Raw genomic sequence first — 230,686 nt, forward strand, 5'->3', positions numbered from 1 at the left:
CTGCCGAATTTGCGTGGCGTAACAGTAAGTCGGTGATATTTGACTGTTGCGGTGTGTGGATGCGAATTGGCGAGCTATATTCGCGCATCTGGTACTCAACTCCTGAACTTTGTGTGACCCCAAAAGCAATGGCGGGTAACCCGCATCACATTTTATTACTTTACAGTAACCTACCGTGCTTAACGCTCCAAGTTCGGTTCAGACTTGAGCCCCATCATCTCCCGGATCGCGCTTCGTTGGAAGACGTAGAAGTAAGTAAGCAATTCCAGCCACTGCCAACAGCGCCAGGCCGATAAATACAAACGTCGGAGCTGAGCGGAAAAACAGCACACACAGCAATAGTCCGATCGGGCCGCCAGCTGCAGTAACCCACGCCATATTCAACATTGGATCCCCGGAACCCAACGCGGCAGGTTCATCGGGAACAAATTTCTCATCGGATTCTTCAAGCTCCGCCGGCGCCGAATCGCGTGGGCCAGCCACCGCGCCGGGACCGGTATTAAAGAGCTTCTTGAGCTGATTTGCACGTTCGGCAGCACTGGGCTCACGCGGAGCCGTCGCATCGATCTCTTGGAAGTTCGTCACCAAATCGTCCCACCGCGGATCGTCTTGATGCGGGGGACGAGCGTCAGGAAAACTCATACGTGCCTCCCTGCTTGGCGGTGAGTTTGGCGCTGCTCGCCGGTCGAGTGCTGTGAGAAGAAGCGTCCGGATTCTTGGAAGATCTGCGCTGCGTCGTAATCCAAGGTGGCCACGTGTTTGGAATGAAGCAACTGGTGGTGTTCGGCCAAAGTTCCCGGGGTGAGCCCACCGACCAATTCCCGCACCGAAGCATCCGAAACGACGTTGTCCACCGTGGAGCGGAAGAGCTGGACTGGGGCGGTGACAAGTTCCAACCGTGCACGAGTTTGGGCGAAGAGTGCATGCAGCTGCGCGACGGCGGCGATGGGGGTGCGTGGGTAGGCTCCTTCATCCACGCCACGCTTGGCGATGTCGTTGCTAATCGGGGCAACACTGCGAACCACATGTTTGAGCCACGGGGTGTACGGGGCCAGCGGCGAATCAACGATAAGGCCGGGATTGACCAGTGAAACTCCGGCAACATTGCGGCGAGTGGCCAAGTGCAGAGCTAGCGCGCCACCCATGGACAGGCCAGCAACAAAAACGGTTTTGTGCGTGCGTGCCAGTTCGTCAAAGGCCTGTTCTGTGGCATCGATCCACTGGCTATAAGTGTTGGTAATCATGTCCTGCCACTTGGTGCCGTGTCCTGGAAGCAGTGGCACCGCGGTATCAAAGCCTTGACGGGACAGGGCTTGCGCCCAAGGCTCCATAGCGGTGGGAGAGCCGGTGAAGCCGTGGATCAGCAGCACTGCGCAATCCTTCGATACCCGAGGCTCAGTGGTGTTTTGTGCATCATTTTTCATCGTGACCACTCCAATTTTCTGCTTACACTATCGAGCGTAGTGCACAATTGAAGGGTGCGGACAGTGCCATGACCACCACGGCTTAAGAATGTTCCGCCATAAGCTGATCCTCGAGAAGAAGGAATTTTTCTGCCGTGCTGTACGACTTCCTCAAGCGTTTTGCTGTTCGGCCCCTGATTCGTGTCTTCTTCCGTGTTGATCTGCGAGGCCTAGAGAACGTTCCGGACACCGGGGCAGTAATCTTGGCCTCGAATCATCTCTCGGTCAGCGACTCCGTTTTTCTACCTGCAATGCTCGAACGCCCCGTGATTTTCTTGGCCAAAGATGAGTACTTTAACGGCCGTGGGCTCAAGGGACGAGTGACCGCATGGTTCTTCCGCAACATCAACCAGTTGCCGATGGATCGCTCGGGCGGACGTAAATCAGCGGCATCGCTGGCCAGCGCAAACCGGGCCTTGGGCGAGGGCAAAGTCTTGGGCATTTACCCCGAAGGAACACGTTCGCCCGATGGTCGGCTCTACCGGGCAAAGCTAGGGGTCGCCAAGCTCGCTTTAGAATCCGGCGCCCCGGTCGTTCCTGTGGCCATGATCGGAACCGACAAAGCGCAGCCCATTGGGCGCACGATACCGCGCCCGGGCAAGATCGGCATCAAGATTGGCAAGCCTCTGAACTTTGATCATCTGGCAGGAAAGCACGATGATCCACAGGCCCTACGCCAGTGTGCAGACGAAATTCGTCAGGCCATCAACGTACTCTCCGGACAGAGCTACGTGGATGTCTATGCACCGAGCAAAGCCAAGAAATAGCGTCCTCTTCACACTGTTACGCAACCCTGTTACATTCGTCGCGGTGCTTTGCTGCTGCGCCACGTAGAATCAATAGGGTGAGCGTAGAAAATCGAACCCCATTGCCAGGCTCCTCCGTAGGCGGCCCCGCCACCGATCCACAACTAGACCTGTGGCGTGAACTGCCGATCGCGCAGCAGCCAACTTGGCGTGAGCACAAGGACTATCAGGCCTCCATCGACGAATTGGGTTCGCGTCCTCCACTGGTATTTGCCGGCGAAGTTGACGTATTGCGCGAACGCCTAGCCGAAGCCGCACAGGGACGTGCCTTCCTGCTTCAGGGTGGTGACTGCGCCGAGACTTTTGCCGACGCTACTGCCGACAAGATCTCCTCGCGTGTACGCACGATTTTGCAGATGGCCGTTGTCCTGACCTATGGTGCCTCGTTACCTGTTATCAAGATGGGTCGCATGGCTGGACAGTTCGCCAAGCCACGTTCCTCGAATGATGAAACCCGAGACGGTGTTACTCTGCCAGCATTCCGCGGCGACATCGTTAATGGCTTCGACTTCACTCCTGAGTCCCGTGCCCATGATCCAAAGCGTTTGGTGCAGGCCTACAACACCTCCTCGGCCACGCTGAACCTGATTCGTGCATTCACCCAGGGCGGCTTTGCTGACCTGCGCAGCGTGCACTCGTGGAACAGCGGCTTCATGGCTAACCCGGCGCACTCCGCCTACGAGCAGCTGGCCGGCGAAATCGACTCGGCCATCCGCTTCATGGATGCTTGTGGCGCCGATTTCGAGGCACTCAAGCGCACCGAGTTCTTCGCCTCCCACGAGGCACTGTTGCTGGACTACGAGCGAGCATTGACCCGCACCGACTCCCGCACCGGCCTGCCATACGACACCAGCGGCCACTTCCTGTGGATCGGTGAACGCACCCGCCAACTGGATCACGCACATATCGATTTCCTGTCGCGTGTACGTAACCCAATTGGCGTGAAGCTTGGCCCAACCACAGATCCAGACGATGCGTTGCGACTGATCGAGAAGCTCGATCCAAATCGTGAGCCAGGACGTTTGACCTTCATTACCCGCATGGGTGCGAAGAACATTCGTGAAAAGCTGCCAAATTTGGTCGAGAAGGTCACCGCCTCCGGTGCTCAGGTGCTGTGGGTTACCGACCCAATGCACGGCAACACCGTCACCAGCCAGAACGGTTACAAGACTCGCAACTTCGACGATGTCATGGACGAAGTCCGCGGCTTCTTCGAGGTACACGACTCGCTGGGAACCTTCCCAGGTGGCCTGCACGTGGAGATGACCGGCGACGACGTGGCTGAGTGCCTCGGCGGCGCTGATCCGATCCGTGAGGAAGACTTCGACTCGCTGTACGAGTCAGTGTGCGATCCGCGACTGAACCACCGTCAGTCGCTAGAGATGGCTTTCTTGGTCTCCTCGGCGTTGCAAAGCCGTAGCCGTAACCGCTAAGTATTAGCCACAAACAAAAAATGGGTTCGGTTCCACACCGTGGAACTGAACCCATTTTTTGTTGCCGCTAGAAAGCGTAAATGCTGATCTCGCTGCCTCGTACGGCTCGCTGACCCAGCGGTGTCTGCATCCGTACAGTCTGCTGTGCGCCACCAAATACTTCATGGGTTTTCACCGTGAAGCCGGCAGCTTGAAGCTGCGCAGTGGCCTCTTGGACGGTGAGCCCTACAACCGACGGGATCTGAAGATATTCAGGACCCGAGGAGATGCTCACCTCTACGGAACTGCCGAATTCGGCTGCACCCTGGGCCGGTGACTGCGCCGCGATCTGGCCCTTGCTGACCTGTTCTGAACTGACTTCTTCACCAAGAGTGAGACTCAGACCGACGTCCTTGAGCTTCTGCGTAGCCTCATCCTTGCTCAACCCAATGAGAGAGGGAACCTGAACCGAAGCCGGGCCCTTGGACACCGTCAGCGTGATGAGGCTCTTCTTGGGCAACCGCTCGCCGTTGCTAGGGTTCGAAGTGATGACCGAACCGTCGGCCACTGACGAAGAGTAGGCTTCAACAGTTTTCAGGTTTTCAAAGCCCACCTTGGCTAGCGACTTCTTTGCTTGGCCTAGTGTGGAACCAGCGACCTGAGGGACTTGGAAAAGCTCTGGCCCCTCAGAAACCGTGAGCTCTACACCTTGAAATTTCATGATGTTCTTGCCGGTGGCTGGATGAGACTCAACCACCCGACCAATGGAAACTTCATCATCGTAAGCAGTGCTGACGCGCACGGGAACACCGGCGTCGTCCATTTGGGCGATCGCCTGCTCTTGGATCATCCCGGTCAGCGATGGGATACGAACGATCGTTCCCGGACCTCGGCCAAAGAACCAGCCAGCACCGGCCACTACGGCGACAACCAAAATCCACACGAAAATCATGACGGTCTTCTGAGTCCCGCTGCGTGGGCGCCTCAGCTGGTGTGTAGGAATCTGGGCTTCCTTGCGCCAGCGTTTTTCGGCTTGCTTCTGTGCACGCTTGGCTTCGCGAGCTGGGACCTGAGCATCGCTCGCAACCGGTTCAATGGCAGCCGACTCATTGCGTGCGTACACCGAGGTCGCAGCTATGGCCGAGTCAGAATCATTATCTTCGAACCGGTTCATAGCCAGAGTTTGTTGAGCGTCCCGCAAATCTAGAACTTCGGTGGCATCCGAGACTGCAATGACACTGGTAGGCGATTCACTGCCTAAGTCCTCGTCGAGTTCATAGTCGCCGTCGGCAGCCACGGTATTTAGCTCTTGCCATTGCTTCTCACGATCAAGTTCGCGATCTCGCTGCATGGCGTCAAGGCGTTGTTGCAGCGTGGTCGGCATATGCGCAAAACGTTCGGGAATCAGGTCTTCCACGTTCCCCAGCGAATCGGCACCCAGATCAAGCTGCTCGTCAGTGAGCGTTGCATGGATTTGACGCACTTCTTCTAGAAGCAGCGAGGCATCTTGTGGGCGCTTTTCGGCGTCCTTCTCGGTACACCAACGCACTAGCTCATCGAGGTCATCAGCCAATTCGGTAATGGTCTGTGATGGCAATGGCATGGGGGAGTCCAGATGATGTTTCATCATGGCTGCGGGGTTGGTTTCCGAATATGGAAGACGTCCGGTGAGCATCTGATAGATCATGATGCCTATCGCATAGATGTCACTGCGCGAATCAGCTGGCGCACCGGAAACTAGTTCAGGGGACACATGGGAAAGGGTGGCCAGCAGGGTCGCGGACTGCGTATGAGCGCTAGCTGCGCGGGCTAACCCAAAGTCGGTCAGTTTGATTTCGCCGATGTCGGAAAGCAAGACGTTGGCGGGTTTCATGTCACGGTGAATGATGCCTTCACTGTGCGCTGCGCTTAATCCGCTACAGATCTGTTCAAGAATGCTGAGCATCTGGCGTGGAGTGAAACGGCCGCGCTCGGCGATAACCTGGTCGAGGTTTCTTCCGCGCACGTATTCCATGACGAGGTAGACAAGGTTGTCGCTGACGTTATGGTCGCGGATCGATACAACATTGGGGTGCGTGATATTTGCGGCGATTACCGCTTCAGATTCGAAGCGTTCTCTTACCGTAGGTTCACTGGCGAAGTTATCGTTCAGTATCTTCACCACTACTGCTCGATGCAGTCGCTTGTCCATGCTGCGGTAGATTCTGGACATGCCGCCTAAAGCCAAGAGGTGGTCCAGGCGATAACGACCATCGAGTGTTTTTCCCAAGTGTGGGTCAGTCAGGGCCGAGCTCATCGTTCGTCGGCACCCACTTGAAGAGTGCGCGCGAAGCAGACCAAAGTCACTAACGGATCCTTTCGAACATGAATACTACTTTTAATCTACCTAGCCGAGCTGGAAAAATGCCGGTTAAACTCAAAATCCGCCAGTGGTGTTGACCGCTGGCGGATTCTGATTGGCGTCTCGGGTTGCGAGATTTACCTCGAGCGCATAATTATGAGGCGCGACGAGCTCGGGCAGCGCGGCGCTTCAAAGCGCGACGCTCATCTTCACTCATACCGCCCCATACGCCTGCATCCTGACCGGACTCAATGGCCCACTGCAAGCAAGTTTCGGTTACTTCACATCGACGGCAGACGCTCTTGGCCTCTTCGATCTGCAATAGGGCCGGACCGGTGTTTCCCACAGGGAAAAACAGTTCCGGGTCCTTTTCCAGACACGCCGCGCGGCTACGCCAATCCATGCTTATTGATGCTCCTTGAAATCTGAGGGGGTCTGAAGAGCTAACGGCAATCAAAGTTGGGGTAAAGACTAGCTAGGAATGAAATTAATTCCTGATTACCTTACGGTTACTGATTGGCTCTTCTGATCGTTGGTGAGGACCGATTGGGTGCCTCGTTTAACCAACCACATAAGGTTTTCATGTTACGAGGAAGTAAACAAGAGTCACGATAGCGAAATGTTGCTGAATGCCTGAGTGCTTTCTCACATGGCAGTTGGCCATGAAGTCCGCTAGGTCTATCTGGCGTGACGTCGACAACATCGTGGCAAATAAACACAGTTTGAGTTCCAGTCAAAGGTCAACGAAGATTATTGACGTGAGCCTCGAAGAACGTAACATACCCCGCCCTGTTAGCGCTATTGTCGTCGCGACGATGGTGATGATAGAAGCCCTCGCAGTACTGGTCTATGCCGTCAGCTATCTGGCTAATCTTTCAGCCGGCGGGACTGTGAACATCGGCGGGCAGATCTTCATGTTGATCTTGTGCCTGTTGGTGGCGATCTGGCAAGGGTCGGTGGCGATCAATTTTTACAAGGGCAAAGCGTTTACTCGTGCACCGATTATCGTGTGGCAGTTGTTCCAGTTGATCCTTTCGATCTCATTCCTCAGCACAGACATTCTTTTGGTGAAGCTCGCTGCTGTGCTGTCGATGGTGATCGCCGGAGTCTGCATCGTTATGCTCTTTGCTCCAAAGACGACTGTGTTCCTGGGCGACCGGCCTACGCGCTAAGTACTTGGTCTAACCGGCACGAGGTATGTGGATCAATCTAGGTTGGCCATTGCGAGAGATGATCGCGCGCCAATAGTCGCCAGCAGTTGGGTCCTTGCGGTGATGAAGCGGTGGCCACGTTGAGGGCTGCATATCTTGTGAATGTTCGGACTCGACGACGATAAGTTCTCGATCGTCAATGCTGAGCGACGAAATACCTAGGTCGTAGGTCAGACGAGTACTGGGCGGGACGAACATCACCGTTCTGACCCCGATCCGTCGTAATTTTTCTAGGGTCGGAGCAAGACGAGGATCAGCACTCGTTGCCAGACACGCACAAAGTAAATCTTGCCCAGTCTCGATTGAAGCTTCGCGCTCGTCTGCGAAAGCAACGATGTCGTCCAGACCAGAAGCATGGACCGCTCCCCAACGGTGGGCAAGAACCTGAGACATCGTTAGGCGTTCGTCTTCATTGGGACAAATCATGATCAATCTCTGCTGTACAGGCAGCAATGCGGATTCTCCACCAAACGGTAGATAGCCAAGCAGGTTCGAATGATCAACATGTGCTGATTCATGATCTTCTTGGCGAGGCCCTGGGGTGTCCCAGCGCTGGTGTCCAACGTCGTCCGTAGCGAAGTCGGTGATTTGAAAAACCTGAGGTGGATGCCCCGACGTAATCTCGACCCCACGACCGGGTAAGCCCGAACAAGCAGGGAGCTTGGGCCACATCATCTTTAGTGAGTCCGTTGCGTTCAAAGGAAAATACCATTGCGTCGTGAATAGTCCGGTGGACTTCAACGAATTCTGGTCTCGATCTACAGAGCAAACAATCAGAGGTGAGTACTCACTGCTGTGACGAAGTAACGCACCGAGCGCATCATCAAGTCGCTGAAAATGTTGAGGATGCAGCTCAGACTGAAGCTGCGCGACGGAATGAATAATGATTGTCAGTCCTGGATCTTTTGGCGATGATTCCAGAAAATCTAAGGCATCAAAGAAGAGATAGGGATCCTGCCCCGTAACTACTCTGAGGCTACTGGTCTGATCGCTGTCTTCAATCGGTGAGGGTCCAAAACACAGGACCTTGCGATGCAATGACGACAAGGAACTAAGGACTTGTTTCGCCCCGGACTCAGGAAGTCCACACATCAGAAGCGATCTTTTCTGCTCACTGCCCAGAACCAACGGGTCTAGGGTGCCACCGTGCAAGTTGTCCCTGATGCCACAGTACAAGCTACCTTCTAGAGCGCCCGGCCAAGTCGAAGGCATCGACAGGTGTTCCATCGGCATTGGAAGAGCTGGGGCAAAACCAGACGGGGGCTTAGGACTGTCAGCCCAGCGGTCCTTCAAAGCTGATACATGGGTTCGTAAAGGATCAGCATCCTCAGGACCTTTTGTTCTATTGAACGTGCAGACCGGAGCGAGGCGCATAGTGTGGCGGTCACGTTCAAAAAGTTCACCCTCTAGTGCTGGTTCAACAGCCAAATGAAATTGAAATGACTGAATCGCGCGCGAGGAGCTTTTGATTATCGCCAGGCCCGGACGGTCCAATTTTGTTGCTGCAGTGGTACCGATAAGCTCAACGGATTCACTCGGATCGTTCACTCGCAAGGCGACGACGGTGTTTATGTTCGCTCGGGTCTGTCCGGTCAATGTACCCGCGGGCCGTTGCGTACTGAGCAATAGGTGAATGCCCAGAGCCCTTCCGACTGCGGCCAGCCTGTCGATTTTTGGACCAGCCAGTGGCAAGGTTTCTACGAACACTCGAAATTCGTCGATAACTACCAATAGCTTTGGTAGTGCCTGTGGCATCGAATCGAGGCTCTGAAATTCTGCGAGATCGCTGCATCCGCTATCGGCCAGGATCTTTTCGCGTCGCTGCACTTCATGTTCGAGCTGTTCCACAGTTCGCTGAGCCCCGGCTTCATCCAAGTCGCTGGCAAAGAGCTGCACATGAGGTAAGTGCTCATAGACGCCAAGTCCTGCGCCACCCTTAAAGTCAATCAGTACGAGGCCTAAGCGCTCAGGGGAGTACTGATGTGCAAGGTCGGAGATAACTCGACGCAAAGCTTCTGATTTACCCGAACCTGTCGTGCCGCAAATCAACATGTGTGGTCCATCAGCATCCAAATCAAGGTTTACTTCTTGTTCCGCCTCGCTGAGTCCGATGCTGGCTCCAAAACCAGTGGCCGAGGGCTGAATGGGAGATAGGACTGACGGATTCGTAGAAGAGCGCAGACCAACAAACTGTTGTACCAGGCGATCTAATCTCGACAAGCTCAGACGGTGCAATCGTTGCAACACAAAACGTGAATCAGGCAAGCAGGACGTCAAAGGATCAGGCGCGATCCAATGATTGGCTTGCTCAGAGAGCACTGGGCCCAGACTAATAACCAAGGTATCGGGAAGCGCGACGGGCGGTTTGGCAGTCAAATATAGAGTTGTTAGTTCAGAGGATTCGTGCACAGATGACAGGCGGTCAACCGGCTCTGCGAGTGTTGAAATGCGTACATTTGTAATGAGCAACAATGACGCGGGCAAACAACAGATGCTGGGATCGATGACCAGCCTCAACAAACCTGCATAGATCATCGGCAGAAATCGCGAAACTATGTTGGCTAGGACCTCAGCTGAAGCAGCATCCTGTTTAGCGACTATTTGCCATACCCCCGGTAGCGGGGCAGCAAACACGGGGCCATGACAAGGCGCATCTGTTTTTGGCCTCGTCAGTTTCAACCTGAATTTTCGATGTTTTCTGGGGGTCGATTTTTCGGTGCTTTGTGGGTACCAGAGACCTTCACCCCAGACGATGGGCGGTAGCTGCGTCGGTGCGATCCCCAAAGCTGCCCCGTCAAGGCCTGCCAGAAGGCTCTGTCCAAGCGCAGCCGCGTACTGAGAACGCGCCTGCACCGCGAGCGCTCGTTGAGCGCGCATTGTCTGTTTCCAACGACGTCGTTCGGAAATAACCTGACTAGCAGGAGCCACCGCCATCAAGGCTGAGACACCGCTGATGATCAGAAACAGCATTGAATGCATCAAGACTGCCAACAGGACACCGGTCAAAAGCGGAACGAATGCCGCAAGGACTACGGTGACGAGCCGCGAAGCTTCAGGCTTTGCCGGAACCTTGACCTCAAGTTCGCTGGACGAAACAGGTTTCTTAGATTCAGCGCTCACGGGGTCACCTATGGCGAAGAACGTATTTCCTAAACGAAACGTCGAACCTATGCCCAGGTCCAAGGATTCGCAGCTGCTTCCGTCCGCACAAAAAATCTTCTGCCCAGCGGAGGCAACGAGTCGCAACCGTCGTGCCGACACAGTGAGCACTGCGTGGGAGCGAGAAAGCAAAGGGTCTTCTAACCACAAGGGAGCAGAGCGTCCCAGAATATGGTCACCGTGAGTCAGCGGGACCCACGCGCCGGCATCGCGCCCATGCACTACGTACAACTTGGTTGATGCGCCATTTCCAACATGCTCGGGGGGAGCATGTGGCAAGTCGCTGAGAACGAGACGTTGATTCGACTGACAAACCCCTACGGATTCAAGCGGACGGGTGTCGCAGTACCAGCGCTGTCCGGGGAATGCGGACAGTAGCAATGAAGCAAGTTGCTCTCCTGATAACCGTCCAGACATGTTCAGCTCAAACTGCCGAGGACGTTGGAAATTCCGAGATATCAGCAGAAGTTCGTACCTGGCCATGAGGTCTCCAGATCAGATTCAGTCGGACTCTTGGAACCATAAGAACCTGCTATTCAACCTGCTCGGATAAATAAATTACTGCCTGTGGACATTGGATTTCGGCGGGGTTCAAGGTTATCCACATTCAAAAAAACTCTTGAAAGCAGGCGAATGTGCCTATAGCATCCCTTTTCATACGTAGATGATTGCTGCACCGACGAGGCGCTCGCCGGTGGTCCCCGACTTCGGGATCCTATGACAGGAAAAACAGCAGGAGTAAGTCGTGGAAGCATTGTCGATCGTTGAGGACGAAGTCCGAGAGCTGGTTCGGCGGCGGGGATTGGACCCGGCGAAACAGCCGACGGTAATCAAGTCATTGATCGAGGAAGTAATTCGCGATTACGACGAGCGGGCTCTCCTAGGTGCAGTTCCGTCGTTGTATTCACTCGACTCGGCTCGACAAGCGGTCTTTGACAACGTTGCTGGCTTTGGTGCTTTGCAACCACTTTTGGATGATCCGACGGTTGAAGAAATCTGGATCAATGCTCCTCACCAAGTATTTTGCGCTCGTGGTGGCCAAAGCCAACTAACTCACATACGAATGGAGTCCGCTGAAATTGCGGCCTTGGTTGAACGCATGCTTAAGTCATCCGGTCGCCGGCTGGACTTGTCGCAACCATTTGTCGATTGTCAGTTGCCCGACGGGTCACGCCTCCACGTAGTTATCCCAGACATTACTCACGAACACTGGGCAGTGAATATACGAAAATTCATTGCCCGCGCCGGGAAGCTTGAAGATCTTGTTGAATTGGATTCCATGAGTTCACAGGCGGCGCTGTTCCTATCAACCGCCATAGGCGCCGGACTCAACGTGATCGTCACCGGGCCAACCCAAGCAGGCAAGACCACCATGCTTAACTGTCTGGCTTCTTCGATTGGTCCGCGAGAACGGATCATCACGATTGAGGAAATTTTTGAATTAAATCTTTCCCTGCGCGATGTGGTTGCCATGCAAACGAGGCTTGCCAACCTCGAGGGAACAGGCGAGATCACCATGCGCCGGCTGGTCAAGGAAGCTCTTCGAATGAGGCCGGACCGAATCATCGTTGGTGAGGTCCGTGAAGCTGAATCACTCGACATGCTTATCGCACTGAACTCTGGCATCTCCGGTCTGTGCACCCTGCACGCTAACTCGGCACGAGATGCGATCACCAAGATTTGTACGTTGCCATTACTCGCAGGTCCCAATATAACGAGCGACTTCACAATCAAGACCGTTGCTGCGTGTATCGATTTGGTAGTTCATTGTGTTCGAAGCCCAAGCGGACACCGATACGTCAACGAGATCCTCAGCATTCGCAATCGAGTTGAAGACGGACAGATCGAATCATCGACGCTGTTTGAACGTCACGGAGAAGCCCTCTGTACCTCACGCGGGGCTGACTGGGAACACGAAAAGTTTGATCTCGCCGGTATCAACGTTGCCGAATTGATGGCAGTCCAATGATGGTTCTTTTCTTCGCTCTCTTAGGAGGCCTCGGTATAGCTATCCTGGTGGATTGGCTGTTTTTTGCTCCGTGGGTTCGTGCACCAAAACGAAAGTCGGTCATCAAGGCAGCTCTGCTCCAGGCCGGAATGACAAACGTTGCACCCTCCAGATTTGTACTTATCTGCTTGGGGTGCGGTCTCGGCTTCGGCGTACTGACTTTGGGACTAACTGGAACACTTCTTTTTGCCGTGGTGTTCTTTGGATTTGGTCTCTTTGCACCGTGGGTTTATCTACGCCACCAAGCCGCAAAACGCCAAGCAGCGCTACAGGAACAGTGGCCTGAAGTGGTTGACCACCTAAGGAGCGCGATTCGTGCTGGCTTGTCTTTGCCTGAAGCTCTGAGCCAGCTGGCTACAGTTGGTCCGCAAATCTTGAGACCTCTATTCGGAGACTTTGCTTTGGACTACAGGGCGACGGCTAATTTCGCAGTTGCCTTGGAACAGCTGGGGGAGCGACTGGCCGATCCCGTTGCAGACAAGATTCTTACGACGCTACGGATCACCCGCGAAGTTGGCGGCACTGATCTTGGACATACGCTCTCAACGCTGTCGGCGTTCCTGAGAGACGATGTGCGAACCCGAGGCGAATTGGCTGCTCGCCAGTCTTGGATTGTCTCAGCAGCAAGATTAGCAGTGGCCGCTCCATGGATTCTCTTGTTGGTGCTTGGTACCCAAGAGGCAGCTAAAGAAGCCTATATGACTGCTGGCGGAGTAATCGTCTTGAGCATGGGCGTGGGAATTTCAGTGGTTTGCTACCGGGTCATGCTTCGACTTGGCGCATTGCCCACTGAAGAACGAGTGCTGTCATGAACACCTATGTATCGTGGGCTGCGCTATGCGGCCTTGGACTGGGCTTAGGAATTTGGATCATCCTATTGAATCTGCCTGGCTGGAGAAAAAAGGCCTTTGCTGAACGCATTGCCCCGCACGTGCGGGTGGGAGTCAGAAGCGCACGAATGCTTGAAGATTCATGGCACTCTGACTCGGGCCATTCGACCTTGGGGCAGCTCGCGTCGCCCTTGCTCGTTCAAATCAAGAAGTTTGCCAGTCGGCACAGTCCTTCAAGTGACATTCTGAGGAAAAGATTGGATGCAGCCGGACTCGAATTCAGCGTCGTGGACTATCGATCCCAAGAAATTGTTTGTGCTTTGTCCGGACTGGCGGTGGGGTCTGTGCTCACTGGTCTTGCTTCAATGCAGTACCACTTGTCTTTGATATTCGCAGTCTTGGTTGTCATCGGTTGTGGCCTTTTGGGTTACGGGCTACGGGGATGGTGGCTCGGTGAACAGATTCACCGCCGTGCCCGCAAGATACTCACCCAATTTCCGACGGTCGCCGAAGTACTCGCGCTGACCGTAGGCGCAGGAGAATCAACGACCGGAGCTATCGAGCGAATCTCGCGAATTTGTCACGGCGTCATCGGCGACGAATTTGTTAAGACCCTCAACGACATTCACGCCGGAACGCCCATGATTCAAGCGATGCAAAAGATGTCAGATCGAATGCAGGTAGGAACCATCGCCAGGTTTGTCGATGCCATTGTTGTTGCAACTGAACGAGGCACACCTATCGCGCAGGTCCTGCGAGACCAAGCACAAGATGTTCGCGATGCTTCGAAGCGAGAACTGATGGAAGTCGCGGGTAAACGAGAAATCCTTATGCTCGCGCCCGTGGTCTTCGGAATACTGCCGCTGACCATAGTCTTCGCCGTTTTCCCGGGGCTAGCGCTATTGGAGATGAGCTATTGAGCCAATCGAAAAAGACAGAAAAGTAAGACAGCAAAGTTTCAGAATCAGTCGAAAGGTACGTCATGTTCACTATTCAAGAATTGATGGTTCGTTTGGTCCTTGGGGCAACCGCCCGGGCACAATCGGTGTGGGACAAGCTCATGCCCAAGTTGAAAGACAGCAGGGGAGATGTGCCTGGATGGGTAATGATCACCTTGATGTCCGCCGTCCTGGTTGCCGCTTTGCTGGCGATAGCCGGACCTCGATTACAAGATCTCTTCAATCAGGCCATAGACCGGGTATCTGGTTTGGGATAGTCGAACTAGATGCGACAGCCAGGAAGATGTAGCAAGCGACCAACTATGCAATTGCTACGCGAGGAAACTCGCGGGTCGGCAGTCGCAGAATTTGTCATGATTACTACTCTGCTTGTGCTGATCGCGATGACCTTGATTCAACTCGCTCTGGTCCTGCACGTGCGCAATACCTTGATTGATGCTGCGGCCAATGGCGCTCACTATGGGGCTCTCGCAAACCGATCTGAAGCGGATGCACGAGGCCGTGCCCAACTCCTGATCACTGAAAGCCTGCATGGCGGGTTTGCAGACAATGTGGGCGTCAGCTCGGCCAATGTTGGGAAAAATCAGGTGATTACCGTGTCAGTAGATACGCGCGTGCCACTGATTGGTCTTCTTCCGAATGGTTGGGACCTACATGTTCAGGGTGAGGCCGTGCGATATGGCTAAAAATCTGAGATCCTCAATCGCTGCCTTGCGCCAAATGGCTCGTGATGAGGGCGGAAGTGCAATTGTCGAGTTCATTTTCGCAGCGACCGTGCTGCTGATTCCGATGATCTATCTCATTCTTGCGGCGAGCCAGCTGCAGGCTGGAAGCTACGCCGTGGTTGGCGCAGCAGATCAAGCGGCCAAGGTTTTTGCCGTTGCCGAGACTCCGGTGCAGGCACGTGCTCAAGCGCACGAAGCAGTAAATCGGGCCATGAACAATTTCGGATATTCATCGGCAAAGACATCCATATCGTGCGATTCCACCTGTCTGAGTCCTGGAAGCGTCGTTACGGTGACCGTAGAGCTGGATGTACCTTTGCCCTTCGTCTCGGAGATATTTGATGCTTCGGCGTTCTCCGTTGATTCCTCAGCGTCCCAGCGAGTTGATCGATTTGGGTAACATCAGACGGTTCCGAGCCTATTTCACGAGGGAAGATGGGCAGTCGCTAGTCCTTGCTATTGGTCTATGTGCCATCACGCTGCTGACGATTTCGGTGGTTTTGGCGGTTAGCGCTGTACAACTGAAAGCTCGACAACTCCTGTCGATTGCTGATGGTGCCGTCGTTGCTTCGGTCGACGAATTTGAGTTTGTGGCTGATGGACCGAACCCGCGGATACAGCTCAGCCAGCAACGCGTACAGCAAGCTGTGGCTCAGTATCTTAGCGATGTAGGTGCCAGCGGTCGCGTTGACAATCTTCAGATCAGATCCGTCCAAATCCGTCCCGATGGGCAAGGCGCCACACTAGAACTTTCAGGTTCAGTTCAACCACCGATGGTGGGGTGGATCGTGCCCGAGGGTGTGCCGATTTCAGTGAATTCAACGGCTCAGACCGTACTTAGCAGATGACCGTGGGCTCAGGAATCGGAAGCGAAATGACGTAGTCTTAGATGACCATGGCAAAAACTGACTTCTCTGCAGAAATCCGCACACTGCGCTCAACTTTCTCGTCGATTGAAGACGTGAGCGATGTTGATCAGATTAAAGCTGACATCGTGACGCTCTCCGAGGAAGCCGGAGCTCCCGATCTTTGGGATGACCCCGCTGCCGCGCAAATCGTTACCAGTAAACTTTCATATCGCCAGTCTGAACTTGAACGATTGACCAAGATCAGGACTCGTATTGATGATCTAGAAGTTTTGGTAGAACTGGCGGAGCTCGAAGCCGACGAAGAGACCATTCAAGAGGCGGACAGAGAACTTGTCAGCATCCATAAGGCTCTCGATGAGTTAGAAATCGTGACTTTGCTCAGCGGAGAATTTGATTCTCGCGGGGCAGTGGTGACGATTCGCTCCGGCGCTGGCGGCGTGGACGCAGCCGATTTTGCCGAGATGCTGATGCGCATGTACCTGCGTTGGGCTGAGAAACGTGGCTTCAAGGCAACAGTCATGGATACTTCCTACGCCGAAGAAGCTGGACTTAAATCTGCGACTTTCGAAATCGACGAGCCATACGCTTTTGGAACGTTGTCAGTAGAAGCCGGCACTCACAGGCTTGTCAGAATCTCACCGTTCGATAACCAAGGCCGCCGCCAAACGTCGTTTGCGGCCGTGGAAGTTGTGCCGTTGATTGAGCAGACTGACACGATTGAAATTCCAGAGTCGGAAATTCGAGTCGACGTCTTCCGTTCGTCGGGCCCTGGTGGACAGAGCGTGAATACCACCGACTCTGCCGTGCGAATGACTCACATTCCAACGGGTGTCGTAGTTTCGATGCAGAACGAAAAGTCGCAGATTCAGAACCGAGCCGCTGCGCTACGCGTCCTGCAGTCCCGACTTCTGCTATTGAAAAAAGAGCAAGAAAATGCACAGAAGAAGGAATTCGCCGGAGATGTGAAGGCATCGTGGGGTGACCAGATGCGTTCCTACGTACTCAATCCTTACCAGATGGTTAAGGATCTGCGTACAGAGCACGAAGTTGGAAATACTCAAGCTGTGTTTGACGGCGAAATCGATGACTTTATTGACGCAGGAATTCGATGGCGCGCAGGCCAGCGCCGTCCGAGGAAGTAGCAGATCATGCGAATACCAATCGAGCTGGGCAAACTTGTCACAAACTGTGTAAGTATCATCACCAAGGCAACTGACTACAAGTAAAACCGTTCAAGTCACGTTGGTCTTCAGCCATTTGTGGAGGCTGTGCTTATTGGATGAATCTGGCAACACGCCTAGGATTTAGGCGGGTTCTAGCGCCTGCACCGATAGTGTTTGGAACACTGGCGCATCTATTGACGTTTGATCTCGAGATTGGTATTCGTGGGTCGCGCCCCGACGAAAACTAGCGATTGAAGACATGATTAAATTCGAAAATGTCTCGATGGTTTACGAGCCAAAGCAGCAGAACGTTGCTTTGGATGACATAAACATCGAGATTGACCGTGGCGAATTCGCCTTCCTTGTTGGTGAATCCGGTTCCGGAAAGTCGACGTTCCTCAGCTTGGTGCTACGCGAAAAGCGTTCCACTGACGGTGCTGTGTACGTGGCCGGACAGAACCTGAACCGTATCCCGAGCCATCGCGTGCCAAAGCTGCGTCGCGATATCGGCTTCGTGTTCCAGGACTTCCGACTCTTGCGAGAGCGTACGGTTTTTGACAACGTCGCATTCGCCATGGAGGTCATTGGTGCCTCGCGTGCTCAGATTCGAGAGCGCGTGCCAGACGCGCTGAAGCTTGTCGGCCTTGAAGACAAGGCTCGTCGTAAGCCAACTGAACTTTCCGGCGGTGAGCAGCAACGCGTGGGCATAGCGCGTGCCATCGTCAATAGGCCATCAATTCTTTTGGCGGATGAGCCTACCGGTAACCTCGATCGCAAAAACAGCGTTGAGGTTATGAACGTGCTCAACCGCATCAATCAAAACGGTACAACCGTTTTGATGGCGACCCACGCACACGAACTTGTTAGTGAATACCGTCATCGTGTGATCGAACTCCAGCGCGGTCAAGTTATCCGTGATGAGATTGACGGCCAGTACATGCCAATGACCACAGTGGTGAACCAAGACGGCTCGCGTGAGCTGCTCGTGGGCGATTCCGCTGTTGAGCATGATGAAGATTCGCAGTTTACTGAGGACCAGAAGGACGAGGACCAGTGAAACTAGGATTTATTCTTCGCGAAGCGGCCAAGGGCCTTCGCCAGAACGTTGTCATGGTCGTTTCCGTAGTACTGGTGACTTTTGTGTCGTTGACCTTCGTCGGCGCCTCAGCTCTTTTGCAGCTCCAGATCAACCAGATGAAGGGCTACTGGTACGACCGCATGGAGGTAGCTGTTTACCTCTGTGACGACTCCAGCTCTTCAACAAACTGTGCTGGCAAAGAAGTCACCGACGCCCAGCGTCAGAACATTGAAAAAGTTCTCAAGTCTGAGCAGCTAGCGCCGTACATCAAGGAATATGCCTACGAGTCGAAAGACCAGGCATACAAGAACTTCTTGGATCAGTACAAGAACTCCTCGCTCGTCGACCAGATCACTCCAGAGCAGTTGCCTGAGTCGTACCGAGCCGCACTGGTTGATCCGGAGAAGTACCCAGTTATCAACGAAGCATTGTCGACCGTTGATGGCGTTGACTCTGTAGTGGATCAGCGTGAACTTTTGGAAAAGGTATTCCAACTGGTCCGCGTGGCTTCTGCTGCTGCAGCAGTCGTTGCAATCGTGATGATTGTTTGTGCCGTGTTGTTGACCGGTACCACCATCCAACTCTCTGCAATGCACAGGCGGCTGGAAACCACGATCATGCGTTTGGTCGGTGCCTCGAAAGCAACCATTCAGTTACCGTTCATTATCGAAGGTGTTATCGCATCACTGATTGGTGGTGTGCTGGCATCAGGCACGCTATGGCTCCTACTCAAGTTCCTTGTCGAAGACAAACTTGCCAGTGAAAACGTCGGCGTTGCATTCATCTCTACCAATGAAGTTTGGCTAGTTGCGCCTGGCCTCTTGATTATTGGTATCGTTTTGGCCACAATTTCATCAGTGGTAACGTTGAAGCGTTACCTGAAGGTTTAATCGACCCCTCATCGTCGGTAGACCCGTAGCACGACATCTTTCTCGAAGGAGCCACATGCTGTCCAACGCAGTGCGAAGTAAGTTCTTGCGCGCCACCCTCGGTGGGGCAATGGCTCTCGCTTTAACGTTGCCAGCAGGCCTAGTTGTCGCTGATGATCTTGATGATAAGAAGACCCAGGTTGAAGGAAATATCAACAACCTGGAAGAGGACATGGAATTCTTGGATTCCGATATCCAGGCAACCGACAAGAAGCTACGTGATCAGCAGGCTCAAGTACCTGCCGCTGAACAGGCATTGGCCGACGCGCAAAGCCGTGTCGCTAATGCCCAATCCGCTGTCGCTGATCTGAATGATCGATTGATCGCTGCTCAGTCGACTCGTGATCAGGTAACTGCCGAGATCGAGAAGAACGCCAAAAAGATCTCCGAAGCGAAAGCCGCCATGGCTTCCATCGCTTCCGAAGCTTATAAGCGCGGTGGCGTTTCCAGCGGACTGGACATGATCCTCAACATGGATTCGACCCAGCAGATGGCCGACGGCCTAGACTTGGCGAACCGTGCCATGGAATCGCAGAGCAACACTTATAACGATCTTGCGCAAGAGCAGGCCAATAACGAAAACAACAAGCTTCGCTTGAGCGCTGTCGAGAAGGAAATCTCCTCGCTCAAATCGCAGGCGGAAGAAGCCTTGGCGCAAGAGCAGACCGCTCGAAACCAGGCCCAAAACGCTAAGAATGAGCTTGATGCTTTGGTCGCCAGCACCGAGAAGTTGGGCGCTGAGCTCGAAGCGAAGAAACCACAGATTCAGGCCAAGCTAGCGGCACAGCAAAAAGAGTACGCTCAGGTTAAGTCCGATATCAAGGAACGCCAGGAGCGTTTGTTGCGTGAGGAAGCCGAACGTAAGCGTAAAGCTGCTGAAGCTGAAGCAAAGCGCAAGGCTGCCTACGAAGCAGAGCAAAAGCGTCTAGCTGAGGAAGCGGCAGCAAAGAAGAAAGCTTACAAAAAGAAAGCTTTCGTTCCTGCGCCAGTTTCCGAACCTACGGTTAGCAAGTCAGCGGGTTCAAGTGCTTGGGGATTGGTTAAGCCGACACCAAGTAATAACCTGACCTCAACCTTCGGATGGCGTCCGACTCCTGCCGGAACGATTGATTACGGTGGACAGGGTGGATACGTTCACGCCGGAATTGACTGGGGCTTTGGCGGACAATGCGGTGCACCGATTACCGCTGCGGCTGACGGCGAAGTTTGGACCGCTGGTTGGGGCGGAACTGCTGGCAACAAGGTCATCATTTCCCACGGCGTCGTCAAGGGCAAGGCCCTTGCTACCGGTTACCACCACATGTCGCGCGTTGCTGTAAGCGTCGGGCAACACGTGAAGCAGGGCGACGTAATCGGTTATGTCGGCACTACTGGCAACTCGACTGGCTGCCATCTGCACTTTGAAACTATCGTAAACGGCAATGCCGTGAACCCATTGGGACTTCTCTAGCGCTAGACTTGTAATCTGTGCGCGGGAGTCCGCCCACGACATGCAAGGAGTAACGTGGCTAAGAAAAATCAAGAAGATCGGGTGATTGCGAGTAATCGCAAGGCACGCCACGATTATGAAATCCTCGATACTTTTGAAGCTGGCATGGTGCTCAGTGGCACCGAAGTAAAGTCACTGCGCGAAGGTAAAGCCTCGCTAATTGACGGCTTCGGACAGTTCTATCGTGATGAGCTTTATATCGAGAACGTCTACATCCCTGAGTACCTCAACGGATCGTGGACCAATCATGCTGCACGCCGACGTCGTAAGCTCTTGTTGCACCGTCAAGAATTAGTGAAAATTGAGCGAAAGGTTGGCGAAGCTGGTCTCACCATCGTTCCATTGAGTCTCTACTTCAAGTCGGGCCGAGCGAAAATCGAAATCGGTGTTGCACGCGGTAAGCGCGAGTACGACAAGCGCCAGACCTTGCGTGAGCAGCAAGACAATCGCGAGGCACTACGCGCCATGCGTGAGCGTAATCGCGGCTAGCTTAAAGACTAGATTGTGGCGTATCTTGCGTTGGGTTAGCCCAAGGCAATGCGCTATGATTGAAAAACACGCTCTTGGGCGTGGTTGTACCTGGGAAACTGGGACTGACAACAAAATACGGGGATGATCGGTTTCGACGGTGTGAGTCGCGACAGATGAAGCGGGCCGAGGATGCAAAGTTATCTCGTAAACGCTCTTTGCAAAACAATAAGTGCCGAATCAAAGCGCACTGACTTCGCTCTCGCTGCCTAAGCAGCCAGACAGTCCGTTAGCCAGAGGTTTGCTATCGCCTCTGATCCTAACGTCATTTAGATAGCCACTGTATCCAGCGGCCGTTACCGCTGTTGGGTACATATTTAGGTAACTGTGCCTGGATCAACCACATGTTTGCGTGATGGTTGGGGCAGAGAAAATCCGCAGCAAACTGCGCCCGGAGAAGACCTGGCAACACCACATCGGACGGGAGTTCAATTCTCCCCATCTCCACGTATCTAAGCTCCGGAATCAGGCTAACCGCTTGGTTCCGGAGCTTTTTCGTTTGTGCTGAACCTGTCGCGCATTGGGGGAGTCCGCTCGGATAACATTCGCGAGCCTTGACTAAACACTGTGCAAAAATTGCGAGTCCATTCGCGGCTTGGAGGTTTTACACATAGACTTGAGATGAAAGCCGAAGAATTTCATGCGGTAGACTTTGCAGAATTGGAGTGAGAGAAGAATCGATGGGTAAAAACAGTTCCCAACGGGTGTCGCCTGTCCTTTCAGCAATCTATGCAGTCGTCGCTTTTCTGCTCGAAGTCGGTTTGCTTTTCGCAGCAGCATTGGCCGCCATCGCCTTCATCCCATGGCCCACCATTCCGGCGATCTTGGTAGTGGTTATCCCGCTTCTGATCCTCTGGGGAATCTTCTTTTCCCCGAAAGCCGTGGTCAAGTTCAGGCTACGAACGCGCATGCTTTTGATTCACCTGATCTACATCGGTGGAGCTTATACGTTGTGGCTCAGCGTTGATCACTCGTTCTATGAACAGTCACAAATCTGGGCCATTGCCATGCTCGCCTTGACCGGTATCAGCGCGATTCTTGTCGTTGCCACTGGCGGTTACGCGGTGCCGCACGACCGCACGCCAAAGCAGGCCCAACCACTTCCTCAAGCCGAAAGCTCAGGCGCTCCCAAAGGCCGGCGAGCTGCACGATAAAAGTTTTTCCTACAAGAAAACCCCAGCCAACGGCTGGGGTTTTCTTGTCTCTTAGAACAAAGTAGCCAGCAGGAAGCCCAGATAAGCAGCGAGGATTGCGCCGAAAAGCGTACCGAAGGCATTGGCCAAACTGGCGACCGTCCGGCCCTCTCGAAGCAATCTCAAGGTGTCAAAACTTGCTGTGGAGAAAGTCGTATAGCCGCCAAGCAATCCAGTTCCCACAGCTAGAAGCCAGGGCTCAGGCAACAAGGAATGCGTCAGTAGGCCTGTGAGCAAGCCTAAGACGAAGGAACCGGAGAGGTTGATAACGATGGTTCCCCAAGGCATTCGTGAGCCGAAGCGTGCGGTGAGCAAGGTAACAACAGTAAAGCGAAGTATCGCGCCCAAACCACCGCACAGAGCGATGGTGAGAAATAGGGTAGGGGTTATGGCCATCTCAGTTCCCCTTCGCCGAGGTGCGACGTTTGGTTCCCACCAGCATGCCGCACCATGTGGCCAGCGCTCCGACGAGAACTGTCCCCAGCCCGTAGCCTAGGCCTAGTAGCACCGATCCGTCGTTGGTGAGCAGCATGGAGTCGGTTGCCAAGGCACTGTAGGTGGTGAAGCCTCCCATGAAGCCGGTGCCAACAAGCAAACGAATTCTGCGGCGTGCTGACGTTTCTGGTCCGCGAGCCGAGAGGGAAGTGAGTAACCAACCCAAGGCGAACGCGCCAACGACGTTGACCAGCAGTACCATCACAGGAAGGTTGAGTCCTTGGGGCTGAAGCAGGCTCAGGGCCAGTCGGCTGGCTGTGCCCAGCGTTCCGCCAACAAAGACCAAGGCTAAGTCGACCCTGCGAAATTTTGGGATGTGCGCCCCGGGGTTAGTACTCATCTTGGTTCACACCCCTGCGCCAGCATGGACCCAAATAAGTGAGGCCTCGATGTAGTCCAACTGGTGTGGGAGTTTGATTCTGGCCCCGGGTACCAGCCCCTGGGCGGCTGCGCGTCGCAAAAACTCGGGATCTTCGTCGCTGATCCGATCGATGATGGCTTCTTTGCCGGCAAAACGGTCAAGCCTGATCGCTTTAGAGACGGGCAGGGTGCCATCGGCAGCAGGGATCGCGTCCCCGTGTGGGTCACGGCGAGGGTGGCCAAGGCGCGCGTCCAGGGCGGTAATAAATCGGTCGCTGACCGTATGCTCCAACGCCTCGGCCTCGTCGTGGACCTCGTCCCAGCCATAACCTAATTCATCGCGCAAAAAGGTTTCCAATAGCCGATGACGTCTGACCATCCGCAGTGCTTCGCGCCTGCCACTATCACTGAGCGAAACAGATTTGCGTGGGACGTGATGGACCAGATTTTTACCCGCAAGCTTTTGGATCATTGACGTCACCGATGCAGGGGACAGGCCCAGCTGATCGGCCAGGACCCCGGTGCTTACTTCGGAGTCGTCCCACTCGGTCAGGGTGTAGAGCGCTTTGAGATAGTCCTCTTCGCTGGTGGTCAGCGACCCGGTGGGGTGTGGGGTGCTCATTAGCGGTTTAGATATGGCAGGATCGCCTCGTGCAGCTTGCCGTTGCTGGCCAGCGCGTTGCCTCCATGGCAACCTTCTTCTCCAGCTACCGAGGTGAAGCGACCACCGGCTTCACGAACCACGGGGACCAGTGCGGCCATATCGTAGAGTTCAAGCTCGGGCTCAAAAGCCGCGTCCACGGCGCCTTCGGCCAGTAACGCGTAGGAGTAAAAATCTCCGTAACCGCGGGTACGCCAAGCGGTGTCCAACAGGTCGAGGAAACCATCAAGCTTTCCGGCTTCCTTCCAACCACTCAGCGAGGCGTAGGCCAGCGATGAATCGGTCAAATCGGTCACCGAGGAGACCGAAATGGCCCGGGTGGCGGTGGAGCCCACGCTGGTGCCCGGTTCAGTGACGTAGGCGCCCAAACCGGTGGCGGCGTGCCAGCGACGGCTCAACGCTGGGGCAGAAATGACACCAAGCACTGGCTCGTCATCGATCAACAGAGCGATCAACGTAGCCCACACAGGCACGCGACGCACAAAGTTCTTGGTGCCGTCGATCGGGTCGATCACCCAGCGTCGTGAACCGGTACCGTGCACACCAAATTCTTCGCCCAGTACCGAATCATCCGGGCGGTGGGCAGCAAGTTCGTTCAAGATCAACTGCTCTGCGCCACGGTCTGCATCAGAGACCGGGGTCATATCCGGCTTGGATTCGACCACCAAGTCATTGGATCCATAGCGGGCCAGGGTGAGCGCATCAACCTTATCGGCCAAAGCCAGCGCAAATTCAAGATCTTCTTGCAAGGTAAATTCTGCCATGGTGTTCCGGCGCCTACTGAGCGCCGAGCTCCTTTTCGTGCGTGGTTTCCTTGGTGGTCACTAACCGCCGGTACGAGGCCAGACGATCTGCAGGTTGAGCAGTATCTGCGCTCAGCGCCCAGGCTTCTAAAGCACAGCCAGCTTCACCGACGGCGTGGGTGCAACCTCTCGGGCAGTCGGTCGCGATCTGGGCCAGGTCTTCAAAGGCGGCCAGAATATTATCCGGATCCACCAAGCCCAAACCGAAGGAACGAATACCAGGGGTATCAATGAGCCACGAGCCCGGAACCTGTCCCAGGCGTAGCGCGAGCGCATTTGAGGAGGTGTGGCGTCCGCGCCCGGTCACTGCGTTGACGTGCCCGGTCGCTCGGGTTGAACCAGTCAACGCGTTAACTAGGGTGGACTTGCCAACACCAGAGTGTCCTAGAACGACCGAAACGCAGCCGCCAAGCAGCTCATCAAGTTCTGCCAGTGCACGCACATCCAGCCTTGCACTGGACCCGTCGGCGCCTCGGGCATCAACGCCGGAGGCCTCTTCGGTGGTGGTGCGGGAAATGACCACGGGGAAGTCCAGACCCTCATAGTGCTTGAGGAATTCGGCCGGGTCCTTCACATCGGCTTTGGTCACGCACAAGACCGGTTGAATGCCGGCATCGTAGGCGGCCACCAGTGCGCGGTCAACAAAGCCGGTGCGTGGCTCAGGGTTGGCTGCGGCCACCACAACCACTAGCTTGTCCACGTTGGCCACCACAACACGCTCGGTAGCGTCGGTATCATCGGCACTGCGGCGCAGCAGGGTTCGGCGTTCTTCGATGCGCACCAAGCGTGCCAGGGTGTCAGGCTTGCCGGTGGTGTCACCGACCAGTGCTACTAGATCGCCCGGGACGATCGCCTGGCGACGAAGTTCGCGGGCGCGAGCTGCGATGACGATGCGCTCATTGGCGGTGTCTTCATCCAAGATGGCCGTGTAGCGGCCGCGGTCCACGGTGATGATGCGGCCAATGACGGCCTTTTCGTAGGCGGGACGGTCCTTGGTGCGCGGGCGGGAGCCACGCTTGTTCGGACGGACACGCACTGAGGATTCGTCATAGTCTGAGTAGTGCATTAGCCGCGATCCTTAGCGGTTTTGGCCATTTGTGTCCACAGTTCGGGGAACTGCGGCATGGTCTTGGCGGTGGTGGCAATATTTTCTATGCGGATGCCTTTGATGGCCAGACCCAACAGCGCACCGGCGGTCGCCATGCGGTGATCCTCGTAGCTGTTCAGATCTGCGCTGGTACGCACCCCGGGAATGATTTCCAGCGCGTCGTCGGTCGCGGTGACGCTGGCACCGATTTTGGCTAGTTCAATTTCCAGCGCTGCGAGCCGGTCGGTTTCATGTCCGCGGAGGTGTCCGATGCCGGTGAGCTTGCTCGGGGAATCGGCCAGTGCGCAGAGAGCAGCCAGAGTTGGCGCGAGCTCGGAGGCATCGGCGTAGTTGATGCCGGTGATCTTTCCGGTGCCGCGCACGGTGAGCACCCCGTCGGTGCCATGGCTGACCTCGGCCCCCATTTGGCTCAAGATCTGCACCCACTTACCGCCGACCTGGGTGGTCCTTTCGGGCCAGAAACGGATGCCCACCGAGCCGTTGGTCGCCAGAGCTGCGGCCAAAAAAGGCCCAGCGTTGGACAGGTCAGGTTCAACGGTCACGGTGAAGCCGGCAATGGGTGCTTCGGCGATCTGCCAACCGCGGCCATCGTCATCCACGGTGATCGCTACGCCTAATTCGCGCAAGGTTTCCACGGTCATGGCGATGTGATCCGGGGAGGCCACCGGGCCGGGTGCAGCGCGCAGTCGCAGTCCGCCGGGCAGTGCGTGTCCGGCAAGCAGTAGGGCAGAGATGAATTGGGAGCTGCCCGAAGCGTCAACCACTACTTCTTCGGTGCTTTGTACTTCGCTGGCATCCATGGTGAACGGCAGCATGCCAGGTGTTTGTCCGTAGCTCAGGCGTGCGCCTAGAGCCTGAAGTCCATTAAGTACCGGGGCCATGGGACGCACTCGAGCGGCCGGGTCGCCATCAAAGTGGACCCTTGCCTTAGCGACAGCAGCCAATGGCGGAACAAAACGCATCACGGTTCCGGCCAGGCCGCACTCAATGGTCAGCTCGGTGCCATCGGACTCGGCGCGCTTTAGTTCGCTCGCAGGAGTGAGCACTACCGTGGTGGAGCCATCGGGCTGCTCGGTGCGATCGATGCCCACCCCGAACCTTTCCAGCGCTCCGAGCATCAGCTCGGTATCGCGGCTGATCAAGGTGTTGTGAATGGTGGATGGCGAAGAAGCCAAGGCCGCAAGGATCAGATAGCGGTTGGTTAACGACTTGGAAGCTGGCACGGTGACGGTGGCGTGTACCCCGGTGCCGGTGTAGGGCGCGGGCCACCAGTTCTCTGCGTTGTGCTGCGGTGGGTGGTGCTGGCTTCCAGAGGCGCTTGCGGTGTTGATTGCTGATCCTTAGGCTTGTGCGATTTTAGTTAAATCTTAGCGGAGATCTATGGGGGAATAAGGTTTTGGATCCCGTGGTTGTACCCAGTGTGACGATCAGAGAGCAGACTTCAACAGCCAGCGGCACCACTTGTGTGGTGGACGAGGAACCTCGCGGGGCCCGTACCGTTACCCGGTCGCGTTCGAATTCGCGCAATAGCGCTAGTAACCGCGTAGACTCAGGCGTGATGAACAACAAGAGTGTGGACGAGAATTTGCCCGATGCGGCCACTGAGTCCGAGGCGCAGCGTCGCGAGCGTTTTGAACGTGACGCCATGCAGTATGTGGATCAGCTGTATTCAGCTGCCCTGCGGATGGCTCGAAACCCTACGGATGCTGAGGATCTGGTGCAGGAGGCCTACACCAAGGCGTACTCGGCCTTCCACCAGTACAAGCCAGGTACCAATCTGAAGGCCTGGCTGTACCGCATTCTGACCAACACCTATATCAACTTGTACCGCAAGCGTCAGCGCGAGCCTTTGCGCACCAGCACCGACACCGTCGAGGACTGGCAGATGGCTTCAGCGATGGAGCATTCGCCTACGGGTTTGCGTTCGGCTGAGGTTGAGGCGCTGGATCACCTTCCGGATTCGGATGTAAAGGCGGCTTTGCAGTCCATCGGTGAAGATTTCAGGATGGCCGTGTACTTCGTTGATGTTGAGGGTTTCAGTTACAAGGAAGCCAGCGACATCTTGGGTGTGCCGATCGGCACCGTGATGTCCCGGTTGCACCGTGGACGTAAGAATTTGAGGGAACTGTTGGCAGATTATGCAGCAGACCGTGGGATAGCCACCGGAGCTCGTGCCAAGAGCGCCGCGAAGGCTGATGGAGGAGCGAAATAAGATGGATTGCAATTCATTGGGTGATTGCGCCGATGACCGCATGGTACGCATCTATGAATACCTCGATGGTGCATTGACGCTGAATGACATCAAAGAGGTCAAAGCGCACCTTGATGGCTGCCCGGAGTGCACCGAGGAATATGACCTTGAGTGCATTATCCGTTCGGTGGTGCGACGTAGCTGCCAAGAGCAGGCGCCGCAGAATTTGAAAGCCAGTATCTTTGCCAAGATTTCGCAGGTTCGCCTCGAATCAGGTCACTAACAGGCAAAGAGAAACCCCGTAGCTTTCGAGTAAAAACTCGAATGGTACGGGGTTCTTTTTATGTTCGCTTCGCTTAGCTGTTTGGGCGCTTGCCGTGGTTGGCACCGCCACGCTTGCGATCGCGACGCTTACGAGCGCGCTTCGACATGGTGACTCCTTTAAGGGATCAATGGTTTTCCCCGATAGCTCGGGCCGACTAATAGTCTTTCATACTTTGCGTCCATTTTCCTAACGCGCAAAGGTGGTTTAGCCCTCGCCTGGCTCCGGCAAGTCTAGCCATGAGTACCAGCCTCGGTGTAGTACCAACCAGGCCATCAGTCCGTAACCGGCTTGCCCAGGTACACCGCCCGAGGCGTTCAGGTCGCTACGCCATTGAGCGTGACCGCGCAGGGGAGTGAACGTATCCACGTAGTGGTGGTTGCGGCGCAGTGCCACATCCGAGTACACGCGGTTTAATTCTGCCACGCGCTGGTTGCGAGCGTCGTCCAAGCCGGGGGCTGGGCCAACAAGCAAAGCTTTGATGCTCATTTGTGAGGCTGAATCAAGGATGTTGGCCAGGTTCAAACGGCTGCGTGCGGTGGAGACATCGAGGTCAACATCGCGATCTGAGAGTGCAATAACCAGGCGGTTTTCATACTGGTCGCTGAATCGTCGAGATGCTTCGCCCATCCAGCGCTCGGCTAGGGCTTCGGATCCTTCAGCGGGGGCAGCCAGAACGAAGGACTGAAGTCGCAAGGCAGGGTCCTGGGTTCGGGCCATAACACGGCCGAACCAGCCCAGTCCGCGCGGGTCCCCATGTCCGGCCAGTAGCTCATCTCCGATTGCGGTAATTCGGATTGTGCGTAACTCCAACTGGGCGACCTTTCGTTGGCTTCAAGAATATGAATCGATCCCAACCTTAGCAGTCCTATGGGTTGCTTTCCGGGAGATTCATGTTGGAAAAGGCCACAAGTTACTGTGCAGTGTGAGTTTGTGGTTAAAGAGCTGTTGCCGGCGGGTATTGACCATAAAATCTTGGAAAATACTCGCCGGCAACTAAGCCTTAGCGATCAAAGCGGCGAAAGATTAGCGGGCGAAAGCCTGCTGCATCAGCACTGCGTTTTCTGCGTCGTGGCGCTTTGCGGTACCTGCAGAGGTAGCGGCCAAAGCTGGGCGGGAGACCAATTCAATCTTCTGCTCAAGCTGCGGTGCAACATACAGACCGAAGAACGGCCATGGACCCTGGTTGGCTGGTTCGTCCTGAACCCAAGTTGCCTTGGCGTTCGGGTACTTGGCCAGCTCGGCAGCGATCTGCTCCAGTGGTGCAGGGTAGAGCTGCTCAACGCGGATGATCGCGGTCTTGGTGTCCTGAGCCTTGGCACGGGTAGCGATCAAGTCGTAGTAAACACGACCCGAGCACAGCAGTACCTTCTCTACGGCGTTGGCATCGGTGATCGATGCGTCGCCGATGACTTCCTGGAAACCACCGGTGGTGAATTCTTCCACGGTGCTTGCTGCGGCCTTCAGGCGCAACAGCTGCTTCGGGGTGAAGACAATCAGTGGCTTGCGTGGACGGGCGTAAGCCTGACGACGCAACAGGTGGAAGTGGTTGGCACCGGTCGATGGCTGAGCCACAACCATGTTGTTCTCTGCACAAAGCTGCAAGAAGCGCTCGATGCGAGCCGAGGAGTGGTCTGGGCCCTGGCCCTCGTAGCCATGCGGAAGAAGCATAACCAGCGAGGAGGACTGTGACCACTTCTGCTCTGCCGAGGAGATGAACTCATCGATGACGGTCTGTGCGCCGTTGACGAAGTCGCCGAATTGGGCTTCCCAAATCACCAGTGCATCTGGACGCTCCACCGAGTAGCCGTACTCGAAGCCGAGTGCTGCGTATTCGGAGAGTAGCGAGTCGTAGATCCACAGTGGAGCCTGATCATCGCTTAGGTTGTGCAGTGGGTACCACTCGTTGTCGTTTTCGCGGTCGTGGAAGACCGAGTGACGCTGAACGAAGGTGCCACGGCGTGAGTCCTGGCCGGCCAGACGTACTGGCACGCCTTCCATGGACAGTGAGCCCAGGGCAGCGATTTCGGCGAAGCCCCAGTCGATGCCGCCTTCACGCGACATCTTCTCGCGGCGTTCCAGCAACGACTTGAGCTTAGTGTGCATGGTGAAGCCTTCAGGGAACTGAAGGTGAGCTGCACCGATGTGGGCCAAGGTCTGGGTGGAGATGGCCGATGCGCGTGCGCCGTCGACGGTGTTCTCGTCGGCAGCCTGAGCGAATGGCTTCTCCAGGTCGTTGATGGTCGAGCCCGGGGTGATGATTGGGATCGGGGAAGTCTGGGCGGCATGCGTCTCAGCGAAGATGCGCTCCAGGTTTTCCTTGTACTCGGCCAAAACGTGCTCGGCTTCTTCCTGCGTGATGTCGCCGCGACCAACCAGGGCCTCGGTGTACAGCTTGCGGGTAGAGCGCTTGGCTTCGATCAGGTTGTACATGATCGGCTGGGTCATCGAAGGATCGTCGCCTTCGTTGTGACCGCGGCGGCGGTAGCACACCAGGTCGATGACAACGTCCTTGCCGAACTTCTGGCGGTACTCGAAAGCCAACTGGCCTACGTGAACCACTGCCTCTGGGTCATCCCCATTGACGTGGAAGATCGGAGCCTGAACGGTGCGAGCAACGTCCGAAGCGTAAACCGAGGAGCGCGAAGAGCTAGGTGCGGTGGTGAAACCAATCTGGTTGTTCACAATCACGTGCACGGTACCGCCGGTCTTGTAACCAGGCAGCTGGCTCATAGCCAGAACCTCGGAGACAACACCCTGGCCGGCGAATGCAGCATCGCCGTGAACCAACAGGGGCAGTACTTCATTCTTCGAACCCAAGCGGTCAAGCTTGGCGCGGGTGATGCCTTCGAGTACCGGATCAACTGCTTCCAGGTGTGAAGGGTTAGCAGCCAAGTAAACCTTGGTCTGGTTGCCAGCGTCCGAGGTGTAAGAACCTTCGGTGCCCAGGTGGTACTTCACGTCGCCCGAGCCCTGAACCGAGCCTGGGGTAGCGGTACCTTCAAATTCGCGGAAGACCTGTGCGTAGGTCTTGCCTGCGATATTGGTCAGCACGTTCAGGCGTCCGCGGTGGGCCATACCAATGGCTACCTCGTCCAGCTGAGCGTCCGCAGCATCAGAGATGATGGCGTCCAACAGTGGAATCAGCGATTCGCCACCTTCGAGGCTGAAGCGCTTCTGTCCAACAAACTTGGTCTGCAAGAAGGTTTCGAAAGCCTCAGCGGAGTTCAGCTTCGAAAGAATGCGCAGCTGCTCTTCGCGGGTTGGCTTTGCGTAACGGGATTCAAGCTTGGCCTGGAACCACTCACGCTCTTCTGGGTTCTGCAGGTGCATGTACTCGGTGCCGATGGTGCGGCAGTAAGCATCACGCAGGGTGCCGAGGATATCTCGCAGCAGAGCGCGGTCGGTGCCGCCCAGTCCGCCGGTGATCCACTCGCGGTCCAGATCCCACAGGGTCAGACCGTAGTTGTTGATGTCCAGATCTGGGTGCTTGCGCTGAACGTATTCCAATGGGTTGATGTCGGCCATCAGGTGGCCGCGCTCCCGGTAGGAGTTGATCAGGTGCTGGATGCGTGCAACCTTGTTGACCTGCAGGTCGATATCAACCTGGTTGTCAACGGCCCAGCGAACTGGCTCGTAAGGAATACGAAGCTGTTCGAAGATTTCGTCGTAGAAGCCCTGCTCGCCGAGCAAGAGGGATTCAACTAGCTTCAGGAATTCGCCCGAACCGGCGCCCTGGATGACGCGGTGGTCATAGGTGGAGGTCAGGGTGATGTGCTTGCCGATGCCAAGGCCGGAAACGGTCTTCTCTGAAGAGCCGCGGAACTCAGCTGGGTATTCCAGTGCGCCCACACCAATGATGGCTGCCTGGCCCTTGGACAGACGTGGGACCGAGTGAACGGTACCGATGCCACCTGGGTTGGTCAGCGACACGGTGGTGCCTGCGTAGTCATCAGCGGTCAGCTTGTTGGCACGAGCGCGCTTGATCAAGTCTTCGTAGGTGGCCCAGAACTCGTTGAAGCTCAGGGTCTCCGCGGCCTTGACGTTTGGTACAGCCAACATGCGGGTGCCATCTGGCTTTGGCATGTCGATGGCGATACCGAAGTTCACGTGTGCTGGCTGGATGGCGGTTGGCTTCTTATCGATGACGTCGTAGGTGACGTTCATCGAAGGGATCTGCTTCAATGCACGAATCACGGCGAAGCCGATCAGGTGGGTGAAGGAGATCTTGCCACCGCGCGAGCGCTTGAGGTGGTTGTTGATGACGATACGGTTATCGATCATCACCTTGGCTGGAACCGCACGAACGGTGGTTGCAGTCGGCACGGTGAGGCTGGCATCCATGTTGGTTGCGATGGCCTTCATTGGCCCACGCAGTGGGGTGCGCTTTTCCTCACCGAAAAGTTCGGTGGAAGGGGTAGCCTTCGGAGCCTGCGCCGGAATTGGCGTGGTCTTCGGTGCTGGCTCAGCCTTCTTTTCTTCAGCAGCTGGTGCTGGAGCGGCGGCTGGCTTTGAAGCTGGTGCTGGTGCTGGCTCAGAAGTGCGAGCCTGGGCTGCAGCGCGTGGTGCGCCCTGCCCATTGGTAGCCGGAGCCGCAGCAGGAGCTGCTGGCGCCGCAGGCGTCGGCTGCGCTGCCGGTGCCTTTTTGTCGGCGGCGAGAGATTCGAAAATATCCCACCATTTCTTATCTACCGAGTTCTTGTCGACGAGATACTGTTCGAACAGCTCGTCTACTAGCCACTCGTTTCCACCAAACTCTTCAGTAAGTCGGTGGTGTGCTTGCTCTGGCACGTGCAACGCCTCTTCCCTGATTTCTACGTTGTTCTAGCTTGAGCCGGTGGTCTTCCGAGGACGTGAATCGACCACTTCGGCTCACAAGATTTCTAGACCTGCGCACCAGTCTAGTTACTTTTACGGCCGCTTGGCCACGGCACGTATGTAATCTCACGAAAGTGTCGTGTATAACAGTCCGTTTAGCGTCATTGCGCTACCGTTGAACGTCACAAAATCGATGTGGTGCACAAAAGGTCATCGTTCGATAGACTAAAAAGCACTATGGAATCACACTCTCCAAGCCGGCGTGCCGCCCACGGGCGCAGTGCCGGCCAACACAGTTCATGTTCAGCAGGTTCTGGCTCGCGATTGGAGCCTTCTAGTTGCCGCCTGATCGGCACCGAACCTCTTACTTTGATGTCAACGAACAGGTGGCGGTAACCACCCATGGATTGGCTCTACATTCTTTTTGGCCTGCTACTTATTCTTGGCACAGGCTTTTTCGTGGCGGTGGAATTCTCACTTGTCGCGCTCGATAAAAGTACGGTGCAAAATGCCGTTGATCGCGGGGAAGCTGGCGCAAAGCCGCTCCTGCAATGCTTAACTTCACTGTCCACCCAGCTTTCTAGCTGCCAGTTGGGCATTACCCTGACCACTTTGCTCACTGGTTATGTTCTTGAACCGGCTATCAGCGCCCTGCTGGAGCCACTGTTGGAAAACTTGGGTGTCCCGGAGGCCAGCTCGGTAGCAGTTACCGTCATCGTGGCCCTTGTTCTGGCAACCTTGCTCTCAATGCTGATTGGTGAATTAGTTCCAAAGAACATGGCTATCGCTCAGGCAATGCGGGTCGGAAAGTTGCTGGCTCGCCCGCAGCTAGTTTTTACCGCGATCTTCAAGCCCGCCATCATGGTGCTTAACGGTTTTTCCAACGCAATCCTGCATCGCTTCTTCGGACTAGAGGCCAAGGAAGAAATTTCCGCAGCCCGTTCGTCGCAAGAATTGGCTTCGCTGGTGAGACGTTCAGCTCAGTTGGGAACCTTGGACGTGCAGACCGCGCGTTTTGTGGAATCCACTATTGAGTTCTCAGAGCGCACCGCAGCTGATGTGATGACTCCACGTACTTCGATGTCCACCATAGATTCGCAGGCCCCACTTTCGGAACTGATCGAAGTCAGCGCCGATACCGGTTTCTCACGATTCCCGGTCATTGAGGGATCCAGTGACGAGATCCAGGGCATCTGCCACGTGAAGGCTGTTGTCTCGGTGCCTCGCGAACGCCGGGCAGCATTGCAGGTGGGTGAATTCGCCCGCGATGCACTCTACGTTCCTGAGACCATCCACCTTGACGTGCTTCTTGAACAACTGCGTGCAGCTGAATTCCAGATCGCCATCGTTATGGATGAATACGGTGGAACCGCCGGTCTGGTCACCCTTGAGGACTTGGTCGAAGAAATCGTCGGTGAAGTATCTGACGAACACGATGAGGACGAAGAGGAAGCAATCACGCAGCCCAACGGCAGCTGGTTGTTCCCCGGAATGTTCCGCCCCGATCAGGTTAATGAAAGCTTTGACCACGAGGTAATCCCCGAAGAGTCTTCCTACGAAACCATTGGTGGATTCATGCTCGCTGAGTTGGGCCGCCTGGCAGAACTCGACGATCAGGCGGTGACCGAGCACGGTACGTTTACCGTCACCGAATTGGAAGGTCGTCGTATCGCCCAGGTGAAGTTCGAACCATCGGCACCGGAATCGGAGGCCGACGATGCATGATTTTATGGGTCTAATCTGGCTCGTTGTCTTGTTGCTGGGTAACGCTTTTTTTGTTGCTGGCGAATTCGCGGTAATGAGCGCGCGTCGTTCACAGATCGAGCCGTTGGCGGACGAAGGCAACAAGCGCGCCAAGCTCGCGTTGTACGCCATGGAGCACGTTTCGGTGATGCTCGCGGTCTGCCAGTTGGGCATTACCGTGTGCTCGCTGCTGATCTTGAACATCTCTGAGCCAGCTATTCACCACCTGCTTGCTGAACCGATGGTCCATTTGGGTATGGCTGAGTCGGCAGCGGATACCGTGGCGTTCCTTGTTGCTCTGGTCTTGGTGACCTTCTTGCACGTGACTTTTGGTGAGATGGTGCCAAAGAACATTTCGGTGTCTGTGGCAGATAAGGCAGTGATGCTGCTGGCCATGCCATTGGTGGGACTTTCAAAGGTACTCAAGCCAATCACTTCGATGCTCAACGGCATGGCAAATATTGTCCTGCACGTCTTTGGTATTGAGCCGAAGGATGAAGTGACCAGCTCATACACCGCTGATGAAGTGCGTTCGATCATCGACACCTCTTCAGAAGAGGGCACGCTGGACGAAGACAATGCCATGCGTCTGACCAAGGCCTTGGAATTTTCCTCGGTCACCGCACGTAGTTGCATGGTTCCCATCGATGATTTGTTCACCCTTGAATGGGGACAGACCACCGCACGTGAATTTGAGAAGAAGGTTGGTAAGACCGGCTTCTCGCGCATGCTGATCACGAAGAACGAGATCCCGGTGGGTTACTGGCACGTCAAGGATGTCATGCTCATTGACGACGCTCACTCAACTCAGCCATTGATTGATTTGCCACTGCACCCCTTGGGTCAGCTGAGTCAGGACACTGAGATTGAAGCGGCCCTGGAAGAGATGCGTCAAGAAGGCAACCACCTGTCGGTGGTTGTTGATGCTTCGGGTTCGGCCATTGGCGTGGTGTTCTTGGAGGACGTGATCGAGGTGCTGGTCGGCGAAATTACCGACACCACCCGAAAGCGCGCCTCGCTACCTCGTGGTGAGCGCCAAGGAAACTAGGCGAAGCTCACTTGGTGAGTGCGTATTGCGAATGAATCGCAACTGGTAGGATTAACTGCGGTGCCCATCATGGGTGCCGCAGTTTTTCGTCGCGGCTGTTCCGCAAACCGTGCAGTTTAGAAAGTATTCCATGTCATCTAGCCCGATCGTCCGTTTTCAAGACGCACGCTTGGCCTACGGGTCCCGAGTGCTTTGGGATGAACTTAATCTTTCCATCGATAAAGGTGAGTTCCTTGCAGTCTTGGGGCCTAACGGCTCAGGCAAGACCAGCTTCATCAACACCATGCTCGGAACAACCTCGCTGAATCGTGGCTCGGTATCGATCGCGGGAGAAGCCGTGCGTCGAGGATCAGCAACTGTCGGATTGATTCCACAGCAGCGGCCCTTTGGCGATAACGTTCCATTGCGTGCCAGGGATCTTGTGGCCCTTGGACTAGATGGTTCTAAGCTAGGCATCCGAATTGGCCGCAACTCGGTGCGCAAACAGGTCGATCAACTGTTGGACATGGTCGGAGCCAGCGGATACGCCAATCGTGCGGTGTCAGATCTTTCTGGCGGCGAACAGCAGCGGCTTCGTGCAGCCCAGGCCTTGGCTGGTAACCCGGCAGTGCTGCTGTGCGATGAACCGTTGCTGTCCCTGGACTTACACCATCAGCAGGCCATCAGTGAAGTCATTCACCGCCAGGCCGTTGAACGCAATAGTGCGGTAATTTTTGTCACTCACGAGATCAACCCGATCCTGCCGTACGTTGACCGAGTTCTGTACTTGGCACAGGGCAAGTTCCACTTGGGGACCGTAGATGAGGTCATGCAGACTTCGGTGCTCACCGAGCTCTATGGTGCACCGGTTGAAGTGCTGCGAGTGAATGGACGCATTGTGGTGGTTGCCGGTGACGGCGCTGGACCGCTACCTGCCGATGGGCATGATCACGCACATGATATTGAACTTGAGACCGGGAAGTAGGGCTAACTGTGAACTTTTCCGATTTCATCGACAAGGCATTTAACTTTGACGACTACGCCCTACTCTTGCCCCTAGTGTCCAACTCACTGATCGCCGGAGCGGTTCTGGGCGTTGTGGGCGGACTGATTGGCATCTTCATCATGATGCGCGATATGGCCTTCGCTGTGCACGGCATTGCTGAACTGTCCTTTGCTGGCGCGGCCTTTGCGCTGCTCATTGGCGCCGATGTGGTCACTGGCTCGGTACTCGGCTCACTCATTGCCGCGTTGATCCTTGGATTCCTAGGCACCAGAGCACGAGACAGAAATTCAATTACCGGTGTCCTGATGCCATTTGGTTTGGGACTGGGCATCTTGTTCCTGTCTCTCTATGAGGGCAGAAGCGCAAATAAATTCGGCCTGCTGACCGGCCAGATTGTTGCTGTGGACGATGTTCAGCTCAACGGCATGCTGATACTTTCACTGGTCGTAGTGCTTGCGCTGATTCTGATCTGGCGCCCACTAACCTTCGCTTCGGTGGACCCGGTCGTGGCTAATGCCCGAGGCGTACGCACCTCCGGGCTGTCGATTATCTTCATGGTGATTTTGGCACTTGCCGTTGCGGTGACTATTCAGGTTGTCGGCGCACTGCTGGTCCTAGCCTTGCTGATTACACCGGCCGCTGCCGCGATGAGGGTGACATCCAATCCGGTACTGACCGTAGTGCTCTCGATTGCGTTTGCAGAACTTGCCGTTGTTGGTGGCATCTTGCTGGCCCTAGCCGGTTCGCTACCAATCAGCCCTTACGTCACCACGATTTCATTCTTGATTTACGTGATCTGCCGAAGCATTGAATACGTTCGTTCACCGCGCAGACGTCACCAGGTATAGAACTGCCGACATGACAATCGCCCCAGATCATTGATCTGGGGCGATTGTCATGTTCACAGAGATTTTGAATTCCAACTTCGGTGATTAGCTACTGGCTTTAGCGCGACATTCGGCGCACACACCATAGATTTCAACGGTGTGTTCAGGCTCAGAAAAATCGTGTTCGGCTGCGACTCGCGCGGCCCAGCGTTCTACCGACGGGGCCTGTACTTCTACGGTCTTAGAGCAAGAGCGGCAGACCAAGTGATGGTGGTGGGTGTCGGTGATGCACTGACGGAAACGTGCTTCGCCGTCACCGCTACGCAGGACGTCGACCAAGCCGTCATCTGCCATGGACTGCAACAGGCGGTAGACGGTGGCCAGCGAAACCTTCTTCTCGGAATCCTGCAACCAACGGTGCAGCTGCTGTGCGGTGGCGAAATCATTGATCTCGCCTAGTGCCTGCGCTACAGCTAGTCGCTGCTTGGTAATCCGGGTTTCTGGCTGGGACATCGACGTGCACCATTCCTTGACTTCGTTGCGGACAGGAAACAGCTCATTTAACTGCGCAGTTCACCTGTACTGTCACTCAATTTTAGCCAACTTTTCTGGATGATGCGTGTCAGGCGCTGGCACGGGCGGGGCGTGGAGCCTACGCTAAAGACATGCGCATCAAAACCAGAGGCCATTCCTGTATTGAACTGAGCACCGTAGACGGTTCGCTGCTGCTTGATCCTGGAAGTTTTTCGGAACTGACTGGGGCTTTCGAAGACAAGCACGCAGTGCTGATCACCCACGAGCATGCGGACCATGCGGATCTCGAAGCTATCGTCCAAGCACTGAGTTCTAATCCGGTGTTGGAGGTCTACGCGCCAGCGGCGTTGGCTAAGAGCCTGAAGGAAAAACTACCGGCCGCCACCATTGCCCAGGTGCACCCCGTGTGCGCTGGAGCCGACTTCATTGTCGGCGGGATTCGTGTGCGCGCAGTAGGCGGCACCCACGCGACGATCCACCAATCCATCGACTTGGTTGCCAACGTCGGATACGTGCTGGGGGATAAGGCAGTTGGTCAACCGATAGTTTTCCACCCCGGAGACAGCTACCAAGTTCCCGTGGGCGTGCCAGTAGATTTACTGCTACTGCCGGTGATGGCACCGTGGGGCAAGATGTCTGAAGCTGCTGACTTTGCTACGGCAACCAAGGCCACAACGTGGGCGCCAATCCACGACGGGTTGCTCAACGAGATCGGCGTGGGCTTGTTCGACCGTCAGTTGGGCACCATTGCTGAGCGTTCCGGCAGCACCTATCAGCGACTAGAGCAGGGCACCGAATATAAGGTCGAGGAACTGTTAGCAAGGTAGTGCATATGAATCCTTTGATTTCCGCCAATGAACTCACAGCCTTGCTTCAGGGCGAGGCCTCTCCCGTGCTCTTAGACGTGCGCTGGGTGCTTGGAAAGAACGACGGCGCACAGCAGTACGCTGCCGGTCATATTCCGGGTGCCGTCTTTGTGGATCTGGAAACGCAATTATCAGGCACTGTCGGTGAGCATACCGGACGTCACCCGCTACCACTGCCTGCAGATTTTGAAGCTGCCGCGCGCAGTTGGGGCATCAACCCAGACAGTCGCGTCGTGGCCTACGACGATTCTGGTGCCCTCGCCGCAGCCCGCGCTTGGTGGTTGTTACGCCATGCAGGATTTGAAAACGTTCAGGTACTTGATGGCGGACTGGAGGCTTGGAAGCAAGCCGATGGCCCGATCTCGGATGGCATCGAAGAAGCAGCACCCGGGACGGTGATGCTCTCCTGGGGCAGAATGCCGGTAGTCGAGTTCGGCGAATTGGAATCCCTAACTGGAGTGCTAATCGATTCGCGCGCTACCGCCCGCTATCTGGGGATCGAAGAGCCGATTGACCCGGTGGCCGGACACATTCCCGGCGCCTTGAACCGGCCGACCACCGACAACTTGGACGCCCAGGCGCGCTTCCACACACCCGAACATCTGCAAGCAAGCTTTACCAAGCTCGGAGCGCAGCAGCCCGGTTCTGCAGCCTATTGTGGCTCCGGCATCACCGCCGCGCATCAGGTGCTCGCTGCAGCCAGCGCAGGCATTGAACTGGGCTTATACCCGGGTAGCTGGTCCGAATATTGCTCATACCCGCAAGCGCCAGTGGCCACGAGCGACGAAAAGCATCGCAACTAAAAATACTGCAGCTAGAGAAAGGCAGCAATGAGTACGCTGTTCAGCAAGATTATTGAAGGTCAGATCCCAGGCCGTTTCGTCTGGAAAGACGAAAAATGCGTTGCCTTCTTATCTATCGGCCCACTGACCGACGGACACGCACTGGTAGTGCCACGTGAGGAAGTCGATGAATTCACGGATGCTTCTGAAGAATTAGTCACCCATCTGACCTTGGTGGCGAGAAAAATCGGACAGACCCAGAAGCGCGTATTTGGTGCGCAGCGTGCCGGACTGATGATTGCAGGCTTTGAAGTTCCTCATCTACATGTGCATGTCTGGCCAACCAATTCGCTGGCTGATTTTGATCTGTCTAATGCGACGGAGAACCCAGACCCAGTGGCCTTGGATAAAAACGCTCAGCTCTTGCGCGATGGCTTGGTTCAGGACGGCCACAGCGAATTTGTCCCAGAGGCCTAAAACCTTGCTGTACCTGCGCTACCAGTCTGTGTCGCCTAACCATCGCGGCGTAAATCTAGGAATTTTTGCCCTCGTCAATTCGCTCGGCCGCGGCGGTGAGCTCAGCGAAGAAGAGCACGTCATTTGGCGTGCGGGCAATGATTGGTATGACGCAGCCTATCCAAACCCAAGCAGCACTGACCCCGAAATTTATGATCATGAGCTCAATCCCGGGGCAGTGGCTTGGTTTAAGGACAGTGCACACCACCTGCTGGAGCGCGTCGAGCCGTATCTCAAGTTGCTCGACGCGCACCAGATCGGTTGGGAGAAACTACAGTCAAAGTCTCCTGGCACGGTCATCTACGAGGACGACGTGCAAATCATCGTCGTTCCACCAGCCAGATAGTTAGCCTTGGACCTGCGTGGTTGGGCGTTCAGAACCGATATGGCGCGCCAACATGATGTCCAGTACCCCGCGGCATCTGACTCGGGATTCGTCCCGCTCCAAACTTTGTAACGAGTATGGCTAAAGCTCAGCGAGCCCATCCTTCATTGCTTTACGGATGCGCTTTTCACTGACCGAATACGCAGTGCCCAGTTCTTGGGCAAAGAGCGAAATGCGCATTTCTTCCAGCATCCATTTCACCTGGCCCAAAGTCGCAGGAACACGTGCGCCCTGTGGAACCTTACCCAGAGCAGTATCGTACTCATCTTCCAGTTTTTGGATGGTCACCAATGCCTGTGAATCACGGGTGACCGCTCCACCGCGCAACTTCTCCAAACGCACTTCAATGCCTTGTACATAACGCGGTAGGCGCATGAGGTTCGCGGCACCGGTGGCAGCAATGAATCCCGGATAAATCAACTGCTCAAGCTGCGAACGGATATCGGTGACTGCAGCAAACATCGCCAATGACTTTGTGCTCTTTAGATCCTTGTTGATCCGGGTCGAAGATCCAAAGACCTTAGCCACCACTCCGGTGATGGTGAAGACGGTGTCAATCTGCTCGGCACGCACAGATTCGAAGAGTGCTTCAAAACTAGCTCGGTTCATCGGAAGCGTGGCCGGAACCAACTGATCCACGGCGGCCATGGTGCAGTCAGCAATTAACTTGTCGATGGATCCGTGCGGATTCTGCGTGAACACCAGCTTTTCCGCATTTTTCAGGTGCGAGATGACAAACTTTGCCGCCGACGGCAAACGCAACATCAGCAGTCGAATGACACCACCACGATGCGCAGCATCGCGTTCAGTCTCGCTACGGAAGACGGTGAGATCTACGGCCGACCCGGTGTCGTTCAGTCCGGGGAAGGCAGTGATCTCTTGGCCCATAACCGTGGTGGTGACCTTAGCTGGCAAAGTATCGCCTAGGGTATCGCCAGCAGCCTCTAGCTCAGGCCAATGGTCAAGACCTTGCTGGTCCCAAGCTCCCTGAGTTGGTGCGGCCGAGGCCTTGGCACCCTTCTTGTTCGACTTGTTCGACTTGTTCGAAGGTGATGCCACCGATGCGCCAGGTTTGCCCGGCTTATTGACTCCACTAGCCAGCGCTGCGCGGTTGGCAGCCGCAAACTTGTATTGCAGGGCGGCCAGATCATCACCCTGACCCAATACCTTGCCGGAGGCATCCGTGACAGTGAAACCGAAGCGCAAGTGCGCTGGCAATGCAGCAAAATCAAAGACCGAAGGTTCAACCACCATGCCGCGCAATCGACGCAAGACCAGCGCCAGTGATTCCGCCAGATCATCAGTAGCTGGATCAAAGTCTTGATCCAGCATGTTTAGAGCTTTACCTGCAACATCCGGGGCCGGAACGAAGTTTTTACGTATGGCCTTCGGCATGGAACGGATCAGCGCAGTAATCAGCTCGTGACGCAGGCCTGGAATGAGCCAAGCGAAGCGAGCAGGGTCCAGCTGATTCAAGAACACCACAGGAACGGTAAGCGAAACGCCGTCGCCTTCACCTGCACTGGCGGCCGGATTGTATTCGTAGCTCAGGGGCAGGTGAATATTGCCCAGTTGCCACGTGGTGGGGAAGTTACTTTCATCGAGTTCTTCACCGTCGGCCAACAAAGCTTCGGGGTCAAAGTCCAAAAGCGTTGGGTCAGTTGCCCGTGCATTTTTCCACCAACGGTCAAAATGACGCTCAGAATAAACTTCGGAGCCCACCCGCGCATCATAGAAAGTGAATAGATCTTCATCAGAGATGCGCAGATCATGACGGCGCATACGTGTCTCAAGCTCTTCAACTTCTTCAAGCAGAGCCCGGTTCTTGGCAAAGAACTTATGGTGGGTACGCCAATCTCCCTCAACCAGCGCGTGACGAATAAATAGTTCGCGCGCCAGAATCGGGTCAACCCGCCAGTAGTGGAACTGACGGCGGGGGATGATTGGCAGGCCAAAGAGCGTGACCTTTTCATATCCCATGACAGAGCCGGTGCGCTTAGACCAATGCGGTTCCGAGTGCGTTCGCTTAAGCAGATGCGGCGCGAGTTCTTCCACCCATTCGGGGGAGATGGCTGCGTTCATTCGCGCCCATAGGCGTGAGGTCTCCACGAGCTCGGCGGACATGACCCAGGTTGGCGACTTCTTAAAAAGTCCGGAGCCAGGGAAGATGGCAAAGCGAGTGCCACGCGCACCGAGATAATCTCGTTTGCGCTCATCGTACATACCGATATGTCCAAGCAAACCAGCCAGTAGTGACTTGTGAACTTGGTCTTCGTTGGCAGCCGGGTCAATCGGGGCAGCCGCTACGGTGATGCCCAACGGCTTAGCAAGCTGACGCAACTGTGTGAACAAGTCTTGCCATTCACGCACGCGCAGGTAGTTGATGTGCTCTGTCTTGCACATGCGGCGGAAGGCCGAGGAAGAGAGTTCCTTCTGCTGTTCTTGCAGGTATGCCCAGAGATTAAGCAAGGCAATGAAGTCAGACTTCTCATCGGTGAATCGTTTGTGTAGCTCGGCAGCTCTTTCGCGCATGCCGGTATCTTCACTTGGACGCTCTCGTGGGTCCTGGATGCTCAGACCTGCGGCGAGCACCATGACTTCCTTAGCCACTGCGCGGTCCGCAGACTCGACGATCATTCGTCCCAGACGTACGTCTAGTGGCAGCTGGGACAGCTTGCGACCAATCGGGGTGAGCTTGGCGGACTTGTTGGATTCCAACGCACCAAGTTCGCGCAGCAGGTTCACACCATCGGTGATGGCCTTTGCTTCGGGAGGCTGAACGAAGGGGAACTTTCCCACCTCGGTGGCTGACGCAACTACGCCCATGGAAATCATCTGCAAGATGACGCTCGCTAGGTTGGTGCGCAGGATTTCCGGGTCGGTGAACTCGGGGCGAGCTTCGAAGTCTGATTCCGCGTATAGGCGGATGGCGATGCCCTCGGAGACACGACCACAACGGCCCGAACGCTGATTGGCGCTGGCCTGCGAAACGCGTTCGATAGGTAGACGTTGCACCTTGGTGCGATGCGAGTATCGCGAGATGCGGGCGGTGCCAGTATCGATCACGTACTTGATGCCTGGCACGGTGAGTGAAGTTTCAGCCACGTTGGTAGCCAAGATCAGGCGTGGTGCACTGCCCGGGTGGAAGACTCGGTGCTGCTCAGCAAGTGAGAGGCGAGCAAAAAGCGGCAATACTTCATAACGAGGCAGGCGCTTATTGGCGGTGACCATTGCTCGCAACGCCTCAGCCGCATCGCGAATTTCTCGTTCACCGGAGAAGAAGATCAGGATGTCGCCTGGTGCTTCTCGGCTTAGTTCCTTAACCGCATCGGTGACTGCATCGAGGGGATCGCGTTCTTCCTCTAATGAATTTTCATCATCTGACTCATCGTCAAGGGCTGCTTCAGCCTGCAATGGGCGGTAGCGCAGTTCAACGGGGAAGGTACGTCCGGAGACTTCCAGAATCGGTGCTGGTTCAATCTCGCCTGAGGGTAACGTCTTACCAAAGTGCTCGGCAAAACGTTGAGGGTCGATCGTAGCCGAGGTGATGATGATCTTCAGATCAGGGCGCTTTGGCATGATCTGCTTGAGGTAACCGAGTAGGAAGTCAATATTCAGGCTGCGCTCGTGAGCCTCATCGATGATGATCGCAGAGTATTTTTTCAGCAAACGGTCACGCTGAATTTCGGCAAGCAAAATACCGTCGGTCATGACTTTTAGCTTGGTATTGCGCGAGACCTCACCGGTGAAGCGCACATGGAAACCGACTTCGTCACCGATTTCGGTTCCCATTTCCTCGGCAATTCGTTCAGCCACGGTGCGCGCGGCAAGACGACGAGGCTGGGTGTGCCCAATCATGCCCTTTTCGGCCAGGCCGAGTTCAATGAGCATCTTGGGCAGCTGGGTGGTCTTTCCTGAACCGGTTTCACCGGCTATCACTACCACCTGATTTTCGCGCACTGCTTTGAGGATGTCTGCGCGACGGGCTGAGACCGGGAGGGCTTCTGGATACGTAATGCTAAGCGCCATGATGTTTCTATTCTATTCGCGTAGCGCCCAATCCACTTGCCGCCGAGCCGAGGGCGAAATTTGTGGCCTAATCCGGTCCAAGGATGTGTGAAAGAGGTTAGTCAAATTTTCTGTCCGTCTAGGCAAACGTCGACATCTTGTGGAGACAAAATACAAAACGTACCAATTTCGTCTCACTACTCGGAAATTGTGCCCATAAAGTTCAATATCAAGATTAAAACGTCTCTCGATGGCCCTATCCGGTGACTAAGGTGAGGTCGTTCACATGTAAGATCTAGGGTATTCATCGATGTGGTGTTGGGACGGTTCCCGGATGCATTTCACAAGTGGTCTTGCAGCCCAACTACCAACTGCATTGATGACATCACTCGCACTATGGGGACTTTGAAGGGGATTTCAATGAAGAGCTTCACAGCTATGAAATTTGCAGCAGTAGCTGCAGCTAGCGCACTTGCGTTGACCGCTTGCGGCGGTAGCAACGGATCGAGCGACAAGGCTGCAAGTGACGAGCCAGTAAAGATCGGCATCGCACAGTACGTTACGCACCCATCCTTGGATGCTGTCGTCACCGGATTCAAAAAGGGCATGGAGAGCGCCGGCTACACCGGTGACAAGATCTCCTACGACGAGAACAACGCGGAAGCTGATCAGGCTACCAATACCTCGATTGCTGGCAAGCTTGCTGCGGACTCGGATATTGATTTGGTGTTGGCAGTTGCCACCCCGTCAGCCCAGGCAGTAGCCCAGACCATCACCAAGGTTCCAGTTCTGTTCTCAGCTGTCACTGACCCTGTGAGCGCGAAGCTCGTCGGATCCAATGAAGCACCAGGTGCCAATGTCACCGGCACCTCGGACTTGAACCCAGTTGATGAGCAGCTTGCTTTGCTCAAGGAACTGAAACCAGATGCTAAGAAGGTCGGCATCGTTTACTCCTCGGGCGAAGTGAACTCGGAAGTTCAGGTCAAGCTGGCTGAAGAAGCTGCTAAAGATTTGGGCCTGACCATCGAAAAGTCTGCGATTTCAACTTCTAGTGAAGTACAGCAGGCAGCAGGATCGTTGGACGTAGACGCTTACTACGTTCCGACCGACAACGCTGTGGTTTCTGCACTTGAAGGTCTGATCCAGACCGCTGACAAGAAGAAGATTCCAGTTATTGCCGCTGACGGCGACTCGGTTAAGCGTGGTGCTACCGCAACCTACGGCATTAACTACGAGAAGCTCGGCGAGCAGACCGCTGCCATGGCGGTCAAAGTACTCAAGGGCGAAGCCGAACCAGCAAGCCTGCCGGTAGAGACCATCTCAAAGGTTGACCTGTACCTCAATGAGAAAGCCGCAAAGAACTCCGGCATCGAATTCTCCGAGGACATGAAGTCAAAGGCCGTCGAAGTCTACTAAACCCTGCATCACAAGCGACGTAAGGCGAGGCGCATGATCTGATGCCTCGCCTTTCGTTGTGACAATACAACTCAAGGATCCCCACATGATCACAGCGGTTGAACTCGGCCTGATTTACGCCATCATGGCGCTCGGCGTGTATCTGACCTTCCGTATCCTAGATTTTCCAGACCTGACAGTCGACGGTAGCTTCACCACCGGAGCCTCTGTCGCCTCGGTGAGCATTGTCAGCGGCGTGAACCCGTGGCTCGCTACGGCACTGGCCTTTATCGCTGGCCTAGTTGCCGGCACCATCACAGGTCTACTGCATACCAAGGGAAAAATTGACGGCTTGTTGGCCGGTATTTTGACCATGATTGCTTTGTATTCCATCAACTTACGCATCATGGGTAAAGCAAATACACCGTTGCTTGGTGAAGAAACTCTGTTTAGCCCCCTGCGCAAAGCGGGATTATTGGGTACTGGGACATCGATTGCGATTCTCTTCGTTCTCTGTCTTGTATTTGTTGCTGCCATTGTGTGGTTCCTGCACACCGAAGTGGGAATGGCCATGCGTGCCACCGGCGATAATCAGGAAATGATTCGTTCCTTCGGTGTCAGTACCGATACTCAGAAGATTCTGGGCCTTGCCCTTTCCAACGGCCTTGTGGCCCTTTCCGGTGCGGTGATTGCTCAGTACCAGGGCTTCGCTGACGTAGGCATGGGTATCGGTTTGATTCTGATTGGCTTGGCTTCGGTCATCGTTGGCCAAGCGATTTTCACCCAGCGTTACATCTGGCTGGCTGCATTGGCAGTCGTATTCGGCGCAGTGATTTACCGTCTGGTGATTCAGCTGGCTTTGTCTGCGGGCCTGGAAGTCAACGACATGAAGCTGATTTCAGCAGTGCTCGTTGTCGTGGCGTTGTTGCTGCCTAAATGGAAGGGGTTCCAGAAAATAGTGAAGACCTTCAAGCGCTCGCCGGCTACCGTAACTGGCAAGGAAGAGGTTCGCACCAATGCTTAATATCCAGAACCTATCGCGTACGTTCTTCCCCGGAACCGTCAATGAACGTAAAGCTCTGCGCAACATCAATCTGGAACTGACCGACGGCGAATTTGTCACCGTCATTGGTTCCAACGGCGCAGGCAAATCTACAGTGCTCAATATGGTGGCCGGCAAACTTCAGCCGGACGCAGGCTCGGTGAGCATCGCCGGAAAGAACGTCACCAAGCTAGCGGACTACAGTCGAGCAAAGTACATCGGCCGCGTATTCCAAGATCCAATGGCTGGCACTGCTCCAGCCATGACCATTGAAGAGAATATGGCCTTGGCCTACGCCCGTGGCCGTTTCCGTGGATTGGGTTTGGGCGTTGGAGCCAAGCGACGTGAGCTATTTGTCGAGGAACTCAAGAGCCTGGAACTAGGCCTCGAGAAGCGCCTGAAGACCAAGGTTGGATTGCTCTCGGGAGGTCAGCGTCAGGCATTGAGCCTGTTGATGGCTACGTTCTCAAAGCCAAAGATCCTGTTGCTGGATGAGCACACCGCAGCGCTTGACCCGCAGCGTGCAGCTCTTGTATCTCGCTTGACCAAGGAAATCGTTGAACGGCATCAGCTGACGACGCTGATGGTCACACACAACATGGAACAAGCACTGCAATTGGGAACACGACTGATCATGATGCATGACGGGCAGATCATCTTGGACTTGAATCAAGAAGAAAAGTCGCAAATGACTGTTAAGGGATTGCTCGGTGAATTTGAAAAGATCAAGGGCGCTCAGCTCGATGATCGCACCATGCTGCAATAAAAACTGAGAACAACAGTTCAGGCTCCGCATACCCTAATGGTTGGCGGAGCCTGAACTGGTTTAAGTCGAAGTTTTCTCCAACAGGCACTCGACTCGTCCCGAACTCTGATCAACGAGTTCTTGGCCTGTCTGCTGGTAGCCGCAAGACAGATAAACCTGCATGGCGCGGGAATTCTCGGCTATGACCCATAAACGGATGTGGTGGAAGCCTGCTCTGAGCGCGTAGCGGTCTACTTCACCCAACATCTGACGTGCAACGCCACGGCCCCAGAATTCTGGCGAGACTGCGACATAGTAAATTTCCAGATAGTCATCGTGCGGAGCGCAGAGGGTAAAACCTGCAGGCTCATCAGCGAGCGTAGCCAAGACGAGCCGGGAGCTAGGAAGGGCTAAACGACGTTGGACGCCAGCGAGAGCTTGCGCGCCATCTTTGGGCAGTGGCTGGTGATCGCGCTGGGCGGCAGCGCGAGCCCAGATGATTGCAGCCTGGGCAACAGACTTTTGATCTTCAGGCTTCACTACTGCGAAAGTTATTGACGGACTTTTGGCATCCATAGTCTTAGCTTACTGAGGTACGTGTTCCATCTTTGTCAGTGCAAGCAGAGCGCAGAGCAAGAAGACTGCAGCTCCAACGACAAAGGGTAAAGCGATGGTGACCGTACCCAAGGCGCCACCAGCTGCTGCGCCGATAGCAAGACCGATCAGACCCAAAACCTTACTGGCTGAACTTACCCGTCCCATAAGGGCCTGCGGAACAAGTTTCTGACGCAACGAGGTTGAACAGATATTCCAGAGGACCGCATGCAAGACGTACAAGGCCAGCAATACCCCGGCTAAAACAGCGGATGTCGTGAAGGCGAGCCCGGCCAGACTTAGCGAGCCGAGTCCCAGGCTGAGAACGATTAATTTCTTGTAGCCACATCGTACTCGTAGCTTTGGTGCTATCACCGAGCTAATCAGCCCGCCCAAGGCGGAAAAGGCGAGGAGCAGACCGTAGCCGGTTGAATTCAGTCCTAGTTGCTCTTTGGCGAAAAGGACCAAAATTGAAAAGGGCAACATGTATCCGAAGCTGGCCAACCCACCTATGAGCGCCAGAGTGCCGACAACGCGGTGCTTGGATAACCAGCTGATCCCTTGGTGGGCTTCTGCCCAGACGCCCGTGCGCTCGCCGGAGTCCTTTGAAAGTACTCGGGTGCGTGGCAACGCTAATGCCAGTAATCCGGCGATGGCCCAGAGCGTACCCATGAAATAAAGGGGAATGACTGCCGCAAGAGCAAAGAGGAAACCACCCAGCGGTGGACCGACAAATTCATCGGTTACCAATTGTGTGGCCGCAATTTTGGAATTGGCCCGATCAAGATTCGTGGTTTTCACCAGCTGGGGGAGTATCGCTACTGCCGCCGTATCGGCAGTGCCTTCAAAGACAGCTACTACCGCCATGGCCAGGTACAAGACCAAGATATTCGGGAAGGAAAGGTTAAAACTGATGCCAAGTGCTAATAGTGCTAACCCACGCAGAATATTGGCGACGCTGAACAGATTGCGCCGATCAAGTCGATCGACCCACACGCCAATCGGGAGCGCGAATAGCAGTCGCACAACGGCGTAGGTCAAAGAAAGTCCAGCGACCAACCGTGGATCGGGGGTCAACGATGCGGCGATCAACGGCACGGCGACAAAAGCCAAGCCGTCGGCAAGGTTGGACAGCGAGGTGGCTGCCCAAAGCACACCGAAACCACGCTGCTTAGTCATGACTTCAGCCTATTGCCTTTGATGCAGAAAACCAGAGGAGAACGTAACCTCCGAGCTGGCACCGCTCTAAAAGATTCCGCTGGACCCAAGCAGGGTGCCGATGAAGAACGTCGCCGCCAAAGCGAGCGCACCACCAATCACCAAGCGAAGCGCCGCGACACGTTTGGAACTTCCACCGATGTAGGCGCCGAGTGTCCCGGTCAGCGCAAGAGAAATGAGCACCGCGGCGAAGGTTATCGGAATGCGCACCGAATCCGGCGGCAGCATGATGGCCAGCATGGGTAGGATCGCGCCGATAACAAAGGCAGCGGCAGAGGCATAAGCAGCATGCCAAGGATTGACGACTTCTTCTTCATCGATATTCAGCTCTGCCGACAAGTGTGCTGCTAACGCATCGTGTTCAGTGAGTTCATTGGCCACCTGCAGTGCAGTCTCTTGGCTCAGCCCTTTCGACTGGTAAATCCCAGCAAGCTCAATAAGCTCTGCTTGCGGATCATCGGCAAGTTCTTGGCGTTCTTTTTCAATGAGTGCGTGCTGTGAGTCGCGCTGACTACTGACCGATACGTATTCACCTAGCGCCATGGATATCGCGCCACCAATGACGGCAGCCATGCCGGCAGTAAAAATGGGTGCCGATTGGTTGGTGACACCCGCGACGCCTACTACCGTGGCCGCTACTGAAACAATGCCATCATTGGCGCCAAGCACGCCGGCGCGCAACCAGTTGAGACGTTCAGCAAAGTTTTTCTGATGCGGTTCGTTAGGGTGAGCACTCGTGGATTCGGTCATGAGCCAAGATAATCACTAAGCAAGACATAGACGCCAGTGACAAGTAAATCTTCGCCATAGTTATCGGCAACATTTAAACAAAAAAATTGCAGGTCTGGAATTCCAGATCCTGCAATTTGCTGGTGCCCCTGAAAGGAATCGAACCTTCGACCTTCTGCTCCGGAGGCAGACGCTCTATCCACTGAGCTACAGAGGCGGGTTGCTGAGCAACAGAAAAAATACTATCAGGTGGTACGCTGATCTGCGCAATTGGAGAAAGCACTCAAGAATGTGGTGCAAAAGTCACCGGGACTGCTCAGTCTCACAGTCCGGGGGAGTCATGAATGCTCATTATTTAGGGCAATTACCGGTATTCTTGAACGGTGACTCCTGAAGAACTCTCCGCAGCAATATCCGCATGCCTCACCGAAGCCGTAGCCGCTGGTGATATCTCCGTTGAGGTGCCAGAGACCGTACGTGTTGACCGTCCAAAGAGCCGTGAGCACGGTGACTGGGCAACCAACATCGCGCTGCAGCTGGGCAAAAAAGCCGGAATGGCACCCCGCGACTTCGCGCAGCTCCTTGCCCGACGACTCGCAGAGGTTCCAGGAGTCGACGCAGTCGACATCGCTGGTCCAGGCTTCCTCAACATCACCCTAGAAGCCGGCGCAGCCGGTGAGCTAGCCCGCAGCATCGTTGATGCCGGCGCTGCCTACGGTCACAACCAAGCCCTGGCCGGCCACGTGGTCAACATGGAGTTCGTTTCGGCGAACCCAACCGGACCGCTGCACATTGGCCACACCCGTTGGGCTGCACTGGGCGATGCCATCTCGCGCGTCCTTCGTGCCTCGGGCGCAACGGTTACCACTGAGTACTACATCAACGACGCCGGCAACCAGATGAACGTCTTTGCCCGCTCCGTATACAACCGCATCCACGGCCTGCCCGTACCTGAGGGCGGCTACCCAGGTGAATACATCAAGGAACTCGGCGACGTAGTACTCGCGGAGAACCCTGAGCTTGGCAAGCTGGAAGAAGCAGAAGCCATTCCTGCCCTGCGCGAAGCTTCGTACAAAGCGCAGTTGGTTGATATCAAGGCGACCCTTGCTGACTTCGGTGTCACCTTCGACGTGTTCTTCTCAGAGACCGCTTTGCATGAGGGCGGTGCTGTGGCTGACGCCGTGGCTCGCCTACGCGAACAGGGTCATATCTTTGATCAGGAAGGCGCAGTCTGGCTACGCACCACCGATTTTGGTGACGACAAGGATCGTGTGCTGATCCGTGCCAACGGCGAACCAACCTACTTTGCTGCCGACGCCGCGTACTACCTGTCCAAGAAGGACCGCGGCTTCGAAGAAAAGATCTACCTGCTCGGTGCCGACCACCACGGTTACGTTAATCGACTGAAGGCCATCGCTGCCTGCGCAGGAGATGACAAGGAAAAGAACATCGAGGTGTTGATCGGTCAGCTGATCAGCGTCAACGGTGCCAAGCTGTCCAAACGTGCTGGCAACATCATTGAGCTGCGCGATCTGATCAACTGGATCGGTGCTGACGCACTGCGTTACTCGCTGGCTCGTTACCCAGCCGATTCTCCAATTGCCTTGGATCCAGAGCAGCTGCGAAAGAACACCAACGACAACCCGGTCTTCTACGTTCAGTATGCTCACGCACGTTCGGCTGCCGCAGCCCGTAACGCTGTAGCCAAGGGCATTACCCGTGATGACTTTGACGCAACTCTGCTGACCGATCCGACCGAAAACGAACTGCTGGCCGTACTCGGACAGTTCCCATCGGTCGTGGCTGGTGCTGCAGAATTCCGCGAACCACACCGCATTGCCCGTTACCTGGAGCAGGTAGCCGGTGCATACCACTCGTGGTACGCCGCAACCCGTATTACCCCGGTTGGTGAAGACGAAGCGATCTCAGCAGTGCACAGCACCCGCCTGTGGCTGAACGACGCTGCCACCACCGTCTTGGCAAATGGATTGGAACTGCTGGGCGTTTCTGCCCCAGAGAGGATGTAACTGGTATGGCTGTATCGCCGCTAGCCCCGCAATGGCTGCAATTCCCCGAAAACATTAACGCACTACGCGAGATCGAATGGGCTTCAGGGGTTTCCCGCGAGGCTGACGGCGAACTGTCCGTCCAGGGCCTTCGGGTCAGTGCTCTCGCCGAAGAATTTGGCACGCCATTGTTTGTGCTTGACGAGAATGACTTCCGCGCCCGCGCCCGTGGGTTCAAGACCGCTTTTGATGAAGCGTTTAAGAACTTGTGCGGGGGAGTAGATGTTTACTACGCCGGCAAAGCTTTTGTCTGCACCGAGGTAGCCCGCTGGGTTACCGATGAGGGTCTGCGCCTAGATACCTGCTCCGGCGGAGAGCTGGCGGTAGCTAAGGCAGGTAACGTTCCGGCAGAGAATCTCTCGCTGCACGGGAACAACAAGTCCAAGGCCGAGATCACCCGTGGCCTTGAGATGGGTGTTGGCCGCATTGTTATCGACTCACTTGATGAGCTGGAACGTGTGATCTCCTTGGCTGATTCTTTGAGCCTGACCGCAGAAGTGATGCTGCGTATTACCCCTGGTGTTCACGCATCAACTCATGAAGCAATTGCCACCGCGCACGAGGACCAGAAGTTTGGCTTGTCCATTCTTCCCGATGCCACTGGCACCTCACCGGCTTTGCGTGCGGTAGCCCGCGCTATTGAAGCGAAGAATGTGAACCTCTTGGGCTTGCACGCTCACATTGGTTCACAAATCTTTGAAGCCGACGGTTTTGCCATGGTGGCTCGCACCATGCTGGGTCTGCTTGCAAAGGTTCGTGAACTTCACGGCGTTGAGCTGCCTGAACTGGACTTGGGTGGTGGCTACGGCATTGCCTACACCTCCGAGGATCACCCCTCCACCCCGGCGAAGCTTGCCGGCCAGATGGCCGAAGTTGTTTCGGCTACCTGCGCGCAATTGGATATGGCTTGCCCTCGCATCTCCATTGAGCCAGGCCGCGCCATTGTCGGTCCGACCACTTTCACCCTGTACGAGACCGGTGTGCTCAAAGATGTTCAGGTTGAAGACGAAGCCGGCACCCTGCACCCGCGCCGTTACATTGCCGTTGATGGTGGGATGAGCGATAACCCTCGCCCGGTGCTCTACGACGCGCAATACACCGCCGTTCTGGCCAGTCGTATGACGCAAAGCGACGCAATTATTTCTCGTGTAGTTGGGAAACATTGCGAGTCAGGTGACATAGTCGTGAAGGACGTTTACCTGCCCGACGACGTGGCGGCTGGCGACTTGCTCGCGATTCCGGCCACCGGCGCATACTGCTGGGCCCTGTCGAGCAACTACAACTACCTCACCCGCCCAGCGGTGGTAGCTGTACGCGATGGCCAAGCCCGTTTGATCGTACGCAGGGAAACCGAAGACGACTTGCTAGCCCGCGACATGGGAGTTTAATTGAGCGGCGAAAAGAACCTGAAGGTAGCCCTGCTGGGTTGCGGTACGGTCGGAGCCCAAGTGGCCCGAATCCTGCTGGAAGACGCGAATGAATTGGCATCCCGTTCGGGTGCTGGTCTGCAGCTGATCGGCATTGCCGTGCGGAACCTTGATACCAAGCGCGACGTGGACTTGCCCAAGGAGCTTTTCACCACGGATGCACTCGCGTTGATCGAAAAGGCCGATGTGGTCATCGAACTACTCGGTGGCTTGGACCCAGCCGGCCAGTACATCGCTGCCGCCCTGTCCAAGGGTGCCAGCGTAATCACCGGCAACAAGGCACTGATTGCGCTTAAGGGTGCAGATCTTAATGAAGTTGCTGCACAGTCCGGAGCGCAGTTGCGCTACGAGGCGGCAGTGGCCGGTGCCATCCCGATCCTTCGCCCGATCGCTGATTCGCTGGCTGGAGATCACATCACCAAGGTGATGGGTATCGTCAACGGCACCACCAACTTCATCTTGGACGCCATGGATACCACCGGTGCGGCTTTTGACGACGTATTGAAGCAGGCCCAAGATTTGGGTTACGCCGAAGCCGATCCAACTGCCGACGTCGGCGGACACGACGCTGCCGCGAAGGCTGCGATCTTGGCTTCATTGGCTTTCCACACCACTGTCTCTTCGGAACAGGTTTCTACCGAAGGTATCACCGAGGTCAGCGCAGAAGATGTAGCAGCAGCCGCCGAGGCCGGCTACGTCATCAAGCTTCTGGCTATCGCTGAGCAGAGTGAAGCGGGCATCTCGGTGCGCGTATACCCAGCATTGATTCGTCGTTCGCACCCACTAGCAACAGTGCACGGTGCCTTCAACGCCGTTTTTGTTGAAGCAGAAAACGCTGGCGACCTCATGTTCTACGGCGCCGGTGCCGGTGGCAACGCCACCGCCAGCGCCGTGATGGGCGACGTGGTCGCTGTGGCTCGACAGATCGCCGCCGGTGCACCACTGCCCAATGGTTCGATTCAGCGCAGCCCACGGATGCTCGACTTTGATGCGATCACCACCCGCTACTGGATTGGCCTGTCGGTTAAGGACCAGTCCGGTGTGCTCGCTTCCATTGCCACCGTTTTTGGTGAGCATGGGGTCTCGATTGAATCGATGAGCCAACAAGGTGACGCAGATTCTGGTGCGCAGTTGCGTATCCTCACCCACCAGGGCACCGAATCGGCCCTGGCCAGCACCGTTGAGGCCCTCGAAGCCTTGGACGCTGTGCATTCAGTTCTATCCGTTATGCGAGTTGAAGGAAACTAACGTGGCTCACCAGTGGCGCGGAGTAATCCGCGAATATGCCGACCGTTTACCAGTAGACGAAAACACCAAGGTCATCACCTTGGGCGAGGGTGGAACCCCGTTGGTTTACGCCCCGGCCCTTTCGGCACACACCGGCAACGATGTGTACCTCAAGGTTGAAGGCATGAACCCAACCGGCTCCTTCAAGGACCGCGGCATGACCATGGCAATGACCGCCGCGGTAGCCGCCGGTGCCAAGGCTGTGGTTTGCGCTTCGACTGGTAACACCTCGGCTTCAGCTGCCGCCTACGCAACTCAGGCTGGCCTGAAGTGTGCGGTGCTTGTTCCGGACGGCAAGATCTCCATGGGCAAGATGTCCCAGGCTATCGCTCACGGTGCTGACATCATTCAGATTGATGGCAACTTTGATAACTGCCTTGAGGTTGCTCGCAAGCTGAGCGAAAACTACCCAGTCTTCTTGGTGAACTCCGTGAACCCTGCCCGTATTCAGGGTCAGAAGACCGGCGCCTTTGAAGTGGTTGACTTCTTGGGTGACGCACCGGATTACCACATGCTGCCAGTTGGCAACGCCGGTAACATCACCGCGTACTGGAAGGGCTACAAGGAGTACTCCTCCGAGTGGACCAATGAAGCCGGCAAGGTTTTGGAACCAGTGTCCACCAAAACTCCAATCATGTGGGGCTTCCAGGCTGAAGGCGCGGCGCCAATCGTTGCAGGTCACCCAATCACCGAACCAGACACCATCGCTACCGCTATCCGCATTGGTAACCCAGCATCATGGGAACAGGCTGAAGCAGCGCGTGACGAGTCCGGCGGACAGATCGATTCGGTTTCTGACGAGCAGATCCTAGAGGCGCACCGTTGGCTTTCGAGCCGCGAAGGCGTTTTTGTGGAGCCTGCTTCGGCTGCCGGTGTTGCCGGTCTGCTGAAGCACCACGCTGCTGGCAATGTGCCAACCGGCAAGAAGATTGTTATCACCGTCACCGGCCACGGACTCAAGGACCCAGACTGGGCCTTGAAGCAGGCCGATGGTTCAGCAGTCACCCCAAAGAAGGTCGGCTTCGACGTTGTCGAGGTAGCCGGCGCACTGGGCCTGGCCTAGAACCTCTGCCGGATTTCGCCGGCTGAATATGGCCCGTCGCGCCTTGGCAAGTTCCCGTAGGGGAGTTAGGTCAACCGTGACGGGCCATTGTCCATTTTTCACATTTCCTGTTCTGAAACTGAAGGAACTATGACGCAGCAGATCGCCTTGGGCCAGCACGTAATTGTTTGCCCACCAGCCACTTCCGCCAACCTTGGCCCAGGCTTCGATTCCCTCGGCTTGGCTTTGGAATACCGGGACCGGCTTGTGGTGCGCACTGCGTCGACGAGCTGCGTTGAGATCACCGGGGAAGGTGCCGAGGATCTTCCCAAAGATGAATCACATCTGATCATCAAGGAGATGCACCGCTACTGGAGCCGTGCCGGTTTTGAACCGGTTGGTGTTCACCTCGAGGCAGAGAACAATATTCCTCACGCACGCGGTATGGGTTCCTCCGCGGCAGCCATTGTTGCCGCGTACGCAGCAGCCGATGCGTTGCTGCCTGAAGAATCACGCGGTGGCACCGAAGCAATTTTCCAAGCCGCGGCAGCCTGGGAGGGGCATCCAGACAACGTAGCGCCGGCGGTCTACGGTGGCCTGAGCATTTCATCAACGCAACCAGACGGTAGCTTTGCTTCGGTTCAGGTGCCGTTGCAATCACAGCTGCGTGCTGTACTGGCCATTCCTTCCAACGGGCTATCAACCGAGGTAGCGCGTGGAGCACTACCAGCGCAGGTTGATCACAGTATTGCGGCCGCCAATAGCGCCAGTGCAGCCCTACTTATTCATGCTCTCAGCAACGATCCATCGGTCTTGCTGGCAGGCACCAAGGACTATCTGCACCAGGATTACCGTGCTGTAGCTATGCCCGAAAGTGCGTCCTTGATCGCTTCATTGCGTGAGGCAGGACTGGCCGCTGTGGTTTCCGGGGCAGGCCCAACGGTTTTGACCTTGGTCGCGGGCGAAGAGCAGGTGGCCCAAGTCTTGGCCAAGATTGAAGAGTTTTCTGCGGAATCTACAGTGTCGTGGCGTGCTGAAGTTCCTGCGCTGGCTAACAACGGTGTTACAGTAGAAGTGCTGTAACACTATGGCAGGCCGGATTGTTGGGTAGTTACCCGGTTCAAATCCCATTGGCCAGTGTTGATACGGAATGGTTCGGTTCTTGAACCCTACTTTCTCCGTCCAGTCGTTCCGGTTCTTCCTGCCGTCGCAGCAACTTTGATATCCCACATTCATGCACAGCCTCGTGCCGTCGAGATATCAGTCTCCTTATATATTCCACCGCAGTTTAGTGACCTGCTTTTTGGGCTCGCTCGGTGGAATGCGCACTAGCCATGAAATCTTCGGCTAAGGCAAAACATTAACGGCATAGTGGGCCTGCCTTGAAGCGGCCCATCCTACGAGTCAGAAGGAACTTTCGTGACCGAAACCACGAGCCTCAACGAAGGCGTGGACACCAAGACTTCCGAAAACAAGAGTGCCGGTCTGGCCTCTTTGAAGATGACCCAGCTTCAGCAGCTGGCTTCGCAGCTGGGAATTACCGGCGGATCGCGAATGCGCAAAGCTGACCTGGTAAAGGCTATCGGCGAGCATCAGCGTGGCGGATCTGTCGCCGCGAAGGAAGCAAAGGCAGCTAAGAGCGAAGCAGCACCAGCTGCCGAACAGCAGCCAACCGAAACCAAGGCGCGCTCGCGCCGTGCACCAAAAAACGCACCGGCAGCAGAAGCTGAAGTTGCACCACAGGCGCAGCCAGCTACCGAAGCAGCGAACGACTCGACCGCAGGACAGAAGCCTGCACGCACCCGTCGCCCATCGCGTCGAGTGACCGACTCGGGCAAGGCTCCAGTTGCGCAGGAGCAGACTGAAGCACCTGCACCTGCAGCAACAGTTGAAACTGAAGCCGCACCAGTTGAGCAGAAGGCACCACGCCAGCGCCGCAACTCGAGGGCCAAGGCTGAAGTCAACGCTGAACAGCCTGCAGCTCAGAACGCTGAGCCACAGACCGAAGCTACTGATAACAACGCTGAGCCACGCGAAGAGCGTCGCGAACGCAATAACAACCGTCGTGACCGCAACAACCGTCGTGAGCGTAACAACGACCGTGGCGAGCGCACTGAGCGTGGCGAGGCCAACGAGGCTGAGGCCAACGGCGAAGCACGCGAAGAGCGTCGTGAACGTGGCAACCGCCGCGAGCGCAACAACGATCGCAACAATGATCGTAACGAGCGCAACGAAGTCAGCGAGTCTGAGTCCAACGGCGAAGCACGCGAAGAACGTCGTGAACGTGGCAATCGCCGCGAGCGCAACAATGACCGCAACGAGCGCAATAACGATCGTGGCGAGCGCAATGAGCGCAACAACGACCGTAACGACCGTAACGATCGTAACGAGCGCAACGAAGCGTCAGAGAACGAATCCGATGAACGCAGCAACGATCGTAATGATCGCAGCAACCGTCGTGAGCGCAACAACGATCGTAATGATCGCAGCAACCGTCGCGAGCGCAACAATGACCGCAACGAGCGCAACAACGATCGCAACAACCGCAACCGTCGCAACCGTCGTGATGAAGACGAGCCACAGCTGAGCGAAGACGATGTTGTGTTGCCAATCGCCGGTATCTTGGACGTGCTGGAGAACTACGCATTTGTTCGCACCTCCGGCTACCTGCCAGGTCCAAACGACGTGTACGTCACCTTGGGCCAGGTCAAGAAGTACAACCTGCGCAAGGGTGACGCCATTGTTGGTGCGATCCGCCAGCCACGCGAGGGCGAGACCCCTAACCCACGCCAAAAGTTCAACGCACTGGTGCAGCTGACCAGCGTCAACGGCAAGAAGCCAGAAGATAACCGCGAACGTGTTGAGTTCAACAAGCTCGTTCCGCTGTACCCAACCGAGCGCCTGCGCCTGGAAACCGATCCAAAGCTGGTCGGCCCACGTGTTATCGATCTGGTTGCCCCGATCGGTAAGGGCCAGCGTGGCCTGATCGTATCGCCTCCAAAGGCCGGTAAGACCCTGATCCTTCAGGCGATCGCCAACGCGATCACCATCAACAACCCAGAAGTACACCTGATGATGGTGCTGGTTGATGAACGTCCCGAAGAAGTCACCGACATGCAGCGCACCGTCAAGGGCGAAGTTATTGCTTCGACCTTCGACCGCCCAGCTGATGACCACACCACCGTGGCTGAACTAGCCATCGAGCGCGCTAAGCGCCTGGTGGAAATGGGCATGGATGTTGTGGTTCTGCTTGACTCGATGACCCGACTGGGCCGTGCTTACAACCTGGCTGCTCCAGCCTCGGGCCGTATCCTCTCCGGTGGTGTCGACTCGGCTGCACTGTACCCACCAAAGCGTTTCTTCGGTGCTGCTCGCAACATCGAAAACGGTGGCTCGCTGACCATCCTTGCCACCGCACTGGTGGAGACCGGGTCCAAGATGGACGAGGTCATCTTCGAGGAATTCAAGGGCACCGGCAACATGGAGCTTCGCCTCTCACGCCAGCTGGCCGAGAAGCGCATCTTCCCAGCGGTGGACGTCAATGCATCCTCCACCCGCCGTGAAGAGCAGCTGATGAGTGCCGAAGAGGTACGCATCATGTGGCGTCTGCGTCGTATGCTTTCGGGCATCGATCCTCAGCAGGCTCTGGAAGTGCTGACCGGAAAGATTCGCGAAACCGAATCCAACGCTGAATTCTTGATGCTGGTCAACAAGACCACCCCAAACAAGGATTAGTTGCCCTACTCGCCATGGCGTCCAGCCAGTTTGCCCCACCCGGGCAGCTGGCTGGACGCCATCGGCGCGTAGTGACCGTTTAACCCACTAGAATTTAATCTCAGCAGCCCGCAGGCCCGAAAAGAGCCTGATTGTGCGGGCACCGCCGACAAGGAAAGCACATCACCATGTTCGAATCCGTCAAGACGCTACTAGAAGAGCATGCCCAGATTCAGGCGCAGCTCTCGGATCCGGCGGTGTACGCCGACCAGTCGCTGGCCCGCAAGCTCGGACGCCGCTCTGCCCAGCTCAACGGCATCGTTGAAGCCTACAACCGCTGGCACACCGCTACCGATGATTTGGAAGCTGCGCAGGAAATGGCGGATGAAGATCCAGAGTTCGCCGAGGAAGTCGAAACCATCAAGGCAGCCCTGCCGGAGCTGGAAGAAAAGCTTCGTCGCCTGCTGATCCCACGTGACCCTAACGATGCACGTGACGTGATCCTTGAAGTTAAGGGTGGTGAAGGTGGTGATGAGGCAGCACTGTTCGCAGCTGACCTCTTGCGCATGTACACCCGCTTTGCTGAGAACAAGGGCTGGAAGGTGGAGATGATCTCCTTCAACGAGTCTGACCTTGGCGGTTACAAAGATGCTCAGGTTGCTATCAAGGGCAAGTCCAATGACCCAGCTGAGGGTGTTTACGCACAGCTGAAGTTTGAAGGCGGTGTGCACCGTGTGCAGCGTGTTCCAGTGACCGAATCTCAGGGACGTATCCACACGTCGGCTGCCGGCGTGCTGATCCTGCCCGAGGTTGACGAGCCCGAAGAAGTCGACATTCACCCGAACGACCTGAAGGTGGACGTATACCGTTCCTCAGGTCCTGGTGGCCAGTCGGTGAATACCACCGACTCCGCGGTTCGCCTGACCCACATCCCGACCGGCATTGTGGTCGCCATGCAGAACGAAAAGTCGCAGATCCAGAACCGTGAAGCGGCCATGCGTGTGCTTCGTTCACGCTTGCTGGCTCACCAGCAGGAAATCATCGACGCCGAAAACTCGGCGGTTCGTGCAAGCCAGATCCGTACCATGGATCGTTCCGAGCGTATCCGTACGTACAACTACCCAGAAAACCGCATTGCTGATCACCGCACCGGTTACAAGGCGTACAACTTGGATGCCGTCATGAGTGGCGAACTGCAGCCAGTGATCGAATCATGCATCCAGATGGACGAAGAAGAGCGCTTGGCAGCGCTGGGCGAGTAAGTATCGTCTTGGAAGAACTGTCTGCCGTCCGCCACAAGGCGATCGCGGCATTGGCCGACGCCGGGGTGCCAAGCCCCGGCGTCGATGTCGACCTACTGCTCTGCCATGTCCTGGGCATTAGTCGTTCCGAACTCAAGCTTCGCGAGCTACGTGGGGATAGCTTTGAAGCTAGCCACCGCGAAGAGTTCACACAGCTAGTGGCTGCCCGGCGCACTCGCATCCCATTGCAACACCTCACCGGGGTGGCACATTTCCGCTACCTGGAGCTCAAAGTTGGCCCTGGTGTATTTACGCCGCGTCCAGAGACTGAAACGGTCGTGCAGTTGGGGCTGGATTTTGTGGTCCAACAGGCACTAGAAGCACCAAATTGCATTGATCTGTGCTCCGGCTCAGGAGCGATTGCTGCTGCATTGGCCAGTGAACTGCCCGGCTCCAAGGTCTGGGCGGTGGAGCTTTCCGATGATGCTATCCAGTACACCAAAGCTAATTGCCTGCCACATCAGGTTACCGTCCTGCATCAAGATGCCACCACGCTTCCTGAGGACTTGGAAGGCATCATGGATTTGGTAGTTTCAAATCCGCCGTATATTCCGCCTAACGCTATCCCGCGCGAGGCCGAAGTTCGAGACCATGATCCGGCCATGGCACTCTACGGTCTAGGCGATGATGGTCTGCAGATTCCGCGTGCCGTGGCAGGGCAGGCCATGAAGTTATTGCGTCCCGGTGGATATTTTGTGATGGAGCACGCTGAAGTGCAGCAAGACTCGGCGGCGACGATGCTCAAAGAAGCAGGGTTCACCCAAGTTTCCGGTCACGAAGACCTCACTGGACGAGCCCGCGCCACCTGTGGGTACGCACCACACCGCGAACCAGTACCACCTACTACGCACAGTGCATGAAAGAATGATCCCGTGAGCACAAGATTTTTGGTAAGCAACGAGCAAGAACACGCTGACGGCATCGCAGCAGCTAAAGCTGCCCTGGCCGATAAACGATGCATCGTTTTGCCTACGGACACCGTTTACGGGATTGGCGCTGACGCCTTCAGCGCTCAGGGAGTAGCCATGTTGTTGGCGGCCAAGGGCCGGAACCGCACCATGCCACCTCCAGTACTGATCGCGCAAAGCGCCACCATGGATGGGCTGGCTCGCGATATCCCAGATGCTGCCCGCAAACTTGCTGAGGCTTTTTGGCCTGGCGGACTGACCCTGATCCTCCAAGCGCAGCCCTCGCTGACCTGGGATCTGGGGGAGACCCGCGGAACTGTTGGATTGCGTGTTCCCAACGATGACACCGCCCTAGAACTTTTGCGCGAAACCGGACCATTGGCCGTATCTTCGGCTAACCGCACCGGCAAACCAGCAGCCTTGGATATTGAGTCCGCGATGGATCAGCTTGGTGAATCGGTAGACGTCTACCTCGATGGTGGTCCGCGCGGCGAAACCGGCGAAAACGTAGCAGCGTCAACAATTATCGATTGCACCGGTGAACAGCTCAAGGTTGTCCGTGCTGGAACGATTTCCATCGAGGAGTTGCGCGTTGTAGTTCCTGAAGTGCTCGACTTGGGACAGGATGCCCCGGGCCAGGACGCATGAGAATATACCTACTGCTTATCGCCTTTAGCTTCACCGCTTCCTACCTGCTGACTCCGATTGTTCGGTCAGTGGGACACAGGTTTACGAACAACCAGATGTTGCGTGACCGCGATCAGCATCAGGTACCCATCGTGAAGTTTGGCGGCGTGGCAATTATTGCCGCTTTTGCCATGGGGTTATGGCTGGCCAGTAATTTCCACTTCTTCAGGGGAGTCTTCAGCGGCTACGTACCTCAAGGTCTGAGTTACGCCTTAATTGTCATCCTGATTCTTGGACTGGCAGATGACATGTTTGATCTGCGCTGGTGGATCAAACTCTTAGGCCAGATCTTCGTCGGATTCATCATGGCCACTCACGGTGTGCTGATTCAGTCTCTGCCTGTGGGGTCGTGGCATATCAACGCACAATGGCTACAGATTGTACTGACAGTATTTTTGATTGTACTGACCATGAATGCCATCAACTTCTCCGATGGGCTTGACGGTCTAGCTGCCGGCCTCGCAGCCATTGGCGCTGCCACCTTCTTCATCTATTCCTATGTACTGGCCACACATGTCAGCGCGGATGATTACGCGAACGTTGGCGCCTTGTTGTGTGCACTGCTCCTGGGTGCTTGCCTCGGATTCTTGCCACATAATTTCAACCCCGCGAATATCTTCATGGGGGAGAGTGGCGTACTAGCCATCGGGTTGATCCTCTCGGTATCAGCAATTGCGGTCACCGGTGACGTGCGTGGGCTGGAAGCTCAACGGTTCAGAAACATCCCGGCGTACATGCCAGTGGTCTTGCCCATGGTTATTGTGTTCCTACCAGTACTAGACCTTGTACTCTCAGTACTGCGCCGGTTGGCTAACAAACGCTCACCCTTTTCTCCGGACTCCAAACACATCCATCACCGCATGTTGGCTCAGGGGCACTCAGTGCGCAGGGCAGTGATCTTGCTCTATATTTGGGCCGCCGTGATTGCTGTGTCCGTGGTCGCAATTGCCTTCATCCCAGTGGCCCTGGTGGTCCCTGTGGCCTTGGTACTCTTCCTTGCTGCGGCTATTGGTACATGGTGGCCATTGGTGTTGCGCAGAATCAATGCATTACTCAAACGATTGCGCAAGGCCTAACCCGGCCAATTGGCCAAGCAATTCGCGAGCAATGTCTTTCTATCTCGTGTAGAATTCAGTATGGATCTTCTTCCGGACGCTCTTTTGGGTGAGCGGAAGTTTCAAGTTTCATCAGCATCGTGGGTGCTTGATGGTTCCTCGGATTTGACGAAGAAAGGTTGCGGTCGTGGCTTCTAGTTCTGCCCGCATCAGTACTTCGTCAGCTCCGAAATCCATCTGGTTGCCGATTCTGGCTTTGTCACTGATATATTCGTTGATCGCAACAGCCGCATTTTTCCTGATTTCGTGGTTGGCCGCCGATCTTCGTTACGCACAGTCGGGCGCATTGGCGGCAGTGATTGTCATTAGCTTTTTTGCTATTGGCATCCTGATCGCCGAAGTAGCGGGACGAATTCGCCGCACGTGGGCTATGCCCGCGTTTTTGGGCGCATATGTCATCAAGGTTTTTGGTATCGCCTTCGTGTTGTTGAACCTGGGTTTGCCCGAGTGGGTAAACCGACAGGGATTCGTTCTTGCAGCAGCAATCTCACTCGTTGCCTGGCAGATTGGTGAAGTGCGAGCCTTCATGAAGGCTCGGCTAGCTATCTACAACGAGGACTAGAGAGTTCCCGAAGGCGATATGTCTCAGGGGATGCTGTGAGTTTGATAAGCTTACTACGGGTCATTTTTAGCTAAGCGCCCAAAAGCGTGAGGCTGAATAGTTAATGCTGTCGCAGGGAAACTTGCTGATGGCTCCTCATCAAGGTTGATGCCTCCGGCAACAGCTGCGATGAGATCCCGTTTGATCTTTTCTTCACACGGTGAGAGGCAGTTTCCGCCAGTCACCGCCTTTTGCCCGTGACCGTTACTGCAGAGAGGACAGCGCGTTGTTCGCGTTTGCGCTCCCAATGGCCTCCGAAGAAGGCGGCTTCATTCCGCCAACCGTGCACGATACCCACCTCCCGGAAATTTTCCCATGGGCGGCTGAGTACGGCACTGGTTTCGGCAAGCAGATGCTCATGATCGCTTTGTCGGTTGTGCTTATCTCTTGGTTCTTCACCATGGCCATCAAGAACCCGAAATTGGTTCCAGGCAAGATGCAGTACCTCGCTGAATCCGGCTACGCCTTTGTGCGTAACGGTATCGGCCGCGACATCATTGGCGAGAAAAACTTCCGCCCATGGATTCCGCTGCTGTTCGCGACTTTCTTCTTCGTACTGCTCAACAACCTCTTCGGTGCGATTCCGTTCCTGCAGCTTCCATCGTTCTCACACGCTGGTTCTGCATACGCAATGGCCATCATTATCTACGGCACCTGGATTGCTGTAGGTCTGAAGAACCACGGTATCCGTTACTTCAAGTTGGCAGTCACCCCACCAGGTGTCAGCCCAGTGATGCTGATCCTGCTGGTGCCTTTGGAAATCATTTCTAACTTCATTGTTCGCCCACTGACGCACTCGTTGCGTTTGATGGCGACGATGCTGGCAGGCCATATCATTGTGATGCTGGCAGCCTCAGGTGCTCGTTACTTGATTGTCGTCCAGGATCAGCTGGCACTGAATGGTGTTGGTGTTCTGGTAATCGTCGGTTACGTAGCAATGTACTTCCTTGAATTGTTGATCATGGTTCTGCAGGCGTTCGTCTTTACGCTGCTGACCGCGATCTACATCCAGGGTGCAATTGAAGCTGACGCCCACTAGGCCATTTCTTATTTACTAAATCCCAAAAGTTCTTCCTTGGATCCTTCAAGGAAAACCTCACAACCTACCGGCTAAGAAGCACGGTATCTTGAAAGGAAAAATCGCATGAGCGGCTCCCTGAACATGATCGGTTACGGTCTGGCAGCAATTGGTTCGGCTATCGGCGTGGGCTTGATCTTCGCTGCTTACATCAACGGCGTTGCACGTCAGCCTGAAGCACAGCGTATCCTGCAGCCAATCGCAATGCTTGGCTTCGCACTTGCCGAAGCACTGGCCATCCTTGGCCTGGTTTTCGCCTTCGTTATCAAGTAAGTCCTTCCCGGCTGTAGTGGCCTCGCCACTATCGCGAGGCATACACACAAGTGGAAACTATTAGATAAGGAATGGTGAGAATGAATAGCACTGACTTCATCCTCGCTGCGGAAGAATCGGTCAATCCGCTGCTGCCTAACCCGTGGGAAATTCTCGCCACAGGCGTTGGCTTCGCGGTGCTCCTGTTCATCGTCATCAAGGTGATTGCTCCGAAGTTCGAGCAGGCCTATGAAGATCGCGTTACCGCGATCGAAGGTGGTCTGGAGAAGGCCGAAGCAGCGCAGAAGGAAGCAGAGGAGACCTTGGCACAGTACAGGGCTCAGCTTCTGGAAGCACGCACTGAAGCGAACCGCATCCGCGAGGAAGCTCGCAGCGAAGGCGCTCAGATCCTTGAAGATCTGAAGACCAAAGCAACCGACGAGGCTACTCGCATCAGCGAGCAGGCTCAGCGTCAGATCCAGGCTGAGCGCGTTGCTGCTCAGTCGTCGCTTCGCAACGACGTGGGCACTTTGGCCACCGAGCTTGCAAGCAAGATTGTTGACGAAGCTCTGAAGGACGATGCCCGTGCACAGCACGTGGTTGATCAGTTCCTGAATGATCTGGAGACTCAGCAGAGCGCAGGTGCATCGAACTAATGGCAACTGTATCGAGCGAGTCATTGGCAAAGGCCTTGGAGTTCTTAGAACCCAAGTTGGCACTGGCATCTATTGAGCTGCCAAAGGAACTGTTCGCGGTCCTGGAAGTACTGGATGCAAATGCCGGTCTTCGCCGAGCATTGACTGATCCAGCCCGTGAAGATGCCGAAAAGGCAGGCCTTTTGGCTCAGCTGTTGCGTGGAAAGGTCTCGGCTACTGCTGAGGAAACCCTCGCTCAGTTGGCTTCAACCCGCTGGAGCTCGGAACGCGGCATTAGCGATGCGCTTGAAACGCTGGCAGTTACCGCGGTTACCGCAGTAGCTGAACAGCAGAACGGCGCTTCAGGGCTGAACAAGCTGGAGCAGGATCTGTTCTCCTTCATCGAGGTAGTGCGTGGCAATCACGAACTACAGCGTGCGTTGGATGATGCACAGGCCCCAGTTGAAGCTAAGCGCGCTCTTGCGCTGAAGCTTGTGCCTACCGCGTCGCAGACCTCGCAGGTTTTGATCGCTCAGGCTGTTTCAAACCCACGTGGTTTGAAGCCTGCAACGTTGGCAGAACGTTTTGTTGAGCTTGTGGCCAAGCGCCAGCAGCGTTGGATCGCTTCGGTGACCAGCTCTGTAGAGCTTTCGGAACTTCAGCGTTCACGTCTGCAGACCAGCCTGAACAAGCTATATGGTCGTCAGCTAAAGCTCAACTCCACTATTGATCCATCGTTGATCGGTGGAGTAGTAGTAAAGGTTGGCGACGAAGTAGTCGACGCTTCCGTGGCATCACGTGTGGCCCATTTGCGCCGCACACTGGTTGGCTAGAACTTTTGCCAGGTGGCTTACTCCTGGCAGAGGTTCCGGCTTTCCGGGACCAACACAGACTTCATTCACATCGATCCACCGCTTTTGAGGGTGGATCACAATTTAGGAGAGCAGGGACTGCAGATGGCCGATTTGACCATCAATGCCAACGACGTCCGCAATGCCCTAAACGAGTTCGCATCTTCCTACGAACCGGGTAAGGCAGAGCGCACCGAGGTGGGACGCGTCGTCGCCGCGAGCGACGGCATCGCCAAGGTGGAAGGTCTTCCTTCCGTCATGGCCAACGAGTTGCTGAAGTTCGAAGATGGCACCCTGGGCCTGGCCCAGAACCTCGATACCCGTGAAATCGGTGTCGTTGTGCTTGGTGACTTCACCGGCATCGAAGACGGCCAGAAGGTCGAGCGCACCGGCGAGATCCTTTCGGTTCCAGTCGGCGACGGTTTCCTGGGTCGCGTTGTTGACCCACTGGGCGAGCCAATGGATAACCTTGGCCCAATCGAGGCTGAAGGCCGCCGTGCACTGGAACTCCAGGCACCTGGCGTAACTCAGCGCAAGAGCGTTCACGAACCAATGCAGACCGGTCTGAAGGCTATCGACGCCATGATCCCGATCGGCCGTGGCCAGCGTCAGCTGATCATTGGTGACCGCCAGACAGGTAAGACCGCCATTGCGGTTGACACCATCTTGAACCAGCGTGATAACTGGGCAACCGGTGACGAGACCAAGCAGGTTCGTTGCATCTACGTGGCAATCGGCCAGAAGGCATCGACCATCGCTGCCGTACGCCAGACCCTCGAAGAGCAGGGTGCACTGGAATACACCACCATCGTGGCTTCCCCAGCATCTGACCCAGCAGGCTTCAAGTACCTCGCACCATACGCAGGCTCGGCCATTGGCCAGCACTGGATGTACGGTGGCAAGCACGTACTGATCGTCTTTGATGATCTGTCCAAGCAGGCTGAAGCTTACCGCGCCGTGTCGCTGTTGCTACGCCGTCCACCAGGACGCGAAGCATACCCAGGCGACGTCTTCTACCTACACTCCCGTCTGCTTGAGCGTTGTGCCAAGCTTTCTGACGAGCTCGGTGCAGGTTCGATGACTGGTCTTCCAATCATCGAAACCAAGGCAAACGACGTGGGCGCGTTCATCCCGACCAACGTTATCTCGATCACCGACGGTCAGATCTTCTTGCAGTCGGACCTGTTCAACGCCAACCAGCGTCCAGCTGTCGACGTGGGTATCTCGGTATCCCGCGTTGGTGGTTCGGCACAGGTCAAGGCCATGAAGAAGGTCTCCGGTACTTTGAAGCTTGAATTGGCTCAGTACCGCGACATGCAGGCATTCGCTATGTTCGCTTCGGATCTGGATGCCGCTTCCAAGCAGCAGCTGACCCGTGGTGCACGTCTGATGGAACTGCTCAAGCAGGGTCAGTACACCCCTTACGCTGTTGAGGATCAGGTCGTTTCGATCTGGGCCGGCACCAACGGCTACCTGGACGATGTTCCAGTTGAGGACGTACGCCGCTTCGAAGCTGAATTCATCGACTACCTGCGTCACCGCACTGACGTTCTGACCGTTATCGGCCAGACCGGCAAGCTGGAGAACGAGACCCTGGAAGCTATGAAGGCCGGCGTCGCCGACTTCAAGGCTGGCTTCTTCGGTGCAGGCAGCGACCAGCTGGTTGCCGCCGGCCACGAAGAGCATGACGCTCTGAACGCCGAGTCCGTTGACCAGGAAAAGATCGTCAAGCAGAAGCGCTGACAATCTTCTTGTGTTGAAGTTGCGGCGCCGGTAACGGCGCCGCAACAACAGCACAGGGGATAAGGAAAGGACACACATGGGAGCCCAGATTCGGGTCTACCGCCAGAAGATCGGATCGACCAAGTCGATGCGCAAGATCTTCAAGGCGATGGAACTGATCGCTGCATCCCGCATTGGTAAGGCACGTACGCGTGTCACGGCTTCACTGCCATACGCCAATGCGATTACCCGTGCAGTAACCGCCGTCTCGTCCCAGGCCGATGTCGAGCATCCACTGACCACCGAGCCGGCGCAGGTACGCCGCGCCGCGGTCTTGGTATTGACCTCGGACCGAGGACTTGCCGGGTCCTACTCCGCCAGCGTTCTGAAGCAGGCAGAGCACCTTGTCGAACTTCTTCGTGAAGAAGGCAAAGAAGTCAAGACCTACTTGGTCGGCCGTAAGGCTCAGGCTTACTTTGATTTCCGTTCACGTGAGTACGCACGAGTGTGGACCGGAGAAACTGATTCTCCGCGTTTCGAAACCGCACGCGAGCTGCGCGACGTTCTCCTAGAGGACTTCGACACCGATTATGAAGCGGGTGGCGTAGAAGAAATTCACGTCGTCTACACCCAGTTCAAGTCGATGGTCACGCAGGAACCGACGGTCATCCGTCTGTTGCCGTTGGAGGTTGTCGAGGATGAATCCGAGACCGCAACCGACGAGCTTTTGCCACTGTACGAGTTTGAGCCATCGGCGGAAGAAGTGCTTGACGCACTGCTTCCACGCTACATCGAATCTCGATTGTTCAATGCCCAGCTGCAGTCCGCAGCCTCCGAGCTTGCTGCACGTCAGCGCGCTATGAAGGCCGCAGGCGACAACGCAGGCGAACTAATCAAGAAGTACACACGATTGCTCAACAATGCCCGTCAGGCTGAAATCACCCAGGAGCTATCGGAAATTATCGCCGGCGCAGACGCGCTGAACGGCTAATTCCCCCTAGTTCCGACCAGACAAGAAGTGAGAAAGATGACTGCCCAACTCAACGAGCAGGTTACCGCAGGGGCCATCGGTCGCATCGCGCGTGTGACTGGCCCGGTCGTGGACGTCGAGTTCCCAGCCGACGCACTGCCTGCTATCTACAACGCACTGACCGCTGAGCTGACCCTCAACGGCGAAACCAAGAAGATCACCTTCGAAACCAGCCAGCACCTCGGTGAAGGTCTGATTCGTGCGGTATCGCTTCAGGCCACTGACGGCCTGGTACGCGGCACCTCCGTGACCGACACCGGCGCTGCTATCTCCGTCCCAGTAGGCGACGGCGTCAAGGGCCACATCTTCAACGTATTGGGCGAGGCCCTGGACGTTGATAACTCGGAGATTCAGGTCACCGAGCGTTGGCCAATCCACCGCCAGCCACCTAAGTTCCATGAACTTGAGGGCTCGACCGAAATGCTGGAAACCGGCATCAAGTCGATCGACCTTCTTACCCCATACATCAAGGGTGGAAAGATCGGCCTGTTCGGCGGCGCTGGCGTTGGCAAGACCGTTCTGATCCAGGAAATGATCACCCGTGTTGCACGTAACTTCGGTGGTACTTCGGTATTCGCCGGTGTTGGCGAGCGCACCCGTGAAGGTAACGACCTTTGGGTCGAAATGGATGAGGCTAACGTTCTGAAGGACACCGCCTTGGTGTTCGGTCAGATGGATGAGCCACCTGGAACTCGTTTGCGCGTGGCACTGTCGGCACTGACCATGGCGGAATACTTCCGCGATGTTCAGAACCAGGACGTGCTGCTGTTCATCGACAACATCTTCCGCTTCACCCAGGCCGGTTCCGAGGTGTCGACCCTGTTGGGCCGTATGCCTTCCGCCGTGGGTTACCAGCCGAACTTGGCCGATGAAATGGGTCTGCTTCAGGAACGCATCACCTCGACTAAGGGCCGCTCGATCACCTCGATGCAGGCTGTTTACGTCCCGGCCGATGACTACACTGACCCGGCTCCAGCAGCGACCTTCGCTCACTTGGATGCAACCACCGAGCTTTCGCGTGAAATCGCGTCGCGTGGTCTGTACCCAGCGATCGATCCGCTGACCTCGACCTCGCGAATCCTTGATCCTCAGTACATTGGCCAGGCTCACTACGATGTTGCCATCCGCGTGAAGGCTATTTTGCAGAAGAACAAGGAACTCCAGGACATCATCGCGATTCTTGGTATCGACGAACTGGGCGAAGAAGACAAGATTGTCGTTGCTCGCGCACGTCGTATCCAGCAGTTCCTCTCGCAGAACACCTACACCGCAAAGCAGTTCACCGGTGTTGAGGGTTCGACCGTGGCCATCAAGGACACCATCGAAGGCTTCAAGGCTATTTGCGATGGCGACTTGGACCACATTGCTGAGCAGGCGTTCTTCAACATTGGCGGTCTTGACGACGTCGAGCGCCAGTGGGCCGAAATCCAGAAGGCTAGCTAATTATGGCTGAGCTTCAGGTCGAAATCGTCGCGGCTGACCACTTTGTGTGGTCAGGCGCTGCGAAGCTGGTCAAGGCTCGCTCGGTTGACGGCGAGATCGGCGTTCTGCCCGGTCACGTTCCGATGCTGTCGGTGCTTGCCGCTGGGGATCTGGAAATCGATCCAGTTTCCGAGTCACGCTTCTCGGTTCAGGTTGATGGGGGATTCTTCTCCGTTGAATCGGACCGTGTAGTGATCGTCGCTGACAACGCTGTGCTTGGTACCGCAGCGTAGGCGATGAATTGTTTGAGATAACCGCACCAGTTCTGGTCGCTTTGCTGATCTTGATCGGCATCGCCATGTTCTTTGGAGCCATGGCTGTGCGCCGCATTCAATTGCGGCGCACGCTGGGCACCTTTGATGCCTCCATCTCTACGCCTCAGGGCAAATGGATGATGGTCATTGCCCGCTATGGCGGGGGACATGTAGATCTGTTGCGGTTTTTCTCTGTTTCGCCGGTACCGCGGTTCCAGCTGAACCGTCGAGGTTTGGAGATTACCGGGACCCGTAAGGCCACCGATGATGAATCTTCGCGTATTCCGCCAGGATTTATCATCGTGATGCTCACCCGAAACGGAGAGGAACTGCTGCTAGCCATGGATTACCGTGACTACACCGGTTTCTCGGCCTGGCTTGAAGCCGGACCGATTGCCGGAAGCTGGCAGATCTAGATCTTCATAAACCAAAGCCGTCGTTACCCAGTGGGTAACGACGGCTTTTGCGTATTTTAGACCAGGCTGGATTGTTCGTATGAGCAGGGTCTGACGCAAGTATTTAGGAGGGATGCCGCATCCTTGGGATTCTGCGGATCATCCGGGCCATTAAGTAGATCGCACCAGAAGGCTGACCGTAACGGCTTGCATCAACTGTGCCCTGTGCGAAAAGGCTAGGCGTGAAGCGCACGCGGTAGTTGACTGTAGCTATGAAACGAACCTTGATACTGGGAGGCACTGCCTGGCTTGGACGTGAGCTCGCAGGCCAGTTGGTGCAACGTGGTCATGAAGTGACCTGTTTGAGCCGGGGTAGCTCAGGTGAGGTGGTCGACTCCGAGCGATTTGTGCGTTCTGATCGAAGTCAACCCGGTGCTTATGACGAGGTGCGCAGTGAACACTTTGATGAAGTTATTGAGCTCTCCTTTGACCAGCGCTTTGTACAGGAGGCGTTGGCAGCACTTTCGCAGAACGCTGGACACTGGACCCTAGTCTCCTCGATTTCTGTCTATGCCAATGAACAGCAGCCCGGGGCGGATGAAGAAGCAGAAGTGCATGATCCGGTAGATCTGAGCGATTACGCTCACGCCAAAGTTGCTGCAGAACGTGTCAGCACGGCCATAGTAGGGGAGCGACTGCTCATTGCTCGTCCGGGATTGATTGCTGGACCTGCAGATCCCAGTGACCGCTTTTCTTATTGGATCTCTCGCTTGGCCTTGGCCGGTGACGGACAAGTATTAGTTCCGCGAACCAAGAACCGCTATGTGCAGGTAATTGACGTGAGAGATCTCGCCGCATGGATCATCGATGGCGCAAAGCGCTCATTGACCGGTACCTTCAACGTCGTCGGGAGCTCGTATAGCTTTGATGAATTCTTGCATCTGTCCTCAACGATTGCAGGATTCAGAGGTGAATTGGCCACCGCCGACGATGCATGGCTACGAGAACGCGAAGGCAATTACTGGGCTGGGCCTCGTTCGTTGCCCCTATGGATACCGGCAGAGGATCTTGGCTTCGCCCAGCGCAGCAATCAGCGGTATCTCGATGCCAATGGACTTGAGCGAGCACTTGAAGCTTTGCTCAGCGATGTCCTCGCCGATGAACGGGCTCGTGGCTTGAGAAGAACCAGACGTGCGGGGCTGAGCCGCAGCGAGGAAATGCAACTGCTCAGTGAGCTTGTCACTGGCGCGTGAGTAGCACAAAAGCCATCTCATTTCGTTTTGAGATGGCTTTTGATAACGGCGGTTGTGTATGCGCTAGAGATACTCACCCTTGCGGATGGTCTGAGTCAGCTGCAAATGCGAGTCAAGGATCAGCGCATCCGCTGCGAAGCCATAGTGTAGGGAACCGACCTCGTCGGCCAGACCGATCAGTGAGGCAGGAATGCTCGTAGCCGAGGTGACGGCCTGTACTAGTGGAACGCCTGCCTCAACGGTGCGCTGGACGATCTCAAGTAGGGTGCTGGTGCCACCTGCAAGTGAGTTATCACTGGCTAAGCGTGCTTCGCCACCACGAACGTTTACGTCCTGTGGGCCAAGGGTGTACGCACCATCTTCTAGGCCGGTGGCAGCCATGGAGTCGCTCACCAACAAGATATTGTTGGCACCAACCAGACGGTAGACCAAACGAACCGTATCGGGCGATAGGTGTACCCCATCGGCAATGAGTTCAACAAAGGCATTGTGGTTTGCAGCTTCTTCAAGGCATGCGGCTACCGGACCTGGCTCACGATGATGAAGCGAAGGCATTCCATTAAACAGGTGGGTGACCGTCGGTCGTTCGGTGAAACCGTCCACCCCGGCGCTACCAAGTTCCTCACTGGCGAAACGCAGTGAATCTGCAGCGACCTGCGCACTAGCGTCGGTGTGCCCAAGGGACGGAACAACACCGTGCGAAACGAGCTGCTCGATGAGCTCTTCGCTGCCTTCTAGCTCAGGAGCGTAGGTCATGGTGCGAAGCTGGCCACGGCTGGCGGCAACCAGTTGGGTGACAAACTCTGGGTCAGGATCCTGAAGGAAGTGCGGATCCTGGGCACCGCAACGTGCTTCAGAGAGGAACGGTCCTTCAGCGTGGATGCCCGCGATCTGTGCGTCCTCCGCAAATTCAGCCAAAACTTCGGCGGCCTCGATCATGGAATTTGGTTCTGCAGTGACGAGGGACGCCAGCAAGGTTGTGGTTCCTGCGCGGTGAAGGAATTGCACAGCCTGGGTGATATTCGAGTGATCTGGCGCTGAAAAATCTGTACCCAATGCGCCGTGACAATGCACATCAACAAGTCCTGGAATGATGATGGATCCAGCATCAAGCTCTCGGATCTCGTAGTCGGTTGAGTCAGAGAGGGCAGCGAAGTCATCTCTATTCCCAGCAAATCTGATGCGGTCACCATCAACGGCTAACACGCCGTCGGTCACCTCGAGCCCATCGGAAACTAAGGTGGCGAAAAGTGCGTAGCGCGTCGAAGTCATGCTCTCAGCTTAGAAGACAGAACGCTCTGAGTCATCGACTGCGGGCAATTGATCTCAAAGAACGGTTAGAAAAGGCGTCCAGCGGAGTCATCGACACCGCGCATCGCGTCATAATCCAAAGTGAGGCAACGAATTCCACGATCCTCGGCCAGCGTGCGGGCCTGCGGTTTGATCTGCTGGGCAGCGAAGATTCCGGTGACGGGTCGCAGCAAGGGATCACGATTGAGCAACTCTAGGTAGCGGGTGAGCTGTTCAACGCCGTCGATATCTCCGCGACGCTTGAGCTCCACCGCAACGGTGGCGCCCTGGTGATCGCGCGCGAGGATGTCGACAGGACCAATAGGCGTCATGTATTCACGGCGGATGAGCTTATGACCGTCACCGAGCAAGTCAATCTGTTCGGCGAGCAGACGCTGCAGATCAGCTTCGACGCCATCTTTGATGAGCCCTGGGTCGGTGCCAAGAATGTGTGCCGAGTCGTGCTCAAAACTGTGGAAGTTGATGGTCAACTTGTCATCGGTCTTGGCGCTGGCCACGGTCCACGTGGCAATAGCGCCCATCGCGGCCGCATCTTCGTCCGGCTCAACCTCGTGAAGAGTCAACGGCGGGTTCATCCAGTTCAATGGCTTGTAACTACCGCCATCGGAGTGAATTAGTACCGAACCATCGGCTTTGACCATCACCAGACGAGTCGCCAATGGGAGGTGGGCACGAAGACGGCCCTCATAATCTACTGAACACTTTGCAACCACTAAACGCACTTCACACACTTTACTAGGTGGTTGCGTAATGCGCCGGGAGATACGGCATGATTAATGACATGCCTCGTTCAAATCGTCCACGCCGTCCCAAGAGTTCACGTCCGGGTAATGCGCGGAATCATGATGAAGAATCAGACTACGAAGCGGGCTCCGATGACTGGTTACAAAAAGCACGCTTTGGCGTGGTGCGACTGCAAGACGCCCCCGATGGTCAGTGGCACGTACGCAAAATCTCACCAATGAACGCGAGTAAGACTTATACCTGCCCTGGTTGCAATCGACAGATTGGCGTTGGAGTAGGGCATCTGGTGGCGTGGCGAGCGGACCACTGGTCCGGCGAGGACGCTGCAGCTACCGCGAGGCGACATTGGCATTCGCACTGCTGGGATACCCGTTCCTACCGTTACTAAGCTTGGCTGAAGTATCAGCAGACAAGTAACTAGCGGCGGTCCTGCCGTGCGATGAACACTTCACGCAAAAGAATCATGGCGCTGGCTGCAACCGGGATAGCCATCAACGCACCGGTGACTCCGGCCAAGGCGCCTCCGGCAATCACCGAGATCACCGCAACTGCACCTGGAACGGCAACGGCTCGACGCATGATGCGTGGGGAGACGAAGTAGGCTTCAACCTGCAGGTAGCCGAAGTAGCAAACCGCGTAAATTACCGCAGTCTGCCAACCCAGCGAGAGCGTCACCAAGGTGACTAAAATTCCGGCGATGACACCGCCCACTAGCGGTATAAAAGCGAGCACTGCGACAAGCAGGGTAAGCAAAGCAGTAAACGGAACGCCAAGTATGGTCATCAACAGCAGGGCAACCAATGCGTTCAGAACCGCCACAGTGGCCTGGCCCATGACGTAGTTACCTACCGAGCGGGTAATCCTTTCAGCTAACCCAGCGACCCGTTCTCGTTTTGAACGAGGGGCTAAGCGAAGCGAGAAGCCCATCATGCCTGGCAGTGAAGCTAAGAAGTAGATGGCCAAGACCAGAACAATCAGCACGCCAAACATCGTCTGTGCAACGGTTTGTGACACGCCGAGAACGCCACCAAAGACGTTGGTTACGGCACCTGAATCACCAAAGAACCGGTCAACCTCTTCCGTCACTCGTTCAGTGAGCGCGTACTGCGTATCAATGTCTTGAACCCATTGCGTGTTCAAGAAATCGGCCACGATCTCAGGCGCGCGAGCAATGAACGTGGAGATCTGATTAACCAGTGTTGGAATGATCAGCGCCATGAAGCCACCAAAAATGATCAGCATCCCCACCATGGTTGCCACCACTGCTAGCGGTCGAGAAAGTCCCTTGCGCATCAGGAAGCGAACCACCGGGTCCAGACCCAACGCAATAAACAGCGCAATGGCGATCCAAGTTAGTAGGGAACCAACGTTGGTTAGCAGGTAAAAACCGCCCAGCGCCAAACCCACACCGATCGTGGCCAAGAAGCCCATGGAGATCGGGTGCAACGAGGGGAACGGTTCAAATGTTTCTCCCGAATGGTGCTCGGGCTCTTCGCCCAGTGCCGCGGCGCGCTGAGGCACGTTAAGTAATTTGTTCAGGGTGGTGATCAGCCGGGGGACCAAACCGTCTTGCGCCGAAACAGTGTGCGGGGCCGTCGGTATAGGCCCAGTTGCCGAAGACGCGTCAGGAGCAGACGATCCAGTTGATGGTGATTCTGAACCGGATTGTGGCGTACTAACAACTTCGTCGGTCTCGTTGGGATCGCGGTGCTCACGCGGCTGATCTTGCTCCATGGCACTGAGCATATCGCGGTAATAAGATGATTTTGTGTTTCAAGACACCGAACGCAATAGCTAATGAGTCACTTCACAAGCGAAGAACGGAACCATGAATGCGCTGGACTCGTTAGACTTGGGACAGAACTGCTGTGAGACGTAGGCGAATAGGTGAACTCGTGCGAAAAGTAATCTCCGTGATCGCGATGCTGCTAGGGGCTGCGGCCCTTGTAGTTGGCATCGGACAGAAGACCTTTTGGGCCCCGCCCGAAACGGTCACCGCTTCCATGCCGCAACTGGACGGTGAGGCGCCGCTGACATTGATCGAGCCATCGATCGATGATTCCAAACTGGACCCCATAGATCTGGTCATTAAGGGCAAGGGTGATTTCACCGCGTCTCTGGGCCGTAGCTACGACGTTGACGCTTGGGTTGATAAGGCAGCGCACGTTTCGCTGACCGGTATCGATACCGAGAACCATAAGATGATTGCCGAGTATGTCAAGGGTGATGCGCAAGTACCTAACCCTGCTGGTGATGACATCTTCTTCGATTCCCAGAGTGCCGATGGCACCATGACCTACCGCTGGACTGCTCCAGACTCCGGTGATTGGTCACTGCTGTTGGCTGCTGACGGAAAGGACGCCGCTCCAGTGGATATTTCCGTAACTTACGCCAATGACGATGCAATGCCATTCGCATTGCCACTGATCATTGCTGGCGCACTGCTGTTGGTCTTCGGACTGGCACTGCTGGTTATGCGTCCAGGTAAGCCAAAGACCAAGGGTACAAACACCCAGCACTCGGTGGCTGCTGCTGCCGTCGTTGCTTTGGCAATTTCTGGCGTGACCCTGCCAATGCAGCCTTCGGATGATGCAAGCGCAAAGCCTTCGGAGTCTGCAGATGCTAGCTCTAGCCCAGCCTCCTCGGCTCCTGCCGATGAATCCGCTTCGGCATCTAGCAGCAAGAAGGAAACTACCGAGTTCCCTGTGCTGACCGAAGAACAGCTGAAGAATGTTTTGGCTGATGTGCAGAAGCAGGTCGCTGCTGCTGACGAGAAGAACGACTCCAAGGCATTGGAAGCTCGTACTGCCGGAGCCTTCAAGTACCTGCGTGGCAAGCGCTACGACATGCTGAAGGAGAAGTTCCAGGTTGATAAGCCAGAGGCCCTGAATACTCAGGTTTTGCGTTCGGCCGCTGTACCAAACGCTAGTGGTGCCAAGTTCCCTCGCGTAATCTCCGTGGTTACCGCAAAGGACAACGACGCCAACACCTTGCCACAGGCTTTGACCTTGGTACAGAAGAGTGCTCGTGAAAACTACCAGGTAGTCTTTGCCGGCCAAATGCTGCCAAACTCTTCCTTCCCAGGTATTGCTGTGGGAGATCCTGCTACCAAGCAGTTGACCGCTGACGCCAAGAACTTGCAGATGACCCCTGAAAAGGCACTGGACGCACTGGGCGATGTTTTGACCAACGAGAAGTCGAAGCAGGCGGACAAATTCGCTGATTCTGATTTCATCAAGGCAATCCATGCCGCTCAGAAGTCTGAGTCAAAGGATGCTGACCAGGCAAAGGTGAGCTACAAGCGCAGTGTCAACAAGGGTGATACCTACGTAGTATCTACCCCAGACGGCGGCGCCATTGTTGCTGGCAAGCTGGAGAACAAGGCAAAGTTCGAACGAACTGAAGATGCTGATCCGCTCAAAAGCACGGACAAGCTCACCCAGCAGTTGTTGGGTAAGAATGAGTCCAACGGTAGCGTAGAAAGCACTTACGCTGAACCAGTAATGTTCTACATTCCTGCTGATGGCTCTGACGATAAGATCCAGCTGATCTCAGCTGATCAGGTCCTACTCGGTGTAAAGGAAGTTGACTAGTACCCATGACTCAAGAGAACATCCCATCGACCCGCGGCGCGGTAGACCTGTCGGCCTTGGCTAACCAGGCCCCAAAGGCTGTTGACAGCTCGGCGGCTGCTACAGCTGCTAGCTGGACCATCAATGTGGACGAGGCGGCTTTCCAACAGTTTGTTGGCTTGTCCCAGAACGTGCCAGCCATCGTTTCTTTGGGTTCGCCTCGTGTCCAGGTGTCAGTTGATCTTGATGCACTGCTCACTCGTTTGGTCGATTCCAAGGGAGGCAAGTTTGTCCTCGGCTTGGTTGACGCAGAAACCTACCCGCAGATTGCTCAGGCTTTCCAAGCCCAGCAAATCCCGATGGTTGTTGCGCTGATCAAGGGCCAACCAGTTCCGCTGTTCCAAGGCCCAGCGGCCGAAGAACAGATCAGCCAGCTCTTTGTGCAGCTTGAACAGTTGGCAGTTCAGCAGGGTCTGAGCGGAACTGTTCCACCGTTCTCCGGAACTGCTACCGACACTGAGCCAGCACTGCCACCGTTGCATCAGAAGGCCATCGATGCCATTGATGCGGGGGACTATGCTGCAGCTGAAGCTGCTTATCACGAAGCGCTGAACGAGAAGCCAAACGACCATGATGCTCAGGTTGGTATCTATCAGGTTCGTTTGCTTTCACGCACGCAGAACCTTGACCTGAACAAGTCACGCGAACAGGCTGCGCAGAATCCAGAGGATATCGCTGCGCAGTTGGAAGTCGCTGATCTTGATGTCATCGGTGGCCACGTAGAAGATGCGTTTGCTCGTTTGGTGACGCTGATTTCACGTTTGGTTGACGACGAACGTGAACGCGTTCGCCGCCGTCTCATTGAGCTTTACGCGGTGGTTGGTAATACCGATCCACGTGTTGCAGCCTCACGTCAGAAATTGGCACGAGTGCTGTTCTAAGTCACAGCAATAAAGCGCCGCGGTTCAAAGAGAAATCTTTGAACCGCGGCGCTTTGCTGTCTGCGAGGATAACTCCAAAGGATGATGTGTTCTGACTAGGGCAATTGCTAGGCTAATTTTATGAGTCAGATCGCACTGGATATCCGCGGCCTCGCCAAGCAATTTGGCCCCAAAGTCGCAGTGAACAACGTCAACTTGCAAGTTCCCACCGGATCTTTTTATGGTCTCGTCGGCCCCAACGGTGCAGGTAAAACGACAATGTTGTCGATGGCCACCGGCCTGCTTCGTCCGGACTCCGGCCAGGCGCTGGTCAATGGTCTGGACATCTGGGCCCAACCGCAAGAAGCCAAAGCGACCCTAGGCGTGCTGGCCGACGGGGTGAGGCAATTCGACCGTCTGACCGGCCGGCAACTGGTCAGCTACTCAGGTCTCTTGCGCGGAATGGACCGTGCAGAAGTTGCCCAGCGCACCGAAGATTTGCTGCGCGTGATGGACCTGAGTAACGACGGCGACAAACTGGTCGTGGACTATTCCGCCGGTATGACCAAGAAGATTTCCTTGGCCACAGCGATGATCCATTCTCCAAAACTTCTAGTTCTCGACGAACCTTTTGAAGCTGTTGACCCAGTCTCGGCAGCGAACATCCGAGACATTCTTAACGACTACGTTGCCTATGGCGGTACCGTAATCGTTTCCTCGCACGTGATGGATCTAGTGCAGCGTATGTGTACACACGTGGCAGTTATCGCCGGCGGTGTGCTCAAGGCGCAGGGTTCGGTAGACGATGTCCGTGGCGGCATGAGCTTGGAAGATCGCTTTGTGGATCTGGTTGGCGGACGCGGAAATAACGAAGGGTTGTCATGGTTGCGCACATCCTCAAACTAAAACTGAGATTGCTGGGCAACGGTTTTAAACGCTCAATCGGTCAACTGATCGGTGTGATCATCGGCGGCGTGTACGCCCTAGGGATGATCACGATGCTCACCATCTTCGCCGTGGTCTCAGCCGGTGAAACCACTATTGCTTCCGAAATCAGTATCATCACTGGATCGCTTGCCGTGCTCGGCTGGGCGATTATTCCGCCGCTACTGACCGGTGTAGATCTGACTCTGGAACCTTCGCGCTTTGTGCACTTTGGTATTCCTCAAAAAATCTTAGGCCCGGCACTGGTACTTTCTGGCTTCATCTCTGTGCCAGCAATACTCACCATTATCGGACTGATCGGCGCTTCACTGATCTGGCGCCTAGAGGTTGCCATCTTGCCGGTGGCTGTACTGGCAGCTTTAGCTACCGCGGTGATGGCTATACTGGTTTGCCAGTACCTGACCATCATGTCCACCGCACTGCGTGCTAAGCGCCGATTCCGCGAGCTTACCTTTGCCTTGTTGTTCCTTGTACTCATCTGCTTTGGCCCAATCATTTCTTCAGTAGCTTCGGCCGCCCAGAGCATGATGGATTGGCTTGCTCCACTGACCAATGTTCTGTCCTACACCCCATTGGGTGCCGCAGCTGCCTTGCCAGGAGCGCTGGCCTCGGGGAACTATGCGAAGTTTGCCATCTGTTTGGTACTGGCCATCGTTTACCTCGGTGGACTTTACTTCTTGGTCAACAAGGCCACAGCAGAAGCCACGGTGACCCCGCCGCCCGAACAACGCGCTGCTAAACAAAGTGGCCTCGGCTTTTTCAAGTTCGTTCCTGCCACGCCGACTGGTGCCGTAGCTGCACGAGCATTAACCTACTGGTTCAAAGATCCGCGATATGCAATTGGTGTGCTGCTGGTGCCGGTTCTTCCGTTGATTTTCTGGTTCAGCGGCAATCAGTCCGGCGATTACACCATGATGTTCTTGACCGGACCGATCATTGGTATCTTGCTGGGCTTCTCAATTTCTGCAGATATCTCTTATGACAACACTGCTTTTGCGCTGCACATTCTTACTGGCGTTCATGGCAAGGCAGATAGGGCGGGGCGTGCCGCGGCCTGCTTCACCCTTTCGATTATTCCGGTGCTGCTGGCCGCAATTCTGCCTGGCGCCATTTCCGGCCAGAGCTGGCGAATTGCCGGGGACCTGGGGCTTTCCTTGGCCGCGTTGCTCATTGCGTTGGGAGTAGCTTCGCTGGCTTCGGCCCGGTACACCTATGCTGTTCCATTGCCGGGGGATAACCCCATGAAAACACCTCCGGGCAACGGAGTACGCGTGGCATTAACGCAGCTGGGAACCGTTGGTTCCATGGCGGTCTTGCTGATCCCGGTGTTGATTCCTTATGTGATCGGTTGGATCCAAAATTCTGCGGCGCTGGGTCTGGTGACCCTAGCGGTCGGACTAATCCTCGGAATGACGCTGTTGGTCGTTGGGATTATCGTTGGCGGAAAATGGTATGAGAAGCGGGCACCTGAACTAATGCAGGCTGTGATGCTGAACAAATAGCAGACTTGGTACCAGTACGACACGGGCACACCGATCAGACGCAATTTTTGATCGATGTTCCCGTGTCGTTTTTTGATGTTAAAACCCGGTGAATTCTGCGCCGTCCGCGCGGTCGAAACGAGGCAGGTGAGAGCGCCGTGAAGCGTGTTTTGGACGTGGAATGTGGACAAGCTCCCATGAGCTAACGACCCACGTACAGACCAATACGTATTAGACTTGAAGGCATGGTGGAACAGTCTGAAGAAACCCGTGGCGGCACAGCAACAATCGAACGTACCGAGACAACCCAGAGTGTCGAGGCCGGCGATCATGAGCGTTTTGCCCACTACGTCCAGAAAGAAAAGATCATGGAATCGGCGATGTCCGGTGATCCAGTGATCGCTCTGTGCGGCAAGGTCTGGACCCCAGGCCGTGACCCAAAGAAGTTCCCGGTATGCCCTGAGTGCAAGGAAGTTTACGAATCCTTGATGGGTTAGTGCCTAAGAAATACAGCACTAGTTCACACACAGCACGCGGCCGGGAAAAGGTATATGACCGAGACACTTTTTGATTTTGGTGACAAGCTTCCACTGGAAGACAAACTCCCTTTAGCGTATCCGGAGCGTACGGCCTGGGGCACCGGGCCTAAGCTTCGAGCTTGGCAGGCGGAAGCACTGGCTCAGTACTTTGATACTGAGCCCAAAGACTTTATGGCAGTGGCTACCCCTGGTGCGGGTAAAACCACGTTTGCATTGCGCCTTGCAAAAGTTTTGATTGACTCTGGCAAGATCAACCGCATGATCGTTGTTGCGCCTACCGATCACTTGAAAAAACAGTGGGCGGACGCAGCAGCACGCGTGGGTATCGCCTTGGACCCCAATTACAAGAACTCAGATGGACGCCACGGTTCGCACTATATGGGTGTTGTTGTCACCTATGCGCAGGTTTCGCTGAAGCCAGCAGTACACCGGGCAAAGACTGAGGGTGCCCGTACCCTGGTCATCATGGATGAGGTCCACCACGCAGGTGACGCACTGTCCTGGGGTGACGGTATCCGCGAAGCATTTGAACCGGCCACACGCCGTCTTGCCCTGACCGGTACACCCTTCCGTTCCGACGCGGCACCGATTCCCTTCGTTCAGTACGCTGACGAAGGTGATGGCATCCGCCGTTCCAAGGCTGACTACACCTATGGCTACGGCAACGCCTTGGCTGACCATGTGGTTCGTCCTGTGCTCTTCATGGCGTACTCGGGCAATATGCGCTGGCGTACCGCCGCCGGTGAGGAAATGGAAGCAAACCTTGGTGAAGGTTTTACCAAGGACATCACGGCCCACGCTTGGCGTACCGCGTTAGACCCACACGGTGACTGGATCCCTTCGGTGCTTCAAGCCGCGGATCGACGCCTGTCCGAAGTTCGTCGCACCGTAAAAGACGCTGGCGGACTGATCATTGCCACCGATCATGAAGACGCGCGCGGTTACGCCGCTCAGCTCGAAGCGATTTGTGGCGAAAAGGTCACCACGATTCTTTCGGATGATCCTAAAGCCTCGCAGAAGATTGATGATTTCTCGGAATCTGAGGCACGTTGGATGGTCGCTGTGCGCATGGTGTCTGAAGGCGTGGACGTTCCGCGTTTGTGTGTTGGCGTTTACGCCACGAGTACTTCAACTCCGTTGTTCTTTGCGCAGGCTGTTGGACGCTTTGTGCGTAGTCGTAAGCGCGGCGAGGTAGCCAGCGTTTTCCTTCCTTCCGTGCCAATCTTGATGGCCCTGGCCAACGAGATGGAAGTTGAACGTGACCACGCCTTGGACCGTGAAGGTTCAAAGGATGAAGACGGTCTTGATGACTCGCTTCTTGAAGCTGCCAACAAGGAAGACAAGGCCAGCGATGATCTGGTGCGCAGTAAGTTTGAGGCACTGAATTCTCAAGCTTCCTTCGACCGTGTGCTCTTTGACGGCGGCGAATTTGGTACCGGTGCAGATATTGGTAGCGACGAGGAACTTGGGTTCCTAGGCATTCCCGGTCTGTTAGACACCGAGCAGGTATCTGAGCTTCTACGCAAGCAACAGAACAAGCAGATCAGTAAGGGCGCTACCAAGCCTGAACCTGTCTCGGATCACCGACGGATGATGGATCTGCGTACCAAGCTTTCTAAGAATGTGTCCGCTTGGGCTGCTCGCACCGGAGCACCACACGGTCAGATTCACAATAAGCTGCGTAGCGTGTGTGGAGGGCCAGCAGTGCCTCAGGCCAACGCTGACCAGTTGCAAGCCAGAATTGATAAGTTGCAAGATTGGTTTGTTGGACGCAAGTAGCGCTTAGCGCAGATAACGCTCTGCGCAGACACTGACGTCATTTTTCCGGCCGCCCGGTGCATTGTAGAGATCGCATCCGGGCGGTCGTCTCTGCTGCGGCACTAGTATTCTCTGCATCATACGCAGGATTCATCGCAGCTGGTGCACGTCAGGACGAGACGCGGTCATAAACCAGAACCCGGACTCCGGAGTCGAGAAGTACCTCGCTGGTTGGTTGGTAGTCGTGGAACGCGAATGGGCCGTTGAACAATGGGATTCCCGAGCCGATAATTGAGCGGTTCACTTTCAGAACCAGCCTGTCGATTTCCGGTAGCAGGCTATGGGCAAGTGTTCCGCCACCGGCAAGCCATAGGTCTTTACCGTCCTCGGACTTCAACTCGCGTACCCGTTCAAGGCCACGTTCGCTGACGAGCTCAACACCAGGACCAACGCTAGTCAACATAGTTGAAAATACTAGGTGGCGAAGGTGCGGGTAGGCATCACTCAAGCCGGCGGCCACGCCCAACTCATACGATGATCGACCCTCTAAAACAGTGTCAAAATGCTCGCCCGGCGCAGACAGCCCCATGGCTTCACGAGCAGGCGCTGGCAAGGTTTCCGGGTAGTTCGTTACGATGAATTTGATGAGGTCATCGGTGATTGGGAAAAACTCTGAGCCGCTGGGGTCCCCGCCGTCTGGGGAAGCGATGAAGCCATCTAGAGTGGTGGCAACGTAGTACACGAGCTTTCTCATACGCAGTCCGTTCATCAACATGAAAAGTGTGCACCTAGCATGTCAATTGAACCGACGCTGGTCAATGGCTCATGGACTCTTAGGCTAGCTCGCACTCACAACGCTGACGCCTGCTGAGCGTAATTCTTCGTGGACGGCAGGTAAGTTTTCACCGTTCACGGCAGCGGTCAGGGTCGAGATGACAGTGGCTGTAAAGCCTCCTGCCACGGCTTCCAAGGCCGTGGCTCGAACACAGTGATCTGCGGCTAAACCAACGATGTCTACGGTGTCGATCTGTCGCGAGTGTAGCCACGGGGCAAGTAGTACGCCGCTTTCATCCGCGATATCGGCCTGCGTATCTAGCAGTCTTGCTTCAAAGCCTGAGTACGCTGCGGTGAAGCGGCCCTTGGCAAAGTGCGCATCCACGTTCAGCTGCGCAATCAGCGGATGCAACGCAGCCCCATTGGTTCCGGCAACACAGTGAACGGGCCAAGAGTCCACAAAGTCCGGCTGATCCGAGAAATGATCCCCGGGCTCAATGTGCCAATCCTGAGTGGTGATAATCGCGGAGTAACTCGCAACGCGCAAGGCAACATCCTTGGCGATAGCCGCAGCTACCGCGTTCCCACCAGCAACCGCCAAGGCGCCACCCTCACAAAAATCGGGCTGTAGATCAATGATCAATAGTGCTCGGTTCATTGCAGGCTCCTTGGCGGTGCGGTGGGTACTTTGCAGTTATTTAGGCTTGGATCATGATGGTCGGGATGACCGGTTCTCCACGCTGCAACTTGCGTGCCACACCAGGCAACTCCTGAATTGAAGTGCGGTGGCGTTCAGTAGCCAGCTTGACGCCCGAAGCGCCAGTGTAGGACTGATCAATTTCACCGTTTACAACCAGTGGTACTACCAATTCTCGCTCCGGTCCACCAGTGGTGTGCGAAGTTGTGGAGACAACCTCGGCAACTGCGCGCTGACGGTCGTTGAGCTGGCGCACTGCATGTTTACGTCCGCCAACGCTGGCCTTATTCAAGGCGGCCTTGGCCACTGGAATCCATTCGCCGGCGTCGTCTTGACGCGCCACCAACTTGTACACCATAGACGCAGTCGGATGTCCCGAACCGGTGACCAGTGCGGTACCCACCCCGTAGGAATCAACCGGTGCGCTAGCCAAGGCTGCGATGGCGTATTCGTCTAGGTCCGAGGTGACGGTGATCTTGGTATTCCAGTTACCCAGATCATCAAGCAGCTTGCGAACCCAGCCTGCCTGCTGCACCAGGTCACCGGAGTCAAGGCGTACCCCGCCAAGTTCCGGACCAGCAACCTCAACGGCGGTGCGCACACCATTTTCTACGTCGTAGGTGTCAACCAACAAGATGGTGTCCTTGCCCAAGGAAGCGACCTGCGCTTCAAAGGCGGCTCGCTCCGAATCATGAAGCAATGTGAAGGAGTGAGCCGAGGTGCCAACGGTCTTTAGCCCGTAGCGTGCACCGGCTTCCAAATTTGAGGTGGAGGTGAAACCAGCAATCATCGCTGCGCGAGCTGCGGCCACAGCGGATTCTTCATGGGTTCGACGCGAGCCCATTTCAATACATGGACGGTCGCCGGCCGAAGCAATCATGCGGGAAGCCGCCGAAGCGATGGCCGAATCGTGATTCATGATCGAAAGCAGATAGGTTTCAATCACGCAGGCTTCAGCAAAGGTGGATTCCACCGTCAACAGTGGTGAATTCGGGAAGTACAGTTCACCTTCGGCATAGCCAGAGATGTTGCCGGAGAAGCGGTAGTTTTCCAAGTATTTGATGGTCTGCGCGTTCACTACTTTGTTATCGCTCAGGAAGCGCAATTGCTCATCATCAAAGTGGAAATCTTTTAGGCCTTCGAGCAGACGACCGGTGCCACCAACTACGCCATAGCGTCGTCCCTCGGGAAGGCGCCGCGCAAATGCTTCAAACACGGATGGGCGGTGGGCCGCACCGGACTCGAGCGCGGCTTGAAGCATAGTCAGCTCATAGTGGTCGGTGAAGAGGCTGGTGCGCATGGGACGCTCCTGAGGATCGAAAAGGGTCAACGGTGGCGCTGGTGATACCAGCGACCGATTTTACTGTATAACGGCTCACGCTGAAGATGATATTTACCGTGTCCTGCGTGGCGTTGGCGATCCAAGCGTAAAATGGAATTCATGACCGCAATGCCCGATGTACTTCCCGAAATCGAAACCGCCGCCACCAATGAAAAGCCATGGCGCTTGATTGTGTGGAATGACCCGGTGAATCTGATGAGCTACGTGTCGTACGTGTTCCGTTCATACTTCGGTTTCTCTAAGGAAAAAGCCGAACAGCTCATGCTGCAGGTGCACCACGATGGTTTCTGCATGGTGCGCAGCGGTAGCCGCGAAGCCATTGAATCGGATGTGCAAGCGATGCACGGTTTCGGCTTGAACGCGACCATGACCCAGGGAGCCTAAACGTGGCCAAGGCCTTCAAATATGGTGCGCACGGTATTACCGGCACCATCCATGCACCTGAACGCAAGCTACTGCGAGAGCTGTTTAATGACGTCATCTTGATGCTTGAAGATCGCGCCGAAGTGCATCAGCTACCCGAAGACATTGATCCGCTCTACGCGCTGACCGGCATGCGGCCTGAGTCCATGGATCTTCCTGCAGTTGCAGATCCTGCGCTGGCCCGTCTGCTGCCGGATGCTAGCGAGGATCCGGTGGTTGCCGCGGAGCACCGTCGACTGACCGAAGCAGATCTGATTACAACCAAGATCGGTCAATTACGTGAAGCTCAATTCCTGATGGAAACTGACAAGATTGTTTTGAAAAAAGACAACGCTCAGCGCTTCGCCCAAGCACTTAACGACGTTCGTTTAGTTCTCTCTGAGCGTCTAGAGATCCGCAACGAAGATGATGCAGCCAGAGTTTCCGAGGTTCTTGATGCCGCCGAGGTGCAGAGCCCGGACGAATACTTGGCCTTGGTTTACAACTTGGTCTCGTGGATCCAAGAAACTTTGATCAACGCACTGATGGATGCGGAGCTTTAATCGATGAATTCTTATTTTGCCACCGGTCAGGTTTCGGCTCCCGATTCTGATACTCCGATTGGGATTTTTGACTCCGGTGTGGGTGGACTGACTGTTGCCCGAGCAATTATCGACCAGCTGCCTGGTGAGTCATTGATCTACGTTGGGGATACGGCTAATTCACCCTATGGTCCTTTGCCTATCGCGCAGGTGCGAGCCAATGCGCTGGGCGTTATGGACGAGCTGGTTGACGCCGGGGTGAAGCTTTTGGTGATCGCCTGTAACTCCGCTTCGTCAGCCGTTTTGCGCGATGCGCGTGAACGTTACACCGCGCGCTATGGCATTCCCGTCGTTGAGGTAATCCAGCCGGCCGTTCGACGTGCCGTAGCCGGTACCAAGACAGGCAAAATCGGTATTATTGGAACCCAGGCGACCGTCGGCTCCCGTGCCTATGAAGATGCTTTTGCCGCAGCTCCTGACTTGCAAGTGACTTCGGTTGCTTGCCCACGATTTGTTGAGTTTGTGGAATCCGGGATTACTGCTGGACCAGAGCTATTGGAGATCGCCCAAGAATATCTGGCACCGTTGCAGCAAGCCGGGGTCGATACGCTGATTTTGGGTTGCACCCACTATCCGCTGCTGACCGGTGTGATCTCCTACGTCATGGGGGACAGCGTCACTTTGGTTTCCAGTGCCGAGGAAACAGCCAAGGACGCATTCCGCGCATTGACCCGTCACTCCTTGGTTCGTGAAGACGGCAGCCCGGCGAGTCATGAGTTCCTTGCCACAGGCAACGCTGATAGCTTTGGTGTACTGGCTCGCCGTTTCCTCGGACCTGAGGTTTTGCAGGTGCGTCACGTGGACCATGTAGCCGCCCACTATCCGACCGGTGCCATCGCGCGGATCACTCCGCAGATGATTGCCGCGTCGAAAGCGAGAAACGAATGAAGCTGACCATCATTGGATGTACCGGGTCGTTCCCGGGACCGGGCTCGCCTGCGTCCTGCTACCAGGTGTCTGCCTTTGATGGCACCCGCGACTGGAAGATCCTATTGGATTTGGGCTCCGGGGCTTTAGGCGTGCTACAGCGCTACACAGATATCAAAGATATCGATGGGATCATGGTTTCCCATCTACACCCAGATCACTGCATGGACCTCTGTGGCATGCATGTGGCCATCCGTTGGGATCCTAATGGGTGGGGCCGAGACCGCATGTTGGTCCACGGTCCAAAAGATACCGCCGATCGTATTGAGACGGCGTACTCGTTGCCTGACGGCGACACCATGGCCAAGGACTATGACTTCCAGGTCTGGACCCCGCGCAAGCCGGTGAATATCGGCCCATTCAAGATCACGCCTATTCCGGTGCGCCACCCAATCGAAGAGGCTTACGCCCTGCGCGTGGAAGCCACCGAGCCTGGTCCTGATGGCGAAATGCTCACCAGCGTGCTGACCTACTCGGGTGACACCGATACCTGCGACGGCCTAGTTGAAGCAGCTAAAGATGCCGACATGTTCTTGTGCGAAGCAGCCTTTGAAGAGGGCCGCGACGACGCCATTGACGGTGTGCACCTGACCGGCAAGCGGGCCGGCGAAATGGCTACGGCCGCGGGCGCTGAACGCATGCTACTGACGCATATCCCGGTATGGACTGACATCAACAAGGTGGTTGAAGAAGCCAAGGGCACCTACGAAGGCGGCATTGCCGTGGCTGTATCTGGCGTGACTTACGGAGTGTACTCAGGAAGCCTGAAGCAAGATCAGGAACCAGTGCAGTTCAAGGGGGAGCGCGGCACCGACTACCTCAAGACGCGTACCGGTACCTTGCCAACAATTTCTTATGAAAAAACTCGAAAGTTCCCGTTACTCAAGCGCAAAAAGTAACGAACCCAGAGTACAAACAGCACCGCAGAATTGGACAGTCCAATTCTGCGGTGCTGTTCGTTTTCCACAAGCGAGGTGCATTTCACCGCAACTCTTGGCACATCGGCGCAACAGCTGCACTCAAGGGTGGTTAGGATGGAACTATGACTTTACGTGCTGACGGCCGAGGAGCCGCGCAACTTCGAGATATCACCATCACCCGCGGCTGGTCCGCTCAGGCCGAAGGTTCGGCTCTGATTGAATTCGGAAACACCCGAGTACTGTGTACCGCATCCTTCACCGAAGGTGTGCCACGCTGGCTCAAAGGCCAGGGCACCGGCTGGGTCACCGCCGAGTACGCAATGCTGCCTCGCGCCACCAACACCCGTAACTCCCGCGAATCGGTCAAGGGAAAGCTGTCGGGACGTACCCACGAGATCTCCCGACTCATCGGCCGCTCCTTGCGCGCAGTAGTGGACACCAAGGCGCTGGGCGAAAACACCATCGTGCTTGACTGCGACGTACTGCAGGCCGACGGCGGAACCCGCACCGCGGCAATCACCGGCGCCTACGTGGCACTGGCGGAAGCACTGTCGTGGGCTCGTTCCCAGGGCATCGTGAAGGCTAACGCCCAGGTGCTCACCGACTCGGTCGCTGCCATCTCAGTAGGCATCATCGACGGCACCCCAATGTTGGACCTGCCTTACGAAGAAGACGTGCGTGCAGAAACCGACATGAACGTCGTAGTTACCGGAAGCGGTGATTTTGTTGAGGTTCAGGGTACTGCCGAGGGTGCACCGTTCAAGCGTTCCGAACTTGATGAGCTGTTGGATCTAGCTTTGAGCGGAACCAACGAGCTGGCTCAGATCCAGCGCGAAACTCTGAAGAACACCAAATGAGCAAGCCAGTTCTAGTCCTTGCTTCGCATAACCAAGGCAAACTGCGTGAACTACGCGAACTGCTGCGCGGACAAGTGCCCGGACTGGATGTTGATACTCAGGTCATTGACGCCGCAACTGCCGGCGCAAAAGATCCAGTAGAAGACCAAGTAACCTTCCAAGGCAATGCGCTAAAGAAGGCCCGCGAAATCTCTGCGTCTACCGGACTCATTGCGCTCGCCGATGATTCGGGTTTGAGCGTAGATGTGCTCGGCGGAGCTCCGGGAATCTTCTCGGCGCGTTGGTCCGGTGTCCACGGCAATGATGAAGCGAATATTGACCTGTTGCTTGCGCAGCTTGGCGATATAGCCGCAGAGCACCGTGGGGCACAGTTTGTCTGTGCCGCGGCGCTGGCCACCCCGGCCGGTGACGAGCACGTTGAGCTGGGTAAGGTTGAAGGTTCGCTACGCACCGAACGTGCTGGTGAACATGGCTTCGGTTATGACCCGATCTTTGAACCTGTGGGTGCTGGCAAGTCGATGGCACAGCACACGCCGGAAGAAAAGAACGCGATCTCGCACCGAGCACGTGCTTTTGCAGTCTTGCTCCCCGTGATTGTCGAGGCCGTTGACAAAGCCTTGAAGCAAGACTAAGTTCTTAGCGATTCTAAGCAGTCAGGCCAGCATCCCTGTACCGGGATGCTGGCCTGACTTTTGGGAAAAGTGATGCTTAGGAATCAGTAGCTGCTGAAGTTGATGCGCTTGGTGCGGCGTCATCCTCCTCAGATCTTGGAGCGGTTGATGGCTGCTGGGTCGTAGATGAAGAACTATCAGCCGAATCAGAGGTGAAGTGCGTGCGGATCGAATCTGCTTCGCTGGTCACCGTCGTTGAATCAACCAGATCACTGGCCTCGCTGGTCAGCAGGTCGGTCCACTTTTTAAGAATTTCTTCAGCGGTTCCCGAGGCGTAGAGCTTGTCGGAAAGCTCAGTTTTTGCTGACTCATACTGCGCCTTGAAATCTTCATCAGCCAAGAAGCGGGTTACCAGCGGGTTAGATTTTCCGCCCATCTTGCCGCCGCCCTGGCCGCCAGCTGCTTTGTTATCGCCAGTGTCCGTAGACGTGGAGTCAGTGGCCTTGGAGTCAGTGGTTTTGGAATCATCTGTTGAATTCTGATCTGGGGGAGTCATGTTCCCACCCGGTGCACCACCGTCACCGTTCATCTCTGGACGCTGGCCACCACCGCCTCCACCAAAGGTGAGCCCGTCCGGCATGTCGCCATCAACCAGATCCTTGAGAACATCAATGAGCTTGGTGCCGTCCTCAAGCTTCATCTGTTCAGGCAGTTCCATACCGTCAGGAACCGTGCCAGCAGCAATCTGCTTCTTGGCATCCGCTAGCTTGAGTCCATCAGGCAGCATGCTGGTCAACAATGAATCGGCGTCCATCTTTCCTGGACCGCCGCCGTTTCCACCCATTGCTCCGCCCATGCCACCTGGCATCGAACCGAAGGATAGGTTCTGGTCCCACGCCACGACGGTCATCTTCTTGGTTGCCGTGTCGTAGCGCAAGAACGAGTTATTGCCTGGGCCGTCAATGTCATCTGTGTTGGAGACCAGATCCTGCATGGCCAAGTAGGTGGCAAATTGGTCGGTGTCGAGATACTCGGAGAGCTTGCTGGCGAAGTCTTCATCTGAAGAGTTATTCACAAAGTCCAGGAACGTGGCGATGGGAGTTAGATCATCTTCACCTGCCTCAACTTCGAAGGCTGATTCGTAGTCGCTTGCTGAATCCCCTCGGTAGGAGTAGTCACCGTCAGCATCTGCCTTGTACGTGATGCCATCACCCTCAAAGGTTTCATCGCTGTAGAGCTCATCGGACGGGTTGTCGATCACCAAACGCAGTTCAGCGTCGGAACCATTGAGACTGAATCGTGTGGCCGCGGCGTGCTCGGTGGCAAGTCCTGCCTCGCCGAGCAAATCAAGGGCTACGGCCTCATTGAGTGAGGATTCACTGGAGTTGGTGCGAACAACAAATTCTGTTCGCCCTGAGTAGCTTTGGTTCTCTTCAAATTTGTCCAACCGCAAAACCCACGGAAGGGTGGCAGCATCCGATGATTCGTCAGCTCCACGCAACGTGGAGTTGCCCTTGAGCTTCATGCCGACATTCTTGAAGGTCTGACCATCAATGGTCACGTCGGCCGAGATCCAGTCCTTCGTTCCATCAGCTGCGTAAGCCTTGAGTGCTTTGGTAATGTCATCATGCTCCGCGGTCACACTGATCTCGTGCACCGAATCGGCATTAAAGAAGGCTGATGTTTCGGTACTGATATCCGTGTTGACTACGCTTTGCGCTTGGGCAGTATTGCTGCAACCGACCAAGGCTAGGGCGCCAATGGACAATGAGGCAACGGCAGTTAAGACGCGTGGTGATTTCACGGAGAAACGACCTGGGGACTGCGCCCGATGTTTGGGTGAGTCAATCATGATGCTCCTGAGGATGCAGGGATACTGCGGTGGAAATTTTATGTGTGGTGGTGTTGTGCCAGCGGTTGGCTGGAAGATGCTTATGCAGCAGGCTCATACCGGTGGCAAACTTTGAGATCCGCGAAGGCCGGATTTGGCGGCTCCACAACAACTTGTCGGCAGGCCCAGCATTCATAGCTGATTTGGTTTCCACGATGATCTCGTTGCATTCAAGCTGGAAGCCTGACTTTGGATCCCGCCATACCAAGTTCTCGTCCACCGTCACCCGGCTATTGGTTTGTGGCAGATACAAGGTGGTACGGGTATAGGAAGAATCGATCACTGGTGTCAGTGCACTGGGAAGGATGGGACAGCTTCCTAGCTCGTGGTCCAAAGTCTCTTGAATGTAGTTCAGCGAATTCTCGCTCAGCGCGTCCCGAGCGATAAATGGATGCTCGATGCGTTCTTTGACCGTTTGTGCACGGGCACCTTCGGTTTTCACTTCCAGATAGCACTGCTGGGTATCCATGTAGCTACGAGTGCGTACCTTGAAGCGACGTCGACGCGGGTGGGCGGCTAGATGGAAGCTGGCTAGGTCAGGGGTATCAAAGTAGACCGAGGTGTAGTCCGATGACCGGCGTCCATCAATGGACAGGACCAGTGCTTGCTGGGCTAGGAGGGGAAGTACCTGTTCTGCCTGCTGCTCGGTCAATATGTATTTGCGGTCGGTGCGGGTTTGTAAAGCGGCGGCCTCGTTGAGCTGTTCAAGGCTGATGGTTTCTAGACTGTCGGTGAAATTCATCGTGCTTGCTCCGAAATAACTTCATGATTTTCGACCGAACGGGTCGAAGCTGAGGTTGGTAGCGCATCGTTGGCCTGTGAATAACGGACCTTGACGATGGTTTTGTCATTGACCAAGTCCAGCTGCTGAACAACGGCCTGGTGAATGGTTGCTCCACCGAAGAGCAGGCTCAGGTGGGCAAACATCTCAGCGTCGTTAGCGATAGCACGGTCCAGAATGACTTCTTGGTGTCGGTAGGTAGGAAGAACCTTGGAGTGATCGGCAATGAGCATGGCGATAAGGATGAGCGCGACCAAGGCCAGTGGCAGCCAGATGGGGGTTGGGCCCATGCCGGTGATCAGACCGATGGCCAGAGCTGAGAAGTAGTAGGCGATCTCGTGCTGTTCCAGCTCGGTTGAGCGTAGGCGGATGATAGAGAGAACTCCGAACAAACCCATGCCCAATCCGGCGCTTACGGTGCTTCCGGCCAGTGCAGTGGCGACGGCGAAAACACCGATGTTGATTCCGATGTAGGACACCGCCAAATCTCGGCGTCGGTGGCGACGAAGGTAGAGGCCAAAGGTGAGGATCAGAATGGCAGCGATATCGGCAGCGGCAAAGAGCAAGACGTTCATGAATTTCCTTGATGTTTTCGGAAGGGGGGCTGCAATAAGCATTGAATTCATTACTGTGTGATTCGTAGGACGACCACTTGTAGAACCTAAGGCACAGGTCAAAGGGAACTCTCGGACAAGAAAAATGGATTGTTTTACAGCAGTTAAAAGCGCGGAATGCTGAGGAATTTCAACGAAATTTTGGCTTTCGTATGCATTGATTATGAGAATGCCCAGAAAGGAAAAATGGGTCACGGCTTGCGCTCTACCAGAATGGGTTCTATGGTTAGTTGCATGAGTAACTAACCCACTAACTAACCTGGTGGGTTTGAGCACGGAGAGGGGCCAGCATGATCGATGATTCGAAACCGATTTTCATGCAGATCGCTGAGCTGATCGAGAACGACATCATCTCTGGTGTTCTAGCTGAAGAAGCGCAAGTTCCATCAACCAATGAGTTCGCGGCTTTCTACCGGATCAACCCAGCCACGGCTGCCAAAGGCATTAATCGATTGGTGGAAGACGGGCTGCTCTACAAGAAGCGGGGGATCGGCATGTTTGTCACGCAGGGCGCGCCACAGCGGTTACGCGAAAAGCGCCGCGAGAAATTCCAACAGCAATTCATCGCACCACTGACCGCCGAAGCATCCAAGCTCGGCATCGGCATCGAAGAACTGGTATCCATGATCAAGACCGGTTCAGCAGGCTAAAAACCATCACGAGGTAGGGAGGAACGGCATGACTCGATCAACAGCGATCGCCACCCGCGAGCTGAGCAAGACATATAAAGACGTACGCGCCCTGGACAATGTGACTCTGGATTTGGAACCTAACCGGATCTACGGGCTGCTCGGCCGCAACGGCGCAGGCAAGACCACACTGATGTCCATCCTAACCGGACAGAACTACCCTGATCAGGGCACGGCGCACATCTTCGGGCACGAACCATTCGAGCATGACCTGATCCTTTCGCGCATCTGCTTCATTCGCGAATCGCAAAAGTACCCCGACGATTTCAAAGTCCATCAAGCTTTCAAAGCCGCGGCGATGTTCTTCGAGAACTGGGACGAGCAACTTGCTCAAGATCTCGTTGAGGCCTTCGCCTTGCCTACCAAGCGCCGGATCAAGAAGCTATCCCGCGGTCAGCTCTCCGCTGTCGGCGTCATCATCGGCATGGCTTCTCGCGCCGAGATCACCTTCTTTGATGAACCGTATCTGGGCTTGGATGCCGTGGCACGGCAGATCTTCTACGACCGCCTGGTTGAAGATTTTGCCGAGTATCCGCGGACCATCGTGCTTTCCAGCCACTTGATCGATGAGGTGGCGAACCTGCTTGAACACGTCATCGTGATCGACAAGGGCCGGATCGTAGTGGACAGTGACTCTGAAGAGCTGCGTGGGGCCGCTGTTACCGTAACCGGCGATGCGAAGAGGGTCCAAGAATTCATTGGGGCGGCCGACGTACTGCACCGTGATTCACTGGGCGCGCTGGCCAGCGTGACCATCAAGGCCAAGCTCAGCGCGGACCAACGCGAACAAGCAAAGCTCATGGGGTTGGATTTGAGTCCAGTCTCACTGCAGCAGCTGGTGGTTCGCAGTGCGTTGAGCACCAACGAAGGAACTGATGAAAGAACGGAGGCACGAGCATGAACCGCATCATGAAAGTTGCGCGCATGCAGCTGATCAATAAAGCCACCTTTATCGGTATTCCGCTGATGATCCTGATCAGTGCGTTCCTCTTTACTGTGGCTATTTGGTGGTTGGTTCGCCGAAGCGGAGGGGACGGCGTGCTGTATGGCGGCGGAGCTCAGGCACCCATGTGGTACTTCCTGGCGCTTGGTATTCAAGCGCTGACGATGACATTCCCATTCTCCATGGCGATGAGCATCTCGCGACGTACCTTCTACTTGGGTACCCTAATGCTGTTCTCGGTCTGTGCCCTAGTACTCTCGGTCTTCTACTACCTCATGGGTTTGGTGGAAACCGCTACCGGCGGGTGGGGACTTGACGGACGATTCTTCGCACTGCAATGGATTGCCGACAATAACGGGTTCATCCAGATCATGTTCTACTTCGTGCTAATGGTCCTGCTGTTCATGGTTGGGTTCTTTATCGCAACCATCTACATGCGCTGGCGCCATGCCGGCATGGTGGTTTTCTTTACTCTGTTGGGATTGCTGATCCTGGGCATTATCGCTTTGTTCACTTTCACGAGCTTCTGGGATCAGTTCTGGAGCTGGGCGTTGACTTGGACTGCCGGGTCTGTCAGCCTGTGGGGTGCGCTCGCAGCTGTACTGATGGCTGCTGGTTCATATCTCACCTTACGCAAAGCCACCGCCTGATCGCTGGAATAGAACGGGTACATCAATTGCAATGCCCTCGCCACTGGCGGGGGCATTGCTCTGCCTGGTCTAAGAAACTCTTGTTACTCTTTGAAGACTTCGACAATGCCGCCGCTATCGCGTAGGAGAACCGCCATGAGTATCCAAGGAACGGGGAAGCGAGATCATTTGGATGTCTTGGAATTACGGCGCTCTTTCGGGATCAGCACCACTGAATTATGGCGGTACCTCGTTGACTCGGACTATCTAGATCAGTGGTTTGGAACCTGGCAGGGGGAGCCCGCGAACCGGCGGGTACAGGTCACGCTCAGTGCCGAAGAAGGCTCACCCACAGAGTCGGTGGAGATTGTTGATTGCGACCAGCGCGCCTTGCATTTGGAAGTTCGCACGGGCGAGGGCAACGAAATCTGGCTGCTGGAACTGCACATCGAATCTCGGGAGGAGGCGAGCGAATTGGTCTTCCGGATGCCCGGACTTGATCCGCAGATGGCCTCCTCGGTGGGACCTGGATGGGAATTTTATCTGGACCGACTGGTCGCTGCCGTGAGTGGAAAAGACGCTGTCCTTGTGGTGTTTGAACCTAACTACTATCCGGGACTGAGCGAATACTATAAGACGCTGTTCAACTCATAAACCACGCACCACTCCAATGTGAGATGCCCTGCCTTGGTAGAACCTCCCAGTTTTCGGGCCATGGGTAATACGCGCACGTCAGCACTGACATGCAAGGAAAACGCCGGCCGGGTCGATGCAACCTGGCAGATTCCCTTCGAACCTAGCCGAGGTCTTGAATGCCGAGTCTTGAGCTAAGGAGAGTAAGCTATTGGGCGTGGCATTGGACTTCACAGCAGTAGATTTTGAGACAGCAAACGGTTTTATCGGCTCCGCATGTTCGGTGGGTCTGGTCAAAGTCCGTTCAGGGCAGATCGTTGAAACCAAACAGTGGCTCATGAAGCCGCCTGTGGGCTTTGACCACTTTGACCCGCGCAACGTATCGATTCATCACATCACCCCAGACATGGTGGTTGATGCTCCGCGCGTTACCGAGCTACTGCCAGCGCTACTGGACTTCATCGGGCCTGACGTACTGGTCGCCCACAATTCCTCCTTTGATTCAGGTGTCATCCGTGCCGCGTCTGAAGCCAGTGGGATCCGCGTACCGGAAATCGCTCACCTCTGCACGGTGAAACTTTCGCGTAAGGCCTACGACCTACCGAGTTACTCACTGCCCTTCGTCGCTGAAGAAGCAGGGCACCCCATCGAGAATCACCACGAGGCGCTCGCCGACTCCGTAGCGTGTGCCTGGGCAATGATCGATATCGCCGAACGCGCAGGCTTTGAGTCACTGCTAGAGACCGCTGACCACTACGGTGTTCGCCTCGGACTGACCTCGGCCTGGCTGCCAGGCGACGAATACTCGCGGGCAACCCGCGACGCTCAAGGCTGGCTGGCATCGGGTCATCCCTTGCCTCCCCAAGATGCGTTTAATAATTGGCCGCAAGAAGGTCCTAACCCGACGCCAAACCACGACGCTGACCCAAGTCATCCATTGTTCGGGCAGATCATGGTGTTCACCGGCAACTTGGCATTGCCCCGTTCACAAGCCAAAGAATTGGCTGCGGAGAACGGTGCGCAAACTGCTTCGCGGGTAACCCGTGCCACCACGGCACTGGTGGTTGGTGACGGTTTTGTTCCTGAGGATCTTGCCAACGGCAGATTGACCAACAAGGCAAAACACGTACTGCGCCTGCGCGAAAATGGTCAGAAAGTTTCGATTATTTCCGAAGGCGAATTTATGCAAATGGTTGGCGGCTTCGGACTGACCGTCTAGTTCGCAACCCGTCAAATAATTTCAGCGTTAACGAACTGAAGGCCGGCTCAGTGAGCCGGCCTTCAGTAGTTGTGGACTAGCGCAAAGGCTAAGCGACTAGATCCATCCAACGATCGTGTAATTCAGAAATGATGTCATCCAACGCGCTGGCCGGACGATCTCCGACAGCTTCGGTTCCATAGATCGCAGCCAGCAAGGCTACGGCGTAAGCGTCAACCTCTGGATCCCGATCTTCTGGATCGGCAACGATCGACTCCGGAGCTGCCGAGACATCAGATTCCTCGGATTCTTCAACAGCATTCTCACCAAAGTAAGCGTCGTAGGCTGCTGAGGGGGACAGGCTAATGTTCTCGCGGATCTTGGTGACCACTTCACGCAGGGCATCAGCCGACGGTCCTTCAAGGCCTTCGAGCAGTGACTCCCACTCGCCAGCGGACTCTTCGCTGCGCTCGATCGCGGTGCGAAGAATCTTTGCCGCGGCCACAGCGGTTTTTGCTGCTTGAACGTCGTGGGTTAGGAAGGCTGCGGAACGAGCCAAGGACTCGGTGGTGCCCACAGGAACGCGAGCCAACAACGCGGTAATGGCTGCACGAGGCAACACACCCGTGGAGTCAGCACCCGGCGCTGTTGGGCGGCCTGGATGGCCCATGTCTACGCTGTTTAGCCCAGCAATGTTCTTCGGGTCTCCGTCGGCGATCTTCTCGAAGATCTCGACCTTAGGGAATTCCTTATCAATCCAGCGGCTCAGGGGTTCCGGAGCGCCGGCCGGGAAGGACCCGGTAAGTTTTTTGTAGCCGCGAAGTGCAGCCAGCCACATACAGGCGGCTTCATCGCTAGCAACACCGTCACGAGCCCACTCCAACGCTTCTAGCAGGCCATCGGCCATGTAGAGCGGAAGGATTTCGGTGGCTCCGGGATCGATGTCGTCACGGGCGTGGGTTGCGCCGTCGGCTAGGCCGAGCAAGATCGCAAACACCTTGTCTGAGTAGTTCTCTGGCAGGACTGCAGATTCACCGGTTTCATTCACACCTCTATTCTAATGTCCAAGTTGTCCCTGTTATTGCATATGGTTGGAAACATGCGATTGCTTCACACTTCAGACTGGCATTTGGGACGGACCTTTCACGGTGCCTCCTTGCTCGAAGCGCAACGAACCGTGTTGCAAGAGATTATTAACATCACCATCAATCAGCAGGTTGAGGTGGTGCTGATCTCAGGTGACATTTATGATCGTGCTCTTCCGCATGTGGATGCCGTCCAGCTGTGCAACTGGGTTTTGCGAGAACTACGCGCCACAGGTGCCACCATCGTGATTACCAGCGGAAACCACGACTCAGCGTCTCGTCTAGGATTTGGTGCTGACCTTTTGGACAGCGCTGGGGTGCACATCATTGCGGATCTTGACCGCATGCTCATTCCGGTAGTTCGTGAAGCTGAAGACCACCAGGTTCTGATTTATGGGATCCCATATTTGGAACCACGAATGGTCATGGAGCGTTTGGGTGTCACCAAGGCCAGCCATGAAGCAGTGGTTCGCGCGGCCATTGGAACCATCGATGAGCATCTGAAGACGAGGACTGGCATCGACAAACCGGTTGTATCAATCGCCATGGCTCATCTATTTGCCGCGGGAGGAATCGGAAGCGACTCAGAACGCGAACTCAGCACCGGCAACCTTGATGTGGTACCGGTCGAGCTATTTGAGCATTTCAACTATGCCGCGCTCGGGCACCTCCACGGGCGACAGAAAGTCCGTGAGCATGTCCGCTACTCGGGCTCACCCTTGGCTTATTCATTCTCTGAAGTGAATCAAACCAAAGGTGTGTGGCTTATCGACACCAATGCTCAAGGCATTGAATCAATCCAAGAAATCTTGCTGACCGTGCCGAAAAAGTTAGCGGTGCTCAAAGGCAAACTGGCAGATCTGCTCAGTGATCCTGCTCTTGAATTCGCCACCACCGCCTGGTGTCAGGTCACGCTCACTGATTCGCAACGGCCAGCGGATGCCATGACAGTAATCCGCGAACGCTTCCCGGATACCGTGGTGCTGAACTTTGCGCCGGAGGGTGCAGATGACAAAGAAAAGCCGTCAAGCTATGCAGAACGAATGGCCAAGGCGGCCAGTACCGAAGAAGTAGTCAGCGACTTCATGGAGCATGTGCGTGAACGTTCTGTAGATGAACCAGAACGTGAAGTCATCACTTCGGTCATCCGTGCCACCCGAGAATCGCAGGTTAGCCAGTGAGAATCCATAAACTTCAAATTCAGGCGTTTGGTCCCTTCGCAGGCAGTGAAGAGATTAACTTTGATGAACTAGCTGACGGGGGACTCTTCCTCCTTGATGGCCCCACCGGAGCTGGTAAATCAAGTATCTTGGACGCAATTTGTTATGCGCTCTACGGTTCGCTGCCCGGTAGCCGAACTGGAAGCCGACAAATCCGTTCAGACCACGCAGCGTCAGACTTGGCGCCGGAAATTGTTTGTGAACTGACCATTGGTGATCGCCGATTTGAAGTCACTCGATCACCGGCATGGATGCGCCCGTCAAAGCGTGGCAAGAACAAGACAACTGAACAGAAGGCATCTAGCCTGCTGCGCGAGTTCACCGGTAGCGGGTGGAAGGAACTGTCGACGCGTAACGATGAAGTTGGCCATGTCTTGGGCAGTCTCATGGGACTGGACCGTGAGCAATTCACCAAAGTGGTCATGCTCCCGCAAGGTGGTTTTGCAGATTTCTTACGTGCCAAGGCCAAGGACCGCGAAGACCTATTGGCCAACCTATTCGACACGAGCGATTACGCGCGGATTGAAGAAGAGTTTGCCGCCAGGCTGGCCGAAGAACGCAAAAACACGGAGACCATTGAGGCACGTCTAAGCGCCAGCGAAGAATCCATTGCCGCTGAAGCCGCCGCGTTCTTAGCTGGTAGGGAAGTTCCGACGAACTCCGAAGAGCAAGATGATGCGGCGCTACTAAGTGTCGATGACCGCTTTGCTGATTTTCACCGCCGCATCGATGTCTTGCGAGCGCAGGCGGATGAAGAAGCGCAAAAGCTGCGGGTACAAAAGACGCGAACTGCTCAGGACGCTAAGAAGTTAGAAGAGCAACAAAGAGTATTTGCGCGACTGGGCGAACTGCGCGCAACACAGACTCGTTATGCCCAACAGCATGAAGGCGCAACGATCGCAGCCAGCAAATTGGAACATGACGTCAAGGCAGTCTCGGTGCAGGCCTACCTGGCGCAGGTCAAAACTGCACAGACGACCAAGCACGAGAGCACCTTGTCGTGGGAAAAACATCAGTTGTGGCTAAACACTGCGCTTGAACTAGATTGCGGATCTGATCTTCAAGCCCTCGAAGATCTTCGAGAGCGCGCGCTGGCGGCAGCCGAAGAGCACGCCGTGGCCAAATCTGCTGTCGAAGAAGAACAGAAGCGCACGTTGCTGGCGGCTCAAGTCGGCAAAGCAGAACAGCTGGCAACAGAGCATAAGCAGACTCGGGACAAAGCTCAAGCCGAAGTAGCTCAGCTGAAAACTGAACGAGAAAAGCTGGAGGCCGAAGACGTGGACCAAGTGGCCGCGGGTGAAAATTTACAACAGGTCAAAGAGCGCCAGCAGCTGCTTACGACCCAAATTGAGCATGCGACGGTCCGTGATGATTTAGAGAAAAAGGTTCTTTTAGCCCGCGAAAAGGCCAGTGCACAAGAACTGAAGATTGTTGACACCGAAAAAAGCTTGTTAGCTCTGCGCACAGAGCAACTAAACCAAAGCGCATTGCGACTGGCCGCGGCGTTGGAAGATGGGCAACCTTGTCTGGTCTGCGGTTCGGCAGAACATCCGGCACCGGCACAGGCGGATGCCGATGCTGCGCTGATTGATGATGAACAAATCTTGGAATTTGAAGCCGCGGTGGCAAGTGCTCGTTCCCAAGGACAAAAGACCGCACAAAGTCGAGACATGCTCCTAGCAAAATTGGAGACGGCTCAGCAGGCTGCCGGCGAAAACACCGTGGAGCAGCTACGTCTTGACCTTGGGGAAACACAAAAGACGCTGGAGCAAGCTACAAAGCGCCAGACTGAAGTGGCTGCACGAGTGAAAAAACTGGAGCAGGTACGCCAACGCGTCGAACAGCTAACGGCCCGCGTTGCGCAGGTGACGCTGGAGCACGCCACCGCTGTGCAAAACGCCCAATCGCTGGCGGAGCAGCTGAAGCAGTTGGACGCCAAGCTGACAGAACTCCGCCAAGGTAAAGATAATCTCGCAGCCTTGGTCGCAGAACTTTCGCAACAATCCAATGGACTGTCTGGAGCCGTGCAGTCTTTACAGCTGCTTCATGACGCAGTCGCGGCTTTAGATAAAGCCGAAGCCACGTGGAATACACAACGAACTGGTGCAGGTTTTGCCACTCTGGCTGACTTTGAGGCCGCCTTGCTTGATGCACCAGAGCGTGAACAGCTGCGACAGATCCAGCGAACCGATGCGGATCTAGCCAGTGCCATTGCCACTCTCGAACAGTCTGAAGATTGCCGCAAAGCACTGGAACTTGAGACTGACGGTCTCCGAGCACCTGATGAAGAGCAGATCCTAGAAGCCGCCCAATTGGCCCGCGCCGCGGAGGAGCAATTTGAAGTGGCCCGCGAACGTGTTGTTCTAGCGCAAACCAGACTGGAACGCCACGACGAGTCGGTCGGTCAACTTGAGAAGTTGCGCGCGGATGCCGGACCGGTCATCGAGTCCTATCGGCGGTTGCGGTCCCTAGCTGAGGTCATTCGAGGTGGAGGCGAGAATCTGTACAAGATGACCTTGAGTACCTATGTGCTGGCCGCTCGTTTAGAAGAAGTGGCCATCGCGGCAACTGAACGTCTTGATGCCATGAGTGGTGGGCGGTATTCACTGCACCACGACGACTCCAAGCAAGGCAATTCAAAATCTGGTCTTGGATTGCGTGTCCTAGATTCATGGACCGGCAAATATCGCGAAACCCAGACCCTATCCGGCGGTGAAACCTTTATGGCTTCACTGGCGCTGGCCCTCGGGCTGGCCGACGTGATTTCCCACCATTCTGGAGCGGTGGATATGCAAACGCTCTTTGTTGATGAAGGTTTCGGTTCCCTCGATGCCGAAACGTTGGAAGAAGTCATGCAGGCCTTGGAAAATCTGCGAGCTGGTGGGCGGACCATCGGTCTGGTTTCGCATGTGGCAGAGATGAAGCAGCGCATTACTAATCGCGTCTCGGTGCTCAAAACTCAGCACGGTTCAACGATCCAACGTGAGGGGTTGCTTACCCTTAGTCTCTAGAACTGGACTTGTTCCGCCCGGCTAGCTATCTTGAAGGTAGTGCCATTAGGCATGCTTGGGAAATTTTGTACGTCGGGGGGCGCGGGACGACGTACGCTTCGTTATGGAGTTTTTGTTGACTCAATATGCGTTGTCCAAAGGAAACCGTGAGGATTCAGCGATGAAATCCGGTTACTCTGCACTCGTTCCCCTGGTAGGAGCACCGTTCCTACCGCTAACATTTTTTGCTCGCCTTCCTCTGGCGATGCTAACCATCGGGTCCATGACCCTGGTGACAGCCACCACCGGCTCGTATGCCTTGGGTGGTCTTGCTGCTGCCATGGTTGGTTTAGGCTCTGCCGTTGGCGGGCCTAGCGTTGGTTACCTTGCTGACCGTTTTGGTCAGCGTCCCATCTTGGTGGCCGTCTCTCTGATCCATAGTGTTTTGCTTGTCTTGCTTACCCTCCTTGGCGCCAGCGGGCCAGAACTGTCTGTGCCGTTGCTGGTTCTTATGTGTCTCATTACCGGAGCAACGGGACCTCAGGTTGGCCCGATGTCTCGTGTTCGGTGGATTGCCATGACCCGCCAGCAGCAGAAAAATCCCAAAGTGCTTTCGGCTGCACTAAGCCTTGAATCCATGTTTGATGAATTGGGCTTTGTGTTCGGTCCGGTGGCAGTCGGCTTGCTGGCTTCGCTGGTTGATCCTGTGCTGCCGTTGTACTTAGCCGCCATTCTGACGCTAGTGCTGGTTCCAATTTTTGCCACGCACCGCACCGGAAATGTAGTGAAGCCGGTAGCTGGCGCGAAGAGTGCACCAAAGGTGTCAATTACTCGAGCTCAAGTTGCTGCCATCAGTGCGCTGGTCCTGGGCATGATCGCACTGGGAACTGTTTTTGGTTCCTCTGCCGCCGGTACCTTGGCCTTTGCCGGGGAACAGGGAAACTCGAACCAGGGTGGCCTGCTCTATGGTGCCATGGGATTGTCCAGTGCCATCGCAGCCATTTCTGTTGCCGCCTGGCCACAGTACTTTAGGCAGATCAACCGTTGGGTTCTCTGCGGTGCTTTGCTGACTATTTTGAGCTTCGGTCTTCACCTGGCCTCAAGCACACCATGGATGGTCGTGGCGTTGTTTGTTGCTGGCTTTGCCGTAGGACCGGTAATTGTCACGGTCATGACTGTGGGTGGGGAAGTTGCTCCGGCTGCCCGACTATCTACGGTGATGACTATGCTCTCCGCCGGCATTGTTGTTGGCACGGCCATCGGCAACGGCTTGGCCGGTGTCTTTGCTGATTCGCTGGGCTACCTCGGAGCGTTCTGGGTATCCAGCGGCGGTGCTGCCGTTATTTTCCTCGCGGCCCTGGCAATGAAGATTATCGTTGCCAAAGCGCCGTCGCTCTCGCGGGTGCGCTAGTTCCATTAGAAACTGAACAGGCGACCTCGCAGTGAATCGTGAAACACGATTCATCGCGGGGTCGCCTTTTGCCGTTGTGCCGATGATTAGGCAGAAAGCTTGTCGGCAACGCGTTGTGCTGCCAGTTTGAGTTCCTCGATGATTGGTTCGAAGCTATCAACAGTGCTGCTAGCAAAAACTACAGCCAAGGCGGCAGGGGTCTGACCAGGCTGGGCAATCGGGACAGCGATGGAAGTTACGCCTTGGATAACTTCATCCTCACTGGTGGCGTAGCCGTCGAGGCGTGCCTGAACCGCCGCGTCGCGGTAGTCCACGGTGCTTTCCAGCGAGTCCCATTGCTCTTTGCTGTAATGCGATTGAATTGCGATGCCTGCAGCGCCTACATCCATGCCGTGCACCGATCCGGGACGGTGGACAATAGCGCGCTGCGAATTTAGGGGTGCAACGGATTGCAAGGTGGTGCACAAGTCGTACTCCCAGACGGCAACAAATGCTGTCATAGACAGTTCATTGGCCAACGTGGTGAGTTCTACTGTGGAGATCGCTTGAAGGTCACGTTGTACCGAACGGGCAAGTACGGCAAGACCCGAAGCAGAACGGATATGCCCTGCGTCATCACGGTTGAGCAGGTGATGCTGTTCTAGAGTCCGGATGATTCGGTATGCAATGGAACGGTGCACTTCAAGCTTTTCGGCAATCTCCGCGATAGACAGATGCACCGGCGAATTGGCGACGATTTCTAGGACGCGGATTCCGCGGGAAAGCGTCTGAGAGGTAGGCATGAAACTTCAATCTGGCACACGGCATTTTCCAATGCCTCCACGCGCCTTCGCTGTGAGCCTTGCGACTGCTGAATAGTTGCTCTTATTCGAAATTTTAGTCGTTCTCTATTAGAACACCGAATTCTTTTCGAGCGCGGTCTATAGCTCTGCGTTCAGAGTTTGGGCAAGAAACCTGCGATTGTTGTGATCTGCTTCACTCTGTGTTTATGATTGAGAGCATCATAAACCGTCCGAACGGTCGGTAAAGTAAGCTTCAAGGGGCGCCCATGTCATCCACAGTCACTCGCACCCAGGAAGAGCGTCGCGTTCTCGCCGGCACTCTCGTGGGAACCACCATTGAGTGGTATGACTTTTTCATCTTTGCACAACTCACCGCAACACTTCTGACCCCGCTATTCCTCGCACCGCTCGGTGCATCAAATCCTGGACTAGCTCAAATTCTTTCCTTCGCAATGATCGGAATCTCGTTCTTCTTCCGCCCACTGGGTGCGGTGGTAGCAGGTCATTTGGGGGACCGCTACGGACGCAAGAGAATTCTTGTCCTCACCCTGATCCTTATGGGTGTGGCCACCGCATTGATTGGCTTGCTGCCAACCTATGCATCCATTGGCATTGCAGCACCAATCCTCTTGGTGCTTCTTCGTGTTATTCAGGGATTCTCGGCCGGCGGTGAATGGGGCGGTGCGGCTTTGATGGCCGTGGAGCACGCTCCCAAAAATCGTCGCGGATACTTCGGTTCCTTCCCGCAGATCGGTGTGCCAATTGGCATGATCTTGGCTACCGGTTTGCTCTACATTCTTCGAATTTCCATGTCTCCCGAAGCCTTCGGGGCTTGGGGCTGGCGCATCCCATTCCTACTCTCGGTCGTACTCGTTCTTGTGGGCTACGTGATCCGCCGAGCTGTGGAAGAATCCCCAGTGTTTAAGCAGCTGGCCCTACGCAAAGCTGCCGAGCACACGCCGCTTCGCGAGCTGATGGTAAAAAACACCAAGCAGGTAATCCAGGCCGCGCTGATCTTTATTTCCAACAATGCCGCTGGATATTTGGTGATCGCGTTCTTCATTTCCTACACCACTGCAGTGCTCAAAATGCCAGTGGCGCCGGTGCTCTTGGCAACCACTATCGGTTCGGTTGGCTGGCTGATCTTCACCTTGGTCGGCGGTTGGCTCTCCGACGTGATCGGACGCCGAGCAACCTTCGTGATTGGCTACGGTCTGGTGTTTGTTTGGATGATTCCAATGTTCATGCTCGTTGATACGGGAAATATCGTGCTGTACACGGTAGCAATCTTCGTTCTAACCGTCGGATTGGGACTGTCCTACGGACCTCAGTCGGCCATGTACGCCGAAATGTTCCCTGCACATGTGCGTTACTCAGGCATCTCGATTGGCTACGCGCTCGGCGCTATTCTTGGCGGCGCTTTTGCTGCCACCGTGGCGCAGATTCTGCTCGAAACGACCAAGTCATCCATCTCCATCGCTATCTACATTATGGTTCTGACGGTCATCTCGGTCGGTGCCGTATTGTGGGCCGGCGAGACGCGTGGCCGAAACCTGAATGTGGAAGAGGTTGAGGGAACTTCCGCTGATCTGGAAGGCGCGCTCTAGAAGACACCGAACGACAAACTGCCCGGGTAGCGGCTGGATCTCATTCCAGTTGTTACTCGGGCAGTTTTTTGTACTATCGACTTCAGAAGAATTACTTACCGTAGCTCCAGGTACGAACAAGCTAAGAAGTAGGCTGCGGCTTCATGGTTGAGGAGCGTACAACCAGACGGTGCTCCAGTTCATGAGCTGCCGCCGGCTCCTGACCGCGAATGGCCCGAAGCAACATCGCGACAGCAAGATTTCCCTGTTCATGTGGACGCTGCTCGACGGTAGTTAGACCAAACATCTCAGCGAGGTCATGGTTATCCACGCCAATCACTGATAGATCATGGGGGACCTGCAACCCCAGATCACGGGCCGCGAGTATGGCACCGATGGCCATTTCATCACTGGCGGCTAACACTGCCGTCGGGCGAGCAGCCGGGCTGCCGAGCAATTGTTTGGCAATCGTGTAGGCCTGCGGCATGGTGAAGTCTGCACCAAGACACAAAGAATGGTCTACGGGAATTCCAGCATCTTTCAGTGCGCTTTCATAACCGGTGCGCCGATGGCTGGGGACCCTGAAGTCAACGTCGGTTTCTTCATTGCCACCAATAAATCCAATACGTTCATGGCCTAAAGCAATTAGATGCTGAGTGGCCAATGCGGAGATACCTTCATCATCAACATGCAAAGTCGGAACACCGGGAAGCGGTCCACCGACTCCAACCAAAGGCTTATCCACGGCGTGTAGCGCCTGGACTTCTTCAGTATCCAATTCAACGTTGACCGCGATCACCGCATCCACACGCTGACGGAGTAGGAAGTCCGAGAAGATCTTTTCGCGTTGTGCCCGGTCTTTGGTCAGCTGATACAGCGTGGTGTCATAACCTTCGTTCATCAGTGAGCTGGTAATGCCTTCCAGCACGCTGGCGTAGAACCAGTGATTGATGACCGGAACTAAGACTCCGATATTTCGGGTGCGTCCTGAGGCGAGGCCAGACGCCGAGGACGAAACTACATATCCCAGTTCCGCGGCAGCATGTTGCACTGCCTCTTGTGCGGAGGAAGAGACGGAGCCGCGTCCCGATAAGGCGCGAGAGACGGTCGCGATAGAGACTCCGGCCGCTTCAGCGACATCTTTAATCCCTGCCACGATAAGTCCTTCCTAAGTGTTTGTGGCCGCGGTGGTGATGAAGATGAAATATCTCCAGACCGCGGCCACTTTTCAACAATACCGGTCCTCTCAATAGAACAAGCACCATGTGACCTTACTAAGGCAGCAAGAACCAGATGGTGGTTTCCGCAGGGATGCTCCCGTTCTCCGCATCCGTTGCAGGCTGACTGCGCACTAGTTCTTGCGCGCCATTTGCCAGCTGCCCAAGATCCAACGGTGACTGACCGAAGTTGGCTATCGCGAGGATCTTGCCGTTGGTGAACGCCAACAGATCTGGCTGTTCATCGGTGACCCAGGTCAGCTGACCCGCACCTAGGTTATGCGTCTTGCGTAGCTCCAGTAGCTTTCGGTACAGGCTCAGCGTGGAATCGGGATCATCACGTTGGACCGAGCGAGCGAAAGACGCCCACTGGGCAGGCTGAGGCAACCAGCTTTCGCCGTTGTCGCTAAACCCGAACGAGGCTCCCTCGGCTTCCCATGGCAAAGGAACTCGACAACCATCACGGCCGTAGCGTTCCTTGTTGGTGCGGAACCAAGTCGGGTCCTGGCGTGCATCGTCGGGCAGATCGATCGCTTCCGGAAGACCTAACTCCTCACCCTGATAAAGGTAGGCGCCACCGGGTAGGGCAAGCATGAGCGCGGTTGAAGAACGTGCACGGCGCAGGCCGACCGCAGGATCCGGAAGGTTAGGGGTTTTTGGACCGATGCCTTCACCCTGAGGATTTTCGTCCGTTAGTGCCAAGCGGGTGGCATGACGGACCACATCATGGTTGGACAATACCCAGGTGCTTGGTGCTCCGACCGCGCCAAATTCTTCCAGCGACTCATCGATGGTTTCGCGGATCTGCTGCGCGTCGTAGTCGCAAGACAGGTACGGGAAGTTGAATGCCTGATGCATCTCATCTGGGCGAACCCACTTGGCCATCAGCGAGAGTGGATTAACCCAAGCTTCTGCACACAAGACACGCTCACCGTCATATTCATCGATGACCTTGCGCCAGTCGCGGTAGATCTCGTGAACACCATCCTGACCCCACCATGGAGCAAGTTCTTCGGTGCCACCCATGGAGGCTGCCATCGGATCCGGGGTGAAGTCCGGTAGGCCCTCAGCCTTGATTAACCCGTGAGCCACATCCACGCGGAAGCCATCGGTGCCACGATCTAACCAGAAGCGAAGGACATCGCGGAACATAGCCCGAACTTCCTCATTCTTCCAATTAAAGTCGGGCTGCGAAGAATCAAAAACGTGGAGGTAGGACTGGCCTACACTTCCGTCTGGGTTAGTGGTGGCGGTCCACATAGGTCCACCAAAGACCGATTCCCAGTTATTTGGAAGGCCCGTTTCCGGGGCGTCCTGGAACATAAAGCGATCTCGCTCGGGGGAGCCGGGAGCTGCCGCAAGGGCTTCTTGGAACCATGGGTGCTGATCAGAGCAGTGGTTAGGAACAAGGTCAACAATGACCTTCAAGCCTAACGAATGCGCCTTGGCCACCATTGCGTCATAGTCCTGAAGGGTACCGAATAACGGGTCTACATCGCAGTAGTTGGAGACGTCGTAGCCGGCGTCCTTCTGCGGAGACGAGAAGAAAGGTGAGAGCCAGATGGCGTCAACAGAAAGTTCTGCGATGCTTTCTAGCCGTTGCGTAATGCCCTTTAGGTCGCCCATGCCATCCGAATTGGAATCAGCAAAGGAGCGAGGGTAAATCTGATAGATCACCGAGGAGCGCCACCACTGTGCATCTTTGGATTCAGCGAGGTTTTCAACGTCGGTACGTGTTTGAGTCATGACGGTAACGATAATAGATGACGACTTGATTGTAAACGCTTGCATTCTTGCTTTTCATGAATAACGTCCGCTGAGCGCCAGTATCTGTCTACTTTGCCTAAGAATCGGATTTTTTATCTTTCGTCTTGCCAAGTCTCGTGATCTGTGCCACTCTGGAAACGCTTACAAATTATGCGCACTCGCATTTTTAGACTTCACCGGCGGCTCTGCGGAAAACCGTAACGTCACCGGCCCATCGGACAAAGTTGTCACGAAAGGACATTCCATGAAGGTGAACAAACACCCTTGGCTACTTGGCGGAGCATTGACTGCAATTGCAGCTCTATCACTGACTGCTTGCGGCGGGTCCGGTTCAACAACCCAACCATCCTCTAGCCCTGCTGCCGCAGAATCCTCACCAGCTGCCGCCTCCGGTGGATCGCTAACCGTTTGGGTCGACGCAAACCGTCAGCCAGTGCTCAAAGAAGCAGCCGCCGACTTCGAGAAGCAGTCCGGCGTCAAAGTGAAATTGGTCGTCAAGGACTTCTCCAAGATCCAGGAAGACTTCCTGCGTCAGGTTCCTACCGGCAAGGGCCCAGACATCACCATCGGCGCCCACGACTGGTTGGGCAACCTGGTCAACAACGGTGTAGTTCAGCCAGTTGAGCTGGGGGACAAGGCTGGTGACTTCCAAGAAGTTTCCGTCGACGCCATGAGCTACGAAGGCAAGAGCTACGGCGTGCCATATGCCACCGAAAACTTGGCCCTACTGCGCAACGCAGACCTGGTCAAGGAAGCCCCAAAAACCTTTGACGACATGATCGCTGCTGGCAAAAAGGCAGACACCAAGTTCCCATTCCTGGTGCAGGTCACCGAAGTGGGCGACCCATTCCACGCCTACCCATTCCAGACTTCGTTTGGCGCTCCAGTCTTCGGAACCGATGACACCGGTGCGTACGACCCGAAGGACCTGCAGATTGGTAACGAGGGTGGCGTTGAATTCGCCAAGTGGCTGGCAGAGCAGGGTGAGGCTGGAACTCTAAAGACCAGCATCGACGCTGACATTGCCCAGGAAAAGTTCGCCTCGGGCGACTCACCATTCCTCTTGACTGGTCCATGGAACGTGGAAGCGGCCGAAAAGGGAAAGATCAACCTAGCTATTGATCCAATCCCAAGTGCCGGTGGAGAAGAAGCGCAGCCATTTGTTGCCGTTCAGGGCTTCTTCGTCTCATCGAAGACCGAAAACTTGCTGGCAGCTACTGAGTTCCTGACCAACTACATCGGTACCGAAGAAGTTCAGACCGAGCTGTACGAAGTTGGCAACCGTCCACCTGCAAATAAGGCAGCATTCGAAGCCGCCAAGTCTGACAAGACGATCGCCGCCTTCGGCGAAGTAGGCGCCAACGGTGTTCCAATGCCAAACGTTCCAGAGATGGCAGCGGTATGGGAATACTGGGGTGTTGCTGAAGCTGAAATCATCACTGGCAAGGCCGACCCAACCAAGCGTTGGAAGAAGATGACCGAAGATATCGAAAAGGCCATCAACAAGTAGGCTCGCCTGCTCAAAGTAGTACCGATAACGCTGGAGCCGGAACGGCCATCGCCGCCGGCTCCGGCGTCTATCTCCGGCCAGCACTGAACGAATTTTAATGACAGGCACATCTGGAAGATGACTATGACAGCCCCTGAGGCACCACCGAACAGTACTGAGGATCCCAAGCGTAAGCTGTCCCCAGCTGCACAACGCTTCGCTCATGCATCAAGCACGAGCCTAGGCTCAACGCTAATCAAGATCATTTTGGTCGCACTTGTTGATGCGACGGCGCTCTTTGCAATTTTCACTGCTATCGGCCGTGAAGCATGGTTGATTGCCTCAGTCATCGCAGTGATCACTGTGGTGATCAATGTTGTCTACTTCAAAAAGGGTTGGCTTCCTGCAAAGTACTTGCTTCCGGGCACCATCTTCTTGCTGATCTTCCAAGTTTTTGTCATTGGTTATACCGGCTATATTGCGTTCACCAACTACGGCTCCGGGCACAACTCGGATAAAGCCGACGCGGTGTCTTCACTCTTGCAGTCCAACCAGGAACGCGTTGCTGGATCACCTGGCTTCCCTGTCACGATGTACAACGGTGCTGACGGTCTGGCCATGGTTATCGAACGTGACGGCCAACAGCTACTAGGCGACGTGGACGACGCTTTTGCACCGGTTGATCCGGCCAGCCTAGAAAACTACACACAGCTAAAATTCGCTGATCTTTTGGGCCGCCAAGAGGAAGTGACCTCACTGAAGGTCGCACTGAGCGATGATCCAGCTGAAGGCACCCTGCGCACCAGCGACGGACGAACCGCCTACCAGTACACCTCATCACTGAGCTACGACAGCAATGCTGACACGATGACGGATCAGAAAACGGGCACCGTCTACAAAGACACTGGCGTGGGCGCGTTCACCGCAGAGGACGGTTCGCAGCTGATGCCGGGCTGGTCCATCAATGTGGGCTTTGATAACTTCACCCGTGCCTTCACCGACTCATCCATTCGTGGCGCGCTCTTCTCGGTGACCGTATGGACCTTCGCCTTTGCGTTCCTTTCGGTAGCCTCCACCTTCTTCTTGGGACTTTTCCTGGCTATCGTCTTCAACGACATGCGAATGAGGGGGCGCAAGATTTACCGCGTCATCTCAATTCTTCCCTACGCATTCCCTGCCTTCTTGGGCGGTCTGGTCTGGGCAGGCATGTTGAACAAGGACTTTGGCTTTGTAAACCAAGTTCTCTTTGGCGGAGCGGAAATCCCATGGCTCACCGACCCCTGGCTCGCAAAGTTCGCAGTGCTCTGGGTTAACCTGTGGCTCGGCTTCCCATACATGTTCTTGGTCTGTACCGGCGCATTGCAGTCCATCCCGCAGGAGCTATCAGAAGCTGCCACCATTGACGGTGCCAAGCCTTTGCAGATCTTCCGTCTGATCAAGTTGCCATTGTTGCTGGTCTCAGTTGCTCCGTTGTTGATCAGCTCATTTGCCTTCAACTTCAATAACTTCAACATCATCTACATGCTCACCGAAGGTGGTCCGCGTTTGGAAGACGCAGGGCTGAACGTTGGCGCAACAGACATCTTGATTTCGTTGGTTTATAAGGTTGCCTTCGTCGGATCCCAACGTGATTATGGTTTGGCCAGTGCGTTCTCCATCATCATCTTCGTGATCGTTGCCATCATCTCAATTATCAGTTTCAAGCAGACCAAGGCACTGGAGGAGCTGAACTAATGAGCGCCGACATGACATCAACACCAACTTTCCGTTCCATCCCGAAGCCCGCTCGGCGAACCTTTGGCAAGTGGTTCGCCACCACCGGATGGCGGCACCTGATTGGTGTGGCCCTGTGCATCTATGCGGCATTCCCACTGCTGTACGTACTATCCGCATCGCTGAATCCCGATGGAACCTTGCTCTCCTCCAACGGATTCTTCAGCACCATCGGGCTACAGAGCTACATTGATCTCTTCCACAACGAGCAGCGACCCTATGCAGCCTGGTTCGCCAACACGCTGTTCATCGGGCTAACCACGGCGGTAGCTTCGGTCTTCCTCGGAGCACTAGCTGCCTACAGCTTCTCCCGTATGCGCTTCACCGGCCGGCGAGTAGGTCTGGTTAGTTTGCTCGTTGTGCAGATCTTCCCGCAGCTGCTGGCTGTAGTGGCAATCTTTATTCTGCTGACCTCCCTGGGCGATGTGTTCCCGGCCTTGGGAATTGATAACCAGATCGCGTTGATCATGGTTTATCTTGGCGGTGCCTTGGGTGTGAATACTTACCTGATGTACGGCTTCTTCAACACCGTTCCGGTGGAAATTGATGAAGCAGCCAAGATTGACGGTGCGAGCCATGCGCGCATTTTCTTCACGATGATTCTTCGCCTGGTTGCCCCGATTCTCGCCGTGGTGGGGCTGTTGTCCTTCATCTCTAGCACCAGCGACTTTGTTCTGGCATCTGTCGTTCTGGTTTCTCCAGAAAAGCAGACTCTGGCCGTGGGGCTCTACTCCTATGTGTCTGAAGAATTCACTTCCAACTGGTCGGTCTTTGCCGCCGGTGCAGTGCTTGCAGCGTTGCCGGTCATGGCATTGTTCCTGTTCTTGCAGAAGTACATTGTCGGGGGATTGACTGCCGGCGCTGGCAAATAAAGCAGGATTAGACGCTAATAACTATTGATGATGCGGGGCACGCCACTGGCGTTGCCCCGCATTATTGCGCTCTAGCGCTGCCCGCTCCACGTAAAGTTAAAACCATGAGCCAGAACCTGCCACGTGCTGCCCGCAATTACTTGGAGCAACTTCGCCGTGCCTTGGATTTCCTCTCCGAGGATGAACGCAAGCAAGTTCTTGAACAAACTCGTGACGAGATTAAACGACTGCCCGATGGTGGACGGCGTAAGCGCGAACTAATTAGTCTGCTGGGGGAGCCTGCCGTCAGAGCGATGAAGTTCGAGCGCACCGAACCCGAAGATTTGGAAGTGAGCAGTGGTAAGCACTTCTTGACTCGAATTCTGGCTTGGCCAATTTTTGCTTTGTCGCTGATCACCGTAGTGGTGGTTCTTTTCTCCCCGCCACACGACGCGATGATTGGCCCGGTTGGTTTGACTGGTTGGCTGAATTCATCGGGCGGCTGGCTGGCCGAGCTTGAAAAAGTGATGGGTGCGCAGCTGATCTGGTTGGCGTTTATCCCGGCTGTGTTGAGCTTGATCCCATTGCGAATTAGCGGTGTGACGTCGCTGATTCTTCAGGTTATCGGGGCGTTGCTGATGAGCGCTGTTTGTATCAGCGGCGGCTCAGTTATGGCCGCGTATTTCATCCCGGTCACTGTATTGTTGTGGGCCCAGATATTCACACCACTATTGATGATGCGTGGTTCCATGGCCCGTCCAGACCCAGGATGGATGATCACCGCTGCGGTGCTCCTCACTGCTGCAGTTGCCTTTACTACCTTCCAGGGCTTGCAGGGTTTTGAAGGTCCGGTGTGGATGATTTTGGCCCCGGCTGCGTTGCTGGTGGTACTGGCCATCTTGCTTCCACTGCGCTGGAAGAGTGCACACATTGCCTTGGTCGTCACCGGGATACTGGTGATTGTCGCAGGCTTTAGCGCCTCGCTACCGAGTACCTATGGTGCAGTTCTACTGTGGCCTTGGCTAGCTGGCGGTTTGGCATTTGCGGCAGGCCACTTGGCCGTGGCTGCGGATCTGTGGCACGAGCGGGCACGAAAGCTATTGGCTTTGTTCTAGTGCCATTGGGCGTGCTAAACGCATTTACTCCGATATTGCGTATATCCTCATGAGATGGCCGAAATTAAGGAAACTTCGCCCGCGCCGACGGCGAAGCGAGGACGCGGACGCCCCCGTAAAGATTCTGAGTTCACATCTTTAAGCAAAGATTTGTTGGCCGAAAAGGCACTGGAAATTGCTGGTGCTGAAGGGTACGGAGCACTGACCATGCACCGCCTGGCTTCCGACCTTGGTGTTACGCCCCGCGCCCTATACAACTACGTGGCGGACCGTCAAGAGGTCGTTAACCTCGCAGTGCAACGCTTCCTAGCTATTAGCCCGCTGGTTGAATTTGATTCTTCCAACTGGAAGCAAGGAGTCCGCCAGGCCTACGTCGCCACGCGGACTGCCTATCGCGCCTACCCACGTGCATCCCAAATGAGCTGGGACGACAAGGTAGATGTCGCGCCCGGACCACGACGCACCGAGCTCATTGAGCGTGTACTACGTTTCTACGTTGAAATTGGGCTGACGCTGCAACAAGCGGTAACCATGGTTCGTGCGCTAGAACGAGACGTTTTGGGATTTGTCCTGCACGTTGATTACTTCTTTGACCGACGTGAAGCTGGGAACTCGGACTCCTTGAGCCACCTTGTCTCAGCACAACGTCTTGATGCCTACCCAGAGATTTCAGCACCGTTAGCGCGTCAGGCACTAGAACTGCCTGCGCCGGATAGTGACGAGCTCTTTGAAGAAGTTATCGAAACTCGGATTCTTGCCATTGAACAGTGCTTGTCGAAAAAACGTCAATCCGAGACTGACCAAGCATGAAACTTCTGGTCAAGGAATAATCCGCGACGTAGTTGCGCTGTAGGGACTAAAGCCACAGGATCCTGGGGCTCGAAAAAATGTGCTGAAAGTTGCCCACTATGTCGCAGAGCCCACTCGAAGCGCCGCCTGAGTCCGGAGAACTATCACTGGCAGCCCGCTGGCGCTTGCTCGGTGTGCTGCTCGCTGCCATGTTCATGTCGTTGGTCTCGGTCAGTATCGTCAACGTCGTGCTACCGTCCATCGGTTCCACGTTGCACGCCAGCGAAGCCGATATGCAGTGGGTTCTAGCCGGGTATGCATTGACCTTCGGCGTGGTTCTTGTCGCCGCTGGACGAGCCGGTGACCTGCTAGGTCGAGGTGTCATCTTTGTCGCCGGTGTCGCGATTTTTACCGTGGCCAGCATCTTGGCGGGGTTCGCCGCTGATCCGTTGATGCTCAATGTTGCCCGATTTATCATGGGCATTGGATCAGGGCTGCTCAACCCGCAAGTTATGGGCATGATCCAGCAACACTTCCGCGGTGCCGCCCGAGGCCGCGCCTACGGACTGTTGGGCACCGTGGTCGGATTCTCCGTAGCCGTTGGTCCGGTACTCGGTGGGCTATTGATCAACTGGCTGGGTGCGGATGCAGGCTGGCGTTCGACTTTCCTCATCAACGTTCCCGTAGGCGTAGTCGCCATCACCCTAGCTCTCTTGTGGCTTCCCAAACCACTATTCACCAAGCCAGCAGGAAAACTCGATCTGGATCCAGTGGGTGGACTGGTGCTGGCGATGAGCATCTTTGCGTTGTTGCTACCTTTTGTTCAAGGCCGCGAAAATCCAATGTTGTGGTGGTTGCTTCTCGCAGCCGCCGTGTTGCTGTTGGTGTGGATCTGGTGGGAAAAAAATTACAAAGAACGTGGCCGTGAGCCAATGGTGGAACTGGGATTGTTCAAAATTCGCAGTTTCACCAACGGTACGCTCATTGCCGGACTGTACTTCATGGGTGTCTCCAGCGTGTGGGTGCTGGTGGCCATCTACGTTCAAGCTTCCCAAGGTTTCACTGCACTGGAAGCTGGCCTGATCTGTTTACCCGCTGCCTTGCTTTCGGCGTTTAGTTCTCATATTGCAGGCCGTTATGCCACCACGCTGGGGCGCAAGCTGCTGATCGGTGGAACGCTCAGTGCGTTGTTTGGCTTGCTTGCAACGATTGCTGTGGTGTTCTTCGAAGATCGAGGCAACCTCAACGTCTGGTGGATGTTGTTGTCACTGACCTTTATCGGTATTGCTCAAGGCTTCATCATTTCCCCCAACCAAGCATTGACCCTGATGGAAGTGCCCGTGGCCAATTCGGGCAGTGCCGGCGGTCTGATGCAGACCTCGCAACGTGTGGGAACTGCTGTGGGCATCGCGGTGATCACCGCAATCTTCTACGGTTTGAACCACGTTGCCGGCTACTCAGTGGCCATGGAATTATCCTTCGTCGCGATCTCAGTATTGGTGATTGCAACCCTGCTGGTGGCCATCGTTGACTTACGGCAAAGCCGTACCATCAAGCGCGTCTCAACGCGAGAAGAATACATCCCGGTTGAAGAAGGTGCGCAATGCACGGTGACTGGTGCGATCGAGGTTGTTGGCCCTAAGAAGCCGAGCCAACCTGCTGACGCTCAGCCATAAAGGGCAGCAAAGCGAAAAGCGAGAGGACAGACCAATTGGTCAGTGTCCTCTCGCTTTATTGGTAATGCCTGCAGATAGTTCTTAGCTCACGCGGTAGCCAGAAACCAAAGGGCAATCAAAAGGATCTCGTGCGGACAGGCCCACCTTGTTGAGGTAAGTGATCACCTGTGCGTAGGATTCGCGCATGCTGGCCACGGTGTAGGGGATCTGGTGATCTGCGCAGTACTGACGCACGATGTCGGACACTGCTGCAAGATTGGCACGTGGCATGGAAGGGAACAGGTGGTGCTCCACCTGGTAATTCAAGCCACCAAACAGGTGGGAGAGAATCCGGTTGCCCCACGACGAGCGAGCCATGATGTTACGGCTGGTCAGTACCTGACGTGAGAAGAAGTCAATACGAGCATCGCCCGGAACCATAGGCATGCCCTTGTGGTTCGGTGCGAATGAGGCGCCCATGTAGATACCGAAGACTGCTAGCTGCACGCCGATAAAAGCGAACGCCATGCCAACGGGGAGGAAGACAAAAATCAATGCAACATACAGTCCCACACGCAGGGCGATGGCCCAGATCTCACGCTTACGGCGCTTGGCGCGATCAGCGGTGAACAGGTAACGGATTGACTGAATATGAAGATTCAATCCTTCCATCGTTAACAATGGGAAGAACAGGTATCCCTGACGCTCGGTGATCCACTTGAGGATTCCACGCTGGCGCTGAGCATCAACCGGCTGGAATGAGATGGTGTCCCACTCGATGTCCGGATCCTTGCCAATGGTGTTGGGAGTCGCGTGGTGCTTGTTGTGCTTGTTCATCCACCACTGGTAGCTGATGCCCACAACGATATTGGCCAGGAACTGGCCCAGCTTGTCATTGGTCTTGCCCGAGGACAGGATCTGACGGTGGGCCGCTTCGTGCGCGAGGAATGCAAATTGCGTAAGTAGGATTCCCAGCGCTGCAGCAATCAGTAGCTGGAACCAGCTGTGGCCCAAGAGGATTGACCCGGCAATGGCTGAACCCAAAAGGATAACCAGCACTGATCCGAGGCCAAGGTAATGGGCGCGACGACGTCCGGACAAACCTGCATCCTGAACGAGTTTCTTAACGTGGAAAAAGCTCTTGGGGTCTCCGGGCCTGGTGGTAGGTGCGGAGTTCTGAAGAACGGAACTGCTACTCAAGTAATTTCCTAAGTTGAAGTAGCTGGCGACATCTCAGTCGAAAGAACTGAAAGTCTCGGCTCCTATGTCTTCAAGACTACGGTATGCGTCTGTGAACGAACCCTAAATGTCCTTGATCTTCTCCCGTATTAATAGACAACAGTGAGTTGGCCATCGGAGATTTCCCAACAGGTTGTAAGCCGGACATTTTCCAGCAACCTACGGTCGTGGGTGACCAACAGCAACGCGCCTTCGTAAGCTTCGAGGGCTTCTTCTAATTGCTCGATGGCCGGGACATCCAAGTGGTTCGTCGGCTCGTCAAGCACCAGCAGATTCACGCCACGCGCTTGCAGTAGAGCCATCGACGCGCGGGTGCGTTCGCCGGGTGACAAGGACTTGACCGGCGCAGTGGATTGGTCTGCCTTCAGCCCAAACTTTGCCAGCAGGGTGCGCACTTCAGCTGACGAATACTCGGGGACCGCTTGTTCAAAAGCCATGCCCAAGGCCAGATCCCCTGGCAGCTGGCTACGGGCCTGATCAATTTCGCCAATGCTCACCGAGCTACCCACCGAAGCACTGCCGTGATCCGGGGAGACCTTGCCGAGCAACATGTTCAGCAGTGTGGACTTGCCGGCACCATTGGGGCCGGTGATGCCAATGCGGTCTTCGGAATTAACCTGCACGGAGACCGGACCAAAGTTATAGTCGCCCTGCTGTAGCGCTGCTTCGTTCAAAGTGCACATCACCGATGAGCCACGCGGCGCGGGCGCAATCGAGAATTGCAGTACCCACTCCTTGCGAGGTTCATCAACTTCATCCAGCCGGGCGATACGAGATTCCATTTGGCGAACCTTGGCGGCCTGCTTTTCTGAGGACTCGCTGTTGGCACGACGACGGATCTTGTCATTATCTGGCGCCTTACGCATGGCGTTACGTACACCTTGGGAAGACCACTCGCGCTGGGTGCGGGCACGGGAGACGAGGTCGGCTTTCTGATTTTCGAATTGCTCGTAGGCTTCCCGGGCATGGGTGCGGTTGATGGCGCGTTCGGCGAGGTAGGAGTCATAGCCACCCTCATAGACGGCCACCTTATTTTGGGCCAGGTCCAATTCGATGATGCCGGTGGTGCAACGAGCCAAAAATTCGCGGTCGTGGGATACCAGAATGACCGGGGAGCGCAGGGAATTAATGAACTCTTCAAGCAGTTCAAGTCCGGCGAGGTCTAGGTCGTTGGTGGGCTCATCAAGCAAGACGATGTCAAAACGAGAAAGCAGTAGCGCTGCCAGAGCGACTCGGGCTACTTGTCCGCCGGAAAGGGCTGTCATTTCCGTTTCTAAAGACAGGGTGAAACCTAATTTGGCCAGCACCTCAGGAATGCGGTCCTCGAGGTCCATCGCGCCGGAGGCCATCCAGTGATCAAAAGCGTTGGCGTAGGCATCATCGGCGCCCGGCTTGTCGCTACCTAGGTCTTCTGCCGTGGCTTCCATGCGTGCGGTGGCCTCGGCGCAACCAGTGCGACGAGCCAGATATCCGGTAATCGTTTCGCTAGGAATTCTTTCGTGCTCCTGAGGAAGCCATCCGATAAAAGCAGAATCCGGTGCGGTGCTGACCGTTCCTGCCTGTGGGGTTGCTGCCTTGGCTAACAGCGAGAGCAAAGTTGATTTGCCTGCGCCGTTGGCTCCCACCACTCCGTAAACATCCGAGGTACTGGCAGTGAAGCTCAGAAGAGAAAACAGGGTTCGGTGGGCGTGGCCACCAGAAAGGTCTTTGGCCACGAGTGTTGCAGTCATGGAGTTAAGTCTAGTTTGAAAACAGCTTGAACACAGACGAGTGGTTCGAGCCCCATACTTAGTAGAGCTCGAACCACTTTCTTATTTGCTAACTGCTTAGGCTGAAGCTTCACCAATACGTTGGAACTTCAGTTGACGACGCGCCAAACGATGGGCGTCAGGGATGGCCCGCGCCAACGAAATCTCGGCGGCAATTGCAGCGCCAAGTTTCTGACAGAATTCGCGAGGACGCTTCGCCGCATCGATCTGTTCCTCCACTACATGGTCAACGAGTCCGGCCTCGCACAAGGAAGCAACACTGATCTTTTGTCCGCGAGCCATATCGGCCGCCTTGTCGGTGGTGCGGTGAATGATCGCGCTGGCACCTTCCGGTGGCAACGGCGAAAGCCAAGAATTTTCGGCAGCCAGGGTGCGGTCCGCCGGGAGCAGTGCCAACGCTGCGCCACCAGTTCCTTGGCCCAAGAGCACTGACACCGAAGGGGCGCGCAGGCCAATGAGTTCATTCAGCGATCGCGCGATTTCTCCGGCCAACCCGCCTTCTTCTGACTGCACCGATAGCTCGGCTCCGGTGGTATCAATGATGGTCACCAACGGCAGATTCAGTTCTTGAGCCAACTGCATGCCCCGTCGTGCCTCACGCAACGACGCTGGACCCAAACTTGCAGTTTCCGGATGCCGAGGACGCTGTTGCCCAATCAGCACACATCCCTGGTCGCCAAAGCGAGCCAGGGCAAGCATCAAGCCGGGATCCTTTTCGCCCTGGCCGGTACCGTTGAGCGGCAAGGCCTCGTCAGCAGATGCCAACAGCATCCGAGTATCGGGCCGACGGGGGTTGCGACTAGCAATCACCGATTCCCAGGCGTCTTTGCTTTCGCGCAGATACGGCTGACCTGCCGGGGCCGGAAATTCATTGCCCGACGGAGCTGCCTGCAAAATAGACAACGCACGATCTACCAAGCTGGAGAGTTCCTGCGGCGGAACGACGGCATCAATTAGTCCCTTGCGGAACAGATTTTCTGAGACCTGCACACCGTCTGGGAACGTCTGATCATAAAGTGCTTCGTAGACGCGCGGGCCCAAGAAGCCGAGCAACGCCCCGGGTTCAGCGACGGTGATATGCCCCAATGATCCCCACGAAGCCATGACACCACCGGTGGTGGGGTGACGTAGGTACACCAGGTAAGGCAGGCCAGCTTCCTTGTGTCGACGCACCGCATCGGTAATGGAAACCATGCCCAAAAATGCCAGTGTGCCTTCCTGCATTCGGGTACCGCCGGAGGCTGGTCCGGCGAGCAGCGGAAGCTTTTGCGCGGTGGCGCGCTGAATCGCAGCCACAATGCGCTGTACCGCTGCCTGCCCGATGGAACCGGCAAGGAATTTGAACTCAGAGACGATCACCGCCACTTCGCGCCCGTGGATCCGACCTTTACCGGTGATAACCGCTTCATCGGCGCCACTTTTAGCTTCGGCCGCCTGAAGATCTGCCGCGTATTCTGCGCTCAGCGGTGGCTGTTGTGGCTTTTTATCCCAAGATTCAAAAGAATCAGCGTCCAGGACAATATCAAGCAGGGCCGCGGCGTCGATGCGCAACGTTGGGGTACTCATCTAGGCTTCATCCTTTCGAGCCTGTAGCCATTGCTCAATTTCTTCGGCGTCACCGTTGAGTACTGGAGGTGCGCTGTGCTTGGTGCGTGTGGTTTCCTGATTCGTGGCCGGGTCAAAGAAACGCAGCGGGGGGCCAGGAAGGTTGATCTTGCCAAGGACCTCATGCTCAACTTCGACGATCAGACCTTGCGACTTGACCTGTTCCCACTCATACACTTCTTCGATGCTGCGTACCTTGCCCGAAGGAATCCCGGCATCGTCGAGTGCGACCAGCAGATCCTGCGCGGTGTAGCTAGCGAATGCTTCCTCGATCAAAACGTTCAGTTCCGGACGGTTTTCCACGCGGGCCGAGTTATCGGCAAAGCGTGGATCATCAGGAGGAAGACCGAAAGAGTTGGCGAAGTTCTGCCACAGCTTCTGGCTGCCGATGCTGACCTGAACCTTCGAGTCCTTACAGGCGTACAAACCGTACGGGGCGATCGAGGGGTGGTGATTACCGATGGCCTTCGGATTTTGTCCGGCCACGGTGGCACGGGTTCCTTGGAACGCATGCACACCGATGATTGAGGCCAGCAGGGAGGTGCGAACTACCTGTCCGCGTCCGGTCTTTTCTCGTTCAAGTAGCGCGGCCAATGCGCCGTAGGCTCCGTACATCCCGGAGAGCAGATCCGCAATGGGAACACCGACCTTCTGTGGATCTTCCGGTCCTGAACCGGTGATCGACATGAGCCCAGCTTCACCTTGAAGGATCTGATCGTAACCGCTGCGGTGAGCTTCTGGTCCGTCGTGGCCAAAACCGGTAATCGACAAGATGACCAAGCGCGGGTTCAGTTCGTGAAGAATCTCAACGCTGAAGCCGAGTCGGTCCAGCACGCCCGTGCGGAAATTTTCCATCAGAACATCGCTGCTCTTGATCAACTGAACCAGCTTGGCTTTGTGCTCTTCATCTTTCAGATTTAGTGACAGCGAGAGCTTATTGCGATTGCACGACAGGAAGTAGGTGGCCTGACGGTTATCTTCTGGTCCAACAAAGGGCGGACCCCAACTTCTGGTGTCATCTCCGGTACCGACGGTCTCGATCTTGATGACCTTGGCGCCAAGGTCGCCCATCATCATGCCGGCGTGGGGGCCGGCCAAGGCACGGGTTAGGTCCAGAACAACGTAGCCGCTCAGTGGTCCGGTGGCACCTTGGCCCGAAGTGGCAGCTGTTTGCGTAGTTGAACTCATGAGGAGCCTCCTTTAGATGGCAGGTAAGTAATGAGAATTAGTGTTTAGAGCCAACCGGGAAGTACCAGCAGCGCCCAAGCCAAGATTGGTCCGGCAACAACGATGATGCCGCCGTAGCCAAGCACCTGCTTGTAGAACCGGTCCTTGTCGGTGCCTTCCGGAGCATTGGCAAGAACCAGCGCACCGTTGGTAGAGAAGGGCGAGACGTCAACAACGGTCGAGGCGATGGCCAACGCGCAGATCAATCCGGTAGCGCTGATTGATCCGCTGTCAAGGAATGGAATGGCCAGTGGAATCAATGCTGCCAAGATGGCGGTGGAGGACGCGAAGGCGGAGACCACAGCGCCGATGTAGCAAATCAGTAGCCCGGCGAGCAATGGTGCCCCAAGGTTGGCCACACCGTCAGAAACGTACTTGATGGTTCCGGCTTCTTCCAGGACACCAACAAAGGTGAGCATGCCGCAGATGAGCAAGACGGTAGACCAGCTGATCTTGTTGACGGCACCCTTTTGTGCAGCCGGGTTGACCAGTGCGAGGAAGACAGCGATGGTGATCGAAACAAATCCAACATCAACCTTGAAGCCCAGAGCGATTACTGCCAGGGCGATCAATCCGATGATGGTCATAATCTGGCCAAAACGCTGGCCCGGAGCATGCGGAGCGGCACCGTCGCCAGCTGGGTCGCGTGGTCCGTAGGTTCCCGAGCCACTGGCCTTGAAGTCAACGTCTGCCGCATGGGCACCGGCAGAAACGCTTAAGCGTGCTTCGGCAACACGTTCAGCAATTGCACCAGCGCGCTGGCCGGCAAGCTTACGTCCACCCAAAACGAGGAAGAGGACAATGGCGATGGCCAGGTTGAAAATAAAGCTGGTCAGGAACAAAGCGGTCGGGCTGAATTCAAAACCGGCCTTGTCGATCAGGCCGTTGACGATGACGCCGTAGACGGCGATAGGGGAGAAGCCGCCGGCCTGGGCGCCGTGTACAACGAGCATGCCCATCATCAGTGGGTTGATCTTGTAGCGCTGCGCGAAGTTCAAAGCGATAGGTGCGATGATCGCAACCGCCGCTGGGCCCAAGGCGCCAATGGCGGTGATGGCTGCGGTGATGACAAACATGACCCAAGGAATCAGCGCAATGCGGCTGTCCACCAGTTTCACGGCTCTGTCCACCAAGATATCGATGGTGCCGTTATTTTGGGCTATGGCAAAGAGGTAGGTAACGCCTACCAACGTTAAGAACAGACCGCCAGGGAAACTGGCGAGAATTTCTTTGGAATCCATGCCAAGGAAAAGAGTGCCGAGCAGGAATGCTCCGACGAAGGCCAGGGCCCCCATATTGATGGGGAACATTGTGGCGACGATGAACATCACCGCCAGAATGATGATGGAAACTAATGCGACAGACATGTGGAATATCCTTTTCGTGGTGGCCGCAAAGCGAGGTAGTTTGTATGTGACGAGCGTCACTGGCTCACTGGCCTAGCCTCCTAGACTCTGAGTGTCTTGTCAAGTCAATTTTCGGTGTAGGTTGGTGCTAAGAAACATCAAAAAGGAGTGAACATGGCTGAGATCCAGAAGCCTAAGGGCTTTGCCAAAGTGCAGCGCCCTAGGCTTTATGAACAGCTCATGCAGCAGATCCTGGCCTTTGTGGAACAAGAGCAACTCGGGGCCGGTGACCACCTGCCAGCTGAGCGAGAATTAGCAGACCAGCTTGGGGTTTCCCGAGCAACGTTGGCTCAAGCGCTTGTGGCGTTGGAGGTCTTGGGCGTCATTGACGTAAAGCACGGAACCGGTGCCGTCTTGGTGTATCGACCGAGTGTGGCCACAGTGTTGCGGGAGCTACGCGAACACGAAAATAGGCTTCCCGAAATTGTCGAAGCCCGTAGCACCCTCGAAGTGAAGTTGGCATCGCTGGCGGCCGAACGACGTACCGAAGAGGACCTCAAAAGCATCAACCAAGCCCTGGATGTCATGGGTGAAGAAATTGCTAATGGCGGCAGAGGTGAGAAGGGTGACGAACTTTTCCACGAGGCAATTACGAGGGCCGCAAAGTCTGCGGTTCTACAGAAGCTGATGACTTTTATTTCCGAGATGGTGCTAGAAACGCGTCTGGAATCTCTGGGTCAGCCCGGGCGTCCGGAGCGGTCTTTGGAGTCGCATCGGAAAATTGCTGAGGCAATCCGAGATGGTGATTCTCAGGGTGCTGCGGTTGCGATGCAAGAGCACATCGAGATGGTTTCCGACGTTGCGTTGCTTAAGGATCTTTCCTAGGTCAGCGGGTTGTTGAGTATCTAATGCCGGCGCAGATCCAGACGGTCACCTGATTCGGAGTTAGCGCGCGGGCTACAGCTCCACGTGCTTCAAACGCGAAGACTCCCGTGGGACAACGAGATGACGTTGACCCACGGGAGTCTTTTCAATGTTGTGGCCTAAACCTGGTTGCCCAGCTTGAAGCCCTTCGATGGCTCACCTCGGTAGGTGCCGTCTTCATCTTTTTCGCGAGTGTAGGAGAAGCCGTCGGCGCCGACGGTCACCGCCATCTCCGAGTCATCGGTGCGGGCGATGACTTCCTGAACGTTGCCGTCCAGATCCAAGACTTTGGAGGCTTCGGTGTACCAGGACGGTACAACCGGGTTGCCCCACCAGTCGCGGCGCTGGTTATCGTGCACATCCCAGGTGATGACCGGGTTGTCTGGATCGCCGGTGTAGTAGTCCTGCGTGTAAATCTCGATGCGGTGATCATCTGGATCCAAGATGTACAGGTAGAACGCATTGGAGACACCGTGACGGCCTGGGCCGCGCTCGATGCGATCCGAGATGCGCAGTGCACCCATCTTGTCGCAGATCTGAATGATGTTGTGCTTTTCGTGAGTGGAGAAAGCTACGTGGTGCAGACGTGGTCCATCACCACCGGTGAGCGCGGTGTCATGCACGGTACCCTTACGCTGCATCCAGGCCGCGTAGGTGGTGCCTTCTTCGTCCTGAATGTCCTCGGTGACGGTGAAGCCCAAGTTTTCCAGGTACTTACGTCCGCGGGGCACATCTGGGGTGACCTGGTTGAAGTGGTCCAGACGAACCAATTCTCCAGCCGAGTACAGGTCGTAACGCATGTGTAGGCGCTCAACGTGGGTGGTTTCGAAGAAGAACTCGTAAGGGAAGCCCAGTGGATCTTCCACACGCACGGCGTCGCCGATGCCCTTGACGAAGCCTTCTTTGCGGCGTTCGGTGCGACAGCCCAGTTCCTTGTAGTAAGCCTCGGCCTTATCCACTTCTTCGGTGGAGCGTACACGGAATGCCATCGCTTTGAGCGCTGCCACCGGCCCCTTGGTGAGTACCAAGTTGTGGTGAATGAATTCCTCGAAGGAACGCAGGTAGATCTGGCTCTCATCTTCATAAGAAACATGAAGGCCTAGTACGTCCACATAGAACTTACGCGAGGCGGCTAAATCGGTGACCACCAGTTCGGCGTAGGCGCAGCGCAGGATATCCGGCGCTGGAAGAGACGGGGTGGGGATTGGGTTAGAAATCTCTTTGCTCATGTTGTTGCTCCTTTGCAAACAATCAAAGTACGAGTTAGACACCGAACTTAGGGGAGTGGGATTCATTCAAGGTGATCTGGATGGACTGTTGAGTGGTGTAGAAGTCCACCGAACGGTAGCCACCTTCGCGGCCCAGACCAGAGGCCTTCACTCCACCGAATGGGGTGCGCAGATCGCGGACGTTGTTGGAGTTCAGCCAGACCATGCCCGACTCAATCTGATGCGCGAAGTTGTGAGCGCGCTTCAGGTTTGTTGTCCAGACGTAGGCGGCAAGGCCGTACTTGGTGTTGTTGGCTAGTTCCAGTGCTTCTTCGTCGGTGTCGAACGGGGTGATGGCGACAACCGGGCCGAAGATTTCGTCCTGGAAGATCTGCGCATCGGGTGCCACGTCGGCGAAGACGGTTGGGGCAACGTAGTTACCTTCGTCGAAGCCTTCCGCGCGGCCGCCACCGGCAAGTAGGCGACCTTCGCCCTTACCGATTTCGATGTAGCTCATGACCTTTTCAAAGTGCTTCGGGTGCACTAGTGAGCCAACTTCAGTGTTGGGATCGCTGGGCAGTCCAACGCGGATGTTCTTGGCACGTTCGGCGAACTTAGCAACAAAATCATCATAGATATCGCGCTGTACAAGTACGCGGGAACCGGCGGTGCAACGCTCACCGTTCAGCGAGAAGACACCAAAGACGGTGGCATCAAGTGCGGCATCCAAATCAGCGTCGGCGAAGACCACGGCAGGGGACTTTCCGCCAAGCTCCAACGATAGGCCCTTGAAGAACGGGGCAGCCGCGGTGGAGATGGTGGCGCCGGTGGAGGAATCTCCGGTGAAGGAAACCAGTGGCACATCTGGGTGCTTGACCAGGTAGTCTCCGGCCACAGAGCCGGAGCCGAAGATCAGGTTAAAAACACCTTCAGGCAGGCCGGCTTCGCGGAAGATCCCAGGCCACAGGCCAGCAGAAAGTGGCGTGTAGCTGGCAGGTTTCATCACCACGGAGTTGCCGGTAGCGATGGCCGGAGCGAGCTTCCAAGATTCCTGCATGAACGGAACGTTCCATGGGGTGATCAGTGCGGCCACGCCAATTGGCTTGCGGTTCACATAGTTCATCTGGCGCCCTGGCACGCGGAAGGAATTATCTACCTGAGCCACGATCAGGTCAGCGAAGAAGCGGAAGTTCTCTGCCGCCCGGCGGGCCTGACCCTTGGCCTGGGTGATAGGCAGACCGGAGTCGTAGGACTCAAGCAGAGCCAACTCGTCATCGCGGGACTCAACGATGTCAGCGATCTTATGCAGTACCCGCGAACGTTCGCGCGGAAGCATCTTGGACCAAGGTCCTTCCTTGAAGGCCTTCTTGGCGGCAGCGACTGCCAGATCCACGTCTTCTGGCTGAGCAGAAGCTGCGGTGGCGTAATTCTGATTGGTGACCGGTTCTTGAACGTCGAAGGTTGCTCCGCCTTTGGAGTCAACAAATACGCCGTCAATGTAGTGCTGCAGGTGAGTTTGCAGGTGTTCTGGTACGAAGTGCTTGCTCATGGCAATTCCTTTCGTGCTCGGTGATGATGGTGATTCCGGCGTTAGCGCCGGTGTGTCAGAAGAATTTCTTGTGAGGATCAGATGGCGCTGGGCTCCATGCCCGCGGCCTTCAAATAACTGTTCAGCGTGTGGGCTCGGTGCTCACGGCAGGCAGCTTCGATCTGAGCAGGGGTTGCATGGCCTTCAATCAAATCCAGTAGCGCGTCGTGTTCCTTGACCGATTCGCGGGCACGGTACGGGATGTGTGTGAAGCTGCTGGCACGCATCGCTGCAAGTCGGCGCCATCCGCGCTGCACTAGATCAAGAATGTGCGGGTTGGGGCACTGGCCGTAGAGCAGCTGGTGGAACTCGGTGTTCATGCGGGTGAAAGCTACCGGATCAAAATCTTCCAAGCATTGACGCATTTTTTCGTTCAATTCTCGGGCCTTGGACAGCCACGCGGCGTCCATGGCATCGGCGGCTAGCGCGGTGGCCGCAGGCTCAATAATCATCAGCGTCTGCATGGTGTGCAGGTAGAGGGTGGAATCAACCTGGGCCACCGTGGCTCCGACATTTCGAGTGAAGTGAACTAGCCCTTCAGCTTCTAGCCGGCGAATTGCTTCGCGTACCGGTACTACCGAGCAGCCAAGTTCTTCGGCAATAGTGCCAAGCACCAGACGGTACCCGGGGGAGTAGGCGCCTGTGTTGATTCGCTCTGAAACCAGTTGGTAAGCGACCTCGGACTTCGAAGCAGTCATTAGAGTGACCATGAATCTAGCTCCGGGCTTCCTGCTTCTTGCCAAGCGTTGTACTTGGCTTTCCACTCAGCATTCATTGGGAACAGGCCTTCAATGCCGTAGCCACGTTTGACCATGGCAAAAATGAATTCGTCATTGGACTCGGTGACTACCGCTTCAGCGGCAACCTCTTGAACCATTGCAGGTGGGATGACCACAATGCCGTCAGAGTCCGCAACGATCACGTCGCCTGGCTGGACTGATACGCCACCGCAGGCCACGGTGATGTCTTTGTCCCAAGCCACATGTTTGCGCCCCAACACTGCTGGGTGGGCGCCGTTGTAGAAGACCGGGATATCTAGGTTGGATACCGCATCGAGGTCACGCACACCGCCATCGGAGATGATGCCGGCTGCACCAAGCTGCTGAGAGCGCAGGGCCAAAATATCGCCGAGGGTGGCCGAACCCGTTTCTCCGCGGGCTTCCATCACAAGAATTTCACCGTTATTCAGTGAGTCAATGGACTGCTTCTGAATGTTGTAGCCGGCACCGTGAGCTTTGAAGAGATCTTCACGGTTGGGGATGTAGCGCAGGGTGCGGGCGGTGCCGATGACGCGTTGCATTCCCTTGGTGGCGCCGGGGACTTCGATGTTCACGTTGTTGAGTCCGCGCTTGCGCAGGGTGGCGGATAGGGTGGCGGTGGCGACCGAGGCGAGTTGTTCGCGTACCTTATCGGTCAGTACGTCCTTGCCGGTGATTACCGGCGGAAGTCCAGCTGAAGCGCGGTCGCCGTAGGCGTCTTCTTTATCCTTCTCGCTGACCTTGGGCTGGTTGCCGAAGGATCCGAAGGCAGCGGTGCCTTCGACTGCGGTGGTCTTTAGTTTGCCGGTGGAGGTACCCGTGATCAGATCTGTGACTTCAACCTCAACGACGTCGCCGGGGAAGAATACGGTGGAGCCAGCCGGAGTGCCGGTGAGGATGATGTCACCTGGCTGCAGGGTCATTTGCTGAGAAAGATCGGCGATGATCGTGGCGAAGGAGAAGAACAATTCTGCGGTGGTTGCGTCCTGCGCGATGGTGCCGTTGACCCAGGTCTGTACTCGTAGTTTGGCCGGATCAATGCTTGCGGCGTCCAACAGGCTCGGGCCCAGAGGAGTATAACCGTCACCGGACTTTGAACGGATGTTAGATCCCTTATCCGCGTACTTCATATCGTGGACGCCTAGATCATTCGACGCGGTGACCGAGCCGACGTAGTTCCAGGCGTCGGCAACCGAGACGCGGCGGGCAGTGGTGCCGATGATCAGGGCGATTTCGCCTTCAAAGGCCAGCAACTCGGTACCGGCCGGGCGCTCAACGGTGTCGTTGGTGGCAGCCAGTGAGCTGGAGGCTTTCATGAAGTAACTGGGGAATTTTGGGGTACGGCCACGCTGTGCTGCGCGGGAGGAGTAGCTCAGGTGTACAGCCAGAACTTTGCCGGCCTGGGCGAAGGTCTCTTGGGTTACTGGAACAGTAGTGTTCACCGTTGATCGTCCTACTTTCGTCATACATCATGTCGTACATCAAATCGTATACGATTAGTGTGCGCTGAATCTCACTGGCTGTCAAGCGTGCGCTAGGTAGAACATAAGCATCGTTCAAAGAATTAGTCTTTGAACGATGCTTATGTTGCTTTAACTGCCTGAACCGCAGGGCTGTGGTGTAGACAATTGCCGGTTACTTGGTTACCGAGTGACTGTTGGTGGATGATGCCCAAGTAGCTGTAGGAATCGACAAGCGGTAAGACTTCTTTCGTGACTGAGTGACGGTCAGCTTGGCAGTGCCCTTTTTCAAATTGACTGTCTTCAGGGTCTTCCATTTGCTACCGGATTTGACCTGGAACTTTGCGTTCTTCGCGTTGTACTTGATATAGCCGTAGCGATCCGGAGCGTAGACCTGAGCCTTGGCGGTGAGGGTTACTTTGCGGCCCGAACGCTTTGCGGTGATCGAGCTTTTTGCCTTGCCACGGACGTAGAAAGTCTTGCTGGTGCGGTCGGTGTAGTCGACGTACTCAGTATCGTAGTCCTCCCAATACGAGTTCCATACGCTGTAGGTTGCGGAAACTTCCGCTGGACCAACTCTGTATGCCCCTAATCCATCGGACGACGGGCAAATGAAAGCTCGATTCGAGATCTTGCGGTTGTCGAGCGACAGCCAAGTTACGACGCCGCCCCGCTTGGTCACGTCAATAGATGCATAGGCATCCTCATAATCTCCTTTGATCTTCGTGGAAGCTTTGACCGTAACATTGCGGCAGTTGTAGTCTGTGACCGTAATCGATGAAACGGAGTAACCCGTGATATCGATTGGTCGTTCGCTGGCATGTGCTGGAACCGTGCCTAGCGCGAGTGCCCCAGCGGCAACCAGGGTCACGACCGTGTTGCGAATGCGGCGAAGTGTCGAAAATTGCATCATGTACTCCCCATAAGAGTGCGAGTGGATATCCAAGGCGGATGCCGTGAATGTTCAAATCGTAATTGATGGGGTAGACATTTAAGATTCAAGTACCAATTCTTACGTTAGAATTGCGATTATTCATACGTGAGCAGTCATTCGTCGCTCGCCTACGGTTGTTCTGCGAGAATGTCGTCATGCGAATTATCCTTATACGACATGGTCAGACGGGATCAAATATCGGCCGCCATCTCGATACGGCAGAACCTGGCGCTTCGTTGACCGCACTAGGTCTTGAACAAGCTCAAGCGCTTCCATCAGCGTTGCAAGATACGACGATCGATGCCATATACGCGTCAACGCTGCTGCGGACACAGCAGACGGCATAGCCACTTGCTCAAACGCGTGGTCTTGAGGTTCAGGTGCGTGCCGGGCTTCGAGAGATTTCCGCTGGAGATCTCGAAATGGCTAATGATGACAAATCCATCCAGAAATATCTCAGTGTCGTCATGGCCTGGGCTGACGGGGAAGAAGGCATTGAAATGCCGGGCGCCAATCGACCAGGGATAGAAGTGCTAGCTGAGTTCGACAGCATCGTTGAAGAAGTCCTCGACGCTGGAGTGCAGAGCGCGGTACTCGTTTCGCACGGAGCGATGATCCGGACGTGGGTCGGGTCGCGAGCAGTAAACCTCGACGCTGGGTTTGTGGCACAGAACGCTGTATCGAACACGGGGATTGTCATTCTTGAGTACATCGATGAACGCTGGCACGTCATTCAATGGTAAGAGCAAGCCATGGGTGGACCAGCTTTGGAGGCCTCCGGCATTGATGGTCCTGCTGCGGAATCAACGATCAACTGAAGTTCGCCTCGAAGTTTCTACAAAACACGAGCTACCAGGAGCATTGGTCAAACGCGGGTATCCGAAGAAATTATCATCGCTAGAGCACTGATGCTGCGGCGCTACCGCTACAAGAGCTAGTAATTATTTTAGTCCTGGTAGTAAAACCGAACGTCGGTTCAGTCATTTGGCTGGACCGGCGTTCGGTGTGTTACTGACGGCGGGAAGTCCTCAGACTAGGCCTGAGCTCCTGCGCGTGCAGCAGCGGCCTCGCGCTCATCGGCTTCACGCGGTGCGGGGAGACCACACGCTCGCGGCGTTCAGTCAGCACCTCTTCGGAGACGTTCAAGGTCAGCTCGCGAGTTGGGATATCGATGGAGATGGTATCTCCGTCTTCAGCCAACGCGATCATGCGACCCGAGGCGGCCTCTGGAGATACGTGTCGTCTCTGTACTGCACACTTTCAAGGGTCTAACCCTCCCAAGCTCTCCATAATTGGGCGTACTTGCCATCGGCGACAAGCAGCTGCTCGTGCGATCCATCTTCAATAATTTCACCGTGGTCCATGACGATGATCCGATCAGCATTTCTCGCCTGCGATAACCGGTGAGCGATAACCAGCGAGGTTCGTTCCTTAGTCAAGGTGGCTGCTGCCTTATCCAATTCGCGAGAATTGCTAGATCCTGACTCAGCAGTTGCCTCGTCCATGACAACAATGCGTGGATCAAGCACAGCAATACGAACCAAGGCTAGATGCTGCTCTTGATGACTGGAAAGCTGGTAAGCATTCGAGCCCAGTACGGAGTCCAACCCCTGAGGTAATTCATTGATCCACTGGGCATGACAAGAAGTAATTGCTTGTTGCAACTGGGTCTCAGAACAAGGTGTGGACGATCCCAGAGTGAGGTTTTCTCGTACCGTTCCGGAGAAGACGTGGGTATCTTGAGAGATCAGTGCAATGTTCTGGCGAAGAATTGTCATTTCGAAGGTAGATAGCGGCTTCCCGTCTAAGGTCGCGATGCCACTTGCCGGTTCGATAATGCCAGACAAGATGCGCGCAGCCGTTGTTTTTCCGGCACCGGTGGTACCCACCAAAGCGACGCACTGACCTTCAGCCAGGGACAAATTCAGTTCCTTGAGTACGGCGACGTCAGACTCAAAATGGTGATTTACTCTATGCAGGACCAACCCTGTGCTGGAAGACTGCTCGTGGGGTAACTGAGAAATTTCGCTGGGCGTGCGACGCTTGGCCAAAAGAATGCCGGTGACTCGGCGCAGGGCGATACCTGCCTCTTGAACCATGTCAAAGAGCGTGACCACCTCGGAAATCGGATCAAAGAGCCGATGGTAGAGCAAGGCTGCAGTGGTGACCGCTCCAACCGTCGTGGCATCGGCCTGAACAAGGAAATAGCCGGCCGTCAACAAGGCTGCCATCGTGACAAATTCTGCACGGTTGTTGCGCGCGAAGTATCGGGTGAGCATGCGGAATACGCGGTCAGCAATGTTTCGTGAGTCATCGCTGGCTCGTTCCAACGCATCAACCTGCCCCCGGGCCCAACCTTGAGAATGCAACATCGCACGTCCATGGAAGGCATTAAGGAAGGTATTGGTGCGACGGGCAAGAATCTCACGTTCTTCACGGTAGAGCGGTGCACTGCGCGGTAGATACCAGCGTAGGGACAACCAGTACATCGGAATGGCGATCAGCCCGGTAAGCCCCAATACCCAGTGCAGGGTGAAAAGCCCTGGGACCGAGAGCACCAGTAGGGTAGTCGCCGAGAGGAAAGCCGGTAGGAGCCACGCAACTGCTTGTGAAATCAATCGAGAATCATCGGAAACACGTGAGACAAGTTCGCCGTCGCCGGCGCGCTCCAAGATTCCAGATTCTAAATTCAGTGCATGCTCTACGGCGTCTTCGCGCAGGGACGCCACCGCAGGTTCGGCGATTTTTGCGTAAAGTACTCGGGCGTACCAGGTCAGGGCGGCACCGCAGACTAGTGAGACAGCGATGGCCAGCAGGCATCGGATGAGTGTTGGTTCGGAGTTACCGGTGCCCAACGCATCTACAAGGATGCCAATGGCAAAGGGGGAGAGCATAGCCGCCGCGGAGGCAGCTAGGGTGATTACTGATGCCCAGATGATCAACCACCGTTGTGGACGCAGGGTGCGACCTAATACTCGCCAGGCGGTGGCGATACTGGCAGTAGGCAACGCCGGAGATTGTTGATCGATGTTTTCGGGCGTGAGGTTTTCCGCGGCGAGGCTCATCGGCTGACCACCTTTTCGTAGGTTGAATTTGCACTGAGTTCCAAATGAGTGGAGCGGGTGATCGACCCGTCACTTTCAAGGAAAATGACCTCATCGGCTGCGTGCAACAAAGTGGGTGAGGTGCTCAAGACGAGCAGGGTTCCCGCCCCTGAACCGGTGATTTGCGCATTCTCCCGCCAGTGAAGTAATCCTTGGGCGATATTCGCTTCAGTCACCGAATCCACCGCGCTAGTCGGTTCTTGCAGTACCCGGACCAGTGGACCTCCTGCCAATACCCGGGCCAGCGCGATGCGTTGTCGTTGTCCGCCGGAGAGGTTAAAACCGCGCCCCTGTACCCGGTGTTCTAATCCATCGGGGAAGTTCTCCAATAGTTCATCGACTCCGCTGGCGCGCAGCAGAAGCTGCAGCGTCTGCTGGTCAGGAACTGGTCCGTCACCAAAGATATTCTCATTGATACTGCCTTCAACTAGGTGCGCTTGATGAGGGGCCAGGCGCAAGAGATGGGGCAGGTAACCGGGGTCGATGTGTGAAACTTCGATGTCATCAAGTAGAAGACGAGGGTGCGAAATAGCTTCAGTTTCAGTGCTTTGCTGCTGCTGGCTTCCAAGGCTGAGGGCCGTGGCAAGTTGTGCGCGAAGAGAGTCTTCGGCGCAAACCAGGACCGTGAAGCTGTCGGACGTCACCGTGAGCGGTCCATGAGTCGATGTCGGTAATTCGATGCTCAAAGTGCCATCGCTACGTGGCGTTGGGTGTTGGTCACCTGAGGTATCGGCCCCGTCGGCTAGCAAAGCGGCGACGCGTTCGGCGGCTGCCAAGGATCGGGTGCGGGCTTCCACTGTGGAGACCAAGGTGCCCAAGGGGGTTGAAAGGAATTGCGCGACGCCCAGTACACCCAGTAGCGCTCCGATGCTCATGGAACCAGCTGCTACTTGCCACGCACCCAAGCCAGCGGCGGCCAAGAGGACTGTTCCGGAGACTAATACCTGAGCCGCGTCGATGCGACCCGAGGCAGAAGCTGAATCAATTCCCGCATTGGCTGCACGTTGGCTGGCCTCACGGTAATGAGTGGCGGCCTGATCGTGGCCACCAATGCCACGCAACACCTGAACACCGGCCATGAGGTCCGCGGCCGCGGCCCCGGATGCGGCGATGTCGGCTTGGAGATTATCACTGGCCTTGCTTAAGCGGGGAGTGAGCCAGCGCAGTGCGGCCATGCCCAGGGGCGTGATGATCAGGACCGACAGGCCCACCCACAAATTGGCCCAGATCAGATACACGGCGCAAACCAATAGGCCACCGAGGGCGCTAAAACCCAGTGATGCTTGACGGATGACCGAGGCGCTGACGTCGGTATCTACCGAGGTGATGGTGGCGATTTCCCCGGGCATGCGCGCACTGCGTGGCCGATAATCCGGGGCCATTACATGTTCGGCAATTCGCGTGCGCAGTTGGTGCACCTGCCGGTTCATTCCCGAGTTTCCTAGGCGGGCGCCAAAACGATAGCCGAAGGAAAGCATGGCGAAACATAGGCCCAAGGCGATGAGCCAGAGGATCAAGCCGGTTAGGTTGCCACCGGCAATTGCGTGATCGATGGTTGCGCCGATGAGTGCCGGGACAAGTGCTTCACCAGCGGTCCAACATGAGAGCAGGGCGACGGCGGCAATTATTCGGCCGCGTTCAGCGCGCAGCATGGTACGCAACAGAAGAGGCCCGGTAGGGCGAGATGACGACATGGAATTCATAATATGTTATAAATATGTTTCGTAACCAATGTAGGTTAGCCTACGGTAATTTCTTTGAGGTGTGGGGCCTCGCAGGCCCGGTCATCACCAACCCTCCAACCCTAAGGATCACTCGCATGTCCCGAACCTTCACTCGCGCCCTGCTGGCGCCCGCAGCACTGCTGGCACTTGCTTCACTTTCTCTCACCGGCTGTGGGCAATCTTCAGGCCAAGCTGCCGAGAACACATCAGCATCGGCGGATCAGTCACCACTAAAAACCGTGGACCCGCAAGGGCATGAGGTGAGCTTGGATCAACAACCCACCGCTGCCCTGGGCTTCTACACCACGGACGTTGACATCCTGGCGACTTTGGGCGTTCCGTTGGCCGCCGAACAGCCGATTCGAGGCGATTCAGGATTCACGACATTCCCTGATTACTTCCCCCAAGAAGCGCTCGCCGAGGTCACACCCTTTGCCAACTATCCAGAGTTCAACTACGAGCGGGTCCTAGGCGCAGCTCCTGATTTCATCCTCAACGGTCTGGGCTACGATGCCGAAGTCCACGAGAAGCTCGCAGCGATCGCCCCGACCTATACGACCAACGCTTTTGATGGAAAGTCTTGGCAGTCACACTTTGAACAAACTGCCAAGGACCTGGGCCGTCAAGAACAATACGACCAATGGCTGAAGGACTATCAAGAAGACGGTGCCCAAGCTAAAAAAGCCATCGATGAAGCTGGCAACGGGGATTTGACGGTAGCCACCTTGGGCTATTGGGACGGGAAAGTCAACGTTGACTGCTACTCGTACCTCGAATGCGGTGTCTTTGACACCATCGGACTAAAGACCGAAGAACTCAGTAAGCAAAAAGGCTTGAGCCTGTCTTTGGAAGAGCTGGATCAGCTCAAGAACGTTGATGCCGTGTGGATGTCTATGGGTGTTGGAGAAGACGCACAAGCAGAACTGGATAAATCCATTGCTGCCATGGCGAAGTCACCGTACTGGAAGAACCTTCCATTTGTGAAGAATAACCGGATCTACACGTACAACATGGAGATGACCTACGGCTCGCCCTCGGGCGCAGTTGCGTTCATGGATCAGGTACGAAGTGATCTAACTAAGTAATTCCACGGTGTTCCACGCTGGCCCGGCACGGCATTAGATTTCATTGCCGGTGCCGGCCGGCGCTGAAGCACAATAAACCCTCCATCCATCATCAGCCCCGGAAACATCGGTGACTTTCGACGCGTCTCGGTGTTTCGCAGCAACAGGATCAGTCAATGGAAATCTTTGAAGCTACCGTTCAATCCACACGCCATCTCTCACCTACTCTGAAGCGATTGCGCTTTAGCATTCAAGGTTTCACCAGTACCGGGATTGGCGATGAATACGTCAGACTTTTCTTCCCGCATACCGAAGATCGAAACCTGCTGAGCTTGCCGGTGGCAGATGGTGATACCTGGCGCACCATCGAAGGGCAGCCCGACGCTCCAATGCGTACCTACACCATTCGTGATGCCGGCGAAGGATGGATTGAGATCGACTTTGTGGTTCATGAAGGCGGCATTGCTGCCGCCTGGGCGCTTGACGCTCAGGTTGGTGACCGAATTGGATTGAATTCTCCCACCGGCCTCTATGACTGCCCGCCAGACACAACATCCCAGGTACTGATCTGTGACCTGACCGGCTTGCCAGCGGCCGTGCGCATTGCCGAACTTGGCGACGCCAAAACGCGTACCGAACTCGTGGTGGAAATTCCTGATGAATCATCCCGCTTAGACCTCAGTTACTTGCCACAACTCACGGTCCAGTGGATTGTGGCGGGCAATGGTGTAGGACCCAGTGTTCTTCCGCAGGTCGCCCGCAAGGCCGTGGAACGGCTGGACGATGACCAGCCGCGACCCTACGTGTGGGTAGCCGGACAATCCGCGGCATTACGCGAAATTCGTAAGATGCTGCACCGCGAACTGCGTTGGCCTAACACGCAGTACAAGGTGATTGGTTATTGGGTGGAACAGGCAGAAAAATGGCGCGAACGCTGGGACGCGCTGGATGCTTCAACCAAATCTTCCTTAGACGCGCTGTGGGAGAGTTTTGAAGACCAAGACGAGGCGCTCATCGCCTACGAATCTGAACTTGCTCGCCTAGGGCTGTGAGCATGGTGAGCTCCACGCAACGTGGCGATATCAAAGATGTACCACCGGGTGCCTCCGTACCGCAGGTCAAGCCAAGTGCCCAACCGGTCACCGAAGTACTTGCCCCTGGAGGCAACTTGGTGGATTCTACCGGGGCCAAAATCCTCTGGTTAGTGGGCCTACTGGTGCTTTTGGCCTTCACCATTTTGTGTTCATTGGCTTTTGGCAGCCGGCACATAGACCTGTCGGTGGCGTGGCGAAGCATCGTCGAACCTTCATTGAATTCCGAAGAAGTTCAGGTCATTAGACAACTAAGAATTCCCCGTACGGTCTTGGGCGTGCTGGCGGGAATCGCCCTGGGCGTTGCCGGCGCGCTGATTCAAGCGCTAACCCGCAATCCGCTAGCTGATCCGGGGATCCTCGGGGTGAACGCCGGAGCGCAATTTGCGTTGGTGACGGCCAGCTTTTTCCTCGGCTCTCTGTCCGTCGTTGCTTCGATTTGGTGGGCATTGGTGGGAGCCTTGATAGCCACCCTCGCGGTGTATGGTTTGTCCCTGTCACGGCGTGGACGTAGCGCAGAACCTGCCACCTTGGTGTTGGCCGGTGTTGCCTTTGGCGCAGTACTTTCTGGAATCACCACGGCCCTGGTCTTACTCAGGCCACAGATCTTTGACATGATGCGAGTTTATGCGGCCGGAAACCTCAACGGACATGAGCTCTCCACTGTCGTGGTGATCGTTCCCTTCGTTGCGGTGGGACTGCTCATTTCACTGTGCTGCGCAGGGTCGCTGAATGCGATCGCCCTGGGTGATGCTCCGGCGAAAGCTTTGGGTGTGCGAATTGCACCGGTGCGTATCGCGGTGATTGCTTCGGTGACACTATTGTGCGGTGCGGCTACGGCATTGGCCGGTCCAATCGGGTTTGTCGGCTTGATGATTCCGCATGTGGTGCGCTGGCTCTTTGGAGTCCAGCAAGGGTGGATCTTGGTTTTCACCACGGTGCTCGCACCGGTCCTCCTGCTCGGCTCGGACATTCTTGGCAGGATTATTCTTCCCCACGCGGAGGTATCGGCCGGGATCGTCACGGCCTTCGTTGGAGCCCCGGTGCTACTGATCTTGGCCCGCCGAAAGAAAGCGAGCACGCTATGAGTAACAACAGCGTGATTGACCTAGCTCAGCCTGCAGAACATTCACTCGACCAGCCAATAAATGTTCCTACCGGCCGCCGGGAACTGCGTTTGCGGTTGGGCCGGTGGACCTGGCGTGTTGACCGCACCACTGCGTTGGTTGCTGCCCTGTTGGCAGTGGCAGCACTACTGACCGGGTTCATCTCGTTGGCCTTAGGAGACATTCGAGTTCCCTTTGACCAACTCCTGCCGGCGTTACTGGGGAACTCGGAGCGTCGCTATGAGGTGGTTGTGCGTGACTGGCGATTAACCCGCGTGATACTAGCCTTGGTCTTTGGTTTCGCCCTAGGAATTTCCGGGGCACTATTCCAGTCCTTGACGCGTAATCCGTTGGGTAGCCCCGATGTGATCGGTTTTAGTTCCGGCGCGTACACCGTGGCGTTGGCGCTCATGTTATTTACTACCGCTAGTGCAGCGCAGATTGCGGTGGGATCTATTCTTGGCGGTTTACTTGCAGCGGGACTGGTGTTCATCATTGCCAGCCGAGAGGGAACCAACGGTTTTCGGCTCATTGTGGTGGGCATCGGTGTAGGCGCGATGCTCGCGTCTGCCAACACCTTTATGCTCTTGGCCGCGCAACGTCAGGTCGCGATGTCTGCCGCAGTGTGGGGTTCGGGATCGTTGAACTCGGTCAGCAATACGGTTTTAGGTCCGTCCTTGGTGGGCATCGCACTATTTTCGGTGGCAGCGATTTTCCTGCAACGACAGGCACGAATCCTGGAATGTGGGGATGCCTTGGCCACCTCACTGGGGGTCAGTACTCGGGTCTTGCGTGCAGCAATGGTCATCGTTGGTGTCGGTCTGGTGGCTGTGACTACTGCAGCTGCAGGTCCCATCGCCTTTGTCGCCCTTGTGGCCCCTCAGATTGCCGCCCGGTTAACCCGCAGAGCCGAATTGGACTTGTTACCAGCCGGTTGTTTGGGTGCTTTGCTGCTGGTGCTGGCTGACACCGTGGCCCGAGTTGCATTCATGCCCATCCAGTTGCCGGTCGGTATCGTGACAGTTTGCCTCGGTGGCGTGTACTTAATTTGGTTGTTGGTAAGGGAGAGCCGTTCATGACTTCACTAGAGACAGAACTAACGCAGCACGGACACAGCGTAACGTCCGCCAAATCGGTTGCCACTGAGCGCGGCGAACCGGTGACCTCCCAAAGGCTTCAGGTCGAAGCAGTGCGCTTGGGATACGACCGAAAGCCCGTGATTGATTGCCTGGATTTGTCCTTTGAGCCGGGGAAGTTCACCGCAATTATTGGTCCCAACGGTTGCGGAAAATCGACGTTGCTCAGTGCCTTGGCGCGACTCTTGAAACCATCTGCCGGTCAGATCTTGCTCGGTGAAAAGGCTATAGATTCATTCAAGCCCAAAGCTTATGCGCGCGAAGTATCGCTACTGAGCCAGCAGGCGGTGGCACCCTCGGGAATCACCGTAGCTCAATTGGTTTCACGCGGGCGTTTTCCGCGTCAGGGACTCCTTGCACAACACGGTAGTGAAGACGAGGCCGCTGTGTATCAGGCTCTGGTGTCGACAGGGACCTTGGACCTAGCCACACGCAGGCTTTCTGATCTGTCCGGTGGTCAGCGTCAGCGAGTTTGGGTGGCTACCACCCTGGCACAGCAGGCGCCGATATTGTTGTTGGATGAGCCAACGACGTATATGGACGTTGCACACCAAGTAGATTTGCTTGATCTTTTCGCAACGCAACGTGATGCAGGGAAGACGGTCATTACCGTGCTTCACGATATTAATCAGGCAATGCGTTATGCCGATACTGTGGTGCTCATGCATGAGGGTAAAGTGCTGGGCAGTGGTGCACCTGATGAAGTTATCACCGTGGAGAGCCTTGGGGTGGCATTCGGTGTTCACTGCGAGATTCACCCAGATCCGGTCACTGGCGGTCCGATGATGGTCACTGTTCCCGCCCCACGTCGGGCACTTTGAGGGGGCTGAACCCTAAACCTGGTGGGTAGCTACTGGATGAGAAAGTGCGTGTGCGAATTGTTTCGAGTCATCTACGATTTGGCCCAATAGAGCATTTGTCTAATAGCCGTTCTCGTAGAAAGAGCCCAACAGGGATTCATCTGAGGTGGATGTTTGCGCCGAAGCGCCACGGTTCGTTCCACCAACACGAACAGATGGTGTGGCGTCACCGGTGATGTAGGAACCTGCGCCTCAAGCCAGCTTCGCTCGTCGATACCGGTGATAGTGAGGGCTTGTTATGGCCGGTTAGCACGGCTCCTGCGGTATTCACCGCTGGAGCCCTGAAGCTGTTGCAGCACCGTTGCCAGGCTCAATAATGCCTAGCGGCAAACAAAGAAAAAGCCGGTCCAGCCATAAGGCTGAACCGGCATTCTCACGCTTTTCTACTTGGGGAAAGAGCTCAGACTAGGCCTGAGCTCCTGCGCGTGCCGCGGCGGCTTCACGCTCATCGGCTTCGCGCAGTGCACGCTCCACACGATCAACGTCGCGGACCGCACCCTTATCGGCGGACAGAGCCATGGCTGCATAAGCACGCAGCGCAGGGGAGACCACACGTTCGCGGGTTGCTGGACGGTAACCGGTGGTGGAGATCAAACGTTCGCGGCGTTCGGCCAGCACCTCCTCGGAAACGTTCAAGGTCAGCTCACGAGTCGGGATGTCGATGGAGATGGTATCTCCGTCTTCAACCAATGCGATCATGCCACCGGAAGCAGCTTCTGGGGAAACGTGTCCGATGGACAGACCCGAGGTACCACCGGAGAAGCGACCGTCGGTGATCAGTGCGCAAGACTTGCCCAGACCGCGACCCTTGAGGAAGGAAGTTGGGTAAAGCATTTCCTGCATACCCGGTCCACCCTTAGGACCCTCATAACGGATAACAACAACGTCGCCTTCCTTGACCTGCTTGTTCAAGATCTTTTCTACGGCTTCATCCTGGGATTCGCAAACCACGGCTGGGCCGGAGAAGGTCCAGATCGATGGGTCAACACCAGCGGTCTTGACCACTGCACCGTCTACGGCGATGTTGCCGCGAAGCACGGCCAGGCCGCCATCCTTGGAGTAGGCGTGCTCTACCGAGTGGATGCAACCTGCTTCTGCGTCGGTGTCCAGTTCTTCCCACTGAGCCGACTGCGAGAAAGCGGTGGACGAGCGTACGCCACCTGGGCCTGCATGCCACAGGGCGAAGGATTCCTCGGTGGCTTTGCCGCCACGGATATCCCAGTCATCAAGCCATTCACCCAAGGTGGTGGCGTGAACGGTGTGGACGGTTTCATCTAGCAATCCGCCTCGACGCAGTTCGCCAAGGATGGCAGGGATGCCACCGGCACGGTGAACATCTTCCATGTAGTAGATCTTGCCAGCGCCTGCAGCGTTTGGTGCAACCTTAGCCAAGCACGGTACACGGCGGGACACTGCATCGATTTCATCCAAACCAAACTCCACGCCAGCTTCGTGGGCGGCGGCGAGCAGGTGCAGGATGGTGTTGGTGGAACCGCCCATGGCGATATCCAAGGCCATGGCGTTGCCAAAGGCTTCGACGGAGGCGATATTGCGAGGCAAGACCGTCTCATCGTTGTCGGTGTAGTAGCGGTTAGCGATGTCTACTACCAGCTTGCCGGCGTTTTGGTACAGGTCCTTGCGGGCGGTGTGGGTGGCAAGGGTTGAACCGTTACCTGGCAGTGACAGACCCATGGCTTCGGTCAGGCAGTTCATCGAGTTGGCGGTGAACATACCAGAGCAGGAACCGCAGGTAGGGCATGCGGCCTCTTCGATACGCAAGAGGTCAGCGTCCGAGATGTTTTCGTTCACGGCATCCGAGATGGCATCTACGAGGTCCAGGGTACGTACGGTGCCATCGACCAAGGTGGCGCGTCCGGATTCCATGGGTCCACCGGAGACAAAGACGGTAGGGATGTTCAGGCGCAGTGCGGCCATGAGCATACCCGGGGTGATCTTGTCACAGTTGGAGATACAAATCAGTGCGTCAGCACAGTGTGCATTGACCATGTATTCCACGGAGTCAGCGATCAAATCGCGCGAAGGCAACGAGTAGAGCATGCCGCTGTGGCCCATAGCGATTCCGTCATCAACAGCGATGGTATTAAATTCGCGGGGGATACCGCCGGCAGCCTTAATGGCTTCGGAAACGATGCGACCTACTGGCTGTAGGTGGGTGTGTCCGGGGACGAACTCGGTGAAGCTGTTGGCCACGGCGATGATTGGCTTGCGGCCAAGATCTGCGCCATTAACGCCGGCTGCGCGGAACAGTGCGCGGGCGCCGGCCATATTGCGGCCATGGGTAACGGTGTGTGAACGAAGTGTGGTCATTTTAAAATCTCACCATAGATTTGTTCCGAAACCCAGACGGTGACGATACTAGTAGTACTACTACCATGATATGGGGATCGGGATATGAACGCAGGTCAGCGTCGCCGCGAAGAATTGGCGGCCTTCCTCAAAGACCGAAGAGCTCGCGCCGACAGGGCTTCACATGGTTTGCCCGAAGTGGGACGCAGTCGAGTTCGTGGATTGCGCCGTGAAGAAGTGGCCACCCTCGCTGGGGTATCTGCCACCTGGTACACCTGGTTGGAGCAAGCTAGAGACATCAATCCCTCACGTCAGGTGATGCAGTCTCTTGCGCGTCTCTTCCGCCTAAGTGCAGTAGAAACCAGCTACCTCTTGTCCTTAGCCGGCCACGGTGAATTGGCGCCGGAAGAATCCAGCCCAATGACTGACGCATTACAAAGACTTCTAGATGTCATGAATTTTCCGGCTTTCTTGCTGTCCGCCGACTGGGCCATCATTGGCTGGAACGCCGAATATGCGCAGCTCTATCCGAGAATTACCGCTGTGGACGTTGAGGACCGGAACTTGTTGTGGCTCGTGTTCACCGACGCTCAATTGCGCGAGATGCTTCCAGACTGGGAAAAGCAGAGTCGTGGTTTTGTGGGAAGCTTCCGTGCTGAAACCAGAGGCTGGCTCAGCCCGTCGGGAGAGACTGGAATCGTCGCACGAGTCTCGGCGGCTTCGGCTGAATTTGCTGCGATTTGGAATGAGCGAGATGTTGCTGGATTCCAATCAGGGGAGCGGGTCTTCCGCCATCCAGTCAAAGGGCTAACCAAATATGAACAGCACAACCTGACGCCAGCTGAAGCCCCAGACCTTACCCTGTTGATGTATACGCCACTGTAGGTGACCAGCTACATCCGCAATGTATTCTCTATTCAGCGAGAAATGATCTCGATGATTCCAGGAGTAGAGGAATGAACGGCATGCAACTCTATAGGATGCGATTTACCTACAAAGTGACGTGGGTTGATCGAGCAGGGAATGACCAGAACACCGAAATTGTGGTGACAGCATCGAACAACACCGAAGGGAAAGCTGAAGCGCTTCTCGTGGCGGAGAAGGCCTTGAGGGTGGAAGCCAGACTCGTTGACGGGGCCTACTTCACCGTCCGGGAGTTAATTAGCATCAAAGCGTTCAACGACTAAATGTCCATGGGTAAGCTCGACTCAAATACGGTCGATTGAAACTAAGTCTGGCGTCGTGCTCACGAGCTAATGGGATTTCTGAAATTCTAGAATGAACTTAGTTCCGACCTTGACAGTGAAACCGATTTTGCCCGAATCGCGATCTGTCTCGGCTTCCAGCACTTCGCGAAGTCTCCCTGCCACCTGAAGTGGTGCTTTTCTTATTCCTTCCGGCGTTGCGCTTTTGGGAGAGCCTGACTACCTCGCTGTGCGAGATTCGAGCTTAATCTTCGCGGAATTATTCTTGCCAGTACTGTACTTGTGCTGGTCACCGCTGAAGTCGTGGCTAGCCTTGCGCATGTTTTCTGCATGTCTGTCTCATGGTTAGTGGTTTTGGATCATGTTGGCGGGATGCTGATCAGAGCGGTCCAGCCATGAGCAGTACTGCCATTGCGCGCAGCGGCGGGTAGTCAACCCAAGAAACGGTACTGACCTTCTTGACCCCGTTTCTGGCGTACTTCGCTGCAAAAAGCGCAACGAGGCGGTCAACATCAATGTTCGTCGCTGGAAATACCTACGAAATCTTCCCCTGCCACACTGGAAGCACTACATAGTTTGGTGGGGATCGCGGAGATCGGCAGGCAACCGTTGAGTCTCCCACGTTGAACCGGGCAGCGGCGCCCCTTGCACGAAGGGGCAGATAATGTTTGGGCTCGAGCTAGTTGTCATATTGGGAATCACCATCGTTGTGTGTACCGGGTTGGCCAGCCGGCTGCATATCGCACCCCCGGTGCTTCTGTTGCTTGGCGGTCTTCTGTTGGGTTTTCTGCCAGCACTTCGCGAAGTCTCCCTGCCACCTGAAGTGGTGCTGTTCTTATTCCTTCCAGCGTTGCTCTTCTGGGAAAGCCTGACTACCTCGCTGCGCGAGATTCGAGCTAATCTTCGCGGAATCATTCTTGCCAGCACCTTACTTGTGCTGGTTACCGCTGGAGTCGTGGCTAGCATTGCGCATGTATTCGGCATGGCTTGGGGCCCAGCCTGGGTGCTTGGCGCGGCACTGGCGCCCACTGATGCCACGGCCGTTGGTGCACTGACCCGCACCTTCACACGCCGAGACGTGACAATTTTGAAAGCCGAAAGTTTGATCAACGACGGCACAGCTTTGGTCATCTATGGCATCGTCGTCGGAGCTACGGTAGGAACCGAAAAGATCACTATTGCTCATGTCTCATGGTTAGTGCTTCTGGCTTATGCCGGCGGGATGCTGATCGGGGCGGCCCTCGCATGGACCATACTGCGATTGCGCGCTGCGATGGATAGCCCAACCCAAGAAACGGTACTGACCTTCTTGACGCCATTTCTTGCATACTTCATCGCAGAGACCATCGAAGCATCAGGGGTGCTGGCCGTAGTGACTGCCGGGCTCATCATGAGCCAAGCCAAGCCGCGCAAGTCACGTGCCGCATCCAGGCGTCAGTCCCATGGCTTTTGGAGCCTGTCCACGTTCTTACTGAACGCTTCACTCTTTGTGCTGGTTGGGCTTGAAATGCAAGCGGCCATGAGGTCACTGGACTCCAGTCTCATTGCACGGGGCTCGGTGCTGCTGGTTGTCATTTCACTGGCCTTGGTCCTAGTGCGCATTGGTCACCTCTTCTCGGTGACCTACATTATTCGCTGGATAGACCGGCGCCCGGCGCAGCGTCTTCGCCGAGTCAGCCACAAAACACGCATCGTTAATGGCATGGCGGGATTCCGCGGAGCGGTGTCTCTAGCCGCAGCACTTGGCGTGCCATTGCTGGTGGCCTCCGGTGATCCGTTCCCGGAAAGGGAATTAGTTATCTTTGTCACTTCAGGCGTCATCGGAGTGAGCATACTTGTCCAGGGTTTGCTACTGCCGGTGGTGGTCCGATGGGCCCAAATGACGAGGGATACTGCCATCGACGAGGAACGCTACTTGGCCGAAAGAACGGCAACCGAGGCGGCCCTTGTTGAACTGGACGAAGCCGCCACCGTCCTAGGCGCGGACAAAGCCGTGAGCCAGAAGCTACGCGAGGATTTCGAAACCCATCTGCGTATCCTCAACGCCGGAGCCACGGACGGTGAAGGCGACGACGAGGTACGTCGAGACCGGCAATACCGGGCACTGCGCCTGCACATGTTGGAGCGTAGGCGTGAGACCGTCATGCGTCTGCGCAATGAGGGGCACATCGATGACACTGTCCTACGGCTGATCCACAACGACATGGATGCCGAAGAGCTGCGGCTAGGACCTGAGCGATTCTATTAAAGCTCGGATCCCATTTTGCCGCGTGGGAACTTAGACGAGCGGATTGATACAAAATCTAGTCAAGGTCCAGCGTGAAATCAGAACCATCCTTGCGCGGAATGGTGATGGTTCCCAGCTCTTTCGCCGTTGCCGGTTCCATTGCTACCGAGACAATCCCAAAGTCGGTAGCTTTGAACTCCACCGGTGGACGTAGATCTTCGTGATTGCCCGGAATCTTCAGCAAGACGGTACGGACGTCTTTCTCTGCCACATCTGGTGGAAGCATTGCCAGAACAACGCCGGGCTTTTTGTCGCTGCCATCGATGTTCAGCGTCAAGCCGTCCTTCTGTACCTCAGCGGGAGCGTCGCATTCAGTTTCGGGACCGTTAATAGTTGCACTGCCGTCACCGTCTCCGCTTTGCGCCCAGGCAACCAAGCATAGGTCGCCCTCTTTATTGGTTGCAGCAAATTCTTGGGCGTAGGACAACGGTGCCAGGGCCCTAAAATCGGACTTCTTGATGGATGAATCGTTGAACTTCTGGGACGGTCGGTCCTCGTCCGTCTGCGGCTTGGCCAACGTGGGAATGATGTCTTTCGCGCTGACGGATGCCAATGACTTAGATGCCGAGGCAGATGGTGATGCCGATGGTGTGGCGGATGATTTATCCCCTGATTTATCCCCTTTCTGCGACTGGCTAGTTGCAGAAACTGGCTCCGCCGAAGTGCCGGATTCTTCGCTTGTTGGGGACGCTGCCGAGCAGGATGTGGCCAGAAGAACGGCGCTGAGTCCAATGAGTAGCGGGAGCTTTGATTTCATCAGAAAACCTCGAAGTCTGTTGTGGATGTATCAACAAAGATGACGATCGTGCAGTCGATGGGGCTCATCGCGTTTGGACCAGCTGAACAATTGCCTGAGTAATTAACAGCACGTAGCTATGCGTTTGAACCGCTCTTAGAACAAGACGCTAACATCAGTCGAATCCGCGGGGCAAGCATTTTAGTCAAGATAATTGTTGAAAGAGATCAATCGAGGACTGTCGATAGTTTGAAGGCGAAATTTAGGTGAAGACTGGCATGGTGAACCATCAGGACATGACTTGTCTTGATGGTCTTCACCGGTCTTCGCGCTCAATTGCTAGTTGCCCAAGAAGTCCAGTGCTTTCTCCTTGAACTCGCGACTGGTCACGGCATTGGCATGATTGCGCCCGGCCAGCCACAACACCTCGTTCGCAGTTCCCGCGTCTCGCAGTAGTCGGCGCAACCGAGGCATGGTGGTTGCAAGGTCATCCTGGTCGCCAGCAACTAAAAGCGTGGGGACCGAAGGGATCTTCGCTGCGGGATCGTATGGCTCTGACTTGATGGCTTCGATCAACTCAAATAGGGTCGTGAGGTCATTGCTTGGTTCGGCGGAGGTAATCTTCATGATGGTTGCCGTGTAGTCATCGTTGATCGGTTCACCGGAAGTGACGTTGGCCTGAGCTTGCGCAAGATTAAAAGCGGCCAGCGGGTCGCCGGCTCCTGGGCCACCCATGATCAGGTGCTCCACCAGGTCTGGATTAAACGCCGCAAACTCCCACGCAAGGCGAGAGCCGAGCGAGTAGCCGATGACATCCACTGGTCCTTCATCTAGCTCCATGACAATCGCTGCCAGCGACTGGCGAATCTGGCTAGGTGCCCAGTTTCCCTCATTGCGGTGTGGGTCCTTGCCGTGCCCGGGCAGATCGACGAGCAGCACATTGCGCCCGGCATCAGTGAAATATTTCAGCCAACGCGAACGCTCCCAATTCAATTCGCCAGATGAGGCGAAGCCGTGGATGAAAAGCACGGAAGGGCCACTCACCTCAGCGTTTGTGCGAATCACTCGAAGATTTAGATCCAGTGTCATGCCATTGATCATAGGCCATTGTGTCCTGAATTCAGGACAGAGGTTAGCGTCAATCGAGACTTAATGTCAGAATGACTCTAACGAAATCTATGTAGTGAAAATGAGGCAACAACATGTCATCGGTACCCGGATGGGCCAACGTCAACGAACGGCGCAACCTGCCGCCGGCCTTGGCGGTCTCCACGGTGATCCTTGGCATTCGAGAAGGACAAGACGGTGGCCCGGATAAACTCTGCCTACCGCTGGTGCGCCGAATCCGAGAACCACACCAGGGGCTGTGGGCCCTACCCGGTGGACCCGTTGACGCACAAGAATCCTTGGGCCAAGCCGCGGGACGCAACCTGGCCGAGACCACCGGACTGCGCCCTAACTATCTTGAACAGCTTTATACCTTCGGTGATATCGATAGATCTCCAACCCACCGTCTGGTCACCATCGCCTACTTCGCCTTACTTAATGCCAACCAAGTGGGCACAACGGTTCAAGACGACAACGTGGCTTGGTTTGACATCGATGACCCAGCAATCGCGCAGCTGGCCTTTGATCACCGCAAGATTGTTGACTACGCGTTATGGCGCCTGCGCAATAAGACCGAGTACGGACAGATAGCCCACCGACTGCTCGGCGAACGCTTCACCCTGGCAGCACTACGCGGAGTATATGAAGCCATCTTGGGACGAAGGCTTGATCCCGCGAACTTCCGCCGCACGCTGAAGAACACCGCGACCATTGAGGCCACCGACGAGTACCTCGCTGGCGGACAACACCGACCTCCGCGGCTCTACCGCTATGTAGGCCACGGACCTGACCCGCTGGAAGTCGATCCCACGCAGACCTAGAACTTTTCACCAGCTTTATCTTTTTGATTCGCAAGAAATGGACAACCCCATGAGCACCGAACTAACTGACAACTTTGGATCTGTCGCACAGAACATCACCCGGCTAAACCTCTTGGCTCCAGAATCCACCTGCTCCACCGACCTGGCCGCAAACCCGTGGGACACCCCAGCCGGTTATGGTCCCGGAGCTTCCCAAGAGGACAAGATTCCTTCCGGGTACCCGGTGCAGGGCTCCATTCCGGAAGAGTATTTGAAGGCCAACGACGCTGACCTAGATGCACGGATTCTGGCTGCCAAAAAAACTCTCGGGGACAAAGCAGTGATCCTCGGACACTTTTATCAGCGTGATGAAGTGGTGAAATACGCGGACTTTGTGGGGGATTCCTTCCAACTGGCTAATGCCGCATTAAGCCGAGACAAGGCTGAAGCCATCGTCTTTTGCGGTGTGCACTTCATGGCCGAAACCGCCGACATTCTTTCCCGTGATGACCAATCGGTGATCCTTCCGAATCTTGCCGCGGGCTGCTCGATGGCTGACATGGCCGATGGGCCCAGTGTGCAGCAGTGCTGGGAGGAACTCACGGCGCTGTACGCAGATGAAGAAGATGACGGACGGATGCCGGTTATCCCGGTGACCTACATGAACTGCTCCGCTGAACTCAAGGCTTTTGTGGGTCGCAACGGGGGATTGGTCTGCACTTCATCCAACGCAGCGACCGTCCTGGAATGGGCTTTTGAACGCGGACGCCGGGTACTGTTCTTCCCTGATCAGCACCTGGGTCGTAATACCGCCAAGGCTATGGGCGTGCCACTAGAGCAGATGCCAATGTGGACACCGCGTAAAGAACTGGGCGGCAATGAGTCCCAGACTTTACTCGACGCCAAGGTCATTTTGTGGCACGGTTTTTGCTCCGTGCACAAGCGCTTCACCCCGGCCCAAATTGCCAAGGCGCGTGAAGACTTCCCCGGTGTACAGGTCATAGTGCACCCCGAATGCCCAATGGAAGTTGTCGACGCAGCAGACTCTGCTGGCTCCACCGACTTCATCCAAAAAGCTATCGCTGCTGCTACGGAACCAACTACCTTCGCCATTGGTACCGAGATCAACATGGTCAATCGTCTGGCTGCCCAGTACCCACAGCACACGATCTTCTGCCTTGACCCAGTGATCTGCCCCTGCTCCACCATGTACCGGATCCACCCCGGCTATCTCGCTTGGGTACTAGAGGAACTGGTAGAAGGACGCGTAGTCAACCAGATCACTGTGCCAAAAGAACAGCAGGGTGACGCAAAAATTGCCCTAGAGCGCATGCTGGCAGCAAAGCGATGAACAAGGCATTAAAGGAAGACCGGAAGCTGGTGATTATCGGCTCCGGTGTGGCTGGACTCTGCGCAGCATTGGAGGCCGCTCGGTTAGAACTGCCAGTAGTCATGGTGACCAAAGAGCAACTAGGTGCCGGAAACAGTGCCTGCGCTCAAGGTGGACTTTCGGCGGTGACAGCTCAAGGTGAGGCAGTAGGAGATAGCGTGGCTAGCCACGTAGCTGACACCTTGCGCGCTGGTGCCTGGTACGGCGGTCAAAATGCGGTTCAGGAACTATGCGGTGCAGCTGCCGAGCTGGTCAGCACGCTGGAAAAGTATCAGGTCCACTTTGATACCGATACGGCAGGCAACTATGAACTTGGGCTGGAAGCCGCGCACAGTGCTAACCGGATTCTGCATGCAGGCGGAGACGCTACGGGCGCAGGATTAGTCGCTGCGCTGACACAGGCCGTTCGCGCCGCTGCCTATGAAGGGAAAATAGATCTTCTAGAACATGCTCTGGTCACCGAAATCGTTTCCCGTGATGATGGACAGCGCACGGTGAACTATCTACAGGGAAATCAGCAACAGTCTTTCAATGCTGATTCGGTGCTCATCGCTACCGGTGGTATCGGCTCCCTGTACCAAGCGAGCACCAACCCGCAAGGTGCAACCGCTGACGGAATTGCGTTAGCTGCCCGTGCTGGAGCGGTGATTAGTGATCTGGAATTTATTCAATTCCACCCCACCTTGGTTGACCCAGCACTTCACCCGAATGCCGGCATGATCAGCGAAGCGGTACGTGGCGAAGGTGCCGTCTTGGTCAATGAACTCGGCCAGCGCTTCATGCTGGAGATTGATGAGCTGGCAGAGCTTGCACCACGCGACGTGGTGGCCCGAGCGATCCACACCCAATACCAAGCAGGCCATCAAGTCTTTATCGACGCCCGCGAAATAGAAAGCCAGAGAGGTGAAGGGTTCCTCGCCAGCCGTTTCCCTTCCATTAGCGCGCGGCTGAAAGCGTGCGGACTGGATCTTGCAGTGGCCCCAGTACCTGTGGTGGCAGCCCAGCACTATGTCATGGGTGGAATCCACACCGACACCCATGGACGTACCAGTGTGCCAGGGCTCTATGCAGCCGGGGAATGTGCCAATACCACTGTGCACGGGGGCAATCGTTTGGCCAGCAACTCGTTACTGGAAGCGATGGTCTTTGCCCGCAAAGCCATCTACGTCATGAGTACCGATGCACCGACACGAGCCTGCGAGCTCAGCGACCTACAAGTTACCCAGTTGCCACCGGTGCGGACCAAAGCGCCATTGGACCTAGCTCAGCTACAAGCATTGGCTAGTGAGCACCTCGGGGTACACCGCAGCGGGCATGGACTTGAACAGCTAATTTCCGTACTGGATTCCAGCGCCCCGGTAGCTCAAGAGCAACGTGCCCAAATTGAACTCAACAACCTGTTCACCAGCGCACGAATCATTGCTTACGCCGCGCTGGCCCGTAAACAAAGTCTCGGAGCGCATCACCGACTTGATGCGCCAGCTGGCAGCGATAACAGTAAGCAGCGTTTCGCCTGGGTTCTAGATACCGCGAAGCCAGCAATCAATCAGTCTGAAAGCAAGGAAGTCCACGCGTGAACCAGCCCATCCGACCGGTACCGGCCCAAGCTATCGACCGCATCTTGGACATCGCTTTTGCCGAAGACAATCCACGGGGAGATCTCACCGCAGATTCCATCGTTCCTGTGGGCGCAGTGGCTACCGCAGTAGTCAGCGCGCGTGAACCTGGAGTACTTGCCGGAGCCGAAGTCTTTACCCGAGCCATGACAATGGTCAATGCTCAGATTGAGGTTACTGCGCTGATCCAAGACGGAGAGAAATTTGAGGTTGGAGAGCAACTACTCAAAGTCCACGGACCAGCAGCCTCGGTATTGACCGCAGAGCGGGTAGCACTGAACCTATTGCAGCGTATGAGCGCCATCGCCACAGCTACAGCGCAGCTGGTAGACCTCGTTGCGCACACCAAAGCCCGCATTGCCGATACCCGAAAAACCACACCGGGCCTACGGGTACTTGAACGGTATGCAGTGCGTTGTGGTGGGGGAGTGAATCACAGAGATAATCTCTCCGACGCATTCATGGCCAAAGATAACCATCTGGCATTACTTGGTGAGGGTGAAGAGCTCACTAAAGCGCTGGTAGCGGTTCGCGCCCGGTTGGGACACACCACCGCCATGGAAGTTGAGGTGGATCGAATCGAGCAGATCCCCGCAGTTCTGGCAGCCGGGGTAGATGTGATCATGCTGGATAACTTTGATCTTGCAGACATCCCCGCAGCTATAAAGCTCATTGATGGGCAGGCCATCATCGAAGCCAGCGGCACGGTTAGCGCTCAAACTGTCGGACCTATCGCTGAAACGGGCGTGGACATCATCTCCAGCGGAGCCATTACCCACTCGGTGCGAGCCATTGACCTCGGTTTGGATATGGTTATTGCATGATCTACATGGACGCCGCCTCCACCGCACCGCCGAGACAAGAGGTTCTTGACCTCGTCACCCCGCTACTTACTAGCAACTACGGCAACCCGGCGTCCCTACACGAATTGGGCCACCAAGCTAAGCGCGCCAGCGACTGGGCACGCGCTCAAGTTGCCGATCACCTCGGGGTAGACGAAAGCGAAATTTACTTCACCTCTGGTGGCACCGAAGCCGATAACACTGCAGTGATCGGCGCAGCCTTGGCCAATCCGCGTGGAAAAGTTGTCGTGACCAGTTCCATTGAGCACCCGGCTGTACTAGAGGCCTGCGCCTATCTGGTGCAGTTCCATGGCTTCACCCACCGCATGATCCCGGTAGGGCGTAACGGAATAGTGGACATGGACGCAGCCAATGACCTCATTGATGAGCACGTCGCAGTGCTATCGGTGATGGCGGTGAACAATGAAGTTGGAACCATCCAACCCATCAAGGAACTAGCTTCACTTGCACACGCAGCCGGTGCCTTGATGCATACCGATGCGGTACAGGCCGCGGGATGGCTGGACCTTTCGCAGCTCGCCTCCCACGTTGATGCACTGAGCATTTCTGGGCACAAGATTGGCGCATTAAAAGGAAGCGGAGTCCTGTACTTCAGCAACCGTCATCGCCTGGTCCCTTTACTGCACGGTGGGGGACAACAAGGCGGTGTACGCTCAGGCACTGAGAACCCAGCAGCTGCAGTAGGAATCGCACGAGCCCTGCAACTCGGCGCCGAGCAACGCGAGGCGTCAGCCGGTGATAGCTACTCGAAGTACCTCATTGAGCGCATCACCAAAGAGGTGAACGCAATCGCGCCAGGCCTAGTAGAACTCACCGGGGATCCTGAACAACGAATCGGCGGCATCGTTTCCTTCGTCTTCCCACGCACCGCGGGCGAAACAGTACTCATCGAGTTAGAGCGCAAAGGAGTGCTGTGCTCATCAGGTTCGGCCTGCTCGGCCGGAAGCACCGAACCCTCAGCTGTGCTCACGGCCATGGGGTACGAGGAGGAACTCGCACATACCGCTGTACGTTTATCCTTCACCCGCAGCACCAAGGAAAACGAGATCAGCCAGGTAGCCAGCGCGGTGGTCGCCACCATCAAATCTCTGGTGAGCTAAGCAGCCAGTGGCTTAGCGGTCAGCGATAAAACGCTTGGTGACGGAGATGTCTCGGTCGCCAAGGCCCGCATCAATGACTTCCTCAATGGCCGCACGTAGCTGGGGAAGCAGCATCACATTGGTGTCGGTGGCTTCGGCGATCTCGTTAGCTCCGTGAAGATCTTTACGCATGTACTTGATAGCGCCAGAAGGTGAATCATCGCCTGAGACCAGTCGATCTTTACGGCTATCAAGTAGGCGCGAAGATGCGTACCCGTGACCCAATAGGTCCCACATGGCTTCCAGATCTAGCCCGGAACGCTCGGCCAACACCGACGCTTCACCCAAGGCAAAGATGGTGGCGCTGACAACCAATTGATTACACGCCTTAGCAACCTGACCGGACCCGAGTTCGCCTAGACGCACCGACGTGCCACAAGGTGCCAATGCCTCAGATGCTCGTTCACAAAGAGCTGGTGATCCGCCAAGCAGGATGGAAAGCGTGCCTGCTTTGGCACCATCCTCGCCACCTGAGACCGGTGCGTCGACGACGTTAATGCGCTCGCCGAAACGTGCGGTGAGGTCTTCAGCTAGTTTGCGTACCCCGGGGGCCGAGCACGTGGAGCCAATAAGAAGCAGTAGTGGTGGGGCTGTTTCGGATCGCTGTTCCAGCCCGGCCAAGAGTCCTTGGGCACCTTCTAGAGTTTCGCTGATCTGTGGAAGGTCCGGAAGCATAAGTAGAACTTCATCGCATTCGGACGCAAGTTGCGCCGCATTGGATGCCCACCGAATGTTTTCTGGGTTTGTGCCGTCTTTCAACTCTGATCGTAGGTCGGTGAGCACCTGGTCTTCCGGTCGGCTGGAAGTCACGGTAACTACTCCGTGGCCCTCGGCTAGCAGTCTGGCCATAGGGCGTCCCATGGCTCCAAGACCGATCACGCCTACAAGAGGTGTGTTCTTTTGTACTGGTGAATTCATCAGCAACTCCTTTGTTGTGAAGTGGAACGACGTAAAAAAGGGTGGTCAATATAGAGAACTCTGTTCAATATACTGTCCAAGACGCTATGCTGTCACCAGACGGAAGGAAAACAGAGCAATGACGCCTACAACACAACGCCTGCGCGTGGGAATCGCCGTAGATGTACCCGCGGCAGATATTGAACTCATGCAAGAACTCGAACCCCGCTTGGAATTCATTTATGAACCGGGGCTTTACCGGCCGCAGCGCTGGCAAGGTGACTGGGAGGGTGATCCGCAGTTCACGCGCACGGCCGAACAAGCTGAACGCTATCAAGAGATCATCACTTCATCACAGGCACTCTTTGGAATTCCGGACGTAAACCCAGGACTTCTGAAGAAGACCGTGGGCGAAAACTCCGAACTTCGCTGGGTGCACACCACTGCTGCCGGTGGTGGCGCGCAAGTTAAAGCCGCAGGGCTGACCACGGAAGAACTGGAGCGCGTCGCCTTCTCCACCAGTGCCGGAGTCCACGGTTCAACTCTGGCGGAATTTGCCCTCTTTGGTGTTCTGGCCGGTGCAAAGAATCTGCGCAAGCTTGAAGCTGACCAAGCCAATAAGTTCTGGCCCTCGGAACGCTGGGGTATGCGCCATCTAGATGAGATGACCATTCTTGTTGTTGGCCTCGGCGGCATTGGTACCGCAGTAGCGGAACGCTATAAGGCCTGCGGATCTACCGTTTGGGGAACCTCGCGTAGCGGCCATCCGGTTGCCGGTGTGGATCGACTGATTGATCCTTCCAAGCTAGCCGAAGTGGCTGGTCAGGTAGATGCCATTGTCGCCACGCTTCCAGGCACCAAGAGTACCGAAGGACTGCTGGGCGCTGACGTCTTTGAAGCGGTCCGCGAAGGAACCATCTTTGTGAACGTGGGACGTGGAACTGTGGTTGATGAATCTGCGCTCATCCCTGCATTGCAGGCGGGTAGAATCGGATTTGCTGCCCTAGATGTGGTGGCTCAGGAACCGTTGGATCCGAACAGCGTTTTGTGGGATCACCCGAATGTTTTGATCAGTCCGCATACAGCTGCGCTGAGCAGCCAAGAGACTACGCGAATCGCTCGTCTCTTCGCTCATAATGCAACGTGCTTCCTGGATGGTCAGGACTTGCGCAACAAGGTCGACACCGTAGAATTCTACTAATGACAAGCGAAATTGAGGTTACTGAAGGCACCGGCGAACGGGTTAATAGAGACCCTGCGCCGGCGGTGACCCGAGCCTTGGGAATTCTAGGTCTGCTTGCTGAAGCCGATGGTCGTGCGCTCTCACTTAGTGAGCTCGCACGAACCTTGGGCATTGCCAAATCCTCCTGCGCCAACCTTTGCCAAGCATTGGAAGACGGCGAAATGATACGGCGCACCAGTGACGGATTTGGACTGGGTCGACGCAATGCCGAACTTGGTGGAGCGTACTCGCTGCAGTTCAATCAGGTGCGCGAATTCTTCGGGCTCATCTCATCCTCACCCACCCTGCGTGGTGAGCTGGTGCAGATTGCCATGCTTGATGGCGCGGACGCGCTGTATCTAGCTCGTCATGAGGGGCGTATGCCTTACCGCTTTGGTGCTCCTCTGGGTTCGCGGTTACCAGCCGTCTTTAGTGCGGCGGGTAATGCGCTGCTGATGTCGCTCACCGAAGATCAGCTGACCGAACATATCGATCAGAATCTACCATTGCGCAGTGGGATTGATGGTCTGGAAGTGACGCCGAAGGAACTTCGTCAACGATTGACGCTGGCGCGTGAGCGCGGCTTTGCGGTGGATGAAGGGCACTCAACCAGTGGTGTTACCGGCGTAGCCGTACCATTGGCTGCTTGGTCGCCAGGAGATCCGCCGCTGGCTCTGGGAACTGCTATTCCGATGGATCAGGCTGACCCGTTACGCGTAGCTGCAGTAGGTACTGCACTACGCGAAGTAGCTGCGCGTCTTGAAAATCCTTGGAGAGCCCGCGCCGCACGAGACTAATTGTCTCTAGCGAAAACTAAATAGTGTTTTAGAGCGTCACCTCGTTTCCCCTTGTGAAGGGCGTGCGAGGTGGCGCTTTTGTTTTCCAAGAAATATCAACCAAAAATAATGTGTCCAATATGTTGTACAGCGTTCGCTATGCTGGTATCTTCAATTCAGGTAGAAGTGATGTGCTTCACTCGTCAAAGGAGACCACCATGAATTCAACGCCAACGGGAGCCACCGGCTCCGGCGGTTCAGCACTTGATGCGAACTACGCTAAAAACCTGCAACGGGCCACCTTGGCCTCGAGTATTGGTAGTGCACTGGAGTATTTCGACTTCGCTCTGTACGGCTTGGCCACGGCGCTGATTTTCAATGTGCTCTTCTTCCCGCAAGGCGATCCGGCCATGGCCACGGTGGCAGCATTCGCCACCTTTGGTGTTGGATTTATTGCTCGGCCTTTTGGCGGCCTGTTCTTCGGAATGCTCGGTGACCGGCTGGGGCGAAAGATTGTCCTGATCATCACCATCATGCTGATGGGCGGCGCATCAACCCTGATCGGTGTATTGCCGACCTATCAGATGGCCGGCATCTGGTCCCCAATTCTGCTGGTGCTCCTGCGCCTCTTGCAGGGCTTCGGCGCAGGCGCCGAACAAGCTGGCGCTACCGTGCTGATGGCAGAGTACTCGCCAACTGCGCGACGCGGTTTCTTCTCGGCCTTGCCATTTATCGGCATTCAGGCCGGAACTCTGCTGGCCGCAGTGGTGTTCTCGCTGCTGACCATGCTTCCCGAAGAAGCATTGATGACCTGGGGCTGGCGTGTACCTTTCCTAGCATCATTCTTGCTGATCATCCTGGCCGTGCTTATCCGTTCAAAGCTGGAAGAAACCCCAACCTTTGTTGAGATGGAAAAGCGCGAGCAGGTTTCAGAGCACCCACTGCGTGAACTCTTCCGCAACGGTTTCCCCGGCGTGCTGGTAGGTATCGGTCTGCGCATGGCGGAAAACGGTGGCTCCTACATGTTCCAGGGCCTGGCACTGAGCTTCTTTGTCACCGTTGTGGGTCCAGAAGCCGACAAGGGCTTGCTTACCTGGGGTGTGACTATTGGTTCGCTGATCGGTGTCTTCTCGGTACCGTTTGCCGGAGCACTCTCTGATCGTTTCGGACGTCGAATCATTTATCGTGCCGGCGCGGTCTTCATGCTGGTGTACTCACTGCCAGCATGGTGGGCCTTGACCCTGGGCAGCCACGCCTTGGCCATTGCCGTGATCGCAGTGGGCATCGGCATTGGTGTTGCCACGATGCTTGGCCCACAGTGCGCCATGCTTCCTGAACTCTTTGGCAGTCGTCACCGTTACTTGGGTGTGGCTATGGCCCGCGAAATCTCTGCAGTGCTCGCCGGTGGTTTGGCCGGTGTGCTCGGTGCCTACCTGATTGCCATCACCGATGGCAGCTGGTTGGTCTTGGGACTGTATATGGCAGTGCTTTCGGCCATCACCGTAGCTTCGACCTTCTTGGTTCCTGAAACCCTGCGTCGAGATTTGACCCGCACCGACGATGCAGTCAAGATTTCCTCGGTAGAAGCAGGCGACGATGTCTGGCTCTCCGGCAGTCAAGGTATGGGTGCCTCGGCAGTTTCTGCTCGCACCTCCTTCACCGTAGACCGGGAGCCGGTCTCGATGGACGAACGGTAGATCCCAACGGCCACAAATGACCGTGGGTAGATAACCAAAACTCAAAACGCGAACCTCCAAGCAACTCGGTTGCTTGGAGGTTCGCTTTGTTCTGGGCAAAACACTAATTTTGTGAACCCTGCTACTGGGGGACTGGTTTAGTGGTCTGGACTACCCAGAAGTAGTAAAATGACGAAAAACTTGTTACTCGGCGTAAGTTTTGGCGCTGAGATGGCTGAATTTAGGTGCGCAGAGCGCCGCGATGTGGCAAAGTTACACTGGGCGCAGTCCATAATAGGGCGCGGCACCGGCGCAGTCTCGTGGCTGAGGCCAAAACTAAAGTCAACTCGCATCATTAGTTCGGGTAGCGCTAGACCACGCACATCAGGTGGCAAGCGACTGCACTGAGCCACAAACAGAAGGACCCTATGAGGATTCCTGGACGTAGTGCCGCCTTAGCGCTGGCCGTAACCATGACCATCGGAACAGGTGCACAGGCAGCGGTTGCAACCGCAGCCACCCCTGAAGTTCCCAAATCATTGCCTTCGACTAAGCTCAACGTCGCAGCTGCAAAGTCCACAGTCACCAAGCGCACCACGGCGAATCTGCGCTTGCGTGCCAAGGGCAGCACATCTTCGGCCACCTTGGCGGTCATTCCCAAGGGAACCAAACTCACCATTTTGGGCACCAGCGGATCATGGAGCAAGGTTCGATACGCTGGCAAGACCGGTTGGTCTTCCAACTCCTACCTAGCCACCGTCTCCGCGTCGCAAAACAACGGTGACGCCGTGCGCTACACCATTGCCAATCTGAACCTTCGCAGTGGCGGTGGAACCAACTATCGCTCGCTGGGTGTGATCCCTAAGGGTGAGCGTGTCACCGTCCTGAAAACTTCAGGTGGCTGGGCCAAGGTTTCTTCTTCCAAGGGCACCGGCTGGTCCAAGGCCAGCTACCTCAAGTCCTCGGGCGGTTCCTCGACCCCAGAGAAGTCCACCCCGGAAACAACGAGCACTTCTCGTTACACCACAGCTAACCTGAATCTGCGTACCGGTGCTGGACTCAGCTACCGTTCACGGGGTGTGATCCCCAAGGGCGAAAAGGTCAAGGTCTATCGCTCCTCGGGCAACTGGGCTCAGGTTTCAACTTCCAAGGGAACAGGCTGGGTCAGCAAGTCGTACCTCGGCAATGCCGCTACGCCGCAGAAGCCACAACCAGCGCCTAAACCAGAGCAGACTCCTACCAAGACTGCCTACGCCACTTCCAGCGTGAACCTTCGTTCCGGTCCGGGAACTAACTACCAGATCAAGGGAGTTGTTCCGGCTAGTTCCAAGGTTCAGGTACTCAGTGCCGAGGCCGGCTGGTCAAAGGTTTCCGGCAGTGTTGGTGTTGGCTATGTCGCCTCTAGCTACCTGAGCACTTCGGCAACTGGCTCGTCAACCAGCGGGGTGCGCAGCGATACCCGACTGGTCATGAACACTGTCAGCAGACTATTCGCCGGCGATTTCACCTCACTGGGCACTCTGCGTTCAGGCTCTGTAGGCCATAGCTCAGGACGAGCAGTAGACGTGATGATCCGCAATTACCAGAGCGCCTCAGGCGTTCAGGCCGGTGACCGCATCGCTCAGTTCCTTCTGGATAACCGTCAGCAGCTGGGCATCAGCTACCTGATTTGGCAGGACAAGATCTGGTTGGGTGAGAGCAAGGGATGGGAGCCATACTCTACTTCAGGTAAGTACGGCACTCAGTTCACAAACAACTGGACTGACAACACCCGACACATGAACCATATCCATGTGGAGACCTTTGGTGATTCTGCAACCGGTGGGGCACTAAACTACCGCATGCTGAACGGCTAAAAGCAACGCACAAAGCAGTAGACGCTTGAATATTGTGTTCAAGCGTCTACTGCTTTAATAGGCCTCGGCAGCCGGAGTGCTGGCTCGTCGCACCGCAGCCGGGGCGTGAAGGGCAGCGGGCCAATGAAACCTGACAGAGCTTTCGCCCTTCAGCTCCAGGACTCTGGCGCCTGGCTACAGCGTGTTATAGGTTGGGCGTGTTGTGAACGCTGTCTGCGGGGAAGGACCTGACCCCGCATTTGATATGTGCTTCACCGAACCTTGGGCTCCGCCCCGCAGACGTTTCAGATATCTCAGGAGAACCATTGATGGCCTCATCCCGCATTGTCATTGCCGGTCCGGCCACATGGAATCATCTGATCAAGATGGATCACCTACCAGAACCGGTACCTCACACGCAGTTCGCACAGTCAGCCTGGCACACGGTAGGCGGAACAAGCGCGGGTAAAGCACTGCATCTGGCCGGGCTGGCAGCGGATGTTGAGCTATGGACCAGTTTGGATGAGGACACAGATGGCACTCGGGTAAAAAGCCTGCTCGAAACCGCCGGAGTCCACGTTCAGGTCATCCCAAGCAAGGACACCGAACGGCACGTTAACCTCATGGCTGGTGGAAGCCGAGTTTCCGTCTATGTCTCTACGGTCTCTGCACCAACAGCCGCGTCGGTAGCAGCCCTTTGTGAGGCAGTAATGGGCGCACGTGTTGCGGTCATCGACCTCAGCGTCGTGGGCCAGCACCTCTTGGATTTGTTACCTGTTGAGCACCCGCCACTGTGGATGGATCTACATGACTATGACGGGTCCTCGACCTTCCACGAACCATTTCTGAGCCGGGCCAGCACAGTCTTCATGAATGACGACGGAACTGATGATCCCTGGACGCTCATGAAGTCCTGTCTTGAACGTGGCCCGCAGCTGGCGGTGTGCACCTTGGGTGCCAAAGGTGCGATCGCCTTGGAAGCTGACGGCACCCGGCACCAGGTTGCAGCCGCACCGGCAACAATAGTTGACACCAACGGTGCAGGCGATGCGTTCATGGCAGGGTTCCTCGCTGCAACTCTGAACGGTAACGACGTCCAGGAAGCGTTAAGCGCGGCCGCGCACCAAGCTACAGAAGCTCTAAAAACCAGGCACTTGCATCCGGTGCTCGCCGAGCTCTGGCAGCCGATTGATTAGCAGCTAGCTGACTATGTCCAAGGGCTGCGGCATTTTATTGTGATGATTTAACGCAAGTACTTGCCAGAGGCCCAACCGTTTTTACCGGCGTACTTCACTGGGTACCACCCCGATTTTTTGGAACCGGTGACGCTCACCTTTTTACCCTTGGGGATTGTCAAGATGATTCGGTGGTTGGTTCCGTTACCGGATCGCATGTTCAGGTTTTCAGTCGTCTTAGCCGACTTTGCCTTGATGGTCTTGGAGTCATCCTTTTTTGGAGTGTCCTTGGACGTATTCGATGGCATGGAGATGTTCTTTAGGTACTTGCCAGAAACCCAACCGGTCTTTGAACTGTACTGAACCTGGTACCAACCCGAATTCTTGGAACCGGTGAGCTTGACGGTTTTGCCGTTAGGAATGGTCAGCAAAATTCGGTTGCCGGTGCCAGCGCCGCTACGCATATTCAAATTTGCGCTTGTTTTTGCCGTTCCTTTGGCGCTCTTGGAAGGAGGAGTGGTGGACTTGCTTCCGGCAACACCGTAGTAGGCCTCAAGAGTTTTCGCGCCTGAGTTCTTGTAGCTCTTGGCCAGTGACGTTCCCAAGTAGCGGAAGTGCCATGGCTCGTACGAGTATCCCGTGATCGATTCTTGGCCCTTCGGATAACGAAGGATGAAGCCGTACTTATGTGCATTCTTTGCAACCCAACGGCCAACAGGAGTATCGGCAAAGCAGGCTTGCAGGCCGCAAGCGCTGTTGTTGTTTCCAACATCGATGGCCAGGCCCGTTTGATGCTCGCTGGTTCCGGGGACGGCCGAAATCTTAGATGCGTAGCTCTGACCGTAGATTCGTGTGTAGTAGTTGTAGAGCTCCGCCTGACGGGCGTAGGAACGGTAGCCGCTGACCGCACGAATCTTGACTCCGTCTTTGGCTGCTGCCTTGACCATCGTGGTGTAAGCAGATGATGCCGAAGATTTCAGGCGAACGTTAGTGCCTGGTACTGCAACTGTCTTAGGTGCGTATTTTTTGGGGCTCAACGGGTAGCTCTTGTTCACAAATACGTCGGTCCGGCTCGGATCACGCTGGATCTTGCGTGCAGCTATGTGTACCGCCGAGTCTACCGAGAGTGCTTGGGTGCTGATTTCGCTCGGCGCAGCAATGCTCGGAGTGGCAGAGGCTGGAGCTAACGGCATCAATGTTGCCATTAACGCAACACTTAGCGTCGTGGCCAGAGAAAGTCTAAGCATGCGTGGCGATTTCATGCGTGTGTCCATTCGGATCTCGAGTGATGTGCTGCTCATTTCATCACTAATCGCCCTCCGATTCAAGGTTTCTGCAATTGGTTGAAGACGAATGTTCTACTTGCCTGCGGTTTATCGAAGCCAGTCTTCATTGGTGTCAAAAGGTGAATGTCCCGGTCAGAGACAGGTGGATACGTCATCTTGTGCCTGCGGCTGCGAGTTCAATTATTACGATGTGTTCAGCCAGCGGTGGAAGCGATACCGGTAGTTATGAGCTGGCATGCACAAACGCTTTTGAATGAGGTGGTCGGCGAGCATATTGATCGGACCTGACGCCCCGAACGGGTTGATCAATCTGAGAGGAGAATTTTTCTTGCTCGGTGAGTTTTGATAAGTTTGCGATCATGCATATCCGTCCAGAAGTCTTTGATGACCGTGCTGCGGTGTATGCAGTTACGCATGCAGCCTTCGCCGGAATAGACCCGATGGTGGAACCTGAAGAGGTCTCACTTTTGCAAGAACTGTTCGACTGCGACGAGTATGACTCCAGGTTCTCGTTGGTCGCTTTGGATGGCACCGCTGTCATTGGCCACGTGATTGCCACGTGGGGGAACATCGCTGGCGTACCGACTCTCGGGTTAGGCCCACTAGCGGTAGCCCCGGAATACCAGCACCGCGGCGTCGGATCGATCTTGATGCAGAGCATCCATGATCAGGCCGAAGCAGAAGCCCTTGGTGGAATCGTCCTCTTGGGTGCTCCGGGCTATTACCGCCGATTTGGATATGAGCCGGCACTCGCGCGAGGAATCAACCCGAGCGACAGCACCTGGGGCGATCATTTTATGGTCCGGGTCTTTGATGAGCGGAAGCTGCCCACCGGTCATTACCAGTATGCCAAGCCCTTCGGTGTTTGACTCAGAATTCTCGGTAAAAAAGTAGCAAAGTGTTGCCTGAGCCTACCGCTACGCGTAGACATGAAACATGGCATCAGATCAAGATTTAGAGCAACTGTCCTTCACCGTCTCAGGATTTATCTCCAAAGAGATCTCCGAGGTTTACGAAGCCGTTGCTGATCCCGAAAAACTCTCTAGCTACTTCACCACTGGTGGGGCTAAGGGCCGTGCTGAAACCGGGGAAACGCTCACCTGGGATTTTCATGATTTCCCTGGCGCTTTCCCGGTCAAAGTCATTGAGGCGCAGTCCCCAAAGAAAATCGTGATTCAATGGGGCGCTGAGCACACCACCTCAGATAACGCGATGAACACCGTGACCTTCGATTTCACTTCCGTTGATAATGACACACGAACTAAAGTCGATATCACCGAAACCTCGTGGCAAGCCACCACTGATGGCGCCAAAGCGGCCTTTGGCAATTGCATGGGATGGACCGGGATGATGGCCGCGATGAAAGCTTGGCTGGAGTACGGCATCAACCTGCGTGAGGGTTTCTACAAGTAATCCCGACGAATCTAGCGGCGACGTCGGTAGTACACGTGGGTGGCTAGCGAAGTTTCTCGTCGTGAGTAACGGTCCATATGCGACTCGATTGTTTCTACGGTGATCGCTTCGCCCTTGCCGAGCTGAATCGGAGCGATATGTAGGCGCAGTTCATCAATGAGTCCCTCGTTCAAGAACTGCACGATCGTGTTGGCGCCGCCAGCGATGGCTACCTGCCCTTCGCCGGCAGCTTCCTTGGCTTCGGAGAGCGCCTCGTGAATTCCGCGGGTGACAAACTGAAAACTTGTGCCACCATCAAGGCGAAGTGTGGGTCGAGGGTGGTGGCTTAGTACAAAAACCGGTGCGTGGTACGGAGGATTATCGCCCCACCAACCGCTCCAGTCGGACTCAAGGGCTTGTTCTGGTGGGCCAAACATATTCAGGCCCATGATGAACGCTGAGGCTTCGGTAATGGCCGCTATCTCGGCGGTATTTTCCTCGGTGCGCTCAAGTTGCCACCGATGCAGTTTCTCTCCGCCTTCGCCTAGCGGAGTTTCTAAGCATTGATTCGGTCCGGCGCAGAAACCATCAGAGGAAACCGTAACATCGCAAGTAACTAGCCCCATCACTAGACCTCAATTCATCATCGGAGAAACGCTTTGAGTATTGGTACTCCTACAGTGAACCGGTCAGAGAGTAGATGCAAGCAAATCACGCACGGAACGCGTCGAAGCTTAGGAATCAGCGTCCTTAGGAACACCAACAACATTCCACACCGTGGCGGCGTGCTTCTTTAGTAGTGCAGATTCCAAAACTATGGCGGCCTTGCGGTGAACACACGTCACCCATCTGACTTCACCGTCTAGGCGGTCAATGGCGCGCCTTGCCACAGACTCAACTTTGTCTGCGGTTCCAGCTTCGGCCTGTTGGAGTAGTTCTTTCACCCAGGCGGGATCTGCCAGTGCCCGATCCATGGCATGTTTGCCTAGGCCGGAGGTTGCGCCCTTGCCGGAAGAATAGATTTTTAACCGACCGCGCACACCCTTGCCGTTTCGTTCGCCGGCAGCTCCGATATACAGCGGTGGATTTGAGTCGCTGCCTTGCTGGCGAAACATGTAAACGCCAGGAAGCGCAGGTGCTTCGTTGGCTGCCTGAGCAAAGGGGATCCATTCGGACCAGTCCAGCGATTCTAAGGTTTCGTCGCTGATAGGTACCAGCGGTGCATTCAGCCCAGGGGCGCCAGCGAATCCGAGCTGGGTGAGCAACGCGGGTTGCAGGTGCCAGTTGCCTCCGGGCTTATTTGGGATTTGGACACCGCCCTTGGGGCGCTGCTTTTGAAGGTAAGTTCTTAGATCCTTGGTAGGAACGCCAAGCTGGCTAGCTGCTACGTCTAACGAAAGTAGCTGCTCATCTTCTAACAATGATCTTCCTTCGGTGCTGGTCTAGGTCCGACTATTTTGTTGCCTAGTTCAATGGTGCCAGAAAACCCGGTAGGCGGGGCGCGAGCCTGACCTACCGGGTCTGTGATGATGAACTAGTCAATAGCGCGGTGCAACTTGGTGCTCAACCGTTCTAATTCGTGAAATTCTTCTTCGCTCAGTGCTGAACCCAAAAGCTCATGAAGATGTTTAACATGCTCACGGCCGATTTCCTGCTGAACTTTGAGACCTTGATCGGTCAGCGAGAGCCGTGAGGCCCGTTGGTCATCTGGATCTGCTTCACGGACTACCAAGCCTCGCTCTTCTAAGCGAGTGATCATTCGACTCAAACTTGGTTGGGTAATGAGCAGATGTTTGTTCAGATCAACCATGCGGCTTTTACCTTCGGGGCAGTTGCGCAAATTGAACAATACGTCGTATTCGCGCATGGAGAGCTTGCCGAACTCGGGCATCGAATTGATGTGACGCATGACCGCCACCTGTGCTCGGAAGAGTGACTCCCAAGCATCGGTGGTGCTCTTGAGCGAGGCTACCGGTTTACTGGTCTCGGTCACTTGCTACTGGCTCCTTGGTATTTGCTAAGTCAGCTTCCATTTTAGCCCGGCGAGCTACAACCAAGCGTTCATGGGTTGGAGCTGGAGTCAGGTCGTTTGGAGCACGTGACTCCATTTCTTTGCGCAGTTCTGGCAAGACGTACTCACCAAACATGTCCAACTGATTCAGCACGGTCTTCAGTGGGAGACCTGCATGGTCCACCAAGTAGAGCTGGCGCTGGTAGTCGCCAAAGTATTCCTGGAAGGTCAGGGTCTTTTCGATGACCTGCTGTGGGGAACCAACGGTGAGCGGAGTTTGTGCGGTGAAATCTTCCAACGACGGACCATGGCCATAAACCGGCGCATTATCGAAGTATGGACGGAATTCTTTCACCGCCTGCTGCGAGTCCTTGGCCATGTAGAACTGGCCGCCAAGACCAACCACTGCCTGATGTGCTTTGCCGTGACCGTAGTGCTCGTAACGCTCACGGTACAGGTTGATCAGCTGCTGGTAGTGCTCCTTTGGCCAGAAGATGTTGTTGGCGAAGAAACCGTCACCATAGTAGGCAGCGATTTCAGCTACCTGTGGGGTACGGATTGAGCCGTGCCAGACGAACGGTGCAACATCATCAAGCGGACGCGGGGTGGAGGTGAAGTTCTGCAGGGGAGTACGGAACTTTCCTTCCCAGCTCACCACATCCTCATCCCACAGTCGGCGCAGTAGGTTGTAGTTCTCAACGGTCAGGTTCACTGAGTCCTGCATGTTTTTGCCAAACCATGGGTACACCGGTCCGGTGTTACCGCGGCCCAAGACCAAGTCCACACGACCATTGGAAAGGTGCTGAAGCATGGCAAAGTCTTCTGCGATTTTCACCGGGTCATTGGTGGTGATCAGCGTGGTGGTGGTTGAAAGAATAATTCGCTCAGTTTGCGCAGCGATGTAAGCCAGGGTAGTTGTCGGCGAGGAAGAGAAGAATGGACGGTTGTGGTGCTCTCCGATGGCGTACACATCCATACCAATTTCTTCTACCTTTTTAGCGATAGCTACCGAAGCGTCGATGCGCTCCTTTTCGGTCGGGATACGGCCGGTGGTTGGGTCGCGGGTGATGTCGCTGACTGAGAATACTCCGAACTGCATTTCCACTCCTGAATCTATGGGCTGTTGCGATGTGCGCTTGCCTCAAATTTATATGCGTATGCATGTAATAACAAGTTGAAGCGTCAAATATTCCCGAAGGCTTAGAAAGCTCGCTGTCAGTTCCGATGGCGCAAGAAGCGGTACCAGCTATACAAGGCGTCGTACGCAGCGATGCTGGATGGGACTCGGTGACGGGTGCTGACCATGAGTAGTGATCAATCTCGCCGGGTTTCGCGACACCGGTGATGATTGGTTATCGTAGTGAAGATGAATCAATCTAGTAGCGTTGTGCGCCTCGGTCAGCGGAGGATTCCTCCGATGACCTTAGTACGCATGGCGTTGCTCGTTGCTTCAGTTTTTGTCGGCCTGCTTTCCATGCATGTGCTGCTGGCACCGGCCACACAACCTCAGCCAGTTCCAGCAACGAGCCATGAACAGATAGTTGCCCATCATGGGGCTCGCGCCTCTGCCGATGCCAAGAGCGTTCCAGAAGGATCGCACGGTTGTGCTGACTGTCCGATGGACCATGACATGGCAGCAGTAGGCTGCGTTCTCGCCTTGCTGGCGCTTTTGCTACTTGTGCGCCCTCCGAAGGTTCTAGGTATTTCCGCTGTGGTGGAGAGTATCTATCGACCAGTAAATGCCACCTCACGAGTATGGGCGACGAGGCCGGATTTGACCGCGTTGGGGATTTGTCGAACGTGAAATATTGGCAGGCGCTATCTTGACCTGCCGTTTCGCTCTTTTGTGCCAAGGCTATGCCGGCACACGACATCTTTCACCCAACGTAGGAGTTTTTCTTGAAGGACAAAAATCTATATTTCAGCGCCCTGGCGCTAAGCACCCTGTTTGCATTCACCGCTTGCGCAGCCGAATCCGGGCAGGTGGCCGAACCAAGTTCCTCGGTTCACGACAGCGGACATCACGCTTCCTCGGCGCCAGCCACGGAATCGGGTGCCGCCAATTCGGCGGATATGAGTTTCGCCAGCGGAATGAAGGCCCACCATCAACAAGCTCTGGACATGTCCGAGGACCTGCTGAGCAAGGAAGATATTCCACAAGAGGTTCGGGAGCTGGCCGAAAAGATCAAGTCGGCTCAGGGGCCGGAAATTGAACTCATGAACAGTTGGCTAGCCGATTGGAAAATGCCTCAAGGCATGGATCACGGTCAAATGAACCACGGTGACGGCATGATTTCAGATGAAGACATTGCGGCCCTGAAAAAGGCCGAAGGAACTAGCGCTGCAAGGCTCTTTCTGCAGCAGATGATTACGCATCACGAAGGCGCGGTCGACATGGCCAAGACTGAAGTGGATCAAGGGTCAGATGCTGAAGCGATCAAGCTTTCAAAAAACATCATTGAAGATCAAAATCGTGAAATTCAAGAGATGAAAGAGCTGCTTAGCGGACTCTAACCTCGACGCTGTGCTGCTTGCCTTTGGGGCAGTGAGCATTAGATAAAACTAAACGGTGAGTGCCGCATGGCACTCACCGTTTAGTTGTACTTATGAGGTTTTCAGCTCTTTGAACGCAACTGATCGCGGTCACGCCAAGCTCCGGTTCCCCAGAGTGCCAGTGCAACCAGCACCGGCTGGAAGAACAGCCGAGCCAATCGCTTGCCATCGGTATCTAAACCGAAGGCATCGCGGTGATCCAGTAGCTGTGCGATATTGCCGGGGAATACTGCGACAAAAAACAGTGCCACTATCCAACCGACGTGAACACGCTTCTTGAGCAGGGTCAGTAGCGATAGACCTAGACCCACTTCTGCCACGCCGGACAATATAACCACTAAGTCAGGATCCAACGGAAGGCTCTGTGGAACTTGCGCCTGGAATTCTTGGCGTCCAAAGCTCAGGTGGCTAACGCCCGCGTAGGTCAGGAATGCGCCGAGCACAAGGCGTGCTGTGTGCCTTGGCTTGCTGAGTTGATTAGTCATCAGAAACGGTGACGGTCACGTCGATGTTGCCACGGGTGGCGTTCGAGTATGGGCACACGGCGTGAGCTGCATCAGCGAGTTCCTGAGCTGCGTCGTGATCCATTCCGGGGATGATAACTTCCAGCTCTACCGACAGCTTGTAGGCATCACCGTCGCGGTGCAGGTTAACTCGGCCACCAACGCTGGAGTCCTCAACCTTGATCTTGCGTGCACGAGCCACAGTGTTTAATGCGGAGTGGAAGCAGGCCGAGTAGCCGGCAGCAAAGAGCTGCTCTGGGTTGGTGCCAATTCCGGTTCCGCCCAATTCTTTAGGGGCAGTCAAAACCAGATCAAGACGGCCATCCGGGGTCTGTGCGCGACCTTCGCGGCCCTGGCCGGTGGACAATGCTTCTGCGGTGTACAAGGTTTCCATGGTTCTGCCTTTCTTAGGGGGAATACGTGCTGGTGGGCAGTAAATTATTTGCTGTCCATAGTTGGGATCTCTTGCATTGATTCGGTAAGCCGATGCAATGAGTTCACCAAAGCTTTGGCGCTGGCGATGTCGGGTAGGCCCGTGCCGCAAGCGATTTGTTCTGGGATATGCGCTAGTTCGTTGCGTAGATTGTTGCCCTGCTCGGTGAGTAGAACGTTGACTACGCGAGTGTCTGTCTCGCTGCGTTGACGCTTGATGAATTCTTTGCTTTCCAGTCGGCGTAACAGCGGGGAGAGCGTTCCGGAATCCAGCTGGAGCATCTCACCGATTTCTCGTACCGGCTGCGATCCTTCATTCCAGAGGATCACTAGGACCAGGTACTGGGTGTAGGTCAGTTTCCACGGAGCTAGCAGCTCAGTGTAGGCCCTGGTGGTAGCTCGGGTTGCCGAGTACAGGGAGAAACAAACCATTTCATCAACTATCGCCATGCATTAATCATTGCACGTAATTAGATTGTGCGCAACTTAAATTTGTGGTGAAGTACTTCACGCGGTCATGATGTCCACGCTGAGCAATTGGCTGAGACTCTGAAGATGAAAAACGGCGGACCAGACACCGTTAGTTTGGTGTCTTGTCCGCCGCCTAGTCGAAGCAGAGATTATTCTTCAGAAGCCTTAGGGGACTTATTGATCATCTCTTCAATCGTCCGTCGTTCGCGACGTGTGCTCGGGATCTGGCCGGTCATGGGATGAACCACTGGGTCCTTCGAGACAGGAGCCTTAGAAGTCTTACCTTCGGCTTTGTCAGTTAGGTCGGTTTCTGACTTTTCAGGCTTCTCGCCTTGAGCCGTCGACTCACTGGCCGGGGCAGTGACCTTTGCTGTGGCCGAATTCATCGCCAGAGCAAGATCAGCGGAATCGGTCTGTTGTTGTGAGGAGTGCTTGCGGTTGGCCCGACGTGCCTCACGCTTTTCCTTGCGGGACTCCACCAAGCGGTAAAGCACCGGCACCAGGATCAAGGTCAGCAAGGTAGAGGTCACCAGGCCACCGATCACCACAACAGCCAGAGGCTGAGAGATGAAGCCTGACTGTCCAGTCAATCCAAGACCCATTGGAATCAGCGCAAAAATGGTGGCCAATGCGGTCATCAGAATCGGACGCAAACGTTGACGCGCACCATGGGTGATGGCATCTTCCAGACTCATGGCCGCACGCTCAGCGGAAGGCTGACGATATTGGTTGATCAAGTCGATCAGCACAATCGCGTTGGTGACCACAATGCCCACGAGCATCAACATACCAATCAGCGACGGCAGACCCAGCGGGATGCCCGAGATCAGCAGCAGACCGATGGCGCCGGTGGCAGCAAATGGAATGGATACCAGAAGCACCAGTGGCTGAATCAATGACTTAAAGGTGGCCACCATGATGACGTAAACGATGGCTACAGCAGCCAGCAATGCGAGGTAGAGCTGGTTGAACGAGTCTGCCTGCTCGGTGGCAGCGCCACCAATTTCTGCGCTGGCACCTTCTGGAAGATCGACCGAATCAAGCTTGGTCGTGACTTCCTTGGAAACCTTACCCAGCATGTTTTCATCCGGGGTCAGCGTCACCGTAGCGATGCGCTCACCGTTAGAGGTGGTGACCTGCTGGACTACCTTGGTGCGATCAACCTTGGCCAGATCCTGCAGCTTCTTCGGACCAGTTGCAGTAGGGATCTGCAGGTCGCGGAGCTTCTGTACGCTATCGAGCTTGAGCCCCTCACCAATCTGTACCGTCAGGTCGGTGTAATCAAGGCGAAGCTTGCCGGCTGGAACAGGGGAGACCTGGCCAGCGACCATTCCGGCCAGCTGGGATTCGGTCAGACCCGCTGCTGCGGCCTTATCTGCATCGATGTCGATGGATACCTGCTCACGTTCAGCCGAGAGGTTGTCGGTAATACCGGAGACATGCGCGGTGTCCTCAAGCGCCTCACGCATAGTCGCTGTGGCTTCCCGCAAGCTGTCTTCATTAGGAGCTTTGATCTCCACGGTGACGTCACTTGAGGTCATAGCCGAAGAATTGGAACCGTAGGTGACGGTCATGTCCTTGGACAGATCAAGGGAATCAACTTGCTCGTGGATCGTATCGGTCAGCTTTTCCTGATCTGCGTCCTTATCGGTAATGACGGTAAAGCTTGCGGTGTCTGAACCGGAAGCAAACATGGCCGCCATGCCGCTGGCGGTACCGACGGTCATCTGAACGTCTTCTACACCATCAATGTCGCCAAGCTTAGACTCAATCTTCTTGGCTTCATTAGTGGTTGTATTCAACGCGGTACCCGAAGGCATAGTGGCCTTGACCGTGATGGAGTTTTCGCCGGTAGAACCCAGCAGGTTGGTGTTCAGCAACGGGGTCATGGCTACGGTGCCAGCCAAGATCAGCGCTGAGGCCAACAAGGTGATGACCGGGTGCTTCTGGGTAGATTTCAGCACTGGCTGATAAGCCCGCTGCATCCACGACTTATCTTCAGCAACGTGAACCGTGCGCGCCTTGGTGGTCCCTGGACGGTGCGGTAAGAACCAGTAGGCCAAAACCGGAACGATAGTCAAAGAGACCAGAAGTGAAGCGAGCAGTGCGATGGTCATGGTTAGCGCGAACGGGCTGAACAGTTCACCAGCCATACCGCCTACCATTGCGATAGGTAGGAAGACTGCCACCGTGGTCAGCGTTGCAGCCGTGATAGCACCGGCAACTTCCTTGACCGCTAGCAAGATGGACTGCGCCTTGGATTCACCAAAGGCAAGGTGTCGTTTGATGTTTTCAATGACCACAATCGAGTCATCAACCACACGGCCAATGGAGATGGTCAGTGCGCCCAAGGTGAGCATGTTCAGGGTGTAGCCAAAGACGTTCATTCCAATGAAGGTCATCATCAGCGACAGTGGAATCGAGATTGCGGTGACCAAGGTGGAACGCACTGAGAACAGGAAGATCAAGATAATGATGACCGCAAAACCAAGGCCCAGCGCACCTTCGATAGCCAAGTGGCTGATCGAGTCTTCAATAAATGGTGCCTGATCAAAGATCGTGGTCATAGTGGCCTTGTGGCCCAGCTCGGACTGAAGGTCCTCAACCATGTCAGCAACCGCGTGGGAGATGGCAACGGTATCGCCATCTGGGGTTTTGGTCACCGAGATGGAAAGAGTTTCTGCACCGTTGGTGCGGGTGATGCTGGTTGCTTCATCGGCCTTGACCGAAACATCTGCAACGTCCTTGAGCAGGGCTGGTCCATTATCCGTAACGATCGGGATGTTCTTGATAGCATCCAAATTATCCGGGGTTGAGCCGGCAATAACGGGCAACTGGAGACCGTCCACGTTCATATTGCCCACCGGAATTGGTGAGCCGGCGTTCTCGATGCCGTCCTTCAAATCGGAGACGGTCAGCCCGGCACGGGACATCTCAGCGTTTTTCGGTTTCACCGCAATGTGCTGGGTCGCACCACCAGAAACTGAGGCTTCACGGACTCCGTCAATCTTCTGTAGCTTGGGAAGTGCAATTCGCTTAACGTCGTCATTAAGCGATTCCAAGGACTCATCCGAGGAGACAGCAAGCATCAGTACCGGAAGATCTGCGATGGAGCCGGCCAGCGCTGTTGGCTCAACGTCATCAGGTAATTGGGACTTGGCGTTAGAGATCGCGCGGTCTACTTGAGAACGGGCACGATCCATATCGGTGCCGTACGCAAAGGTTAACGCAATACGGGTGAATCCGGCCTGCGAGGTAGCGCTGGAAGATTCAAGACCCTCAACAGCCTGCAACGCCGTTTCAAGCGGAGCGGCAACCTGCTCATCGATGACATCAGGACTTGAACCTGTTTGGGTAGCCATGACGGAGATCTGCGGGAACTCCATGGAGGGGATTAGTTCCTGTTTTAGTGATCCCATGGAGATCACACCAAAGATGGCGGCGAAGACCGTAATTAGCGCAATGAGCGCTCGGTTCTTCAATGACAAGGTGGCCAAGCGTTGCATGCGGGTGTAGTCCTAGCTAGGTCGCAGTACGGATGAAGTGCTTGGAACCAATTCTAGTTTGTTGCGCATGCGCAACTGTCCACTAAAGAGTCAAAACGGTAAAGATCATCCGTGAGGAGTAGTGGCACAAACAAACCCCTCGCGGACTGTTGTCCGCAAGGGGTTTGTAAGTTCTTCAAGTGCGCGGGTTAGGCACGGACGTTGCCACCAGCAACAGCCGCAAATTTGTCGATTATTTCCAATTCTTCGGTGGAGAACTCAAGATTATTGACCGCAGCCAACGAGTCTTCCAACTGCTTCACGCTCGATGCACCAACCAAGGCCGAGGTCACTGGCGTGCCAAGTGGCTGGTCGCGCAGCAACCACGCGATAGCCATCTGAGCCAACGACTGCCCGCGCTTGGCAGCAATATCGTTGAGCCCACGGATACGGTCCAGGATCTCGTCGGTGATTGCCGACTCGGAGAGGAATCGTCCCTTGGTGGCGCGCGAGTTTTCCGGGATTCCATTCAGGTACCGGTTGGTCAGCAAACCCTGGGCCAATGGCGAGAAGGCAATAGACCCAGCACCTACCTGCTCCAAGGCTTGGAAGACGTTAGGGCTCTCTGCTTCGGTCCAGCGGTTAAACATTGAGTAGCTTGGCTGATGAATGAGTAGTGGAGTGCCAAGTTCCTTGAGGATTCGTGCTGCCTCAAGGGTCTGAGCAGGGGAGTACGAGGAGATGCCTGCGTACAGTGCCTTGCCTGAACGGACCGCTTGATCCAGTGCGCCCATGGTTTCTTCTATAGGTGTCTCAGGATCTGGGCGGTGGCTGTAGAAAATATCTACGTAGTCCAGGCCCATGCGTTCTAGGGACTGGTCAAGGCTGGACAGCAAATACTTGCGGGAGCCGCCATCGCCGTAGGGGCCAGGCCACATGCGGTGACCGGCCTTGGAGGAGATGACCAATTCGTCGCGGTAAGGCTTGAAGTCTTGGGCCAGGTGGCGTCCGAAGTTCGTTTCAGCGGTACCATCCGGTGGACCGTAGTTATTGGCCAGATCAAAGTGTGTGACACCTAGATCAAAGGCACGGCGCAGGATTGCGCCCTGCTCGTCAAAGCGTTTGTCATCGCCAAAGTTATGCCACAGTCCCAACGAAATAACGGGAAGCTTCAGACCGCTACGTCCAACGCGGCGGTAGGGCATGGAGTCGTAACGGTTTCCCGCTGCGGTATAGGTCATTGGTACCTTTCAGCATTCCGCGCGGGGTTGGCCGGCGCAGGAAATTTTGAGACTAAAAACAGTTAGTGTGAAGTTGACAACCTTTTTGAGGATACAGGAATTGTGATCTGTGGTTCTTGGTGTGGCCCGTGTGGAATTAAATTGTTCGGAGCAAGAAGTTCTATGGAATGAGGGATGCTTCCAATGTCGGTCATAGACGAGCGTTTCGGGTTGGCAGACCGCCAGGTCGAGTCTTTTCGGTACCGAATGAGTTACCTGACGATTCTTGGTATCTAGATCTATACCGTGCCGTGGTTAGGGAATGAATAGCTTCAGCACAAAGAGTCGCTTTTATGAAAATTTGGTACTTTCTGGTGGTTGCAAGATTTCTAGGAAAAGTATTATGCCTGCTTTACGTCAACGTTCTAATGAAGTTTCTGTTCAGTAACAATTAGAGCCGTAAACTTATTTGTCTGAATTTCTCTAAAATGTCGGAAGCTGGACGTACGCTTGGGGCTACTTGGTGGGGATTGATTGGGGCCATCAAGTTCACTCTCAAATCAGTTCCTAGGAGGACAAGTTGTCCACTCGTTTTAATCCACCGCCAGCCTGGCGGCCTTACCTTCCGCACGATTTTGTCCCTGGTGTCCAATGGACCCCAGAGCCTTCTTGGGGCGCTCCGCCAGCCGGATGGCCTCTGTGGGTTGACATGAATACCGGAGCTGCTGCTGAACCGCCGATCGAGTATTCGCAGAACCCGTTCCTGTTCATGTCTGTAGTGCCGGATTGGGGAGCAACAAATAGCGCTTCACTTGGTTCCTCGCCGCTTGGGTTGTCTGTGTCTTCCGCCAAGAAGCGCCTTGGGCGAGGAAAGAAAATTGGCCTCGGCGTTCTAGGGGGAATCGTTGCCATTGTTGTCATCGCTGCGCTTAGTGGTGGGGGCGAAGACGGGGGTGGTGACCCGGTAGTTGCAAGTCCAAGCGCCAATGTTGCTGCAAGCGCCTCGAATATCGCGCTGGCCGAGGAACCGTTGGCAAGTGCCTCTGCTTTTTCTGAAGCTGACGAAAGCTCTAAAGAAGCGGCGGAGGAACAGGCCAAGGAAGAAAAAGCTGCGGCAAGTTCAGCGGCCGCTGCCGAAGAGAAAGAAAAGGCCGCGGCGGAAGAAAAAGCAAAGGCTGAGGAAGAAAAGAAAGCTGAAGCTGAAGCTAGCGCCAAGGCTAAGGAGGAAGCGGAAGCTTCGGCGAAAGCGGAAGAAGAAGCTGGGACACTTAGCCAGCAAAATGCGCTGAATAAAGCTGCTGATTATTTGGAATATACCGCTTTTTCAAAGACTGGTCTCGCTGGACAGCTTGAATTTGAGGGTTTTTCAAAATCCGAAGCTGCTTGGGCGGTTGAACGCGTCACTGTTGATTGGAACGAACAGGCCGCGTTGAAAGCTGCCAGTTACTTGGAATATACGTCATTCTCAAAGTCAGGGCTGGTCAAACAGCTGGAATTTGAAGGCTTCACCCAGAAGCAGGCGGCATATGGGGTAAGCACAACGGGTCTGTAGCTACGATGCTGAGTGACTATCATTTTTGCGATGGCTGAGAGGCAAGTCTCGAGCTTTGTTGCTGGTGTCTAGTTGCTCATGGTGTGGTTAACGTAAAAAGGTCCGTCCACCAATTGGTGGACGGACCTTTGAACGTAGAACTAGATTAGTCCCAGAGTCTTATCGGTAGCAGCCTTAACCTCAGCGTAGAGCGCTGGGTTTTCATTCAGCTTCTGACCGTAAGAAGGAATCATGTCCTTGAGCTTCGACTCCCAGCCGGCGAACTGCTTAGGGAAGCAGCGCGAGAGCAGGCCAACCATGATTGGGGTTGCGGTCGAAGCACCAGGCGAAGCGCCGAGCAGACCGGAAATGGAGCCGTCCGAAGAAGTGATGACCTCGGTTCCGAACTGAAGTACACCGCCCTTCTTGGCATCCTTCTTGATGACCTGTACACGCTGACCGGCGGTGATCAATTCCCACTTGGAACCATCGGCACCAGGGAAGTACTCGGTCAGTGCCTCGTCCTTCTTAGCGCGGGACTTGAGAACTTCCTTGATCAGGTAAGTAGTCAGATCTAGGTTGTCCTTGCCAACAGCCAACATCGGAATGAGGTTGTGTGGGCGCAGCGACAGTGGAAGATCAAGCTGGCTGGTGGACTTCAAGAAGTTCATCGAGAATCCAGCGTAAGGACCGAACATCAGCGAGCGCTTGCCATCAACAAAGCGGGTGTCCAAGTGTGGAACCGACATTGGAGGAGCGCCAACCGAAGCCTGGCCGTAAACCTTAGCATTGTGCTGGTTCACGATGGTCTCATCGGTGCAACGCAAGAACTGACCGGAGACTGGGAAGCCACCGAAGCCCTTGATTTCATCAATGCCTGACTTCTGCAGCAGTGGCAGTGCGCCGCCACCTGCGCCAACAAAGACGAACTTTGCCTTGACGTTCTTTACTGTGCCGGAGGCCTTGTCCTTGACGGTCAGTTCCCAACCAGCACCGGAGCGCTTGAGGTTCTGAACCTTGTGACCGTAGTTCACCGAAGCACCAGCGGCGCTCAGCGAGTTGGTCAAATCTGCGGTGAGGCGACCGAAGTCAACGTCGGTACCCGAGGTTACGCGTGAAGCTGCAACCTTCTGCGAAGCGTCGCGACCCTGAGCAACGAGTGGAGTCCACTGGTTGATGGTGTCTAGGTCGTTGGTGATTTCCAGTTCCTCAAACAGAGCGTTGGGCTTCAGTGCCTCGTAACGGGTCTGCAGGTACTTGGAGTGGTCCTCGCCGATAACAAACGACATATGAGGAAGCGGGTTGATGAAGCTGTTGTCAGCAACGCGCTTGTTGTCCACGGCCCAGGAGAAGAACTGGCGGGACATCTGGAACTGTTCGTTGATGCCAATAGCCTTGGCTGGATCAACCGAACCGTCAGCAGAAGCTGCGGTGTAGTTCAACTCGCACAGGGCCGAGTGGCCGGTACCAGCGTTGTTCCAAGGGGAGGATGACTCCAACCCCGCCTTGTCTAGGTTCTCAAAGAGACCAATAGACCAGGTTGGTTCCAGCTGGTTGATCATGGTGCCAAGAGTGGCACTCATGATGCCGGCACCGATTAGTACTACGTCAAAAGATTCGGTTGACGTTTCAGAAGGCACGAGGATCTCCATCGACAGTGATACTTTGCTCTATCCCAGAGTAGACCTAACCACCCTTGGGTTAGAAATCGTTAACTGGGTTAATGCTGATTAACTCTTTAGGGCTGGTGAATTAGTCATCTGCACATCGGCGTAGCATTCGTTGAGCATCGGCGATGGGGGATAGAAGGTGACGTTTCCGTTGAACGCCAAGGCTGAGATTGGGAAGACCAGTGGCAACAAGGGTAGATCCTCATCCAATGTCTTCAGAATGCTTGCGTAGGCATTAGTGCGTTCTTCTCCCGAAGGAATGGAACGAGCAAGCAAGATTTGTGAGTCAAGTAACGCTGACTTGTATCCGAACTCATTAGCTTTATTTGCCAATATTCCGGAGAAGAAGTCATCTGCTGAGCGGTAGCCTCCGGAGAACCCGAGTAGGTGCAGCCCGTTAAATTCACTTGATTGCACGGTTTTCACATAGCCATCGGTCCACGCGATAGGACGAGGCTTGATACGAATGCCTACCTTGGCTAGGTCCTCTGAGATCTGAGCAAAGGTACGTTCAGGAAGTGGGAGATAGTTGCGCGATACCCGTAGTGGGTAGGCAAACTCAATTTCTTCTCCCTTGTAGTTGATCTCATCCAGAAGTGCCTTGGCCTTGGACTCATCATGACTCGGCGTATTTTCTGGACTGGGAATGTTCAGCGCTGGCGGCAAAATGGTGGCCGCGTACTTTGATCCCTGAATGAATAGTTTGTCAGCCAGTGAAGTCCTGTTAGTTGCATGGGCAATGGCCTTGCGGAACTCAGGCTTTGCTAGCCACTTGTTGCGCTGATCCATGCCGAGGTACAGCACGGAGAATGGGTCACGCTGAACAACTACCTTTGCATTGCGTACCAAGGTGCGCATGGTGTCAACGGAGACCATATCGAATCCATCAACTTCTTCGGCCAGCAAGGCGCCCTCCCGGTTATACGGGGAAGGTATGGAAGAAATGAGAACTACTTCTGGGTGTTGCTTATTGTCTATGAGCCGCTTCTGATTCCAGTAGTCAGCAAAGATCTCGAGACGAACAACAACCTTGTCCAAAGAAACAAACTTATAGGGACCGGTGCCGACCGGTGCGGTAGCCAAAGATTCGGCAGGGTTATCTTCTGGTCCACCGGTCAGGCCGCTAGGTGCAGCAATGGCCATTCCTGGAAGAGTGAATGCCTCAATAAGATCTGGCAGGCGGCGGCGCAAACGTAGAGTGACTTCGTATTTGTCGGTGGCTTCCACCGACCTGAAGTAGCTTGCGCTCCCACCCTTTGACTTACCAGTAAAGAGGTTGGTGGTGAATTGCTTTTGCAGCTCCGTTAGCTGTTGAACACGTTCTTGCTGTGTGGCCAGTTGTTCTGCCGAAGCGGATTCGCCGTCCTTGACCTCCGGCTCAAGATCGTCGGCCTTAGGGAGCTTGGGAATGTCACAGTCGTAGTGGAAAACGTCAAAGAAACCCTGCGTCGACGAGGCGGTTTGGGAGCTGGACAGGGATTCCCAACGTTTGAAGTTGGCAATAACGCCGGCTGCAATCAGCTCGGTGCCGTCGTGAAAGAGCACACCTTCACGCAATTTGAAGACGTAGGTTAGTCCGTCTGTACTTTCAATCCAAGACTCTGCCAGTCCTGGAATTGCGCCACCGGTATCCAGATCAATATTAACGAGCGTCTCGTACACCTGACGAGTGACGCGGAACGACTCATTGTCGGCAACCACGGCTGGATCTAACTTGATCGGCGGAGCCGAGGCGGACAGGCGTAGGGTCCGGGGAATCGGGGTGCTTGAGGCAGAAGCATTGGAAGACGGATCGGCTTGAGTGCCAGATTTTCCAGTGCAGGCGGCCAATGCCAGAGCGGTTGTCGCCAAAGTACCGGTCAGCATTGCGCGTCGAGATACGAGACTTAGTGGCAAATCGGGCACTGGGATGGCTCATCTTCCTTTAGCAAGCAACGTTCTATGCCGCACGCACCAATAACAATGGTGGACTAACGGTATTTATCAAAGATAGCGCACCATCGCTATAGCCCCGGGGCTAAAACTCCCGGGGTCGATAAGTGTCACCTAATTGTTAGCTGCGGTGCACAACATTCTCGCCAAAATCTCCCTCGGACCATTGAACTAGCTGTCGCTTGAGGAGCTTGACCATACGCGGGAAGAAGGCTGCAGTATTTCCGCCGTTGTGGGGAATGATCAGCGCGTTGGGATGCTGCCACAAGGGGTGATCTTTAGGCAGTGGCTCCGGGTCGAACACATCCGAGGCAACGTTGAGGCGTCCAGAGGCGACTTCTTTAACCAAAGCATCGGTATCAACCACCGGTCCGCGAGCAACATTCACGATCGTTGCGCCGTCGGGCAGCTGCGCCAAGAGCTCAGCGTCAACAAGATGATGGGTGGAATCGGTGAGCGGCACAATCAAGATCAGTACTTCTATATCTGCAGCGTGCTGGGAAAGTTCGTTGGTGGAAAGGATTTCGCCGTGCTCATCTGCACGAGCGGTTGAACCAAAGCGCAGCAGGTTTACCTCAAAAGGTTCCAGACGCTTGCGAATTTCTTCACCGATTCCGCCAACACCTACCAGTCCTACGGTTCGATCAGCCAGACCAGGCCACTGCTGCGGGTTCCAGCGGCCGTCCTGCTGGTCTCGAACTGCCTGCGGGAATCCACGCAGGGACGCAATAGCCAGACCGATGGCCATCTCTGCAGTTGATGCCGCGTGCACTCCGGCTGCTGTGTTGATGTTTGCCCGGTCTCCAATCAGATCCACTAAGCCGTCAAAGCCGGTGGTCTGAGTCTGAACAATCTTCAAGTTAGGTGCCTTGCGGATGTTTTTCAGGGCGGCTGGGTTAGCCATATAAGGCATGACCGCAATTTCAATCTCGTCTAGGGGAGTCTGCGGGTCGTTGACCAGATCCCACAGCACTGGTTTGAGATTCTCGGGGAATGAGCCCACCGCATCAATCAAATCTTGGGAAGGGAAAGAAATTGTTTGTTGTCCACTCATGGATTCACTGTACAAACCGAAGCGATCCTATGGAAGTAACGCCTAGTCATATCCTGTAATGAAGGTCACCGGTCCGCGGTGGGTATCGAGTTTGCGCTGGGGGATAAAGCTGGTAAAGTTTTATCTCGTTGCGAAAGCGCGGAGCCCAAAAGCTTCTAGAACATCGCAGCGGGCGCCTCTAGCTCAATTGGCAGAGCAAATGACTCTTAATCATTAGGTTTCGGGTTCAAGTCCCGAGGGGCGCACCAACATATTGATCGTTGCGATGAGCAATATGTTCACAAAAGAATAAAACGCGCCTCTAGCTCAATTGGCAGAGCAAATGACTCTTAATCATTAGGTTTCGGGTTCAAGTCCCGAGGGGCGCACCAAAGAAAATAGGTCAGACTTCGGTCTGGCCTATTTTTGTTTTCCCGGATTTTCGGGACCTAAATTCAAATTGCGTTCCTTCTGCCTGTAGGCCCGTGTTCTACGTGGCAACCACAAGGCACGGAAGGTAATGTGAGGCGCTGCATAGACAATATGGTGTGGCGTGAGTTACTTGGTGCTCAGTTGGCCTATCGTAAATCAGGGGTTGACTAGTAGCTACGCGCTCATTAGCGGCAGATTGACCGGGTTTTGTTTTTTGGTCGGTTACTGCTTATGATTATCTACGTTGCAAAGACAACTTCTTCAAAAGAACTAGTCAGAGCGATATGCGCCTCTAGCTCAATTGGTAGAGCAAATGACTCTTAATCATTAGGTTTCGGGTTCAAGTCCCGAGGGGCGCACAGTAAATCCGATCTGATTCATCAGGTCGGATTTTTTGTATACCGCGAAGAAAAGAGGTCCAGTAATGAGCACTTCCGAAACAACCGCACGCCTTGCCGTTGGCGATAAGGCTCCAGAATTTACCCTGACTGACGCAGCGGGTAACTCGTTGTCCTTATCTGATTACCGCGGTAAGAAAACCATCGTATATTTCTACCCGGCAGCTTCCACTCCAGGCTGCACTAAGCAGGCCTGCGACTTCCGTGACTCGATTGAGTCTTTGAAGTCTCTGGGCTACCAAGTTCTGGGTATCTCTCCGGACAAGGTTTCAAAGCTGGAAAAGTTCGTCGCAAACGAATCCCTAAACTTCCCAACACTCTCTGATGAGGATCACGCGGTGGCCGAGGCCTACGGTGCGTGGGGTGAAAAGAAGAACTACGGACGTGTCTACGAGGGACTGATTCGCTCAACCATAGTTGTGGATGAAGGGGGCAATGTGGCACTCGCGCAGTACAACGTGCGTGCTACAGGTCACGTTGCTAAGCTCCGTCGTGACTTGGGGATTGACCCAAAGTAGGCCGCGTGACTCGCCGATTTCGTATCGGTGAAAACTTCCGCTACACTGATTGAGGTCGCCTTCGAGGATTTCGATTCTCGGTGTAGCGCTAGCGAGTATGGCGGAATTGGTAGACGCGCTGGATTTAGGTTCCAGTGTCTTCGGACGTGAGAGTTCAAGTCTCTCTACTCGCACCTGATAACCCTGCGGTCTGAGCAATCGGACCGCAGGGTTTTTTGTCTGCTTCATGGCAAGCCAGTGAAGCGTAGTATCAAAGGATCATAGGCAGCGAATAATCGTGCTGCTGGGCCGGGCAAGGGCGTAGGGGAGGGTGTTATGGCAGTAGAGCGGTTGCCCACAACTTATGGGCTTGTAGAATCGGATCCAGAACAGTTATTGATTGACCGGCGGGGCATTTCCCCTTCTGATCTGGCGCAGATCGAGCGGATCATGGCCGAGATGGGCCGAATGCGGCAGGTTGAGCGCAAGATCATGCGCAGCTCGCAGCGCTATATGCAATTGAATGAGACCGACATGCGTGCGCTTCGGCAATTGATCGCCGCAAAGAATGTGGGCAGGGTTACTACACCCACTGATTTGCGCGCTTATCTCGGGATCTCCAGCGCGTCCGTGACGAAAATGATCGACCGGCTTGAAGCCCATGGGCATGTTCGGCGCAGCCAGCATCCGACGGACCGCCGGTCGCAGTGCATCGAAGTCACCGAGCAGGCACATCTGGCTGCGCGCGAGCAGATGGGGCGGCATCATGCCAAGCGCTTCGAGGTGGCCTATTCCCTGACCCCTGAAGAACGCGAGGTCGTGATCCGTTTCCTGGCCGAGACCTCCAATGCCCTGGACAGCAGCCTGGAGCAGTCAAACCCCACGCGTTCCTAGTCGCGCCTAGTCCCGGAAACCGCGCGGTGCCTGTTCTGCGTCCTTCGCGATGTTGGCGATTGTCGCCGGGAAAATGACCCCGTGAAACGGGTAGACCGCCCACCAGTAGCAGCGTCCCCAGAGGCCGCGGGGAAAGAAGACCGCACGCTGGATGAGCTCAGAGTTTCCGTTGGCTTGCTGGCCGATGGAGTATTCAAGCCAGGCCTGTCCCGGAACGCGCATTTCCGCTCGTAAGCGCAACAGGCGGTCCTTCTCCAGCGCCTCGACCCGCCACCAGTCAACTACATCGCCTAGGGCCAGGGTGCTGTGCGAGCGCCGGCCTCGACGTGACCCCACGCCGCCGGCTAGTTTATCCATCAGGCCGCGCAGCCTCCAGAGACTTGGGAATGCGAAGTATGGCGAATCACCGCCGAGTCGCTGCACCACCTGGAAGAGTGCCTGCGGGGTGGCTGCCGTGCTGATCCTGCGCGTATCGGTATAGCTTTTGCGCCCAGCCCATTGTGGATCCGAGGGCAGCGGCTCGGCCGGAGCTGAAATCGGATGGGCTGTCGCCCAGGTGGTTTCCACCGCGTCCGCATGAATCTTTTCCAAGGCCAAGTGCACCGATTTGGGGTAGTCGCACAAGCCCTGCGCAGGCGGCGCAATGAGATCGTCAATTTTTCGCGATTGCATAACGCAGTCGTGCTGCAAGGACTGGACGAGCGCGGTAGCCAAAGTGCGGGGCAGGGGCGTGACCAGATTGACCCAATGCGAGGCCAACCGCGGGGTCAGCAGCGGAAGCGCCCAGATCGTCGGTTCGCGTAGCCCGGCCACGCGGGCATAGATTTGCATCAGCTGGGCGTAGCTGTAGGCTCGCGGTCCGCCGATGTCATAGGCGCCTTGGACGGGCGCTCCCAGCTCGGCTGCGGCCACGAGATAATGCAGGGCATCGCGAATGGCTATGGGCTGGACCTTGTTGCGCACCCACCGTGGTGCCGGCATCACCGGCAGTACATCGCTCAGGTGCCGGATCATCTCGAAACTGGCGGATCCCGAGCCGATCACCAGTCCGGCCTGCAGGATCAGCGTGTTCACCGAAGCGGACAGGATCTCTCCTACGGCAACACGGGATTCCAAGTGCTCGCTGAGTTCTCCCGAAGGGTGCAGCCCGGAAAGGTAGACGACTTGGCCAACACCTTGCTGCAGTGCCGCCTGGGCCATGACAAAAGCGCAATTTTTCTCCTGTTCGGCGAAATTGCGGCTTCCGGACATGGAATGCACCAGGTAATAGACGACGTCGGCACCGGAGCAGAGCTGGGAAACGGCCTCAAGGTCCGCTAGGTCTCCTTCGATGATGTCCACCTCGGCATGCCAGGGAACGTCGCGCAAACGCTGGGCATCTCGGGTGAAGACCTTGACCTGGTGCCCTTGGCGCAGCAGCCGCGGGACCAGCCGGCCTCCGATGTATCCGGTGGCACCGGTGACGGCGATCATGCTCATCGGGAGCCCTCCTTTGAACTCGATGTGCGGTGCCAGGCGATTGCGCTGGCTCCAATCAGGACTGCTGCCGCGCAGCCGAGTGCGGTGATGCCAACCAGATTCGATGCGTTGGCCCCGCCCAGGCGCCCAACGCCGATCCATAGCAGACCCCAGCAGATAGCTGCTGGAGCAAAGATGTTGCGCGCATAGAAGCTGATGGTCAGAGCAATCAGGACGGCAACAATCAAAAGCGCGACGGCCAGCTGGGGAGCCCACGCGGCATCGACGCCGAAGCCCAGCGACAACAGCCATGCCGCGGTATTGGCTATGCTGGCAACGCTTACCCATCCCAGGTAGAGGCCGAAGGTCAGCCACATGATCCAGTATTCCAGCCCCGATGATGGCGTGCCGGCACGCATGATTGCCATCATCCACGCCAGGACGGCGACGAGGCCGAAAATAATGGCAACACTGAGTCCCAACCAGCCAAGTTGCACCACGCTGATCCAAGCCGCATTGAGCAATGCCGAGAGCACGGCCGGAGTTCGCAGGGTCGCTGCCCAGGAAGAGCGCCGGCCCGATGCAGTGAGCTGGAAAATGCCGTAGACCGCCAATCCGGCGTAGATCACGCTCCAGATCGAAAATGCCGGTCCTGCCGGCGCCAGCAGTGTCGCATCAGCGCTGAGGTAGCCTCCGGCCACCTGCTGGACCGGAGTGCCGCCCAGTGCTCCGCTGCCGATGAAGGATACGACGATGGCCGTGGCCAGCGAGATTGCCGTGACCACCGACCAGGTCCATCGCGGTTCGGCAACAGGGCTGACGCCCGGCTGCAGTGCGGGTTGGTGTGAGGGTCTCATGCGTTGCTCCTAGGATCGTGGAATCTTTTTGCGGATGCGGCTCGACAAACCTATCTCTACAAAACTATATTATTAAAACATCATGTATCTAGATAAGCTAAATATCAACCTAGCGAGATAAAAAATCATGGCAAGTGCACCTCCCTTCCGTACTTCGGAACTTTTCCGCTCTCTGATCTCACTTCAGCGAGCGCATGCACTGCGCGAAGTTCGATTACGCGCTGGCCTGAATCTGAACGACACGGATCTCAAAGCGCTGAACCTCATCCGCAGCTTGAGCGCACCCGGACCCGGCGAGCTGGCTAAGGAGCTGGGCGTTTCTACGGCCGGCATCACCGCGGTGTTAGATCGGCTCGAGGTACGCCAAGTGATCGCGCGCCGGGAACACCCCACGGACCGGAGGCGCACTGTGATCCATGCAGGCCCTGCCTTTCCCGAGGCAACCGGCGAGGCGCTGGCGATCCTGCGCAGCCTGCACAGGTTCTGTGCGCAGCTCGATGCTCCCTCCCGACAAGCGCTGCGCACGCTGCTCGCGGAAATCCTCCTATCGCTGCAGGCCGCCAGCACTGGGCAAGACGATAATTCCACCCCACCAGATCACCGGAGCAGTGAACTATGACAACGCATGCCAGTACCGATCAATCTTCGCCGGCCGGCCCGCGCACGATGACCGGCGAGAAGGGGTTCATCGACGAAGTCACCCGGGCGGCCATCAGCGATCGCCTCGAGCAGATCGGGTTGCAGGCTCAGCAGCGCAGCGCGGCGTATTCCGCGCAGGCCGCCGTGCTGTGGTCGCAGATCACCGCCCGCCTGTCCACAGGCAAGCTGATGCGCCCGGCCTTGGTCATGCTCGGCTACCGCGCCTTCTCGGGCTGCAATGAGGTCCGTGCCATCGATTTGGGCTGCGCTTTCGAGCTGCTACACAGTGCGCTGCTGATCCACGACGATGTGGTGGACAAGGACTTCGTGCGCCGCGCAGAGCCAACCATCTCGGCGCTGTACCGCGATCAAGCTCTAACCGTCGGGCGCAGCCAGGCCGAAGCGGAGCATGCCGGGAATTCGGTGGGGATCATCGCCGGTGACCTGCTGATCAGCGAGGCGATCAAGCTCGCCGCACGGGCCGCCGCTGGCACCGACAGCGAGTCCGTCGTGGAGCAGGCCTTCTTCCAGGCAATCGAGCAGGCCGGGGCAGGGGAACTGGAGGATCTGCTCTACTCCCTGGGTTCGGCCCCGGCGACCACCAGCGAAGTGCTGCGCATGGAGCAGCTAAAAACCGCATCGTACTCCTTCCAGTTGCCGCTGCAAGCGGGGGCGCTCTTGGCAGGTGCAACCATGGGCCAAGCCGAAAACATCGGCACCGTCGGCTGCCAGCTGGGGGTGGCGTACCAGGTCATCGACGATGTGCTTGGAACCTTCGGGGATCCTTCGTGCACCGGCAAATCCGTGGAGTCCGACCTGCGCGAATTCAAGAGCACGATCCTGCTGGCCCTGGCCGCCGAACAGCCTGAATTTGCCCAGATGCTCAATGGCCTCCGCTCCGGTCACGTGTCAGTCGGGCAGATCCGCCAAGAGCTGGTCGACCAGGGGACGGAGCAATTCGCCCGGCATCTGGCCCAAGCGCTGTGCAGCCGCGCCACTGGATCGACGGCATTCCGCGACTTGCCCGAGCAGGCCCAGCAGCTGCTGCGCACCTGCAGCCACCTCATCCTGGAGCGACGCCGATGAACGCCATAAAACCGCGGGAGCTCAACCCGCGCACCCCTGCCCTGCACTTGTATTCCCGCACGGCACAACGCAGCGCGCAGGTGCTGCTTCGCCAGTACTCCACCTCCTTCTCGCTGGCCTGCCGGATGCTCGACACAGCTAGCGCCACCCATATCGCCAATATCTACGCCCTGGTGCGCCTCGCCGATGAAATCGTCGACGGCGTGGCCTTCCAAGCCGGGCTCGAGCCGCGCGCGATCGCCGCGTGCCTCGATGACCTGGAAGCGGAAACGGAACGTGCCATGGAACGCGGCTACAGCACCAATCTGGTGGTGCATGCCTTTGCGCTCACCGCTCGTTCCACCAGCATCACGCAGGCGCTGACTGCCCCGTTCTTCGCCTCGATGCGGGCGGACCTGACCACCGGGCAGCACGATGCGCGCAGCCTCGAAGATTATATCTACGGCTCCGCCGAGGTGATCGGGCTGATGTGTCTTCAGGTGTTCCTGGCGATGCCCGGGGCCGTGCCGCTGGACGCGGAGCAAGCGGACCAGGCCAAACGGGCGGCCCGAAGCCTGGGCGCGGCCTTTCAGAAGGTCAATTTCCTGCGCGATTTGATGCAGGACAGCCAGGAGCTGGGACGTGCCTATTTCCCCGGCATCAACCCCGCAGCATTTAGCGAGCAGGAAAAGCAGCGCCTGGTGGCGCAGATCGAGCAGGATCTGGAGACGGCGCGTACCGGGCTGCCACTGCTGGCGCCCGCCGCGGCGCGTGCGGTGCGCCTGGCCCACGACCTGTTCAGAGAATTGAACAGGCAGCTGGACAAGGCTCCGGCAAAAATGCTGCTGCGCACCAGAATCTCGGTTTCCCCCGGGCGCAAGGCGATGATCGCGGTGCGGGTGCTGCTGGGCAGGCCGGGAAAGACGCAAACCAGTCACATCATGGAAAGGCGGCACTAGATGGCCAGAGAAATTCGGGACGTGGTAGTCATCGGAGGGGGATTCTCGGGCTTGGCCAGCGCCGGTCTGCTGGCCGCGCGCGGGTGCAATGTCACCTTGCTGGAACAGCACGCCACGGTGGGCGGCCGGTCCGGCCGTATTGAGCGCGCGGGATTCCGCTTCGATACCGGGCCCTCCTGGTATCTCATGCCAGAGGTATTCGAGCATTGGTTCGAGCTCATGGGAACCAGTGTCAGCGCGCAGCTGGAGGTGCGCGAACTGGAAATCGGATACCGCACGTTCTTCCAAGGCCGCCCATCTCCGGTGGACGTGGGCACCGCACCGGGCATCCGCGCGCTCTTCGAATCCCTAGAACCGGGAAGCGCTCCAGCGCTTGAGGATTACCTGCGCACCGCTCGCACAGGTTACGAACTGGCCCTGCAGCACTTCCTCTACGATGATTTCAGCTCGCCCCGGTCGCTATTGGACCCTCAGCTGCTGCGTCTGCTCCCACAGCTGGCCGCCTTGTTGGGCTCTAGCCTGGATAGCTACCTCGCCAAGCGTTTCCAGAGCAATGAAATTCGCCAGTTGCTTGGCTATCCTGCCGTATTCTTGGGCTCCAGCCCGGAGCGCACCCCTGCGCTCTATCAGCTGATGAGCCACCTGGACCTGACAGATGGCGTCAAGTACCCGATGGGCGGCTTCGCTGCGGTGGCCGAGGCTATGGCAAAGGTGGCAACCCAGCATGGAGCCAGCATCACAGTAGGAGCCACCGCCACCGCGATCGAAACCACGCCGGGCAAGAACCCGCGGGTGGCGGCGGTTCACTGGACCGATGCCACGGGGAAGCGGCAACACACCGCGGCCCAGGCAGTGATCGGGGCAGCCGATGTGCGCCATATCGACGGAAGCCTGCTGCCAGGGCACCTCCAAACTCATACGGCCAAGAATTTTGCGCGCCGGGATCCAGGCCCGAGCGCCATTCTGGTGTGCCTGGGCATCACCGGGAAACTGCCAGAACTGGAACATCACAACCTGCTTTTCAGCACGGACTGGAAAGATAATTTCGCGCGCATCCGCGACGGCCGCGAATTGCAGCCGGAAACCAGCATTTACGTCTGCAAGCCCAGCGCCACCGACCCTTTCGTCGCGCCTGCTGATTGCGAGAATCTGTTCATTCTTGTGCCTGCTCCGGCCCTGCCAGAATGGGGGAAAGGGGGCCCGGATGGTCTCGGGGATGCCATGGTCGAGCAGATCGCTGACGCCGCCATCGACCAGCTGTCGAGCTGGGCCGGAATCTCGGATCTGCGCCAGCGGATCGTGGTGCGCCAGAGCATCGGGCCGGCGGATTTCGAACAGCAGTATGGCGCCTACCGGGGAGGGGCGTTGGGCCTGGCACATACCCTGGGCCAAAGCGCCATGCTCCGGCCCGGCAACCACAGCAAGAAGGTGCAGGGACTGCATTATGCCGGAAGTACGGTGCGCCCCGGGATTGGCGTTCCGATGTGCTTGATCAGCGGCGAGCTGGCCGCCAAGGCAGTTCTGGGCATCACTGCCCCTGGCCCCTTGCCCGATGAGCGACGAAGCGCCAACAGAAGGGAAGCGGGAACATGATCTATCTGGGTATTCTTCTCGGACTGCTCGGGTGCATGGCGCTATTGGATGCCAAATGGAAGCTCTTTGTCTTCCGCCACCCGCTGCGCGGGCTGGCGGTCCTGGGACTGGGGACGGGATTTTTTGTGTTCTGGGATGTCCTTGCCATCGGGCAAGGGATCTTCCTGCATGAGCCATCGAAGCTGATGACCGGGATCATGGTCGGCGAGCAGTTTCCGTTGGAAGAAGTCTTTTTCCTGGTCTTCCTGTGCTATTGCGCGATGATTTTAGTCACCGGAGCGCAAGCGCTGAACCAGGTCCGGGCGCGGCGATGCCGTGCAAGCTCAGAGCTAAGGGGAAGGCGATGACCTTGTTTCTTGAGATGAGCTTATGGTTTCTTGCTGCAGCAGGCAGCGTGTTCCTCCTGGGCGTCTTGGCCAGCCGGAAAAGGCCTGCCGCTATAGCGCTGCCGTTGCTGGCCGCAATGGCGCTGATGCTGCTGCTCACGGCGATCTTCGACAACCTGATGATCTTTGCGGGGCTCTTCGACTATGGAACGCACACGCTTTCCGGTCTGCGCATCGGGTTGGCGCCCATTGAGGACTTCTTCTACTCCGCCTGCGCCGTGCTCTTGGCACCCGGCCTCTGGTGGCTCTTCGAAGGCCAGGAGTCAAGGCGCAAGGGCAGCGGCCATTCCACTCTTGACCACGACAAGGCTTGAATATGCTTCATGGAATTATCACAACTTCGCGGCCGGTGTCTTGGGTGAACACCGCCTACCCCTTTGCCGCCGCCTACCTCTTGGCTGGTGGCTCAGTGGATTGGAAATTCGTCGTGGGTACCATCTTCTTCTTGTTTCCCTACAACCTGGTGATGTACGGGGTCAACGACGTCTTCGACTATGAATCGGATCTGCGCAACCCGAGAAAGGGCGGCATAGAAGGCGCGCTACTGGCCCGCCACAGCCATCGGATGATTTTGCTGGCGAGCGCGATCACCGCCGTGCCCTTCCTGATCGTCTTGGCCCTCGCCGGTAGCGGCATCTCCACTGCTGTACTGGCGGGGTCGGTTGCTGCGTTGCTTGCCTATAGCGTTCCGATCCTGCGGTTCAAGGAACGCGCTGGGCTGGATTCCCTGACCAGTGCGGTCCATTTTGTCTCACCGGCGATCTTCGGCTGGGTGCTGGCGGGAGCGCCGGTGCACCCCACCCAAGGTCTGGTGTTCACTGCATTCCTCCTCTGGGGCATGGCCAGCCATGCGCTGGGTGCCATTCAGGACATCCTTCCCGACCGTGAAGCAAAGCTTGGTTCGATCGCGGTAGCATTCGGTGCACGGACGACGATTTTCTTGGTGGCGGGCGCGTATGTATTCGCTGGGCTGTTGCTTCTGCTCGGGGTTCGCGGAGTCGGCTCGTTAGCTGGCTTGCTCGCCATCGCCTACATACTTAATGTGCTTCCGCATCTTGGGGTGCAGGATTCCACGTCCGGTACGGTTAACCGTGCCTGGAAGAGATTTCTGTGGATCAACTACCTATGTGGTTTCTTGCTGACGATGTTGTTGATTTACACAGCTGTATTCACCCGCTAATCACCAAAGAGAAGTCGAGGATTTGATGGATGTCATCCTGCTTTCCGAGGACGGCCAGCCAGTTGGCGTCATGCCCAAGGAAACAGTGCATACCGGGGATACACCTTTGCACCAAGCGTTCTCCTGTCACGTCAAGAATTCCCTGGGCCAGGTGCTGATTACACGCAGGGCGCTGTCAAAGTCGACATGGCCCGGGGTATGGACTAATTCCTTCTGTGGCCACCCCCAGCCGGGGGAGCAGATGGAAACCGCGATTCGCCGGCATGCTGGCGGTGAATTGGGCATGGCGATCCGCGATATCCAGGTGGCCCTGCCGGAGTTCCGCTATCGCGCGGTCGATGCCTCCGGGGTTGTTGAGAACGAGATCTGTCCGGTATTTACCGCCGTGATCGATGGAGAAATCACCATGAATCCGGAGGAAGTCATGGACTACCGCTGGGTTGATCCCGTGGAATTTGCGGTAGCGGTCCGAGCCGCTCCATGGGCCTTCAGCCCATGGCTGGTCATGCAGGCCAGCGAAATGCCCCAGTATCGCACTCAGTAGCGAGCCCGGCCAGATTAGCGGCTCTTAAAAGCCAAGCGTGGTGAGGATGCTCAGCACGGTAGTAAGCCCACCGTATACAACAATATCCGACCCCGGTAATGACCCTGATTCCGATACCCCCGACCAATCCGTTTCAAGTTCTTCGCCGTCAAATTCACTGACTCACTCTTAGCGTTAGTGAACCGGGTACTCACAAACACCAACAACTCGCACCGCCAGGCAACCAACGTCCGGAACAAAGACTGCGCCTCCACCATTTTCGATGCTTTCGCTGACTTCTCCAACACCGACCACCGGGAATGACACTCATGAACGTCCGTAGCCTGCAACAGCGTTCTCATATGCTCTTTAATCCCATAAACCACCGCGAGTTCAGTATCTGATTACAGGATCTCTTGCAGTCGTTCAATCTGAAGATGGGAAAGGTTCTCCAAGTTACAGGTCAACAGTTTCCGATACTTATGCGCCGGGTCAGTCACCCTACCTCGACGTTCAAAGACCTCATCGGACCGGCGTCGACGAACCTGGATGATCATATGATTCGCCCGCTGAATCACATGAAAATGATCAACACTGATCTTCGCTTTCAGTAAGTTCTCCCGCACCGCTTTACGGAACTCTGAAGACACATCAATCGCCACATGCTCAACACTTTGACGCCGATACCGCGGCCGGGCCTTCAACCATTTCTTCACCGCCGCACCGCGGCGTGCGTCCACGATATCCAAGATTTTCCCCGTATCAAGCTCAGTGAACACAATGGACCACAGCTCAATCCGCACGACTCTTCCCGTCCTACCCCGGGCATAACGAACCTTACGGAAACGGTGCTCATCGATACCGAGGCGGCGAATAAACATCCGGTCCACATCCCCGACAACCGGACCTTCAACATTCAGCCGCGCCATGACCGTAGGCCACGACTCTCCGTGCGCTGCGGCGACCCGAGACACTGCCCGCAATTCGCAGCTCATCTCATCGACCAGACGCTGGAGAGCCGGCTGGTGATCCGTGCAAGGGGAGGGCAGCTGGGGCGGTGGTTTGCACGAAGGCACGGCGTGCACAGGCTGTTTCTTGGCAGGCCATACGGCGTTTGCGTACCAGGATCTGGAGGTCGTTTCCGCCGGTTGGGATGTCTTTGACTCGGTGGATTGGCCTGGCGTGGATGCGAGTGGTGACCACCCCACACGAGGGCCGGCAGCTTCGAGGGCTTTGGGCTCGATGAGGACTTGTTGTCCATCAGTATCGTGGGTTGCGTTGATGACATGGTAGTCAGTGAGGTTCTTAAGAATCGACGCAGGGTCGCTTCCACCGGTATCCGTGGAACACGGCTCGTAGTTCCTTGCGTAATGGTTTGTCTAGACGACATCCATTTTCTCACCAGGGACTGCGAGACTCTTCTATATCTGTCAAGCCGTCAGCGGTAGTACTTCCGCAGATTCCAGAATCTTGTATATTCGGCGTGCCAAAAACCGCTTGATGCATCTACGGATCTCTTTCAACGTCTTGCCTTCCGCCGTGCGTTTAGCCACATAGGCCCGGGTCTCCTCGTCATGGGTCATCCGTACCATCGCAGCGGTATGCAGGGCCTTGTTCAACCGCCGGTCACCTCGACGATTGAGCCGGTGGCGCACCGTGTTCCCTGAAGATGCAGGGATGGGATTCACGCCCGCAAGAGAAGCGAATGCAGCCTCCGAACGCAACCTGCCCTGATGGGACCACGCGGCCACGCAGACCGCCGCCACCACCGGACCGATACCGGTGAGCTCAAGTAGTTCCTTGCCTTCGCTGAGCTTGACCAGCTCAGTCATCTGAGTCGTGTTTTCCTTGATATGCGTGTCCAGTTCACCGACGCGTCGGGCCAACCGCACGGCTTCGGCACGGGCAACCTGCAATTCGATGGTTTCCTCCCGGCTCCGCCACCCCGCTACCTCGAGGATCTGAGTGCTGCTCAAGGGTTTACGGGCATCGATGCCAAGCGAGGTCACACGCAGCAGTGCGGTGAGCGCGTTGACGTATTTCGTACGCTCCACAGCCAGCATGTCACGGGCCGTCACCAGCACGCGCAAAGCAGCGCGGGCACCGTCATTGAGTCGCGGAACACGCAGCTTCTGCACCTCGATGGGTAGCGCGGCGGCAGCCATGCGCTGGGCATCCAACGGATCAGTCTTACCCACGCCGCGCCCGGCTTTCTGGTAGCCGCTAGGTGCTTCGGCGACCGTGTAGCCGGCATCGGTGACCGCACCGGCGACTACGGCACCGTAGGAGGCTGTCCCTTCAATTATCCACAGGGTGCTGGCATCGGCTCCGGTGCGCCTGCCGACCCAAGCGATAGCGCGTTTGATGCTGGAACTGGTGGCGGGAAATTCCCTGGTTTCCACGTGTTCGCCGGTATAGGTGATGATGGAATAGACATGCTTACGGGCGTGGGTATCCACTCCGATGATATAGGAGTAGGTCTTGGCAACGGTCTGCGGGAGGATAGTCATACGGCTTGGTACTTTCTTCTTTTCAGGGACAGGATCTTCGGCCGTGCGGCCGGTACCAGTCCGGGAAAGAAGTCACCTTTGGAGCAACACTGTGATGGGTCACACCCTGATAGGTGGACATTCTTCTGATCAGGCTACCGAGGTGGGCCGGGTTGGCGCCGGCCGCCCAACAACGTAGACAGACAATTCTCGCAAACGACACCTCAGGGGTCAGCCTTACTTTGAGTCATGCCCACGTCGGAGGGAAGCCTGGCATCTACCCTGCCAGCTGATCCCAGACCAGCCACTACAAGACTCACAGCCCTACTTATTTTGGGGCCACCACGCTAAAACTTGAAGAGCCATTTAAAGATTTCTCAAAATTCCGTTTGGTGGAGCCCTGTACCGTGAGGAGTATGGGGCCGGTCATTTTGACCTGTTCCACACAGGAAGAGAGCAACACGTATGGGCTCGACAAAAAACCTTTCGCTAGGTGTCATTGCAACTTCGCAAAAGACTGACGAAACGCGACTACCAATTCACCCGATGCATTTTGAACGCATCGAAGAAAACTCCCGCCAGAGCATCATGATCGAATCCGGATACGGCATTCCCTGTGGCATGAGCGATGAAGAACTGGCACCATTTGTCGGAAAAATCGCCTCACGAAGTGAAATCATCGCCAGCGCAGACATTGTGCTGCTTCCCAAACCGCAATTGGCCGACCTGGAAGAAATGCGTGAAGGGCAGACACTTTGGGGTTGGCCTCACTGCGTCCAGGACGCAAAGCTGACGCAGCTTGCCATCGACAAAAAGCTCACGCTGATTGCCTTTGAAGCCATGAATCACTGGGGTGCGGACGGTAGCTTTGGGCTGCACGTGTTCCACAAAAACAATGAACTCGCCGGCTACGCCTCGGTACTTCATGCCCTGCAACTTTGCGGGGTCACCGGAGACTATGGTCGCCGGCTGACCGCGACTGTCATTGGCTTTGGTGCTACAGCTCGCGGCGCTGTCACCGCGCTGCGCGCCCACGGCATTAACGATGTTCGGGTGCTAACTAGCCGATCGGTAGCTGCCGTAGCTTCCCCAATTCACGCCGTACAGATGGTCCAGTTTGAACATGAGGGTGGTCCGAACCTAAGCGAAGTCATCACCGACGTGGGCAAATTGCCATTGGCGCCGTTCCTGGCCGAAAGCGACATTGTCGTGAACTGCACTCTCCAAGACCCCAATGCTCCGTTGATGTACTTACGAACCGCAGAATTAAGTGCTTTCAGCCCGGGGAGCATCATCGTGGATGTGTCTTGTGATGAAGGGATGGGATTCGAATGGGCCAAGCCGAGCACCTTTGCCGAACCAATGTCGAGCATTGGTCCGAACATCAACTACTACGCGGTGGACCATTCCCCTTCGTATCTGTGGAACTCGGCCAGCTGGGAGATTAGCGAAGGCTTGTTACCATTCCTCGATACCGTGCTGGCCGGAGCCGAGGCCTGGAAAGAAAACAAAACTATTTCACGGGCCATTGAAATCCAGGACGGTGTTGTTCTCAATCCTGCGATTCTTGAGTTCCAAGGCAGGGGAGCGCACTACCCTCATCAACTCTCCGCCAAGTAGCAATACTTTCTTGAGATTCTCCGTTGGTAGCTAGGCGGCAGGTTCCGATACGCTTAGTTCCCAAAGGTTTTACCGGTGAGCGCCAATCAGAACAGGAAACAAGAATCTTCATGGATGTAGTTTTGCTGTCGGAGGATGGCCAACCAATTGGCACTTGTGCCAAAGAACTGGTGCACACCACCGACACCGCACTGCACCAAGCATTCTCCTGCCACGTGCTTAATGCAGACGGACAGGTTCTGGTTACTCGCCGTTCACTGAATAAGCTCACCTGGCCTGGAGTCTGGACGAATTCATTTTGTGGGCATCCGCAACCGGATGAAGTGATGGAAGATGCCATCAAGCGCCATGCCCAACACGAACTTGGTCTGTCCATCAAGTCAGTCGAACTGGCGCTGCCTGACTTCCGTTATCGAGCGGTAGATGCCAGCGGCATTGTTGAGAATGAAATCTGCCCGGTGTTCACTGCGGTGATTGATAGCGAGATTTCGGCTAACCCGAGCGAAGTGATGGATCACCGCTGGGTTGACCCGAATCAGCTGCGGGACTCCCTTCGCCTGACCCCTTGGGCATTTAGCCCATGGGTAGTTTGGCAAGCGGAACAGATGGATTTATATCAGCGTGCCTGAGTCGAATCGAAACTGAAACTAATAACAAGGAAGCCTCCCAAACTCAAAAGAGTTTGGGAGGCTTCCTTGTCTTGTTCGGAGGTCGACGTTGACCTATACGAAGTTTTCAGTTCCTTCAACGGTGTTCATGAAGTGATCCATGAACTCAGCAAAGTCCTGAGCATCTGACTCTTGATCAATAACGGCACCAACGCTCACCGCGTCATCGATATAAAAATCAATGCTCGGCTTAACCGGGATGGTGAAGCGGAAGACTCGTCCAGTGGAGGTGGCGACTTCATAGCCGCCGTCTACAAGCTGGGCAAGCTGGTTCACATTGGTGTTATTGATATTGATGGCGTCTTCGGAGGCCCGCAAGTCACTGGAATTCACCGGAGCGATGATCAGTTCTGCTGGCTGACGCCGATAGCCGATGACCTTAAGTCCTCCAGAACCGGCAATACCGGTTCCAGCTACAAGGTTGTAGCTGGCGAAATTAGGGATCTGCGAATCGAACGCGTCGTGAAGACGCGCTTTGACCTGCTCGGCTGGATTTTCGTCTGGGCGGTTGTCCATGTCTCCTACTCTACCGATATCTTTGGACAATTTGATCAGTCATAACATTTATTGAAACATGTCATGGTTACGTCATGGGTTGCTCAATTGGTCATATTGACGACTAGAATGAAATTTATGAGCCAGGATGCTACGCCAGATATCAAACCACGTTCCCGTGTGGTCACCGATGGTATCCACGCCGCTCCGGCGCGCGGTATGTTGCGTGCCGTCGGCATGGGCGATGATGACTTCGCAAAACCTCAAATTGGTATTGCCAGTTCATGGAACGAAATCACTCCATGTAACCTTTCGCTTAATCGTCTAGCCCAAGGCGCCAAAGAAGGCGTTCACGCAGGCGGCGGTTTCCCCATGCAGTTCGGAACCATCTCCGTATCTGATGGCATTTCTATGGGCCATGAAGGAATGCACTTCTCACTGGTTTCACGAGAGGTCATTGCCGACTCGGTAGAAACAGTGATGATGGCCGAACGGCTTGACGGCTCAGTGCTGCTGGCCGGCTGTGACAAGTCGCTGCCGGGAATGCTCATGGCAGCTGCCCGACTGAACCTCTCATCAGTGTTCCTCTATGCCGGTTCCATCATGCCGGGCTGGGTCAAGCTAGAAGACGGTACCGAAAAAGACGTCACCTTGATTGACGCCTTTGAAGCTGTAGGTGCTTGCGCGGCCGGGCGAATGAGCGAAAAAGATTTAGATTCTATTGAACGTGCCATCTGTCCAGGTGAAGGTGCCTGTGGTGGCATGTACACGGCAAATACCATGGCATCAATCGGTGAGGCCCTGGGTATGAGCCTTCCGGGTTCCGCCGCTCCACCGTCAGCCGATCGACGCCGCGACATTTTTGCGCACCGCTCCGGTGAAGCCGTGATTGAAATGTTGCGCAAGGGAATTCGCGCCCGCGACATTATGACCAAAGAAGCCTTTGAAAACGCTATTGCCGTCATGATGGCCTTCGGCGGTTCAACCAATGCAGTGTTGCACCTATTGGCCATTGCTAAGGAAGCTGAAGTTGAACTGTCGCTGAGCGACTTCAACCGCATTGGAGATAAGGTTCCGCACCTAGCGGACCTGAAACCATTTGGCCGTTACGTGATGAATGACTTGGACCGCATTGGCGGTGTCCCCGTAGTGATGAAGGCGTTGCTAGATGCAGGATTGATCCACGGAGACTGCCTGACGGTCACCGGCAAGACGGTTGCTGAAAACCTCGCGCACATCGCTCCACCAGATCCTGACGGCAAGATCCTTCGTGCCATGGACAACCCGATCCACAAGACCGGTGGGGTGACCGTGTTGCATGGTTCGTTGGCTCCCGAAGGTGCAGTGGTGAAGTCCGCCGGCTTTGATGCTGATGTCTTTGAAGGTACAGCTCGCGTCTTTGAACGTGAACAAGGTGCACTTGAAGCACTGGATGCAGGAAAGATTCACGCCGGAGATGTGGTGGTCATTCGTTATGAAGGACCCAAGGGTGGACCGGGTATGCGAGAGATGTTGGCCATTACCGGAGCCATCAAGGGCGCCGGTCTAGGTAAGGATGTCTTGCTACTTACCGACGGACGCTTCTCCGGTGGAACCACCGGATTGTGTATTGGACACGTGGCACCTGAAGCCGTTGATGGTGGGCCCATTGCCTTTGTGAACGACGGCGATAAGATCCGTGTCGATATTTCGGCACGGAGTTTTGACCTCTTGGTTGATCCCGAAGAATTGGAAGCTCGCAAGATTGGGTGGAAGCCCTTGCCAGCGAAGTTCACCACGGGTGTGCTGGCCAAGTACGCAAAGCTAGTCAATTCTGCTTCGACAGGCGCGTATTGTGGCTAAGCAGCAGAAAATTCATGGTGTGGGTGAGACGAAGCGTCCACACCATGGACATTCATCTCATATACTGAGATGAACGGGGCGTCTATTTGCTCTTTACCCTCGGGTAGAGAAAACTAGAGGCATGCAAACAAACTTCGATGTTCTACTAGTTATCAGGCGCGGAGCCTGAGACGCTGTCGCACTAAGCGGACAGAACATCGGTAACGCGCAAGCCCCCTTTCGTCAGTAGCGACGGCCGCGGGGCGTTTTTTATGCGCAAACGAAGAGATAGAAATGGAAAGGATCCCGATGAGCAACTCAACACCCGCCAATCCGGCGTCGGTTGCGAATTCAATCAATCGAACCAAGGATGCCGCCGCCGCTGTCTCTTCCGTTGTGGAAGCTTCGAACCCGGTACAGGGTCCGAATACTATCGTTGCTCCCACACAGATGACGGGCTCACAAGCCATCGTCCGCTCGCTGGAAGAACTAGGCGTCAAAGACGTCTTCGGATTGCCAGGTGGGGCCATCCTTCCCACCTATGATCCACTGATGGATTCGACCAAGATCAACCACGTCTTGGTCCGCCACGAACAGGGTGCCGGCCATGCCGCACAGGGTTTCGCCATGGCTAGCGGTGAGGTAGGCGTTTGTATCGCTACCTCCGGCCCCGGCGCAACCAACCTCGTCACCGCACTGTCCGATGCCAATATGGACTCGGTCCCAATGGTGGCAATTACCGGTCAGGTGCACAGTGCCTTTATCGGCTCTGACGCATTCCAGGAAGCAGACATTGTCGGCATCACGATGCCGATCACCAAGCACGCTTTTTTGGTCACCAAAGCAGAAGACATTCCCAAGACCTTGGCCAGTGCCTTCTACCTAGCTCAGACCGGTCGTCCCGGTCCGGTGCTGGTAGATATCACCAAGGATGCCCAACAGGCGGATATGACCTTCTCGTGGCCACCAAAGGTGGAATTGCCTGGATACCGTGTGGTGACTCGTGGTCACAACAAGCAGCTACGCGAAGCAGCCAAGCTGATCGCCGGCGCAACTCGTCCGGTGCTCTACGTAGGCGGCGGCGTCATCAAGGCCAACGCTCACGAAGAGCTGAAGGAATTTGCGGAATTCATCAACGCGCCAGTGGTCACCACCCTGACCGCACGCGGTGCGTTCCCTGACTCCCATGTACAGCACGTGGGCATGCCTGGCATGCACGGTGCAGTATCCGCGGTGACTGCACTGCAGCAGTCAGACTTGCTGATCACCCTGGGTGCTCGCTTTGATGACCGTGTCACCGGTGTGCTTTCCTCCTTTGCTCCTAACGCGAAGGTGATCCACGCCGATATCGACCCAGCGGAAATCTCCAAGAATCGTGTAGCAGATGTGCCAATTGTGGGCTCGCTGGATGAGATCATCCCGCAGCTGCAAGAAGCCTGCGCTACCCGCTTTGAAAACGAACCTCAGGCCGATCTGACCGGTTGGTGGGGACTGCTGAACCGTCTGCGCGAAACCTATCCAATTGGTTACACACAAACCCAGGATGGACTCTCCGCGCCACAGAACGTGATCCAGCGCATCGGTGAACTCACCGGTCCTGAAGGCGTTTACGTAGCCGGTGTAGGCCAGCACCAGATGTGGGCAGCCCAGTTTGTTAAGTATGAGCGTCCACGCTCCTGGCTGAACTCGGCCGGTCTTGGCACCATGGGCTTCTCGGTACCTGCAGCAATGGGTGCCAAGGTGGCCCAGCCTGAGCGTGTGGTCTGGGCTATTGATGGAGACGGTTGTTTCCAGATGACCAACCAAGAGTTGGCCACCTGCGTGATCAACAAGATCCCCATCAAGGTTGCCATTATCAACAACTCTTCACTGGGTATGGTTCGTCAGTGGCAGACCCTGTTCTACGACGGCCGTTACTCCAACACCGATCTGAACACCGGTCACGGCACTGCACGCATTCCCGACTTTGTGAAGTTGGCAGATGCCTACGGTTGTGTGGGACTGCGTTGTGAACGTGATGAAGACATTGACGCCACCATCAAGCAGGCTTTGGAAATCAATGACCGCCCAGTGGTGATCGATTTTGTTGTCTCGGCTGATTCGATGGTGTGGCCAATGGTTCCTTCGGGAGTCAGCAACGACCAAATTCAGATTGCTAAGGGCATGACCCCTGAATGGGAAGAGGAGGACTAAAACATGGCAAAGCACACGCTTTCGGTACTGGTAGAAGACGTACCTGGTGTACTCACCCGAGTAGCTAGCCTCTTCGCCCGCCGTGCCTTCAACATTCACTCATTGGCTGTAGGCCCCACGGAAATTGACGGCATTAGCCGCATGACCGTAGTGGTTGACGCCGAGGGCGATTCCCTAGAACAGGTGACCAAGCAGCTGAACAAGCTGATCAACGTCATCAAAATTGTCGAACTGCTGCCGGAAACCTCGGTGCAGCGCGACCACATCATGGTCAAGGTGCGTGCCGACGCGGCAACCCGCCTGCAGGTGACCCAGGCTGCGGAACTCTTCCGTGCCTCGGTGATCGATGTGTCTACCGACTCGCTGGTAGTGGAAGCTACCGGCAACGCGGCAAAGATTGAAGCGCTCTTGGCGATCCTTGAGCCTTTTGGCATTCGAGAGATTGTTCAGTCCGGCACCCTCGCGGTGGGACGTGGCGCCAAATCAATGAGCGACCGCGCACTAAAGTCCCTCTCCGCCTAAGACTGGCGAAGACATCAACGGACACGAACTACAAATTTTAGATACTTGGCACCTAGCTTAGAGATTGAGCTAAACGCCAGAGCACAAATAAGGAGAACTACAGTGGCTGATCTGTATTACGAAGACGACGCAGACCTCTCGATCATCCAGGGCAAGAAAGTAGCCATCATTGGTTACGGTTCCCAGGGTCACGCACACGCACTGAGCCTGCGCGATTCGGGTGTTGAGGTTGTTGTTGGTCTGGCTGAGGGCTCCAAGTCCCGCGCCAAGGCTGAAGCTGAAGGCCTGAAGGTCTCCAACGTAGCTGAAGCAGCTGCTTGGGCCGACGTCATCATGATCCTGACCCCAGACCAGGTTCAGGCTCAGGTGTACTCCGAGTCCATCGCAGAGCACCTTGAAGAAGGCAATGCACTGTTCTTCGGCCACGGCTTCAACATCCGCTTCGGCTTCATCCAGCCACCAGCCAACGTTGACGTTGCCCTAGTTGCACCGAAGGCTCCAGGTCACACCGTACGCCGCGAATTCGAAGCTGGCCGTGGTATCCCTGACCTGATCGCCGTGGAGCAGAACTTCACCGGTGGCGCCAAGGAACTGGCACTGGCTTACGCAGCAGGCATCGGTGGCACCCGCGCTGGTGTTATCGAAACCACCTTCACCGAAGAGACCGAAACCGACCTGTTCGGTGAGCAGGCTGTGCTCTGCGGCGGTACCTCGCAGCTGGTTCAGTACGGCTTCGAAGTTCTGACCGAAGCTGGCTACAAGCCAGAGATCGCCTACTTCGAGGTTCTGCACGAGCTGAAGCTGATCGTTGACCTGATGTGGGAAGGTGGCATCGCCAAGCAGCGTTGGTCCATCTCTGACACCGCTGAGTACGGCGACTACGTCTCCGGTCCACGCGTGATCACCCCAGAGGTGAAGGAAAACATGAAGGCTGTACTGGGCGATATCCAGTCCGGCGCTTTCGCTAAGCGCTTCATGGAAGACCAGAAGGCTGGCGCTCCTGAATTCAAGGAATTGCGTGCCAAGGGTGAGTCCCACCCAATCGAGACCACCGGTCGCGAACTGCGCTCGCTGTTCTCCTGGATCTCGGACGCATCCTCGGATGACTACGTAGATGGTTCCGTAGCCCGCTAAGCTACGCAGTCAGTCGTACTTACGGCAGACTCAAAGGTTCGGCCCACCGCCCCTGTATCTAGGGGCGATGGGCCGAACCTTTTGCTATTTGAAGCAGAACATTTGAAGCAGAACACCCCAATAAAAAAGCCTGCCTAGTCGAATCCCCGAAGCGGGTTCAGACCAGGCAGGCTTTGTACAACGAGCTATCTAGGCTTACGGAGATAGAGCTTGTTGGTTAGCGTTTTGAAGCGCGGTAACCGGCTTTGCGTGCATCAGAGGTGTTCTTGAAGCACTCTTCAGGCTTGGTTCGTGCGTAGAACGCACCGTTTGGAACGTGGTACTTCCACTCTTTTTTGCTGCCCGTGCGGTTGCCCTTCACTGGGTACCCGGCAGGGCACTGAGTGGCCTTGCCATTCATTTTCACCGAACGTTTCGTGGAAGCCTTCTTTACCTGCAAGCTCTGAGTCTTAGAAACTGTCGAAGTCTTGCCCTTGGCCTTGTACTTCACAGTCGTGGTGACCTTGTAGGAACCGGCTGCTAGCTTGACCGACTTCTTATTTTTCGCGACGGTTTTCTTTCCCTTGGTGACCTTTAGAAGAGCAGATTTGATCTGCACGTTCTTTGCCTTGCTGTAGCTTGGCTTGACGGTCGCTTTGGCAGATCCCTTTACGGTCTTGTTGCCAATTTTCTTGATGGTGACCGGAGCAGTTTTCTTTGCGGCCACGATGCCAACATTGTGAACTGATGCCGGGACTGCAGCTGCAGAGGCTGCGGAAACGCCTGAGAAGGCAAGCGCGCAGGCTGCGGAGACCGCAAGAGCGCGCTGAACGAGAGTTTTCATATTTCCCCATGAAAGTTGGTGAGAGTGAGGAACTTGAATGTTCCAGTATCTATCTTATTACTAAATTCCAATACGCGACAGTAGTGATTTAGTGGTGGGCGTAGTTGCCCTGCTCGTGGTAAAGCAATGAGAAAAGAAAAGACCACTTAAAAGTATTTCTTGATATACAACGAGAATTCTGGATCGTTTTCGCGGTACGGGCGATTGCATGGTCTTTCCTGATGTGGCTCAGGAACCGTTGCTATGCTCAGCATAAATACGAAGAGGGGAACGCGCATGTCGACAAGTAACTATGATCAGTTCGCAAAGGAATATGCTCGTGAAAACGAAACGAGCTTATTGAACGCATACTATGAACGTCCGGCAATGCTTGAGCTTGCTGGAAAAGTTCAAGGTAAGAAAATTTTGGATATTGGTTGTGGGTCTGGGCCGCTGGCCGAGCAACTAATCCAGAGAGGTGCTGCGGTAGCAGGATTTGACGCTAGCGCAGGGATGCTTGAGCTAGCGAGAGAACGACTCGGAGATTCAGCTGATCTTCGAGTTGCAAAGCTGGGGGAGAAGTTACACTACCAGGACAATTCCTTTGACGATGCGGTTGCGTCCCTGGTGTTCCACTATCTGCCCGATTGGTCGCTGGCGCTCCAGGAGGTGCGACGCGTACTTCGCCACGAGGGGCGACTAATCATGTCGGTTAATCATCCGATCCTTTATCCGTGGAACCACCGGGGGCAGGACTACTTCAAGGTCACGGAGTACACCGATGAAGTGAGCTTCAATGGCCAGGAGGCAGAGCTGACGTACTGGCATCATCCACTGCACGTAATGACGGCGGCCTTCATCGACGCAGGGTTTGTCATCGAACGGGTATGGGAACCGCCGTATTCCAAAGAAGCCCCGTTGGAGATTGTTCCTGAACTATTGAGGGAGCGCGACGCGTTCCTGAGCTTCATCTTTTTCAGCTTGCGAGTGCGTGGGGAACGAACATATTGAGCTCGCTGGCCGGCCCTATCAACAATCAGGTTGCGCAACCGGCGCTTGCCGAACCTACGTGTAGAAGTTAGTTACCGTCTCGCAGAATTGCCAAAATGCGCTTGGCTATGACTTCATGCCCGTAATCGTTCGGGTGTCCAAGGTCGGATCTACCCGCCCAGGTCTGCTTTCCGACCGGTCCGACCGCATGCTGATTTGACGCCAAATCGCTAATCGAAACAAATCTTCCCCGATGGTCTTCGCATGTTTCCTGGATTACCTTGTCGAAATTCTTGGCCTTCCGGGAATTGGGGAGGACACCTACGCAAACGAGTGCGGCTTTCGGGGACTTGGTCCTTACTCGATCGATGTACCCTGGATAGTTAATGTTGAAGGCCTCATACGTAGTGCCCTTGCCGACATCATTTGTGCCTAGTTCAACAATCGCTAGGTCAACATTTGTGGGGATGATAAATTTTTCGGCAACTTGGCCAACGGTGTATCCATGCATGTGTGTATGGATGCTTTGCTTAGGTTGTAGCGCGCGCTCCACGATGTAGGCGAATCCCTTTGGCTTCACGGATGCGAACCAACCATCAGAAATTGAGTCACCGCTGAAGAGAACCTTTTCAAGCTTTGCGGGAACCTTGGTGGGCGCGTTATCCGTGGCGTCTCGGCTCGACGCACCAGTGCGCAGAACCACGATAGCAAATACTAGACACGTCAATGTGACAATACTGATCACCACAAGTGGAAGGTTTTTTCGAGACACTTAGTTCCTGTATTGATAAATTTTTGGGTATTTTGGGCGCAGTTCGCCAACGACCTTGTTTACAAGTATTTTATCTCGAAATTACTAGTCGAATGCTGTATCGGGAGGTGTCATTCGCCTCCTATCGTGGAACTTGTGCTGGGCCCAAAAAGTATGTCTCGGGCAGTTTGTTGAGCATGGAGTTGGAGCGACGACGGTTGCAAAGCGACAAACGAGATTCGCGAGTGCCGGAAAGTTGGAGTGTCATGCGAGGGCTGCAACGGTCCCGACGGACGATACTAATACCGTCCGTCCACCGCTGCTCTGCAACTCAAGTCAAAACGTCCCCAGCTTGCTTTGCAACATGCGTAGCTGCGTCCACTAACTCGAGTTTGTACGTAGCGAAGACCTAATCAGGTCTTGCTGCCTTGGGAACCTTCGATATAGTTCCGAGCGCCGCCATGCTTTGCCACTGAAGCATCTCTCCGTAGCGATGAGCTGATGTCAGAGGCTTAAAGGGTTTCAAATCCCGCATTTGGTAGCCACCGTTATCCCGAAATTGATTCCGGCGAATCTTCTGCGTCGGAGAAGACGAACTTAGAGATGAGGGTCATGTAGCTGTTTTTAGCCGAACTGCCTTCAGCATCTCGGACAACGTTTCCACGGTTCCATCAGAAGGATAGGATGTCACATTCTATGTAATAAGTGAAAGTTTTCACAAAGTGCCGGTTTCTCTACGTAACATGCGTGAATTCGCACCAAAACGTTGGATGCATAGGGTTACGCTTGATTCGAAGGTAGTCGTTAGAAGCTACCGTCTTGCAAGCATCAGCCCAATGAAATCGCAAAGGTGCCACACCCGTGTCTGACATTAAGCCCATCGTACTTTTGGCCGAGCAACTCTCTCCTGCAACCGTTGCTGCTCTCGGTCCCGACTTTGAAATTCGTCAGACGGACGGTGCGGACCGCTCTCAGCTTCTTGAAGCTATCGCTGATGTAGATGCAATTCTGGTTCGTTCCGCTACTCAGGTAGACGCAGAAGCCATCGCCGCAGCGAAGAACCTGAAGGTTATCGCTCGTGCAGGTGTTGGCCTGGACAACGTGGACATCAAGGCTGCTACGCAGGCCGGTGTCATGGTTGTGAACGCTCCAACCTCCAACATTATCTCGGCTGCTGAATTGACCGTTGGTCACATCGTGTCTTTGGCTCGTCGAATCCCAGCTGCCAACGCCTCGCTAAAGAGCGGTGCTTGGAAGCGTAGCTCCTACACCGGTGTTGAGCTTTTTGAGAAGAAGGCCGGCATTATCGGCCTTGGTCGTATCGGCGCTTTGGTCGCAGCTCGCCTGCAGGGCTTCGGTATGGAAATTATTGCTTTTGACCCATACATCACTCCAGCACGCGCAGCCCAGCTAGGCGTAACCTTGGTGACTCTGGATGAACTGCTGGAACAGGCTGACTTCATTACCATCCACATGCCTAAGACTCCAGAGACCCTGGGCATGCTGGGCAAGGATGCTTTCTCGAAGATGAAGAACACTGCCTACGTAGTCAACGTAGCTCGCGGTGGCTTGGTTGACGAAGATGCACTTTACGAAGCATTGAAGAATGAAGAAATTGCTGGCGCTGGCATTGACGTGTTCGTCAAGGAGCCAAGCACCGACCTTCCATTCTTTGAGTTTGAGAACGTCACCGTCACCCCACACCTGGGCGCTTCCACTGATGAGGCTCAGGAAAAGGCCGGCGTATCTGTGGCTAAGTCGGTTCGTCTAGCACTTGCTGGCGAGCTGGTTCCGGACGCAGTCAACGTTGCCGGTGGCGTCATTGATGAGAACGTACGCCCAGGCATCCCGTTGATCGAAAAGCTTGGTCGTATCTTCAACGCACTGACCGCTGGTTCGTTGACCAGCATTGACGTTGAAGTTGCTGGCGAAATCGCCTCACTAGATGTCAAGGCGCTTGAGCTTTCGGCACTCAAGGGTGTCTTCATGGATGTCGTTTCGGAGCAGGTCTCCTACGTGAACGCTCCAGTTCTTGCGGAACAGCGTGGCGTAGCCACTCGTTTGATCACCACCGCTGACTCGCCTGAGTACCGCAATCAGCTGACCATCAAGGGTTCAACCAATGAGGGCACGCAACTTGCGGTGTCCGGTACCCTTACCGGTCCTAAGCAGATTGAAAAGCTGGTTGGCATCAATGGTCACGAAATTGAAATCCCAATTTCTGATCACATGATCGTAGTTCGTTACGCTGACCGCCCAGGTGTTGTCGGTTCCTTAGGCAACGTTTTGGGGGAGCAGAGTGTCAACATCGCTGGCATGCAGGTTGCCCGCGATGAAAAGAAGTCTGAGGCCCTGGCCGTCATCAGCATCGACTCCGCACTGCCTACTGGTGTCCTAGACGTAGTTGGCGCTGCTATCGGTGCGAGCGTTGCGCGAGAGATCAACCTCGCCGACTAAGCATCACTAATCTGAGGCAACCCGCTCGCTGAATAATTTGTTCGGCGGGCGGGTCCTTTCGTTTGTGGGGAGACTGTGCCCAGGATGAAGTCTAGACAGGCTCGATCAGGACCGGCTCACCTCCGTCGCCAGCGGGACGGTAGCCGTGGTTGCATGATGATGACTTTCGCCGAACAATTCATAATGCAAACCTTTGGGGAGTTCTAGGTAAACGGAAGATGAATTTGTGATTGAATTTAGGTTATTCTTAATGAGAAGTCGTTTCATAATTAGCTGACATCTTTTTGTTGGGATAAAGTTGATTTGATATGAAGCCTGAACCAAAAGACAAAGTAGAGATCGACAAGACGAGTTTCTCGCCGTCGGATACGGCGATCGTGATCGTTACTTACAACCGGTCACACCTGCTTGATCGTCTTCTCTCCAGTATCCAAGTGATGAATCCGTCGCCAGGTCACGTAGTAATTATTGATAACGACTCAGCGGATGACACGCATGAGATTGTTGCCAAGCACACGAGCGAGCTGGCTCCAACGGTTATCTATCAAAAACTCGCTACGAACACCGGTGGTTCAGGCGGTTTCCATCACGGCGTGAAAACCGCATATGAACTGGGCGCCTCATGGATCTGGATGATGGACGATGACGTAGAGGTCATTCCTGATTCTCTTGGCAAATTAGGCAAGTGGGCGGCGCGGTTCCAGGTTATTCAGGGACGCCGGTACGACTACGACGGTAGTGAGTTCTATTGGCAATATCGGATCTCTGACCGTCTTGCCATCCCGATTCCGTTTGCGCCGAGCGACTTTGATATCACTGGATATCGAGAGATGAACTCCGGGTGCTTCGAAGGCATGTTCATCCACAGGGAAGTGGTCCGTCGTATTGGGCTTCCAGACCCACGGTTCTTCATATATTGGGACGACCAGCTCTACGGTTGGTTAGCTTCGAAGATCACCACTTCTGTTATTGTCAATGAGTTTGTTCTCAGGCGTACCCGAGACATTAGGCAACTCGACCTCGGTATCAGGCACTTTAACGCGTCAAGCAACGGATACCGGTACTACATCATGCGCAACCGGGCGATTCTCAAACAGTATTATCGCGCTCACGGCGTGTTATTCCCCGCTCACTTCGCCTTGGGAACAGTGCTGACCTTCGCGAAGGAAATCTTGCGATTAGTACTCGTTGAGAAGACTATCCGCGGGACTTCCAACCTCTTCAGGGGGCTGCGCGACGGGCGAAAGATAGAAATCGATAGGGCATGGAAACCGATGGCTCCCTTGGCATCAACTGACAACAGTAATCAGCTAAAGAATCATTAGACAGACGGACTTGCAAAAGAGTCGGGCGCCCTTTGGTATGGGGTGCTCGGCTGTTGGTTTAATGGCTGAAATTGTTTCTCCCGGTGGATGATCCTGAGCTCGGTGCTAGTCGTCATTGCTAGGTTCGCAGTGAACAAGCGCTGACAAGGTTTTCCATGCCCCGTAAAGGGGACCGGGAGACCAGGACAACCAGTATCAGGAAAACGCCTTGTGATTGGTGCGGCCTTCGATGCACGGTCGTCATTGTCAGCCGCATTCGCAGCAAGACGCCAAAGATAACTAGCCGTTTGCGTACACGCAGTCTCTTTCTGGTGCGATGACAAAAAACGGGGTGTGTTCGCGCTTGAATCGCGAACACACCCCGAAGGCTTAATGCTTAGCTCATATTACTGAGAGACTTTTTGCTCCTCAGCAAGTGCGGAGATCTGGTTGTCCCACATGGAAAGCGCAGAGCCGATTGCCATGTGCATGTCCAAGTACTGGTAGGTGCCAAGACGGCCGCCGAAGAACACATTCTGTTCCTGCTTCGCGAGGTCACGATAGGCGAGCAATCCGGAACGATCTTCTGGAGTATTGACCGGGTAGTACGGTTCATCTTCCTTTGTAGCGAAGCGTGAGAACTCCCGCATGATGACAGTTTTGTCAGTTGGGTAGCTGTCTTTGCGTTCAGGGTGGAAGTGCTTGAACTCGTGGATGCGAGTAAAATTCACGTCAGCATCTGGATAATTCATCACCGGTGTTCCCTGGTAATCGCCGACATTCACAACTTCTTCCTCAAAGTCCAGGGTTCGCCATGAGAGCTCACCTTCGCTGTAGTCGAAGTAACGATCAATGGGTCCGGTGTAAACAATCGGAATCTGGCCGGCTAGGTCGTCCTTGTTGAACGGTTGGCTTGAATCAAAGAAATCAGTGTTCAGGTGAACCGTGATGTTCGGGTGATCCGCCATGCGCTCAATCCAAGCCGTGTACCCATCCGTTGGTAGACCTTCGTACTTGTCGTTGAAGTAGCGGTTGTCGTAGTTGTAGCGAACAGGAAGGCGGCTGACAATATCGCCTGAAAGCTTTTCTGGAGAAGTCTGCCATTGCTTGGCTGTGTAGTGAGCGAAAAATGCTTCAAACAGTGGGCGTCCTACAAGGGCGATACCCTTTTCGTAGAAATTCTTTGCGGTATCAACGTCAAACTCCCCAGCTTGTTCTTTAACCAAAGAACGTGCTTCATCTGGGGTATATGCGGCATTAAAGAACTGATTGATCGTGTGCAAATTTACTGGCAATGAGAAAGTCTGTTCATTGTGGGTGGAGTACACACGGTGAACGTAGTCGGTGAAACTGGTAAAGCGATTCACATACTCCCACACACGCTCGTTTGATGTGTGGAACAGGTGAGCCCCGTAACGGTGCACTTCAATGCCCGTTTCAGGTTCTGCTTCGCTGTAGGCGTTTCCGCCGATGTGTGACCTCCGGTCAATTACCGTAACTTTGAGGCCAGCTTCTGCGGCGCGCTCGGCAATGGTGAGACCGAAGAATCCTGATCCGACAACTAATAAGTCTGTATCCATACATGCAATTTATTCATTCGGCAGTAACGAGCTGTCGTATTGAAGGTTAACGGGAGGTGTACTTAATATAAACAAATTTGCCGGTGGGTCAATTTCAAAGGTGAAGGAATTGGTTTATTGATAATGTGGTTTTTTGCGGCCAACGGAAAGTCCGTTTCGGATCGCTCCAGCATAAGAGAATTCGCTGACAAATGGCATCCGGGCCTACAGAAGTACGACGTGGCAATGCGTTAGTTCATGCCTGATGCGTAAGACAAGGAATGAGGAATTTCCCCTTGGTGGATCCGAAGAATAAGTATGATGTGGCCGTCCTCGGCTGGTGGTACGGCAAGAATTACGGATCAATTCTGACCTACTACGGTTTGAACCGTGCCATCGAAAACCTCGGCCATTCGGTTCTCATGGTGCATGAACCTGTCGGCTACAACGGTTTCCGTGTGCAATGGCCAAACGAGATCCTGTCAATGGATTTTGCGCGCCGCACCGGATACGAATACACGGATCAGCTCCATTACTCAGATCTGGATCAGCTAAATGAGCTCGCTGAAACGTTTGTCGTTGGCAGTGACCAGCTGTGGAACCCGCTTATCGGGCGCGTCAACGATGATCTGTTCTTGGACTTTGTCGCACCGGACCGAAACCGAGTTGCCTACGGCACGTCTTTCGGCAATCGAGGAACTGATAAGTTCAAGCAGGACTTCGTTGAAAAGCACTCGCAGAATCTTCAAAAGTTCAAAGCTATCTCTGTACGTGAGAACTATGCAGTGAAGACGGCTAGCGACATCTTTGGCGTCAAAGCAGACCTCGTAGTTGATCCGGTATTCCTTCTGGACCAGGAACACTACAACAAGCTGGCTTCTAAGGCGTCGATCTCACCTGAGGGTGAATACTTGGCAGTGTTCCTTCTGGACCCAACAGAGGAAAAGAAGTCGACGGCAGTAGCCATCCTTGAAAAAACAGGCTTGGATAAGATCCTCGTGATTTGCAACCCCGATGAGGGACGCTCTGTAGCAGAAGAGATTTGGTCTGATGAACCTCGTGCAGAGATCATTGCAGCCGACTCACCAGAAAACTTCCTCCGTGCTTACAAAGATGCCAGCTACGTAGTCACCGATAGCTTCCACGGCACAGCGTTCTCGGTAATCTTTGAGAAGCCATTCTCATCGATCTACAACAACAAGCGTGGTGCGGACCGATTCAAGAATTTGCTTGCCTCACTCGGATTTGGTGACACCCGCCGCGTCTATGAAAGTGATACCACTGAGACCGTGAATGAAAATCAAAACGTGACTCGAACCATCGATTTCACCAAGGCCCGCAATTACATCAAGAACGGGCGTAAGACATCGCTTGAGTGGCTCAAGGCAGCTTTGAACCCCAAGGTAAAGTCGACAGCCGCACTTGAAAACGGCAAGGCCGTTACAGCAGCCGCGGCAGCCAGCAAGAACAGCCACACCCTGGACCTAGACTTCTCCGCTAACAGCGACGTATGGTCCATCGATAAGGGCGCAGAGGGTGTTTCGCTGAGCGTCGTAAAAGACAAAGAACTTCGTGGGAAGCACGTCTGGACTAATCTTCCGGAGCCACTTACTCCAGGTTCAAAAAAGCGCATCAAGATTCAGTGGACACCAACCACGCAGACTAAGAGCATCAATGTGCACTTACGTAACCCTGAATCCGGAACCTTCCGAGTAATCGGCAAGGCTGCAGTGGCCGCCGGTTCGGGGGGCTTGCGCACCGATGAGTTCGAGTTCTCAGTAGCGGAGCAGGGGCTAAGCCAGATCATGCTTGGAGCACTGCACTTCACCGGTCCTAAGGCCGGAGCGCAGGTACACGAAATTTCGATTTCTGATGCAAAGGGCAAAGTACCGGCACCCAGCGCTCCAGCGGCCAAGAAGTCAGACGAAATTGTAGAAGGTTTCTCCAAGCAGGCACGCCGGCTGGCCAACCATGACTTTGAGCAGCAAGTTCGTTCCTTTACTCGCGGAAGGTCAGCAGACTCTGTAACTGGGATCCGCGCGCGGATGTTCTTTCATGCGCACGCAATTGAAAAGGGACTGACCCATAGCAACTTCCGTCCGGGCTTCGGACGAATTGCCATCCCAGGTCTTGCCAAAGAGATGAATGCTTGGCTATCGCGTGGTTTGGGCACGGACGACACCATCGTTCAAAGCTCAGCTTCGGTGATGAAGGCCTACTTCGCCCGCAACGAGGAGACCAATACGGATGTCTCTCATTTCCGAAACTTGTTTTCGGTGGAGTCGCAAGAAGTAATCGCAAAGGGTCAGCTGGGGGAGGGCGGAGCGTTCCCAGCTTCGAAGCACCGCGAAGACCCGGTTGAAACGCCTAATGATGACCGTGCATTCATGGAGGTCGTTTACGGGCGTCGCAGCGTACGCGAATTCAACGACACTCCTGTTGATGATTCAGCGATTGCTTCCGCAGTTCAGATTGCCATGCAGTCACCATCGGTTTGTAGCCGTCAGGGAGCACGTGTTCACCAGTTTGATGATCCAGAGATCATCAAGCAGCTACTTGAAGTTCAGGGTGGATTCTTTGGATTCAATGCGCCGCCACGCCTGCTCTTGGTCACTGCAGATCTAGATGCTTTCCTCTTCGCACCGGAACGCAATCAGCCCTTCGTCGATGGCGGGCTGTTCATGATGTCGTTGTTGCTGGGTCTAACCCAAATGGAATTGGGATCATGCCTGCTGAACACAGCCATGGGAGTCGAGAAGGAACAGAAGATTCGCAACATTGTTGATCTTCCTGAGAATGAAGTCTTCATCGCCTTTGTTGCTGTCGGTAACTTTGACCAAAGTGTCCTGGTTCCACGCTCAAAGCGCGTAGAAGCCGACAGCATCCTGAAGCGACATGGCTAACCAACAACTCATCGGTAAGGAGGGTGACACAAGCATGACGTTGCCAGCAACATTTGAATTGGAACAGACTGAAGGACCTGACATGGCTGATTCCACCAAGACGTACCCTGTACAGCCTGGGATTTGGCTACAGGCTGGGATTTCGACCGAACAAGAAGCACATTTTCATGTCTACGGTCCTGTTGGCATTTCACTGAGCCGTGGAGCGGCAGAGTTTGCGCCTGGTGGTTTGCTCTCTACGGGCACCTACTACAACGTGTTCAATTATGGGAAGTGGAAGCGGATCTGTGGAGATATCCCACTAGAACTTCAGCTCAAAGGCAAAGGGCACTTCCAACTGACCGTCTTCCAAGCTGACCGTCATAAGTCGTGGCACAAGTTGGTTAGCGAAGTGGTGACCTTAGACGGCATGTATCGCCATCCGGTCCTAGTAGACGAGGAGACACCGGAAGAATCGCTGCTGTTCTTTGACCTGATGGCATTGCAAGATGGCGAGCTTGAAGATTTTGCGTGGGCGACTACAGCGAAGCCAGTGCGAACCCCGGAGCTGATGCTCTCGGTAACTACCTTCAAGCGAGAAGCTGAAGTAGAAGATACGATTTCCCGTTTCCGTGAGTTCCTTGTGGACTCGGCAATCAAAGAACACATCAGCATGACTGTTGTGGATAACGGTAATTCGCTCAAAGTCGAAGACGGTGGCGGCGTCGAAGTCATTCCCAATGAAAACTTGGGCGGAGCTGGCGGATTCACACGTGGTCTATTGCGCGCACGAGAAATCGGCGCTACACATTGCCTGTTCATGGATGACGACGCATCGATCCAGATGGAAGCCTTGTCCCGAACATGGTGGCTGTTGGCCTATGCCCGAGATTCACGTACTGCCGTTGCAGGCGCAATGATCAACGCTTCACACCGTTGGCAGATCTGGGAAAATGGTGCGGAGTTTGATCTGGGATGTAAGCCTAGGTATCACGGATTAGATCTGCGTTCGCGCGATGCCGTGTTCGAAATGGAATATGAGACGACTATTCCAGCTCCGGAAGATCTTTACGCCGGTTGGTGGTTCTTCGCGTTCCCGTTAGACAAAGTGGAACACTTGCCGTTCCCATTCTTTGTTCGTGGAGACGACGTGAGCTTCTCATTGGTCAATGACTTTGACATCGTTTCGCTTCCTGGCGTTGCGTCTGTTCAAGAGAATTTCACTGACAAGGCTTCGCCAATGACCTGGTATCTGGATTTCAGAAGCCACCTGGTACACCACCTGTCGCTTCCAGAAAAGCAACGATCATGGATTGAACTGCAGCAGATGGTGCTGAGCTTCTACCAACGCAACGTCATGCGGTTCCACTACGACACTCTTTCGGCAATCAACCTTGCCTTTGAAGATGTGCTCCGAGGACCAAAGTTCTTCGATAAGCATGCCGATATGGCAAGACGGCGTTCGGATCTGAAGGCTTTGACGAAGCAGGAAGCCTGGAAGCCAGTCGTTGAGCGGCCGGAAGAACTTCACGGTGAAAAGTCGCGTCTTGCTAGGGCCCTACTCTTAGCATCGTTGAATGGACACTTGTTGCCAATGGGCAAGGAGGGTGATGCTGATTTGACGTTGTCTTCGCCATTTAGGGATGACTACCACAAGGTCTATGGCGCAAAACAGATCACTTACCTCAATGGAGATCAGTCTTCAGCCTACGTAGTTCGTCGCAGCCAGAAAAAGTTCTGGCGCGAAACCGCACGACTGGTGCGAAACACCATGCGATTGAGGGCGACCTACGAAGAGAACCTTCGTCTATGGCGTGATGGGTATGACCAGTTGACGTCTGACGCTTACTGGACAGAAAAGTTGAATCTCTTAGGGGATGGAACTCAAAACCGATAGTCAATATTCAACTGGCATGACGACGCAGTCGCTATGATTCGCTAGCGAATCCACTAGCTATTGCATCTGTGCAGCGATCGGTCTCCACTCCAGCCAGAGTAGATTCTCTTTCTAAGCTCAAAGGCGAAGAGTCCAGGGGCGAACGAGTTTCTGCGGCATACATGATGGTACTCACCATCGAGTAGAGTCCATCGCACTGAGCGTCGTCCGCTCGGAAAATACCATAAGATCCAGATCTGCATCGTACCAACCAAGAAGTTTCGGTTGGTACGGTGCTTTTTTGAATTGCATAGCCGACAGTTGCAATGGAGACCGTGATACATAATCGCTTGGTAAAGAGCATTCCACACCTCGCATCTTTCGAAATTTGACCTCGAACCATCAGGACGTGAACGTCTTCAGACTACCGTTGAGGAAAGCTACGCGATCATATCGTAATAAGGCGAAACAAGATTGAACTACGGGTTGCAGAGCGAACTTCCGCATTGTTACGAGACCGACAAGTGAATTACTTGAACTAGCACCATCTGTTTCGGTCACAGCCAGCAACGGCAAGATCAAAATCTGAGCCTACTGCTGTGGGCTCAACATTGGGTTTATACCCACTCTCAAAGAGTGAACAGGATGTTTCACACTATGTCACTTACATCCCAGGTCTCCCAGCACCGAGAACGTGTATAGATCTCACTGGCACTCTGACCTCGCTTTACTCGAGCTACTGAACCAAACGTGACTGGCCCCTGTCACTTTCGCCGAGGAAGTCTCTTCTAAATTCCAAGCATTAGACTATACTGGCTCTTAAAACTTAAGCGTGGTGCAGAGTGTTCAGCACGGGCGCAGCCCTGCCGTATATAACAGTATCCGAAGGCGGTAATGCGCATGGTTCCGATAACCCCGGCCAATGCGTTTCAAGTTCTTCGCCGTCAGATTCGCTGCCTCACTCCTGGCGTTCGTCAATCTGGTTCTAACGAACACCAGCAACTCCCTGCGCCATCCGGTCAACGTCCGGAACAGCGACTTCGCCTCAACCATTGTTGTTGCTCGCACGGACTTTTCCAGCACCGCCCACCGGGATTGGAACTCATGGATATTCGTAGCTTTCAATAGTTCCCGCACATGCTCCTTGATCGCATAGATCACTCCGAGTTCCGGGTCTGATTCCAAGATCAGCTTCAACCGTTCAACCTGCTTGATCGACAAGTTCTCCAGATTGCAAGTCAATAATTTCCGGTACTTGTAAGCCGGATCAGCAGCCCGGCCACGACGATCAAAGACTTCGTGGGAGCGACGTCGGCGGACCTGGGTGATCATCAGATTCGCCCGCTGAATCACGTGGAAATGATCCACGCTAACCTTTACCTTCGGCAGATTCTCCCGCACCGCCTTGCGGAACTCCGATGACATGTCGATCGCGACGTACTGCACCCGTTGGCGCCAATACCGTGGCCGATTCTTCAGCCACCGTTTCACCGCCGTGCCGCGGCGTCCGTCCACGATATCCAGAATCTTTCCGGTATCCAGATCAGTAAACACAATCGACCACGGCTCAATCCGCACTACTTTCCCGGTCCGGCCCCGTGCGTAGCGGACTTTGCGAAACCGGTGCTCATCAATGCCGAGCCGGCGGATGAACATGCGGTCCACGTCCCCGACCAGTTCACCGATCGTGGTTAGCCGGGCCATGACCGTAGGCCAAGACACCCCATGCGCGGCAGCGACCCGGGACACTGCCCTGAGTTCGGAACTCATCTCGTCCACGAACTGTTGGGAGAGTCGTGTGGTGATCCTGGCACGGAACGGGAGTTGCTCGGTGGTTTGAACGAATGAACGGCGTTCGCAGGCCGATTCCTGGCAGGCCATACGGCGTTTGCGCACCAATACCTGCAGGTCGGTGCCGCCGACTGGCACGTCCTTCACCCGATGTATTGGTCTGGCCTGGATTCGTTGGGTGAGCACTCCACAGGTGGGGCATGCTGCTTCGGTAGCTTTGGGCTCGATGAGGGCTTGTCGTCCGTCTGCTTCGTGGGTGGCGCTGATGACGCGGTAGTCGTTGAGGTTCAACAGAATCGACGCAGCATCGATTGGCCCGGTATCCTTGAACACGGCTCGTAGTTCCTTGCTGATGTATGTCTAGACAACACTCATCTTCGCAGAGGACTGCGGGCCTTACTTCTTTTTCGGGGTCACCACGCTAAAACTTGAAGAGCCACTATACTTGCACCGTGAGTTAAGTTGGAGTAGTTTGACGTCTCCGCAAAGTGATGCGGGATTGATAACTTCGTAGTTGCTCAGGTCAACGTTCATGTACGCCGGTGGACTGATACTGAAGCAGAAGGGTAAATTAATGCCAAAAATAGACAACGTAAAACGGTTGCCTAGCAAAGTAAAAAGACTAATTAAGAACGAAATTAGAACTTTTTGGCAGAATTACCCGATTCAGCATGACACCATTCTGTTTGAGTCGTTCTCCGGCAATGGAATGCTATGCCACCCGGAAGCGCTCTTTCGACGCATGCTCAACAGGAGCGACTTTTCCGAGTATCGCTTCATTTGGGTCATTAACGATTTCAGCCGATATTCAAAATCAATTAACGAATACAAATCAAACCCACGAATTAAATTCGTTAAGTACCTGAGCTTTGAATACTATAAGGCGCTCAATACAAGTAAATACCTAATCAACAATGTATCCTTTCCGACACAATTCGCCAAAAGGCCTGATCAGGTCTACGTAAATACCTGGCATGGTATTCCGTTGAAGAAAATGGGATATGACATCAAGGGTCGCGCTTCCGACGCCAAGAACATAGTGAGGAATTTTCTGGCTGCGGATTATCTTCTTTCGTCTTCTCGCGCTATGACTGATTCCATGTACGCTAAAGCGGCTCTTCACAAATGAGGGTGTAAAACCTTCCTAAATCCACCGGTCTCCAACAATGACCGTGCGACATAGTGCGTCAAATTTCGGAACCCCAAAGCGATACCCCGCAAATGCTCCAACCGCCCATTCAACGCCTCAGTAGGACCGTTCGAACAGCCAACATGGTCAAAATACGCCAGAATATCGCTCTTCCTACGCCGCAGAGTTCCACCGAGCTTCTTCAACTCCGGCAAACCCTTGGGCACCTTCGTTCCTATCTCCTCAATCAACTGCCCCATAGCCCACCGACCGACTTCTGGTTTCGATTGCCGGTACGCATCAACCATCTTCTGATAAACACTCCACACCAGTTCAACCGGCTCATACTCAGGTTTCTTGAACAACGCTTCAACCTTGGCTTTCTGCTTCTCCGTAGCCAATGACAGCCCGGTAGTCAGGGTCCGCCGGCACTGATACAGCGGATCATCTTTGCGCCCTCGATGACCGTGCTGCACCCGTTGAACCCGCTGCCTTGTCTGGTCCAACGCGTCAGATCCGAGCTTGACCACATGAAAAGGATCCAAAACTTCCACGGCTTGAGGTAGCTCTTCAGCGGCAGCGGTTTTGAAGCCTGTGAAACCATCCATCGCGACGACCTCAACAGTGTTTTTCCATGCTTCATCGCGTTCAGCAAGCCAGGTCTTAAACACGGCCTTGGAACGGCCGGGAATCATGTCTAATAAACGGGATGCTCCGGTGTCTTCCATGACGGGCGTGAGGTCCACGATGACCGTTACGTATTTATCCCCGTCGCGGGTATGACGCCACACGTGTTCGTCAACGCCAAGGACTTTGACCCCGTCAAAGCGGGTGGAATCATTGATCAGTAACCGTTGACCCTCGGCCAACACCGCGTCATTGGCGGTATTCCACGAAACGCCTAATCCTTCAGCAATCCGTGAGATTGAAAGGTGTTGGGTGACCAGGCCATAGAGCGCCCAACGCAAACCAGTTTTACTGATTTTCTGTCGTGGTGATACAGCTTGGGTGAGGTCTTCACGCCAGACATGGTGGCATTGCGTGCACCGGTACCTGCGGTGACGGATAGCTAGGGCGGTGGGCCGCCAGCTGAACGGTGCGTGCGCGATACGTCTGATGACGGTATCGCGTGGTATTCCTTGGGCTCCGCAGGATTGGCACCATGGGTTTGGGGTGGTGACTTCGCAGAGAATCTCAGCCCTGGCTGAGGTTATGTGTTGAGCGATAGCCGTTAGTCCTAGACTGTCGAGGCCGGTGAAAGTCGTCAGATCCGCTGGGGAATAGATAGAATGGTGCACAGTCGAGGTCTTTCAAGAATCGTTAGTGTGGTAACTTCCATTCTCGTGAAGGCCTCGACTTTTTATTGATTTATGACATGCCTGTGAGCTGTGGTGTTGGGTTTAGGTATCTACACTCTGAATTCGGAAGAGCCGCTAAAGCGTTCAAGATGGAGAACCTTTTCGAAGGTACCGTTATTGAGGAGGGCAGCCCCAGAACCGACCGTCAACAAGACAAGCAGGCGGCAACTGAAGAATTTAATAGGCTGTTAGCAGCCGAGGGTTTGTCTCCTGATAACCGAGAAGTCATATTATATGCACCAACTTGGAAGGGCGAATCCTACTTCAGCCCATTTACCGACGCCTCCTCTTTGCAGCACATCATCAAGAAAATTGAATCGGAACTAGACCCGAGCCGTTTCAGAGTGATGTTAAAAGCGCACCAGGTGGTCTCGGATGTGGTTTCGGAGATTCCTTCACTTAAGAATAATGTTATTCCCAACTCTGTGCCGACAAACGTTGCGCTGGGGGCGTCCAGTTATCTCATAACTGACTACTCAAGTATATTTTTTGATTTCCTGTCAACCAAGCGTCCGATTCTTTTCTATATTCCAGACTTGCAAGAATATAGAAAATACCGAGATTTGTACCTCGAGCCTGAAGATCTTCCAGGTCCTGTCAGTCAGAATGCTGATGACCTAATAGTCGCACTGCATGAGGCTATTTCTTCCCCTGAGATGGAACTCTCTGCTTCTACCCAATATGCCAACCTTACTGAAAAGTTCACCGTCAATGATGACGGAGGCGTTTGCGATAGGGTAATTGATTCGATTTTTCTTGGAAGAACTTCCTCACACAGAAACACAGAACTGCGTTCAAGCTCAAAAATTAAGCTCTTGATTTATGTCGGTGGCATGATCCCCAATGGGATTACGACTTCTGCGCTAAATCTTCTCGATAATATTGATTACGAAAAGTATGATGTCACGGTTTTGTGCCCATTCTCGACCGGAGAGATGCAACAACGAAGTTTCCGCCAAGTAAATCCTAACGCCAGATTGGTCTTCAGATTTGGAACCTTTAATAGCAGTTATATCGACAACCTTCTGAGATTGAGAATCCTTAGAAAAGGAAGCGCCAGCTTTGGCGCTTCCTTCAAGAGTCAAGAGCGCCTATGGAAAAGTGAGTGGAGACGCTGCTTCGGTGATGCGAAATTTGATCACATAATTGATTTCAGCGGGTATACGTCATTTTGGGGAACTCTTTTCCTCCATGGTCCAGCGAAATCGCGGGCAATTTGGATGCACAATGATCTGGCGGCGGACGCACATAGATCCATCGCGGGCAATATGCCTCTGAAAAGTGGACTCTTTTCAACCTTTTCTTTGTACGCGAAATTCGACAGACTGGTGTCGGTCTCACAAGGGCTTGCTGAGATTAATGCTTTGTCACTCGAAAAGTGGGCGGATTATTCAAAGTTCACTTGGTCTTCAAACACAATCAATCCTGCCAAAATCCGAAAGATGGCATCGGGCAACGGGAACGCTGTCGGCGCGTCGGCCAGAGGTGACCAACTAGTTCGAAGCCGAAACATGGGGAAACTGGTTACCGCGATCATCGACCAGAAGAGGCCCGCGCAATATCGATCGTCAGGTATCGATAGCAGTGAAGACGTTTCTCCTGCGTTCTTTACCTTTTTTTCAGCCGGTCGTTTATCACCTGAAAAGAACCACAGCAGGTTGATTGACGCTTTTGGAATGGTGCATGAAAAGATTCCTCAGACCCGTTTGGTGATTGCTGGTGACGGACCCTTACGTGCTGAATTGCAATCTCAGATTACGAGTATGGGGCTCCGAGAATCAGTCAAATTAGTGGGGCACACGAGCAACCCCTTCAAGCTGATGGCAAATTCCGACGTTTTTGTATTATCCAGTGATTATGAAGGACAGCCGATGGTCCTTCTTGAGGCTCTCGTTCTTGGGCTGCCTGTAATTACGACTTCGTTTGGCTCGGTCAAAGGAGCGCTGCCAGCGAATGTCGGAACAATCGTCGACAAGAATGCTGGTTCGTTGGCCAAGGCCATGTATGAGCACACAATTGACAATATCGTATATGAACCATTTGACTCATTGGAATATAACGAACGAGCTATGAACGAGTTTTATAAGCTTTTTGGCTAGACAAGTAAACGATCCGATTCTGGTTTAAAAGCTTTGTAACATATCTGAGGTATATAATGACGCGAGTAAGATTTTCCCTGGATGACATTGAAAAAGTGAAGGAAGCAATTTCATTAAGTGGTCTGAACGGGAAACACTTTGTTGAGATTGAGCATGGTAAGCATGCACATTCGAAAAAGAACTTGATCCAAATTGCTGCGCATAACGGCGACGCGAAATCCACACTGTATGAATTGGCAGCGCAAGGATTTCATCTCTACAAAGCGGATGAAAACTCGTCATGGCTTGTCGCACAGGACAAAGTTGCTGACTTGTGGCATCGAGTTCGTCAAGGGGAACTGAAGTTGCAGATTCAGGACTTTTATACACAACTTCAAGCAATATTGATCCCACACGTTGCAAATCATTGCTTGTTATTTTTTCCTCAATGGCTGACGATCTCAACAAGTCATCTTTGAATAGATATTTTGAACCGAACTTTAAATCCGTTCACAAATTTGTTCCTGACGACACCTTGGTTTTGCGAATTGCTGACATCGGAGGAGTGGTTGGCGGTTTCTATTTGCCGACCAGCTTTGATCCGTCAGCTGCAACAAAGGTGTCTAATCTTATAAATTCAATCATCGATCGATACGGAATTGAACGCAAGCGAGTAGTCCTATATGGCGCGTCCAAAGGTGGTACTGGATCTCTATATCACGCCATGATGGCCGGGCTATCGTGCGTCTCAGTGGACCCCGTAGTAGACGATTCGTTTTACGAGCAAACCTACAACGACAGCCATTGGACCGCCGGGCGGCTTTTTCCTCACAAGAAGGAGGATGCATTTAGAGAATTGGTCTCTTTGTATCAAGAGCGGGAAAGAGCCAGTTTTGAGTCTATAGGCGTTGTTTGTTCGCCTCGGTCGCCCCTGTTCAAATCCGTCATTGGTTTTACGGAAAATATTCCCGAAGAGTCTGCCCGGATATTCGTATCCGATAACCCCAAGATCGATTCTCATCCTGGAGTCAGTCGAGAGACGTTGCGTACTGTCACGGGATTAATAAACTGCTATCTACTTGGCTTGCGTACTGAACCGGGCAAAACCTACTTCTAGACGCACTTGATTGCGTGCATGACAGACAGACACGGACACAAATTAAGGTGAAACATTGAATTGGCGAACTAGCTACGGAAAAGGTCGATTAGCCGAGAAATCTGGCCGTATTGACTCGGCGATTGGTCATTACGACGATGCTCTGAAATTCGAAAAGAGTGATCCCACAGGCGAAATCGCCTATCGCCTGGGTCATCTACTTTTGCAGCAGGAAGATTTTCAACGAGCTGCGGCAGCACTTAATCGTTCGGTAATTGCGGATCCGCAAAATGGCCATCGGCTATTTAGATATGGCACGGTCTGTCAGCGACTCGAAGACTGGGACGCTGCAATTGGAGCCTTCGAGGATTCCGCAGCACAGGGATTTGTAAAGGCGGATCTTCACTATCGTCTGGGTCAGTGCAAGGAAAAGCTGGGTCTGAGCTTAGACGCAATCGCTGAATACCGAAAGGCTGCTATCCAAGAGCCGGATAAGCGGTACCATCATGAGGCGCTTATTCGGGTTACCCGCCGTACGGGTCAGGCGAAGATGATCAATGAAGTGCTGCAACAAGCCAGCACAAACTTTCCCAACGATAAGACTTTCAAGAAACAACTCGCAGATTCATATGTCGCGCTTCAAAATCCGCATCACATACACGAGTATTTCTCCACCATCAATAAAACCACCGAGGCTAGTGCGGCTACGTGTTTTCGTCATGGCGTAGCACTGTTGGAGCTTGGCAAGGAAGCCCAAGCCACCAAGTTGTTCGACCAAGCCATATCATTAGACACAAAGCTTCGAGCCAAAGAATTAGGCGCGGGCGTCTTCTTTGAATCCATTGGGGATTATCGAAATGCTGCCGATTTCTTCGGTAAGTATGCGCGCAGGTTCCCAGACAAGGCTGAAGTGCATTTCCGCCGCGGTTACGCCTTAGAGCGTTCGTATCATTGGGAAGGCGCAGTAGGCGAATACGAGCTCGCTCTGTTGCTGAATCCGAGCAACCCTACGTGGTTCTACCGTTTGGCGCTGACACAAGAACGACTCAACCGATGGAATGAAGCCGGCGAAGCTTATGAGCTGGCAAACCGCAGCCTTAAGTCGAAGAATTCTTATTGGCTGTATCGAGAGGCTTGTACTCTGCTCGAAGCCGGTGAATACAAATCAGCGTGCGAGAAATTTGCGCTATCCGCAGGTCGTAAAATCGTATGGTCAACCGAGGAAGAAGAACTAGCTGAAGAAGCAGTAGTCGAAAGCTCTGAATCTCTGGTCGTTGCTGAGAAACTAGAGGATGACGACAAATGGCCGAATTCTAGGTTGAAGTCGGTTCTTAGCCTGCAAAACGCTTCAGCGTCCTACAATGCTGGCCAGACCTATATGACTTTCAAGAAATACGAACTGGCGATTGTCGCTTTTGCGGATGCGTGCAAACGGTCTAACGCATTTAATGCAGACTACTTTGCAGCGTTGGCGGACGCATACGCATGTAGCGGTAATTTCGAAGCAGCAGCTAGGTCCTTCAGAGAAATCCGTGTCCTGAAGCAGCCGCACGGTGTCGACTCCAAAAAGTACACCAAATCGGCTCACGCAAGGAACGCTCTGTTTTACGTTGAGTATTGCGATACGTTGAGAGTCAATGACCAGGTGATTCTCTTTGAAAGTGGCGGTGGATCCTTCATTGGCTGTAATCCACTCGCTATTTTCGAAGAGATTATCGAAGATGGCAAGTTCAAGAACTATGAGTTTGTATGGGTTATTAATGATCTTGGAAAAGTTCCAGAATCGCTAAGAGGCGATTCTCGAATCATTTTTGTACGGAAGGAAAGCGATGCCTACCTTCGCTACCTTGCGTCAGCAGGGTGGTTGATCAACAACAATACGTTCCCTACGTATTTCTCCCGTCGGGAGCAACAGAAGTATCTCAATACTTGGCACGGAATTCCGCTGAAGACCCTTGGCCGAGACATCCGATCAGGAATGATGGACCACAAGAATGCTGCGCGCAATTTGCTGCACGCAACGCACTTGATTGCGCCAAATGATCATTATTTAAACGTATTGACAGAACGCAATGAAGTTCAGGGCGTTCTGACTGCGAAAATCGCGATGACGGGGTACCCGCGAGTTGATCAACTTGTCACCGTATCGCCAGCAGCTCGCGATGAAGTGCGGCGCTTAATTGGGGCAGAGAACGATGAAGCGGTCGTCCTCTACGCTCCAACCTGGCGAGGCGATCTCAGCAACAAAGTGATTGATGTTGACAAGATAGTTTCGGACGTGAAATCGCTGAATGCCACCGGTTGCAAGGTTATTTTCAGAGGCCATGCCATGGTGGAAGCGGAAATGGCCAAGGGACCGCTGAGTGACCTTCTGCTCGACATAGACATCGATACCAACACCCTGCTAAAAGGTGTAGATATTCTGATCTCAGATTATTCGAGTATTATTTTCGACTTCATGCCCCTGCGCAAGCCGATTATTTACTATACGTATGATCTTGAAGAGTACAAGGAAGAACGCGGAATCTACTTCGAGATCGAGGACCTGCCGGGACTTCGTTGTGACGATATCCAATCCGTCGTGTCTTCAGTAACCCGTATCAAGGAAGACCCTGAGTTTGAAGTTCCACTAGAGACACCGCTTAGTCGTACATTGCTAGTCCACGAGGACGGACATGCATCACGTAGAGCTGCGACATTCTTCTTTGAAGATGACACGACCGCTTTAGTCAGCGATGTCGATGATAGGAAGCCGATACTCTTCTTCCAGGGTTCGTTCATGCCTAATGGAATTAGCACAGCATTTGATGCTTTGGTTAGGGCTATCGACCATGATATCTATCGACCAGTAGTTGTCTTGGAGCCAGGGGCACTTCACACCAATCAGAATCGTCTAGACGTGTTCAATGGCGTGAGGGATGAGTTCCAAACAATTGGACGAGTTGGTGGATTGACTGCCAACCTTGAAGAGCTGTGGATCGTCGATCGGATGAATTCCAAGCATGAGCTAGACAGCGAACGTATGTGGGAACGCTACAACCATGCTTTTTCAAGGGAGTTCCGTAGACTCTTTGGCGCGACTGAGTTTTCGTCCGTTATTTGCTTCGAAGGTTACGCTCGGTTCTGGGCGGCGTTATTCGCGAATAGCCCTAAGCCTCGTAATGGCAGAACCATCTATTTGCATAATGACATGGTTCGTGAATACGAGACGCGATTCCATTATTTGAAGAGTATGTTTGAGCTGTATGGTTCTTACGACACTTTGGTATCCGTGTCCAAGAGCGTCGGTGAAATCAACGCATCAGAACTCAGCGCTTCATATAACATTCCAGCTGAGCGTTTCGTCAACGTGAACAACCAGATTGACCCGTCGAGGATCTTGCGGTTGTCCACTGAAGAAATCGATTCTGACCTTAGTCAGTGGATTGACGAGGCAGACCATGTTTTCGTAAATGTTGCGAGGCTTTCACCAGAAAAGGATCAGGAGAAGCTCCTTCACGCATTCGCAAAGGTACGCGCTGAGGTACAAGCGAACCTACGATTGGTAATTGTGGGTGAGGGACCACTTGCTCAGCAATTAGGTGAAGTCTCTTCCAAGCTTGGCATAAGCGATTCAGTCTACTTCACAGGGCTGCAAGCGAACCCGTACTCAATCATGAAGAGATGTTCTTCATTCGTATTTTCTTCAAACTATGAGGGACAAGGGTTAGTCGTTCTAGAAGCGTTGGTACTAGGGCTTCTCGTCGTTTCTACGGATGTAGTTGGGCCCAAGAGCATCCTAGAAAACGGCGAGGGAAAGCTGGTCGAAAACTCGATTGAAGGGCTCCAAAACGGAATGCGAGAAATCTGCACTTCCGGTGACTTCATCTCGAATTTTGATGTGAATGTCTACAATAGCGATGCCCGAAACTCATTTGACCGTCACGTGCTGCATAACTAGCACTTATCGCACATTCAATCGATGTTAAATGTCGCTGCGGTCCCGACTCTTGAGTCAGGGCCGCAGCACAGTATCTTGGCATCGATTCATTGTGCTCCGTCGGATATGGGCGGTCAGCACAACTCGTCCGTTCATGAGCAACTTCCACCAGCCAATCGGGTATCCGACGTGGCTGGTGGTTTGTTTTTTGCAAGGTTTCAGATTTGGCTGAAGAGTACGTACTTTGCTTGTTCTCGAAGCTGGAATTCGTTCCGATACGCCGTGGCGTCCAGAACTAAAATAATTTTGACCGAGTCGTCCACAACATGGACATGTGCTGTGGTCTCATTAGAAAATCCGTAATTATGGTCATCGGTGCCAAATATCCGAACTCCGGCCTGTTTCGTGCCATGTTTTGAAATCGGAAAACCGATATGAATGTTGACTTGCAGCTTTAGGTGGCACCAAAGCGTGATGTGGTTACTAAAAATAGGTATTTCGGTACGCTGAAGAGCATGGGATCACGATTCATTCGCAAAGTTCGCACCGCATCCGGTGCGATAGCAGTGCAAATCGTGGAGAAAAACGGCAGAACCGTGATCGGCATTGAGCATCTCGGCTCCGCCAACACCGACGAAGACCTTGCCGTCCTGCTTGCTTCAGCCAAGGAACGGCTGCTTCCTGGCCAGGACACCTTGGATTTTAGTGTCGAGCAAAAACCCGTCGCAATGGGTGATCTTCCGAACTGGACCGCTCAAGAACTACCCGCAGAAACACGCTCCGCAGGCAGGCCACGCAGCGCACCGGTTGCTGCCGACGCGAAGGTAATCGCTTCGCCAGCCACTGAGCTCTGGGAGATCCTCGAAGCAGCTTACGACCGGCTGGGATTCAACATCCTTGATGACACTGCATTCAAAGCCATGGTGCTGGCGAGGCTGATCGAACCCACCTCGAAAGCCCAGAGCATTCGAGTGCTCCAACAGATCGATGCACCCCACCCGTCCCTGCGTACGCTGTTCCGCAGCCTGGGCGCCTGCATCGAGAAGGACTACCGCGACCAGCTGGCCAAGGGCATGGTCGCCTACCGGTCAGCAACCGCAGGCCTGGCATCCTTAGTGATGTATGACGTGACCACCTTACATTTCGAGGCGAAAGACGAAGATAAGCTACGCAAAGTCGGGATGAGCAAAGAACGCCGCGTCGACCCGCAAATCCAGGTCGGGCTACTCG

Annotated in this window: 198 protein-coding genes, 5 tRNA genes, 1 other RNA gene and 4 pseudogenes (2 of these 208 cut by a window edge); 134 read left to right on the plus strand and 74 right to left on the minus strand. The window is 55.2% G+C overall.

Going from position 1 to position 230,686, the window contains the following annotated elements; genetic code table 11:
* From ACT3RW_RS05735 to ACT3RW_RS05745, 3 genes are all read right to left on the minus strand, one after another.
* A protein-coding gene (locus ACT3RW_RS05735; protein ID WP_444613117.1) for an AMP-dependent synthetase/ligase crosses the window boundary here: on the minus strand, positions 1 to 88 show its 5' end (the start). Its footprint begins 1,724 nt before the window's first position; 88 of the gene's 1,812 nt are visible here — the first part of the coding sequence; it begins with the start codon at positions 86 to 88; its stop codon lies off the left edge, out of view.
* Positions 89 to 198: 110 nt separating this feature from the next.
* Entirely contained in the window at positions 199 to 642 is a 444-nt protein-coding gene (locus tag ACT3RW_RS05740) for a hypothetical protein (protein WP_262198044.1), read from the minus strand.
* The gene (locus ACT3RW_RS05745; protein WP_444613118.1) at positions 639 to 1,424 is read right to left on the minus strand and encodes an alpha/beta hydrolase; all 786 of its coding nucleotides are present in this window, start codon (positions 1,422 to 1,424) and stop codon (positions 639 to 641) included. Before ACT3RW_RS05745 ends, ACT3RW_RS05740 begins: the two co-directional genes overlap by 4 nt.
* Before the next feature lie 134 nt (positions 1,425 to 1,558).
* Between ACT3RW_RS05745 and ACT3RW_RS05750 the strand changes: the two genes are divergently transcribed.
* A complete protein-coding gene (locus ACT3RW_RS05750) occupies positions 1,559 to 2,230 on the plus strand; it encodes a lysophospholipid acyltransferase family protein (RefSeq protein ID WP_131087811.1) in 672 nt (223 codons plus the stop codon).
* Between the two features lie 77 nt (positions 2,231 to 2,307).
* Complete coding sequence (locus tag ACT3RW_RS05755) at positions 2,308 to 3,702, plus strand: class II 3-deoxy-7-phosphoheptulonate synthase (protein WP_131087812.1); 1,395 nt, start codon at positions 2,308 to 2,310, stop codon at positions 3,700 to 3,702.
* Between the two features lie 67 nt (positions 3,703 to 3,769).
* On the opposite strand, the gene ACT3RW_RS05760 is transcribed toward ACT3RW_RS05755, so the two are convergent.
* Both ACT3RW_RS05760 and ACT3RW_RS05765 read right to left on the minus strand, forming a co-directional pair.
* The gene (locus ACT3RW_RS05760) at positions 3,770 to 5,977 is read right to left on the minus strand and encodes a protein kinase domain-containing protein (protein WP_444613119.1); all 2,208 of its coding nucleotides are present in this window, start codon (positions 5,975 to 5,977) and stop codon (positions 3,770 to 3,772) included.
* A gap of 199 nt (positions 5,978 to 6,176) precedes the next feature.
* On the minus strand, positions 6,177 to 6,425 hold the full coding sequence (locus ACT3RW_RS05765) for a WhiB family transcriptional regulator (protein ID WP_013348560.1): 249 nt from the start codon (positions 6,423 to 6,425) through the stop codon (positions 6,177 to 6,179).
* A gap of 355 nt (positions 6,426 to 6,780) precedes the next feature.
* Here ACT3RW_RS05765 and ACT3RW_RS05770 point away from each other — a divergent pair, with 355 nt between their 5' ends.
* Positions 6,781 to 7,194, plus strand: a complete 414-nt coding sequence (locus ACT3RW_RS05770) for a hypothetical protein (protein ID WP_131087814.1) — start codon at positions 6,781 to 6,783, stop codon at positions 7,192 to 7,194.
* A 9-nt stretch (positions 7,195 to 7,203) separates the two neighbouring features.
* Here the strand turns inward: ACT3RW_RS05770 and ACT3RW_RS05775 are convergent, their stop codons facing one another.
* Positions 7,204 to 10,353: an FtsK/SpoIIIE domain-containing protein gene (locus tag ACT3RW_RS05775; protein ID WP_444613120.1), complete on the minus strand. Its 3,150-nt coding sequence runs from the start codon at positions 10,351 to 10,353 to the stop codon at positions 7,204 to 7,206.
* Between the two features lie 784 nt (positions 10,354 to 11,137).
* Between ACT3RW_RS05775 and ACT3RW_RS05780 the strand changes: the two genes are divergently transcribed.
* From ACT3RW_RS05780 to ACT3RW_RS05840, 13 genes are all read left to right on the plus strand, one after another.
* Positions 11,138 to 12,361 carry a CpaF family protein gene (locus tag ACT3RW_RS05780; RefSeq protein WP_444613121.1) on the plus strand — a complete coding sequence of 408 codons (1,224 nt, stop codon included), beginning with the start codon at positions 11,138 to 11,140 and terminating at the stop codon, positions 12,359 to 12,361.
* Positions 12,361 to 13,212, plus strand: a complete 852-nt coding sequence (locus tag ACT3RW_RS05785; protein ID WP_262199750.1) for a type II secretion system F family protein — start codon at positions 12,361 to 12,363, stop codon at positions 13,210 to 13,212. Before ACT3RW_RS05780 ends, ACT3RW_RS05785 begins: the two co-directional genes overlap by 1 nt.
* The gene (locus tag ACT3RW_RS05790; protein ID WP_444613122.1) at positions 13,209 to 14,150 is read left to right on the plus strand and encodes a type II secretion system F family protein; all 942 of its coding nucleotides are present in this window, start codon (positions 13,209 to 13,211) and stop codon (positions 14,148 to 14,150) included. The genes ACT3RW_RS05785 and ACT3RW_RS05790 overlap by 4 nt, the downstream gene beginning before the upstream one ends.
* Positions 14,151 to 14,212: 62 nt before the next feature.
* The gene (locus ACT3RW_RS05795) at positions 14,213 to 14,446 is read left to right on the plus strand and encodes a hypothetical protein (protein WP_262198036.1); all 234 of its coding nucleotides are present in this window, start codon (positions 14,213 to 14,215) and stop codon (positions 14,444 to 14,446) included.
* A gap of 45 nt (positions 14,447 to 14,491) precedes the next feature.
* Complete coding sequence (locus tag ACT3RW_RS05800; protein ID WP_262198035.1) at positions 14,492 to 14,875, plus strand: TadE family protein; 384 nt, start codon at positions 14,492 to 14,494, stop codon at positions 14,873 to 14,875.
* Positions 14,868 to 15,314, plus strand: coding sequence for a TadE/TadG family type IV pilus assembly protein (locus ACT3RW_RS05805; protein ID WP_262198034.1), 447 nt, complete (start codon positions 14,868 to 14,870; stop codon positions 15,312 to 15,314). Before ACT3RW_RS05800 ends, ACT3RW_RS05805 begins: the two co-directional genes overlap by 8 nt.
* Before the next feature lie 495 nt (positions 15,315 to 15,809).
* Positions 15,810 to 16,925: a peptide chain release factor 2 gene (gene prfB, locus ACT3RW_RS05810; protein ID WP_131087824.1), complete on the plus strand. Its 1,116-nt coding sequence runs from the start codon at positions 15,810 to 15,812 to the stop codon at positions 16,923 to 16,925.
* A 280-nt stretch (positions 16,926 to 17,205) separates the two neighbouring features.
* On the plus strand, positions 17,206 to 18,003 hold the full coding sequence (ftsE, locus tag ACT3RW_RS05815; RefSeq protein WP_131087825.1) for a cell division ATP-binding protein FtsE: 798 nt from the start codon (positions 17,206 to 17,208) through the stop codon (positions 18,001 to 18,003).
* Complete coding sequence (gene ftsX / locus ACT3RW_RS05820; RefSeq protein WP_444613123.1) at positions 18,000 to 18,914, plus strand: permease-like cell division protein FtsX; 915 nt, start codon at positions 18,000 to 18,002, stop codon at positions 18,912 to 18,914. Before ftsE ends, ftsX begins: the two co-directional genes overlap by 4 nt.
* A 55-nt stretch (positions 18,915 to 18,969) precedes the next feature.
* Positions 18,970 to 20,403 (plus strand): M23 family metallopeptidase, encoded by a 1,434-nt coding sequence (locus ACT3RW_RS05825; RefSeq protein ID WP_131087827.1) that lies wholly within the window; start codon positions 18,970 to 18,972, stop codon positions 20,401 to 20,403.
* Positions 20,404 to 20,457: 54 nt separating this feature from the next.
* On the plus strand, positions 20,458 to 20,931 hold the full coding sequence (smpB, locus tag ACT3RW_RS05830) for an SsrA-binding protein SmpB (RefSeq protein ID WP_131087828.1): 474 nt from the start codon (positions 20,458 to 20,460) through the stop codon (positions 20,929 to 20,931).
* Positions 20,932 to 21,050: 119 nt separating this feature from the next.
* Positions 21,051 to 21,420: a transfer-messenger RNA gene (gene ssrA / locus ACT3RW_RS05835) on the plus strand.
* Between the two features lie 230 nt (positions 21,421 to 21,650).
* Positions 21,651 to 22,124 (plus strand): YrdB family protein, encoded by a 474-nt coding sequence (locus ACT3RW_RS05840; RefSeq protein ID WP_262198030.1) that lies wholly within the window; start codon positions 21,651 to 21,653, stop codon positions 22,122 to 22,124.
* A gap of 51 nt (positions 22,125 to 22,175) precedes the next feature.
* Here ACT3RW_RS05840 and crcB read toward each other — a convergent pair whose 3' ends face one another.
* The 6 genes from crcB to aroA are packed head-to-tail and all read right to left on the minus strand — an operon-like array spanning position 22,176 to position 26,921.
* Positions 22,176 to 22,559: a fluoride efflux transporter CrcB gene (gene crcB / locus ACT3RW_RS05845; RefSeq protein WP_444613124.1), complete on the minus strand. Its 384-nt coding sequence runs from the start codon at positions 22,557 to 22,559 to the stop codon at positions 22,176 to 22,178.
* Between the two features lies 1 nt (position 22,560).
* Positions 22,561 to 22,998, minus strand: coding sequence for a fluoride efflux transporter FluC (locus ACT3RW_RS05850; protein ID WP_131087830.1), 438 nt, complete (start codon positions 22,996 to 22,998; stop codon positions 22,561 to 22,563).
* Between the two features lie 6 nt (positions 22,999 to 23,004).
* Positions 23,005 to 23,640, minus strand: a complete 636-nt coding sequence (locus tag ACT3RW_RS05855; protein WP_262198028.1) for a metal-dependent transcriptional regulator — start codon at positions 23,638 to 23,640, stop codon at positions 23,005 to 23,007.
* Entirely contained in the window at positions 23,640 to 24,443 is an 804-nt protein-coding gene (locus tag ACT3RW_RS05860; RefSeq protein WP_262198027.1) for an inositol monophosphatase family protein, read from the minus strand. Before ACT3RW_RS05860 ends, ACT3RW_RS05855 begins: the two co-directional genes overlap by 1 nt.
* Before the next feature lie 13 nt (positions 24,444 to 24,456).
* A complete protein-coding gene (gene rsgA / locus ACT3RW_RS05865; protein ID WP_444613125.1) occupies positions 24,457 to 25,548 on the minus strand; it encodes a ribosome small subunit-dependent GTPase A in 1,092 nt (363 codons plus the stop codon).
* On the minus strand, positions 25,548 to 26,921 hold the full coding sequence (aroA, locus tag ACT3RW_RS05870; protein WP_444614620.1) for a 3-phosphoshikimate 1-carboxyvinyltransferase: 1,374 nt from the start codon (positions 26,919 to 26,921) through the stop codon (positions 25,548 to 25,550). Before aroA ends, rsgA begins: the two co-directional genes overlap by 1 nt.
* A gap of 227 nt (positions 26,922 to 27,148) precedes the next feature.
* Here aroA and ACT3RW_RS05875 point away from each other — a divergent pair, with 227 nt between their 5' ends.
* Both ACT3RW_RS05875 and rsrA read left to right on the plus strand, forming a co-directional pair.
* A complete protein-coding gene (locus tag ACT3RW_RS05875; RefSeq protein ID WP_131087835.1) occupies positions 27,149 to 27,802 on the plus strand; it encodes a sigma-70 family RNA polymerase sigma factor in 654 nt (217 codons plus the stop codon).
* Between the two features lies 1 nt (position 27,803).
* Entirely contained in the window at positions 27,804 to 28,064 is a 261-nt protein-coding gene (gene rsrA, locus ACT3RW_RS05880; protein ID WP_444613126.1) for a mycothiol system anti-sigma-R factor, read from the plus strand.
* Positions 28,065 to 28,137: 73 nt separating this feature from the next.
* On the opposite strand, the gene ACT3RW_RS05885 is transcribed toward rsrA, so the two are convergent.
* From ACT3RW_RS05885 to ACT3RW_RS05895, 3 genes are all read right to left on the minus strand, one after another.
* Entirely contained in the window at positions 28,138 to 28,212 is a 75-nt protein-coding gene (locus ACT3RW_RS05885) for a 50S ribosomal protein bL37 (RefSeq protein ID WP_369299107.1), read from the minus strand.
* 98 nt (positions 28,213 to 28,310) lie between these two features.
* On the minus strand, positions 28,311 to 28,916 hold the full coding sequence (locus tag ACT3RW_RS05890; protein WP_131087837.1) for a GDSL-type esterase/lipase family protein: 606 nt from the start codon (positions 28,914 to 28,916) through the stop codon (positions 28,311 to 28,313).
* A gap of 213 nt (positions 28,917 to 29,129) precedes the next feature.
* Positions 29,130 to 32,894, minus strand: a complete 3,765-nt coding sequence (locus tag ACT3RW_RS05895; RefSeq protein WP_444613127.1) for a multifunctional oxoglutarate decarboxylase/oxoglutarate dehydrogenase thiamine pyrophosphate-binding subunit/dihydrolipoyllysine-residue succinyltransferase subunit — start codon at positions 32,892 to 32,894, stop codon at positions 29,130 to 29,132.
* 429 nt (positions 32,895 to 33,323) lie between these two features.
* On the opposite strand from ACT3RW_RS05895, the gene ACT3RW_RS05900 reads away from it, so the two are divergent.
* The 4 genes from ACT3RW_RS05900 to ACT3RW_RS05915 all read left to right on the plus strand — a co-directional run bounded on the left by ACT3RW_RS05900 (position 33,324) and on the right by ACT3RW_RS05915 (position 37,545).
* On the plus strand, positions 33,324 to 34,646 hold the full coding sequence (locus ACT3RW_RS05900) for a hemolysin family protein (protein ID WP_444613128.1): 1,323 nt from the start codon (positions 33,324 to 33,326) through the stop codon (positions 34,644 to 34,646).
* A complete protein-coding gene (locus ACT3RW_RS05905) occupies positions 34,639 to 35,712 on the plus strand; it encodes a hemolysin family protein (protein ID WP_444613129.1) in 1,074 nt (357 codons plus the stop codon). The genes ACT3RW_RS05900 and ACT3RW_RS05905 overlap by 8 nt, the downstream gene beginning before the upstream one ends.
* A 130-nt stretch (positions 35,713 to 35,842) precedes the next feature.
* Positions 35,843 to 36,676, plus strand: a complete 834-nt coding sequence (locus ACT3RW_RS05910) for a metal ABC transporter ATP-binding protein (protein WP_444613130.1) — start codon at positions 35,843 to 35,845, stop codon at positions 36,674 to 36,676.
* Positions 36,677 to 36,684: 8 nt separating this feature from the next.
* Positions 36,685 to 37,545 (plus strand): metal ABC transporter permease, encoded by an 861-nt coding sequence (locus ACT3RW_RS05915; protein WP_262198025.1) that lies wholly within the window; start codon positions 36,685 to 36,687, stop codon positions 37,543 to 37,545.
* 84 nt (positions 37,546 to 37,629) lie between these two features.
* On the opposite strand, the gene ACT3RW_RS05920 is transcribed toward ACT3RW_RS05915, so the two are convergent.
* A complete protein-coding gene (locus ACT3RW_RS05920) occupies positions 37,630 to 38,037 on the minus strand; it encodes a Fur family transcriptional regulator (RefSeq protein WP_131087842.1) in 408 nt (135 codons plus the stop codon).
* Positions 38,038 to 38,189: 152 nt separating this feature from the next.
* Here ACT3RW_RS05920 and ACT3RW_RS05925 point away from each other — a divergent pair, with 152 nt between their 5' ends.
* The 4 genes from ACT3RW_RS05925 to ACT3RW_RS05940 are packed head-to-tail and all read left to right on the plus strand — an operon-like array spanning position 38,190 to position 40,568.
* On the plus strand, positions 38,190 to 38,885 hold the full coding sequence (locus ACT3RW_RS05925; protein ID WP_444613131.1) for an MBL fold metallo-hydrolase: 696 nt from the start codon (positions 38,190 to 38,192) through the stop codon (positions 38,883 to 38,885).
* A gap of 5 nt (positions 38,886 to 38,890) precedes the next feature.
* Positions 38,891 to 39,727, plus strand: coding sequence for a sulfurtransferase (locus tag ACT3RW_RS05930; protein WP_444613132.1), 837 nt, complete (start codon positions 38,891 to 38,893; stop codon positions 39,725 to 39,727).
* A gap of 27 nt (positions 39,728 to 39,754) precedes the next feature.
* Positions 39,755 to 40,183: an HIT family protein gene (locus ACT3RW_RS05935; RefSeq protein WP_262198022.1), complete on the plus strand. Its 429-nt coding sequence runs from the start codon at positions 39,755 to 39,757 to the stop codon at positions 40,181 to 40,183.
* Positions 40,184 to 40,187: 4 nt separating this feature from the next.
* Complete coding sequence (locus ACT3RW_RS05940) at positions 40,188 to 40,568, plus strand: hypothetical protein (RefSeq protein WP_207306494.1); 381 nt, start codon at positions 40,188 to 40,190, stop codon at positions 40,566 to 40,568.
* 120 nt (positions 40,569 to 40,688) lie between these two features.
* Here ACT3RW_RS05940 and hrpA read toward each other — a convergent pair whose 3' ends face one another.
* Complete coding sequence (gene hrpA, locus ACT3RW_RS05945) at positions 40,689 to 44,636, minus strand: ATP-dependent RNA helicase HrpA (RefSeq protein WP_444613133.1); 3,948 nt, start codon at positions 44,634 to 44,636, stop codon at positions 40,689 to 40,691.
* A gap of 399 nt (positions 44,637 to 45,035) precedes the next feature.
* Between hrpA and ACT3RW_RS05950 the strand changes: the two genes are divergently transcribed.
* The 3 genes from ACT3RW_RS05950 (at position 45,036) to ACT3RW_RS05960 (ending at position 47,818) form a co-directional block, all read left to right on the plus strand.
* A complete protein-coding gene (locus tag ACT3RW_RS05950; protein ID WP_131087848.1) occupies positions 45,036 to 46,031 on the plus strand; it encodes an ABC transporter substrate-binding protein in 996 nt (331 codons plus the stop codon).
* An 85-nt stretch (positions 46,032 to 46,116) separates the two neighbouring features.
* Complete coding sequence (locus ACT3RW_RS05955; RefSeq protein ID WP_444613134.1) at positions 46,117 to 47,034, plus strand: ABC transporter permease; 918 nt, start codon at positions 46,117 to 46,119, stop codon at positions 47,032 to 47,034.
* The gene (locus ACT3RW_RS05960; RefSeq protein ID WP_131087850.1) at positions 47,027 to 47,818 is read left to right on the plus strand and encodes an ABC transporter ATP-binding protein; all 792 of its coding nucleotides are present in this window, start codon (positions 47,027 to 47,029) and stop codon (positions 47,816 to 47,818) included. Before ACT3RW_RS05955 ends, ACT3RW_RS05960 begins: the two co-directional genes overlap by 8 nt.
* Before the next feature lie 60 nt (positions 47,819 to 47,878).
* Here ACT3RW_RS05960 and ACT3RW_RS05965 read toward each other — a convergent pair whose 3' ends face one another.
* From ACT3RW_RS05965 to ACT3RW_RS05980, 4 genes are all read right to left on the minus strand, one after another.
* The gene (locus tag ACT3RW_RS05965; protein ID WP_444613135.1) at positions 47,879 to 48,373 is read right to left on the minus strand and encodes a GNAT family N-acetyltransferase; all 495 of its coding nucleotides are present in this window, start codon (positions 48,371 to 48,373) and stop codon (positions 47,879 to 47,881) included.
* A gap of 9 nt (positions 48,374 to 48,382) precedes the next feature.
* Positions 48,383 to 49,570, minus strand: a complete 1,188-nt coding sequence (locus ACT3RW_RS05970; protein WP_444613136.1) for an MFS transporter — start codon at positions 49,568 to 49,570, stop codon at positions 48,383 to 48,385.
* 66 nt (positions 49,571 to 49,636) lie between these two features.
* The gene (locus ACT3RW_RS05975; RefSeq protein ID WP_131087853.1) at positions 49,637 to 50,359 is read right to left on the minus strand and encodes a VIT1/CCC1 transporter family protein; all 723 of its coding nucleotides are present in this window, start codon (positions 50,357 to 50,359) and stop codon (positions 49,637 to 49,639) included.
* A 120-nt stretch (positions 50,360 to 50,479) separates the two neighbouring features.
* A tRNA-Arg gene (locus ACT3RW_RS05980) sits at positions 50,480 to 50,555 on the minus strand.
* A gap of 166 nt (positions 50,556 to 50,721) precedes the next feature.
* Here ACT3RW_RS05980 and argS point away from each other — a divergent pair.
* The 21 genes from argS to ACT3RW_RS06085 all read left to right on the plus strand — a co-directional run bounded on the left by argS (position 50,722) and on the right by ACT3RW_RS06085 (position 73,438).
* Entirely contained in the window at positions 50,722 to 52,365 is a 1,644-nt protein-coding gene (gene argS / locus ACT3RW_RS05985; RefSeq protein ID WP_444613137.1) for an arginine--tRNA ligase, read from the plus strand.
* Between the two features lie 5 nt (positions 52,366 to 52,370).
* The gene (lysA, locus tag ACT3RW_RS05990) at positions 52,371 to 53,792 is read left to right on the plus strand and encodes a diaminopimelate decarboxylase (RefSeq protein WP_444613138.1); all 1,422 of its coding nucleotides are present in this window, start codon (positions 52,371 to 52,373) and stop codon (positions 53,790 to 53,792) included.
* The gene (locus tag ACT3RW_RS05995) at positions 53,793 to 55,079 is read left to right on the plus strand and encodes a homoserine dehydrogenase (protein WP_131087856.1); all 1,287 of its coding nucleotides are present in this window, start codon (positions 53,793 to 53,795) and stop codon (positions 55,077 to 55,079) included.
* Between the two features lies 1 nt (position 55,080).
* Positions 55,081 to 56,181, plus strand: coding sequence for a threonine synthase (thrC, locus tag ACT3RW_RS06000; RefSeq protein ID WP_131087857.1), 1,101 nt, complete (start codon positions 55,081 to 55,083; stop codon positions 56,179 to 56,181).
* 129 nt (positions 56,182 to 56,310) lie between these two features.
* The gene (gene thrB, locus ACT3RW_RS06005; protein ID WP_262198016.1) at positions 56,311 to 57,243 is read left to right on the plus strand and encodes a homoserine kinase; all 933 of its coding nucleotides are present in this window, start codon (positions 56,311 to 56,313) and stop codon (positions 57,241 to 57,243) included.
* Between the two features lie 336 nt (positions 57,244 to 57,579).
* Positions 57,580 to 59,895 (plus strand): transcription termination factor Rho, encoded by a 2,316-nt coding sequence (gene rho, locus ACT3RW_RS06010; protein WP_444613139.1) that lies wholly within the window; start codon positions 57,580 to 57,582, stop codon positions 59,893 to 59,895.
* 167 nt (positions 59,896 to 60,062) lie between these two features.
* A complete protein-coding gene (prfA, locus tag ACT3RW_RS06015; RefSeq protein ID WP_131087860.1) occupies positions 60,063 to 61,136 on the plus strand; it encodes a peptide chain release factor 1 in 1,074 nt (357 codons plus the stop codon).
* 8 nt (positions 61,137 to 61,144) lie between these two features.
* Positions 61,145 to 62,035 (plus strand): peptide chain release factor N(5)-glutamine methyltransferase, encoded by an 891-nt coding sequence (gene prmC / locus ACT3RW_RS06020; RefSeq protein WP_444613140.1) that lies wholly within the window; start codon positions 61,145 to 61,147, stop codon positions 62,033 to 62,035.
* A 12-nt stretch (positions 62,036 to 62,047) separates the two neighbouring features.
* The gene (locus ACT3RW_RS06025; protein ID WP_444613141.1) at positions 62,048 to 62,731 is read left to right on the plus strand and encodes an L-threonylcarbamoyladenylate synthase; all 684 of its coding nucleotides are present in this window, start codon (positions 62,048 to 62,050) and stop codon (positions 62,729 to 62,731) included.
* Positions 62,728 to 63,846, plus strand: coding sequence for an MraY family glycosyltransferase (locus ACT3RW_RS06030; protein WP_444613142.1), 1,119 nt, complete (start codon positions 62,728 to 62,730; stop codon positions 63,844 to 63,846). The genes ACT3RW_RS06025 and ACT3RW_RS06030 overlap by 4 nt, the downstream gene beginning before the upstream one ends.
* Positions 63,847 to 64,012: 166 nt before the next feature.
* Positions 64,013 to 64,447: a hypothetical protein gene (locus ACT3RW_RS06035; protein ID WP_444613143.1), complete on the plus strand. Its 435-nt coding sequence runs from the start codon at positions 64,013 to 64,015 to the stop codon at positions 64,445 to 64,447.
* 286 nt (positions 64,448 to 64,733) lie between these two features.
* Entirely contained in the window at positions 64,734 to 65,525 is a 792-nt protein-coding gene (atpB, locus tag ACT3RW_RS06040) for a F0F1 ATP synthase subunit A (protein WP_131087865.1), read from the plus strand.
* Positions 65,526 to 65,630: 105 nt separating this feature from the next.
* Positions 65,631 to 65,837 carry an ATP synthase subunit C gene (locus ACT3RW_RS06045; RefSeq protein ID WP_022876338.1) on the plus strand — a complete coding sequence of 69 codons (207 nt, stop codon included), beginning with the start codon at positions 65,631 to 65,633 and terminating at the stop codon, positions 65,835 to 65,837.
* Between the two features lie 80 nt (positions 65,838 to 65,917).
* Positions 65,918 to 66,472 (plus strand): F0F1 ATP synthase subunit B, encoded by a 555-nt coding sequence (locus ACT3RW_RS06050; RefSeq protein WP_444613144.1) that lies wholly within the window; start codon positions 65,918 to 65,920, stop codon positions 66,470 to 66,472.
* Complete coding sequence (locus tag ACT3RW_RS06055) at positions 66,472 to 67,284, plus strand: F0F1 ATP synthase subunit delta (protein WP_131087867.1); 813 nt, start codon at positions 66,472 to 66,474, stop codon at positions 67,282 to 67,284. Before ACT3RW_RS06050 ends, ACT3RW_RS06055 begins: the two co-directional genes overlap by 1 nt.
* Before the next feature lie 123 nt (positions 67,285 to 67,407).
* Positions 67,408 to 69,045 carry a F0F1 ATP synthase subunit alpha gene (gene atpA, locus ACT3RW_RS06060; RefSeq protein ID WP_444613145.1) on the plus strand — a complete coding sequence of 546 codons (1,638 nt, stop codon included), beginning with the start codon at positions 67,408 to 67,410 and terminating at the stop codon, positions 69,043 to 69,045.
* 76 nt (positions 69,046 to 69,121) lie between these two features.
* On the plus strand, positions 69,122 to 70,015 hold the full coding sequence (locus tag ACT3RW_RS06065) for a F0F1 ATP synthase subunit gamma (RefSeq protein WP_444613146.1): 894 nt from the start codon (positions 69,122 to 69,124) through the stop codon (positions 70,013 to 70,015).
* A gap of 36 nt (positions 70,016 to 70,051) precedes the next feature.
* Positions 70,052 to 71,497, plus strand: coding sequence for a F0F1 ATP synthase subunit beta (gene atpD / locus ACT3RW_RS06070; protein WP_131087870.1), 1,446 nt, complete (start codon positions 70,052 to 70,054; stop codon positions 71,495 to 71,497).
* A gap of 2 nt (positions 71,498 to 71,499) precedes the next feature.
* Positions 71,500 to 71,769 (plus strand): F0F1 ATP synthase subunit epsilon, encoded by a 270-nt coding sequence (locus tag ACT3RW_RS06075; protein WP_131087871.1) that lies wholly within the window; start codon positions 71,500 to 71,502, stop codon positions 71,767 to 71,769.
* An 8-nt stretch (positions 71,770 to 71,777) separates the two neighbouring features.
* Positions 71,778 to 72,206 carry a DUF2550 domain-containing protein gene (locus ACT3RW_RS06080; protein WP_444613147.1) on the plus strand — a complete coding sequence of 143 codons (429 nt, stop codon included), beginning with the start codon at positions 71,778 to 71,780 and terminating at the stop codon, positions 72,204 to 72,206.
* 251 nt (positions 72,207 to 72,457) lie between these two features.
* A complete protein-coding gene (locus ACT3RW_RS06085; protein ID WP_444613148.1) occupies positions 72,458 to 73,438 on the plus strand; it encodes an NAD-dependent epimerase/dehydratase family protein in 981 nt (326 codons plus the stop codon).
* A 63-nt stretch (positions 73,439 to 73,501) separates the two neighbouring features.
* Here the strand turns inward: ACT3RW_RS06085 and nagA are convergent, their stop codons facing one another.
* Both nagA and nucS read right to left on the minus strand, forming a co-directional pair.
* Positions 73,502 to 74,710, minus strand: coding sequence for an N-acetylglucosamine-6-phosphate deacetylase (gene nagA / locus ACT3RW_RS06090; RefSeq protein WP_131087874.1), 1,209 nt, complete (start codon positions 74,708 to 74,710; stop codon positions 73,502 to 73,504).
* A 65-nt stretch (positions 74,711 to 74,775) separates the two neighbouring features.
* On the minus strand, positions 74,776 to 75,471 hold the full coding sequence (gene nucS, locus ACT3RW_RS06095; protein ID WP_131087875.1) for an endonuclease NucS: 696 nt from the start codon (positions 75,469 to 75,471) through the stop codon (positions 74,776 to 74,778).
* A gap of 59 nt (positions 75,472 to 75,530) precedes the next feature.
* Between nucS and ACT3RW_RS06100 the strand changes: the two genes are divergently transcribed.
* Positions 75,531 to 75,881, plus strand: coding sequence for a hypothetical protein (locus tag ACT3RW_RS06100; protein ID WP_131087876.1), 351 nt, complete (start codon positions 75,531 to 75,533; stop codon positions 75,879 to 75,881).
* A 29-nt stretch (positions 75,882 to 75,910) separates the two neighbouring features.
* Here ACT3RW_RS06100 and ACT3RW_RS06105 read toward each other — a convergent pair whose 3' ends face one another.
* Entirely contained in the window at positions 75,911 to 77,227 is a 1,317-nt protein-coding gene (locus ACT3RW_RS06105; protein WP_444613149.1) for an AI-2E family transporter, read from the minus strand.
* A gap of 161 nt (positions 77,228 to 77,388) precedes the next feature.
* Here ACT3RW_RS06105 and ACT3RW_RS06110 point away from each other — a divergent pair, with 161 nt between their 5' ends.
* The 6 genes from ACT3RW_RS06110 to ACT3RW_RS06135 all read left to right on the plus strand — a co-directional run bounded on the left by ACT3RW_RS06110 (position 77,389) and on the right by ACT3RW_RS06135 (position 84,729).
* A complete protein-coding gene (locus ACT3RW_RS06110) occupies positions 77,389 to 79,086 on the plus strand; it encodes a hypothetical protein (protein WP_444613150.1) in 1,698 nt (565 codons plus the stop codon).
* 5 nt (positions 79,087 to 79,091) lie between these two features.
* The gene (locus ACT3RW_RS06115) at positions 79,092 to 80,006 is read left to right on the plus strand and encodes a co-chaperone YbbN (protein WP_444613151.1); all 915 of its coding nucleotides are present in this window, start codon (positions 79,092 to 79,094) and stop codon (positions 80,004 to 80,006) included.
* 120 nt (positions 80,007 to 80,126) lie between these two features.
* The gene (locus ACT3RW_RS06120) at positions 80,127 to 80,891 is read left to right on the plus strand and encodes an ABC transporter ATP-binding protein (RefSeq protein ID WP_131087880.1); all 765 of its coding nucleotides are present in this window, start codon (positions 80,127 to 80,129) and stop codon (positions 80,889 to 80,891) included.
* Positions 80,867 to 82,432: a transporter gene (locus ACT3RW_RS06125; RefSeq protein ID WP_444613152.1), complete on the plus strand. Its 1,566-nt coding sequence runs from the start codon at positions 80,867 to 80,869 to the stop codon at positions 82,430 to 82,432. The genes ACT3RW_RS06120 and ACT3RW_RS06125 overlap by 25 nt, the downstream gene beginning before the upstream one ends.
* Positions 82,433 to 82,656: 224 nt before the next feature.
* Positions 82,657 to 82,908 carry a DUF3039 domain-containing protein gene (locus tag ACT3RW_RS06130; RefSeq protein WP_131087882.1) on the plus strand — a complete coding sequence of 84 codons (252 nt, stop codon included), beginning with the start codon at positions 82,657 to 82,659 and terminating at the stop codon, positions 82,906 to 82,908.
* 54 nt (positions 82,909 to 82,962) lie between these two features.
* Positions 82,963 to 84,729: a DEAD/DEAH box helicase gene (locus ACT3RW_RS06135; protein WP_444613153.1), complete on the plus strand. Its 1,767-nt coding sequence runs from the start codon at positions 82,963 to 82,965 to the stop codon at positions 84,727 to 84,729.
* 148 nt (positions 84,730 to 84,877) lie between these two features.
* On the opposite strand, the gene ACT3RW_RS06140 is transcribed toward ACT3RW_RS06135, so the two are convergent.
* The 3 genes from ACT3RW_RS06140 to ACT3RW_RS06150 all read right to left on the minus strand — a co-directional run bounded on the left by ACT3RW_RS06140 (position 84,878) and on the right by ACT3RW_RS06150 (position 87,479).
* The gene (locus ACT3RW_RS06140; RefSeq protein ID WP_444613154.1) at positions 84,878 to 85,462 is read right to left on the minus strand and encodes a dihydrofolate reductase family protein; all 585 of its coding nucleotides are present in this window, start codon (positions 85,460 to 85,462) and stop codon (positions 84,878 to 84,880) included.
* An 84-nt stretch (positions 85,463 to 85,546) separates the two neighbouring features.
* On the minus strand, positions 85,547 to 86,140 hold the full coding sequence (locus ACT3RW_RS06145) for an isochorismatase family protein (protein WP_444613155.1): 594 nt from the start codon (positions 86,138 to 86,140) through the stop codon (positions 85,547 to 85,549).
* Positions 86,141 to 86,180: 40 nt separating this feature from the next.
* On the minus strand, positions 86,181 to 87,479 hold the full coding sequence (locus tag ACT3RW_RS06150; RefSeq protein ID WP_444613156.1) for a nicotinate phosphoribosyltransferase: 1,299 nt from the start codon (positions 87,477 to 87,479) through the stop codon (positions 86,181 to 86,183).
* A 141-nt stretch (positions 87,480 to 87,620) separates the two neighbouring features.
* Here ACT3RW_RS06150 and clpS point away from each other — a divergent pair, with 141 nt between their 5' ends.
* From clpS to rdgB, 6 genes and pseudogenes are all read left to right on the plus strand, one after another.
* On the plus strand, positions 87,621 to 87,905 hold the full coding sequence (clpS, locus tag ACT3RW_RS06155) for an ATP-dependent Clp protease adapter ClpS (protein WP_262198000.1): 285 nt from the start codon (positions 87,621 to 87,623) through the stop codon (positions 87,903 to 87,905).
* Positions 87,906 to 87,907: 2 nt separating this feature from the next.
* The gene (locus ACT3RW_RS06160; RefSeq protein ID WP_131087888.1) at positions 87,908 to 88,486 is read left to right on the plus strand and encodes a DUF2017 domain-containing protein; all 579 of its coding nucleotides are present in this window, start codon (positions 87,908 to 87,910) and stop codon (positions 88,484 to 88,486) included.
* A 3-nt stretch (positions 88,487 to 88,489) separates the two neighbouring features.
* Positions 88,490 to 89,413 (plus strand): glutamate racemase, encoded by a 924-nt coding sequence (gene murI, locus ACT3RW_RS06165; protein ID WP_131087889.1) that lies wholly within the window; start codon positions 88,490 to 88,492, stop codon positions 89,411 to 89,413.
* Positions 89,410 to 90,204, plus strand: a pseudogene (locus ACT3RW_RS06170) (MBL fold metallo-hydrolase); the annotation flags it as partial. The gene murI and the pseudogene ACT3RW_RS06170, both read left to right, overlap by 4 nt.
* Positions 90,205 to 90,494: 290 nt before the next feature.
* Positions 90,495 to 91,229 carry a ribonuclease PH gene (rph, locus tag ACT3RW_RS06175; RefSeq protein WP_131087891.1) on the plus strand — a complete coding sequence of 245 codons (735 nt, stop codon included), beginning with the start codon at positions 90,495 to 90,497 and terminating at the stop codon, positions 91,227 to 91,229.
* Complete coding sequence (gene rdgB, locus ACT3RW_RS06180) at positions 91,226 to 91,861, plus strand: RdgB/HAM1 family non-canonical purine NTP pyrophosphatase (RefSeq protein WP_131087892.1); 636 nt, start codon at positions 91,226 to 91,228, stop codon at positions 91,859 to 91,861. Before rph ends, rdgB begins: the two co-directional genes overlap by 4 nt.
* A 76-nt stretch (positions 91,862 to 91,937) precedes the next feature.
* Here rdgB and ACT3RW_RS06185 read toward each other — a convergent pair whose 3' ends face one another.
* From ACT3RW_RS06185 to ACT3RW_RS06195, 3 genes are read right to left on the minus strand one after another with little or no spacing between them, the layout of a single operon-like run.
* Positions 91,938 to 93,692 carry a CotH kinase family protein gene (locus ACT3RW_RS06185; protein ID WP_444613157.1) on the minus strand — a complete coding sequence of 585 codons (1,755 nt, stop codon included), beginning with the start codon at positions 93,690 to 93,692 and terminating at the stop codon, positions 91,938 to 91,940.
* Positions 93,685 to 94,473 (minus strand): polyphosphate polymerase domain-containing protein, encoded by a 789-nt coding sequence (locus ACT3RW_RS06190; RefSeq protein WP_444613158.1) that lies wholly within the window; start codon positions 94,471 to 94,473, stop codon positions 93,685 to 93,687. The genes ACT3RW_RS06185 and ACT3RW_RS06190 overlap by 8 nt, the downstream gene beginning before the upstream one ends.
* On the minus strand, positions 94,470 to 95,087 hold the full coding sequence (locus ACT3RW_RS06195) for a DUF4956 domain-containing protein (protein WP_262197994.1): 618 nt from the start codon (positions 95,085 to 95,087) through the stop codon (positions 94,470 to 94,472). The genes ACT3RW_RS06190 and ACT3RW_RS06195 overlap by 4 nt, the downstream gene beginning before the upstream one ends.
* 329 nt (positions 95,088 to 95,416) lie before the next feature.
* Here ACT3RW_RS06195 and ACT3RW_RS06200 point away from each other — a divergent pair, with 329 nt between their 5' ends.
* The 5 genes from ACT3RW_RS06200 to ACT3RW_RS06220 all read left to right on the plus strand — a co-directional run bounded on the left by ACT3RW_RS06200 (position 95,417) and on the right by ACT3RW_RS06220 (position 99,239).
* Positions 95,417 to 95,776 carry a GntR family transcriptional regulator gene (locus ACT3RW_RS06200; protein WP_131087896.1) on the plus strand — a complete coding sequence of 120 codons (360 nt, stop codon included), beginning with the start codon at positions 95,417 to 95,419 and terminating at the stop codon, positions 95,774 to 95,776.
* Positions 95,777 to 95,804: 28 nt separating this feature from the next.
* Entirely contained in the window at positions 95,805 to 96,716 is a 912-nt protein-coding gene (locus ACT3RW_RS06205; RefSeq protein ID WP_444613159.1) for an ABC transporter ATP-binding protein, read from the plus strand.
* A complete protein-coding gene (locus ACT3RW_RS06210) occupies positions 96,713 to 97,408 on the plus strand; it encodes a hypothetical protein (protein WP_131087898.1) in 696 nt (231 codons plus the stop codon). The genes ACT3RW_RS06205 and ACT3RW_RS06210 overlap by 4 nt, the downstream gene beginning before the upstream one ends.
* 135 nt (positions 97,409 to 97,543) lie before the next feature.
* Entirely contained in the window at positions 97,544 to 98,041 is a 498-nt protein-coding gene (locus ACT3RW_RS06215; RefSeq protein WP_444613160.1) for a hypothetical protein, read from the plus strand.
* A 196-nt stretch (positions 98,042 to 98,237) separates the two neighbouring features.
* Positions 98,238 to 99,239, plus strand: a complete 1,002-nt coding sequence (locus ACT3RW_RS06220) for an exonuclease domain-containing protein (protein WP_131087900.1) — start codon at positions 98,238 to 98,240, stop codon at positions 99,237 to 99,239.
* Between the two features lie 88 nt (positions 99,240 to 99,327).
* Here ACT3RW_RS06220 and ACT3RW_RS06225 read toward each other — a convergent pair whose 3' ends face one another.
* A complete protein-coding gene (locus ACT3RW_RS06225) occupies positions 99,328 to 100,266 on the minus strand; it encodes a hypothetical protein (RefSeq protein WP_262197991.1) in 939 nt (312 codons plus the stop codon).
* 51 nt (positions 100,267 to 100,317) lie between these two features.
* On the opposite strand from ACT3RW_RS06225, the gene ACT3RW_RS06230 reads away from it, so the two are divergent.
* The 3 genes from ACT3RW_RS06230 (at position 100,318) to ACT3RW_RS06240 (ending at position 105,924) form a co-directional block, all read left to right on the plus strand.
* A complete protein-coding gene (locus ACT3RW_RS06230) occupies positions 100,318 to 101,484 on the plus strand; it encodes an exonuclease SbcCD subunit D (RefSeq protein WP_131087902.1) in 1,167 nt (388 codons plus the stop codon).
* Complete coding sequence (locus ACT3RW_RS06235) at positions 101,481 to 104,534, plus strand: AAA family ATPase (protein WP_444613161.1); 3,054 nt, start codon at positions 101,481 to 101,483, stop codon at positions 104,532 to 104,534. The genes ACT3RW_RS06230 and ACT3RW_RS06235 overlap by 4 nt, the downstream gene beginning before the upstream one ends.
* 160 nt (positions 104,535 to 104,694) lie before the next feature.
* Complete coding sequence (locus ACT3RW_RS06240) at positions 104,695 to 105,924, plus strand: MFS transporter (protein ID WP_444613162.1); 1,230 nt, start codon at positions 104,695 to 104,697, stop codon at positions 105,922 to 105,924.
* Positions 105,925 to 106,010: 86 nt separating this feature from the next.
* Here the strand turns inward: ACT3RW_RS06240 and ACT3RW_RS06245 are convergent, their stop codons facing one another.
* Complete coding sequence (locus ACT3RW_RS06245) at positions 106,011 to 106,706, minus strand: IclR family transcriptional regulator (RefSeq protein ID WP_444613163.1); 696 nt, start codon at positions 106,704 to 106,706, stop codon at positions 106,011 to 106,013.
* Between the two features lie 266 nt (positions 106,707 to 106,972).
* Here ACT3RW_RS06245 and ACT3RW_RS06250 point away from each other — a divergent pair, with 266 nt between their 5' ends.
* On the plus strand, positions 106,973 to 108,313 hold the full coding sequence (locus ACT3RW_RS06250) for an MFS transporter (protein ID WP_444613164.1): 1,341 nt from the start codon (positions 106,973 to 106,975) through the stop codon (positions 108,311 to 108,313).
* A gap of 121 nt (positions 108,314 to 108,434) precedes the next feature.
* Here the strand turns inward: ACT3RW_RS06250 and ACT3RW_RS06255 are convergent, their stop codons facing one another.
* Both ACT3RW_RS06255 and ACT3RW_RS06260 read right to left on the minus strand, forming a co-directional pair.
* Positions 108,435 to 109,448, minus strand: a complete 1,014-nt coding sequence (locus ACT3RW_RS06255; protein WP_262197986.1) for a LacI family DNA-binding transcriptional regulator — start codon at positions 109,446 to 109,448, stop codon at positions 108,435 to 108,437.
* 118 nt (positions 109,449 to 109,566) lie between these two features.
* The gene (locus ACT3RW_RS06260; RefSeq protein ID WP_444613165.1) at positions 109,567 to 111,255 is read right to left on the minus strand and encodes a glycoside hydrolase family 13 protein; all 1,689 of its coding nucleotides are present in this window, start codon (positions 111,253 to 111,255) and stop codon (positions 109,567 to 109,569) included.
* Positions 111,256 to 111,520: 265 nt separating this feature from the next.
* Between ACT3RW_RS06260 and ACT3RW_RS06265 the strand changes: the two genes are divergently transcribed.
* The 6 genes from ACT3RW_RS06265 (at position 111,521) to ACT3RW_RS06290 (ending at position 118,969) form a co-directional block, all read left to right on the plus strand.
* Positions 111,521 to 112,786 carry a sugar ABC transporter substrate-binding protein gene (locus ACT3RW_RS06265; RefSeq protein WP_444613166.1) on the plus strand — a complete coding sequence of 422 codons (1,266 nt, stop codon included), beginning with the start codon at positions 111,521 to 111,523 and terminating at the stop codon, positions 112,784 to 112,786.
* Between the two features lie 123 nt (positions 112,787 to 112,909).
* Complete coding sequence (locus ACT3RW_RS06270) at positions 112,910 to 114,499, plus strand: ABC transporter permease subunit (RefSeq protein ID WP_444613167.1); 1,590 nt, start codon at positions 112,910 to 112,912, stop codon at positions 114,497 to 114,499.
* Complete coding sequence (locus ACT3RW_RS06275) at positions 114,499 to 115,410, plus strand: sugar ABC transporter permease (protein ID WP_444613168.1); 912 nt, start codon at positions 114,499 to 114,501, stop codon at positions 115,408 to 115,410. The genes ACT3RW_RS06270 and ACT3RW_RS06275 overlap by 1 nt, the downstream gene beginning before the upstream one ends.
* 104 nt (positions 115,411 to 115,514) lie before the next feature.
* Positions 115,515 to 116,504, plus strand: a complete 990-nt coding sequence (locus tag ACT3RW_RS06280; protein WP_444613169.1) for an HAAS signaling domain-containing protein — start codon at positions 115,515 to 115,517, stop codon at positions 116,502 to 116,504.
* A 153-nt stretch (positions 116,505 to 116,657) separates the two neighbouring features.
* Entirely contained in the window at positions 116,658 to 117,314 is a 657-nt protein-coding gene (locus tag ACT3RW_RS06285) for a TetR/AcrR family transcriptional regulator C-terminal domain-containing protein (protein ID WP_444613170.1), read from the plus strand.
* A 98-nt stretch (positions 117,315 to 117,412) separates the two neighbouring features.
* Positions 117,413 to 118,969, plus strand: a complete 1,557-nt coding sequence (locus ACT3RW_RS06290) for an MFS transporter (RefSeq protein WP_444613171.1) — start codon at positions 117,413 to 117,415, stop codon at positions 118,967 to 118,969.
* An 81-nt stretch (positions 118,970 to 119,050) separates the two neighbouring features.
* Here ACT3RW_RS06290 and ACT3RW_RS06295 read toward each other — a convergent pair whose 3' ends face one another.
* The 5 genes from ACT3RW_RS06295 to ACT3RW_RS06315 form a co-directional block, all read right to left on the minus strand.
* Positions 119,051 to 120,148 (minus strand): fatty acid desaturase family protein, encoded by a 1,098-nt coding sequence (locus tag ACT3RW_RS06295; protein WP_131087914.1) that lies wholly within the window; start codon positions 120,146 to 120,148, stop codon positions 119,051 to 119,053.
* A 128-nt stretch (positions 120,149 to 120,276) separates the two neighbouring features.
* Entirely contained in the window at positions 120,277 to 121,917 is a 1,641-nt protein-coding gene (locus tag ACT3RW_RS06300; RefSeq protein ID WP_444613172.1) for an ABC-F family ATP-binding cassette domain-containing protein, read from the minus strand.
* 96 nt (positions 121,918 to 122,013) lie between these two features.
* On the minus strand, positions 122,014 to 123,522 hold the full coding sequence (locus tag ACT3RW_RS06305; RefSeq protein WP_444613173.1) for a carboxyl transferase domain-containing protein: 1,509 nt from the start codon (positions 123,520 to 123,522) through the stop codon (positions 122,014 to 122,016).
* The gene (locus tag ACT3RW_RS06310) at positions 123,523 to 124,749 is read right to left on the minus strand and encodes a CaiB/BaiF CoA transferase family protein (RefSeq protein WP_444613174.1); all 1,227 of its coding nucleotides are present in this window, start codon (positions 124,747 to 124,749) and stop codon (positions 123,523 to 123,525) included.
* A 44-nt stretch (positions 124,750 to 124,793) separates the two neighbouring features.
* A complete protein-coding gene (locus ACT3RW_RS06315) occupies positions 124,794 to 126,155 on the minus strand; it encodes an SLC13 family permease (RefSeq protein ID WP_262197980.1) in 1,362 nt (453 codons plus the stop codon).
* A 153-nt stretch (positions 126,156 to 126,308) separates the two neighbouring features.
* Here ACT3RW_RS06315 and ACT3RW_RS06320 point away from each other — a divergent pair, with 153 nt between their 5' ends.
* A complete protein-coding gene (locus ACT3RW_RS06320; RefSeq protein ID WP_131087919.1) occupies positions 126,309 to 127,019 on the plus strand; it encodes a FadR/GntR family transcriptional regulator in 711 nt (236 codons plus the stop codon).
* 158 nt (positions 127,020 to 127,177) lie between these two features.
* Here ACT3RW_RS06320 and hpaD read toward each other — a convergent pair whose 3' ends face one another.
* From hpaD to ACT3RW_RS06345, 5 genes are all read right to left on the minus strand, one after another.
* Positions 127,178 to 128,287 (minus strand): 3,4-dihydroxyphenylacetate 2,3-dioxygenase, encoded by a 1,110-nt coding sequence (gene hpaD, locus ACT3RW_RS06325; RefSeq protein ID WP_444613175.1) that lies wholly within the window; start codon positions 128,285 to 128,287, stop codon positions 127,178 to 127,180.
* Positions 128,288 to 128,321: 34 nt separating this feature from the next.
* Positions 128,322 to 129,815, minus strand: coding sequence for an aldehyde dehydrogenase (locus tag ACT3RW_RS06330; RefSeq protein ID WP_444613176.1), 1,494 nt, complete (start codon positions 129,813 to 129,815; stop codon positions 128,322 to 128,324).
* Positions 129,816 to 129,892: 77 nt separating this feature from the next.
* On the minus strand, positions 129,893 to 130,552 hold the full coding sequence (locus tag ACT3RW_RS06335) for a GntR family transcriptional regulator (protein WP_444613177.1): 660 nt from the start codon (positions 130,550 to 130,552) through the stop codon (positions 129,893 to 129,895).
* Positions 130,552 to 132,078: a fumarylacetoacetate hydrolase family protein gene (locus tag ACT3RW_RS06340; RefSeq protein ID WP_444613178.1), complete on the minus strand. Its 1,527-nt coding sequence runs from the start codon at positions 132,076 to 132,078 to the stop codon at positions 130,552 to 130,554. The genes ACT3RW_RS06335 and ACT3RW_RS06340 overlap by 1 nt, the downstream gene beginning before the upstream one ends.
* 169 nt (positions 132,079 to 132,247) lie before the next feature.
* Positions 132,248 to 132,985 (minus strand): hypothetical protein, encoded by a 738-nt coding sequence (locus ACT3RW_RS06345; protein WP_444613179.1) that lies wholly within the window; start codon positions 132,983 to 132,985, stop codon positions 132,248 to 132,250.
* Positions 132,986 to 133,161: 176 nt separating this feature from the next.
* Between ACT3RW_RS06345 and ACT3RW_RS06350 the strand changes: the two are divergent.
* Positions 133,162 to 133,749: pseudogene (locus tag ACT3RW_RS06350) on the plus strand (histidine phosphatase family protein).
* 265 nt (positions 133,750 to 134,014) lie between these two features.
* Here ACT3RW_RS06350 and ACT3RW_RS06355 read toward each other — a convergent pair.
* Genes ACT3RW_RS06355 through ACT3RW_RS06365 form a run of 3 tightly spaced genes read right to left on the minus strand, consistent with a single transcriptional unit; the run spans position 134,015 to position 137,804 of the window.
* Entirely contained in the window at positions 134,015 to 134,215 is a 201-nt protein-coding gene (locus ACT3RW_RS06355) for a hypothetical protein (RefSeq protein WP_444613180.1), read from the minus strand.
* A gap of 59 nt (positions 134,216 to 134,274) precedes the next feature.
* Positions 134,275 to 136,071, minus strand: a complete 1,797-nt coding sequence (locus ACT3RW_RS06360; RefSeq protein ID WP_444613181.1) for an ABC transporter ATP-binding protein — start codon at positions 136,069 to 136,071, stop codon at positions 134,275 to 134,277.
* Positions 136,068 to 137,804, minus strand: a complete 1,737-nt coding sequence (locus tag ACT3RW_RS06365; RefSeq protein WP_444613182.1) for an ABC transporter transmembrane domain-containing protein — start codon at positions 137,802 to 137,804, stop codon at positions 136,068 to 136,070. Before ACT3RW_RS06365 ends, ACT3RW_RS06360 begins: the two co-directional genes overlap by 4 nt.
* 125 nt (positions 137,805 to 137,929) lie before the next feature.
* Here ACT3RW_RS06365 and ACT3RW_RS06370 point away from each other — a divergent pair, with 125 nt between their 5' ends.
* The 5 genes from ACT3RW_RS06370 to ACT3RW_RS06390 all read left to right on the plus strand — a co-directional run bounded on the left by ACT3RW_RS06370 (position 137,930) and on the right by ACT3RW_RS06390 (position 143,052).
* Positions 137,930 to 138,919 carry an ABC transporter substrate-binding protein gene (locus ACT3RW_RS06370; protein ID WP_444613183.1) on the plus strand — a complete coding sequence of 330 codons (990 nt, stop codon included), beginning with the start codon at positions 137,930 to 137,932 and terminating at the stop codon, positions 138,917 to 138,919.
* A gap of 155 nt (positions 138,920 to 139,074) precedes the next feature.
* The gene (locus ACT3RW_RS06375; protein ID WP_444613184.1) at positions 139,075 to 139,950 is read left to right on the plus strand and encodes a siderophore-interacting protein; all 876 of its coding nucleotides are present in this window, start codon (positions 139,075 to 139,077) and stop codon (positions 139,948 to 139,950) included.
* A 2-nt stretch (positions 139,951 to 139,952) separates the two neighbouring features.
* Positions 139,953 to 141,077: a FecCD family ABC transporter permease gene (locus ACT3RW_RS06380; RefSeq protein ID WP_444613185.1), complete on the plus strand. Its 1,125-nt coding sequence runs from the start codon at positions 139,953 to 139,955 to the stop codon at positions 141,075 to 141,077.
* Positions 141,074 to 142,174, plus strand: a complete 1,101-nt coding sequence (locus ACT3RW_RS06385) for a FecCD family ABC transporter permease (protein WP_444613186.1) — start codon at positions 141,074 to 141,076, stop codon at positions 142,172 to 142,174. Before ACT3RW_RS06380 ends, ACT3RW_RS06385 begins: the two co-directional genes overlap by 4 nt.
* Positions 142,171 to 143,052: an ABC transporter ATP-binding protein gene (locus ACT3RW_RS06390; RefSeq protein ID WP_444613187.1), complete on the plus strand. Its 882-nt coding sequence runs from the start codon at positions 142,171 to 142,173 to the stop codon at positions 143,050 to 143,052. Before ACT3RW_RS06385 ends, ACT3RW_RS06390 begins: the two co-directional genes overlap by 4 nt.
* A gap of 444 nt (positions 143,053 to 143,496) precedes the next feature.
* Here ACT3RW_RS06390 and ilvD (ACT3RW_RS06395) read toward each other — a convergent pair whose 3' ends face one another.
* Positions 143,497 to 145,419: a dihydroxy-acid dehydratase gene (ilvD, locus tag ACT3RW_RS06395; RefSeq protein ID WP_444613188.1), complete on the minus strand. Its 1,923-nt coding sequence runs from the start codon at positions 145,417 to 145,419 to the stop codon at positions 143,497 to 143,499.
* An 84-nt stretch (positions 145,420 to 145,503) separates the two neighbouring features.
* On the opposite strand from ilvD (ACT3RW_RS06395), the gene ACT3RW_RS06400 reads away from it, so the two are divergent.
* From ACT3RW_RS06400 to ACT3RW_RS06410, 3 genes are all read left to right on the plus strand, one after another.
* On the plus strand, positions 145,504 to 146,283 hold the full coding sequence (locus ACT3RW_RS06400) for a helix-turn-helix transcriptional regulator (protein ID WP_444613189.1): 780 nt from the start codon (positions 145,504 to 145,506) through the stop codon (positions 146,281 to 146,283).
* A gap of 71 nt (positions 146,284 to 146,354) precedes the next feature.
* Positions 146,355 to 146,585, plus strand: a complete 231-nt coding sequence (locus tag ACT3RW_RS06405) for a hypothetical protein (protein ID WP_444613190.1) — start codon at positions 146,355 to 146,357, stop codon at positions 146,583 to 146,585.
* Between the two features lie 682 nt (positions 146,586 to 147,267).
* Entirely contained in the window at positions 147,268 to 148,851 is a 1,584-nt protein-coding gene (locus ACT3RW_RS06410) for a Na+/H+ antiporter (RefSeq protein ID WP_444613191.1), read from the plus strand.
* Between the two features lie 55 nt (positions 148,852 to 148,906).
* Here the strand turns inward: ACT3RW_RS06410 and ACT3RW_RS06415 are convergent, their stop codons facing one another.
* Positions 148,907 to 149,647: a hypothetical protein gene (locus ACT3RW_RS06415; protein ID WP_444613192.1), complete on the minus strand. Its 741-nt coding sequence runs from the start codon at positions 149,645 to 149,647 to the stop codon at positions 148,907 to 148,909.
* A 318-nt stretch (positions 149,648 to 149,965) separates the two neighbouring features.
* Positions 149,966 to 150,715, minus strand: coding sequence for an alpha/beta fold hydrolase (locus ACT3RW_RS06420; protein ID WP_444613193.1), 750 nt, complete (start codon positions 150,713 to 150,715; stop codon positions 149,966 to 149,968).
* Positions 150,716 to 150,828: 113 nt separating this feature from the next.
* Between ACT3RW_RS06420 and ACT3RW_RS06425 the strand changes: the two genes are divergently transcribed.
* The 5 genes from ACT3RW_RS06425 to ACT3RW_RS06445 are packed head-to-tail and all read left to right on the plus strand — an operon-like array spanning position 150,829 to position 156,502.
* Positions 150,829 to 151,554: an NUDIX hydrolase gene (locus ACT3RW_RS06425; RefSeq protein ID WP_444613194.1), complete on the plus strand. Its 726-nt coding sequence runs from the start codon at positions 150,829 to 150,831 to the stop codon at positions 151,552 to 151,554.
* A 49-nt stretch (positions 151,555 to 151,603) separates the two neighbouring features.
* On the plus strand, positions 151,604 to 152,884 hold the full coding sequence (nadA, locus tag ACT3RW_RS06430; RefSeq protein WP_444613195.1) for a quinolinate synthase NadA: 1,281 nt from the start codon (positions 151,604 to 151,606) through the stop codon (positions 152,882 to 152,884).
* Positions 152,881 to 154,500: an L-aspartate oxidase gene (locus ACT3RW_RS06435; protein ID WP_444613196.1), complete on the plus strand. Its 1,620-nt coding sequence runs from the start codon at positions 152,881 to 152,883 to the stop codon at positions 154,498 to 154,500. The genes nadA and ACT3RW_RS06435 overlap by 4 nt, the downstream gene beginning before the upstream one ends.
* On the plus strand, positions 154,497 to 155,363 hold the full coding sequence (gene nadC, locus ACT3RW_RS06440; RefSeq protein WP_444613197.1) for a carboxylating nicotinate-nucleotide diphosphorylase: 867 nt from the start codon (positions 154,497 to 154,499) through the stop codon (positions 155,361 to 155,363). The genes ACT3RW_RS06435 and nadC overlap by 4 nt, the downstream gene beginning before the upstream one ends.
* Complete coding sequence (locus ACT3RW_RS06445) at positions 155,360 to 156,502, plus strand: cysteine desulfurase family protein (protein ID WP_444613198.1); 1,143 nt, start codon at positions 155,360 to 155,362, stop codon at positions 156,500 to 156,502. Before nadC ends, ACT3RW_RS06445 begins: the two co-directional genes overlap by 4 nt.
* A gap of 12 nt (positions 156,503 to 156,514) precedes the next feature.
* Here the strand turns inward: ACT3RW_RS06445 and ACT3RW_RS06450 are convergent, their stop codons facing one another.
* On the minus strand, positions 156,515 to 157,459 hold the full coding sequence (locus ACT3RW_RS06450) for an NAD(P)-dependent oxidoreductase (RefSeq protein ID WP_444613199.1): 945 nt from the start codon (positions 157,457 to 157,459) through the stop codon (positions 156,515 to 156,517).
* Between the two features lie 118 nt (positions 157,460 to 157,577).
* Here ACT3RW_RS06450 and ACT3RW_RS06455 point away from each other — a divergent pair, with 118 nt between their 5' ends.
* From ACT3RW_RS06455 to ACT3RW_RS06475, 5 genes are all read left to right on the plus strand, one after another.
* The gene (locus tag ACT3RW_RS06455; protein WP_444613200.1) at positions 157,578 to 158,639 is read left to right on the plus strand and encodes a D-2-hydroxyacid dehydrogenase; all 1,062 of its coding nucleotides are present in this window, start codon (positions 157,578 to 157,580) and stop codon (positions 158,637 to 158,639) included.
* Positions 158,639 to 159,457 (plus strand): IclR family transcriptional regulator, encoded by an 819-nt coding sequence (locus ACT3RW_RS06460; protein WP_444613201.1) that lies wholly within the window; start codon positions 158,639 to 158,641, stop codon positions 159,455 to 159,457. Before ACT3RW_RS06455 ends, ACT3RW_RS06460 begins: the two co-directional genes overlap by 1 nt.
* 197 nt (positions 159,458 to 159,654) lie before the next feature.
* On the plus strand, positions 159,655 to 161,133 hold the full coding sequence (locus ACT3RW_RS06465; RefSeq protein ID WP_262197965.1) for an MFS transporter: 1,479 nt from the start codon (positions 159,655 to 159,657) through the stop codon (positions 161,131 to 161,133).
* A 407-nt stretch (positions 161,134 to 161,540) separates the two neighbouring features.
* Positions 161,541 to 162,968: an SH3 domain-containing protein gene (locus ACT3RW_RS06470; protein ID WP_444613202.1), complete on the plus strand. Its 1,428-nt coding sequence runs from the start codon at positions 161,541 to 161,543 to the stop codon at positions 162,966 to 162,968.
* Between the two features lie 308 nt (positions 162,969 to 163,276).
* Entirely contained in the window at positions 163,277 to 164,143 is an 867-nt protein-coding gene (locus ACT3RW_RS06475) for a carbohydrate kinase family protein (RefSeq protein WP_444613203.1), read from the plus strand.
* Between the two features lie 47 nt (positions 164,144 to 164,190).
* On the opposite strand, the gene ACT3RW_RS06480 is transcribed toward ACT3RW_RS06475, so the two are convergent.
* Positions 164,191 to 165,384, minus strand: a complete 1,194-nt coding sequence (locus ACT3RW_RS06480) for a D-alanyl-D-alanine carboxypeptidase family protein (RefSeq protein WP_444613204.1) — start codon at positions 165,382 to 165,384, stop codon at positions 164,191 to 164,193.
* A gap of 359 nt (positions 165,385 to 165,743) precedes the next feature.
* Between ACT3RW_RS06480 and ACT3RW_RS06485 the strand changes: the two genes are divergently transcribed.
* Together ACT3RW_RS06485 and ACT3RW_RS06490 are read left to right on the plus strand one after the other, a co-directional pair.
* Complete coding sequence (locus ACT3RW_RS06485) at positions 165,744 to 166,277, plus strand: GNAT family N-acetyltransferase (protein WP_131087945.1); 534 nt, start codon at positions 165,744 to 165,746, stop codon at positions 166,275 to 166,277.
* A 67-nt stretch (positions 166,278 to 166,344) separates the two neighbouring features.
* Entirely contained in the window at positions 166,345 to 166,821 is a 477-nt protein-coding gene (locus ACT3RW_RS06490; RefSeq protein ID WP_262197961.1) for an SRPBCC domain-containing protein, read from the plus strand.
* Between the two features lie 11 nt (positions 166,822 to 166,832).
* Here the strand turns inward: ACT3RW_RS06490 and ACT3RW_RS06495 are convergent, their stop codons facing one another.
* The 4 genes from ACT3RW_RS06495 to ACT3RW_RS06510 form a co-directional block, all read right to left on the minus strand.
* Positions 166,833 to 167,426 (minus strand): dihydrofolate reductase family protein, encoded by a 594-nt coding sequence (locus tag ACT3RW_RS06495; protein WP_444613205.1) that lies wholly within the window; start codon positions 167,424 to 167,426, stop codon positions 166,833 to 166,835.
* Between the two features lie 108 nt (positions 167,427 to 167,534).
* The gene (locus ACT3RW_RS06500; protein ID WP_444613206.1) at positions 167,535 to 168,221 is read right to left on the minus strand and encodes a hypothetical protein; all 687 of its coding nucleotides are present in this window, start codon (positions 168,219 to 168,221) and stop codon (positions 167,535 to 167,537) included.
* Between the two features lie 113 nt (positions 168,222 to 168,334).
* The gene (locus ACT3RW_RS06505; RefSeq protein ID WP_444613207.1) at positions 168,335 to 168,793 is read right to left on the minus strand and encodes a MarR family winged helix-turn-helix transcriptional regulator; all 459 of its coding nucleotides are present in this window, start codon (positions 168,791 to 168,793) and stop codon (positions 168,335 to 168,337) included.
* On the minus strand, positions 168,777 to 169,910 hold the full coding sequence (locus ACT3RW_RS06510) for an LLM class flavin-dependent oxidoreductase (RefSeq protein ID WP_444613208.1): 1,134 nt from the start codon (positions 169,908 to 169,910) through the stop codon (positions 168,777 to 168,779). The genes ACT3RW_RS06505 and ACT3RW_RS06510 overlap by 17 nt, the downstream gene beginning before the upstream one ends.
* A gap of 318 nt (positions 169,911 to 170,228) precedes the next feature.
* Here ACT3RW_RS06510 and ACT3RW_RS06515 point away from each other — a divergent pair, with 318 nt between their 5' ends.
* Positions 170,229 to 170,615, plus strand: a complete 387-nt coding sequence (locus ACT3RW_RS06515; protein WP_444613209.1) for a DUF6153 family protein — start codon at positions 170,229 to 170,231, stop codon at positions 170,613 to 170,615.
* Between the two features lie 95 nt (positions 170,616 to 170,710).
* Positions 170,711 to 171,325: a DUF305 domain-containing protein gene (locus tag ACT3RW_RS06520; RefSeq protein WP_131087951.1), complete on the plus strand. Its 615-nt coding sequence runs from the start codon at positions 170,711 to 170,713 to the stop codon at positions 171,323 to 171,325.
* A 101-nt stretch (positions 171,326 to 171,426) separates the two neighbouring features.
* Here ACT3RW_RS06520 and ACT3RW_RS06525 read toward each other — a convergent pair whose 3' ends face one another.
* From ACT3RW_RS06525 to mgrA, 5 genes are all read right to left on the minus strand, one after another.
* Positions 171,427 to 171,849: a DoxX family protein gene (locus tag ACT3RW_RS06525; RefSeq protein WP_444613210.1), complete on the minus strand. Its 423-nt coding sequence runs from the start codon at positions 171,847 to 171,849 to the stop codon at positions 171,427 to 171,429.
* The gene (locus ACT3RW_RS06530; protein WP_131087953.1) at positions 171,842 to 172,261 is read right to left on the minus strand and encodes an organic hydroperoxide resistance protein; all 420 of its coding nucleotides are present in this window, start codon (positions 172,259 to 172,261) and stop codon (positions 171,842 to 171,844) included. The genes ACT3RW_RS06525 and ACT3RW_RS06530 overlap by 8 nt, the downstream gene beginning before the upstream one ends.
* A gap of 44 nt (positions 172,262 to 172,305) precedes the next feature.
* The gene (locus ACT3RW_RS06535) at positions 172,306 to 172,749 is read right to left on the minus strand and encodes a MarR family winged helix-turn-helix transcriptional regulator (protein WP_242632426.1); all 444 of its coding nucleotides are present in this window, start codon (positions 172,747 to 172,749) and stop codon (positions 172,306 to 172,308) included.
* Between the two features lie 170 nt (positions 172,750 to 172,919).
* Complete coding sequence (locus ACT3RW_RS06540) at positions 172,920 to 176,276, minus strand: efflux RND transporter permease subunit (RefSeq protein ID WP_444613211.1); 3,357 nt, start codon at positions 176,274 to 176,276, stop codon at positions 172,920 to 172,922.
* Positions 176,277 to 176,464: 188 nt separating this feature from the next.
* Complete coding sequence (mgrA, locus tag ACT3RW_RS06545) at positions 176,465 to 177,496, minus strand: L-glyceraldehyde 3-phosphate reductase (RefSeq protein ID WP_444613212.1); 1,032 nt, start codon at positions 177,494 to 177,496, stop codon at positions 176,465 to 176,467.
* A gap of 688 nt (positions 177,497 to 178,184) precedes the next feature.
* Between mgrA and ACT3RW_RS06550 the strand changes: the two genes are divergently transcribed.
* On the plus strand, positions 178,185 to 179,027 hold the full coding sequence (locus tag ACT3RW_RS06550) for an Ltp family lipoprotein (RefSeq protein ID WP_444613213.1): 843 nt from the start codon (positions 178,185 to 178,187) through the stop codon (positions 179,025 to 179,027).
* Between the two features lie 140 nt (positions 179,028 to 179,167).
* Here the strand turns inward: ACT3RW_RS06550 and ACT3RW_RS06555 are convergent, their stop codons facing one another.
* The 3 genes from ACT3RW_RS06555 to ACT3RW_RS06565 form a co-directional block, all read right to left on the minus strand.
* The gene (locus ACT3RW_RS06555) at positions 179,168 to 180,658 is read right to left on the minus strand and encodes a malate:quinone oxidoreductase (protein ID WP_444613214.1); all 1,491 of its coding nucleotides are present in this window, start codon (positions 180,656 to 180,658) and stop codon (positions 179,168 to 179,170) included.
* Between the two features lie 78 nt (positions 180,659 to 180,736).
* Positions 180,737 to 182,581 carry an ABC transporter substrate-binding protein gene (locus ACT3RW_RS06560; RefSeq protein ID WP_444613215.1) on the minus strand — a complete coding sequence of 615 codons (1,845 nt, stop codon included), beginning with the start codon at positions 182,579 to 182,581 and terminating at the stop codon, positions 180,737 to 180,739.
* Between the two features lie 148 nt (positions 182,582 to 182,729).
* On the minus strand, positions 182,730 to 183,662 hold the full coding sequence (locus ACT3RW_RS06565; protein WP_444613216.1) for a 2-hydroxyacid dehydrogenase: 933 nt from the start codon (positions 183,660 to 183,662) through the stop codon (positions 182,730 to 182,732).
* 172 nt (positions 183,663 to 183,834) lie between these two features.
* Here ACT3RW_RS06565 and ACT3RW_RS06570 point away from each other — a divergent pair.
* From ACT3RW_RS06570 to ACT3RW_RS06595, 6 genes are all read left to right on the plus strand, one after another.
* Positions 183,835 to 183,910 (plus strand) — tRNA-Lys (locus tag ACT3RW_RS06570).
* A gap of 47 nt (positions 183,911 to 183,957) precedes the next feature.
* Positions 183,958 to 184,033, plus strand: a tRNA-Lys gene (locus ACT3RW_RS06575).
* A gap of 326 nt (positions 184,034 to 184,359) precedes the next feature.
* Positions 184,360 to 184,432: transfer RNA gene (locus ACT3RW_RS06580), tRNA-Lys, on the plus strand.
* Between the two features lie 65 nt (positions 184,433 to 184,497).
* Positions 184,498 to 184,989 carry a thioredoxin-dependent thiol peroxidase gene (bcp, locus tag ACT3RW_RS06585; protein WP_444613217.1) on the plus strand — a complete coding sequence of 164 codons (492 nt, stop codon included), beginning with the start codon at positions 184,498 to 184,500 and terminating at the stop codon, positions 184,987 to 184,989.
* 91 nt (positions 184,990 to 185,080) lie between these two features.
* Positions 185,081 to 185,162, plus strand: a tRNA-Leu gene (locus tag ACT3RW_RS06590).
* Between the two features lie 142 nt (positions 185,163 to 185,304).
* Complete coding sequence (locus ACT3RW_RS06595; RefSeq protein WP_444613218.1) at positions 185,305 to 185,862, plus strand: MarR family winged helix-turn-helix transcriptional regulator; 558 nt, start codon at positions 185,305 to 185,307, stop codon at positions 185,860 to 185,862.
* Positions 185,863 to 185,868: 6 nt separating this feature from the next.
* Here ACT3RW_RS06595 and ACT3RW_RS06600 read toward each other — a convergent pair whose 3' ends face one another.
* Both ACT3RW_RS06600 and ACT3RW_RS06605 read right to left on the minus strand, forming a co-directional pair.
* Positions 185,869 to 187,341 (minus strand): SDR family oxidoreductase, encoded by a 1,473-nt coding sequence (locus ACT3RW_RS06600; protein ID WP_444613219.1) that lies wholly within the window; start codon positions 187,339 to 187,341, stop codon positions 185,869 to 185,871.
* Positions 187,338 to 188,177: a tryptophan-rich sensory protein gene (locus ACT3RW_RS06605; protein ID WP_444613220.1), complete on the minus strand. Its 840-nt coding sequence runs from the start codon at positions 188,175 to 188,177 to the stop codon at positions 187,338 to 187,340. Before ACT3RW_RS06605 ends, ACT3RW_RS06600 begins: the two co-directional genes overlap by 4 nt.
* 127 nt (positions 188,178 to 188,304) lie before the next feature.
* Between ACT3RW_RS06605 and ACT3RW_RS06610 the strand changes: the two genes are divergently transcribed.
* Genes ACT3RW_RS06610 through idi (ACT3RW_RS06645) form a run of 8 tightly spaced genes read left to right on the plus strand, consistent with a single transcriptional unit; the run spans position 188,305 to position 194,543 of the window.
* Positions 188,305 to 188,796, plus strand: a complete 492-nt coding sequence (locus ACT3RW_RS06610) for a MarR family winged helix-turn-helix transcriptional regulator (protein WP_131087963.1) — start codon at positions 188,305 to 188,307, stop codon at positions 188,794 to 188,796.
* Positions 188,793 to 189,902: a polyprenyl synthetase family protein gene (locus ACT3RW_RS06615; RefSeq protein WP_444613221.1), complete on the plus strand. Its 1,110-nt coding sequence runs from the start codon at positions 188,793 to 188,795 to the stop codon at positions 189,900 to 189,902. Before ACT3RW_RS06610 ends, ACT3RW_RS06615 begins: the two co-directional genes overlap by 4 nt.
* Positions 189,899 to 190,840 (plus strand): phytoene/squalene synthase family protein, encoded by a 942-nt coding sequence (locus tag ACT3RW_RS06620; protein ID WP_444613222.1) that lies wholly within the window; start codon positions 189,899 to 189,901, stop codon positions 190,838 to 190,840. The genes ACT3RW_RS06615 and ACT3RW_RS06620 overlap by 4 nt, the downstream gene beginning before the upstream one ends.
* A 21-nt stretch (positions 190,841 to 190,861) precedes the next feature.
* Entirely contained in the window at positions 190,862 to 192,433 is a 1,572-nt protein-coding gene (gene crtI / locus ACT3RW_RS06625) for a phytoene desaturase family protein (protein WP_444613223.1), read from the plus strand.
* Positions 192,430 to 192,780, plus strand: coding sequence for a lycopene cyclase domain-containing protein (locus ACT3RW_RS06630; RefSeq protein WP_444613224.1), 351 nt, complete (start codon positions 192,430 to 192,432; stop codon positions 192,778 to 192,780). Before crtI ends, ACT3RW_RS06630 begins: the two co-directional genes overlap by 4 nt.
* Positions 192,777 to 193,133 (plus strand): lycopene cyclase domain-containing protein, encoded by a 357-nt coding sequence (locus ACT3RW_RS06635; protein ID WP_242632427.1) that lies wholly within the window; start codon positions 192,777 to 192,779, stop codon positions 193,131 to 193,133. Before ACT3RW_RS06630 ends, ACT3RW_RS06635 begins: the two co-directional genes overlap by 4 nt.
* A 2-nt stretch (positions 193,134 to 193,135) precedes the next feature.
* Positions 193,136 to 193,999 (plus strand): prenyltransferase, encoded by an 864-nt coding sequence (locus ACT3RW_RS06640; RefSeq protein WP_444613225.1) that lies wholly within the window; start codon positions 193,136 to 193,138, stop codon positions 193,997 to 193,999.
* A 25-nt stretch (positions 194,000 to 194,024) separates the two neighbouring features.
* A complete protein-coding gene (gene idi, locus ACT3RW_RS06645) occupies positions 194,025 to 194,543 on the plus strand; it encodes an isopentenyl-diphosphate Delta-isomerase (RefSeq protein ID WP_444613226.1) in 519 nt (172 codons plus the stop codon).
* Positions 194,544 to 194,593: 50 nt separating this feature from the next.
* Here the strand turns inward: idi (ACT3RW_RS06645) and ACT3RW_RS06650 are convergent.
* Both ACT3RW_RS06650 and ACT3RW_RS06655 read right to left on the minus strand, forming a co-directional pair.
* A pseudogene (locus tag ACT3RW_RS06650) lies at positions 194,594 to 195,835 on the minus strand (ISL3 family transposase).
* Positions 195,836 to 195,952: 117 nt separating this feature from the next.
* A complete protein-coding gene (locus ACT3RW_RS06655; RefSeq protein WP_444613227.1) occupies positions 195,953 to 197,032 on the minus strand; it encodes an IS110-like element ISAar16 family transposase in 1,080 nt (359 codons plus the stop codon).
* 444 nt (positions 197,033 to 197,476) lie between these two features.
* Between ACT3RW_RS06655 and ACT3RW_RS06660 the strand changes: the two genes are divergently transcribed.
* Positions 197,477 to 198,631, plus strand: a complete 1,155-nt coding sequence (locus tag ACT3RW_RS06660) for a N(5)-(carboxyethyl)ornithine synthase (protein ID WP_444613228.1) — start codon at positions 197,477 to 197,479, stop codon at positions 198,629 to 198,631.
* A 110-nt stretch (positions 198,632 to 198,741) separates the two neighbouring features.
* Positions 198,742 to 199,260 carry an isopentenyl-diphosphate Delta-isomerase gene (gene idi, locus ACT3RW_RS06665; protein ID WP_444613229.1) on the plus strand — a complete coding sequence of 173 codons (519 nt, stop codon included), beginning with the start codon at positions 198,742 to 198,744 and terminating at the stop codon, positions 199,258 to 199,260.
* Between the two features lie 93 nt (positions 199,261 to 199,353).
* On the opposite strand, the gene ACT3RW_RS06670 is transcribed toward idi (ACT3RW_RS06665), so the two are convergent.
* Positions 199,354 to 199,815, minus strand: a complete 462-nt coding sequence (locus ACT3RW_RS06670) for a hypothetical protein (protein ID WP_131087972.1) — start codon at positions 199,813 to 199,815, stop codon at positions 199,354 to 199,356.
* Positions 199,816 to 199,923: 108 nt separating this feature from the next.
* Between ACT3RW_RS06670 and ilvD (ACT3RW_RS06675) the strand changes: the two genes are divergently transcribed.
* The 4 genes from ilvD (ACT3RW_RS06675) to ilvC all read left to right on the plus strand — a co-directional run bounded on the left by ilvD (ACT3RW_RS06675) (position 199,924) and on the right by ilvC (position 205,464).
* Positions 199,924 to 201,636: a dihydroxy-acid dehydratase gene (ilvD, locus tag ACT3RW_RS06675; RefSeq protein WP_444613230.1), complete on the plus strand. Its 1,713-nt coding sequence runs from the start codon at positions 199,924 to 199,926 to the stop codon at positions 201,634 to 201,636.
* Positions 201,637 to 201,924: 288 nt separating this feature from the next.
* A complete protein-coding gene (locus ACT3RW_RS06680) occupies positions 201,925 to 203,808 on the plus strand; it encodes an acetolactate synthase large subunit (protein ID WP_444613231.1) in 1,884 nt (627 codons plus the stop codon).
* A 3-nt stretch (positions 203,809 to 203,811) separates the two neighbouring features.
* Positions 203,812 to 204,330 (plus strand): acetolactate synthase small subunit, encoded by a 519-nt coding sequence (gene ilvN / locus ACT3RW_RS06685; protein WP_131087975.1) that lies wholly within the window; start codon positions 203,812 to 203,814, stop codon positions 204,328 to 204,330.
* A gap of 102 nt (positions 204,331 to 204,432) precedes the next feature.
* Positions 204,433 to 205,464, plus strand: coding sequence for a ketol-acid reductoisomerase (gene ilvC / locus ACT3RW_RS06690; RefSeq protein WP_131087976.1), 1,032 nt, complete (start codon positions 204,433 to 204,435; stop codon positions 205,462 to 205,464).
* A gap of 217 nt (positions 205,465 to 205,681) precedes the next feature.
* Here the strand turns inward: ilvC and ACT3RW_RS06695 are convergent, their stop codons facing one another.
* A complete protein-coding gene (locus ACT3RW_RS06695) occupies positions 205,682 to 206,287 on the minus strand; it encodes a sunset domain-containing protein (RefSeq protein ID WP_444613232.1) in 606 nt (201 codons plus the stop codon).
* Between the two features lie 276 nt (positions 206,288 to 206,563).
* Between ACT3RW_RS06695 and ACT3RW_RS06700 the strand changes: the two genes are divergently transcribed.
* Positions 206,564 to 207,277 carry a class I SAM-dependent methyltransferase gene (locus ACT3RW_RS06700; RefSeq protein WP_444613233.1) on the plus strand — a complete coding sequence of 238 codons (714 nt, stop codon included), beginning with the start codon at positions 206,564 to 206,566 and terminating at the stop codon, positions 207,275 to 207,277.
* A gap of 67 nt (positions 207,278 to 207,344) precedes the next feature.
* Here ACT3RW_RS06700 and ACT3RW_RS06705 read toward each other — a convergent pair whose 3' ends face one another.
* Entirely contained in the window at positions 207,345 to 208,028 is a 684-nt protein-coding gene (locus ACT3RW_RS06705) for an SGNH/GDSL hydrolase family protein (protein WP_444613234.1), read from the minus strand.
* A gap of 840 nt (positions 208,029 to 208,868) precedes the next feature.
* Here ACT3RW_RS06705 and serA point away from each other — a divergent pair.
* Both serA and ACT3RW_RS06715 read left to right on the plus strand, forming a co-directional pair.
* The gene (serA, locus tag ACT3RW_RS06710; RefSeq protein WP_444613235.1) at positions 208,869 to 210,464 is read left to right on the plus strand and encodes a phosphoglycerate dehydrogenase; all 1,596 of its coding nucleotides are present in this window, start codon (positions 208,869 to 208,871) and stop codon (positions 210,462 to 210,464) included.
* A gap of 308 nt (positions 210,465 to 210,772) precedes the next feature.
* Positions 210,773 to 211,789 (plus strand): glycosyltransferase, encoded by a 1,017-nt coding sequence (locus tag ACT3RW_RS06715; protein WP_131088003.1) that lies wholly within the window; start codon positions 210,773 to 210,775, stop codon positions 211,787 to 211,789.
* Between the two features lie 386 nt (positions 211,790 to 212,175).
* Here ACT3RW_RS06715 and glf read toward each other — a convergent pair whose 3' ends face one another.
* Positions 212,176 to 213,348 carry a UDP-galactopyranose mutase gene (gene glf / locus ACT3RW_RS06720; protein WP_131088004.1) on the minus strand — a complete coding sequence of 391 codons (1,173 nt, stop codon included), beginning with the start codon at positions 213,346 to 213,348 and terminating at the stop codon, positions 212,176 to 212,178.
* Positions 213,349 to 213,626: 278 nt separating this feature from the next.
* Here glf and ACT3RW_RS06725 point away from each other — a divergent pair, with 278 nt between their 5' ends.
* Positions 213,627 to 216,230, plus strand: coding sequence for a polysaccharide pyruvyl transferase family protein (locus ACT3RW_RS06725; RefSeq protein ID WP_444613236.1), 2,604 nt, complete (start codon positions 213,627 to 213,629; stop codon positions 216,228 to 216,230).
* Positions 216,231 to 216,264: 34 nt separating this feature from the next.
* On the plus strand, positions 216,265 to 218,106 hold the full coding sequence (locus ACT3RW_RS06730) for a hypothetical protein (RefSeq protein WP_444613237.1): 1,842 nt from the start codon (positions 216,265 to 216,267) through the stop codon (positions 218,104 to 218,106).
* Between the two features lie 825 nt (positions 218,107 to 218,931).
* Here ACT3RW_RS06730 and ACT3RW_RS06735 read toward each other — a convergent pair.
* A complete protein-coding gene (locus ACT3RW_RS06735; protein WP_444612499.1) occupies positions 218,932 to 220,209 on the minus strand; it encodes an ISL3 family transposase in 1,278 nt (425 codons plus the stop codon).
* A 241-nt stretch (positions 220,210 to 220,450) separates the two neighbouring features.
* Here ACT3RW_RS06735 and ACT3RW_RS06740 point away from each other — a divergent pair, with 241 nt between their 5' ends.
* Positions 220,451 to 221,005 (plus strand): CDP-glycerol glycerophosphotransferase family protein, encoded by a 555-nt coding sequence (locus ACT3RW_RS06740; protein WP_444613238.1) that lies wholly within the window; start codon positions 220,451 to 220,453, stop codon positions 221,003 to 221,005.
* Here ACT3RW_RS06740 and ACT3RW_RS06745 read toward each other — a convergent pair.
* Positions 220,996 to 222,303, minus strand: coding sequence for an ISL3 family transposase (locus ACT3RW_RS06745; RefSeq protein WP_441665189.1), 1,308 nt, complete (start codon positions 222,301 to 222,303; stop codon positions 220,996 to 220,998). The two genes, ACT3RW_RS06740 and ACT3RW_RS06745, sit on opposite strands and share 10 nt — an antisense overlap.
* Before the next feature lie 149 nt (positions 222,304 to 222,452).
* Here ACT3RW_RS06745 and ACT3RW_RS06750 point away from each other — a divergent pair, with 149 nt between their 5' ends.
* From ACT3RW_RS06750 to ACT3RW_RS06770, 5 genes and pseudogenes are all read left to right on the plus strand, one after another.
* Positions 222,453 to 224,462 carry a CDP-glycerol glycerophosphotransferase family protein gene (locus ACT3RW_RS06750; protein ID WP_444613239.1) on the plus strand — a complete coding sequence of 670 codons (2,010 nt, stop codon included), beginning with the start codon at positions 222,453 to 222,455 and terminating at the stop codon, positions 224,460 to 224,462.
* A 56-nt stretch (positions 224,463 to 224,518) separates the two neighbouring features.
* Positions 224,519 to 224,920 carry a hypothetical protein gene (locus ACT3RW_RS06755; protein ID WP_444613240.1) on the plus strand — a complete coding sequence of 134 codons (402 nt, stop codon included), beginning with the start codon at positions 224,519 to 224,521 and terminating at the stop codon, positions 224,918 to 224,920.
* Positions 224,869 to 225,558 (plus strand): XcbB/CpsF family capsular polysaccharide biosynthesis protein, encoded by a 690-nt coding sequence (locus tag ACT3RW_RS06760; RefSeq protein WP_444613241.1) that lies wholly within the window; start codon positions 224,869 to 224,871, stop codon positions 225,556 to 225,558. Before ACT3RW_RS06755 ends, ACT3RW_RS06760 begins: the two co-directional genes overlap by 52 nt.
* A gap of 55 nt (positions 225,559 to 225,613) precedes the next feature.
* Positions 225,614 to 229,477: a CDP-glycerol glycerophosphotransferase family protein gene (locus tag ACT3RW_RS06765; protein WP_444613242.1), complete on the plus strand. Its 3,864-nt coding sequence runs from the start codon at positions 225,614 to 225,616 to the stop codon at positions 229,475 to 229,477.
* Between the two features lie 494 nt (positions 229,478 to 229,971).
* Positions 229,972 to 230,686: pseudogene (locus ACT3RW_RS06770) on the plus strand (IS1634 family transposase); its annotated part runs 710 nt beyond the window's last position; the annotation flags it as partial.

Source organism: Glutamicibacter sp. AOP5-A2-18 (assembly GCF_052446055.1).
GTDB lineage: Bacteria > Actinomycetota > Actinomycetes > Actinomycetales > Micrococcaceae > Glutamicibacter.

Bases quoted from the DNA above. Each gene is read 5' to 3' on its own strand.
- ACT3RW_RS06555 (WP_444613214.1), bottom strand. From the start codon at position 180,658: ATGGAGATCCTCGTGCCTTCTGAAACGTCAACCGAATCTTTTGACGTA.
- ACT3RW_RS06730 (WP_444613237.1), top strand. From the start codon at position 216,265: ATGACGTTGCCAGCAACATTTGAATTGGAACAGACTGAAGGACCTGAC.
- murI (WP_131087889.1), top strand. From the start codon at position 88,490: ATGAATTCTTATTTTGCCACCGGTCAGGTTTCGGCTCCCGATTCTGAT.
- ACT3RW_RS06045 (WP_022876338.1), top strand. From the start codon at position 65,631: ATGAGCGGCTCCCTGAACATGATCGGTTACGGTCTGGCAGCAATTGGT.
- ACT3RW_RS05790 (WP_444613122.1), top strand. From the start codon at position 13,209: ATGAACACCTATGTATCGTGGGCTGCGCTATGCGGCCTTGGACTGGGC.
- ACT3RW_RS05910 (WP_444613130.1), top strand. From the start codon at position 35,843: ATGTCATCTAGCCCGATCGTCCGTTTTCAAGACGCACGCTTGGCCTAC.
- ACT3RW_RS06385 (WP_444613186.1), top strand. From the start codon at position 141,074: ATGAGTAACAACAGCGTGATTGACCTAGCTCAGCCTGCAGAACATTCA.
- atpD (WP_131087870.1), top strand. From the start codon at position 70,052: ATGACTGCCCAACTCAACGAGCAGGTTACCGCAGGGGCCATCGGTCGC.
- hpaD (WP_444613175.1), bottom strand. From the start codon at position 128,287: ATGAGCAAAGAGATTTCTAACCCAATCCCCACCCCGTCTCTTCCAGCG.
- ACT3RW_RS06490 (WP_262197961.1), top strand. From the start codon at position 166,345: ATGGCATCAGATCAAGATTTAGAGCAACTGTCCTTCACCGTCTCAGGA.
- ACT3RW_RS06700 (WP_444613233.1), top strand. From the start codon at position 206,564: ATGTCGACAAGTAACTATGATCAGTTCGCAAAGGAATATGCTCGTGAA.
- ACT3RW_RS05905 (WP_444613129.1), top strand. From the start codon at position 34,639: ATGCATGATTTTATGGGTCTAATCTGGCTCGTTGTCTTGTTGCTGGGT.
- ACT3RW_RS05760 (WP_444613119.1), bottom strand. From the start codon at position 5,977: ATGAGCTCGGCCCTGACTGACCCACACTTGGGAAAAACACTCGATGGT.
- ACT3RW_RS06335 (WP_444613177.1), bottom strand. From the start codon at position 130,552: ATGACTGCTTCGAAGTCCGAGGTCGCTTACCAACTGGTTTCAGAGCGA.
- lysA (WP_444613138.1), top strand. From the start codon at position 52,371: ATGGCTGTATCGCCGCTAGCCCCGCAATGGCTGCAATTCCCCGAAAAC.
- ACT3RW_RS06715 (WP_131088003.1), top strand. From the start codon at position 210,773: ATGAAGCCTGAACCAAAAGACAAAGTAGAGATCGACAAGACGAGTTTC.
- ACT3RW_RS06310 (WP_444613174.1), bottom strand. From the start codon at position 124,749: ATGAGTTCAACTACGCAAACAGCTGCCACTTCGGGCCAAGGTGCCACC.
- ACT3RW_RS06525 (WP_444613210.1), bottom strand. From the start codon at position 171,849: ATGACTAATCAACTCAGCAAGCCAAGGCACACAGCACGCCTTGTGCTC.
- ACT3RW_RS06065 (WP_444613146.1), top strand. From the start codon at position 69,122: ATGGGAGCCCAGATTCGGGTCTACCGCCAGAAGATCGGATCGACCAAG.
- ACT3RW_RS06265 (WP_444613166.1), top strand. From the start codon at position 111,521: ATGAAGGTGAACAAACACCCTTGGCTACTTGGCGGAGCATTGACTGCA.
- ACT3RW_RS06630 (WP_444613224.1), top strand. From the start codon at position 192,430: ATGATCTATCTGGGTATTCTTCTCGGACTGCTCGGGTGCATGGCGCTA.
- ACT3RW_RS06450 (WP_444613199.1), bottom strand. From the start codon at position 157,459: ATGAATTCACCAGTACAAAAGAACACACCTCTTGTAGGCGTGATCGGT.
- ACT3RW_RS06145 (WP_444613155.1), bottom strand. From the start codon at position 86,140: ATGAACCGAGCACTATTGATCATTGATCTACAGCCCGATTTTTGTGAG.
- ACT3RW_RS06425 (WP_444613194.1), top strand. From the start codon at position 150,829: ATGTCATCGGTACCCGGATGGGCCAACGTCAACGAACGGCGCAACCTG.
- ACT3RW_RS06205 (WP_444613159.1), top strand. From the start codon at position 95,805: ATGACTCGATCAACAGCGATCGCCACCCGCGAGCTGAGCAAGACATAT.
- ACT3RW_RS05805 (WP_262198034.1), top strand. From the start codon at position 14,868: ATGGCTAAAAATCTGAGATCCTCAATCGCTGCCTTGCGCCAAATGGCT.
- ACT3RW_RS05950 (WP_131087848.1), top strand. From the start codon at position 45,036: ATGAAGAGCTTCACAGCTATGAAATTTGCAGCAGTAGCTGCAGCTAGC.
- ACT3RW_RS06455 (WP_444613200.1), top strand. From the start codon at position 157,578: ATGACGCCTACAACACAACGCCTGCGCGTGGGAATCGCCGTAGATGTA.
- ACT3RW_RS05970 (WP_444613136.1), bottom strand. From the start codon at position 49,570: ATGACTAAGCAGCGTGGTTTCGGTGTGCTTTGGGCAGCCACCTCGCTG.
- ACT3RW_RS06755 (WP_444613240.1), top strand. From the start codon at position 224,519: ATGACGCGAGTAAGATTTTCCCTGGATGACATTGAAAAAGTGAAGGAA.
- ACT3RW_RS06315 (WP_262197980.1), bottom strand. From the start codon at position 126,155: ATGTCTGTCGCATTAGTTTCCATCATCATTCTGGCGGTGATGTTCATC.
- ACT3RW_RS06135 (WP_444613153.1), top strand. From the start codon at position 82,963: ATGACCGAGACACTTTTTGATTTTGGTGACAAGCTTCCACTGGAAGAC.
- ACT3RW_RS06420 (WP_444613193.1), bottom strand. From the start codon at position 150,715: ATGACACTGGATCTAAATCTTCGAGTGATTCGCACAAACGCTGAGGTG.
- ACT3RW_RS06640 (WP_444613225.1), top strand. From the start codon at position 193,136: ATGCTTCATGGAATTATCACAACTTCGCGGCCGGTGTCTTGGGTGAAC.
- mgrA (WP_444613212.1), bottom strand. From the start codon at position 177,496: ATGACCTATACCGCAGCGGGAAACCGTTACGACTCCATGCCCTACCGC.
- ACT3RW_RS06550 (WP_444613213.1), top strand. From the start codon at position 178,185: ATGAATACCGGAGCTGCTGCTGAACCGCCGATCGAGTATTCGCAGAAC.
- ACT3RW_RS06330 (WP_444613176.1), bottom strand. From the start codon at position 129,815: ATGAGCAAGCACTTCGTACCAGAACACCTGCAAACTCACCTGCAGCAC.
- atpB (WP_131087865.1), top strand. From the start codon at position 64,734: ATGGCCTCCGAAGAAGGCGGCTTCATTCCGCCAACCGTGCACGATACC.
- ACT3RW_RS06240 (WP_444613162.1), top strand. From the start codon at position 104,695: ATGAAATCCGGTTACTCTGCACTCGTTCCCCTGGTAGGAGCACCGTTC.
- ACT3RW_RS06535 (WP_242632426.1), bottom strand. From the start codon at position 172,749: ATGGCGATAGTTGATGAAATGGTTTGTTTCTCCCTGTACTCGGCAACC.
- ACT3RW_RS05925 (WP_444613131.1), top strand. From the start codon at position 38,190: ATGCGCATCAAAACCAGAGGCCATTCCTGTATTGAACTGAGCACCGTA.
- ACT3RW_RS06740 (WP_444613238.1), top strand. From the start codon at position 220,451: ATGCCAAAAATAGACAACGTAAAACGGTTGCCTAGCAAAGTAAAAAGA.
- ACT3RW_RS05740 (WP_262198044.1), bottom strand. From the start codon at position 642: ATGAGTTTTCCTGACGCTCGTCCCCCGCATCAAGACGATCCGCGGTGG.
- rsgA (WP_444613125.1), bottom strand. From the start codon at position 25,548: ATGCACTACTCAGACTATGACGAATCCTCAGTGCGTGTCCGTCCGAAC.
- ACT3RW_RS06280 (WP_444613169.1), top strand. From the start codon at position 115,515: ATGAGCCAGAACCTGCCACGTGCTGCCCGCAATTACTTGGAGCAACTT.
- ACT3RW_RS06530 (WP_131087953.1), bottom strand. From the start codon at position 172,261: ATGGAAACCTTGTACACCGCAGAAGCATTGTCCACCGGCCAGGGCCGC.
- ACT3RW_RS06615 (WP_444613221.1), top strand. From the start codon at position 188,793: ATGACAACGCATGCCAGTACCGATCAATCTTCGCCGGCCGGCCCGCGC.
- ACT3RW_RS06290 (WP_444613171.1), top strand. From the start codon at position 117,413: ATGTCGCAGAGCCCACTCGAAGCGCCGCCTGAGTCCGGAGAACTATCA.
- ACT3RW_RS06100 (WP_131087876.1), top strand. From the start codon at position 75,531: ATGCCTCGTTCAAATCGTCCACGCCGTCCCAAGAGTTCACGTCCGGGT.
- ACT3RW_RS06200 (WP_131087896.1), top strand. From the start codon at position 95,417: ATGATCGATGATTCGAAACCGATTTTCATGCAGATCGCTGAGCTGATC.
- ACT3RW_RS06250 (WP_444613164.1), top strand. From the start codon at position 106,973: ATGTCATCCACAGTCACTCGCACCCAGGAAGAGCGTCGCGTTCTCGCC.
- ACT3RW_RS06320 (WP_131087919.1), top strand. From the start codon at position 126,309: ATGGCTGAGATCCAGAAGCCTAAGGGCTTTGCCAAAGTGCAGCGCCCT.
- ACT3RW_RS06405 (WP_444613190.1), top strand. From the start codon at position 146,355: ATGAACGGCATGCAACTCTATAGGATGCGATTTACCTACAAAGTGACG.
- ACT3RW_RS06365 (WP_444613182.1), bottom strand. From the start codon at position 137,804: ATGTCGTCATCTCGCCCTACCGGGCCTCTTCTGTTGCGTACCATGCTG.
- ACT3RW_RS05955 (WP_444613134.1), top strand. From the start codon at position 46,117: ATGATCACAGCGGTTGAACTCGGCCTGATTTACGCCATCATGGCGCTC.
- ACT3RW_RS05840 (WP_262198030.1), top strand. From the start codon at position 21,651: ATGGGTAAAAACAGTTCCCAACGGGTGTCGCCTGTCCTTTCAGCAATC.
- ACT3RW_RS06695 (WP_444613232.1), bottom strand. From the start codon at position 206,287: ATGAAAACTCTCGTTCAGCGCGCTCTTGCGGTCTCCGCAGCCTGCGCG.
- ACT3RW_RS06305 (WP_444613173.1), bottom strand. From the start codon at position 123,522: ATGAGTACCCCAACGTTGCGCATCGACGCCGCGGCCCTGCTTGATATT.
- glf (WP_131088004.1), bottom strand. From the start codon at position 213,348: ATGGATACAGACTTATTAGTTGTCGGATCAGGATTCTTCGGTCTCACC.
- ACT3RW_RS06105 (WP_444613149.1), bottom strand. From the start codon at position 77,227: ATGGAGCAAGATCAGCCGCGTGAGCACCGCGATCCCAACGAGACCGAC.
- ACT3RW_RS06245 (WP_444613163.1), bottom strand. From the start codon at position 106,706: ATGCCTACCTCTCAGACGCTTTCCCGCGGAATCCGCGTCCTAGAAATC.
- ACT3RW_RS06465 (WP_262197965.1), top strand. From the start codon at position 159,655: ATGAATTCAACGCCAACGGGAGCCACCGGCTCCGGCGGTTCAGCACTT.
- ACT3RW_RS06415 (WP_444613192.1), bottom strand. From the start codon at position 149,647: ATGAAATCAAAGCTCCCGCTACTCATTGGACTCAGCGCCGTTCTTCTG.
- clpS (WP_262198000.1), top strand. From the start codon at position 87,621: ATGACCGCAATGCCCGATGTACTTCCCGAAATCGAAACCGCCGCCACC.
- ACT3RW_RS06140 (WP_444613154.1), bottom strand. From the start codon at position 85,462: ATGAGAAAGCTCGTGTACTACGTTGCCACCACTCTAGATGGCTTCATC.
- ACT3RW_RS06085 (WP_444613148.1), top strand. From the start codon at position 72,458: ATGAAACGAACCTTGATACTGGGAGGCACTGCCTGGCTTGGACGTGAG.
- ilvD (WP_444613230.1), top strand. From the start codon at position 199,924: ATGAAATTTATGAGCCAGGATGCTACGCCAGATATCAAACCACGTTCC.
- ACT3RW_RS06595 (WP_444613218.1), top strand. From the start codon at position 185,305: ATGGCAGTAGAGCGGTTGCCCACAACTTATGGGCTTGTAGAATCGGAT.
- ACT3RW_RS06475 (WP_444613203.1), top strand. From the start codon at position 163,277: ATGGCCTCATCCCGCATTGTCATTGCCGGTCCGGCCACATGGAATCAT.
- rdgB (WP_131087892.1), top strand. From the start codon at position 91,226: ATGAGCAAGCCAGTTCTAGTCCTTGCTTCGCATAACCAAGGCAAACTG.
- ACT3RW_RS06400 (WP_444613189.1), top strand. From the start codon at position 145,504: ATGAACGCAGGTCAGCGTCGCCGCGAAGAATTGGCGGCCTTCCTCAAA.
- rsrA (WP_444613126.1), top strand. From the start codon at position 27,804: ATGGATTGCAATTCATTGGGTGATTGCGCCGATGACCGCATGGTACGC.
- ACT3RW_RS06540 (WP_444613211.1), bottom strand. From the start codon at position 176,276: ATGCAACGCTTGGCCACCTTGTCATTGAAGAACCGAGCGCTCATTGCG.
- ACT3RW_RS06655 (WP_444613227.1), bottom strand. From the start codon at position 197,032: ATGACTATCCTCCCGCAGACCGTTGCCAAGACCTACTCCTATATCATC.
- idi (WP_444613229.1), top strand. From the start codon at position 198,742: ATGGATGTAGTTTTGCTGTCGGAGGATGGCCAACCAATTGGCACTTGT.
- ACT3RW_RS05875 (WP_131087835.1), top strand. From the start codon at position 27,149: ATGAACAACAAGAGTGTGGACGAGAATTTGCCCGATGCGGCCACTGAG.
- ACT3RW_RS06480 (WP_444613204.1), bottom strand. From the start codon at position 165,384: ATGAAATCGCCACGCATGCTTAGACTTTCTCTGGCCACGACGCTAAGT.
- nadA (WP_444613195.1), top strand. From the start codon at position 151,604: ATGAGCACCGAACTAACTGACAACTTTGGATCTGTCGCACAGAACATC.
- rph (WP_131087891.1), top strand. From the start codon at position 90,495: ATGACTTTACGTGCTGACGGCCGAGGAGCCGCGCAACTTCGAGATATC.
- ACT3RW_RS06515 (WP_444613209.1), top strand. From the start codon at position 170,229: ATGACCTTAGTACGCATGGCGTTGCTCGTTGCTTCAGTTTTTGTCGGC.
- ACT3RW_RS06750 (WP_444613239.1), top strand. From the start codon at position 222,453: ATGGAGAACCTTTTCGAAGGTACCGTTATTGAGGAGGGCAGCCCCAGA.
- ftsE (WP_131087825.1), top strand. From the start codon at position 17,206: ATGATTAAATTCGAAAATGTCTCGATGGTTTACGAGCCAAAGCAGCAG.
- ACT3RW_RS05920 (WP_131087842.1), bottom strand. From the start codon at position 38,037: ATGTCCCAGCCAGAAACCCGGATTACCAAGCAGCGACTAGCTGTAGCG.
- ACT3RW_RS06195 (WP_262197994.1), bottom strand. From the start codon at position 95,087: ATGAACGTCTTGCTCTTTGCCGCTGCCGATATCGCTGCCATTCTGATC.
- ACT3RW_RS05860 (WP_262198027.1), bottom strand. From the start codon at position 24,443: ATGGCAGAATTTACCTTGCAAGAAGATCTTGAATTTGCGCTGGCTTTG.
- ACT3RW_RS06470 (WP_444613202.1), top strand. From the start codon at position 161,541: ATGAGGATTCCTGGACGTAGTGCCGCCTTAGCGCTGGCCGTAACCATG.
- ACT3RW_RS06215 (WP_444613160.1), top strand. From the start codon at position 97,544: ATGAGTATCCAAGGAACGGGGAAGCGAGATCATTTGGATGTCTTGGAA.
- ACT3RW_RS06565 (WP_444613216.1), bottom strand. From the start codon at position 183,662: ATGAGTGGACAACAAACAATTTCTTTCCCTTCCCAAGATTTGATTGAT.
- thrB (WP_262198016.1), top strand. From the start codon at position 56,311: ATGACGCAGCAGATCGCCTTGGGCCAGCACGTAATTGTTTGCCCACCA.
- ACT3RW_RS06620 (WP_444613222.1), top strand. From the start codon at position 189,899: ATGAACGCCATAAAACCGCGGGAGCTCAACCCGCGCACCCCTGCCCTG.
- ACT3RW_RS06605 (WP_444613220.1), bottom strand. From the start codon at position 188,177: ATGAGACCCTCACACCAACCCGCACTGCAGCCGGGCGTCAGCCCTGTT.
- ACT3RW_RS06260 (WP_444613165.1), bottom strand. From the start codon at position 111,255: ATGACTCAAACACGTACCGACGTTGAAAACCTCGCTGAATCCAAAGAT.
- ACT3RW_RS06445 (WP_444613198.1), top strand. From the start codon at position 155,360: ATGATCTACATGGACGCCGCCTCCACCGCACCGCCGAGACAAGAGGTT.
- hrpA (WP_444613133.1), bottom strand. From the start codon at position 44,636: ATGGCGCTTAGCATTACGTATCCAGAAGCCCTCCCGGTCTCAGCCCGT.
- ACT3RW_RS06210 (WP_131087898.1), top strand. From the start codon at position 96,713: ATGAACCGCATCATGAAAGTTGCGCGCATGCAGCTGATCAATAAAGCC.
- crcB (WP_444613124.1), bottom strand. From the start codon at position 22,559: ATGGCCATAACCCCTACCCTATTTCTCACCATCGCTCTGTGCGGTGGT.
- ACT3RW_RS06380 (WP_444613185.1), top strand. From the start codon at position 139,953: ATGGTGAGCTCCACGCAACGTGGCGATATCAAAGATGTACCACCGGGT.
- nagA (WP_131087874.1), bottom strand. From the start codon at position 74,710: ATGACTTCGACGCGCTACGCACTTTTCGCCACCTTAGTTTCCGATGGG.
- ACT3RW_RS05935 (WP_262198022.1), top strand. From the start codon at position 39,755: ATGAGTACGCTGTTCAGCAAGATTATTGAAGGTCAGATCCCAGGCCGT.
- ACT3RW_RS05900 (WP_444613128.1), top strand. From the start codon at position 33,324: ATGGATTGGCTCTACATTCTTTTTGGCCTGCTACTTATTCTTGGCACA.
- ACT3RW_RS06030 (WP_444613142.1), top strand. From the start codon at position 62,728: ATGAGAATATACCTACTGCTTATCGCCTTTAGCTTCACCGCTTCCTAC.
- ACT3RW_RS06300 (WP_444613172.1), bottom strand. From the start codon at position 121,917: ATGACTGCAACACTCGTGGCCAAAGACCTTTCTGGTGGCCACGCCCAC.
- ACT3RW_RS06050 (WP_444613144.1), top strand. From the start codon at position 65,918: ATGAATAGCACTGACTTCATCCTCGCTGCGGAAGAATCGGTCAATCCG.
- bcp (WP_444613217.1), top strand. From the start codon at position 184,498: ATGAGCACTTCCGAAACAACCGCACGCCTTGCCGTTGGCGATAAGGCT.
- ACT3RW_RS06355 (WP_444613180.1), bottom strand. From the start codon at position 134,215: ATGATCGCGTTGGCTGAAGACGGAGATACCATCTCCATCGATATCCCA.
- ACT3RW_RS06270 (WP_444613167.1), top strand. From the start codon at position 112,910: ATGACAGCCCCTGAGGCACCACCGAACAGTACTGAGGATCCCAAGCGT.
- ACT3RW_RS06390 (WP_444613187.1), top strand. From the start codon at position 142,171: ATGACTTCACTAGAGACAGAACTAACGCAGCACGGACACAGCGTAACG.
- ACT3RW_RS06055 (WP_131087867.1), top strand. From the start codon at position 66,472: ATGGCAACTGTATCGAGCGAGTCATTGGCAAAGGCCTTGGAGTTCTTA.
- ACT3RW_RS06370 (WP_444613183.1), top strand. From the start codon at position 137,930: ATGTCCCGAACCTTCACTCGCGCCCTGCTGGCGCCCGCAGCACTGCTG.
- ACT3RW_RS06360 (WP_444613181.1), bottom strand. From the start codon at position 136,071: ATGAGCCTCGCCGCGGAAAACCTCACGCCCGAAAACATCGATCAACAA.
- ACT3RW_RS06410 (WP_444613191.1), top strand. From the start codon at position 147,268: ATGTTTGGGCTCGAGCTAGTTGTCATATTGGGAATCACCATCGTTGTG.
- ACT3RW_RS05975 (WP_131087853.1), bottom strand. From the start codon at position 50,359: ATGACCGAATCCACGAGTGCTCACCCTAACGAACCGCATCAGAAAAAC.
- ACT3RW_RS06435 (WP_444613196.1), top strand. From the start codon at position 152,881: ATGAACAAGGCATTAAAGGAAGACCGGAAGCTGGTGATTATCGGCTCC.
- ACT3RW_RS06190 (WP_444613158.1), bottom strand. From the start codon at position 94,473: ATGAATTTCACCGACAGTCTAGAAACCATCAGCCTTGAACAGCTCAAC.
- ACT3RW_RS05745 (WP_444613118.1), bottom strand. From the start codon at position 1,424: ATGAAAAATGATGCACAAAACACCACTGAGCCTCGGGTATCGAAGGAT.
- ACT3RW_RS05850 (WP_131087830.1), bottom strand. From the start codon at position 22,998: ATGAGTACTAACCCCGGGGCGCACATCCCAAAATTTCGCAGGGTCGAC.
- ACT3RW_RS05765 (WP_013348560.1), bottom strand. From the start codon at position 6,425: ATGGATTGGCGTAGCCGCGCGGCGTGTCTGGAAAAGGACCCGGAACTG.
- ACT3RW_RS06495 (WP_444613205.1), bottom strand. From the start codon at position 167,426: ATGGGGCTAGTTACTTGCGATGTTACGGTTTCCTCTGATGGTTTCTGC.
- ACT3RW_RS06230 (WP_131087902.1), top strand. From the start codon at position 100,318: ATGCGATTGCTTCACACTTCAGACTGGCATTTGGGACGGACCTTTCAC.
- ACT3RW_RS05800 (WP_262198035.1), top strand. From the start codon at position 14,492: ATGCAATTGCTACGCGAGGAAACTCGCGGGTCGGCAGTCGCAGAATTT.
- ACT3RW_RS05855 (WP_262198028.1), bottom strand. From the start codon at position 23,640: ATGAGCACCCCACACCCCACCGGGTCGCTGACCACCAGCGAAGAGGAC.
- ACT3RW_RS06670 (WP_131087972.1), bottom strand. From the start codon at position 199,815: ATGGACAACCGCCCAGACGAAAATCCAGCCGAGCAGGTCAAAGCGCGT.
- ACT3RW_RS06345 (WP_444613179.1), bottom strand. From the start codon at position 132,985: ATGATGCAATTTTCGACACTTCGCCGCATTCGCAACACGGTCGTGACC.
- ilvD (WP_444613188.1), bottom strand. From the start codon at position 145,419: ATGACCACACTTCGTTCACACACCGTTACCCATGGCCGCAATATGGCC.
- ACT3RW_RS06075 (WP_131087871.1), top strand. From the start codon at position 71,500: ATGGCTGAGCTTCAGGTCGAAATCGTCGCGGCTGACCACTTTGTGTGG.
- ACT3RW_RS06150 (WP_444613156.1), bottom strand. From the start codon at position 87,479: ATGCGCACCAGCCTCTTCACCGACCACTATGAGCTGACTATGCTTCAA.
- idi (WP_444613226.1), top strand. From the start codon at position 194,025: ATGGATGTCATCCTGCTTTCCGAGGACGGCCAGCCAGTTGGCGTCATG.
- ACT3RW_RS05785 (WP_262199750.1), top strand. From the start codon at position 12,361: ATGGTTCTTTTCTTCGCTCTCTTAGGAGGCCTCGGTATAGCTATCCTG.
- ACT3RW_RS06660 (WP_444613228.1), top strand. From the start codon at position 197,477: ATGGGCTCGACAAAAAACCTTTCGCTAGGTGTCATTGCAACTTCGCAA.
- ACT3RW_RS06115 (WP_444613151.1), top strand. From the start codon at position 79,092: ATGACTCAAGAGAACATCCCATCGACCCGCGGCGCGGTAGACCTGTCG.
- ACT3RW_RS05960 (WP_131087850.1), top strand. From the start codon at position 47,027: ATGCTTAATATCCAGAACCTATCGCGTACGTTCTTCCCCGGAACCGTC.
- ACT3RW_RS05965 (WP_444613135.1), bottom strand. From the start codon at position 48,373: ATGGATGCCAAAAGTCCGTCAATAACTTTCGCAGTAGTGAAGCCTGAA.
- prfA (WP_131087860.1), top strand. From the start codon at position 60,063: ATGTTCGAATCCGTCAAGACGCTACTAGAAGAGCATGCCCAGATTCAG.
- ACT3RW_RS06185 (WP_444613157.1), bottom strand. From the start codon at position 93,692: ATGATTGACTCACCCAAACATCGGGCGCAGTCCCCAGGTCGTTTCTCC.
- ACT3RW_RS05795 (WP_262198036.1), top strand. From the start codon at position 14,213: ATGTTCACTATTCAAGAATTGATGGTTCGTTTGGTCCTTGGGGCAACC.
- atpA (WP_444613145.1), top strand. From the start codon at position 67,408: ATGGCCGATTTGACCATCAATGCCAACGACGTCCGCAATGCCCTAAAC.
- ACT3RW_RS06600 (WP_444613219.1), bottom strand. From the start codon at position 187,341: ATGAGCATGATCGCCGTCACCGGTGCCACCGGATACATCGGAGGCCGG.
- ACT3RW_RS05930 (WP_444613132.1), top strand. From the start codon at position 38,891: ATGAATCCTTTGATTTCCGCCAATGAACTCACAGCCTTGCTTCAGGGC.
- ACT3RW_RS06635 (WP_242632427.1), top strand. From the start codon at position 192,777: ATGACCTTGTTTCTTGAGATGAGCTTATGGTTTCTTGCTGCAGCAGGC.
- ACT3RW_RS06680 (WP_444613231.1), top strand. From the start codon at position 201,925: ATGAGCAACTCAACACCCGCCAATCCGGCGTCGGTTGCGAATTCAATC.
- ACT3RW_RS06275 (WP_444613168.1), top strand. From the start codon at position 114,499: ATGAGCGCCGACATGACATCAACACCAACTTTCCGTTCCATCCCGAAG.
- ilvN (WP_131087975.1), top strand. From the start codon at position 203,812: ATGGCAAAGCACACGCTTTCGGTACTGGTAGAAGACGTACCTGGTGTA.
- ACT3RW_RS06130 (WP_131087882.1), top strand. From the start codon at position 82,657: ATGGTGGAACAGTCTGAAGAAACCCGTGGCGGCACAGCAACAATCGAA.
- ACT3RW_RS06340 (WP_444613178.1), bottom strand. From the start codon at position 132,078: ATGACGAAAGTAGGACGATCAACGGTGAACACTACTGTTCCAGTAACC.
- ACT3RW_RS06460 (WP_444613201.1), top strand. From the start codon at position 158,639: ATGACAAGCGAAATTGAGGTTACTGAAGGCACCGGCGAACGGGTTAAT.
- prfB (WP_131087824.1), top strand. From the start codon at position 15,810: ATGGCAAAAACTGACTTCTCTGCAGAAATCCGCACACTGCGCTCAACT.
- ACT3RW_RS05825 (WP_131087827.1), top strand. From the start codon at position 18,970: ATGCTGTCCAACGCAGTGCGAAGTAAGTTCTTGCGCGCCACCCTCGGT.
- ACT3RW_RS06125 (WP_444613152.1), top strand. From the start codon at position 80,867: ATGGTTGCGCACATCCTCAAACTAAAACTGAGATTGCTGGGCAACGGT.
- ACT3RW_RS06610 (WP_131087963.1), top strand. From the start codon at position 188,305: ATGGCAAGTGCACCTCCCTTCCGTACTTCGGAACTTTTCCGCTCTCTG.
- ACT3RW_RS06375 (WP_444613184.1), top strand. From the start codon at position 139,075: ATGGAAATCTTTGAAGCTACCGTTCAATCCACACGCCATCTCTCACCT.
- ACT3RW_RS06510 (WP_444613208.1), bottom strand. From the start codon at position 169,910: ATGCAGTTCGGAGTATTCTCAGTCAGCGACATCACCCGCGACCCAACC.
- ACT3RW_RS06120 (WP_131087880.1), top strand. From the start codon at position 80,127: ATGAGTCAGATCGCACTGGATATCCGCGGCCTCGCCAAGCAATTTGGC.